The organism is Lentzea sp. NPDC102401, from assembly GCF_044765805.1.
GTDB lineage: Bacteria > Actinomycetota > Actinomycetes > Mycobacteriales > Pseudonocardiaceae > Lentzea > Lentzea sokolovensis.
In genome coordinates, this window is record NZ_JBIWKS010000015.1 from 57,672 (window position 1) to 256,891 (window position 199,220).

The following is a 199,220-nucleotide window of genomic DNA, read 5'->3' on the forward strand; positions in this document are numbered from 1 at the left end:
CGTCCAGTTCCTCGAACGACGAGGTGACACCCGTGGCCACCTCGATCTGGAACGGCGTCAGCTCGCCCTGCACGTCGAGGTCGCCGGGCGCGCTGGAGCTCTCCCTGACCCGGGGTGCCAGTGCCACCGGCCGCCGCGAATCGGGATCTACCAGCAGGAACTCCTGTTCCACGCCGACCGTGTAGTGATTCATCGCGGGGCGGGTACCCGCGTTCCATGGTGATCAACCTCGGAGTGGCCGGATGAGACTGAGGCGCAGCAGGACGGACGGTCCCGGATGGACGCGGCGCAGGCACGGCCAGGGTTTCCGCTACCTGGACGAGGCAGGCGAGCCACTGCCCAAAGAGGACGTCGACCGGGTGAAAGCCCTGGTCATCCCGCCGGCGTGGCGGGACGTGTGGATCTCGCCGCACCCCAACGGCCACATCCAGGCCGTGGGCGTGGACGACGCCGGCCGCCGTCAGTACCTCTACCACGAGAAATGGCGGACCGACCGCGACATGGAGAAGTTCGTCCGGGTGCTGCGGCTCGCCCCGAAGCTCCGCGGGTTTCGCGAGCAGATCGAGAAGGACATGAGGTCGCGCGGTTCCAGGCGGTTGGTCGCCATCGCGTTGCGGATGCTCGACCTGGGCATGTTCCGCGTCGGCCACGAAGAGTACGTGGAGGAGAACGGCACGCACGGCGTCTCGACCCTGCTCTGCGAACACCTCTCGGTGACCGGCGATCGGGTCCGGTTCCACTTTCCGGCCAAGTCCGGCGTCGAGGTCGACGAGGAGGTCACCGACCCGCGACTCGCGCGAGCCGTCCGGTCGCTCGTCAAGGACAAGCCCGCGGACTGCCGCGTCTTCGACATCACCGCCGACGACGTCAACGCGCGGTTCCGCGAACTGGTCGGTGACGAGTTCAGCGTGAAGGACCTGCGCACCTGGCACGCCACGGTGTTCGCCGCCCAGGCGTTCGCGGACCAGCCCAAGCCGACGAAGCGCGCGGTCAGCCAGGTCATGAAGGAGGTCGCCGGGAACCTGGGCAACACGCCGTCGGTGGCGCGGAAGTCCTACGTCGACCCACGCCTGGTCGAGGCGTTCGAACGGGGAGAGGTCATCGGCAGGGGCGACCCGGAACGGGCGGTGTTCAGGCTGCTCCGGCGTGCTTGAGGGCGGCCCGGTCGCACTGCCGGCACCACGCGGCACCCTGCGCCGCGGCCAGCGCCGCGAACCCGGCGAACAGGTGCAGCGCGTTGCTGCCGGGATTGACGTTCAGGAAGTTGACGACCTCGTCGTCGTAGCGGGCCAGGCCCAGTCCGAACAGCACCAGGAACGCCACCGCCACCAGCAGCGCCGTCCCGCTCAGCGCCTTCAACCGCGGGGCGGCGAGCAGCAGCGCGACACCGAAGACCAGGTGGATGACGTTCTGCAGCGGGTTGACGCGCAGCCAGAGGATCCAGGTCTCGGACTCGCCGGCGAAGGAGGAGAAGCCGGTCGCGAAGAACCCGGCCACTCCCCACAGCACGAGCAGCGAGCCGGTGCCGATCGCCAGCTTCTGGGGCCACCGCAACCGGTTCATGAACTCAGTATCGCCAGAAACGGACATTCCCGCTCGCTCATTTCACTCTTCCGCCAGCAGGTCGTGCCGCAGCTGCTCCAGTGACTTGGTGAGCAGCCGCGACACGTGCATCTGGGAGATGCCGACGCGGCGGGCGATCTCGGTCTGGGTGAGCCGGCCGAAGAACCGCAGGACCACGATGGTCCTCTCACGCCGGGGAAGGCCCCGCAGCATCGGCTGCAGGGCCTCGTGGATCTCGACGCCTTCCAGCGCCGGGTCGTCGACGGTCGAGCCTTCCAGCGAGTCGAGCGGCGCGAACGCCACGTTCTTCTCGATCCGCAGGCCCTCGTAGACGTCGGTGAGCGACACCCCCAGGTGCCGGGCGATCTCGGAGGGAGTGGGAGATCGCCCGGTGCAGTGCGACAGTTCGGCGGTGGCTCCGTCGATCGAGTCGCACAGCTCCTTCAACCTGCGGGGGACCCGCACCGCCCAGCACTGGTCGCGGAAGTGGCGCCGCACCTCGCCGGTGATCGTGGGCACGGCATAGGACAGGAAGTCCGTCTGCCGGCCCACGTCGAACCGGTCGATGGCGTTGATCAGGCCGACCGCGGCCACCTGCGCGAGATCTTCGATCGGCTCGCCGCGTTCACTGAAACGGCGAGCGATGTGGCGGGCGAGGGGGAGGTACTCGCGCACCAACCGGTCCCGCAGCGCGTAGTAGCACTGCGAGTCACGGGAGGTGCGGGCGAGTTCCTCGAACGCCGCGTGCTGGTCTGGCGTCAACGCACACCGCGATCAGACCTGGGGCGGCGGCGTCACGTCACCACGCCAGGCGCCTGTCTCGGTACCGCGGTTCTCGATGAACTCCTTGAACCGCTTCAGGTCGCCCTCGACCCGGTGGCCGACCACGCCGAGCGCGGCACCGGCCTTCTCGGTGAGGGTCTCCGGGTCGTACTCCATCTGGAGGTGGACCCTGGTCGTGTCGTTGTCGAGGCGGTGGAACGTCACCACGCCACCCTGTGGCGGACCATCGACCGTCGTCCACGCGACGCGTTCGTCCGCGTGCTGCTCGGTGATCTCCGCGTCGAACTCGCGGACGACGCCACCGATCTTCGTGGTCCAGTGGGTCCTGGTCGGCGTGACCTGGTCGATCTTCTCGACGCCGTCCATGAACGCCGGGAAGGATTCGAACTGGGTCCACTGGTTGTACGCGGTGCTCACTGGCACGTGGACATCCACCGACTTCTCAATGGTGGTCACGAAACCTCCTCCTTCGATTGGTGTCGTCCCGTGAGTACCCGTGTCACGCCGCGTTACACATCGGCGAAAAGTCCACTCTGGACAGTCACGTAAAGTGACGAAACAGTCGCCATCTGCGCATCACGAATTCGCCCACAGTGGTCAAATCGCTCTGTGATCCACGTCTCAAGGACGGCATACTGCGCGGTATGTCAGGGGCCCTAGGAGGCGCTGGTGCTCGAGGCGAACAACCTTGAGGTTGTCTACGACGACGTGATGCTGGTGCTCCGTGGCGTGAGCCTCAAGGTGCCCCAGGGCAAGGTCGTGGCTCTGCTCGGAGCGAACGGAGCTGGGAAAACGACGTTGATGAGGGCCTTCAGCGGCCTGCTCGACGTGCACGACGGCAAGGTCACCAAGGGCTCGATCACGCTCGACGGTGAACCGATCCACCGCCTCTCACCGGCGAAGATCGCCGACCGGGGCATCAAACAGGCTCTGGAGGGCAGGAGGATCCTGGCCGAGCTGACCGTCGAGGAGAACCTCAAGGTCGGTGGTCACGCGAGACCCAAGCGGCTCAAGCAGAACCTGGACCGCTGCTACGAGCTCTTTCCACGACTGCTGGAAAGGCGAAGACAGAGCGCGGGCTACCTGTCCGGCGGCGAGCAGCAGATGCTCTCGATCGGCCGGGCGCTCATGTCGGAACCGTCCTACCTCCTGCTGGACGAGCCCAGTCTCGGCCTCGCGCCGTTGCTGGTGCAGCAGATCCGCGACCTCGTCGTGAAGATCAACGAACAGGGCACCACGGTCCTGCTGGTGGAGCAGAACGCCAGCATGGCGCTCTCCATCGCCGACCACGGCTACGTGCTGGAGACCGGCAAGGTCGTCATGGACAAGCCGGCCGAAGCGCTGCTGGCCGACGACGACATCCGCGAGTTCTACCTCGGTCTCGGCACCTCCTCGTTCCGTGCGGTCAAGCACTACAAGCGCAGGAAGCGGTGGCTGTCGTGAGCGTTCTGGAAGTCACCGACGTCCGGCTCGCGTTCGACGGCGTCGTGGCCGTCGACGGGGTGTCGTTCAGCGTCGAGGAGGGCGAGCTCTTCGCCGTCATCGGCCCGAACGGCGCCGGCAAGACGTCCATCTTCAACGTCCTGAGCGGCGTCTACCGGCCACAGCAGGGCACCGTGCGGTTCCACGGCGACGACCTGATCGGCATGCGGCCGCACCGCATCGCCGCGCGGGGCATGGCCCGCACGTTCCAGAACATCGAGCTGTTCTCCCACCTCACCGTCGTCGACAACCTCATGCTGGGCCGCCACAACCACATGCGGTACGGCGCGTTGTCGGCGTTCTTCTGGCTCGGCAAGGCGCGCGGCGAGGAGCTGAAGAACAGGGCCGCGGTCGAGGACGTGATCGACTTCCTGGAACTGGAGCAGTGGCGCCGGTTCCCGGTCGGCCTGCTGCCCTACGGCGTGCAGAAGCGCGTCGAACTGGGCAGGGCGCTCGCGATGGAGCCCAAGCTCCTGCTGCTCGACGAGCCGGTGGCCGGCATGAACGTCGAGGAGACCGAGGACATGGCCCGGTTCATCCTCGACGTCCGCGAGGAGCTGAACATCCCGATGATCATGGTGGAGCACGACATGGGCCTCGTGATGGACCTCGCCGACCGCGTGATGGTCATGGACTTCGGCCGCCCGATCCGCACCGGCACACCCGCGGAGGTGCAGCAGGATCCCGACGTCATCCGCGCGTACCTCGGCGAGCAGCACAAGAGCGTGACGCCATGACCACAACGGTAGTCACGCGCGTCAAGGACAGGGCCGCGAGCACGCCCGATCAGATCGCCCTGCGGGCCAAGGACTTCGGCATCTGGCAGGAGGTCAGCTGGTCCGGCTACTGGGCGAACGTCGAACTGGTCGGGCACGCGTTGCTCGCACTCGGCCTGCAACCGGGCGAACGGGTGGCGATCCACTCCGAGAACCGGCGCGAATGGCTCTACGCCGACCTCGGCATCGTCGCGGCGAGGGGCATCACGGTCGGGCTCTACCCGACGAACCCCGCGTCCGAGGTCGCGTACCTCCTGTCGCACTCCGGCACGCGGATCCTGATCGCCGAGGACCAGGAACAGGTCGACAAGGCGTTGCTGGTGCTGGAGGACACGCCCGACCTGGAATGGATCGTCTACGTCGAGCCGCGCGGGATCAAGGGCCGCTACGACAACCCGAAACTCCTGGCTTGGGAGGACTTTCTCGCGCTGGGCGCGCAGCACCGCGACTCGTTCTCCGGTGAGCTCGCCGAACGCATGGCGCAGACCGAGCCCGACGACGTCATGACGTTGATTTACACGTCCGGAACCACCGGACCGCCCAAAGGCGCGATGCTCACCGTCGCCAACGTCGAGTTCGCGGTGCACGTGCTGGTGGAGGGCGGCGGTTTCACTTCGCCACCGCCGTCCTCCGCCGACGTCACGCTGTCCTACCTGCCGTTGTGCCACGTGGCCGAACGCATCTTCACGACGTGGTTCAGCGCGGCCAGCGGTGTGCAGGTCCACTTCGCCGAGTCGATCGAGACGGTGCAGGCGAATCTCCGCGAGGTGCAGCCGACGATCCTGTTCGGTGTTCCGCGCATCTGGGAGAAGGTGCTGGCGGGCGTCACGATCGGGGTGTCGTCGGCTTCCCGGCTCAAGCGCACGACGAGCCGGTTCTGGCTCAAGCGCGCGGAGAGCATCGGCGAAACGCTGGTGCACAACGGCGGCAGGCACACCGGCAAGAGCCGGTTGGTCTACGCGCTGGGCTGGCTGTTCTGCTTCCGCGCGCTGAAGGCCCGGATCGGCATGCGGCACGTCCGGTACGCGGCGTCCGGAGCCGCGCCGATCGCGCCGGACGTGCTGAAGTTCTTCATGGGCATCGGGGTGCCGATGCACGAGGTCTACGGCATGACCGAGAACACCGCCGTGGCAACGGGAAACCGGCCGGGACGCGTCAAGATCGGCACGGTCGGCGAGCCGCAGCCCGGCACGGAGCTCCGGATCGACGAGGAGACCGGCGAGATCCTCACCCGGCACGGCGGCACGTTCGCGGGCTACTGGCAGGACCCCGAGTCCACCGGGCGGGTCCTGAACGACGGCTGGCTGCACACCGGTGACGTCGGCGAGTGGGTCGACGGCACGCACGTGAAGATCACCGACCGGATGAAGGACATCATCATCACCGCGGGCGGCAAGAACATCGCGCCGTCCGAGCTCGAGAACGCGCTGAAGACCTCCCCGTACATCAAGGAGGCCGTCGTGATCGGCGACCAGCGGGCGTACCTGGTGGCGTTGATCGGCATCGAGTTCGAGACGGTCGGTCACTGGGCGCAGCAGCGTCGGATCACCTACACCACCTACCGGGACCTGTCGGAGAAACCCGAGGTCCTGGAACTGGTGCAGAAGATCGTGACCGAGGCGAACGGCAGGTTCGCGACGGTCGAGCAGATCAAGAAGTTCCGCATGTTCCCCAAGGAGCTCGACCACGAGGACGGCGAGCTGACCGCGACGCAGAAGGTCAAGAGATCCGCGCTGGGCAAGATGTTCGACGACCTCGTGGAGAGCATGTATGGATGAGTTTCTCCAGTCGCTGATCCGGGGTCTCGGCACCGGATCGATCTACTCGTTGCTCGCGCTCGGCTTCGTGATCATCTACAAGTCGACGCAGGTGATCAGCTTCGCGCAGCCGGCGTTCATGCTGGCGGGCGCGGTGCTGGTCTCGTACCTCTCGCCCGTGGTGTCGTTCGTCGGGGCGGTTGTCGTCGCCGCCGTGGTGATCGCGGTGCTGGCGCTGGGAGTCGAACGCACGGTGCTGCGGCCGATGGTCGGCAAACCGGTGTTCGTGGTCGCGATCATCACCATCGGCGTGGACGTCGTGGTCAGGGTGGTGACGAACGCGTTCATCGGCCTCGACGTCCGGCAGGTCGGCGACCCGTGGGGCCTGAACACGGTGAACTTCCTGGGCGCCGAGGTGCAGCAGCGTTATCTCGTGATGATCGCGACGACCGCGGTCGTGACGGTCGCGCTGTTCGCGTTCTTCCGCTACTCGCGGATCGGGCTCGCGATGCGGGCGGTCGCCTACGACCAGGAAGTGGCGCTGGCACAGGGGATCTCGGTCGGGTCGGTGTTCGCGCTGTCGTGGGCACTGGCGGGCGGTCTCGCCGCGCTGGCCGGCGTGTTCGTCGCGACGGGCGCGGGCGTCGACCAGCAGCTCTGGATCGTGGCGCTGAAAGCCCTGCCCGCGATCATCCTCGGCGGCCTGGAGTCGCTGGGCGGGGCGGTGGTCGGCGGGCTGGCGGTCGGTGTCGTCGAGTCGCTCTTCGGCACCTACCAGGGTGATTTCGCGCCGTGGCTCGGGTCGAACTTCGGGCTGGTCGCGCCGTACGCGTTGATGCTGCTCGTTTTGCTCGTCAGACCGTACGGACTGTTCGGCAAGAGGGAGGTGGAGCGGCTGTGAAGAGGCCAACGAGCATCAAGGGCAGGCCAGAGCTGTACACCTCCTACAAGCAGGACATGGGTTTCCTGAACACGCGTCCCAAACGCGCGTGGTCGGGCGGCCTGATCGTCCTGGCACTGGTCCTGCCGTTCATGATCACCGACGACCTGCTGCAGCTGCTCGCCACCGGGTTCGTGGCGGCGATCGGTGCGATCGGGCTGAACATCGTCACGGGGTACGCGGGCCAGGTCTCGTTGGGGCACGCGTTCTTCCTCGCGATCGGTGCGTACACGGCCGCGGCTCTCAGTGGTCCCGAGACCGGGCGGGTGATCGGCTTCGGCATCACGTCGCTGCCGATCTGGCTGCTGGCCTCGGGACTGATGGCCGCGCTCTTCGGCGTCCTGGTGGCGCCGGTGGCGGTGCGGTTGCGGGGTCTCTACCTCGCGATCGTGACGCTGGGGCTGGTCTTCCTAGGGGAGCACGTGTTCCGGGAGTGGACGTCGCTCACCGGCGGCCCGGGAGTCGGGCGGCCCGCGGCCGTGCCCGAGCTCTTCGGGGTGCGGCTGGATCAGGACAACGGGATGTTCACGGCGGCACAGCAGCTGTACCTGCTGATGTTCGTGCTGCTGGTGATCTTCGGTGTGCTGGCGCGGAACCTGGTGCGCTCGCGGGTCGGGCGGGCGTTCGCGGCGGTGCGGGACCGGGACCTGGCCGCGTCGGTGATCGGCGTCGACCTGACGAAGTACAAGGTCCTGGCGTTCGCGGTGTCCTCGTTCTACGCGGGTGTCGCGGGCGCGTTGTTGTTCGTGGTGAACGGGTTCTTCGATCCGGGCTCGTTCAGCCTGCTGTTGTCAGTGCAGTACATCGCGATGGTGCTCATCGGCGGCGCGGGCACCATCTCCGGAGCGATCATGGGCGCGCTCTTCATCACTCTGCTGCCACGCATCACCAGGGAACTGCCCACGGTGCTGCCGTTCATCAGTGGTGACGCGACCGGTGTGATCACGGTCTTCCAACTGGAGGCCGTGCTCTACGGCGTGCTCATCATCGTGTTCCTCATCGTCGAGCCACGCGGGTTGTTCGGCATCTGGGTCCGCGTCCGCAACTACTGGCGCACCTGGCCGTTCTCGTACTGAGGAGAGAATCTCCATGTCTGGTAAGAGACTCGCAGTAATATTCGTCGGGGCGTTGCTGCTCGCCTCGTGTCGAGGCGGTGGCGATGCGGCGCCGCAGGAGGGCGCGGGCGGCATCAAGGTCGACGTCGGCGTGACGAAGGAGGCGTGCCCCGAGGCCGTCGACAAGTCCAAGGGCTGCATCTACCTCGGCACCATCTCGGACCTCACCGAGGGCCCGTTCAAGACCCTGGCCGTGCCGATCACGGACTCGCAGAAGGCGTTCTGGAAGCGGGTGAACGACAAGGGCGGCATCGGCGGCTACGAGGTCGACGTCACCAAGTACGTCAAGGACAACAAGTACAACCCGCAGATCCACAACCAGGTCTACCAGGAGATCAAGGGCAACGTCCTGGCGCTGACCCAGACGCTGGGTTCTCCCACGACCGTCGCGATCCTGCCGGACCTCGAGAAGACCCCGATGGTCGCCGTGCCGGCGTCCTGGACCTCGTTGTGGGGCTACCACGAGGTCGTGCTGGAGTCCGGCGCGAACTACTGCGTCGAGTCGATGAACGCCGTCGACTACGCCACCGAGAAGATGGGCGTGAAGTCCGTCATGGCCGTGCACAACGCCGGTGACTACGGCGACGACGCGGCGGCGGGAACGAAGATCGCGGCCGAGAAGCGCGGGCTGTCGTTCGAGAACGTGACCACCACGGCCGGCCAGGACAACCAGGGCGGGGCGATCGACGCCGTGGTGTCGAAGAAGCCGGACCTGGTGATCCTGACAACCGGTCCGACCGACGCCGCCGTGATCATCGGACAGGCTGCCGCCCGTGGCTTCAAGGGCAAGTTCATCGGCACCTCGCCGACGTGGAATCCCGGTCTGCTCAAGTCGCCGGCCGCTCCCGCGATCAAGGCGCTGTACATGCAGTCGGCGCCGTGGAAGGCGTGGAACACCGAGTCCGTGGGCCACACCGCGATGCGTGCCGCACTGCCGGGCGTGACGCCGAACGACGGCTACACCGCCGGTTGGGTGTGGGCGTACCCGCTCAAGGCCGCACTGGAAAAGGCCGCCTCCAACAAGGATCTGACGCGTGCCGGTGTGCTCGCCGCTGTGCGCCAGCTCACCTCGGTGGACTACGAGGGCATGCTTCCTTCGGGTGCAGGTAATTTCTCCGCTTCGCCCCAGGACGCACTGTTCCGTCAGTCGACCCTCTACAAGCCCGACGACGCCGCTCCGACCGGAGTGACGCTGGTAGAGGACTTCTTCACCGGTTCCACGGCAAAAGATTTCAAGTTCGAGAAGCCCTGCTACCAATGAACCGAACGGGTGACACCCGACGCTGAAAACGGACATCGCTGACTAGGCTCGCCGTTGAGCTCGTAGGAGGTTGTTGGCGGTGTTGTCGTGCGTCGAGGTTCGCCGATCCGCTGGAGGACTTCGTTTGTTCGTTCGTCCCCTGGCCGCGTCGCGTTGGAGCGCGCGGCTGGGGTACGAACGGGTGGCGGAGCTGCTGGCGGCGATTCGTCAGGCGGAGTCGTGCACCGTGCCGGACGTGGAACTGCGGTACGTGCCCGACCAGCGCACCGGCGAGGCGGTGCTGGCGTGCGAGACGGGGTCCGTGCTGCTGGACGCCGACGAAGTGTGCGCGTTGCACGACACTCTCCGCGCGCACATGCCGGACCGGATGCGTCCGCTGCCCGCCTAACCCAGTTTGCGCGCGAGCCATTCGGTGCGGGTTCGCCTCGCCGTGCTGGAAAGCCGTGCGTCCGGGTAGAGCGCGTCGAAGCCGTGGAACCCGCCTGCCCACGTGTGCAGTTCGGCGTCTCCTCCTGCCGCCCAGATGCGGGTGGCGTAGTCGACGTCCTCGTCCCGGAACACCTCCGCGGTCCCGGTGTCGATGTACGTGGACGGCAACCCGGACAGGTCGTCGGCCAGAGCCGGTGACACGTAACGGGGAACGTCCGCGAGATCGCCGAGCACCGACCGCCAGCCGAACTCGTTCATCTCGCGCGTCCACACCGCGGGGTCGCCGGAGTACTGCGCGCTGGACGTGGTGTTGTTGCGGTGGTCGAGCATCGGGCAGATCAGCACCTGGGCCGCGATCTCCGGTCCGTCCAGGTCACGGGCCATCAACGTGACTCCGGCGGCCAGACCGCCGCCGGCGCTGATGCCCGCCACGACGACCTTGCCGATGCCGAGCGACTCCGCGTTCTCGACCGTCCACAACAGACCTCGGTAGCAGTCCTCGACGAGCGTCGCGCCGGTCACCTCCGGTGCGAGGCGGTGTTCCACGGTGACCACGACGACGCCGAGTTCTGCCAGCCACTCCAGGGGAATGTCGATCTGCGAGAACCGGTCGCCCATCACCATGCCGCCGCCGTGGATCCAGTAGACGCACGGTGCGGGTTCGGTGAGTTCCTTGGGACGGAAGACGGTCAGCGTGATCTCGCCGAGCGTCACGTCGTGCCGTTCGGCGTCGGTTTTGAACGGCGGCGACGGCATCTGCCGGATCTGCTGGACCAACTCGTAGGTGAGCTCGGTCCCCAACGGCATGCCGGCGAGCAGCGTGCGCAGCTCGGGGTCGAGGGCGGGGCGGGCCATCAGAACGCCGCCTTGCCACCGACGGGCAGCTCGGCGGAGTACGTGGACTCGCCGGCCAGCAGGGTCTGGAGGTTCGCGACGAGCGCCTGCGCCTCCTCGGTGGCGAAGAACGCGCTGTGCGCCTCGGCCGTCGTCCAGCCCTCGGTCACGTGGACGACGTCCGGGTCGGTGGTCGAGCGGCCGACCAGGAAGACCACGCAGTCGTCGTTGGTCAGCGACGGCGCGTCGAGCAGGAACTCGATCACCTCGTCGCGCTTGCCGGGCTGTGCGGTCAGGGTGGCGTGGAAGCCGTGCTCGACGCTCATCTGTTCCTACCTTCTGTTCGTTTCGCTGTTCTGGCGATGGACTCATCAGATCAGCTTGAACAGGGTCGACAGGAGATCGATGCTGCCGCGCTCTTGCCCAATCCTGTCGAACTAGCTGATCGGCGCGGGAGAGTTCGCCTCGGGGACCAGAACGGCGGGGGTGCCGGTGCCGTCCGCCGGCACCGCCCACACGTCGTTCAGGCCGTCGTCGCGCTGGATGCCGTACGCGACGGTCCTGTCGTCGACCCAGGCCGGTTGGTCGTCGACGCTGCGGGTCTCGGCGAGCTCGGTGATCCTGCGAGACGTCAGATCGAGCACGGACACCCGCCAGCCCTTCTGCGGGTCGCCGTCGACGGCCTTCTTGTAGGCGATCCGGGTGCCGTCCGGGGACAGCGACGGGCACTCGACGTTGTCCGCGTCGGTCAGCGGGCGGACCTTGCGCGCCGCGAAGTCGCCTTCGAGCAGGTAGCGGTGGCCGCCGGTGGACATGGTGGCGTAGAAGCGGTTGTCGTCGGCGGTGAACGTGACGCCCCAGTAGTTCGTGTCGACCGGCCGTTGGGGCAGGCCCTCGACCGTGAACTCCTCCAGGGACGTGACCAGCGCGCCGGTCTTGGTGTCGAGGATGCCTGTGCTCGTGGAGAACCCGTTGGCGGCGTAGGAATGCCCGTCGACGAACAGCGTCCACGCCACCATCCGGCCGCTGGCCGACACCCGTGTGCGGTTCGGGAAACCGGTCAGTGGAACCGTTTTGAGTTCCTTGAGGTCGTTGTCGAGCACGGCGAGTTCGCTGGCCTTCAGAGCTCCGGCCGGGCGCAGGCAGGAGATCGTGCCCGCGGCCGAGTACACGCGGTCGCAGCGCTGTTCGGTGACCTCGCGCGAACCGGCGGGGTCGGTGCGGGACACCGTGGAGAGCTTGCCGTTGCTCAGGACCATCAACCGCGGCCCGGCGCCGGTCGGAACCGAGTGCGCGGCGCCGTCCGGAGTGGCACCGGACAGCGCGGTGTAGCCGACGGCGACGCCGCCGAGCAGGACGGCGGCGGTCAGGGTGATCAGCAAACGCTTGTTCATGAGCGGCGTCCCAGCAGTGCGGCGGTGGCGATCAGGGCGCAGACCACCGCGCCGGCGGCGATCCTGGTGGCGGCCTCGGGGCTCCAGAACTGCCAGGCGAGGCCGAACAGCACGGACGAGCCGAGGTAGGCGAGCGCCTGTCCACTTTGGATCAGCGCGATGCCGGTGGTGCGCAGGCGTTCCGGCAGGACCGGGCCGGCGAGCGCCATCAGCACGCCGTCCGTGCAGGCGTAGAAGACGCCGTAGAGCAGCACGACCAGCACGAGGAGCGGCCAGCCGCCCAGAGGCCCGTGCAGCAACAGGTAGACGACGGTCAGCGCGCCGTACCCGGCCAGCATGACCTTGAGCCTGCCGACGCGGTCGGCGAGCGCGCCCAGCGGAGCCGCGAGCAGCAGGTAGACCAGGCTCGTGCCCACCGCGAGCAGCGGGAACCAGCCGAACGCCAGTCCTTCGCGCTTCTGCAGCAACAGGTACACGAACCCGTCGCCGATGGTGACCAGGCCGAGCAACGACGCGGCCAGCACGATCTTCCGCACGGCCGGGTCCTTGAGCAGGGACAACTTGAGAGGTTCCCTGCGCCGCACGGGCTCCGGCCGGTCCCGCACGTAGAGCACGAGGACCAGCACGCCGAACGCGGCGACGCAGAAGCTGGTGACGAACACGGCGTCGAACGACTGGGCGGAGGCCGCGAGCACGGCCATCGCGACCAGCGGCCCGGCGAACGCGCCGATGCCGTCCATCGCCCGGTGCACGCCGAACGCGCGCCCGAGGTCACCGCTCGGTGTGGAGAGGGTGATCAACGCGTCGCGCGGTGCGGTCCGCAGACCCTTGCCCGCGCGGTCGGCGGTGATCACGAAACCCAGCGCGGTCAGGGAGTTGCCCGCCGCCAGGAGTCCGAGTTTGGCCACCGCGGAGAGGCCGTAACCGAAGCCCGCGACGGCTTTGCGCTTGTTGGTCCGGTCGGCGAGATAGCCGCCGGCGAGTCTGAGGAGCGTGGTGGCGCCGGTGTAGACGCCGTCGATCAGCCCGTACGCGGCCGGACTGAGCTGAAGGCCGATGACGAGGTACAGCGGCAGGATCGCGGCCACCATCTCCGACGAGACGTCGGTGATGAGGCTGACCGTGCCGAGCGCGAAGACGTTGCCGCTCAGCCCTTTCCAGTTCGCTGACTTCGGTTTGTCGATCGTGGACAGGTACATCATCGGCCTCCAGCGGTCCGTCAGTGACAGTTGGTGGTGCCGCTGTCGGTGTAGGTCTTGCCCGCGACCGGAACGAACTGCCAGTCGAAGCTGTCGCTGTGCAAGGTCAGCTTCAGCACGCCCTGGGTGCCGGTGTTGCGGGCCTCGCTGTTCGGCTGGATCGTGCCGAAGCCGTAAGCGCCCGCGCCGCCCATGCCCGCGACGAACGATCGGATGCCACGCGAGTTGTCCAGTCCGCCGCTGGGGTTCTGCGGGGCGAACCGCTCGTACTGGTGGTTGTGCCCGGTGACGACGACGTCCGCGTTGTAGTCGTACAGCGCCTGGAACAACGGCCTGGTGGCCGTCGAGGGCGCGTGGTTGGCGCCGCTGGTGAACAGCGGGTGGTGCCAGTACGCCGCGGTGCACGGCTTCGTGCTCGCCGCCAGGTCCTGGCGCAGCCACTGCTCCTGCGCGCTGCCCGCCGACATGCTGACGTTGGAGTTCAGCGACACGATGTGCCAGTTGCCGAGGTCGTAGGAGTAGTAACCCCGGTTCGACGGCCCGGCCAGCGCACCGAAGTAGTTGTAGTAACCGGTGGCGCCACTGGTGTTGTAGTCGTGGTTGCCGGGCGACGGCTTGGTGCGCGCCTTGTGCCGGCCCCACGTGGGCTCGTAGTAGTTGGCGAACTCCGAGGCGGTGCCGTTGTTGTAGACGTTGTCGCCCGTGGTCCAGACCGTGCCCTGGATGTTGTCCAGCAGCGCGGCCGTCGCGGTGTCACCGGAACCGGAGTCGGCGATGTCGCCGGCGCCGACCCAGACCGGGTCGCCGGGAGGCGGCGTCGTGCCGTCGGTGACGACGAGCTGAGGTGCGGTCGACCCGCTCTCGCGCGAGTCGTAGTCGGCGCCGTCCGTGCTGCCGGAGGTGATGCCGATGCTGTAGGTGCCGTTGCCCGTGACGTAGCTGGTGACGTCGACCTCGTACCAGGCGTTGCGCGCGACCGAGCCGAGAGAACCGAGCGTGGCGCCGTCGATCGCGGGCTGGTTGGCCCAGGTCACCGCGGTCTCGGTCCAGCTGACGGTGGACATCGCCCGGAACGTGCCGCCGTTCGGGCTTTCCGCGCCCGAGACGTCGTCGGTGTGGATGCGCAGCTTGGCGTTGCTGACGCCGCTGGTGATCCCGGAGACCGTGAACTTGAGGAACGACCGCTTGACCGGCGAGTTGTCGATGCCGAGCTGGCCGGACGTGCCGTAGTTCGTGCCGGTCGACCCGTTGTCGACGTAGGTGTCGGCGACGGGGGTGAACGTGGTCGTGGCAGCGTGAGCTGCGGTGGAGGCGGTGAGTGTGGCCGCCGTGACGATGACGCTGGAGAGCACGGCTAGGGGAGCCCTGCGACGTGACATGCCTGTCCTTGTGGTGGTGGGCGGACATGGGCCGTCGCGAAGAGTAGGGCTCAAATGAGCCGCACGCGGTGATCGTTTGGCGGCTACTTGGTGAACTGCCGGAAAATCCCCCTCAGGGGTGGCTGCGGCACGGAGGTATTTCCGTTCCGGGGAAGTGCTCAGTACAGGTATGGGAGTCGAGGTCCACGACCCTCGCTGGCTCGCCGCCGTGCCGGGAGCCGAGCTCGTGGTCGCGCTGGACGAGGTGGGCGGGCACGCCGCCGTCGGGCACCGGGTGACGGTGTTGATCGATCTAGTGCCGGACAACGTGTTCCTGTTGCGAGGCCTGGCCGCCGAAGCCGTGGGGGAGGGCGCCCGCAAGGTGCGCGTGCGGCCGTACGGCGTCGATCGGGTCGACCTGGTCTATGCGGCCGTGGAGCTGAACCGGGTCGCCGAGGACGCCGCCGTCGAGGTCCAGTTCGACGTCACGTCCGCCGCCCTGCTGCGAGCGGACCCCGCGGCGTTCGTGCGGGTCGATCCGCTCGTGGTCACGGCCGACGGGACGGTCGTGCCGATCTGCGCGGGCCTGGAGCGGTACGCGCTAGGTTCGCTGGGCGAGTCGCTCGACGACCTGGTGGCCGCGTGGGATCCCGAGCCCGTCCGCGACCTGTGCCGGATGGCGCTGACCCGCGCGCTGGCCGACACCGGGCCGCTTGTGTCCTGGTACGAGCACCTCACCCGGACAGCAGCCGGGATGCGGGCCGGGTGTTGATCACGGTGTCCGGGTCGACACCGCACTCCTCCGCCCGCGCGCAGCCGTAGTTCAGCCAGTCCAGCTGGCCGGGTGCGTGCGCGTCGCTGTCGATGGAGAACGTGCATCCGGCGTCGACGGCCAGTGACAGCAGCCTGCGCGGGGGATCGAGCCGTTCCGGCCGTGCGTTGATCTCGACCGCGGTGCCGTGCTCGGCGCAGGCCTCGAAGACCTTCTCCGCGTCGAACTGGGACTCGGGGCGGCCCTTGCCGACGACCAGCCGGCCCGTGCAGTGGCCGAGGATGTCGACATGCGGGTTCCTGACGGCGTTCACCATCCGGCGCGTCATCTCGGCTCGCGGCATCTTCAGTTTCGAGTGGACGCTCGCCACCACGACGTCGAGCCGTGCCAGCAGGTCCTCGTCCTGGTCGAGCGAGCCGTCGTCGAGGATGTCGACCTCGATGCCGGTGAGGATCACGAACGGCGCCAGGCCGGCGTTCAGCTCGGCGACCACCTCGAGCTGCTTCTCCAGTCGTTCCCTGCTCAGTCCATTCGCGACGGTCAGGCGCGGTGAGTGGTCCGTCAGCACCATGAACTCGTGGCCGAGATCGCGGGCCGCCTCGGCCATGTCCCTGATCGGGCTGCCGCCGTCGGACCAGTCGGAGTGGACGTGGCAGTCGCCCTTCAGCTTCGCCCGCAGCTCCTCGCCACCGGTGATGTCGACGTGCCGCAGCTTCGCCAGATAGGCGGGCTCGCGGTTCGCCAGCGCGTCCGCGACGACACCGGCCGTCGACTTGCCGACGCCCTTGAGATCGGTGAGCGTGCCGAGCTTCGCGCGTTTCTCGACGTCGGCGGGGTCCAGCTCGGCGAGGACGGCGGCCGCGTTGCGGAACGCCTGGACGCGGTAGGTCGGCTCGCCGGCTCGTTCCAGGTGGAAGGCCACCTGCTTCAACGCCTTGACCGGATCCATACCTCTTCCTACCTCATCCGGAACCATCACGCGGTTTTTGTTGTTGGAGCCCTGCCGATCAACCATGATGGCCGCCATGTCCCCACGTCCGGCCGGTGCGCCACCGGCGACCGGAGCCGGTTCCCGGCGAAAGCGGAGCAAGGGCGACCTGACCTCGCAGGCCATTCTCGACACCGCCGAGCACCTGCTCGAGACGCGGGCGCTCGACGACATCGCCGTCGACGAACTGACCTCCGGCGCGGGAATCTCCCGTTCCACGTTCTACTTCCACTACGAGTCGCGCGAGGCCGTGCTGTACGCGCTGTCCGAACGGGTCGCGGAAGACCTGTACGACTCGGCGGCGCTGTGGCTGCGGCGGGGCAGCGAACCGCCGGAGGACTCGATCCGGCGCGCGATCGCGGGCACGGTCGCGTTGTGGCGGGCGCACGGTCCAGTGCTGCGCGCGGCGGTGCGTGCGCGGGACACGAGCGAACTGATGCGCGGGTTCTGGTCCGGGGTGGCGCGGCGGTTCGTGGACTCGACGGCGCAGCAGATCGAGATCGAGCGGGAGGCCGGGATCGCGGTGCTGGGACCGCCGACCGCGCGTGCCCTCGCCACCGTGCTGGTCACGATGAACGAGTCCATGTGTTACAGCCTCTCGCTCTCGCGGAGGTCGGCGGCGCGCGACCGCGAGGTCGTCGAGACGCTGACCGCGGTGTGGCTGCGTTCGGTGTACGGGGTTCCCCAGTAGATAAGCCGCGTTCGTTGTTTCTCGACACCGTGTCGAATAATTTCGCCGCCATGGAACTCGTGCCCTTGGGCGTCATGACCGCGCAGCTGCGAAAGCCTTTGAGGTTGCCGAAAACGCCTGTCGGCGATCGTCTCATCTACGAGGTCGAGTCGGGAACGTTCTCCGGCGATCGGATTTCCGGTGTCCTGCACGGCTCGTCGAGCGCGGACTGGCTGACCATCGGCCCGGACGGCACCGCGACCCTCGACGTGCGCTCCGTGCTGCGCACCCACGACGACGCGTTGGTGTATTTGCACTACTCAGGGCGGGTTGACGTCTCGAATGGCTTCGGCGCACCGCTGTACGCCGCCCCGTTGTTCGAGACCGGCGACGACCGCTACCGCTGGTTGAACCGCGTGCAGGCCGTCGCGAAGGGCGTTCTGGACGGTCTCGTGCTGACCTACGAGGTGTGCGAGGTGCGGTGAATTTCACCCGACCTTCGGGGGTGTCGATCGGGTCGTCCACTGCGGAAGCGTTCTGTCGCTGGCCGACGATCGTGAGGGGTACGCGGTGAGGAAGCGTTGGGGTGCGGCGGCTTTGGTCGCTCCGCTGTTCATGTCACTGGTGGGAACGGCTCAGGCGGCGCCGGGTCCGTTGGACGAGTACTACGGCCAGACGGTCGCCTGGGCCGAGTGCCCGGCCGGGTGGGTCACGCCTTCGACGGGGGTCGAGTGCGCCACGGTCGTCGTGCCGATGGACTACAAGAACCCGGGCAACGGCAACCTGGAAATCGCCATCTCGCGCAAGAAGGCCACCGATCCCGCACGCCGCAGAGGCGTGCTGATGACGAATCCCGGTGGCCCCGGCGGTTCCGGTTTGGGCGCCGTGCACTGGTTCAACGCCCAGACCGACATGTTGAAGATCTACGACGTCATCGGCATGGACCCGCGCGGTGTCGGCCGGTCGACGCAGATCCGTTGCATCTCGACGTCGTCCGACGACGAGTTCCCTTCGCGCCCAACGGATTCGCAGCTCGCGAACTGGTCGGACTACGCCCGCGCCGTCGAGGAGAACTGCCAGCGCGGCGGCGGTGAGATGCGCCGGTTCATCTCGACCATGAACACCGCCCGCGACATGGACGTCATCCGCGGAGCCATGGGGGAGAAGAAGATCTCCTACGTCGGCTACTCCTACGGCACGCAGCTCGGCGCCGTCTACGGCTCGATGTTCCCCAAGTTCCTCGACCGCAGCGTGCTCGACTCCGCGCTGGACCCGCTGAAGACGTGGCACGAGCAGGACGTCGACGTCGTGGACGCGATCACCGACAACCTCAAGAAGTGGACGGAGTGGACCGCCGCCCGCAACGGCACCTACGGCCTCGGCACCACGCCCGCCGCGGTGCGCGCCGAGCTCGACAAGATCGCGGAGAAGCTGAAGACGGCCCCGTACGGCGGCTACTCCGACGTGACCTCCTTCGACTACGCCGTCGGCGCCACCCGTTACCGCCGTTCCTGGGCCGCGTTCTCCCGCCACATCGCCTCGATCAAGGCGGGCGTCGCCGACCCCGCCGAGGCGTCCGCGATCGTCGCGGCGCTGAAGAAGGGCGACATCGAACCGACCTCGGCCGGCACCTTCCAGGCCGTGGTGTGCGAGTGGGACTGGTTCAGCGACGTCAACACCTACTACAACGACATGAAGCGCTGGCGCGACACCAACCCGTACGGCGGCACCGTCGACTACATGGCGCCGACCAACTGCACGTTCCGCGCCTTCCAGCGCCCGGAGAAGATCCCGGCCATCACCCGCAAGTACCCGGCCGGACTCGTGGTGAACTCCGACGGCGACACCCAGACCCCGCTGGCCAACGGCCGCGTCATGGCGGAGCACCTCGGCCAGCCGCTGATCAGCGTCTCCAACGACGGCCAGCACGGCCACTACGCGTTGCGCCGCAACGCCTGCGTCGACGCGCTGGTCAACAAGTACCTGGTGTCCGGCATCCTGCCGGCCTCGCGGGTGACGTGTGCCGGCACGGACATCGCGGAGACCGTGCCTCCGGGCGCGGCGGCTTCACTGGGCGCGCAGTCGGCCCGGCCGTTGAGCGACGTCCTGGGCGAGATCGCGGCGGAGACGAAGCCGTTCTGACCGCCTGAACGATCTTGTCGGACCTGCTGAGTACGTTATGACGCAGGGGTTCCCAGCTCGGGGGGACCCCTGCGTCAGCGTTGCTGCATCGCGTCCAGCACGCGGGCGAGCTCCAGCCGTGACGAGACGTGCAGCTTCGCGTAGATCCGCGACAGGTACACCTCGATCGTGCGCGGGCTGTAGTGCAGGGCCCCCGCGATGTCCCGGTTGCGCATTCCCTGCTGCACCAGCCGGGCCACGTTCTCCTCGGCCTCGGTGAGCAGGCCCGGTGCCTTCGACCGCGCGCGAGGCACCTTGGCGCCGAGCGCCCGCAACCGAGTGCCCGCCTGGCGCCGCAACCCGTGCGCGCCCAGGCGTTGGAACGCCGTGTAGGCCTCGACCAGCATCGGCGCCTCGTCGTCGGAGACCTCGCCCAGCGCGAGCTGCGCGCGTGCCTTCTCGAACTCCAGGCCGCCCAGCGCGGCCTCGGACACCGCCTCCCGCAACGATTCCACGTCCCGGTGCACGATCCCGGTGACGCGGCGCAGCGTGGTGCGCGACCACGGTGACACCCGAGTGGCGGACACGTCGGACAGCCGGGCCAGGGCCTTCTCCGCCGCCCCCGGGCGGCCGCGTTCCAGGTCGAGCTCGATCATCCGCGCCACCAGGACGCACGAGTAGGCGGCTTCCAGGCCGATGCCGACGTTGCCGTCCAGCAACGCGTACGCCTCATCGGCCTCGCCCCGCGCGATCAGGTACTCGGCCAGCGCCACCGCGTGCAGGCGCGAGATGTTCACGGACTGCGGCGCGGGCAACGAGGCGAGCCGCGCGGCGACGTCGAGCTCGCCGCGCCAGGTGCGGATGGACAGTTCGATCGCCTGCAGCACCCCGAGTGCCTGGTCGGCCTGCGCGGCCTCGACGTCGGGCAGCCAGCGGCCGATGCCGTCGAGCGCCGCGTCCCAGCGGCCGCCGAGCCAGTCCAGCGCGACCCGCGAGGCGGCTCGTTCGGCGCGGAAGCCGTGGGAGCCGACCTGGTCGAGGAGGTCCTCCGCCCGGCGGACGCGCCAGGACGCGTCGTGCACGAGACCGGCCAGCGCGGAGATCGAGGCGCAGACGGAGAGCGCCTGGAGTTCGAGCATCGGCTGGCCGTCGCTGTACGCCAGCGCGCGGTTCGCGTACTCGACGGTGCGATCGTGCTGGAACAGCAACGAGGTGAGCATCGCGAGGTGCTCGAAGACGATCACGCCCTCGGCCGGCGAGCTGATCGGCAGCGCTTCGATGCGGGCCACTTCGGAGACGGCGTCGTCGTGGCGGTTGTTGTAGACGAGGAGCACGGCGCGTTGGGCTTCCAACGACGCAGGTGCGTCTCCGCGCGTGACTTCGACGTCTGCCAATGCCATGGCTTCTGCCGTGCGACCGACCGAGAAGAGCGACGAGATCACGGCGGTGGCGACGCGCGTGCGTTCGGAGCCTGGTTGGAGGGACTCCAAGGCGGCGAGACCAGGGTCGATCGCCAGAGCCGGGCGGGAGGCGCGCGCCAGGACACGGCATTGCAGCGCCAGCAGTTCGGCACGTTCAGGGGCGTTGCGCGGCAACAACTGCAGAGCCTTGAAGCACAGCGCGGCAGCGGTTTCGGGTGCGGACGCACGGGCATGAGCCGCGGCCTCGGCGAGCACACCGACGGCCACCCGGTCGCCGGGAGCGGCGGACTCGGCGAGGTGCCAGGCGAGTTGGAGGAGGTCCACGGGCAGGCCCTGCGCGCGGTCGTCCAGCAGCCGCGCCGAGATCAACGAGTGCAGGTGACGGCGTTGCGCCGGGCCGACCTCGTGGTAGAGCGCCTCGCCGACGAGAGCGTGCGAGAAGCGGTAGCCGTTGTCGTCGTGCACCACGATGTGCATGCGCAGCAACTCGTCGAACGCCGCGACGACCGTCTCCTCGGGCAGCGATGACACCCGTGCCAGCAACGAGATCTGGTCGAGCCGCACGCGCCGGAACACCGACACCGCCCGTGCGACGAGCCGCGTGTCGTTCTCCAGCGGGGCGACACGACGCAGCAACGCCTCGCGCCGGGTCAGCCGGATCGCGCCCGGCGACACCGCGAGCCGGGCACGGTTGCCGTCGACCGTCACCAGGTCGAGCTCCCGCAGCGAGCGCGCGATCTCCGTGACGAAGAACGGGTTGCCGTCGGACCGTTGCCGGACCTCGCGGGCGAGCCCCTCGTCCACGGAGGTCTGCAGGACGACCTCGACGATGCGCGCGACGTCCGCGCCCGACAGCGGGGCCAGATCGAGGCGCACGACCTCCGCGTACGGCTCGACGCGGTCCAGCAGAACCGCGTCGGCGGACCGGCTCGCGGTGACCAGCACGAGCGGCGCGGAGGACAGGCGCCGCAGCACCAGCGTCAGCAGGGCGAGGGAGTCGTCGTCGACGTGGTCGAGGTCGTCGATCAGCAACGCCGCGGGACGAGTCGCGGTGAGCTCGGTGAGCAGCCGCACCACCCGGTCGCACGCGCGCCCGAACCACGCCCCGGAATCCTCGTCGCCCGAGATCTCCAACGCCGCCAGGGCGTCCGCGCGGGTCGTGTCCGGCGGCAGCGACCGGATCAGCGCCGCCACCGCGCCGTACGGGATGCGCTTGCCCAGCACGTCCGACGCCGACGTCAGGACCCCGCACCGCCGCTCCCGCAGCCGTCGCGCGATCTCCGCGAGCAACGACGTCTTGCCGATCCCCGGCTCGCCGCTGACCTGGACCACGACGAGCCCGGTCGCGGGCGCCTGGTCGACCCGGTCGAGCACGGCGCGCAGTTCCGGCTCGCGGCCCACGAGCGGCGTGGCGCGCGGTGGAGTGTCGGCGATGACGGCCTCCCGGCGGACTTCGGCTGCTCCGAAGTCTTCCACGCCGCTTTCCGCAGCGGATCAGTCACTCCAGGTGCACGTCACCGTCCTGAGCGCGTTAGCCGATGAGGGTTCCCTACTGACCCGTGGTTCCGCCGGGTGATGCCCTTGAGACCACCGCCGCCCGCCCAGGAGGATCAATGCCGATCCAGGGAACATGCGCCCCGCAGTTCGCAGAGGTGCGCACCGAGTTCGAACGCAACTTCGCCGAACGCGGCGAGGTCGGGGCCTCCGTGCACGTGACGCTCGACGGCGAGCCCGTCGTGGACCTCTGGGGCGGTGTCGCCGATCCTGCCACCGGCCGCCTCTGGTCCGAGGAGACCATCGTCCACGTGTGGTCGTGCACCAAGGCCGCCACCGCGCTGTGCGCGCACATCCTGGCCTCGCGCGGTGAGCTGGACCTGAACGCGCCGGTCGTGAAGTACTGGCCTGAGTACGGCGCGAACGGCAAGGACGCGACTCTCGTCCGGCACGTGCTGGCGCACCAGGCCGGCCTGCCCGCCGTCACCACCCCGCTTCCCGCGGGCGCCTTCTACGACTGGGACCTGATCACCTCGACGCTCGCCGCGCAGCAGCCGTTGTGGGAACCGGGCACGCGGCACGGCTACCACGGCCTGACGTTCGGCTTCCTCGTCGGCGAGATCGTCCGCCGCGTCACGGGCCTGTCGCTCGGCCGGGTCTTCGAGAAGGAGGTCTCGGGCCCGCTCGGCCTGGACTTCTGGATGGGCCTGCCGGAGGACCTCGAACCGCACGTCGCCCACACCATCCCGGTCGATCCCACCCAGCCGGGGATCCTGCTGCCGTCGCTGTTCGTCACCGCCCTGACCCTGCCGGAGTCGGTGCCGGGCCTGATGTTGCTCAACAACGGCGGCTACATGGCTCCCGGCGAGTCCGACTCCCGCCAGGCCCACACCGCCGAGATGGGCGCGATCGGCGGCATCTCGAACGCCCGCGGCCTCGCCGGCATGTACCGGCCGCTCGCTCTCCACGGTGCCTACAACGGCGTCCGCCTGGTCGAGGAGTACCAGATCCCGCAGATGTCGAACGTGGCCGTCGCCGGACTGGACGAGGTCGTCCTGGTGCCGACGCGGTTCGCGCTCGGGTTCCAGAAGGCCACCGACAACACCCACCTGCCGCCGAACGACCGCGAGGGCCTGCTGATGTCCGAGGAGGCCTTCGGGCACAACGGGATGGGCGGCTCGCTCGGGTTCGCCGACCCCGGAGCGCGGATCTCGTTCGGCTACGCGATGAACCGGCAGGGCCCTGGCCTGGGCGTCAACGAGCGCGGCCAGTCCCTCGTGGACGCCGTCTACCGCGCGCTCGGTCACCGGCGGACCGGCGGTGGCACCTGGTTCCGCTAACCGGGCGGAACGACGCGGCCGAGCCGTTTGCGCACACCGTCCTGCTGGTAGCGCGCGACGGTCTCGGCCAGCTGCTCGCAGGCGCGCTCGATGGACCTGCGGGCCTCGTTGCGCTCGCTGGTGATGGCGCTCAGGATCAGCCCGGTCAGCGCCACCGACCCGTTGAACGCCTGCAGCACGATCATCGTCGTCAGCAGCCCGGCGTCGGAGAACTGCCCGGAGGCCGCGGACATCACCGCGGCCACCGAGATGATCGCGGCGCACGGTGCGGCGATGGCGTGCTGGAACCGGAGCGCCGCCCAGATCAGCATCGGGAACACCAGGAACAGCAGCCGCAGTTCGGATGTCGTCACGTAGGCCGCGAGGACCGCCGTGACCACGAGCAGCGCGACGGCCTCCGCGAGCCTGCCGCGAGAGACGTTCCCGCGGCCGGGCAGGGTGACCAGCAACGGCGTGAAGATCAGCACGCCCATGGCGTCGCCGGTCCACCACACCGCCAGCACGGCGGGCACCTCGCTCCACGGCACGACGCCGTCGATCTTCAACGCCGCCGCGCCGACCAGCGCGCTGACGAGCATCGCCCCGAGCGCGCCGGCGAACACGAGCAGCATCGCGTCCTTCAGGCGGTTCAGCGCGGGCCGGAACCCGAAGCGCGTCAGCAGGTACCACGCGGTCAGCGGCGCGAGCGTGTTGCCCACGGTGATCATCGCGATCGCGACGGGTCCCGCGCCGAGGGTGAGGTTGGCGGACAGCGCGCCGAGCGCGATGCCGGGCCAGACCTTGCGGCCGGTCATCAGCAGCGCGGCCACGGAGATCCCCGTCGGCAGCCACAACGGGGTGACCTGCCCCTTGACCAGTGCCAGGACGAGGCCGACCTTCGCCGTCGCGTAGTAAGCGACCGCCACCAGGGCGATCGTGACCGCGGTGCGGAAAGTGGCGTTCACCGCCACATGCTGCACCGGCGCACACCCGATCGCCATACCGCGCGGCAGGCCGTACCCACCTGGCCCCACGGCGGATTCTTAGCTGTTGTGGAAGCCGCACTACAGCCCGTCACCACGACGTCGTGAGATGGAGGGCATGCGCACAGCCGAGGCGGCCGACGAGGTCCGCGTGGAGGACGGCGGACGCCGCGTGGTGGTCGTCGCAGGCCGCCTGCGCCTGCCGGTCTCCGCGGGCGTCACCGACGCGCAGGCGCTGACCCTCGCGAGAGCGGGCACGACGGCATGGCACCTCCTCCGCACGTGCGCGCACCTCAGGCCGGACGAGTCGATCGTGGTGCACGACGCCGCGAGCGAGGTCGGCGCGATCGCGGTGCAACTCGCCCGCAGCTTCGCGGCCGGCCAGGTCATCGCGACCGAGACGAGCCAGGCTCGCCGGCGCCGGGCCGTGAAGCTCGGCGCGGACGTCGCCGTCGACTCCGGTCGAGACGGGCTGGCACAGAGGGTGATCGAGGCGAACGAGGGCAAACAGGTCGACGTCGTGCTTGATCCCGGTGGCACCCTGGAGGCCTCGCTGGACGCGCTGGCGCCGTTCGGCAGGATCGTCTGCTATGGCGCTGACCAGGACGAATCCATCAAACTGACGGGGCTGCTCGGCGGCTCACGCGCGGTCATCGGGTTCCGCTTCGAACACACCCTCGACCGGCCCGACATGATCGCGAGGGCTGTCAGTGAGCTGTTCGGGTTGACCTCGGCTGGGCGATTGCGTCCGATGGCAGACAGCTAGTACTCGTTGGTAACAAGCCGCTTAAGGGGACCCATGAGGACCGTGTTCACGACCTGCCCGCTCTGCGAAGCGACGTGCGGGCTGGAGCTGACGGTCGAGGGAGACCGCATCACGAAGGTCCGCGGCGACCGCGAGGACGAGTTCAGCCGCGGCTTCCTCTGCCCCAAGGGCGCCTCGCTCGGCACGCTCGACGCCGACCCGGACCGCCTGAGCACCCCGCTGATCAAGCGCGACGGCGAGTTCCAGGAAGCGACCTGGGAGGAGGCCTTCGCGTACGTCGACGAACGCCTGAAGGACTTCCCCGACCGCAATTCCGTCGCGATGTACCTCGGCAACCCGGTCGTCCACTCGCTCGCCGGCGGCCTCTACGCCGGACCACTGCGCAAGGCCCTGGGCAGCCGCAACGTCTTCACCGCCAGCACCGTCGACCAGATGCCCAAGCACGTCCAGTGCGGCCACATGTACGGCAGCGTCTTCTCGATCCCGGTGCCCGACATCGACCGCACCGACTTCATGCTGGTCCTGGGCGCGGACCCGTTCTCGTCCAACGGCAGCCTGTGGACGGTCCCCGACGTGCCGGGCCGGTTCAGGGACCTGCGGAAACGCGGCGGCGCGTTCGTCGTCGTCGATCCGCGCCGCAGCCGCACCGCGCAGGCCGCCGACCAGCACGTCGTGATCCGGCCGGGCACCGACGTGTTCCTGCTGCTGGCGTTGATCCACGAGCTGTTCGCGCAGGACCTGGTCGATCTCAAGGACCTCGCCGGACACGTCACCGACCACACCGCGATCCGCGCGCACGTCGAGGCGTTCAGCCCGGACGCCGTCGCCGAACGCACCGGCATCGACGCCGACACGATCCGTGCGCTGGCAAGGCTGTTGGCTGAAGCCGAACGCGCCGCGGTCTACGGCCGGATCGGCACGACGACCGTCGAGTTCGGCACGGTCGCGTCCTGGGCGGTCGACACGCTCAACGTCCTCACCGGCAACCTCGACCGGCCCGGTGGCGTGATGTGGCCGCTGCCCGCGCACAGCAGGCGTGGAACGGGCAGCGGCAAGGGTTTCGGCATCGGCCGCTGGCACAGCCGGGTCAAGGGACACCCCGAGGTCATGGGGGAGTACCCGGCCGTGACGATGGTCGACGAGATCGAGACGCCCGGCGAGGGCCAGGTGCGGGCGCTGTTCACGATCGGCGGCAACCCCGCGCTGTCGCTGCCGAACTCGGCCCGGGTGAACGACGCGCTGTCCTCATTGGACTTCATGGTCAGCGTCGACCCGTACCTCAACGAGACGACGAGGCACGCGGACGTCATCCTGCCGACGCCGCCGCCGTCCCGCCGCGACCACTACGACATCGCGTTCCTCAACAACTCGGTGCGCAACGTCGCGAAGTACTCGCGCGCCGCGATCCCGTTGGAGGAGGGCAGGGTCGACGAGACGGACATCTTCTTCCGGCTCGCGACGATCCTGGGCGGACTGGGCCCGGTGGCGGATCTCGACGCCATCGCCGCGTTCCAGCTGGCCGACCTGAAGAAGAAGGCCGGCGCCGACTTCGAACCCGAGGGCGAGACGCGCGAGGAACGCCTGCTGGACCTCAAACTCCGCACCGGCGCGTACGGGGTGTCGCTGCGGCAACTGCTCGACCACCCGCACGGCATCGACCTCGGCCCGCTCACCTCGCGCCTGCCAGAGATCCTGCGCACGCCGTCCGGGAAGGTCGAACTGACCCCGCGGCCGATCATGGACGACCTGCCGCGCGTCCGGGAGGCCCTGGGAGCCCGCGAGACCGAACTGGTGCTCGTCGGCCGCAGGCACCTGCGCACCAACAACTCCTGGATGCACAACGTGCCCGCGCTGGTGAAGGGCAAGCCGTTGTGCACGCTGCTGGTCAATCCCGGCGACGCGGACCGGCTCGGGCTGCAAGACGGCAGGTCCGCCCAGGTGACCTCGCGCGTCGGCAAGATCGAGGTGCTGGTCGAGGTCACCGCCGACATCGCGCCCGGCGTCGTCTCGATGCCGCACGGCTGGGGCCACGATCAGCCCGGCACGCGGCTCACCGTCGCAAGTGAGCACGCCGGCGTGAACGTCAACCTCCTCACCGACGACCTCCGCATCGACCCGCTCTCGGGCACCGCCGTGCTGAACGGCACCCGCGTGCAGGTCGTGCCCGCCTGAAGCCCTTTCCGTTTGAAACACTCAGTGCGTCTAGGAGCCGCCATGACCGCCGGTGTCACCATCCCGAACGCGGTGCAGACCATCCGCCGGATAGCCGACCTGCCGTTCCTCGCGGAGCAGGCGTACGGCGACGCGGTGGCGTGGCGGTTCAAGCAGGACGGACAGTGGCGCGAGCAGACCTACGCCGAGATCTCCGAACTGGTGCTGGACCTCGCGTCCGGGTTCGTCCACGCCGGACTGGAGGCGGGCGACCGGGTCTGCGTGCTCGCGAACACCCGTCCGGAGTGGACGGCGGTCGAACTGGCCGTGCTCGCGGCGGGCGGCATCATCGTGCCGATCTACCCGTCGAGCACGTCCGAGGAGATCGCCTGGGTGGTCGGCGACTCCGGCGCGTCGATCGTGGTGGCGGAGAACGAGGAGCAGTGCGTCAAGGTCGAGGTCGTCGGCACCGAACTGCCCGAACTGCGCTCGGTGTTCTCGATCGACCCCGCCGGCGACCGGCCGAGGATCGCGGATCTGCAGGACACCGGGCGCACCTCGCCGCTGGCCGACGTGCTGGACGCCCGCCGCGCCGCGATCAGGCCGGAGGACCCGAGTCTGATCATCTACACCTCGGGCACCACCGGCCCGCCCAAGGGCTGCGTTCTCACCAACGCGAACTGGGTCGCACTTTGTCGTGTCGCGGAAGAAGCCCGCATCGACGCGATGACCGGAACCGTTTACCTGTTCCTGCCGCTCGCGCACGTCTTCGCCCAGATCATCATGTTCGGAACGATGTACCGCGGCGGTGCGCTGGCCTACTTCGGCGGCGACATGAAGGCGATCGTGCCGGAACTGGCCGAGGTCCGGCCGACGTTCCTGCCTTCGGTGCCGCGCATTTTCGAGAAGATCTACACGTTCGTCACGTCGAACGTGCCCCCGGAGCAGCTCGCGCAGGCCGTGACGCTCGGTCTGGAAGTGCGGCGCAGGCGTTCGGCGGGTGAATCGGTACCGCCGGAAATGGCGGCGGCCTTCGACCAGGTCGACGCGCTGTTCGCCAACGTGCGCGCGGTGTTCGGCGGCCGGCTCGTGCAGGCGCTGTCCGGCGCCGCGCCGATCTCGCGTGAGGTGCTGCAGTTCTTCCACGCGGCCGGCGTGCCGGTGCTGGAGGGCTACGGCATGACCGAGTCCACGGCCGTGGGCACCATCAACACGCTCGGCCGCTTCAAGCTCGGTTCGGTCGGCGCGTCCGGCGTGGCGGGCCTGGAGATGTCGCTGGGGGAGGACGGCGAACTGCTGATGCGCGGCCCGCACGTCTTCGCGGGCTACTGGCGCAACGACGAGGCCACCGCCGAGACGCTGCGGGACGGCTGGCTGCACACCGGTGACCTGGGCGAGATCGACGCGGACGGCTTCGTGACGATCACCGGCCGCAAGAAGGACATCATCATCACCGCGGGCGGCAAGAACATCGCGCCCGCGAACGTGGAGAACGTGCTGCGCCAGTCCCGCTGGATCTCGCACGCCGTCCTGTTCGGCGACCGCAAGCCGTACTGTGTGGCGCTGATCACACTCGATGCGGACGAGATCGTGCCGTGGGCGACGGCGCGTGGACTTCCGTCCGACGTCGAATCATTGGTGGGTCACCCGGACGTGCGAACTCTCGTGCAGGAAGTTGTCGACGAAACCAACTCGCACTTCGCCAGTGTTTCCCAGGTGAAGAAGTTCGTGCTGCTCACCAGGGACCTGTCGCAGGAGGAAGGGGAGCTCACCCCGACGTTGAAGGTCAAACGCAACGTTGTACATCGCCTTCACTCTGGGTTGTACGAAGGGCTCTACGAGTAACCCGTACGTACGAGAAATCCAAAAACAGGTACATCCACCCTGGCGGAATTCTTCCGCTCAGGGCAGAGTGGGACACCAAGCGGCGCTAGGCCCCCTCCCCCCTCGGGCCCAGCCGCTTCGCGGCCCCGGCTCAGGCGTACTCCCCCCAGACGCCCTGCCGGGGCCGCCTTGCTTCCAGTGCCGTGGCTCCCTTTCGGGCCACGGCACTTTTCATTTCCGAGGGGGCGTGGTGGTGCCGCGCACGATCAGTTGCGTCTCCGCCACGATCTGCGGCACCTCGGTGTTGTCCGAGTCCAGCCAGTCGAGCAGGAGGTTCACGGCGGTGCGGCCGGCCTGCGCCACCGGCATTGCCACCGTTGTCAACGCGGGCGAGCACAGCGCGGCGTACGTGAGATCGTCGAACCCGGTCACCGACACGTCACCGGGCACGGAGATGCCGCGATCCCGCAGCCGTGCCAGCACGCCCAGCGCCATGATGTCGTTGTAGGCCACGATCGCCGTCGTGTCGGCCGCCACGGCCAGATCGGCCGCCTGCAGACCGCCCTCGTAGCGCGGCGCGAACGGGCCGAGGTCGACCAGGTCCACCTTGTGCTGTGCGACCGCCTTCATCAGCCCGCGGCGACGCTCCTGGTTGGACCACGAGGTGCGAGGCCCGTTGAGGTAAGCGATCCGGTGGTGTCCCAATGCGACGAGGTGGTCGATGACGGCGTGCATCCCGCCCGCCGAGTCCATCAACGCGGCGGGCACGCCGGGCAGGCGCCGGTTCAGCAGCACCAGCGACGTCGCACCGGCCACCTCGTAGACCTGGGAGTCCTCCAGGCCCGGTGCGCACAGCACGACGCCGTCGACCTGCTTCGCCATCGCGTGCACGAGCTTCGCCTCGGCGACCGGGTCCTCGTCGCTGTCCGCCACGAACACCGCGTAGTCGGCCTGCATCGCCCGCGCCTGCACGGCCTTGAGCACGCCCGTGAAGAACGGGTTGTCGAGGTCGGGCACGACGATGCCGATGTTGCCCGTCTTGCCCGTGATGAGCCCGCGGGCAGCCCGGTTGGGCTGGTAGCCGAGCTCGGTCGCGGCAGCCAGCACACGCGATCTGGTCTCCGGGCGCACGAGCTCGGGAGACGTCAGCGCACGCGAAACGGTGGCCACCGATACGTGCGCCCTGCGAGCCACGTCGCGGATGGTGACTGCCACGGATACCTCACCCTCAACTGCCGGTTGAAACAATCATGACGGGTCAGGTGTCAAGCAGGGTCCTTGAGTCTCGTCACGAGCTGGGTCGGGTTCACAAACCTAAGCGCGACCACCAGCAACACCAACATCGACCCCGTGTAGATCACCGCCATCGAGTCGACCATCTGCTGTGGCCGGATGCCCGCTGACGACATGGCCTCGTACAGCGACACGACCAGGGTCTGGCTGGTCGGGCCCGCCGTGAGGAACGTCAGCTCGAACATGCCGACCGTCCTCACCAGCACCAGGATCGACGCCGCGAGGACGCCCGGCACGAGCAGCGGCGCCAGCACGCGGGTGAAGATCGCGAACGTCGAGGCGCCGCACATCCGCGCCGCCGACTCGATCTTCGTGTCGATCTGCTCGATGAACGGCGTCATCGTCAGCACGACGAACGGCACGGCCGGCACGAGGTTCGCCGCGATCACGCCGGCCATGCTGCCCGCCAGGTGGAACTTGTACAGCACCGTCGCGAGCGGGATGCCGTACGTCATCGGCGGCATCAGGATCGGCAGCAGGAACAGCACGTTGAGCAACTTCTTGCCGGGGAAGTTGCGTCGTGCCAGCGCGTAGGCCGTGGGAACTCCGATGAGGACGGAGACGACCACGACCGAAAGCGCGACCTGGAACGTCACGACCAGCACGTCCAGCAGCCGGTAGTCGCGCCACGCCTCGCCGTACCACTTGCCCGTGTAGCCGTCGGGCAGCCAGGTGCCGAACCACGTCTCCGCGAACGAGTTCGTGACGACCGCGCCGACGATGCCGGCCAGGTTGAGCATGAAGAAGATCAACGCACCCCAGGTCAGCCACACGACGGGCCGAGCGGTGAGCCTCATCCCTTGCCTCCCGTCGCGCCGCGGTACAGGGACGTGCGCCAGATCAGCACCACGCCGATCACGATCAGCATCACCAGCGCCATCAGCATCGCGATCGCCGAGCCCAGCGCGAAGTCGTTGTCCCGCAACGCCGTCTCGTACGCGGCGATCGACATCACGTGCGTCTCGCCGACCGGATCACCGACCATGACCGCGCTCGGGAACACGCTGAACGCCAGCACGAACGACAGGCAGAACGTGACGGCGAGCCCCGGTGCCAGCAACGGCATGGTGATCGTCCGGAACCGCTGCCGCCTTGACGCGCCCAGCGTCGCCGCGGCCTGTTCCAGCGTCGGGTCGATGCCGGAGAGGTACGACAGCGTCAGCAGGAACGCGAACGGGAACCCGGTGATGACCAGGCTGAACAGCACACCCCAGTAGTTGTGGGTGAGCTTCGCCGGTTCGTCCGCGCCCAGCGCCGTCCAGATGCGGTTGAACCACCCGGCGGGCCCGAAGAACGCGAGCAGTCCTTCTGCCGTCAGCACGGTGCCGAGCGTGATCGGGACGACCAGCACCGTCGTGAGCGCCCGCTTGCCCCGGAACCGCCCGCGCATCCGGAACGCGATCGGGATGGACGCCAGCACGTTGAACAACGCCGCGGGCAGCCCCAGCCGCAGCGTGATCCAGACGGTCTCCGCCAGGTAGGGGTCGGAGAAGAAGGTGATGTAGTTCTGGAACGGGCTGCCGCCGCCCTTGGGCTGGAACGACAGCTGCAACCCGTACAGGAACGGGTAGACGAACAGCAGCACCACGAAGACCGCGCCCGGCACCAGCAGCCACAGCACGCGGTCGACGCCCTTCTCGGCGAGCCGGTGCTTCAGCGAGGCCCTCTCCAACAGGGCCGTCACGAGAACACCAGCACGCGTTCGACGGGAACCGTCAGCATGATCGTGTCGCCGGGCGCCAGCCGCGAGTTCGTGCGGACGTGCAACGGCGAACCGTCGCGCAGCCGGGCCTCCACCGCCTGCTCCCGCCCGTGGTACTCGACGATCTCGACCACCGCTTCGAGCCTGTTCTCCCCGGATTCCCCGACGGTGAAGTCCTCTGGCCGCACCGCCGCCACGGCCTCCAGCCCGAGCTCCTCCCGATTGACGCCGACGAGCTTCACTCCGTCTCCGGTGTGGACGGTCGTGCGTTCGCCGTCCTGGGAGGCGACGGTCACCGGGATCATGTTGCGGTAGCCCATGAACCCGGCGACGTACCGGTTCACCGGGTGCGCGTAGACCTCCTCCGGTGAGCCGACCTGCTGCACCTCGCCCAGCCGCAGGACCACGAGCCGGTCGGCGAGGGCCAGCGCCTCCTCCTGGTCGTGCGTGACGTAGACGGTGGTGAGCCCGAGCGACTGGTGCAGCCGCCGGATCTCCGTGCGCATCTCCAGCCGCAGCGCCGCGTCCAGATTGGACAGCGGTTCGTCCATCAGCACCAGTGGCGGTTCCAGCACGATCGCGCGGGCGATCGCCACCCGTTGCTGCTGCCCGCCGGAAAGCTGGGCCGGGAACTTGTGCTGGTGCTCCTCCAGTTGCACGAGTCGCACGGCCTCGTCCACCCGCCGGTTCAGCTCGGCCTTGGGAGTCCTGCGCATGGACAGCCCGAACGCGATGTTGCGCCGCACCGACATGTGCGGGAACAGCGCGTAGTTCTGGAACACCATGCCGAACCCGCGCTTCTCCGGCGGCAGGTCGTCGATCCGCTTGCCGTCCAGCGTGATCCGCCCGCCGGTGAGCGGCAGCAGGCCCGCCAGGCAGTTCAGCGCCGTCGACTTCCCGCACCCGGACGGCCCGAGCAGGGCGACGAACTCGCCGCCCTTGATCGTGAGATCCATGCCCTGCAGGGCGACGGTGTCACCGAACGCCCGCCGCACGTGGTCCAGGTGCAGTTCGGCGAACCTCACTTCTTGCCGATCTCTCGGTCCCACCGCTGGAACGCCTTCACCTGAGCCGTGGCCGGCAGCGACTGCTCCTTCGGGTTCTCCTCGATCAACCTGTCGTACTCGGCGCGGCCGAACTTCGCGATGGCCTCCTGTGACTCCTTCGGCGCCATGTCCAGCGTGACGCCCTTGACCGCGGGACCGGGGTAGAAGTAGCCCTTGTCGTAGGCCTTGGCCTGCTGCCGCGGCTCCAGCATGAACTTGATCAGCGCCAGGTTCGCCGACAGCACGTCCGCCGAGACGCCCTTGGGGATCACGGCGTAGTGCGCGTCGGTGACCCAGTGGAAGTCCTTGAACGTCGCGATCTTCATGCCCTCCGGCACCGAACCGAGCACGCGCGGGTTGATGTCCCAGCCGGTGGTCGAGGCGACCATCCACGAAGTGCCGTTCGCGAGGTTCTTCATGACGTCGGTCGTGCCGCCGGGGTAGTTGTCGACGTACTGGCCGAGGTCCTTCAGGTACGCCCAGGTTTTGTCCCAGCCGTTCTCCGGGTCCTTGGGATCTTTGTCCCCCAACAGGTACGGCAGTCCCATGAGGAACGTCCTGCCGGGACCGGAGTTCGCTGGCCGCGCGTACTGGAACTTGCCGGGGTGCGCCTTCGCCCACTCCAGCAACTCGGCAGGAGACGACGGGGGAGTCGGTACCTTCGCCGGGTCGTACTCGAGCAGCGGGCCCGCCGGGTAGTAGGTGATCGCGACGCCCTGGTTCTGCGCCAGCTTCTGCATCTCGTTGGCGGCAGGAAGGTACACGTCTTCGAGCTTCGGGAGCTTCGCCGAATATTCGGGGAGCACGGTGTGGACGAGTTTCTGCTCGATGACGCTTGCCAGGCCATCGGTTCCGGTAAGCACCAGATGGGTCTGCGAGGTGCCCGAGTTCTGCTCGGCCTTCAGCTTGCCCGGCATGTCCGGCGCCGTCGCCTTGGTGGCGTTCACCTTCGACACGACGTCGGGATGCGCCTTGACGAAATCGTCGATCATGCCCTGCGTGAGCTGCAGGTTGCCGGCGACGTCGAGCACGTTCAGCTCGACCGGTTTCGACGGCTTGTCCGGGACGGAGGAGGGCGCGTCCTGCGCCTGGGGGACTTCCGGCGCACCACACGCCGTGACGAGCAGGAAGGCGGGGATGACGAGCCGCAACTTCATTGTCCAGCGCATCTCATGGCTCCCTAACTGACTCTGGACCTGGCGCGCGAAAACGTTTACGGTTTTTCTGTAACACTCGTACACCCGCCGCCGGGTCGAACGCAATGCCGCCGCCGCACAATCCGTTCCCAACGAAAGTGGGAGGCTTCTGTGGCACCCCGTTCACGGCGGTTGCCGGCGAGAACCGGCATCCTGGTCACCGCACTCGCAGTGGCGATGAGCTCGCTCGTCTCCGCCGCGCCTTCAGCCTCCGCCGCGGATGTCCTGCTGTCCCAAGGAAAACCGGCGACCGAGTCGGCTTCCGGCGGCGCGAACTACGCACCTCGCAACGCCGTCGACGGCAACGCGGCGACGCGCTGGGCCAGCAAGTCGAACACCGATCCGGCCTGGATCCGCGTCGACCTCGGCGCGTCCGCGACCATCAGTCGCGTCCGGCTGCAGTGGGACCTCTCGTGCGCCAAGGCGTACCGGGTCGAGACCTCGGACAACGACTCCACGTGGACACCGATCCACACCACCGCCGACGGCAAGGGCGGCGTCGAGGACCTGACGGTCACCGGCCGCGGCCGTTACGTCCGCGTCTACGGCACCACGCGCTGCCGCACCGGCACGTCGTACGGCTACTCCCTGCAGGAGTTCCAGGTCTTCGGCAACACCGGCCCGGCCGACGCCGAACCGCCGAGCGCGCCCGCGAACCTCGTCGCGTCGGACGTCAAGCCCGACTCGGCGAAGCTGACCTGGGAGCCGTCGACGGACAACGTCGCCGTGACGTCGTACGAGATCTACAACCTGGGCCAGTTCGTGAAGTCCGTGCCCGGCACGTCCACCACGATGACGGACCTGAAGCCGAACACCACGTACGGCTTCTACGTCAACGCGAAGGACGCGGCCGGCAACATCTCGCAGGCCTCCAGCACCGCGGAGTTCAAGACCCCGCCCGCCCAGGACGACCCGATCCCGCCGACCGCGCCGAAGAACCTCCGTTCCCCGGCGCAGACCGCGAACTCGGTGTCACTGGCGTGGGACGCGTCGACCGACAACATCGGCGTGACGCGGTACGAGGTCTACAGCGCCGGTGCGAAGGTCGGCGACTCCACCTCGACATCGGCCACGATCGGCGGCCTCAAGGCGAACACGGACTACAGGTTCACCGTCAAGGCCTTCGACGCCGTCGGCAACGCCTCACCCGCGTCGAACGAGCTGACCGCGCGCACCAGGTCCGGCGGCGACCAGGTCGGTGCCGTCACGCAGATCGCGACCGACAACGACGTCCCCTGGGGCCTCGCGTTCCTGCCCAACGGCGACGGCGTCTACTCGCGCCGCGACGCGCAGGACATCGTGCGCATCACGCCTTCCGGCCAGAAGACCACGCTGGGCAAGGTTCCCGGCGTCTCCGGCACCAACGGCGAGGGCGGCCTGCTGGGCATCGAGCTCTCACCGACGTTCGCCGCGGACGGCCTGATCTACGTCTACCACACGGCTTCCGGCGACAACCGGATCGTGCGCGCGAAGATCGAGGGCAACACCCTGACCGGCTGGACGACGTTGCTGACCGGCATCCCGCGCAACAAGTTCCACAACGGTGGCCGCCTGCGCTTCGGCGCCGACGGCAAGCTCTACGCGGGCACCGGCGACGGCCAGAACGGCGCGAACGCCCAGAACAAGCAGAACCTGGGTGGCAAGGTCCTGCGCCTGAACCCGGACGGCTCCGCGCCGTCCGACAACCCGTTCTTCAGTGAGGGCGGCAACGCCCGCTACGTCTGGACCTACGGTCACCGCAACGTCCAGGGCCTCGCCACGGACTCGCAGGGCCGCATGTGGCAGGCGGAGCTCGGCAACTCGAACATGGACGAGGTCAACCTGCTGCAGAAGGGCGGCAACTACGGCTGGCCGTCCTGCGAGGGAACGTCGGGTTCCTGCGGCGGTTACGTGGCACCGAAGAAGACCTTCTCGGTCGGCTCGGCCTCGCCCTCGGGCCTCGCGATCGTGAACGACGTGCTGTTCCTGGCGGCGTTGCGCGGCGAGCGGCTGTACCGCATGCAGATCAGCGGCTCGTCGGTCGGCACCACGACATCGCACTTCCAGGGCACGTACGGCCGGCTCCGCACTCCCGAGCCCGCTCCGGACGGGTCGCTGTGGGTCACGACGTCCAACGGGGACAAGGACTCCACGGCAGGCAACAGCTCCACCAAGTTGCTGAAGGTGGCACTGAACTAGAACGCCTTGAGGGGCACTCCACGCGGAGTGCCCCTCATCATCAGGCGGACCGGGTCCGCCGCCGGCGCACGAAGATCGTCGTGACCACGTACGCCAGGAACACCAGCTGCGCGCCGACCACGGCCCCCGTCGCCCACACCGGAGTTCCGTCGGGAAGCGCTCCCAACGCCAGCGTCGGCCCGGCCGTGCCACCGATGGTGGCGACGGTCAGCGACATCGAGTCGGTCAGTTCGTGCAACCGGCCCGACGGTCCTCTCACGTCCACGGCTTTGTCGTCGAACTCGATGCGCAGCTGTGCCGTGTCGCCAGGCTCGTCGTTCGGCTCCGGCTCGCCCAGGTCCGGAGTCACAACACCTGTGTTCACAAGTGTCTCCCTCTACCCGGCACAACCGTTGCGCTCGCCCTGAACGCGGCGACCGGGGGACCGTGTCGCGATGTTTCGCTCCCCCCAGCGCCAAACGTCGCGTCGCGGTCCGTCCTCAGGATAACGCCGCACCGCCGGTCTTCCGCAACCGATTCGCCACATTTTCTGTGTCAAAAATGTGCAAGGATGGGCGCATGGGAACCGAGCAGGGCAAGCCGGCCGTCGTCGAGCGCGTCAACGTCGCGTTGATCGCGGACTCGGCTGCCGCGCTGGGCAAGCTCCAGGCGCGCACCGGCATGAAGAAGGTCGACATCGTCAACCGGGCCGTGCAGCTCTACGAGTTCCTGGAGGCGCAGATGCGCGAGGGCAGGGAACTCGTGGTGCGCGACGAGAACGGCATCGACCGCATCGTCAAGATCTTCTGACCGTCAACCCGTTCAGCAGCAACGAGATCAGTCGCCGCGGGTCGTAGCGCGGGTCGTCGTCGCGCCCGATGCACAGGTTCCCGATGCCGCGCATCAGCTCGTACGGCCGCACGTCGTCGCGGATCTCCCCGGCCTCGGCCGCAGCCGAGAGCAGCGACTCGCACACCGGCCCGAGCCGGTCCAGGAAGTACGCGTGCAGCGACTCGAATCCGCTGCTGTCCGACTGCAGCGCGTTCGCCAGCCCGTGCTTGGTCACCAGGAAGTCCACGAACAGGTCGATCCACGCCCGCAGGGCCGCGAACGCCGAGTCCGAAGTGGACAGCAGGGCCGGGCCCGCTTCCGCGCACGCCTCGACCTGGTGCCGGTAGACGGCCACGACGAGGTCCGCGCGAGTGGGGAAGTGGCGGTAGATCGTGCCCATGCCGACGCCGGCCTCGGCGGCGATCTCGCGGATCGGCGCGTCGACGCCGGACCTGACGAACACCTCGGCCGCGGCCGCGAGCAGGGTCTGCTCGTTGCGCACGGCGTCGGCTCGCTTGCGTGGTGGCACGCGCGCTCCCTTCGCGGACGGTTGACAAAGCGGAACAGTGCTCCGTATCGTTCCGGAACGTCGCTCCGCTTGAGTGACTGTACCCGAAGGGAACCCCCATGACCGTCTTCACGGTGAGCCCCGTCGTTCTCGACGTTCCCGGCAGGCCCGTCGACCTGCAGGTGAAGGTCTCCGCGCCGACCGAGGGCGCCGGCCTGCCGATCCTGCTGCTCTCGCACGGGCAGGGCTACTCGAACCACCTGTCCTCGCTGAACGGCTACGCCCCGCTCGCGAACCACTGGGCCGAGCAGGGCTTCGTCGTCCTGCAGCCGACCCACCTCAGCTCCCGAAGCTTGAACCTGCCCGCCACCACGCCCGGCGCGCCGATGTTCTGGCGGGAACGGGCCGAGGACATGTCGCACCTCATCGACCGGCTCGACGAGATCGAGAAGGTCGTGCCGCAGCTGCAGAACCGCTGGGACCGCAGCAAGATCGCCGTCGTCGGCCATTCGATGGGCGGACACACCGCTGGCCTGCTGCTGGGCATGAAGACCGAGGGCGTGAGTCTGCGGGACGACCGGATCAAGGCAGGCGTGCTGCTCGGCTCGATCGGCAGGGGCGACGCCGTCGCCGACCTGGTGAAGGAGAACTACCCCTTCATGCAGACCACGGACTTCAGCGAGATGACCACGCCCGCGCTCGTGGTCGCCGGCGACGCGGACGCCTCCGCGCACCTGACCACCATGGGGCCGGACTGGCACGCCGACCCGTACCACCTGGCGCCCGGCCCGAAGCACCTGCTCACGCTGTTCGGCGCGGAGCACGGGTTCGGCGGCGTCTCCGGGTACGACGTCGCCGAGACCACGGACGAGAGTCCCGAACGGGTCGCGGTCGTGCAGCAGCTCACCACGGCCTACCTGCGCGGTCAGCTGCTCGGGACCACCGACTGGCAGGACGTGGCCACCGAGCAGGGCCGGATCGAGTCCAAATAGGACTCAAAGCGCGTTGGGCTCCGGATTCGTTCCGGGGCGTGACAGGAACTCGAAGTCGCAGCCCTCGTTGGCCTGCGTGATGTGCTCGTAGTACAAAGCGCCGTACCCGCGTTCGAACTTCGGCGGCAGCGGTGTCCACGCGTCCCGGCGACGCGCCATCTCCTCGTCGGAGATCTCCACGCGCAACACCCGCGCCTCGACGTCCAGCGTCACGAGGTCGCCGTCCCGCACCAACGCCAGCGGCCCGCCGATGTGCGCCTCTGGTGCCACGTGCAGAACGCATGCGCCGTAAGAAGTTCCGCTCATCCGCGCGTCAGACACGCGCACCATGTCCCGGACACCCTCGCGCAGCAGCTTGTCCGGGATGGGCAGCATCCCGTATTCCGGCATGCCGGGCCCGCCCTTCGGGCCGCCACCGGCCAGCACGATCACCGAATCCTTCGTGACCGCCAGCGAAGCGTCATTGATCCGTGCCTGTAGATCCTGGTAGCCGTGGAAGACCACGGCGGGCCCGGTGTGCCGCCACAACGCGGGATCAGCCGCCACGTACTTGATCACAGCGCCGTCAGGAGCCAGATTGCCCCGCAGCACAGCCAGTCCGCCCTCAGGGGAGATCGGGTCGTCCAGAGCCCGGATCACGGAGGAGTCGTGCACCTCGGCGCCTTCGAGGTCCTCGCCGAACGTCCGCCCCGTCACGGTGATCCGCTTGAGGTGCAACGACTCCCGCAACCGCGACAGCAGCCCGCGCAGCCCGCCCGCGTAGTAGAAGTCCTCCATCAGGTGCTCACCGGCGGGCTGCACCGAGGCCAGCACCGGCACCTCGCGGGACAACCGGTCGAAGTCGTCCAGCGACAACGGGATCCGCGACCGCCCGGCCATCGCGATCAGGTGGATGTACGAGTTCGTCGACCCGCCCAGCGCCAGTACGGTCCGGATCGCGTCCTCGTAGGCCTCCGCCGACACCACGTCGTCGATCGTCAGCCCCTCGCGCACCATCTCGACCACCCGCATGCCCGACGCGGCCGCCATCCGGTGGTGCGCGGAGTCGACGGCCGGAATCGACGACGCCCCGGGCAGAGTCAGTCCCAACGCCTCCGCGGCAGCCGTCATCGTCGAGGCGGTGCCCATCGTCATGCACGTGCCGGGGGAGCGGGCCAGCCCGGACTGGATCTCCGCCCAGTCCGAGGACGAGATCGTGCCCGCCCGCTTCTCGTCCCAGAACCGCCACATGTCCGTGCCGGACGCGAGCTTCTCGCCCCGCCAGTTCCCGCGCAGCATCGGCCCTGCGGGCACGAACACCGTGGGCAGCCCGGCGGAAGCCGCGCCCATCAGCAACGCCGGAGTCGTCTTGTCGCAGCCGCCCATCAGCACGCAGCCGTCGACGGGGTAGGAGCGGAGGATCTCCTCGGTCTCCATCGACAGCATGTTCCGGTACATCATCGGAGTCGGCTTCTGATACGTCTCCGACAGCGTGGAGACCGGGAACTCCAACGGGTAGCCGCCCGCCTCCCACACCCCGCGCTCGACCTGCTGAGCCCGTTCACGGAAATGCATGTGGCACGGGTTGATGCCGCTCCACGTGTTCAGGATCGCGATGACCGGCTTGCCGAGGTGCTCACCCGGATTCATGCCGAGCTGCCGCATGCGGGCGTTGTGTGAGAACGCCCGCAGCCCCTCGCCCTCGAACCACGCAGCGCTCCGCAGGGTCACAGCAGACTCCACGAGTTCAGCAGCACACCCACGGCGGAACGATCAGCCTCGGACAGAACCGAAGCAGGCGGACGCACGTCCCGGCGGCACAACCCGAGCTGCGCCAACGCTTCCTTCACGACCGACACGTTGTTCGCCGACTCGGAGGCGGCCCGCATCTCCTCGAACTTCCGGATGAACTCCCAGATCTCCATCGCCGCACCGAACTCGCGAGCCTGCAGAGCCCGGAGAATCTGCACCGACAGTTGCGGCGCGACGTTCGCGAGCCCCGACGTGAACCCGGAAGCTCCGACCGCGAAGTACCCCGGCGCCGACAGCTCGGCCAGCCCGGCGACCCACGTCAGCCGCTCCAGCCCGGCGTCCCGCGCGACCGACGCGAACCGGACCGGATCCGGCACCGCGTACTTCACGCCGACGACGTTCGGGCACGCGTCCGCCAGCGCGGCGATCTGCGCGCCGCCGATCCGCGGGTTCCGCACGTAGAGGACCACGCTCAGCTCGGGCACCGAGGAGGCGATCGCCCGGTGGTAGTCGACCCACCCGTCCAGCGAGACGTACGGGTGCACCGGCTGGTGGATCATGATCCCCCGAGCGCCGGCCCGATCCGCGAACCGTGCGGCGGCGACGGCGGATGACAGGTCGTGCCCGACCCCGGCGACGATCGAGGCACGGTCCCCGACCGCGTCCACGGTGATCTGCAGCGCGCGCTCCGTCTCGGCGGAGGACAACGTGTAGAACTCGCTCGTGTTGCCGTTCGGCGTCACGACCGAGACACCGCCGTCGACCATCCGGTCCACGATCGCGGCGTAGTTCTTCTCGTCGATCGCCCCGTCCGCGTCGAACGGGGTCACGGTGATCGCCACGACGGACGCCAGTTGTTCGGTGAGGTCATCGAACGACATCGGGAAGCTCCTCGACTACTCGGGCGGCGAAGGTCTGGATGTGGCGGCGGAGCAGGTCGGCCGCGGCGTCGCCGAACCCTTCCTCGGCCGCGACGAGGATCGCGCGGTGCTCGGCGTCCTCGGCGTCCCAGGTCGGGCTGATGCCCCAGCCCGCGACGGTGATCAACGCGGCCTGGTCGCGCAGCCCGTCGAGGATCTGGACCAGCAACGGGTTGCCGCACCCGGCGTAGAGCGCGCGGTGGAAGCGGCGGTTGGCCAGACTGCGCCGGGCCAGGTCAGAGGTGTCGTCCAACGCCGATCGGGCCTCGGCGAAGCCGGCCCCCAGCGCGACGGAACGGCGCAGCGCCTCGGGTTCCATCAGCATCCGCACGTCGTAGACGGACGAGGCCATCTCGGCGTCGACCGTGCGGACCGTGGCCCCCTTGTACGGGCTCATCACGACGAGCCCTGATCCGGCGAGCGTCTTGAGCGCCTCGCGCACGGGCGTCTTCGAGACGTTGAGCGTCGCGGCGAGATCCGTTTCGACGAGCGCCTGTCCGGGCTTCAGCTTTCCATAAAGAATCGCTTCTTTGATCGATTCCAGAACGAAGTCCGTCCGGGACGCCGGAAGTGCCCCCACCCGGTCATACATCATATATGAGAGCGTAGGAGCTGCTGGAGGCCCAGGTCAACCGTCTCGTGTGGGCTGCACAACGTCCTTGTATCTGCGTTGAACCAACTTCCTCCACGGCTCGTTTTGAAGGTGTTGGTCACCGCTGTACGCGGGACTGGAGAAGGAGAAATTTGAGTGAATCGTTCCGCGTAACCGTGTCCATTGCCGCGTCCGCCAGCGCATGGCACCGAACGTCCTGGGCACCAACGAGTTGAACGAGAACGACATGCTGATGGAAGAACTGCCACCGGAGGCCACGCTCGACGGGCCTCCACCGAACGCGGACCACCTGCTCCAGCGCACGCTGGGCACAGTCCGCGAAGAGAGACATCAGGCCGTGCGCCGCCGAGGCCGCATCACGGCCCTGTCATCGACCCTCGCGGTCGCCGGAGTCCTCGCCGGGGGCGTCTGGATGGGCCAGGGCCTGGGGGTGGGGGGCACCGCCGACGCGCTCATGCAGGGGACCTCGTCGACGGGCGCGCACATGGCCGTGCGGGTCACCGACACCGAGGGTGGCCTGAAACTGGTCGCGACGGTCGACGGGATGCAGGACGGGGAAGCCTGCTGGCTGGTCGTGCACACGAAGGACGGACGAACCTTCACCGCCGGCTCGTGGAGGGCGCACGACGGTGAGGTGACCTTGGCCGGGTCCGCGATGGTGCGGGCAGGGGACGTGGCCGGGGTCAGCGTGGTGAACCACGATCGGCGGCCGCTGGTGACGGCCCAGTAGTGAAGACGCGGAGCAGGAGCAGGACTCAGGTCGCGAAGACCTGCGAGTCGTCGGCGAACGCCTTCACCTCGATGGCGTTCCCCGACGGGTCGCGGAAGAACATGGTCCACTGCTCGCCGGGCTGGTCGGCGAACCGGCGGTAGGGCGCGATCGCGAACGTCGTGCCCGCCGCCTGCAGCTTGTCCGCGAGCAGCAGGAACGCCTCGACGGTGAGCAGCACTCCGAAGTGCGGCACCGGCACGTCGTGGCCGTCGACGGCGTTGTGCGCCGCTTCGGGTCTCGGCCCCCGGACCAGGTGCGTCACGAACTGGTGGCCGAAGAGGTTCCAGTCGATCCAGCTGTCGCTCGACCGGCCTTCCGGACAGCCCAGCACGCCTCCGTAGAACGCGCGGGCCTTCTCCAGATCGGTGACGGGCACCGCGAGGTGGAAACGAGGGACGGTCTGGGTCACGTGACGACTTCCTTCCGCTCGACCCACGAATTTGACCCTCCTGTTTCGACGATGTCAACATTTGGACATGCCCCTCCCCGCTGTCCGGCCGGTCCTGCGCAAAGGTGTCGCGGGGGAGGCCGCGGACCGGATCAGAGACGCGATCCTGAGTGGTGAACTGGCCGCCGGCAGCGCGCTCAAAGAGGTCGAGCTCGCGAGTCAGCTCGGTGTCAGCCGCGGTTCGGTGCGCGAAGGGCTGGTGCTGCTCGAAGGCGAGGGCCTCGTCGTGTCCGAGTGGCATCGCGGCACGTGGGTGCGCCCGCTGGACCCGGAGGACGTCGAGGAGCTGTACACGCTGCGGACGGCGCTGGACGTTCTCGCGATGCGGACGGCGGCGGTCAAAGCCCGGAATTTCGACGCTCTCGACGCGGTTGTCGGGGCAATGGAACTTGCTCGGACGGACGCCGAACGGGTCGCGCTCGACATCGAGTTCCACGACGCCGTGTACGCGGCGACGGGCCATCGGCGACTGACGGAGGCTTGGCAGGCGATCCGCAGTCAGGTCCACCTGTTCCTGCTCGCGCGGATCGTCGGCGACCCCTCCTACCAGGGCAACGTCGTGCCGGAGCACGCCGGTCTGGTCGCTGTCCTGCGTTCCGGTGACGCCGCGAAGGCAGGGTGCGCGGCGGAGGAACACCTGCGCGGTTCCTACGCGAAACTCGTGGAGCAGCGGTGACCGGCCCAGTTGAGACAGGCCACTTCGGTTTGCCCGAACGGGTTGGCAGGCTGTGACCGTGGTCAGGAACAAACCGGTGACCCTCGCGGTCGCGGTGGTCGCGGTCCTCGTCGTCGCGGGCTCCGCGGTCCTGCTCAACGGCACGTCCAGCGGCGCGCCGTCCTCTGACCAGTACGTCAGCGAGCTCGACCAGGTGCTCACCGAACCGAAGACGCCGAACGTCGTCATCCGGTGCGGTGCGAACGAGGAACGTCACCTCAACGCCGACAACCTCGTTGTCTCACCAGGCATCCCGTTCGGCGCGCACCACACGCACGAGTACGTCGGCAACAAGTCGGCCGACGCACAGTCGACCGATGCCTCTCTCTCGGCCGCGTCCACGACGTGCGAGAAGGACGACCTCTCGACCTACTACTGGCCCGTGCTGCGCCTGACCGACGGCACCGGCCACGACGCGCACGCGGACGGCGGCGGCCTGCACGGCAACACCGGAGAGGTGCTCAGGCCGAAGAGCGTCGAGATCCGGTACGACGGCAGCCCGGTGAGCGCCGTCCTGCCGATGCCGCGGTTCCTGCGCCTGATCACCGGCGATCCGTCGGCGTTCACCCACGACTACGGCCCGGACACGCGCGCCCGGTGGGGCTGCTCGGACCAGCCGGGCCGCTACACGACGAAATATCCGTTGTGCGGCAACGCGACCACGTTGCGGAGCTACGAGTTCGGCAGCTGCTGGGACGGCAACAACACCGACAGCGCGTCGCACCGCACCCACGTGGTGTTCCCGCTGGCCGGCGGGATGTGCCCGGCCAAGACGTTCCCCATCCCGCGGCTGCACGTCACCGTGGGCTACGACATCCCGCCAGGTCACCCGTTCGCGATCGACAGCTTCGAGGAGGAGCTGCGGGACCCGGCGACCGACCACGGCATGTACATCAACGTCATGCCGGACGCGCAGATGGCGGAGCTGGTCGGCCACCTCAACCGGTCCCGCTAACATCCGGCAATTCCATTTTCTGGTTCAAATCCGTTGAACCGAAGCTCTCTGTCGCTCGTGTGTCGGCTGAGGTCTTGAACAGGACGCCCGCAAGAGGTGTTCGCGGGCGGGGAGGAGTGGGTGGATGGCGGCTTTGTTCTCCCGCAAACGGGAGACCGCGGCCGACGAGGCACTGATCCGATCGCTCTACGAGGAGCACGGTCGGGCGCTGCTGGCGTACGCGACGCGGTTGACCGGCGATCGGGCGGCTGCCGAGGACGTGGTCCAGGAGACCCTGGTCCGAGCGTGGCGCCATCCCGACGCCCTCGTGAACGGCAAGGGATCGGTGCGCGGCTGGTTGCTGACGGTGGCGCGCAACATCGTCACCGACAGGGTGCGTGCGAAGGCGGCGCGCCCTCAGGAGGTGGCGGAGTCCCCGACGACGCCACCGATCGAACGCGATCACGCTGACCAGGTCGTCGACTCGGTGGTGGTGCTCGAAGCGCTCGACAGGCTGTCCTCCGACCACCGCGACGTGCTGATGGAGATCTACTTCCGCGGCCGGAGTGTGACGGAGGCGGCGCAGGCGCTCGGGGTGCCACCGGGAACGGTGAAATCCAGATCGTATTACGCGTTGCGAGCCTTGAGGGAGACCTTCGGAGGTCAGAAGGTCGCACTGAAGGGGGTGGCCGGATGACCACGCAGCACGACCCGCAACTGCTCGGTGCCTACGTTCTCGGAGCACTGGACGAGCAGGAGGTGCGGGAGATGGACGAGCACCTGGCGTCCTGCCCCGAATGCGCGCGGGAACTCGGAGAGCTCCGCGACATGGAGGCCTTCCTCGGCGAGGTGCCGCCGGAGGCCATGCTGGACGGGCCGCCCGAGGGCGGCGATCTGTTGTTGCAGCGCACCTTGCGCCAGGTGCGTTCGGAACGAGGTGGCGTCGCACGGCGTCGTCAGTTCACGCTTGGTGCCGCGGCGGCCGTAGTGGCCGCGTTGGTGCTGGGCGCCGGAGTCTTCGTCGGTAAGGCCACTTCACCCGAAGTGAACTCGGCCCTTCCCACACCGACGGTGGCACCGGACCCGGCGGGCACCAGGCTCGCCACGTTCACGGACCCGGTGACGAAGGCGTCGATGACGGTGAAGGTCGTCCCCGCCGCCGGATGGGTCCGCACGAACATGGCGATCAACGGCATTCCCGAAGGCGAGAAGTGCCGGATCTTCGTTGTCTCGAAGGACGGCAGCCGCCAGGAGGCAGGCTCCTGGGTGGTGTCCAAGAAGGGCGCCGCCGAGGGCACGAACCTGGACGGTTCCGCGCTGGTCGACCCCAAGGACGTGCAGTCCGTGGTGGTCGAGAACTTCGCGGGCAAGAAGTACGTCGAGGTGCCGGTTCAGGCGTGACCGAGGGGACGAGGGGCCGCTTCCGCAGTCAGGAGGCGGCCCCTTTTCTCACGGCTTGAGCACCACTTTCCCGGCCGTGGCACGAGATTCCAGCGCTTCGTGCGCTTTCGGGGCGTCCTTGAGCGCGAACGGCGGGTTGACCAGCGGCACGAACCGGCCGCTCGCCAGCCCCGCCAGCGACTCGTCCTCCAGCACCCGCAGCCCGCGCCGCATCAGGCCGGGCCCCAGCGCGACGGTCGCGGTGAGGCTGTTCGCGAACAACGCCTCCGTGCTGATCGGGGTCATGCTCCCGGACGCCCAGCCGTAGATGACGTGCCGCCCACCCGGTCCGAGCGTCTTCAACGCCAGCGCGCCCGCCTCGCCGCCGACACCGTCCAGCACCACGGTCATGTCCTTGAGACCGTCCGCCCAGCCGGGCTGGGTGTAGTCGATGGCGGCGTCCGCGCCGTTGTCCATGACGAGGTCGAGCTTCTCGGTGCTCGCGAGGCCGATGACCTGCGCGCCGACGTTGCGCGCCTCCTGCACGAACAACGCGCCCATGCCGCCGGCCGCCGACGTCACCAGCACGACGTCGTCCTTCGTGAGCTTCGCCGAGTCGAGCACCGCGACCACCGTGCGGCCGGTGCCGATCATGGCGACCGCCGCCTCGAACGACACGTCGTCGGGCAGCGCGTGCAGGGCGCTCACGCCGGCCACCGCGAGTTCGGCGTAGCCGCCGTTCGCCTGGCCGAGGTGCGCGACGACCCGGCGGCCGAGCCAGTCGCTGGAGACGTCGTCGCCGAGAGCGGTGACGACGCCGGCGACCTCACGTCCGGGCGTCATCGGGAAGCCGACCGGGCCGAAGCCGCCCTTGCGGATCGTGGTGTCGACGAGGTGGACGCCGGCGGCGGCCACGGTGACGCGGACCTGGCCCGCGGTGGGCTCCGGGTCGGGAACCTCCTCGAACCTGAGGTTCTCAGCCGGGCCGAACTCGTACTGACGAATCGCGAACATGCCTCTGACGCTACGAACTCCACCTAACTGGAGGTCAACAGGACGGGGGACGGCGTACCGGTAACCCTTTCGGGTGTTGATCTTCGGCAGGCGCCTGGGAGCGGGTGATGATCATGTCGTGACGCTGGGACCGGAGTCGGTGACGTGGCGGCTCGGCTGGTACACCCGGTTCGAGCTGGTGGTGCTGGGCCGTGCCGTGCTGATGCAGGTCGCGCATCCGGTGATCGCGGCCGCGGTGCGCGACGGTTACCGCGCCGACCCGTTCGCCCGGCTGACGAGGACCATCACCTCGTCCCAGCTGCGGTTGTTCGGTGGCGAGCAGGCCGCGGGAGAGGCGGACCGGCTGGTGCGGTCGCACGCGTTGATCCCCGGCGCGGACGAGGAGCTGTTCCGCTGGGTGCACGCCACCAGCTTCGACTCGCTGCTCACGGCGTACCGGTTGCTGCGGCCCAGGATGCCCGCGATCCACGAGGAGCGGCTGTACCGGGAGTGGCGGGAGACCGGGGAGACGCTCGGCATCAGGACGATGCCGGGCGATCTCACCGCGTTGCGCGCCTACCTCGACGACGTGGTCGCCACCCAGCTGGCGTGCACCGACGGGGTGCAGGGCCTGTTGGAGGCCTTCGAGCTGCGGTCCGGGAAAGCGCCCGGCACCGAACATCTGCCGAGCGCTCTCTGGCCGTTGGTGCGGCCGGTCGCGGCGCGGGTGCTGCCGGACTTCGCGGTCGGCACGCTGCCGGAGGCGGTGCGGGACAAGCTCGGTCTGGAGTGGACGGACCGGGACGAGCGCAGGTTGCGCCGGTGGATCCGGATGATCCGGCTCGTGTCCGCGTTCGTCCCGGCCAGCATGTTGCACTACCCGATGCCGTACAAGGCAATGCTCAGTGCGCGATCATCACGTGCTTGACGCGCGTGTAGTCCTCCAGGCCGTGCATCGACAGGTCCTTGCCGTAGCCCGAGGCGCCGAAACCGCCGTGGGGCATCTCGGACGCGACGAGGCCGTGCGTGTTGACCCAGACGATGCCGAAGTCGAGCCGTGCCGTCAGTGCCGCCACCCGGCCGGTGTCGCGGGTCCAGATCGAGGACGCGAGTCCCTGCGGAACCCCGTTGGCCAAGGAGATCGCCTCGTCGTCGTCCGCGAACGACTGCACGGTGATCAGCGGGGCGAACGCCTCTTCCTGGACCAGCTCGTCGTCCTGCGTGAGGCCCGAGACCACGGTGGGTTCCAGGAAGAACCCCGCGGAGCCGTGCCGCTTTCCTCCACAGTGGACGGTGGCGGTGGAACGGGACAACAGGCCGAGCACGCGGTCCAGCTGGGCCTGGCTGTTCAACGGACCGAAGTCGGTGCCGGGAACCTGGGCCGAGGCCGCCTTCACCAGCGCCGCGACGAACTCGTCGTGCACGGCCGAGTGCACCAGCACGCGTGACGCGGCCGTGCAGTCCTGGCCCGCGTTGTAGAACGCGGCGCCGACGACGCCCTCCGCGGCAGTCGCCACGTCCACGTCGTCGAACACCAGGACCGGCGCGTTGCCACCGAGTTCGAGGTGCGTGCGCTTCACCGTCGCGGCGGCGCTGCGGGCCACCTCGATTCCGGCGCGAGTGGAGCCGGTCAGCGACACCATGGCGGGCACGGGGTGTTCGACCAGCGACCGGCCGGTGTCGCGGTCGCCCAGCACGACGTTGAACACGCCCGCCGGCAGCACCTGCGCGGCCAGCGACGCGAGCAGCACGGTGGACGACGGCGTGGTGTCGGCGGGCTTGAGCACCACCGTGTTGCCCGCGGCCAGGGCAGGGGCGATCTTCCAGACGGCCATCATCAGCGGGTAGTTCCACGGCGTGATCTGCGCGATCACCCCGACCGCCTCACGCCGCTGGTAGGAGGTGTGGCCGGGGACGTACTCGCCCGCCGCGGCGGTGCCCAGAGCACGGGCGGCACCGGCGAAGAACCGGATCTGGTCCGCGCACTGCGGGATCTCCTCGTCCAGCAGCACCGAACGGACCTTGCCCGTCTCCCGGACCTCCGCATCGGCGACCACCTCGGCGTTGGCCTCGAGGAGGTCGGCGAGCTTCAACAGCGCGTGCTGACGTTCGCCGGGCGTCGTGCGCGACCACACGGGGAACGCGTCGGCGGCGGCCTGGACGGCGGCGTCGACCTCGGCGCCACGGGAGACGACCGCGCGGCCGAACTCCTCACCGGTGGCGGGATCGATGAGCGGTGAGGTGTCTTGTGCGGCTGACCCCGTTGCGGAGATCTGGGTGCCGTTGACGAAGTTCGCGACGATCACAGGTGCTCCAGATGCGTGGGGGCGAACATGCGCAACACCGCGGGCAGCACGACCACGTGCGGGCCGTCCGCGGCGAATGCCTTGGCGAGATCCTCGCGCAGCGATTCGGGCGTGCTGCGGGTGGCGGGCACCCCGAACGCCTCGGCGAGCGCCACGAAGTCCGGGCGGCTCAGTTCGGTGGCGGTGGCCTGACCGAACGCGTCGGTCATGTACTCGCGCAGGATGCCGTAGCCGCCGTCGTCGACGATCAGCCACACGACCCGCGACCCGTGCTGCGCGGCCGTGGCGAGCTCCGAGATCCCGTACATCGCGCCGCCGTCACCGGACACCGCGAGCACCGGCCCGTCGAGGGCCGCGGCGACTCCGAGCGCGGCGGGGAAGCCGTAACCGAGCCCGCCGGCGCCCTGGGCGGAGAACTGCGCGCCACCACGGGGATCCCACGCCGACCAGGCCCAGTAGGCCAGGATCGTCATGTCCCAGCATGTCGGCGTGCCGTCCGGAACGGCCGCCCGCAGTGCCGCGAGAACCTGCCACTCCAGGTCGAGTTCCTGCTGTGTGAACCGTTGCCGCACGCCCGCGAGCAGCGCCATCACCCGTCCCTCGGCGACGTCGTCGGCAGCGCGGGCCGTCACGCCGGAAGTCAACGCGCGCAAGGCATGGCGGGCGTCGGCGTGGATGCCCAGGGCGGGGTAGTTCGACTCCAGCTTGCCGAGGTCGGCCTCGATCTGGATCATCGCGCCGCGCGGCCGGAACGCCCGGTAGTTGCTCGACAGCTCACCCAGCCCCGACCCCACGACGAGCAGCACGTCCGCGTCGGCCAGGAACTCCGTGGTGTGCCAGTCCTCCAGCCACGACCGCGCGGAAAGCGGGTGCTCCCAGGGGAAGTTGCCCTTGCCGCCGAACGTCGTCACGACCGGCGCCCGCAGCTTCTCCGCCAGCTCCAGCAGCTCGTCACGTGCGTGCAGAGCGCCTCCACCGGCGAGGATCACCGGCCGGGCCGCGCCGTCCAGCAACCGCACGGCCTCCTCGACCAGTTCCGCACGCGGGTGCAGTTCGCGCGGCGACCAGGACACCGACGTCACGGGCGGCACGGAAGCGGGCCCGAGCAGCACGTCCTGCGGGATCTCCACCCACACCGGCCCGAACGGCGCGGTCAGCGCGATCTCCCACGCCTCGGCCAGCGCCGACGGGATCTGCGACGCGTGCCGGACGACCCGAGCGTGCTTGACCACGTCCCGGAACGACGCCAGCTGATCGGTCAGCTCGTGCAGGTACCCGCCGCGCACGCCACCGAGTCCGGCGGAGGGGATCTGCGACGAGATGCCCAGCACCGGAGCCGAGCCCGCGGCCGATTCCTGAAGCCCGGCAAGGGTTTGCAGCGCGCCGGGCCCGGTCGACACCAGTAGCGGCGTCACCGAGCCGGTGATCCGCGCGTGCCCGTCGGCGGCGAAGGCGGCGTTGACCTCGGTCCGCGAACCGACGTACCGCAGCTCCGACCGCCGCAGCGCGTCGAAGAGCCCGAGCGCGTGCTGACCGGGAATGCCGAACACGGTGTGCGCGCCAAGCGCCTCCAGCGTCTCGACGACGACATCGCCACCGTTGCGCGTCACGCGCCCTCCTTCAGTGCCAGCAAGCTCACCAGGTCGTAGGCCACGTGCGAGGCTGCCACAGAAGTGATGTCCGCGTGGTCGTAGGCCGGAGCCACCTCCACCACATCGGCGCCCACCAGGTTGAGACCCCGCAGCCCGCGCACGATCTCCAGCAGCTCGCGCGAGGTCATCCCGCCGGCTTCGGGCGTCCCGGTGCCGGGAGCGTGTGCCGGATCCAGCACGTCGATGTCGATCGACACGTACAGCGGCCGGGCACCGATCCGCTGCCGCAACGCGTCCACGGTCTCGTCGACGCCCCGCCGCATCACGTCCGACGACGTCACGATGCCGAACCCGAGCCGCCGGTCGTCCTCCAGGTCCTTCTTGCCGTACAACGGTCCTCGAGTGCCGACGTGCGAGATCGCCTCGGTGTCGAGGATGCCGTCCTCGACCGCGCGCCGGAACGGCGTCCCGTGCGTGTACGGCTCACCGAAGTAGGTGTCCCACGTGTCGAGGTGCGCGTCGAAGTGCAGCAACGCCACCGGCCCGTGAATCCTCGACACCGCCCGCAGCAACGGCAGCGCGATCGTGTGGTCACCGCCGATGGTGACCAAGCGAGTGCCGTCGGCCTGCAGATCGGTGGCGGCGCCCTCGATCGTCTCGATGGCCTCGCCGATGTGGAACGGGTTGACCGCGATGTCGCCGGCGTCCACGACCTGCAGGCGTTCGAACGGCGACACGTCCAGGCCGGGGTTGTACGGGCGCAACAGCCGGGACGCCTCCCGCACGGCCGAGGGCGCGAACCGCGCGCCGGGCCGGTACGAGACGCCGGTGTCGAACGGGACCCCCACCACCGCGACGTCCGCGTGCGCCACCTGGTCGAGGCGCGGCAGCCGGGCGAAGGTCGCCGGGCCCGCGTACCGCGGGATCTTCGAGGAGTCGACGGGGCCGATCACGCGTTCACCAGTTCCTCTTCCGTGGCGTCACCGGCCACCCGGCGGTCCCAGTTCGCGAGCACCTCGGGTGAGGTGGGCGGCGTGGCCAGGCTGACCACGACGTACGTCACGAAGGACGCGCCGAGGCTGTAGTAGATGGCTTCGTTGGCGTACACGTCCACGAACACCATGAACCCGATGGCCGTCAGCGATCCGACCGCCATCGACACCATCGCGCCGAGCCGGGTGCCGCGCTTCCACACCAGACCGCCGATGATCGCGACCAGCAGTCCGCCGACGAGGATGTTGTAGGCGACCGTCAACGCGGCCACGACGTCGTTCAAAGCCACGGCGATGGCGATCGCCACGACACCGATCACGAGCGTGAACATCCGGTTGTTGTGGACGTCCGAGTCGGTCTTCCGCCGCCAGATGTCGTTGGAAGCGACGGTGGCGCAGGCGATGAGGGCACCGGACGACGTGGACATCATCGCGGCCAGCGCCGCGGCGAGCACGAGTCCGCGCACGCCGGTCGGCAGCAGGTTCTCCACGATCGTCGCGAACGCCTCGTCCTTGTTCGCGATGTCCGGGTACAGCGCCTTGCCCGCGAGGCCGATCAGCGCGCCCGCGACCGCGTAGACCAGGCAGTAGAGGCCGGAGGTGATGCCGCCCCAGGTCGCGACCTTCGGGGACTTGGCGGTGAACACGCGCTGCCAGATGTCCTGGCCGATCAGCAGGCCGAACACGTAGATCAGCAGGTAGGTGACGATCGTGCTGACGCCGATGTTGCCGACCTCGAACATCGCCGGGTCGTTCAGCCGAGCCTGGATCCCGTCGAACCCGCCCGCGGTGGCGAGGCTGATCGGCAGCAGCAGGAACAGGATGCCGACCGTCTTCACGACGAACTGCACGATGTCGGTCAGCGTGATCGACCACATGCCGCCGAGAACGCTGTACAGCACCACGACGGCGCCACCGATGATCACGCCGAGGGACTTGGGCAGTCCGAAGAGGACGTTGAAGATGGTGGAGTACGCGATCGTCGACGTGACGGTGAGCATCAGCGTGTAGGCCGCCATCACCAGGCCGGAAATCATGCTGGAGTTGCCGCCGTACCGAAGATCGAGCATCTGCGAGACGGTGTAGACCTTCAGCTTGACGATCCGGCGTGCGAAGAGTGCGCTCAGCAGCAGGATGCCGAGGCCGATGGCGAACACCATCCAGGCGCCGGAGACGCCGAACTTGTAGCCGAGCCCGACACCGCCGATGGTCGACGCGCCGCCGAGCACGACGGCCGACATGGTGCCGGAGTACATCGTGAAGCCGAGCCTGCGTCCGGCGACCAGGTACTCGCTCTTGCTGGTGGCACGGCGCATGCCCCACCAGCCCATGCCGATCATGCCGAGCACGTAGGCGGCGATCACCGCGTAGTCGAGAGCCACTGTCGGACCTCCTTGGGTTGCAGGTCACAGTAGGAACGCGCGCTGGCGCCGGTAAGTGGTCGTTGTGCACAATCGGCGGACCATGGTTGTGCAAACCGTCCCACTGCGGGATCTCGTCGCGCGAGTCGATCTCGGTCTGACCGTCCTGTGTGGAGCCGACGCGCTGGACCGGCCGATCCGCTGGGCGCACGTGTCCGAACTGGAGGACCCGACGCCGTACCTGGTCGGCGAGGAGCTGCTGCTCACGGCCGGCGTGCGGTTCCCGTCCGACGTGCCCTCCTACGTCGCCGGGCTGGTCGCGTCGGGTGTCTCCGCGATCGGGTTCGGGGTCGAGCCGGAGTTCCCGACGGTGCCGTCGTCGCTGGTGGAGGCCTGTGCGGCGCAGGGGATGCCGCTGCTGGAGGTGCCGCCGTCGACGCCGTTCCTCGCGGTCTCGCAGGCACTCGGGGCGTTGCTCGCGGAGATCGCCGTGCGGGAGCAGCGGATGCTCGCGGACAGTCAGCGCGCCCTGACCCGTGCCGCGACCCGCGTCCGTCCGGTCGAGTCGGTGCTGACCACGCTGGCCGTGGTGCTGAACTGCCGGGCCGATCTCGTGGATCCCGCGTTCGCGCCCGACGACGTCGCTTCTCTCGTCGGGCGGGTCGCGTCGGGCCGGGGCCCCCGTTCGGCCTCGACCCAGGTGGGTGAGGACCACGTCACGCTGGACCCGGTCGAGTCCGCGGTGCTCGTGGTGCGCCGGTCGGCCCCGCTGTCGCCGGCCGAACGGGCCGTCGTCGCGGTCGCGCTGGCGTTGCTCGGGCTGCTGCGCCGCGACCTGGAGAGCGAACGCGGCCAGATCGCCCGGCTCGCGGCCTCCGCACTGCTGCGCTCGCGGGTGGCCGGGATGGAGAAGGTGCTGGGACCCGCCCCCTACCGGGTGGTGGCGGGGGAGTCGAAGGCGGACTACGACGTGCTGGCGCAGCGGTACGGACCGCTGGTGTCGAAAGAGGAGGGTGGCGGGTTCCTCGCGTTGCTGGGTGTGGGTACCGAGGTGTCGGGGCCGGTGGGGGTGTCGCCGGTCGCCGATTCCCCCTCCGCGGACGGGTTCGCCTCCGTGCCCCGGTCCGAGGTGGACCGCGCGGCGGCTGAGGCCCTCGCCCTGCTGGCCCGCGCCAAAGCCACCGGCGAACCCGCCTTTCCGGCGTCCGATCTGTCCTCTCTGGTGGACCCGGTCGCGGCACGGGAGTTCGCCCGCCGCGAGCTCGCAGGACTGCTCGGACGGCCCGAACTGATCGACACGCTGAGGGCCTGGCTCGGTCAGCACGGCAGCTGGGACCGGGCCGCGGGGGTGCTCGGCGTGCACCGCAACAGCGTCCGGCACCGGATCTCCCACGTCGAACGGCTGCTCGGCCGTGATCTTGGAACGGCCGACGCGCGGGCCTCGCTGTGGCTCGCGCTGACGTGGCTCGATTAATTGCTTTGCGGCGGGTGCGCGTTCTCGGTCATCATTGTTCCATGATCCGAGCAGATGAATGGGCCGGAGCGCCCTCCAAGCTGTGACCTGCTAGTTCCTTTTCTTCTATTTCTGCGAGCATTTTTGTGTCAATGCTCGTTCCTGGCGTGTTCGTCTAGTGGTCAGGACGTCGGATTCTCAATCCGGAAACACGGGTTCGATCCCCGTACGCGCTACGTGGCCCGGTCTCAGTGGGGTGGACCGGGCCCTCCCGCAGAGGTGTCCATGTCAGACGGACCCAAAGAATCTTCGAAAACTTCGCCCGAATGGTCTAGGCGCCAGTTACGCTCTGCGAATGGCTGCGGTCCCCGCCTTCGCACGCTACGAGGTCGACGTACGTCGGCCGAACGCCGCGCGGATCCACGACTTCTATCTCGGTGGCGCGCACAACTACGCCGCCGACCGCGCGTTCGCCAAGCAGGCAGTCCGGATCGACCCGGAGTTGCCACTCGTGACCCGAGCGCAGCGGTCGTTCCTGCGTCACGCCGTCCGCCACTGCTGGGCGGCGGGCGTGCGTCAGTTCCTTGACCTCGGCTCGGGCATACCGACGTGCGGTGCCACGCACCAGACGCTGCCCGACGCGCGCGTGGTCTACGTGGACTCCGATCCGGTCACGGTCGCGTTCTCCCGTGGACTGTTGCGCGGCGAACCGCGGGCGTGCGCCGTGGAAGCGGACCTGCGCCGTCCCGATCAGGTGCTGCGGCATCCGGGCGTGCTGTCGCATTTCGACCTGCGCGAGCCGTACGCGGTGCTGATGGTCGACGTCCTGCGGTACGTCGACGACGTCACCGGACCTGGCCGCGTCGTGCGCCGCTATCGGCACGCGCTCCCGGCCGGCGGGTTCCTCGTGGTGTCGCATCCGACGCCGGTCGAGCAGCTGATGGAGGGGCTGTCGATCGAGGCGCCGGCCGTGGTGCCGGGCGCGTACGCGGGAATCGGGCGCAAGGGACACCGCTGACGCCGAACGTTTGGTCCCTGTGAGGTCGGGGTAGTCCGCCAGGCAACAAGACACGGAGCCTGGAGGGCGAAATGACCCACCGCATCAAGGTCGCCGGTCTGCAGCCGGTGCAGCTGCTGGCCGGACTGGCCGGCATCGCGTTCATCGTGTTCGGCATCGTGGGTTTCACTCGCACAGGGGTCGGCGACTGGGCTGCCAGCTCGTTCGTGCTCGGGTTCTCGGTGAACCCGTTGCACAACACGGTGATGGTGGCCGTTGGCGTGCTGGGCCTGCTGATGGCTCTCGGTTCGGGTCTCTCGCGGCTGTACGGCTGGCTGCTGTTCGCCGGCTTCGCCGCGCTCTTCGTGTGGGACCTGATGATCACCGGGATCCTCGCCCAGAACCCGGCCGAGCAGTACGGCAACCCGCTGGCGGTCAACACGAACGACAACTGGTTGCACCTCGGCCTCGCCGTCTTCGGCCTGCTGCTCGCGGTGATGCCCGCGCGCCGCAAGCTCGTCGAGGACCACGACGAGGAGCCGGTCGTGCCCGAGCCGCGCTCGGAGGCGTTCCGCGACGAGCGGGACGGCTCGCCGCGCGTCGAGCAGATGGACCCGACCGTCAGCACCGGACCGACCGCGCCCATCACCGAGCCGCTTCCGACCGGTTCGGCCCGCGCCGCCCGCAACGAGCCGATCACCCAGGAGCAGGCGGTGGTCGACCCCAAGACCGAGCGGGTGAGCAAGGACAAGATCAAGCACTGATTCCCGGACGAACCCCCGGTCCGGCGCAGACGCGCCGTGCGAGCCCACATACGGCTCACACGGCGCGTCTGTTTCTATGTCGCGATGCCTTCCGAGTTGCTGACGCACGAAGTGCTGATCACGTGGGGAACCGCGCTCGCCGCGTTCCTGGCCGTTGCCGTGCACGGGATCTGGCGGCTCACCCGCAACGTCATCACCATCGCGCACGAGGGCGGGCACGCGTTGCTGGCCGTGCTGACCGGGCGGCGGCTGAGCGGGATCAAGCTGCACTCCGACACGTCCGGCCTCACCGTGTCGCGGGGGAAGCCGCGTGGGCCGGGGATGGTGCTGACGGCGCTGGCCGGGTACATCGCGCCGTCGCTGCTCGGGTTCGGCGCGGCCGTGTTGATCACCAACGAGCAGATCCAGCTGATGTTGTGGATCAGCATCGGGTTCCTGGCGGCCATGCTGATCATGATCCGGAACGTGTTCGGGGTCTTGTCGATCATCGTCACCGGTGGGGTGTTCTTCTTCGTCTCGTTCTACGCGTCTGTCGAGGTTCGGGACGCCGCTGCTTATGTGTTCGCCTGGTTCCTGCTGCTGGGCGGGGTCCGGCCGGTGTGGGAGTTGCAGGTCAAGCGGTGGCGGAGGCAGGCTCCCCGTTCGGACGCCGACCAGCTGGCCTGGCTGACCGGGGTGCCCGCGCTGGGATGGGTGACGGTGTTCGGGGTGGTCAGCGCGGCCGCCCTCGTGGGTGGCGGGGCCTTGTTGCTCGGGCGGTGGTGACGCGGCCCTCGGCGGGCGCTGTCACAACCGGTTTGGCGCGGGTGAAATACTTGTGTGACCAAGCCGGTTGTCGAGAGGTGGGTTCAGTGCTGCGTGGGGATGTCGGGCTTGAGCTGGGCCAGCGGGTCGCGCGGGCGTTGCGCGTCGCCCTGGACGTGGACATCACCGCCGAGGAAGCGCTGATCCGACCGTCCAACCGGGACGGTGCCGACTACCAGTGCAACGTCGCGATGAGCCTGGCCAAGAAGATCGGGAAGAACCCGCGTGAGGTCGCCGCGCTGATCGTCGAGCACCTGGACGCGCAGGACGCGCTTGAGACGCCGGAGATCGCTGGGCCCGGCTTCATCAACCTGAAGTTGCGGCGCGAGTGGCTCGAGGCTCAGGCCGCGAACCTCGTGGGGGACGCGCGGCTCGGCGTGCCGAAGACCGAGGAGCCCCGGCGGATCGCCATCGACTACAGCAGTCCCAACGTGGCCAAGGAGATGCACGTCGGGCACCTGCGGTCGACGATCATCGGGGACGCGTTCTGCCGGCTGCTGACGTTCGCCGGGCACGAGGTCATCCCGCACAACCACCTCGGTGACTGGGGGACTCCGTTCGGCATGCTCATCGAGCACCTGACGGACGAGGGTCAGGGGGCCGAGCACGAGATCAGCGACCTCAACGCGTTCTACCAGCAGGCCCGGCAGAAGTTCGACAGCGATCCCGGGTTCGCGGACCGGGCCCGGCGTCGCGTGGTGTTGCTGCAGGGGGGCGACGAGGCGACGCTCAAGTTGTGGCACGAGCTGGTGGGCGAGTCGCAGCGGCACTTCAACCAGATCTACGAGCTGCTCGGCATCGGGCTGTCGGCAGGCGACAACTACGGCGAGAGCTTCTACAACCCCTACCTCGCGGACACGATCACCGAGCTGCAGCAGAAGGGTCTCATCGAGACCAGCGACGGCGCGCTCTGCGTGTTCCCGCCGGGGTTCAGCAACCGCGAGGGTGACCGGTTGCCGCTCATCGTGCGCAAGAGCGACGGCGGGTACGGGTACGCCACCACGGACTTCGCGACGGTGCGGTACTGGGTGCGGGACCGGAAGGTCGACGAGCTCATCTACGTCGTCGGGACGCCGCAGGCGCAGCACTTCCAGATGATCTTCGCGACCTCGAAGCAGGCCGGGTGGCTCGACGACGCGCACACCGCCGTGCACACCGGGTTCGGCACGATCCTCGGGGCCGACGGTAAGACCATCCGGACGCGGGCCGGCGGGACGATCAAGCTGATCGACCTGCTCACCGAGGCCGTCGAGAACTCCTACAAGGTGATGCCGGAAACGTCCGAAGTGGAGGGTGCGGAGAAGGACGCGCTCGCCCGCACGATCGGACTGGGCGCGGTCAAGTACGCGGACCTCTCCAACGACCGGGAGAAGGACTACGTCTTCACCTGGGAGAAGATGCTCGCCACCACCGGCGACACCTCGGTCTACATCCAGTACGCGAACGCCAGGATCCTGTCGATCGGGCGCAAGGTCGGGCGGGTTCCCGCCGAGAACGCGCCGCTGGTGCTGCAGGAACAGGCCGAGCGCGACCTGGCGTTGAAACTGCTGCAACTGCCCACGGCGATCCGGGCGGCCATCGACGAGCTGGCCCCGCACAAGCTGACGAACTACCTGTTCGAGACGGCGACGGCGTTCTCCGCCTTCTACAACGACTGTCCCGTCGCGACCGCGGAGACGCAGGAGTTGCAGGACTCGCGGCTGCAGTTGCTCGCGCTGACGTCGCGGGTGCTCACGCTGGGGCTGTCCCTGCTCGGTATTGGAGCACCCGAAAGGCTGTAGCAGGTTTATCCCTGGTCAGGCAGAGGTACGCAGTGATCGCAACTCTTTCCCCCAGCCCACCGGGAGTCGCGATGACCTGCACCACTCGTTTGCCCAAGCCGGTCACCGAAGTGTGGGACTGGCAGATGGACGGTCTGTGCCGTGGGCAGAACAGCGCGGTCTTCTTCCACCCGGACAACGAGCGCGGGTACGCGCGCGCTGCCCGGGAGGAGAAGGCGAAGGCGATCTGCGAGCAGTGCCCGGTACTGGCACAATGCCGCGACCACGCGCTCGAGGCTCAGGAGCCGTACGGCGTGTGGGGCGGCATGGGGGAGGACGAACGGCGCCAGATCGTCGTCGCGGCCCGGCGCCGTGTCCGTGCCTACTCCTCGAGCACGTCCCTGAGCTGACGCAACGTCTTCGCGAGCAGACGCGAGACGTGCATCTGGGAGATGCCGACCTTCTGCGCGATCTGGGTCTGGGTCATGTTGCCGAAGAAGCGCATGACCACGATCTTGCGTTCGCGCTCGGGCAGCTTCTCCAGCAACGGGTGCAGCGCCTCGCGTTGTTCGATCATCGCGATCTCGGGATCTTCCTCGCCGATCGTGCTGCCCAGCGAGATCGACGAGTCCTCCGACATCAGCATGTCGTCCAGGGACGCGCTCTGGTAGGCGTTTCCGGCCGCGAGTCCTTCGTGGATCTCCTCGCGTGACATACCCAGGTGCTCGGCGAGTTCCGACGGCGTGGGCGCGCGGCCCAGCGACTGCGACAGCCTCGACGTACCCGCGTTGATCGCCAGGTGCAGCTCCTTGAGCCGCCTCGGCATCCGCACCGACCAGCTGGAGTCGCGGAAGTACTTCCGGACCTCACCCATGATCGTCGGCACCGCGAACGACAGGAAGTCGCTGCCGCGGTCGGGGTCGAAGCGGTCGACCGCGTTGATCAGGCCCACCGTCGCGACCTGGACCAGGTCCTCGTGCGGTTCGCCGCGGTGACCGAATCTGCGTGCGATGTGCTGGGCGACCGGGAGGTGTTCGGTGACGAGCCTGTCCCGCAACGTCTCGCGCGCCGGGCCTGCGGCGGTGACCGCGAGCTCGGCGAACAACGGTGCCAGGTGGTCGTAGTCACCGGAGCGGGAGGACTTGGCCTCCGGCTTGGTCTCCTCCGTCTTGGTGGCCTCTTCCGCCCCGGTCACGCATCCACCGCCCCTGCCGTGGACTTCACGAGGTCGATGTGAACCACGAACCCTTCGGTCTCCTCGACCGCGGTCTGCACCGAGTCGACGAGCGCGGTCAGCACCCGCCAGCCGAAGCTGGCCTCGTCCGGGCCGGCCGCGGACTTCGCCGACACCTTCGCGGCGACGTGCACGGCACCTCTGTCGTCCACCGCGAAGTGGCAGCTGAGCACCGCGTCCTGAGCCGCCAGCGTGATCAGCGTCGAGCACGTCTCGTCCACGGCGAGCTTCAGGTCCTCGATCGAGTCGAGGTCGAAGTCCTGGCGCATCGCGATGTCCGCCGCGACCGCACGCACGATGGACAGCTGCGTGGGATCCGCGGCCATCCGAAGCTCGACGCCTGACAATTGAGTCACAGCCACCTCGTAGTCCGTTCTGCTGAAGGCGGGCACGTCATCGCCGTACCCGAATCGATCTCATTTCACACGTGTATTCGCGCCGTGGCCTGGGAAATCACCTGGCAGAAGCAATCAACGGGAGGGGCGCTGTGCTTGTGCACGAGGACTTCCTTGCCCTCAGATTCCCGGCGGACGCGCACGAGGTGGCGCCTGTGCGGCACCAACTTCGCCAATGGCTGCAGGGCAGCGGCTTCGGCGAGGACGAGGCGGGCGACCTCGTTCTCGCGGTCAGTGAAGCGGTCAACAACTCCGTGGAACACGCCTACCCCGGCCTGGCGGACGGCACCATCGAGGTGCGTGCCCGCGTCGACGCGGACGGCTCGGCGCGCGTCGACGTGGCCGACCACGGCCAGTGGCGCGTACCGCCTCCCGCGCTGACCACGCGGGGCCGGGGACTTCTGCTCATGCGGGAAAGCGTGGACGAGGTCGAGATAGATCGCAGGGCGAGCGGCACGACCGTGCGCCTGCGTCGAGCCCGTTCGCCCGCACTGCCCGTGGCCCGGGCCGCGACTGAATGCGACGTCCAGGTCCACGAGACCTCCTCCGGCGTAGTAGCGGTGGTGTGCGGAAACGTGCCGGCCGAGGCAGGCCCGTCGCTGCGCCGCACGCTGACCACGGCGGCACGCGGCGGCACCGTGCCGCTGACCGTCGATCTGAGTGGGCTCGGCGTGGAGAAGGGCGGAGTGGAACAGGCCCTTCGCGCGGTCGCCGAGGCGCTCGGAGCGGCGGGCAACAGGCTCACCGTCCGCGGCACCGGCTGAGCGGACCGGGTTACCCCAGGGCCGAGTCGACGGAGTCGTGCAGGCTGAAGACCTCGCCCAGTCCCGTGGCCTCCAACGGGCGCGTCACCGCCCGTGCGGTCGCCACCACCTTGAGAGCGGCGTTCTCCCGCTGGGCCAGCCGGGCGGCCTCCACGAGCACCGCCAGACCGGCGGAGCCGAGGAACGTCACGCCAGTCATGTCCACCACGAAGGTGCCGCCGTCGCCGATGCCGTTGACCAGAGCGTCGCGCAGCGCGGGCGCGGACACCATGTCGACCTCGCCGGACACGGCGAGGACCGTGGCACCGGGCGCCGGCTGCCTCACCGACAGCGCGATGGTCTGCTCCGCACGCGGGTCCTGCACAGTCACTGATGTACTCCCTCTCGCGATACAGAAACAAAGGGGAGCCGCCAACGCAGCGGCTCCTGTGCGGCTGCTGGCTCAACCGCTGCGGACACCACCGTACGGGAGTGACCGCTCGACAGGACAGATCAAGGTATCCGTACCCGGACAATGGTCGGTTCAAACGCGCAGCGCATTCCAGAGTCCTCGTGCCACCTCGAGCGCGGCGGCCGGCGGCTCGGCGGCCTCCTCCGGACTGTCCTCCAAAGTCCCGCCCACGACCAGCACCAACGCGGTGGCCACGTCCCGCAGCTTCACGTTGGCGTGCTGGCTCGCCCGCACCAGCAGTTCGAACGCCTCGCCGGGCGCGCACGGCCGCGCCCCCATCACCAGGCCCTTCGCCTGCTCGATGTAGCGGCGGTGCTGGACCATCCGCACCATCTGGTCGGCGCGCATCACCTCGCCCGCGCAGAACTCGACCACCGCCGCCGCGGTCGCGATGAGCGGTTCGATCTCCTCGATGGCCTTCAGGTCCGCGACCTGGGGCGCGTGCGAGAGGTACACCGTGAGCACCACCGGCCCGCTGTCCCCCCAGCTGCCCGGCACCGCGACGACGTGCATGCCGCCGACCTCGCCGGACACCTGCCGTTCGTCGCGCGAGGCCTCGACGAGCGGTCCCGCGCCGCTGGTCAGCTGCTCGGCGTCCAGTTCCACGGCGACCCCGAGGGCCCTGATCAACTTGCCGTCCGGCCACACGCTCAGGCCCGCGCCCTCGCAGCCGTCCAGCTGCGAGCACAGGTGGTCCATCACTCGCGAAATGAGTTCCGCACCGAATTTCACCTGGTTCACGCGCTGAGATTAGGCCCGGCCGATGAACTGGACGAGCCGTGCGGTCATCGTCGTACGACGAACGGTTGCGCAGGCAAGGACCCCGTCTTCCGTTCCGCTTCGGGCCCGAACAGCTCGGCGCGCGGTTCGATCCAGTTAACGCTTAGGACCCAAACAGGACACGTGTTCTGAACCACAGTCCGACAGAATTCGTTTCCAGGGATAACGCCGGAGCCCCGGTGCGCGACATCCCTGATGTCACGGAGGGACTGAAATGAGAACCGCCATGGAAACCCAGCCGATGCAGGACGCGGAGTGCGATTCCGCGCTGCCGACCACGCCGTGCAGCGTGGTGTGGAGCCGGGGTCACGCCTACGTGCTCGAGGGTTTCCGCGCTCGCTGGGTGGGCCGCGACGACCGGGGTCGCCCGCACGCCATCACCGGTGCCGAGATGCAGCGCCGAGGATGGACGTTCACCCGGACAGCCTGAGATTTACCTGTACGAAACGAACACAGTGAGATCGAACATCGGGCACCACCCGCAACCAGTCGCACCGCGTGCCGTGACGCCATCCGGCAGCCCTTGCGCAGTCACTCGTTTAGAGTGCGGGTGTGCGTGATCCGGCTGATCGCCTGCTGACGATTCCGAACCTGCTCAGCGTGTTGCGGCTGGCCGGTGTTCCGCTCTTCCTCTACCTGTTGCTGGGACCCCGCGAAGACGGCTGGGCGATTCTCGTCCTCGTCTTCGCGGGCTTCTCCGACTGGCTGGACGGCAAGCTCGCGCGCTGGCTCAACCAGATGAGCAACCTCGGCGCGCTGCTCGATCCCGCCGCCGACCGCCTCTACGTGTTCTGCACGCTGCTGGCGTTCGTGATCAGGGACATCGTGCCGCTCTGGGTCGCCCTCGTGCTCGTGGGGCGAGAGGTCGTCGTCGGCATCTGCCTGCTGATCCTGCGGCAACGGGGCTGGGGCCCGTTCGAGGTGACGTACCTGGGCAAGGCCGCCACCTTCAACCTGCTGTACGCCTTCCCCCTGCTGCTGCTCGCGCAGGGCGACTCGGCGTGGGCGCAGGCCGCCCAGCCGCTCGCCTACGCGTTCACGGTGTGGGGCGGGGCGCTCTACCTGTGGTCGGCGCTGCTGTACGTCCACCAGTTCTTCCTGGCCCTGCGGGGTACACCTCGCACGGTCGCGTGAAAAGATCACCCCATACAGGTTCAGCACGAGGAGCGCAGTCAGTTGATTCCCGAGGAGCTTCGTTACACCGAGGAGCACGAGTGGATCGCCACCCACGGCGAGAACACAGTGCGCGTCGGCATCACCGACTACGCCCAGGAACAGCTCGGTGACGTCGTCTTCGTCCAGCTGCCCGAGGTCGGCCACACCGTGGCGGCCGGCGACACGTTCGGCGAGGTCGAGTCCACCAAGAGCGTCTCCGACCTCTACTCGCCGCTCGACGGCGAGGTCGTCGCCATCAACGACGCGTTGGTCCAGACGCCGGACTCCGTCAACACCGATCCGTACGGCGAGGGCTGGATGGTCGAGATCAGGCTGAACGACCCCGAGGCGCTGGAAGGCCTGCTGGACGCGGACGCTTACAAGGCGTTGGTGGAGAAGGAGTGACGTCGATCTTTCGCCGGATCTTCGGCCGGAAGGGGAGCCGCGCTGAAGGCGGTGACCCCAACGCGATAGGTTTTACCGGAAGTGACGGATCCAGCAGCAGGAGGAGAGCTCAGGTGAGCACGAACGACGGCCCAGGCGTTCCGCCGGAGCAGTCCCCGGAGCGGACCTCCGTCTTCCGGGCGGACTTCCTCCAGGAGATGGAAGGCACCCCCGCCCCGGAGCCGGCTGTTGCCGGTGTTGACGCCCTTCCCGCCGGTTCCGCGCTGCTCGTGGTGAAGCGCGGCCCGAACGCCGGTTCCCGGTTCTTGCTGGACCGTGACACGACGAGTGCGGGGCGCCACCCCGACAGCGACATCTTCCTGGACGACGTGACGGTCTCGCGCCGCCACGCCGAGTTCCGCCGGGAAAGCGGTGAGTTCGTCGTCATCGACGTGGGCAGCCTCAACGGCACCTACGTCAACCGCGAGCCGGTCGACCAGGCCGTCCTCGCGAACGGCGACGAGGTTCAGATCGGCAAGTTCCGCCTCGTCTTCCTGACGGGTCCTGGCTCCGCGGGAGCCTGACGCGTGACGGCCGGGCGGCCACAACGCGGGGGCTTGAGCATCGGGGCTGTGCTCGCACAGCTTCGTCCCGAGTTTCCCGACGTCACCATCTCCAAGATCCGCTTCCTGGAAGCGGAGGGGCTGGTCCGCCCGGCACGCACCGCCTCCGGCTACCGCCAGTTCGCCGTGGCGGACGTCGAGAGGTTGCGGTTCGTGCTGTCCGCACAACGGGACAGGTACCTGCCGCTCAAAGTGATCCGCGAGCAGCTCGACTCCGTCCCCGAGGACGCCACGTCGCTGTCGCGGTTCGATCTGCTGTCCCAGACCGGTTTCACCGCCGAGCAGCTGTCCCAGCTCGAACGCGACGGTCTGCTGCGCCCCGGCCCCGGCGGCCGGTTCACCACGGAGGACATCACCGCGCTCCGCACGATCCGGACGATGACCGGGCTCGGCGTCGAGCGCGAGCACCTGCGCGCGGTCCGCGCGGCAGCGGACCACGAGGTGGTCGTGCTGAAGTCTTTCTCAGATCCCGAGACGGTTCGGGAATTGGCTGACCTGTTCACCTCGTTGCACACGTTGTTGGTGAGAGCGGGCCTGCGGCAGTCCTGATCTACCGGACAGGGGTGCAGTGTTGATCACTATCGGCCCGCAACGATTGAGCACACGGCCCGCTTGGCGGGTAGCGTCGGACATGTACGCCGGGGGATGCTCGGGTGTGAACCGGGTCGTCCTCGAACGAACAGAGGGAGGCGAGGCCCGATGAGCGAAATGCGTGTCGTCGGCGTGCGGGTGGAGCTGCCCCAGAACCAGCCGATCCTTCTTCTGCGTGAAACCGAGGGCGAGCGGTACCTGCCGATCTGGATCGGCTCCGTCGAGGCCACGGCGATCGCGTTGGAGCAGCAGGGCGTTCGTCCTGCCCGTCCGCTCACCCACGACCTCCTCAAGGACGTCATCGGGGCACTGGGGCGCAACCTCGAACAGGTCCGGATCACCGACCTGCAGGAGGGCACCTTCTTCGCCGAGCTCGTGTTCGACGGCGACGTGCGGGTGTCCGCGCGGCCGTCCGACTCGGTGGCGCTGGCGTTGCGGGTCGGCGTGCCGATCCACGCCGAGGAGTCCGTGCTGGCCGAGGCGGGCCTCATCATCCCGGACGAGCAGGAGGACGAGGTGGAGAAGTTCCGCGAGTTCCTCGACTCCGTCTCTCCAGAAGACTTCAGAGGCGCGGACACCTGAGTTTTGCGGGTGTCGCACTCCGTCTCGTATGGGCCGTGAGTCAGTTCGTTTGGATGTCCCTCAATCGGACTACTTACGGTCGTTTTATTCGCTAAACGATCACTAAACGTCACCTGAACGTCCCAGTTCGGGTGACGGTATGACTCTCCACTTGAGGTTGAGGGTCGCAACTCCCCGCGCGTCGCGTTGACCAGCCCTCGGACCGGTCTTACCGTCGAACTCGAGTGGATGTCGCTGGTTCGCGTGAGCTGACGTAGCGGCTTGACGGTCATGAGTTTCGTGGCCGTTCCGAGGGGAGGCAGGCGTGGTCGAGGAAGCGCCCTTGCGGGCCGAATCCGGGCTGCAGGGTGAACTGTTCCCGGACTCCTCGCTGCCGGACGAGCTCGTCGGTTACCGAGGACCCGCGGCATGTCAGATCGCGGGGATCACGTACCGGCAGCTCGACTACTGGGCAAGGACCGGGCTGGTCGCGCCGACGATAAGGATGGCGCACGGCTCCGGGAGCCAGAGGCTGTACTCCTTCAAGGACATCCTGGTGCTCAAGGTCGTGAAGCGGCTGCTGGACACCGGTGTCTCCTTGCAGAACATCAGGGTCGCGGTCGACCACCTACGGCGCCGCGGCGTGCAGGACCTGGCGCGCATCACGCTGTTCTCCGACGGCACCACCGTCTACGAGTGCACCTCGCCCGAAGAGGTCGTCGATCTGCTGCAGGGTGGTCAGGGCGTGTTCGGCATCGCGGTCAGCGGTGCGATGCGCGAGATCTCCGGCACGATCCACGAGTTCCCGGCCGAACGTGCGGACGGCGTCGAGATCGCCCCGATGACCGAGGACGAGCTGACCCGCCGGCGTCGCGAGCGCGCCACCGGCTGACCGGCCCAGCTGAACGGCACTGCGAACGTGGCCGACTGGCGCCGTGGGATGGCCGGTCGGCGGCAGCGATCAGACTCCGCCGATCTCTAGCGTTTCAGGCATGACGATCACCCCCTCCTATCAGGTCGTGAAGGTGCTGGAAGCGGCGGCGCAGCGCGCGCTCCGGCTGGAGTTCGGCTTCCTCGGCACCGAGAACCTGCTGATCTCGCTGATCGACACCATCGGACCCGGCCGCAAGCTCGGCGTGAAGTCGCTGCGGGCCCAGGCGATGGCGCGGGGGCCGGAGCACTGGGCCGACGAGGACGGTGGCGTCGTTCCCGAGGCTCATCCGGACGTCACGGCGTTGGTGAACGTCGCCTGCGACCGCCTTGTCGTCGAGACCGTCCCGCCCGTCAGCCGTGCGCTGGAGGAGTGTCTGCTCGCGGCGGTCGCCCAGGCCGGCGACGGCGTGCTGACCACGACCCACCTCTCCCTCGCGTTGCTGGAGCAGGGGTCCGGACGTGCCGCCGACCTGTTCGTGCTGCGCGGAGTGGACGTCGAGGCGACGGCCGCCGCGGTGCGAGCGGATGCGGCGCGGCCCTACGCGGAGATCGAGGAAGCGCCCGCCGTGCGGTTGCTGCGCAAGGCGGGCGCACTGGAAGGGGAGTCCGGCGGCGGGTACGTGCGCTGGCTGATGCGCTGGATCGCGCGCGGCCAGGGACTTGGCGGGCCGGTGCTGACCGTCGTGCGCAACGAGGCCGGACGGCTGGCCGTGGCCGCGAGGCGAGAAGTGTCGTCTCGCGATCTGGTGGAGGCGGTGGTGACGGTCGACCGCCAGTTGAAGGTGGCGGGCAGGAGGCTGAAGCCGGAGTTCGAGTCGGGCGGGGCGGCGGCGTTGCGCGAGGCGGGGATCGACCTGGCCGCGTTGCCCGTCAGCGGTGGCAAGGTGGAGCGTGCGATGGAACGCGCGAAGCTCGTCGCGGCCCGGCGCGGAGACGACGTCGTGGGCACCACGCACCTGCTCGTGGCGCTGCGCGACGACCCTTCTGACCCGCTGTCCGGGGCGTTGTCCGGTCTTGGCACTGAGATGTAGGTCGCGTCCCTGGGGACTGGTGGGGCTGCCTGCGGGTATTCTTCTCGGGTAGTCGCTGAACTCAGGCGGGAGAGACCGGGTTTCGAGCCCGGCGCCGAAGGAGCAAGTCCCTCCCCGGGAACCTCTCAGGCATCCAGGACCGCCGAGCGAGACGCCTCTGGAAAGTGGATCACCAGGTTTTTCTGGGGATCCCGCCGACGGTGAAAGCCCATCCTGACAGGTGGGTGAACCTCTCAGGCGCCCTTCGGGGTACGGACAGAGCGGGGAGGGCACCAGGACACGTGTGCCCGCAGCCCCCCGGAGGCGTTTGATGACGCAGGACCGCATTCCGCTCGCAGCTCTCGAGCACGGCACCCCGTTCGCCGACCGCCACGTCGGTCCGCGCCCCGCCGAACTCGCGCGCATCCTCGACGTCATCGGCGTCGGATCGCTCGAGGAGCTCGCGCAGCACGCGGTGCCTTCGTCCATCCACGAGCGCGACCTCGTGCTGGACCTGCCCGCCCCGGCCACCGAGACCGAGGCGCTCGCGGAACTGCGTGAGCTCGCGTCGCAGAACCGCCCGATGACGCAGATGATCGGCCTCGGCTACTACGACACCGTGACGCCGGGCGTGATCCTGCGCAACGTTCTCGAGTCGCCTGCCTGGTACACCGCGTACACGCCGTACCAGCCGGAGATCTCGCAGGGCCGTCTCGAGGCGCTGCTGAACTTCCAGACCATGGTCGGCGACCTGACCGGCCTGCCGGTCGCGAACGCGTCCATGCTGGACGAGTCGACCGCCGCCGCCGAGGCGATGACGCTGGTGCGTCGCGCCGGTCGCTCCAAGTCGAACAAGTTCGTCATCGACGCCGACACGCTGCCGCAGACGCTGGCCGTCATCGAGACGCGCGCCGAGCCGCTGGGCATCGAGATCGTCGTCGCCGACCTGTCGCAGGGCATCGAGGGCCTCGGCCTGGGCGGCGACTTCTACGGCGTGCTGCTGTCCTACCCCGGTGCTTCCGGCGTCGTGCGCGACCAGGCCGCGTTGATCGAGGAGATCCACGCCGCCGGCGCGCAGGCCGTCGTCGTCGCCGACCTGCTGGCGCTGACGCTGCTGCGCGCGCCGGGCGAGATCGGCGCGGACGTCGTCGTCGGCACCACGCAGCGCTTCGGCGTGCCGATCGGCTTCGGCGGCCCGCACGCCGGGTACATGGCCGTCCGGTCCGGTCTGGAGCGTCAGCTGCCCGGCCGTCTCGTCGGTGTCTCCGTCGACTCCGACGGCTCGCTGGCCTACCGCCTCGCGCTGCAGACGCGTGAGCAGCACATCCGCCGCGAGAAGGCCACGTCGAACATCTGCACCGCGCAGGTGCTGCTGGCCGTGATCGCGTCCATGTACGCCGTCTACCACGGTCCCGAGGGCCTGCGGTCGATCGCGACCCGCGTGCACCGCCTGGCCACCGTGCTCGCCACGGGCCTGTGCGAGGCCGGTCTCGACGTCGTGCACGGCGAGTTCTTCGACACCGTCCAGGTCCGCGTTCCCGGTGAGGCCGCCGCCGTCGTCGAGAAGGCGCGCGAGGCCGGCATCAACCTGCGCAAGGTCGACGACGACGTCGTGGCAATCGCTTGCGACGAGAAGACCACGCGCGCGCACATCGTCGCCGTGTGGGAGGCCTTCGGTGTCACCGGGTCCGATGTGGACGCGATCGACGCCGACACCGCCGACGGCATCCCGGGCGACCTGCGCCGCACCTCGGACTACCTGACGCACCCGGTCTTCCACGCGCACCGCTCCGAAACCGCGCTGCTGCGCTACCTGCGCGCGTTGTCCGACAAGGACGTCGCGCTGGACCGCAGCATGATCCCGCTCGGTTCCTGCACGATGAAGCTGAACGCCACCGCGGAGATGGAGTCCATCACGTGGCCGGAGTTCTCGACGCTGCACCCGTTCGCGCCCGCCGAGGACGCCAGGGGTCTGCTGAAGATCGTCTCCGACCTGGAGGAGTGGCTCGCCGAGGTCACCGGCTACGACGCGGTGTCGTTGCAGCCCAACGCCGGTTCGCAGGGTGAGTTCGCCGGACTGCTGGCGATCCGCGCCTACCACCGCGCGAACGGCAACGCCGACCGCGACGTCTGCCTGATCCCGTCGTCCGCGCACGGCACCAACGCCGCGTCCGCCGTCATGGCCGGCATGCGCGTCGTCGTCGTGAAGTGCGACGACAAGGGCAACATCGACATGGGCCACCTGCGCACCACGGTCGCCGAGCACGCCGACGACCTCGCCGCGATCATGATCACCTACCCGTCGACCCACGGCGTGTACGAGGACACCGTCCGCGAGGTCTGCGGCCTGGTCCACGACGCGGGCGGCCAGGTGTACGTCGACGGCGCGAACCTCAACGCGTTGATCGGCCTGGCCCGCTACGGCAAGTTCGGCTCGGACGTCTCGCACCTGAACCTGCACAAGACGTTCTGCATCCCGCACGGCGGCGGCGGCCCCGGCGTCGGCCCGATCGGCGTGAAGTCCCACCTCGCGCCGTTCCTGCCGAACCACCCGCTGCAGCCGGCCGCGGGCCCCGCCACGGGCGTCGGCCCGATCTCGGGCGCCCCGTGGGGTTCCGCGTCGATCCTGCCGATCTCGTGGGCGTACGTGCGCATGATGGGCGGCGACGGCCTGCGCCGCGCGACCCTGACCGCCGTGGCCGCCGCGAACTACGTGGCCCGCCGCCTCGACGAGCACTACCCGGTCCTCTACACCGGCGAGGGCGGCTTCGTGGCCCACGAGTGCATCCTCGACCTGCGCCCGATCACCAAGGCCACCGGCGTGACGGTGGACGACGTCGCGAAGCGCCTCGCCGACTACGGCCTGCACGCCCCGACGATGTCGTTCCCGGTCGCCGGCACGCTGATGGTCGAGCCGACCGAGTCCGAGGACCTGGCCGAGATCGACAGGTTCATCGACGCCATGATCGCCATCAAGCACGAGATCGACCGCGTCGGCGCCGGCGACTGGCCCGTCGAGGACAACCCGCTGCGCAACGCCCCGCACACCGCGGCCTGCGTGACCGTCGGCGAGTGGAACCACCCGTACACCCGCGAGGAGGCCGTGTACCCGGCCGGTACCGGTGCTCCGAAGATCTGGCCGCCCGTCCGCCGCATCGACGGAGCGAAGGGCGACCGCAACCTGGTCTGCTCCTGCCCGCCGCTCGAGGCGTACAGCAGCTGATCCGAGTCAGTGAGAAAACGGGCGCACTCGGGGATGCGCCCGTTTTCTCATGCTCCGACGGGGCAGGCGTCGTCGCCGCAGTTCTCGTCGACGCTCAGGCCCGGCTTGTTCAGGTCGTGCTCGAACGCGAAGTGGAAGCAGTCGGGATGCATCCGCTCGAACAACTCGAAGTCTTCCCGTTCCAGCTCGACCGTCTCACCACACCGCTGACACGTCTGTTCTTCTGACACGCGCAAATGGTCTCACCCGCGCCGTGCGAACAGGACCGCGCCATCGGTGCCCAGCAGCCACTGCGCCTCCACGGAGAATCCCGCCTCCCGCAGCCAGTCCGCCACGCGCTCGGGCTTGCGCAGATGAACGTGCACGCGCATCGGATGCCCGCCGTAGCCCCGCGTCTTCAGGTTCGTGCGGTCGCCGACGTGAAAACCGAGCTGCAGCAACCCGTCCGGACGCAACGCCCGGTGGAAGTGCTCGAAGACGGCCGGCACCTCGTCGTCCGGCACGTGGATCAGCGACCACCAGGCGATGATCCCGCCGACCGAGTCGGTGAGCGGCTCGGTCATCGATCCCACCTCGAACCGCAGCCCTGGGTGGTCGCGCCGGGCCAGCGAGATCATCGCGGGGGAGAGGTCGATCCCGAACGCGTCCACGCCGAGCTCGTTCAGCAGCGCGGTGATGGTGCCGGGCCCGCACCCGACGTCCGCGACGGGCCCGCGCACCTCCTCCGCGAACAACCGCAGCGCCGCCCGCAGGTGCGGGAGACCGTCCAGGAGGTCGCGCGTGTACTCCGCATAACTGATCGAGACCGTGTCGTAGGAGTCGCGTGTGTCCGTCAGCCAGTCGCTCACGCCGAGGGAAGTTACTCCTCGAACGGCTCCGGGCGGTGCCGTCCGAAGAGCGCCAGCGCGGCGATCCACGTGTCCGGATCGCCGTCCCAGTCCATGGCCTTGATCTGGTCGGCCGACCGCCGCCCGCCGATGGCCCGCATCAGCTCGAACGACGTGGTCCGCAACGTCCCGGCCGGCTCGCCGTGCCCGAGCACGCGGTCCCCGTGCTCCAGCGTGATCCGCAACGCCGGCACGTCGTTCTCCCGCATCCGCTGGTCGAGCTCCTGCAACGGCCGCACCAGCGCCGCCCGCACCTCCACGCCGTCCCGATCGCCGGGAACCCCCAGCGCCGCGCGGAGGTCGTGCTCGTGCGCGACCACCTCGGACACGAGGATCGGCCCCATCGGGGTGTCGAACAACGGCTGGACCAGCGCGAGGTTCGCGTCCCACTCGGCGAAGGCGTCCTCCAGCGAGTTGTCGCGGCGGTCGCGGACCTGCCGTTCGCCCCACTCACCGGACTCGACGCCGTCGAACCGGCGGTCCGCGAAGTCGCGCAGACCGCCGGCGAGGTGCGCCACCACGTCCTTGACCGACCAGCCGGGCGTCGCCGCCACGGGTGTCTGCGGATCACGACCCTCGACGAGTGAGGTGATCCGGGTTTTGGCCGCGTCGTAGACGGGGGCGTTGGTCATGGTCAGACCTCGTACTCCAGGGTGTAGGTGCCGCTGCCATCCTCCGCCCAGTCCACCGTCACCGCACCTCGCGCGTTCAGGTACTTCCCGGTGCCGTCGACGACCTCGATCGTGCCCTCCACAGAGGATCGGTACGCGCCGACGTGCCGCAGCACCAGCGTGCCCTCGTCCATCGTGATCTCCTCGATCGCGGTCGTCCACGCCACGTCGTCGCCGTAGTACATGAGGTACCGGCAGCTGCCGGCGCCGCTGACGTCGCCCGCGTAGCCGAACTGGACGTGCGCCTCGGTCAGCTTGCGTCCCTCGACCTCCTTGTAGGACCGGCCGTCCCAGGTCTTCTCGTCCCAGCTCTTCACTTCGATGGTTCCGGTTGCCTTCATGGGGACCACTCTGCTGGCTATTCCTGACAGATCGTGTCAGGTTTGAGGAATGAAATCCGGCAGGCTCCTCCAGGTCCTCCTGCTCCTGCAGTCCCGGGGCCGGATGACGGCCGACGAGCTGGCGTCCGAGCTGGAGGTCTCGCCGCGCACGATCTACCGCGACGTCGAGGCTCTCTCCGCTTCCGGCATCCCGATCTACGCCGACCGCGGCCCGGCCGGCGGCTACCAGCTGGTCGACGGCTACCGCACCCGGCTGACCGGTCTGACGACCGACGAGGCGCAGTCGCTGTTCCTCGCCGGGCTCCCCGGACCCGCCGAAGCGCTGGGGCTGGGGGAGTTCGCGGCCGCCGCCCAGCTCAAGCTCCTCGCCGCGCTGCCGACCGAGTTGCGCGACCGGGCCGACCAGATCCGCCAGCGGTTCCACCTCGACACCCCGACGTGGTTCCGCGGCGACGAACCGACCGAGCACCTCGCCACGATCGCGGACGCCGTGTGGGAGCAACGGCGCGTGCGGATGACCTACCGGCGTTGGGGCAACCAGACCGTCGAACGCGAGGTCGACCCGTACGGGCTCGTGCTGAAGGCGGGCACCTGGTACTTCGTCGGCAGCGGCCGCACCTACCGCGTCTCGCGCGTGCTGGCCCTTCAGGTCACTCCGGGCTCGTTCGAACGTCCCGAGGACTTCGACCTCGCGCGGTACTGGGCGGAGTGGTCGCTGGAATTCGAGGCCCGCATGTACGGCGAGCGCGTCACGGTCCGCATGACGCGTGCCGGACTCGACAAGTCCCAGTACCTGCTCAGCGGCTACCAGGCCCGCGTCATTCGAGACGCGGCGCCGCAACCGGGGGAGGAGTTCGGCTTCCCCACGGAGTCGCACCGGCACGTCGTCGCTGACCTGCTCAAATTCGGTGCGGACGTGGAAGTCTTGGCGCCAAACGAAGTAAGACGAGAACTCGTCGAAACAATCAAGGCGATGCAGGACGTCTACAACGATGCGAAGCTACCCGCATGGTTCCGCTGATTGCGTTGAACAACGGAGTACGGATCCCTCAACTCGGCTTCGGCGTCTACCAGGTGCCGGAGCAGCAGGTGGCCGGCGCGGTCACGACCGCCATCGAGGCCGGCTACCGCAGCATCGACACCGCTGCCGCCTACGGAAACGAGTCCGGTGTCGGCGACGCCATCGCCGGCGTCCCCGACCTGTTCATCACGACCAAGCTGTGGAACGCCGACCAGGGCCACGACTCCACGCTGCGCGCCTTCGACGAGAGCATGCGGCGCCTGCGCCGCGACGTGCTCGACCTCTACCTCATCCACTGGCCGACGCCCAAGCGCGACCTGTACGCCGACACGTGGCGTGCGTTGGAACGGCTCTACGCCGACGGCCGCGTACGCGCGATCGGCGTGTCCAACTTCCACACCGCGCACCTGCAGCGGTTGTTCGACGAGTTCCCGACCACACCGGCGGTGAACCAGATCGAGCTGCATCCGTTGCTGCAACAGGAAGAGATGCGCAAGGTGCACGTGACGCACCGCATCGTCACCGAGGCGTGGTCGCCGCTCGGGCAGGGCGCGTTGCTGCGCGAGCCCGACATCGTCGGCCTGGCCGAGAAGTACGGCAAGACGCCGGCCCAGATCGTGCTGCGCTGGCACGTCCAGCTCGGCATCGTCGTGATCCCGAAGTCCGTCACCCCGTACCGGATCAAGGAGAACATCGACATCTTCGACTTCGAGCTGGCCCAGGACGACATGCTCGTGATCACCGAGCTCGACAACGGCACCCGCACCGGCCCCGACCCCGACCGCTTCAACGCCGCCTGACCGGCTGACCGCGCTCGGTCAGGCCTTCGTCGACAGCACCTGACCGAGCGCCGCCTCCACGCCGTCCACGTTCTCCACCACCGACACCGACCCGCCGGTCGTCTGCGCGATGTCCGTCAGCGCCGCCTTGTCGACGTCGCCGCCGATCGCGATGAAGCTGACCGGCAGGTCCGTCCCGTGCAGCTGCGACTTCAGCGCCGCCAGGTCGATCCCGCCGTCCGAGGTGCCGTCGGTGATCACCACGACCCGGTTGACCCGCCCGGCCACGAACCCGTCGTGCGCGGTCTCGTAGCAGGCCGCGAGCGCGCTGTAGAGCTGCGAACCCTCCGCGGTCTTGAGCGCGTCGATCGACCTGCGCAACGCGTCGCGCTTGTCCGCGACGGGCCCGGTCGCGACCAGTTGCTTGTGCGGCTTCGAACCGTCGAGGTCGCGCGCGAACTCCCACAGCCCGAACGAGCCCGACACGGATCGGTCGACCTGGCCGCGCAGGGCCGCCTTCACCTTGTCCAGCCGGGGCTTCATCGACGTGGACACGTCCGTCAGCACCGTGACGACCTGTCCGCCGCGGTCCGCCGACGCCCAGGCGGAGGAGATCTGCTGCGTGGTCGTCGCGTCGGCGGCGACGAGGTTCTCCGTGACAGGGGACCAGGACACGCCCGGCGAGGGCGACGGGCGGTCCTGAGTGGACTCGACGCGCAACCCGCCGCGCGCCAGGATGGCCTGCTGACCCGGTTCGGTCATGAAGTCGCGGAACGCCTGCGCCGCACGCACTTCCGCCTCACCGACCTCGGTGCCGCCCAGCGCCACGTACGGGAAGTCCGCCACCGGGGCCGGTCCGGCCGGCAGCACGCCGACCAGGGGCTTCGACGGGGCTTCCTTGCCCGTGTTGTGCTTGAACAGGTCCACTTCGAACACCGGTGTGGCGGAGAAGCCCGCCGCGTTGACCGTCGCGCTGTCACCCAGGCGCCGCAACGCGTCGCGAGTCGTCGGCGGAACCTCGGGCGGCACCGTGGCCGCGAGCTTCGTCAGCGCGGACTTCGAGGCGTCCGACCCGAGCGACTCCGGCGTGACGGGACCCACGCCGCCGGCCAGTGCCGACTGGATCGCGAGCGCGGACGCCGTGTTCGCCGCCGGATCGGGCATCGCGACGCTGAACCGGCCCCAGGACTGGCCGTACTTGCTCCAGTCCGTCACCCCGGGCATGTCCGACCAGCGGAAGTCCTTCAACACCGGCGCGGCGGCCTCGGGAGCCGCGAGCAGCACCGGCGACGTGCCGACGGACTTCGGCGCCGAGCCGACCAGCTTCGCGTTCAGCGCGGTCAGCCGGTTCGCCCAGAGCATCGAGTCGGGCAGCCACGCGTGGGGCCGCTGGCCGAGCTTCTCCACGTCCCAGGTCGTGGTCAGGCCTTCCAGCACCGCGGAGGAGTCCGCGGAAGTCACTTCGATCGCGATGCAGTGGTCGTACACAACGGGCCGTGTCGCGCTGTACGCGCGTGCAACGTCACGGACGGCCTCCGCGATGCTCGGCGTCACGGCGACGCGCAGCACCGAGTCACCCTCGCTGCAGCTCTGGGCCAGGGCCTGTGAACGCTTGTCGAGCACTCCGCCGGCCCACGACAGCGCGAGCCAGCTGAGACCAAGCAGCACCACGAGCACGACGATGAGCACGGGCCACTTGGCGATTCCGCGCTTCACCTTCGCCCGCAGAGTGCGGTGTCGAGACATCGATCCCTCACAACTACTCAGCGGCCCCCGACGACCGCCAATCACGCTAACAGGTGAACTTCGTCAGCGAAGTGAAGTCACTCCATGTATCGACTGGCAAACGAAGATGAGCCGTTCTCGCAACGGTCGTGCCTGCTCAGCGAACTCGGCCTGCCTGCGCGCGTACTCCGCACGGCCCTCCGGCGTCTCGATCCGCACCGGCCCGTACCCGAGCCCCGCCAGGTCGTACGGGGAGGCCTGCATGTCGAGTTCACGCACGTCAGCGGCCAGTTCGAAGCAGTCCGCGACCAGATCTGACGGTGTAGCCGGCTCCAGTTTATAGGCCCACTTGAACAGATCCATGTTCGCGTGCAGGCACCCTGGTTGTTCGTTCAGCAACTGATCGTCGCGAGTGGGCTGCAGAGCGTTGCGCGGCCGAGCGGGTGGCGTGAAGAACCGGAACGCGTCGAAGTGCCCGCACTGGATCCGGCTCGCCTCGACCACCTGGTCCGTGCCGTCACTGCCCAGGCGCAACGGCCACGCGTTGTGCCGGACCTCCTCCGGCTGCTGCCGGTAGACCATCGCCCACTCGTGCAGCCCGAAACAACCGAGCCGGGCAGGGCGGCTGAGCGTCGCCGTGAGCAACGCCCGCACGAACTCCAGCGTCTTGGCCCGTTGCCCGACGAAGCTCTCGACGTCGAGCGTGACGCCGTCAGCAGTGGCTTTGTAGTGCGGAAACTCCAGGTACTCCGCCGCGTCCTCTAGAACGACGCCGGGCCCCGGATGCCACCGTTCGAGCCGCACGGGCCGATGGCTGTAGTAGGTGAAGAGGAAGTCCATCACCGGGTGCTTCTCTTTGCGAAGCTTCCGCTCCTGATGCGGCCCCGTGAACCGGCGTACGCGCGCGACGTGCGAATCGCGCAGTTCGTGCCATTGGGCTCGGGACAGGACCTCCACGAGCGATTACCGTACGCGAATGGTGAAGAGCCAGGCCTCCACGGTCGCCCAGTACCTCGCCGAACTGCCTGATGAGCAGCGTGCCGAGATCGAGGCCGTGCGCGACGTCATCCTCGCCAACCTCCCCGACGGCTACGTCGAGGCCATGGACTGGGGACTGATCACCTACGCGGTGCCGCTGGAGGTGAGCGGCCCGACCTACAACAAGAAGCCGCTCCTCTACGTCGCCCTGGGCGCCCAGAAGCGCTACCACTCCGTCTACCTCACCACGGTGATGGAGGAGTTCGAGGAGTCGTTCCGCGCCAGGTGGGCGAAGACCGGCAAGAAGCTCGACATGGGCAAGGCCTGCGTCCGCTACCGGCGAGCAGCAGACCTGGCCCTAGACATCGTCGGCGACGAGGTCGCCCGCCTGTCGGTCCAGCAGTTCCTCGACTGGCACGCCGAGAACAGGGCTAAAGCGGCGGCACGAGCCCGGTGAACGTCCGCGCGCCGGCGCAGTGGGGGCACTCCCGCCCGTTGTCCACGGTCCGCGGCGCGCCACCGATGATCGCGAGCGTCGGCGCGGCGATGTAGCTCGCACCCCCGCACAGGTGACAGACCGTGCGCGGCTCAGGCGTGACGGCGAAGAGGTCGTCCGGGTCTTCCTCGTCCTCGAAGTCGTCGTCCTCGGCGAACTCGTCCTCGTCGTCCTCACTCATGGCGATCAACCTACTCGGTGCCGTGCCCACCGCCGCGCAACGTCCGCCAGCCTGCGAGGCTTGCCCCGCCGTGCGTTGTGCAGCCACACCCCGTACACCGCCACCACGAACTCGTCCGGCACCTCGTCGTCGTACGGCTCGTGACCCGCGAGCATCAGCCTGAGGTGCAGGAAGGCCAGGTCGACCCAAGCTTGCCCTCTGCGGGCCCACGCCCAGTCCACGACGCGAGGCCGGTCGCTCATCAGAACGTTCAACGGGTGCAGGTCGGTGTGCAGCAACGTGTCGCCCTCGGCGAGTTCCAGTGCCTTCCGTTCCATCTCCCGAAACCGGTCGATGTGCCCCCGAGTCCACGGGTCGACGTCGTCCGGGGCGATGCGTTGCCACGCGGACAGTTGCCGCCAGTGCTCCGCGAAACTCGCCACTTTCGCGGGACACGGAGTGAGCTTCCCGTGCAGTTCGCCGACGACTTCGGCGATCGGAACGATGTCCGGCGAGCCGGGGGAGAAGTGAGGATGCCGTCCGTCGACGTGCTCAAAGCCGAGCACCAGCCAGTTCCCCGTGTCGACGTGCCAGTGCAGCGCGGGCGCGACGTCAGGCAGGTGGGGATGGACCGCGAGTTCGTTGCGGAGCATCCAGGCCGTGCGACTGCCGGCGCGAGTGGCCTTGCAGAAGAAGCGACCGTGCGCGGAGTCGAGCGCTGCGGTGAAGTCCGAGTTCACGCCACCCGTGACCGGTTCGGACGCGGTGACCGTCCCGATGCGGAGACGGATGGCGTCCCGGACCTCGGCGGGCAGGTCTTCCCAGCGCATCAGGCTCCTCGGTAGGGCGGGACCGGCGGCGGATCGTCGTGGCACCCGCTCGCGCACCCGTGGCACTTGTCGGTGTCGCACCGGCCGGGACCTTCCCACAGTTCGCTGTCGACGTCGTAGCCCGACGCGATGATCGCCGCGATCGTGTCGGCCGCTCCCACCTCCGGCTGATCGCTTCGCTGGTCGGTCGGCACGTGGTGGATGAAGCGACCGGCGATCCGGTGGCAGAACTCGGCGTACTCCCGCGTGTGCAGCAGGAACGCGTGCCATCCCACGTCCACGAGCCAACTGGGTTGAAGCCGTGGTCGGACCTGACCCTCACGACGAGCCGGTCGAAGAGGGCGGGCGAAACGAGCGTGCGAGCGCGTTGTCGTTGCTGAACGTGCATGAGATCTCCTCCCGAGAAGCTGATGTGACCAGTGAACGGAGCTGAGTCGTTCGCCGGCAGTCACGCAGTCAGCCCTGGTGGGAGAGCTTGGGTCGCAGGGGTCTCACTTCAGTCCCACTTCGGTGCGGCGCTGTTTTGGAAACGAACGAAGCGTTACCGTCGGTGACGTGGAGAACGTGGCGTTGCGCGCGTTGCTCGCCGAGGCCGGCTTGAGCAACTGTGCGCTGGCTCGCGCGATCGTCACGACCGGCGCCAAAGAAGGCGTGCACCTCGGCACCACGACGACATCGGTCAAACGGATGCTGGAAGGTGCCCAGCCGCGCTGGCCGGTACCGCGAATAGTCGCGAAAGTGCTGACCACACGACTCGGCTACCAGATTCGCACCGGTGACTGCGGGTTCGCTGACCGCAGCCCGGTGGACGACACGTTCGACGGGTTCGCGTGCGCGTCGACCATCGATGGCACGATCACGATCGTGGCTGAGCTATCAGGGCGCGATCTGAACCGGCGGAACTTCCTGATGGGGTCCGCTTTCACAGCGGCGGCGTTCGCTCAGCCCGCCTGGCTGGCGCTCACGATGACACCTGCGAACGCGGCGGGGGCTCGGGTCGGTTCCGCCGATGTCGAAGCCATGTCGATGATGGTCCGGCAGTTCGAACAGATGCATCGGCGGCATGGCGGCGGAATCACGCGTCCGCTGGTGGTGCAGTTCTTGCATCACCAGGCACAAGCGGCGTTGCGGGGCACCTATACGGAAAGCGTCGGTCGCGACCTTTGCTCTGTGGTGGCGGAGGCGACCTGGCTGGCCGGGCTCAACAGTGTGGACAGCGGACGCCATGCGTTGGGGCAGCAGTACTACACCCAGGCGCTGAACCTCGCGCGGCAAGCCGGTGACACTCTCTACGCCGCGAACGTTCTCGGCGAGATGAGTCGGGTGACCATCGAAGTCGCCCAGAACCCCGGCGACGCACAGCACGCGACCGCGCTGGCCCGGTCAGCGCTCCAACTCGCCAACGGCGACGCCACTCCGGCCCTCGGCGCCTACCTGCACGCCATCGAGGCGCGCGGTCTCGCTCTCCTCGGAGACGCCCAAGGCACTCAGGAGGCGCTCGACAACGCCCAGCGCTCGTTCGATCGCGACGGCACCGAACCCGACTGGCTGAGTTTCTACGGCGAGTCCGACCTGATGTCCGACATCGGCCAGTGCTTGCGCGACACCGGCCGCCCGCACCAAGGTGCCGCCCTCCTGGAGCGTGCCCTGGGGACTCTGCCCGATCACCGCGTGACAGCTCGGGCCAAGACGCAGATCCACCTCGCGGCGGCGTATCTCGAACTCCGCGACTACGACAAGGCCGACCAGGTGACCGCGGAGGCGCTCGCCGCGATCGGGCCGTTGTCGTCGTCCAGGATCGTCGAACGCGTGAAGGGCCTGCGGCGCCGCGCGAACGGTCGCCACGACGACCTCGACGAACGCATCGCGTACTTCCTCAGCTAGGCCGCGCCGCCGCGCGCTGCACCCACCGCGAGTCGAGCGGGCCCAGCAGTTCGTCCTGGCGCCGGAACGCTGTGAACCGCTGCTCCTCGCCCGCCACCGGGTTCTGCACTGCCCGCGCTCGTAGGCCGTGAGCCGGTACACCGGCCCTTCGTCCACCTCGATGAACGGGTGGCCGCCGTCGACGTTCTCGCACCCGATCATCCAGGGCGCAGGTCAGGGCGCCGGCTCCGGTGCACGGGTCGGCTCCGCCGCACGAGTGAGCGACTCCAGCGTCGCCTCTTCGCCGCATGCCGCGCACACGACGCGCGGCTCCAGCACGGCGCCGCACGAGTGCTCCCACACGAGGGGGAGGGGGCCCTCGGTCACGTAGGTGTCGCCCCACTCCTTGAGCACGAGCATCACGTTGTGCAGTGCGCGGCCCGTGTCCGTGAGCAGGTATTCGTGCCGTGGCGGGTGCTCGGAGTACTGGTGCTTCTCCAGCACGCCGGACGCGACCAGCTTCTTCAGTCGCACGGTCAGCACGTCGCGGGAGGCGCCGGTGTTCGCGGCGATCTGGTCGAAGCGGGTGCTGCCGAGGAAGACCTCGCGCAACGCCAGCAGCGACCAGCGCTCGCCCACCACCTCCAGCGCGTTCGCGATGGAACAGGTTCGAGGGGCCATGTGACCATCCTATCAGTGAGTTGGCAAATCCAACTTACCTCGCTAATGTGAGTTGGGAAAGCCAACTTAGGAGGTAGGGGTCATGGACTTCAACGGTGCGGCGGTGCTGGTGACCGGAGCCAACCGCGGGCTCGGCAGGGCGTTCGCGCAGGAGCTCGTGAAGCGCGGGGCGAAGGTCTACGGCGGCGCGCGCAACCCGGCGTCCGTTGTGGACGAGGGCGTCATCCCGGTCCAGCTGGACGTGACCGACGACGCTTCGGTGGAGGCCGCGGCGAAGGAGCTCGGGGACGTCTCGATCGTCATCAACAACGCCGGCGTCACCGGTCCCGGCGACGGAGTTGACAGCATCAAGGCAGAATTCGAGGTCAACTTCTACGGGCTCGTCCGTACGACGGACGCGTTCGCGCCCATTCTGAAAGCCAATGGCGGCGGCACTCTCGTCAACGTGCTGAGCATCCTGTCGTGGCTCGGCTACCCGGCGGCTCGTGGCTACGCGGCGTCCAAGGCGGCGGCGTGGTCGTTCACGAAGTCCACGCGGGACGCGTTGCGGGAGCAGGGAACCACCGTGGTCGGCGTGCACGTCGGCTACATCGACACCGACATGGCGGCGCACGTCGAGGGGCCCAAGGTTGCGCCGGAGGATGTCGTTTCCCAAGTACTGCAAGCGATTCAGAATGGTGATGACGAGGTGCTCGCGGATGACGGCACCCGTGCGGTGAAGGCCTCACTGGCCTCTTGAGACAGTCGGCTCTGCACACGTGAGCCCAACTCGGAACTAGGTGTTACCCCCGATCGCCCGGCGTAGGTTTCCGCCGCATCCAACCGCTGCGGGAGCGTTCTCCTGATCGCATCCGCCTGGGGCGCTTAGGGGAACAGTGATGCTCAACAGACGAGGTGTGCTCGCCGCGGGCGGAATCGCGGCGGGAGTGTTCGGGGTGCCGAAGCTGCTCGCGCCGGCCGAGGGGCACGAGAGCACGACGCACACCGCGCACGAGCCGGTGGCGTTCCAGGAGTCGAAGACGTTTTCGGGCACCAGACCGGAAATAGTCCCGTGGACACGCCCGATGCCCGTCCCGCCCGTGCTCAAACCGCTGGTCTCCACCTCGAAGCAGGAGATCTACCAGCTCTCGATCGAACGCACGACCGCCGAGATCCTGCCCGGCCTGCAGTCGCCGGTCATGGGCTTCGGCGGTCAGTTCGTCGGCCCGACGATCAAGGCCAAGACGGGCCGCAAGACCCTGATCATGTTCCAGAACAAGATGGACGAGGCCGCGAACGTCCACCTGCACGGCGGCCACGTGCCACCCGAGCACGACGGCCACCCGAAGGACCTCATCGAGCCCGGCCGCACCCGCCTCTACCTCTACCCGAACTCCCAGCAGGGCACGACCCTCTGGTACCACGACCACAGCCACGGCACCGAGGCCGCGCACGTCTACTTGGGACTGCACGGCGCCTACGTGATCGAGGACGACTCCGAACGAGGCCTGAACCTCCCGTCCGGCGCCTACGACGTCCCGATCATGTTGCGCGACATCCAGTTCGACGACAGCGGCAACATCGTGGTCTTCGACGACCCGAGCAAGCGCACCACGGTCCTCGCCAACGGCGTGCCCCAGCCCTACTTCGAGGTCGCCGCCCGCAAGTACCGCTTCCGCCTGATCAACACGGCCAACCAGCGGGTCTTCCACCTCCGGCTGACCGGCGACACGTTCACCCGCATCGGCTCCGACGGCGGCCTGTACGCCAACTCCGTGGAGACGGAGGAACTGCTCCTCTCCTCAGCGGAACGCGCCGATGTCGTCGTCGACTTCTCGAAGTACCCGGTGGGCTCGAAGGTGACGCTGACCGACTCCGTGGGTGGCGAGATCCTCCGCTTCGACGTGGTCCGCCGCGCCTCGGACCCGAGCCGCGTCCCCGCGGCCCTGCGCCCGCTGCCCGCACTACCGCTGTCCACAGTGGACCGCGAGGTCGACCTGTTCTACGTCTTCAAGCCCAACGACCGCCCGGACGGCGTGATCAACGGCAAGGTCTTCGACATGGACCGCGTCGACTTCACCGTCAAACGCGGCACGACCGAGACCTGGCTCATCAAGAGCTCCGATCCGACCGGCGTCAAGCACAACTTCCACCTGCACCTGGTCCAGTTCCGCGTGCTGGAACGCGGAGGCGGCCCGCCCCACCCGAGCGACGCGGGCCTCAAGGACACCATCCCGATCACGGCGGGGGAGACCGTGAAGGTGCAGGCGACGTTCACCGGCTACACCGGCCGCTACGTCTACCACTGCCACTTCCTCGAACACTCGTGGATCGGCATGATGGCGCAGCTGGAGATCGTTCCCTAGTCCTCGATCGTGCGCTCGAAGTAACGGGCGCTCACCGAGAGGACGAGCACGAACTGATGCCTGCTCGTGAGGTCACGGTGGACCTGTTCGCCGTCCACCGTGACGGCCTCACGGCGTACGTACCCCTCGCTCGTCGGCCTGGTGCGGAAGCCTGGTGGCACCTGGCCGGCCTCCGCCCAGCTCAACGTGGCCGTCCACGACTGCTCGCCGACGTACTTGCCGTACGCGACGGGCGGCACGCGCGACGCGTCCAGGCCGTTCCCGTGCGTCTGCTCGAAGTAGCGGATCGCCTTCGACACCGCGCCATCCGACTCCTGCCACCCCACGGCGACGAGCGCGTCGTTGACCGCCTGCGCGCGCTCCGCGAAGTCGCCGTCGAAGCCGTAGTACCGCGTCGTCTGCCAGTAGCAGCTCACCCTCCACGACCGGTCGGGGAAGAAGCCCTTGCTGTCCTCCGCCCGCATGCCGCAGGTGTCCTCGGTCGCGTCGGGTCCTCGTTCGAGCCACGGAAGGGCGTCGCTCGCGGCGAGCGTCGGCGCGGCCGAGCCGGGCAGTGCGGCCCGCACCGGCCCGAGCTGGGGCGATAGCACGAGTTGCTCCGCCTCCGCCCGCGGCTCATGACTCGTGCACGCTGCCACGAAGATCAGCGGCAACAGCGCCGCCTTCCACATCCGCCCCATACTTCACTTTGTAGCGCAGATGCGTGACCGAAGTGCTCTCAACGACCGAGATCGGTCCGTCCAGCTCGTACCCCTTGCCGGGCGCGAAGAACGGCGTGCCCCCGCCGAGGATCACCGGCACCAGGTCGAGGAAGATCTCGTCGACCAGGCCCGCGTCGATGGCCTGCCGCGCGATCTCGCCGGAGTTCAGGCCGACGCCCCTGTCGCCCGCGTGCTTCTGTGCCACCGCAACGGCTTCCTCGATGCCGCCGGTGACGAACGTGAAGTGCTCGTTGTCCTCCAACGGCCGATGGGTGAGCACGACGGTGTGCACGCCCATCGGGTGCCGGCCACCCCAGCCGTTCGTGAAGTCGTAGAGCTTGCGCCCCACCACCAACGCGCCGGTCGCCTGGATCAGCCCGCCGAAGTGGGCGGCGCTGGCCGGCGTGAGGTGGACGGTCATGGCGCCGGTCGGAACCGTGAACGCCACGTCGCCCGCCTCGTACCAGGCGAAGAGCTTGTCGAAGCCGGAGAAGTCCGGACCCGAGACGTAGCCGTCGATCGAGGTGCTGGCGCCCGTGTAGACCTTGCCCATCTTGTGCCTCCCTGTGTCGTGTTCCTTCACCGGTACGTCGAACGCGTCGGCATCAGGATCGACACGATCGCCGGGGCACATACCGGTTCAGCCGATGGGCTCGGGCAGCCTGGTGACCTCGTAGTCGCAGTCGAGGACATCACCGGTCGCCGGATCGCGCAGCTCGACCCGCCACTTCGCCGCGAACTGGTCCACGCCGTGGTGCATCGGGATCGTGCCGGACAGCAGCACGGTGCCCGGCTCGAGCAGGCCCAGTTCGCGCAACCGCTCCACCCAGTACTGCGGGGTCAGCAACTCGGCGAGGGTGCCGCGCTGGATCTCCACGCCGTCCGCCCACGCGGTCAGCTCGATCGCGTCGATGCGGTCCGCCACATCGGACAGCCGCCACGCCTTGCCGCCCAGCACGTCGGGTCCGGCGTTCTTGCTCCACGCGACGCCGTGCACCTCCAGCGCGCGGTCCGTGTGGTCGCATGCGACCGTCAGCAGCACATCTGAATCAGTGACGATCAACGCCCACTCGGCCTCGCCGGACGTCCTGCCGTGCTGCGCGGGAACCGTCGAGGTCTGCTGCGCTAGGTACGGCGACACGGGGTAGAGGCTCGGCGTCACGGACGGCGCCGGCACGCCCAGTTCGGCGAGTTCGCGCACGTGAGCGGCCACGTCGTCCTGGCTGCGACCTGCGTATCCGCCGTTCAGCAAGGTCGTCACGGCGACCTCGGCGACGGTGCCGTCAGGAAGATCGAACTTCAGCGTACAAGCGGTGGACATCCGGTACTCCTTGCGCATACGAGTTGTATACAGGCAGTATTACGCCATGCCGCCTGATTCAGCAACGACAGCCACCTCAAATACGGGCACGTCAAATGCGGGCACACCACAGGACGTGCCCCGTTCGGCCCTGGTGCGCGCCTTCGTGGCCTCGCTCTCCGGTACCGCCCTGGAGTGGTACGACTTCGCGATCTACAACGTCGCCGCGGCCGTCGTGCTCGGCCCGTTGTTCTTCCCGAGCTCCGAACCGCTGACCGCGACGTTGCTCGCGTTCTCGACGTACGCCGTCGGCTACCTGTCCCGGCCGCTGGGCGGATTCCTGTTCGGCCGGCTCGGCGACAAGATCGGCCGCAAACGCGTGCTCGTCACGACGTTGCTGATCACCGGCATCGCGACGCTGCTCATCGGCCTGTTGCCGACGCACGCCGCGATCGGTCCCGCGGCCGGTGTGCTGCTGGTGCTGCTGCGGTTCGCGCAGGGCGTCGGGCTGGGCGGCGAGTGGGGCGGTGCGGTGCTGCTGTCCAGCGAGTACGGCAACCCGAAGCAGCGCGGCTTCTGGGCGTCGGCCGCCCAGATCGGGCCTCCCGCCGGCAACCTGATGGCGAACGGCGTGCTCGCGCTCCTGGGCGTCGCGCTGTCGGACGCGGCGTTCATGTCGTGGGGCTGGCGGGTGGCGTTCCTGCTGTCCGCGGTGCTCGTGATCTTCGGCCTGTGGATCCGGGTGAAGCTGGAGGAGACCCCGGTCTTCAAGGCGATCGAGGCACGCGGCGACCGCCCGTCCGCGCCGATCAGCGAGGTGTTCCGCACGCAGACCAGGCCGCTGATCGCCGCCGTGCTGTGCCGCGTCGGCCCGGACGTGCTGTACGCGCTGCACACCGTGTTCGTGCTGACCTACCTCACGACCCAGCTGAAGCTGCCGCGCAACGTCGGCCTCGTCGCCGTGCTGATCGCCTCGGGCTTCCAGCTGTTCCTGATGCCGTTCGCCGGCTGGCTGTCCGACCGGGTCAACCGGCGCGGCCTCTACGCGGCGGCCGCGGTGTGCGGCGCGGTCTGGCCGTTCGTGCTGTTCCCGCTGATCGACACGAAGTCGTGGCCGCTGATCGTGCTCGGCGTCGTGGTGGGCCTGGCCTTCCACGCGTTCATGTACGGGCCGCAGGCCGCGTTCATCGCCGAGCAGTTCACCGAACGCCTGCGCTACACCGGAAGCTCGCTCGCCTACACCCTGGCCGGCGTGATCGGCGGCGCGATCGCCCCGCTGCTCTTCACCGCGCTGCTGGCCGGGTTCGGCACGTGGGTGATCATCGGTCTCTACGTCTCGGTGGCGTGCGTGGTGACGCTGGCAGGGCTCTGGCTCGGCCGCGATCCTCAGCCGGAAGACGAGATTCAGCCGTTGAGCAGCACCTTCAGCGTGGTGTCCAAGTGAGCGGTGATCGCCGCGGTGGCCGCGCCGACGTCTCCGGACTCGAGCGCGGCCACGATCTCGTTGTGCTCGTCGATCACGGCCTGCTGCCTGCCGTGCGCCCGGTACAACGCGACCACCCCCGCGCGCACCTGCCTTGCGCGCAACCCCTCGTAGGTCTTCGTCAACAGCTCGTTGCCCGTCGCCGCCACCAGAAGCGCGTGGAACTGCCTGTCGACGTCGATGAACTGCCGGGCGTCCTCGACCAGGAACCGCTGCTGCTCGATGAGCTCCTGCATCTGCCGCAACGGGACGGTGCCCTCGCTCATCGTGCGCTCGGCGGCGTACCGCTCGACGATGCCGCGCAGTTCCATCAACTCGCTGATCTGCCGCGAGGACAACGGCGCGACGTACGCACCCTTCTTCGGCATGAGCTGCACGAGGTCTTCGGCCGCGAGCAGCAGCAGGGCCTCGCGGATCGGCGTGCGGGAGACGCCGATCTGGTTGGCGACGTCCTGCTCGCTGATGAACCGCCCCTGCATCTCAGGGTCGGCGAGGATCGTGTCCTTGAGGAACTCGTAGGCCTTTTCTCTGCCAGACAACGCGTCCGCACCTTGCATACAACATGTATACCAGAGGAGGATCATGCGCTTCGCGCTCTGCCAGATCAGCTCCACCGCTGATCCGCAGGAGAACCTTGCCACCGTCCGCGCCGAGGTAGCCACTGCTGCTGCGAATGGCGCACGCGTGGTGCAGTTCCCGGAAGCCACTCAGTGCCGCTTCGGCGTGCCACTCAAGCCGATCGCCGAACCCCTCGACGGCCCGTGGGCGACGGCGGTCCGCGAGATCGCCGACGAGCACAACGTCGTCGTGGTCGCCGGCATGTTCACGCCGGGCGAGGGTGACAGGGTCACCAACACCACGCTCGTCACGGGCGCCGGCCTGCACGTGGGCTACGACAAGATCCACCTGTTCGACGCGTTCGGCTTCCGCGAGTCCGACAACGTCACCCCGGGCGAGAAGCCGGTGACGTTCGACGTCGACGGCACCACGATCGGCCTCGCCACCTGCTACGACGTCAGGTTCCCCGAACTCTTCCGCACCCTCGCCACCACCGCGCCGGTCATCCTGCTCGGCGCCTCCTGGGGAGCGGGCCCCGGCAAGGCCGACCAGTGGGACCTGCTGGTCCAGGCCCGCGCCCTGGACGCGACCTCCTGGATCCTCGCCTGCGGCCAGGCCGACCCGGACGCCGACCACGGTTCCGCCCCCACGGGAATCGGCCGCAGCGCCGTGGTCGACCCGATCGGTTCGGTGCGCGAGCGGCTCGGCGGCGCCCCCGGCACCATCCTGTCCGATGTGGACACCCACCTCGTCGACGAGGTCCGCGCGAAGCTGCCCGTGCTGGCCAACCGGAGGCTGTGATGCGCGAGGAACACGAGTTCTTCCCGGTCGGGGCGATCGACTGGCGCCCGGCCGATCCGGGCGTCACCGAACGCGTCCTGAGCCGCGACCCGGACACCTCGACCCTCACGAGGATCGCGCGCTGGGAACCGGGCCTCGAAACGAGCGGCGTGATCCGCCACGACTACCACGAGGAGGTCTACCTGCTGGAAGGCGACCTCACCGACCTGACGCTGGGCAGGACGTTCCGGGCCGGCGACTTCGCGAGCCGCCGCCCCGGAATGCCCCACGGTCCCTATCGGACGGACGAGGGCTGCACGATGCTGGAAATCCGCACAGCCCAAAGCACCTAGACCCAGCGCACGTGGGTGCCGTCGCGCACGGTGCCCACGTACTCCTCCACCAGGTCCTCCAACGCCACGACGCCGATCACCGTGCCGTCGGCGGCCACCGCGCGAGCGAGGTGGGACTGCGCCCGGCGCAACGCGGCCAGCGCCTCGTCCAGACGGGCGTCGACGGGCACCTCCGGCAACCCGCGCACACGATCACGCGGCACCGAGGTCTCCGCACCCTCCAGGTCCAGCACGTCCTTGACGTGCAGATACCCGATCAGCCGGTCGTCGGCGAGCACGGGGAAGCGCGAGAACCCGGTCGTGGCGACCACGTTCTCGATCTCGCCCACGGTGGGCGTGGCCGACACCGTCGTCAGCTTCTCCAGCGGCACCAGGACATCGGCGACCGTGCGCGCGGCCGACGACAACGTCTGCGCCAGCCGCCGGTGCTCCGAGTCCTCCAGCAGCCCCTCTGACCGGGACTGGCCGATCAGCAACGCCAGTTCGTCCGGCGTGTAGGCCGACTCCAACTCGTCGACCGGCTCCACGTCGAACCGGCGCAACACCCACCGGCCCACGGCGTTGAACAGCGCCAGCACCGGCGCGATCATCCGCGAGAACCCGTAGTGCACCGGAACCAGCCACACCGCGGCCCGTTCGGGACCGGCGATCGCGAGGTTCTTCGGCACCATCTCGCCGAGGATCGTGTGCAGCGCGACGACGATGACCAACGCCACCGCGAACGCCACACCGTGCACCACGGCCAACGGCAATCCAACGGCCCCGAGGGGCCCCTCCAGCACAGAAGCCAGCGCGGGCTCGGCGATCGCACCCAGCCCCAGCGAGCACAACGTGATGCCCAGCTGCGCGCCCGCGATCAGCAACGGCAGCTGCTGCGACGCCTTGATCGCGGTACGGGCTCGGGAAGAACCCTTGTCCGCCAACGCTTCCAACCGGTCCCGGCGCGCGGTGATCACCGCGAACTCGGCACCGACGAAGAAGGCGTTACCTGCCAGCAGCAAAACGATGACGAGGAAGTTCATGAGGACGCCACCACTCGCAGCTCGGCCACGCGGTGCTTGTCCATCCTCATGACGGTCACCCTCCACCCGTCGACGCGAATCTCGTCGCCGACGTCCGGAATCCGCCCGAGCCGCGCCAGCACCAGGCCGGCCAGCGTCTCGTAGTCACCCTCGGGCATCCTGAACCCGGTCGCCTCTTCCACCTCGTCGTCGCGCAGCAGCCCGGACACGATCCAGCTGTCCTTGCCCAGCGAACGCACCGGCGCCGCCTCGCCGCGGTCGTGTTCGTCGCGCACGTCGCCGACGATCTCCTCGACCACGTCCTCCAGCGTCACCAGCCCGGCCGTGCCGCCGTACTCGTCGACGACCAGCGCGGTCTGCAGCCCGGACGCCCGCAGCCGGTCCAGCAGCGCGTCGCCTTCGAGCGTCTCCGGCACCGAGTACACAGGCCGGGTCAACGCCGACAGGGGAGTGGACACGCGCAACGCGGAAGGCACGGCGAACGCCTGCTTCACGTGCACGATCCCGCTCACCTCGTCCAACGAGCCGTGGTGCACCGGGAACCGCGAGAAGCCGGTCTCCCGCGCCTTCAGCACGAGATCCGCGACCGTCGCGTCGGCGCGCAACGCCTCGACCCGCACGCGCGGGGTCATCAGCTCGCCGGCCGTCCTGTCACCGAAGCGCAGCGACCGGTCCAGCAGCACCGCGGTGCCCTGGTCCAGCGTGCCGTGCTCGGCCGAACTGCGCACCAGTGCGCCGAGCTCCTCGGGCGACCGCGCGGACGCCAGCTCCTCGACCGGCTCGACGCCCAAGCGCCGGACCAGCCAGTTCGCCGAGTTGTTCATCCAGTTGATCAACCAGCGGAAGACCGTGGAGAAGCCGGCCTGGATGCTGACCACGCCCCGCGCGGTCTCCAGCGGCTTCGCGATCGCCAGGTTCTTGGGCACGAGCTCGCCGAACACCATCGACAACGCCGTGGCGATCGCCAGCGCGAGGGCCAGCGACAACCAGTCGGCCACGGGTTCGGGCACGCCCACCGCGGTGAGTCCGGGCTCGATCAGGTTCGCGATCGCGGGCTCCGCGATGTAACCGGTGATCAGCGTGGTCAGCGTGATGGCGAGCTGTGCGCCGGAGAGCTGGAACGAGAGAGTGCGATGCGCACGGTCGATGGTTCTCGCCTTCGCGTCGCCCACCTCGGCGACATGGCGTTCGACGGTGCTTCGTTCCAGCGCGGTCAGCGAGAACTCCGCCGCCACCGCGACGAAGGTGCCCGCGGTCAGTGCCACGACGGCGACCAGACCGAGCACGCTCAGAAGTATTCCGGTCACCTACGCGCTCCTGAACTGCAGGAACAAGGGACCGGGTTGGTATGCCAGCCGGGGCCAGACCCCATGGGGACGGCTCAACTCCTCATGACTAAGTACGTGAACAGCCAGACGAGTCTAATTGTGGGCAGTCGACGCCCTGAGCACCACCTCACCCGCCACCCGGACGGTGCGGGCCTCGTCACCCCCGGCGTCCAGCACGAGACCCGCGGCGATCTCGCCCATCTCCTCCAGCGGCAGTCGCACGGTGGACAGCGCCGGAACCGTGTCGCGCAGCGTCGGGATGTCGTCGAACCCGGCGATCGAGATGTCCTCCGGGATGCGCACGCCACGTTCGCGCAGCGCGGCCATGGCCCCCATCGCCATCACGTCCGTCACGGCGAACACGCAGGTGGAGCGCGACTTCGACGCCAGCAGCTCCATCGCGGCGGCGTACCCGCCGTCCCGGGTGAAGGCCCCGTTGATCACCACCGGCGGCGCGATCCCGGCGTCCGCGAGGCCTGCCTTGAACCCGGCGAGCCGGTCGCGGGCCACCACGAGTTCGGAAGGTCCACCCAATACGGCGAACTTCTTGTGCCCGAGTTCGGCCAGCGCACGGGCCAGTGCCCGGCCACCCGCACGGTTGCCGGGAACGACCGTGTCGGTGCCGAGTTTCGCCTGCGACACGCACGCGACACGCCCGCCCTGCTCGGTGAACGCGTCGATCTCGGCCGCGAGCCGCGATTGCGCCGCACGGTCCGTGGTGCGGGAACCGGCGAGCACCACCGCACGGGCTCGATGCGCACGCAGAGTGGAGAGCAGCTCCGCCTCACGCTCAGGCCGGCGCCCTGTCGTGCCGAGGACGACGGAGAGCCCGGCAGCCTCGGCCACCTTCGTCACCCCCGCCGCGATGCACGAGAAGTACGGGTCGGTGATGTCGTGGACCACCAGCCCGACCAGCGAGCTGGAGTTGCGGGCCAGCGCCTGCGCGGACGCGTTCGGCACGTAGCCGAGCTCCTCCGCGGTGCGCAGGACCCGCTCGCTCAGATCCTCGCTCACCTGCCGCGTGCTGCCGTTGAGCACGCGAGAAGCGGTCGCCAGCGACACACCCGCCTGCTTCGCCACCTCGGCGAGCGTCACCTGTCGGGCGGACACGACCACCTCCGTCAACGTGCATGTGAGCGCTGAGACTAACTCGCGAGGAGGTTGACGGCCGTGAAGGACCGCGATTAGCGTGGCGGGAAAGCGCTTTCCAGCGCTGCTACCAGGGAGGTGCGATGGCGGTCAGGACCATTGGCGTGGCGGTCAACGGCGTCACGGGGCGGATGGGATACCGCCAGCATCTGGTCCGTTCACTGCTGCCGTTGCGCGACGAGGGCGTGCGGTTGCAGGACGGGACCGTGCTGAAGGTGGAACCGGTCCTCGTGGGCCGCAACGCCGACAAGCTCAAGGAGATCGCCGAGCGGCACGACCTCGCGCACTGGACGACGGACCTCGACGGAGCGCTCGCGGACCCGTCCGTGGAGATCTACTTCGACTCGCAGGTCACGTCGAGGCACGTCGAGTCGATCACGAAGGCGCTGCGGGCCGGCAAGCACGTCTACACCGAGAAGCCGGTCTCGGACACCGTCGAGCAGGCGCTGGAGCTCGGGCGCCTGGCCGACTCGCTGGGCCTGAAGCACGGCGTGGTGGCGGACAAGCTGTACCTGCCGGGCATCCGCAAGCTCAAGCGACTGATCGACGGCGGCTTCTTCGGCCGGATCCTCAGCGTGCGCGGCGAGTTCGGCTACTGGGTCTTCGAGGGCGACTGGCAGCCCGCGCAGCGCCCGAGCTGGAACTACCGGGCGGAGGACGGCGGCGGCATCGTCTCGGACATGTTCTGCCACTGGAGCTACCTGCTGCACGACCTGTTCGGCAGGGTCGAGGCCGTCACGGCGAAGGCCGTCACGCACATTCCAACCCGCTGGGACGAGCAGAACAACGCCTACGAGGCGACCGCGGACGACGCCGCGTACGGGATCTTCGAGATCGAGAACGGCGTCATCGCCCAGATCAACTCGTCCTGGTGCGTGCGCGTGCGCCGCGACGAGCTCGTCGAGTTCCAAGTGGACGGCACCGAGGGGAGTGCGGTCGCGGGTCTGCGCGAGTGCTTCGCGCAGACCCGCGCCGTCACGCCGAAACCCGTCTGGAACCCGGATCTGCCGGTCACGCACCCGTTCCGCGAGCAGTGGCAGCAGGTGCCGGACAACGAGGACTTCGACAACGGCTTCAAGGTGCAGTGGGCGGAGTTCCTGCGGCACGTCTACGACGGCACGCCGTTCCCGCACGACTTCCGCGCCGGGGCACGGGGCGTCGCGCTGGCCGCCGCCGGTCTCCAGTCCTCTTCGGAGGGTCGCCGAGTGGAGATCGCGGATGTCTAGCCAGAGGCAAGGTGATCGCATCGTGTTCGCCGCGGCACACGTTGTGGCCGAGGACGAACGCACGGTGGACTGGGACGCGACTCTCGCGTTCCGGCACCACCTGTGGTCGCACGGCTTCGGTGTCGCGGAAGCCATGGACACCGCGCAACGCGGCATGGGCCTGGACTGGCCGACGGCCGCCGAGCTCATCCGCCGCAGCGCCGCCGAGAAGGCGGGACGGATCTGCGCGGGCGTCGCCACCGACCACCTCACCGGTGAGCCCGGCCTCGACGACGTGCTGAACGCCTACCTGGAACAGCTCGACATCGTCCAGGAGGCCGGCGCGCAGCCCGTGCTGATGTGCTCACGTCAGCTCGCGGCGGCGGCCCGTGGTCCCGAGGACTACGAGAAGGTCTACGGCACGTTGCTCGACCGCGTCAGCGAACCGGTGATCCTGCACTGGCTCGGCACCGCGTTCGACCCGATGCTGGAGGGGTACTGGGGTGCGGGCGAGATCCCGCGGGCCACCCGGAACTTCCTGGAGATCATCCGCTCGCGGCCGGACAAGATCGACGGCGTGAAGGTCTCGCTGCTCGACGCGGATCACGAGATCGGGCTGCGGCGCGCGCTGCCGGGGAACGTCCGCTGCTACACCGGCGACGACTTCAACTACCCGGACCTGATCGCGGGCGACGAGGAGGGCTACAGCCACGCGCTGCTCGGCATCTTCGACCCGATCGCCCCGGTGGCGGCTCGTGCGCTGGCCAAGCTGGCGGACGGCGACACCGGCGAGTTCCACCGGATCATGGCGCCGACGGTTCCGTTGTCCCGCCATCTGTTCAGCGCGCCGACTTACTACTACAAAACGGGTGTCGTGTTCCTGGCGTGGCTGGCCGGGCATCAGGAACGATTCCAACTTCTCGGCGGCCTGGAATCCGCGCGTAGCGTCGAGCACCTGGCCGAGGCGAAACGTCTCGCGGAGATCGCCGGCGTGATCGAACCGGAGTTCGCGGAACGGCGGTGGAGCCAATGGCTCGCCTCTCGCTGAACCAGGCCACGATCAAACGCGCGACGGTCGCCGAGGCCGTCGAAGGCTGTGCGCGGCACGGCATCGAGTCGATCGGACTGTGGCGTGAACCCGTCACCGACCACGGCCTGGAACGCACCGCCAAACTCGTCGCGGACGCCGGACTGCGCGTGTCGTCGTTGTGCCGCGGAGGGTTCCTCACCGCCGTGGACAACCGAAGCGCACTGGACGACAACCGCCGCGCGATCGACGAGGCGGCGGCGTTGCGCACCGACACGCTGGTCATGGTCGTCGGGGGAGTGCAGGCCGACAGGGACCTCATCGGCGCACGTCAGCGCGTTGCCGACGCCATCGCGGAACTGTCGGTGTACGCGGCGCAGGCGGGCGTGATCCTGGCGCTGGAACCGATGCATCCGGTGTTCTGCGCGGATCGCGGCGTGCTGTCGACGTTGGGACAGGCACTGGACATCGCCGAACAGCACGAGTCGGTCGGCGTCGTCGTGGACGCGCTGCACGTGTGGTGGGACCCCGATCTGGACGCGCAGATCGTGCGCGCGGGACCGCACATCGCGTCGTACCAGGTGTGTGACTGGCTCACGCCTGTGCCCGCCGATGTGCTGCTCGGACGCGGTTATCCCGGTGACGGCGACATCGACCTGGACCGACTGACGCGGCATGTCGCGGCGACCGGATATTCGCGGGATGTCGAAGTGGAGATCTTCAACGCGGCCATCTGGGCGGCGGACTTCGACGAGGTGATCGAAGAGGTGACGCGCAGGTACCACGACATTGTGGAACCGGCGCTCTGACCGACGCGGGGAAGCCGGTCGTCGACGGCGGCGACGACCGACCCCGGCGTTGGTTTGTGTATATCCGAAAATCAGTGCTCTTTGGTCCAGATTTCAGATAAATCTCAGGAATCAGCCGCCGTTGACGAACCTGTAAACCTTTGCACCGTGTTTCGGCTTCGCGGTCGTGATCTTGATGACGGCGTCGAACATGGACCGTCCGAGCTCCGCGCGGGCCGCTACGGCCGGGTGCGTGGTGCTGAAGTCCTCGTCGTTCACGGCCTTGTCACCGGCGAACGTTCCCGACGCGAACATCGAGTAGATCAGGATCGCCCGGTTGTCCGCGCTGAACATGATCCCGGCCTCGTTGCGGCCGTCCTCGAACCAACCGGCCTTCGTCGCGACGCGCAGACGCTCGTTCGTCGTGAGGTTGAGCCGCACGCCGTCGGTGAAGCTCGCCGTCGCACGCAGGATGTTCAGCAGGTACGCGGTGGACGCCGCGGACAGCAGCTGACCGTCGACCAGCTTCTGCAGCAACGTGTGCGTCTCGCGCGCCGTCGTGGTGCCGAGGAAGAACCGGTTCGGGTTCGCGACCGGAACGACCTGCGTGTGCACGAAGCCCTTGGACCGCAGGATCTCGTTGAGCTCCAGCGCGGGCACGACCAGGCCGCACAGGCGGACCGCGGTGTTGTCCGAGACGGTCAGCAGGTTCGCCAGCGCGTGGCCGACGGTGACCTCGCTCGGGTACGCGCCGTCGAGCGCGAAGATGCCGTCGGTGTCCTGGATGACGATGGCGGCCGACACGGTGACCGTCTGGTCGAGCTTGATCAGCCCGCGGTCCACCTTGTCCAGCACGGCGACCGCGACCGCGATCTTGTTGACGCTGTAGGCCTCGACCACCTTGTCGGCGTCCTCGTCGACGGCGGCCTTCGTCGTCCCGTCGAGGTCGGCGACCGTGATCAGCGACGACCAGCTGCCCTTCGCCTTGCGGGCCTGCCGCCGGTAGATCTGGGCCACGCGCTTGCGCGACCGGTCGGCCGTCGCCGGGGAGCGTTCGATCTCTACCTCCGCGTCTTCCTGGGCTTGTGCTGCACCGTTGGAGCCGAGCACGGCCGTCGCGGCCGCGACGGTTCCCAGCCCGAACACGGACCTGCGGTTCAAAGTCATGAGCGGTATCAAAACAGGCGCCCCTGACGTTTCCCTGACTAGGGTTCCGGATCATGGAACACGTCTTCGTGGTGACCGGTGCTTCCCGCGGAATCGGGGCGGCGACCGCCGTTCTCGCAGCTCAGGCGGGATATCGCGTGGTCAGGGCCTCCCGCAGGGCCGAAGAATCCGTCGGGGATCGCGGCTGGGACGCCCGATGCGACGTCTCTTCCTGGGATTCCGTGCAGGATCTCATGTCCCGAGTGGAGTCCCGCTGGGGCCGGATCGACGTCGTGTTCGCGAACGCTGGAGTTTCCGTCGACACGTCGTTCGTCTCCGACGCCGGCGCGAAGCCGTCGGAGTGGACGGACATGGTCGTCACGAACGTCTGCGGGCCCGCGTTCACCGCCCGTGCCGCGATGCCGGCGCTGATCCGCTCCGGCGGCCACCTGGTGATGACCGGATCCGCCGCCGGCCGAGGGGTGCGGCCGGGCAACCTGTACTCGGCGACGAAGTGGGCGATCACCGGTCTGGCGCAGGCGATTCGTGCCGAAGCGGTGGCCACCGGGGTTAGGGTGACGGTGGTGCAGCCGGGCCTGGTCGACACCGACGCCATCCCGGCGTCGCGGGTGGACGACCCGAAGCTGGCACCGGAAGACGTTGGCAGGGCGGTTCTCTACGCCGTGTCCCAACCGTCCACTGTGGACGTGAACGAGATCCTGCTGCGGCCGACCGGACAGGCCGCGCATCGCTGATGGGGGACAGATCGTGATCGTGCTCTTCGCTGTCGGAGGCGGTGGTGACCCGGAGCGGCACCGCCCGCTCCTGGACCACTTCACCGCTCAGGGCCACCAGGTCATCGCACCGTCCTTCCCGCGCCTGCACCCGCGGCAGGCGACCTGGGACGACTACCTGGCCCGGCCGTTGGGCCTGGTCGAGGCCCTGCGCGACGTCGCCCCGGACGCCGAGGTGGCTGTGATCGGCCACTCGATCGGCGCCTGGGCGGGGTTGTGCCTCGCGGGCGCGACGCCGTGGAGCAAGGAACGCGAGCCCCTTGACGTGCCAAGGGATTCCCGCGTCAGCCGCCTGGTGCTCTACACGCCACCCGCCGGCTGGTTCGCGGCCCCCGGCGCGCTGGACGCGGTGAAGGTGCCGATCCTCGCCTACGTCGGCGAGTTGGACACGTTCGTCCCGGCGTCCGAAGTGGAGGTGCTGAAGACCGCTCCGGCCGAGGTGGACCTGCGGGTCGTGCCGAAGGCGGGCCACTTCAGCTTCGTGCACGTGCCGCCGCCGGGCATGGACGAGGACCCGGAGTTCGACCGCGACCGGTTCCTCGCGCGGATGGTCGACGAGACCTACGAGTTCGTCAGCTCCCGCTGAGCACGTCGGAGCATCGCTGCAGGAGCGCGCGCAACTGCGCGCGTTCCTCGTTGCTGAACGCGTCCGCCAGCTTCTGCTCCACCACCACCGCGGCCCTGTCCGCCTCGCGGAACCTCGCCTGACCCGTCTCGGTCAGCCGGTTCTCCAGGACGTTGCGCTGCCACTGGTGCGATGTGCGCTCCACGAGACCCAGGGCGACCAGGTTCTGCAGGATCGTCGTCATCGTCTGAGGCGTCGTCAGGCACAGCCGCGCGAGCGTCGCCGCGGGCGCGCCGGGGTTCTCGCTCAGTGCCAGCAACGCCGAGTACTGCGGCACGGTCAGCCCTGCGGGCTTCACCGCCGCCGACTTCGCGGCCACCAGGTCCTGCTCGGCGCGCTTGATGTCTCCGCCGATCCGATCGCCGCTGCGCATCTCCCCATCGTAAGAGTGTGATAAGAGTATGGATGGATATCAGAACTCTGATATCCATCAGTGCTCGTACTGGAGGGAAGTCATGCGCGTCCTGCTCACCGTCTTGACGGTGCTGGTGCTGTTCACGGGCACGGCCCAGGCCACGCCGAGGCACATCGAGGCCCGCTCACCGTCGCTGCACCCCGAGGGCGTGGCCTGGGACTCGAGCCGCGGCCAGTTCCTCGTCAGCTCGCTGCGCCACGGCACGGTGTCGCTGGTCGGCACGAACGGCCGGGTCCGCCCGCTCGTCACCGGAACCCACATGGTGTCCACGTTTGGTCTCCAGGTGGACGGCGGCCGCCTGCTCGTCGCCTACGGGGACATCGGCTTCGGCGAACGATCGGTGCCGGGCCAGTCCGGCCTCGGGATCTTCGACCTGCGCACCGGCCGCGCGCTGAAGTTCGTCGACATCCCCAACGGCGCCAACGACGTCGCGGTCGACCCATTCGGCAACGCCTACGTCACCGGCACCTCGGGCGACACGATCTGGAAGGTCGGCCGCGACGGCACCGCGACGCCGTACGCCCGCGACCCGCGGCTGGGCGGGACGTCGTTCGGCAACAACGGAATCGTCTGGGACCCCAGGGGATTCCTCGTCACCGGCCACTACACGAACGGCACGTTGTTCAAGGTCACGCTGAACCGCGTCGAGGAACTGCCCGCACCGAAGCTGCCGGGCGCGGACGGCCTCACGCTCACCCCGCAGGGCCTGGTCGTCGTGACGAACAGCCTGGCCGCACCGGGCAAGAACGCGGTGACGGTCCTCGACACCCGCACGTGGCAGGTGAAGTCCCAGCGTGACTGGCGGACCGCGCCGACCACGGCCGCTCGCACACCGCACGGCACCTACGTGCTCAGCGGCCGCGTCGACCTGCTGGTGAAGGGGGAGACGACGGACGAGTTCAGCCTCGACCGCTAGCCGGCCTCACCCTCGGCGGCGCCGCGGTGAGCTCACGCGCCGCCGAGGAACTCGACCAGCAGCCGGTTCACCTCGTCCGGCCGTTCCAGGTACCCGACGTGCCCGGCGTCCGCGACCTCGGCGTAGCGGGCGCCGGGGATCGCGTCCGCCACCTCGCGCGACAGCCGCGGCGGCAGCACCAGGTCGTCGGCGAACCCGATCACCAGCGACCGCACCGCGATGGCGCGGTAGGCCTCCAGTCGCGTGTCGTACTCGGCCAGGCCGAGCTGGATCCGTTCGCCCGGACCGAACGACGCCCCGGCGAACTCGTACATCTGCAGCCAGTCGCGGGCGACCACCGGGTCGGCCAGTGTCGCCTGCGACAGGTTCCGGACCGCCGTCGCCACCGAGTAGAACGCCAGCGGGATCTCGACGCCCTTGTCGTGCAGGTCGCACAGCGCCTGCGACCACGCCTGCTGCACCGGTTCGGGACGGCCGGCGGTCGCCATCATCACCGCGCTGCGCACCAGCGACGGATGCGCCAGCGCCAGTTCCTGGGTGATGCGCCCGCCCAGCGACGTGCCGATCACGTGCGCGGGACCGCCCAGGTGCTCGATCAGCGCGGCGGTGTCGGCGACCATGTCGTCGAGCGTGAAACCGCCGGCGCACTCCGACGACGGCCTGATGCCGCGGTTGTCGAAGTACGCGACGCGGTAACCGGCCTTGACCAGCGCGGGCACCTGGTAGGTGCGCCAGACCCTGCCGGGACTGCCGGTGCCCATGACGAGCACGACGAGGTCACCGGCACCCTCGGTCTGGACGTTCAGCTCGATGCCGTTGAGCGGGACAAGCGCCATTCCGAAGATCCTAGAACCTGCACAGAGGCCGAATCAGGGCAGCGTGTGAGGGATAACGCGCGCACAGGTCGTCCGCGTGCCCGAACTCCACGATGTCGTCGGTGTACGGCGGCACCACGACCGTGCCGACCAGCGACCAGTCCCCGGCCGGAGTGCTGCCCTGCCACACGCCCGCGGGTACGAGGACCTGCGGGTTCGACGCGCTCAGCACCGGTTCGGTCACCGTGCCGTCCGGGTGCAGCAGCAGCATCCGCAACGGCGACCCCGCGTGGAAGTGGTAGATCTCCAGGTGCTTCAGCACGTGCATGCCGGAGAAGTCCGGGCGGCGCAACAGGTACGCGATCGCGGACGCCTCGTCGGACCGGTGCGTCTGCGCGAAGTACCCGCCCTCGACGGGCAGCTCCTGCATGTCCAACGCGGAAATCAACTGCTCTGGGGTCACGTCATCTCCGGAAGCGGGGAACCGTGCACGACGACCATGCCCTTGCCGAGCCGCTTCGCCGTGTACATCGCGGCGTCCGCGGCCCCGAGCACGTCGTCGGCGGTGATCTTGGGATCGTACGAGAACCGTTGCGCCACACCGATGCTGGCGTGCACCCGGTGCACCCGGCCGAGCACCTCGTGCGGATGTCCCAACGCGTCCAGCAGCCGCGCGCCGATCTCGTCCGCGTCGCCGCCGTCGATCAGGACCCCGAACTCGTCACCGCCGAGCCGCGCCACGGTGTCCTCGGGCCGGACGTTGTTCTCCAGCCGTGCGGCGACATTGCGCAGAACCATGTCGCCCTCGGCGTGCCCGTTGTTGTCGTTGACCGCCTTGAAGCCGTCCACGTCGATGAACAGCAGGATCAACGGCTTCGCGCGGTCACGAACCGCGAGCGCGCGCTCCAGCCGTTCGCGGAAGAGCGAGCGGTTCGCGACGCCGGTCAACGGGTCGTGCGTCGCCTCGTGCCGTAGCTCCTCGCGAGAGACGCGGAGCTGGTCCATCAGCCGTACGTTGTCCATCATCGTGAGCAACTGACGCACGATCACGAGACACACGACCAGAAGCCCGACGTAGATCTCGACCGGGTTGAGGCGGCCGCCCGTCGCGGTGTTCCAGCTGACGAACAGGCCGGTGATCGCGAGCGGCAGGTACGGCACGAGCAGGTGCAGCAGGTCGGCCGTGCGCATGCGGCCCGGCGTGGGTTCGAGGTTGCGGACCGGGGCCAGCGCGCTCAGCAGGAAGAACGCCGGGCACAGCATGAAACCGATGTCCGCGGCCGCCGGGATCGCCGTGTTGCCCTTGGCGATGTAGAACGCGAACACCCAGCCCGACGACGACTGCGCGATACCGGCCAGCGCGACGAAAAGCATCGGCCACTGACGCACGGCCTGATGCGTCCACGACATCACCACGATCGCCACGAGCAGCACGAGGTACGCGGCGGGGTGCGCGATGACGGTGGCGAACCCAGGGCCCTCGGTGGCCCACGCACGGGTCAGCGACTCCAGCGCCGACACCCACGTCAGCACGAACAGCGACCCGATCACGATCAGCCCGTCGAGCACGAGCACCGTGCGGCTGCGGTAGTTCGGCAGCAGGTCGTCGGAACGGCGTTTCTGCGCCTTCGCGATCACGGCGGCCAGGCAGAGCACCGGCACCATCGTGAAGCCGATCGGCGCGATCGTCGACGACGGCAGTTGAACGCCCATGATCTGCTGGCCCCAGATCCACGCGGACAACCCGACGCTCAGGCTGATCATCGCCGCCGTCATCCAGCGGTCGCGTGCCCGCGCGTAGGTGACCAACGCCGCGATGGCGAACACCAGCTGCACGACTTTGTCGATTGCGATACCGATATCGCGCGGTGCGGCGAGGGCGGTGAGGATGGCGATCGCGATGAAGGTGCCGACCCACCCCGCGACGATCCAGAACCTCTTCACCGTGACTCCCGTGATCGAAACCCGACCACCGTAGTAACGGCGGCGTGGACTTGTCGAACCGTGTCAGCCCGTGTCGGTGCAAGTCCCCTATCGGTGCACCGGATATGGTTCGAACTGTTGTTCGTTCAGCGATCCGGGGAGCTGTTGTGCGGGTGTTCGGGGTCGACCCCGGTCTGACCAGGTGCGGCTTCGGCGTCGTCGACGGCGGACCAGGCCGAGTCGTGCGCGCCGTGGCCGTCGATGTCCTCCGCACGCCCGTTGACGCTCCGCTGTCCGTGCGCCTTCATGAGCTGTACGACGGCGTCTGCGTGTGGCTGGACCGTTACGAACCTCAAGTCGTCGCCATCGAACGAGTCTTCGCGCAACACAACGTCCGCACCGCGATGGGGGTCGCGCAGGCGTCGGGCGTCGTCGCTTTGGCTGCCGCGCAACGAAACCTGCCGGTCGAGTTCCACACGCCGTCCGAGGTGAAGGCCGCCGTCACGGGCTCGGGCCGCGCGGACAAGGCGCAGGTGACCGCCATGGTGACCAAGCTGCTCGGCCTGAAGGTCGCCCCGAAGCCGGCCGACGCGGCGGACGCGCTGGCCCTCGCGATCTGCCACCACTGGCGCGCGCCGATGCGCAACAGGCTGGAAGAAGCGCAGGCCCGCGCGGCGGAACTCGCCCGCGTGCACAAGGCCAAGCTGGCAGAGGCGGCCCGCCGGAGCGGGTCATGACGGCTTCAGTGCGCGCCGAAATTGTCAGGGTCGGCTGGAAGAATGAAATCAAGGGGTCCCCTTCGCGAGGGGACGCCTGCGTGAGCGTGAAGTCCGGAGGACACAGGTGATCTCGTCACTGCGCGGCCAGGTGCAGCACGTCGGCCTCGACCACGCCGTCGTCGAGGTGGGCGGCGTCGGTTTCGCCGTCCAGATGACGCCGACCACGCTCGCCACCCTGCGCCGCGGCGAGGAGGCGAGCCTCGCCACCACCCTGATCGTCCGCGAGGACAGCCTCACCCTGTTCGGGTTCGCCGACGCCGAGGCGCGCGAGCTGTTCAGCCTGCTCCAGACGGTCAGCGGCATCGGCCCGCGCATCGCACTGGCCACCCTCGCGGTCCTGGAGCCGGACAAGCTCCGCCACGCGCTTGCCGAGGGCAACATCACCGTGCTCACGCAGGTCCCGGGCATCGGCAAGAAGGGCGCGGAACGCCTCATCATCGAGCTGCGCGACAAGGTCGGTCAGCTCCCCACGCCCACGACGCCCGCGCACAGCCAGACGCGTGACCACGTCGTGGAGGCGCTCCTGGGCCTCGGCTTTCCGGCCAAGGCAGCGGAGCAGGCCGTCGACAGTGTTCTCGCCGCGAACCCTGACCAGTCCACGTCCGCTGTCCTGCGCCGTTCGCTCGCGACCCTGGGGCGCAAGTGACCGAAGAGGAGCTCAGCCCGTACGGCGTGCCCGCCGAGCGCGACGTCGAGACCAGCCTGCGCCCGGCCGACCTGCACGAGTTCGTCGGTCAGCAGCGAGTGCGCGAACAACTCGAACTCGTCCTGCACAGCGCGATGCGACGGGGGACGGCGCCGGACCACGTGCTGCTCAGCGGCCCTCCCGGCCTCGGCAAGACCTCCCTGGCCATGATCATCGCCAAGGAGCTCAACGCCGCCATCCGGATCACCAGCGGCCCGGCCCTGGAACGTGCGGGCGACCTTGCCTCGATGCTGTCCAACCTGGTCGAGGGCGATGTGCTGTTCATCGACGAGATCCACCGCATGGCGCGGCCTGCGGAGGAGATGCTCTACCTCGCGATGGAGGACTTCCGCGTCGACGTGATGGTGGGCAAGGGCCCCGGCGCGACCAGCATCCCGCTCGACATCGCGCCGTTCACGCTGGTCGGAGCCACCACCAGGTCAGGAGCGCTGACGGGCCCGCTGCGCGACCGCTTCGGCTTCACCGGCCACATGGAGTTCTACAGCGCCGAAGAGCTCGACCTCATCGTGAAGCGCAGCGCCAAGATCCTCGGCGTCGACGTCGCCGTGGACGCCGCGATCGAGATCGCCGGCCGCTCCAGGGGCACCCCCCGCATCGCGAACCGCCTGCTGCGCCGCGTCCGCGACTTCGCCGAGGTCAGGGCCGACGGCAGGGTCACGGAGGAGATCGCGAAGCAGGCGCTGCAGGTCTACGACGTCGACGAACTCGGCCTCGACCGGCTCGACCGCGCGGTGTTGAACGCCCTGGTCAAGAGCTTCAACGGCGGCCCGGTCGGCGTCTCCACCCTCGCGGTCGCGGTCGGTGAGGAACCGACCACCGTGGAAGAGGTGTGCGAACCGTATTTGGTGCGGGCTGGCATGCTGGCCCGGACACCGCGCGGCCGAGTGGCGACGCCCGCCGCGTGGTACCACCTGGGGCTGGAGCCGCCCGCCGGTGATCAACTGTGGTGACCTGGCACAATCGGTAAAAGCACCTGGACATATCGGACGTGCGTCGAAGGCATGTCCACCTGATCGGAGAATGATGGGCAACCTTTCGTCTTTGATGTTCCCGTTGCTTCTGGTTCTGCTGGCGGTGCCGCTGTTCCTCAGCGCGCGCAAGCAGAAGCGGGCGATGGCCGAGCAGAAGAACCTGCAGGACTCGCTCGCCCCCGGCGACAAGGTGATGACGACGTCCGGCCTGTACGGCACCGTTGCCGACGCGAGCCACGACACCACCATCGACATCGAGATCTCCGAGGGCGTCGTCACGCGCTGGCTGCGTGCCGCCATTCGCGAGAAGGTCGCCGAGACCGACGAGGCCGTGATCGAGGACAAGACCGACGACGTCGAGGAAGAGGTGCCCGCGACCACCGCACAGGTCGCCGAGCCCCTGGACCACGGCGCCAAGAAGTAACCAACAGGCCCGTGACACCTGGAGTTGGCAACTGTGAACACCGCCAACTCCAGGTAGTGACGCGCAGCTCACGCGGCGCGCGTTACGCTGCGCGCTCGGAAACCATAGCTACTAGGAGACGGACGGATCGTGGCACCTCCGGCCGGGCAAATTCGCCCTGCGAAGTATCTGGCGAGTTTTGTCCTCATCGTGGTCGCGCTCTACGCCCTGGTGTTTCTCACCGGGAACGGTTCGGCCAAACCCAAGCTCGGAATCGACCTCCAGGGCGGCACCCTCGTCACCCTGACAGCTCGGCAGGAAGACGGCGCACAGCCGAGCGAGGAAGCGCTCAACCGGGCACGTGACCTCATCGAGGTCCGCGTGAACGGTCTCGGCGTCTCCGGTGCCGAGGTCGTGCGAGACGGCAACAACCTGGTGATCACGGTCCCGGGCGCGGACAGCGAAGGCGCGAAGGGCCTCGGCCAGACCGCTCGCCTCGCGTTCCGCAAGGTCATCGGCCAGCCGGTGCCCGCCGGCGCCGTGCCGCAGACCCAGACGAGCACGCCGCCGTCCGGCAGCGCGAGCACGCCTCCGTCGACGCCGCCGAGCCAGAGCGCCGGCAGCCCGCCGCCGTCGAGTGGTGCTCCGCAGGGCCGCCCCGCGCCGAACCTGGCCGCGCAGCCGTCCAGCACGCCGCCGTCGAACAGCACCGCGCCGTCCAGCAACGCGAGCACGCCGCCGAGCACGCCGTCCGCTCCCTCCAACGTCGACCCGAAGGTCGCGAAGGAGATCCAGGACGCGAAGGCCCTCCGCCAGGCGACCGACCCGCAGATCCTGCAGCAGGCCGCGCTCATGCTCGACTGCTCGCAGCCCGACCCGCTGCGCGGCAACGACGACCTGGACAAGCCTCTCGTCACCTGTGACGAGAAGGGCGAGTTCAAGTACACGCTGGCCCCGGTCAACCCTCCCAAGGAGGACACCGAGACCAAGGCGGACGACTACACGAACTACTCCCGCCTGACCGGTGAGGACATCAGCAACGCCGCGGCGAACAACAACCCGAACGGCACCGGCTACGTCGTCAACCTGGACTTCAAGTCCGAGGGCGGCACCAAGTGGGGCGCGTTCACCTCGGCCAACGTCCAGCAGGCCGTCGCGGTCGTGCTCGACGGCGAGGTCATGTCCGCGCCGACCATCCAGTCGGCCATCTCGGGCGGCTCGACCGAGATCAGCGGCAAGTTCACGCTGAAGGAAGCCCAGAACCTCGCGAACACGCTGAAGTACGGCGCGCTGCCGCTGTCCTTCGACTCGTCCGAGGCGCAGACGATCTCCCCGACGCTCGGCCTGCAGTCGCTCAAGGCGGGCCTCATCGCCGGCGGCATCGGCCTCGCGCTGGTCTTCGTCTACTGTCTGTTCTACTACCGCCTGCTCGGCATCCTGACGATCCTGTCGCTGGTCCTGTCCGCGGTCGTCATCTACGCCGTGCTGGTCCTGCTCGGCCGCGTCATCGGCTTCACGCTCGACCTGGCCGGTATCGCCGGATTCATCGTCGCCATCGGTATCACGGCGGACTCGTTCATCGTCTTCTTCGAACGATTGAAGGACGAGGTGCGTGAGGGCCGCACGTTCCGATCGGCCGTGCCGCGCGCATGGGTCCGTTCGCGCCGCACGATCCTTTCCGCCGACGCGGTCAGCTTCATCGCCGCCGCCGTGCTGTACATCATCGCGGTCGGACAGGTGAAGGGCTTCGCGTTCACCCTCGGCATGTCGACGGTCCTCGACCTCGTGGTCGTGTTCCTCGTGACGCACCCGCTGGTCGCGATCGCGTCGAAGTCCAAGCTCCTCTCCAACTCGAGCCTGTCGGGCCTGGGAGGTGCCGCCCGCGAGGGCGCCTCGCACCGCGCCACCTCGACCGGCAAGACGACCGCCGTGAAGGAGGCCTGACATGAGCAGCGTGTTCTCACGCCTCTACGTGGGCAACGGCGCCTTCGACATCGTCGGCAAGCGCGTCCGCTGGTACATCACCTCCGGCATCATCCTGCTGATCTGCATCGGCTCGATGGTGTTCAACGGCTTCAACCTCGGCATCGACTTCGAGGGCGGCACCAAGATCTCGATGCCGTCCGTGTCTGCCACCGGCCAGGCCATCACGACGTCCACCGTCGAGGACGTCTACGCGAAGGCCCTGCCCGGCAAGAAGCCGAACGCCGTGCAGGCCGTCGGTTCCGGCGCCAGCGCGACGATCCAGCTCAAGTCGCCCGCGCTGAACATCGCCGAGGTCGCGACCCTCAAGACGGCCCTCGCGCAGGACACCAACCCGCAGGGCGGCCAGACGGCGATCTCCGACAGCGCCGTCTCCGCGTCCTGGGGCGGTGAGATCAGCGGCAAGGCCCTCTGGGCCCTGTTCTGGTTTTTCGTCGCCGTGACGATCTTCCTGGTGCTCTACTTCGAGTGGCAGATGGCCGTCGGCGCGCTCGTCGCCGTGTTCCACGACGTCATCATCACCGCCGGCGTGTACTCGATCATCGGCTTCGAGGTGACGCCGGCGACGGTGATCGGTCTGCTCACCATCCTCGGCTTCTCCCTGTACGACACGGTCGTCGTGTTCGACAAGGTCAAGGAGAACACCCGAGGCCTGCTGGGCCTGACCCGCCGCACGTACGCCGAGGCGGCGAACCTGGCGCTGAACCAGACCCTGATGCGCTCGATCAACACCTCGCTGATCGCGCTGCTCCCGGTCATCGGCCTGCTGGTCGTCGGCGTCGGCATCCTGGGCGTCGGAACCCTGCAGGACCTGGCGCTCGTGCAGCTCGTCGGCATGTTCATCGGCGCCCTGTCCTCGATCTTCCTCGCCACCCCGGTGCTGGTGGACCTGAAGATGCGCGACCCGAAGTTCATCGCGCACGCCAAGCGCGTGGCCACCCGCCGCGCCAAGGCCACGGGCCCGCAGGTCGCCGAGGGCATCGAGTCGGTCGACGACGAGGCCCTCAACGCCGACCTGCGCAAGGAAGAGGCGTACGCCGCCGCTGCCTCGGTGCCTCACCGCACCGCCAAGGCAGGCGACGCCCGCCGCCGTCCGACCGGAAAGCGTCAGCGTTGAAATTGGATCGTGCTCTGGGACTGATGCGTGAAGTCCCGGACTTCCCCAAGCCAGGGGTCGTCTTCCGGGACTTCACGCCGGTTCTCACCGACCCGGACGCCCTGCGCGCCGTGGTCGACGCCCTTCAGGACAAGATCGACGACAGCACCCAGGTGATCGCCGCCATCGAGTCGCGCGGCTTCCTCCTGGGAGCTGCTCTGGGGTACGGCTGGCGCTACGGCGTCGTGCCGCTGCGCAAGCCGGGCAAGCTCCCGGTCGTCGCCGACTCGGAGTCCTACGAGCTGGAGTACGGCACGGCTTCTCTGGAGTTGCCTGCGGACGCCATCCAGCCCGGGCAGCGTGTTGTGGTGGTGGACGACGTGCTGGCCACCGGCGGCACCGCCGAGGCCGCGTGCACGCTGGTCGAACGGGCCGGCGGCATCGTGACCGGTGTCTCCGTGGTTCTGGAGATCACCGCTCTGGGGGGACGCTCCCGGCTCGCTGGCCGCGAGGTCAGCGCTTTGATGGCCGTGTAGGACGCTTTCGCGCTTGGGGGACCGGTGACGCTTGTCGCCGGTCCCTTTTGCGTGTCAGCCCGTGACCGGCCCCGCGATGAACCGGTAGGCGACCACGACGGTGATCGCCCACAGGAAGTAGAAGATCGGCAGCCCCAGCAGGATCAGGCGCCAGGCCTTCATGTCGCCGTGCCCGACCCGCATCAGAGCGGCTGAGGCGCCCAGCCAGGGGACGATTCCCAGCGTTGCCGTGCGGAGTGCCTCGCTGCCGCCGTTGGTGACCAGGTTGAGCAGGACGATCGCGGCGTACCAGATGCCCGCGAACGCCAGGCAGTGCCAGATCGGGCGGTGCGAGTGCATGGGGCCAGTTTCCCAGTCGGACGGTTTCAGGCGATCGGCGGCGGGGCCACGAAGGCGGCGCCGATGCTGACGAAGACCAGTGTGACCAGAGATGCCGGTGCCGTGACGACCGCGATCTCCCACAGTTTCGGCGTCTTCGCGCGGCGCAGGACCAGCCAGCTCAGTGTGGTCGCGACCAGCCAGCCGACCGTTGAACCGATGATCGACCGCTGATCGATGTAGCTCGGGTCGTCGAGGGCGAGGTACGCCATCGTGCCCAGCCACACGAAGGTCATCGCGGCGCACCAGATCAGAGTCCTCACCGTGCCGAGTGTTCCAGGAGGGCACGGCTGCGCCGAACCGGCACATGCCCTCCTTCGTCGGTCGTGTGCCGGACTGCATTTCTGTGGTCGGTTTTCGTTGGTGGTTGCGGGGCGTGGTTGGTGTGCGTTATTCGCGTTTTGTTGCGTGTGTGCTTGCCAGTGGTTGCGTTGCATCTAGAGAGAAGCGCACTAACGGAACCTATGGCCGTTGGCTAGCCTGTTCACCCGAACGTGTAGCCACTGACGTGCTTTTATGTTGTGATCTTGCGGTAGTGTCGAACGCGTGATCGAACGAGACTTCCGCCTCCTGTCCACCGACGAACTGCTTGCCGCAGTCGTCGGAGACGTGGTGGAAATTCGCGTTCTTGAGAATGTGATGATGCAGAAGATCGCCGAACTGGAGCGGCGTGGCGCGGCGACTGAGCTCGGGTACAGGAATGTGGCGCACGTGTTGCGTCATGCCGTGCGGTGGGACTTGAAGACCGCGCGTCAGTGGGTTGCCCGCGCCGAAGCACTGGCTCCTCAGCTCACGCTGTCCGGCGCGCTGGTGGAGCCGGAGCTGCCGGTCACCGCTGCCGTGGTGGCGGAGGGCGCTCTCTCCGGGGAGCACATCTCGGCGGTGGCCGAGGTGATGAAGGACCTGCCGCCCAAGGCCGAGGAGCCTGTGGTCGAGTTCGCCCAGTCCCACGAACCCAGTGCGGTGCGCGCGTTCGGCAAGGAGCTGGCGTACCGGCTCTACCAGCAGGACGCGGAGCCGAGTGAGGCCGATCCGGCGCCGCCCGTCAACCGGCTGCGGATGGAGTGGAAGGGCGACCAGCTGGAGGTGTCGGCGAAGCTCGACAAGATCGCTGGCGCCAAGTTCGAAGCGATGATCGACCCGCTGGCCAAGCCCCGCCCGACCACCCCGGAAGAAGGCCAGGACCCCCGCTCCCGCGCGGAACGCGAGGGCGACGCCTTCGCCGACCTGATCGACCTGATGCTGCGTGCCGACCGCCTCCCCGAACACGGCGGGGAGCCGGTCACCCTGACCCTCACGATGGCCTACCGCGACCTGGCCGGGCAGACCGGCTTCGCCACGCTGGACACCCGCGAGCGCATGCAGGCCAAGCTGGTCCGCCGCCTGGCCTGCAACGCCGGCGTCATCCCGGTGGTACTGGGCGGCCGGTCCGAGCACGTCGACATCGGCCGCAAGACCCGCACCTTCCCGGCCTCGATCCGCCGCCTCCTGGTCGCCAGAGACCAGGGTTGTTCCTTCCCCGGCTGCGACCGCCCGCCCAAGCACTGCGACGCCCACCACATCAGATTCTGGTCCGAGGGCGGCGGCACCTCGGTCGAGAACGCGGCCCTGCTGTGCCGCCACCACCACACCCTGATCCACCAAAGCGAATGGGAGGTAAGGCTCCTCAATGGCACCCCGACTTTCACCCCACCCGCCTGGCTCGACCCCACCCGCACTCCCAGAACAAACACCCACCCCGACCGTCGCCAAGTCGCCTGACGACGCCCGCGCGCGAGCAACCGTTTTCACCCGAATGAGCAGGTTCGTGGAGGAGGGTCAATGCCTACCGTCGGACGAATGACTGCGATCACCTCCACCGCCTACAGCCGCGACCTGGGCGACGAACTGCGCCGCCTGCGCGAGAAACACACCAGGCTGACGGGCTTCGGCTTCGCCGAACAACTCGGCTGGGACCCGAGCAAGGTCTCCAACATCGAAAACGGCAAAGCCCGCGCGAGCGAGATCGACCTCGTCCAGTACCTGATGACGTGCGGCCGCGACAGCAACTACTTCGAGGCCTTCCGAGACCGCTACCGCTACGCCTTCGACCCGTATGTGCTGGTCGTGCCCGACAACCTGCGCACGCTCGCCATGGCGGAGGCCCAGGCTACGAAGATCACCAGCTTCGACGGCCTGACCATGCCGGGGCTCGCCCAGACCCCTGAATACGCACGAGCCTTGCTCACCGAAGGTGGCAACGAGGCACCGGAGAACATCGAGAAGTACGTCCAGTTGCGCATCGACAGGCAGGCGATCATGAGGCGCCCGAGTCGGCCGGAGTGCACGTTCTACGTGCATGAACTCGCGTTGCGAATGCGCGTGGGCAACGCCCAGATCATGGAAGAGCAGTATCTGCGCCTGCTTTTCCAGTCCCACAGCCTTCGTATCGTGCCCATGTCGGCGGGTATCGCCATCGCGATGAGGTCGGCACGAAGGTTGTTCAGCTTCGAGAAGATGGTGCCGGTCGCCTACAGCGAGACCGATGTGGCACAGCTGTTCGCGCACGACGGCAAAGCCATTGCGAGCAGCCGGGAGTTCTTCAAGTGGCTGGATGCCCTTGCGTTGGATGAGGGACAATCGCGGAGCATGCTGACGGACTACGTCAGCGGACTGCGAGAGGACCTCCATGACGCTCGACCGCAGCTGGCGTAAGAGCACCTACAGCGGCAGCACGGACAGTGGTACCTGTGTCGAGGTGTCGCTGGAGCAGGCTGCTCTCGTGCGGGACTCGAAGGCCTCGGGCGGCGCCGTCCTGGCCTTCTCGCTCCCCGCCTGGCGTGCGTTCGTGGCGCAGGTCTAGGGCGCTCCACCTGCGTGTCGCCTGATCGGCCCAGCAATAGTCTGGGTCGCGTTCACCGTGTGAGCTGTGCCGCTCAGCGAGCCATCGGAAGTTTCCGCATCGTAAACGCGTTATCCTCGGTACTCGCGAGACCCGAGGAGCGTGGGGTTGAGTCAAGACACCGAACCCGCTGCGACGGTTGTTCAACCGTCGGCGACCCGGCGTGTGCGTGCCCGCCTTGCGCGGCGCATCACCGCCCAACGTGCGGCCCCGGTGAAGCAGGTCCTCGAACCTCTCGCCGCCGTGCACCGTGACCTCCATCCCAAGGCCGATCTGGCGCTTCTGCAGCACGCGTACGACGTTGCCGAGGAGAAGCACCGCCCGCAGCGCCGCAAGTCCGGCGACCCGTACATCACCCACCCGCTCGCCGTGGCGACGATCCTCGCCGAGCTGGGCATGGACACCACGACGCTGGTGGCCGCGCTGCTGCACGACACCGTGGAAGACACCGACTACTCGCTCAACCAGCTCAAGGAAGACTTCGGCGAGGAAGTCGCCCGGCTGGTCGACGGCGTCACGAAGCTCGACAAGGTCAAGCTGGGGGCAGCGGCCGAGGCCGAGACCATCCGCAAGATGGTCATCGCGATGGCGAAGGACCCGCGGGTCCTGGTCATCAAGCTCGCCGACCGGCTGCACAACATGCGCACCATGCGGTTCCTGCCGCCGGAGAAGCAGGCCCGCAAGGCCCGTGAAACGCTCGAAGTGCTCGCGCCGCTCGCTCACCGCCTGGGCATGGCGACGGTCAAGTGGGAGCTGGAGGACCTCGCGTTCGCGATCCTGCAGCCCAAGAAGTACGACGAGATCGTCCGCCTGGTCGCGAAGCGCGCGCCGAGTCGCGACACGTACCTGCGCACCGTCGTCCAGGAGCTGAACTCGCAGCTCGAGACCGCTCGGATCGTCGCCAAGGTCGAGGGAAGGCCGAAGCACTACTACTCGATCAATCAGAAGATGATCGTCCGCGGCCGGGACTTCGACGACATCCACGACCTCGTGGGCGTCCGGATCCTCGTGGACGAGGTGCGGGACTGCTACGCCGCCATGGGTGTCGTCCACGCCGCCTGGCAGCCCATGCCGGGCCGGTTCAAGGACTACATCGCGCAGCCGCGGTTCGGCGTGTACCAGTCGCTGCACACGACCGTCATCGGTCCCGACGGCAAGCCGCTCGAGGTGCAGATCCGCACCTCCGAGATGCACCAGCGGGCCGAGTACGGCATCGCGGCGCACTGGCGCTACAAGGAGACCAAGGGCACGCACAACGGCAAGTCCGTCGAGATCGACGAGATGGCGTGGATGCGCCAGCTCCTCGACTGGCAGCGGGAAGCCGCGGACCCCGGTGAGTTCCTGGAGGGCCTGCGCTGGGACCTCGCCGCGCGCGAGATCTTCGTGTTCACCCCCAAGGGTGACGTGGAGACGCTGCCGACGGGGTCCACGCCCGTCGACTTCGCCTACTCCGTGCACACCGAGGTGGGTCACCGCTGCATCGGCGCCCGCGTGAACGGTCGTCTGGTCGCTCTGGAGCGCAAGCTCGAGAACGGCGAGGTCGTCGAGATCTTCACCTCCAAGGCGGAGGGTGCGGGCCCGTCCCGCGACTGGCTGAGCTTCGTCGCGTCCCCGCGCGCCAAGGCGAAGATCAAGCAGTGGTTCGCCAAGGAGCGCAAGGAAGAGGCGATCGAGCAGGGCAAGGACGCGATCACCAAGGAGGTCCGGCGCGTCGGGCTTCCGATCCAGCGTCTGGTCAGCGTCGACTCGATGCAGGCTCTTGCCAAGGAATTGCACCACTCGGACATGAGCGCGCTGTACGCGGCGGTCGGCGAGGGTCACACCTCGGCGCGCCACGTCGTGCAACGGCTCGTCGCGCAGCTCGGCGGTGTCGATCACGCCGAGGAGGAACTGGCCGACCGCGCCACCCCGTCCACGGTCACCCGGCGCCGCCCCACCGGCGACGCGGGCGTGATCGTCAAGGACGCGGGCGACGTGTGGGTGAAGCTCGCCCGCTGCTGCACCCCGGTGCCGGGCGACGACATCCTCGGCTTCGTGACGCGGGGCGGCGGCGTGTCCGTGCACCGCACCGACTGCACGAACGCGGAGGAGCTGCTGAAGTCGCCGGAACGGCTCCTCGACGTCGAGTGGGCGCCGTCGTCCTCCAGCGTCTTCCTGGTCGCCATCCAGGTGGAGGCGCTCGACCGGCACCGGCTGCTCTCGGACGTCACGAAGGTGCTGGCCGACGAGCGCGTGAACATCCTGTCGGCGTCGGTGACGACGTCGCGCGACAGGGTGGCCGTCAGCCGGTTCTCGTTCGAGATGGGCGACCCGAAGCACCTCGGCCACGTCCTGAAGGCCGTGCGCGGCATTGAGGGCGTCTACGACGTGTACCGCGTGACGTCGGCCTCGTAGAGCGCAGTCACTAGGGGCAAGCCATGTGAAAGGGCCCCCGGAGCGAAGTGCTCCGGGGGCCCTTTCAGGTCTGGCTGACTAGCTCGCGACCAGTGCCGACTTGATGTCGACCGGGGTCTTCGGCTTGCCGTCGCCCTGGCCGGGCTGCTGCGAGATCGTGCCGGTCTTCGCGACCTCGTCGATCTTCTTCAGCGACTCCTCGTCGACCGTGCCGAAGATCGAGTACTTCGGCTGCAGGTTCGCGCCGTCGCCGTAGACGATGAAGAACTGCGAGCCGTTGGTGTCCGGGCCCGAATTCGCCATGGCGAGCACGCCGCGGCCGTAGGTGAGCTCCGGGTAGACCTCGTCCTTGAACGAGTAGCCCGGGCCGCCCATGCCGTTGCCGCCGGGGTCGCCGCACTGCAGGACCTGGATGCCGGTGACGACGAGGCGGTGGCACGTCGTGCCGTCGAAGTACTTCTGCTTGGCGAGGTTCACGAAGTTGTTCACCGTGCACGGCGCGAGCGCGCGGTCCAGGTTGAACTTCAGGTCACCGATCGAGGTGCCGAGCGTGACGCCGACCGTGCCGGTGGCGGGCTGCTCGCCGTTCGCGGGCGGCGTGTTCTCCTTGGCCGCCGGCTCCTGGCCCTTCGTGTATTCACAGTTCACTTTTTCCGGGAGCGCGGCCGGGCGCTTCGGGATCTGGTGCAGCGCGGTGGGAATGTTCTCCGCCTTGTCCACCGACTCCTGGGTGGGAGTCTCCGACGCGGCGGCGTCACCATTACCGAAGACGTCGTTAGTCGCGAGGAACCACACGCCACCTCCGACGAGAGCAACAACGACGACCGTCGACACGACGGCGATGATGCGACGCTTCTTGGCCCGCTCCTGGCGGTAGACCATCTGACGCTCAAGCTTGCGCTTGGCTGCCGCGCGTCGCTGCTCGTTGGTGGGCACGTGCTCCCTCCCCAGGGACTCATGCGAATAGGGCGGTCGGCTCGGCAGTCTAGGGCCTGGGCATATGAGCTTTGTGTGGTGGTTAGGCTGTCGTTGAACAGGGAGGTCATTTTCGTGCTCGTGATCGGGTTCCCGACTGGTGCGCTCCAGGCGAACTGCTTCGTCCTGGCGGCCGGTGAGGGCGAGCCCTGCGTGATCATCGACCCCGGTCAGGACGCGGTCGAACCGATCGAACAGGCCCTGCGCCAGCACCGTCTCGCGCCTGTCGCCGTGCTGCTCACCCACGGGCACTTCGACCACACCTTCTCCGTCACCCCTGTCTGCGACGGCAACGACATCCCCGCGTACATCCACCCGGATGACGTAGCGATGCTCGCCGACCCGTTGAAGGGCATCAGCGCCGAGTCGGCCGCCTTCTTCGGCGGGAACCTCGAGATGCGCGAGCCCTCGGAGGTGCGCGAGCTCACCGACGGCGCCGCGCTCGACCTCGCCGGCCTGCAGATCACCGTCGACCACACGCCGGGCCATACCGGCGGGTCGGTGATGTTCCGCTCCGGCGTGCAGGAAGGGGGTCGCCTGGTGATCTCGGGTGACACGCTCTTCGCCGGTTCCATCGGACGCACCGACCTACCTGGCGGTGACCACTCACGCATGGTGTCGTCTCTGCAGAACAAGGTCATGACCTTGCCCGATGACACAGTGGTGCTGCCCGGCCACGGCCCGACGACGACCATAGGCCGCGAGCGTGCGACGAACCCCTACCTGCTTCAGCTGCAGGACGATGCTCCGGCCGCCCCGCACCGAGGACTCTGAGAAACGTGTTTTCCGCACCCAAAGGCGTTCCCGACTACATCCCGCCGACGTCCGCCGCGTTCGCGCACGTCCGGTCGACGCTGACCCGTGCCGCCGAGCTCGCGGGCTACGGCTACATCGAACTGCCGGTCTTCGAGGACACGGCGTTGTTCTCGCGCGGTGTCGGCGAGTCGACCGACGTCGTGACGAAGGAGATGTACACCTTCCTCGACCGCGGTGACCGCTCCATCACGCTGCGCCCCGAGGGCACCGCGGGCGTGATGCGGGCCGTGATCGAGCACAGCCTCGACCGCGGCTCGTTGCCGGCGAAGCTCTACTACGCGGGCCAGTTCTTCCGCGCCGAGGCCCCGCAGGCCGGCCGGTACCGGCAGTTCCACCAGGTTGGCATCGAGGCCATCGGTATCGACGACCCGGCGCTGGACGCCGAGGTCATCGCCGTCGGTGACGCCGGGTTCCGCGCGATCGGCCTCACCGGCTACCGCCTGGAGCTCACGTCCCTGGGCGACGCGAACTGCCGCCCGGCCTACCGCGAGCTGCTGCAGGCGTTCCTCGCGAAGCTGCCGCTGGACGAGGCGACTCGGCAGCGCGCCGAGCTGAACCCGTTGCGCGTGCTGGACGACAAGCGCCCCGAGGTGCGCGCGCTGGTCGCCGAGGCGCCGCTGATGGTGGATCACCTGTGCGACGCGTGCCGTGAGCACTACGAGCTCGTCAAGGGGTACTTGACCGAGCTGGGCGTGAAGTTCGTCGAGAATCCGCGCATGGTCCGCGGCCTCGACTACTACACGAAGACGACGTTCGAGTTCGTTCACGACGGTCTCGGCGCCCAGTCGGGCATCGGCGGCGGCGGTCGCTACGACGGCCTGATGGAACAGCTCGGCGGACAGTCGCTGTCCGGCGTCGGCTTCGGCCTCGGCGTCGACCGCGCGCTGCTCGCGGCCCAGGCCGAGGGCGTGCTGCCGGAGTTCAGCCGCGTCGACGTGATCGGCGTGCCGCTGGGCGAGGCGGCGCGGGCCCGCCTGGTCGCGATCGCCGGCGAACTGCGTGCCGCTGGCGTGCGCACGGACCTGGTCTACGGCGGTCGGTCGATGAAGGCAGGCTTCAAGGCCGCCGACAAGTCGGGCGCGAAGCTGGCGCTCGTGCTGGGCGACCGCGGCCTGGAGGCGGGCAACATCGGCGTGAAGACCCTCGCGACAGGCGAGCAGGTCGACGTGGCGCTGACCGACGTGATCGAGGCCGTGCAGGCGGCGCTCAAGCCGTCCGCACTCGTGGCCGCTGTGCCGGGCGGCGTCGAGGGCCTGGCGTCCGACGCGGGAGCCGTGGCGGCTGAGGCGGTGCGAGAGACTCCGTGAGCGACGACAAGCTCGTTCTCGACCTGCTCGACAAGGCGACGGTCCGCAAGCGTGCGCGCATGGTGGCGATCGGCGGCATCATGGTCGCTCTCGCCTTCGGCGCGATCGTGGGCCTGATCGGTGGCCGCTGGCCCGGCGTCATCGCCGGGCTGATCGTGTCGGTGCCGGTGATCCTGCTGGCGATGTCCGAGGCGCGCCGCACGGTGTGGCTGGAGGGCACGACGGTCTACGTGCGGGCGTTCGGGACGCGCAAGGTCGACCTGGCCGTCGCGGACGGTCTCGACCTGCTGGTCACCGACCTGCGTGGCGCGCGGACCGTCGGCCTGTTCGTGCGCGGCAACAAGAAGGCGATCAACATCGCCCTGTCGATGTACGCGGGCACCGGCGGCCGCGAGCTGGGCGTCTACCAGCTCCGCCGCCTGGCCGACGCGCTGGCCGCGCGTGGTGACACGCCTGGTCTGGTGTTCTCGGAGCTGCTTGTCGCCCAGTTGCGGGCCGAGGCGCGCGGGATGGCGGCGGCGGAACGGCCGCTGTACCGGCTCGGGTCGCTGGCTCCGGCCGGGCGGATGGCGCAGAAGCTCCATCCGGACGCCGTCTCGAAGTTCGTCACGTCACTGGACTGAAGTCCCAGAGCCCGGATGGCGTCACCTCGTGGCGGCCTCCGGTTCTCAGGTGCCCCAGAGGCCCGAGGGCGGTGCGGGGGACAGGATCGCGGTCGCGTCGGTGGTGACGGGCGCGCCGCCGATGAACTTCGTCAGCCCCGTGCCGTGCTCCACCCGGCCGGGGAACGGGTCTCCCGCCGTCGCGCGGGTGAGTTGCTGCATCGGCAGGCCGTTGTGCGAGGCCATGATCACGAAGTTGCCGAAGCGCCGGCCCCGGAAGACGCCCGGTTCGGCGAGCACGCAGACGTGCTCGAACACCGAGCGCACGGTCGCGCACTGGGCCCGTGCGAACTGCAGGCCGTTGCCGTCGCCGATGTTCGCCGTGTAGATCCCGTCGTCGGCCAGTGCCGTGGACGCCTGCTTCACGAACTCGACCGACGTCAGGTGCGCGGGCGTGCGGGCTCCCGCGAAGCAGTCGCTCACGATCAGGTCGAACGAGCCGGGACGTGCCTTGACCAGCACGGCGCGGGCGTCACCTGTGGTGATCTTCACTCGCGGCGGCGGCGGGAGTTCGCGGCGGACGAACGCGATCAGTCCGGCGTCGATCTCGGCCACCTGCTGAGACGCCCGAGGCAGTAGATCGGCCACGTAGCGCGCTAGCGTGAGAGCGCCACCACCCAGGTGGAGCACCCGCGAAGGCGCGGTGAGATCGACGATGTGACCCAGCCGGCGGACGTACTCGAACTCCAGATAGGTCGGGTCGTCCAGGTCCACATGCGACTGTGGGGTTCCGTTGACCCGCAACGTCCAGGATCGTCGTCCGCCGAGATCGGGGACCAGTTCGGCGACGCCGGAGTCGATCGACTCGGTGATCGCCTCGGTGTCGGGCCGCTGTCTTCCCACTGCTCTATTGTCTCACCGGGTGTGTCAGTCCAGAGGAGGACCCAAGTGCAGGTTGTCGCGAACGTTCTGATCGCCCTCGTGGCGGTGATCCATCTCTACATCGTGGTGCTGGAGATGTTCCTCTGGACGACGCCGCGCGGCCAGAAGGCGTTCGGCCTCACGCCGGAGTTCGCGCAGGAGTCCAAGGCCCTCGCGGCGAACCAGGGCCTTTACAACGGCTTCCTCGCGGCCGGCCTCATCTACGCGCTGATCCGCCAGGACTTCGGCGCGTCCGTGCTGTTCACGGTGTTCGTGATCGTCGCGGGGATCTACGGCACGTTCACGGCGAGCCGGAAGATCTTCTTCGTGCAGGTGGTGCCTGGCGTGCTGACGCTGCTCTTCGTGCTCCTGGCTCACTAGGACGTTCCCACGGCCCCTTGTCGGGGTCGTAGCCGGTGAAGAGGTCGCCCTCGATCCGCGCGGGCCGTGGTGTCACGGGCTGTGTTTTCACGGGCTTCGCGGGTCGCTTCACGGTCTTCGGTTCGGGCTTGGACTTCGGTTCGGGCTCAGGCTCGGGGTCGGAGACCGCGATGGGGGCGACCTCCTGGCGTACCGCGACCAGGGCGGCCAGCGCCGTCGTCACCGGGATCGCCGCCACCAGGCCGATGCTGCCGACCAGGGTCCGCACGATCTCCTGGGCGATCTGCTGCGAGGTCAGGATCTCGCCCATCGACCGCCCGGCCAGCGAGATCGCCAGCAGCAACGGCAGCGCCGCGCCCGCGTAGGCCATCACCAGCGTGTTCACGACGGACGACATGTGGTCGCGCCCGATCCGCGAGCCCGCCGCGAACAGCTCGCGCCACGTCAGCTTGTCGTTGGCCCGCCGAAGCTCCCACACCGCGCTGGTCTGGGTGACCGTCACGTCGTCGAGCACGCCCAGCGCGCCGATCAGGGTTCCGGCGAGCAGCAGCCCGCGGGTGTCGATGCTGGTGCCGAGCAGCGTGACGAGGTTCGTCGTGTCCTCGTCCAGGCCGGTCAGCTTCGACAGGGCAGAGAACAGCGCGCCCAGCACCCCGATCAGCGCGAGGCTGACCAGCGTTCCGAGCACCGCGGTCGACGTGCGCGCCGATATGCCGTGCGTCAGGTACAGCACCACGAACATGATCAGTCCGGCGCCGACCACCGCGACCATCAGCGGGTTCTGGCCCGCGAGGATCGACGGCATGACGAACAGCACCAGCACCACGAAGCTCAGCAGCAACGCGCCCAGGGCCGCGAGTCCCTGCCATCGCCCGAGCAGCAGCACGGCCGCCGCGAACAGCAGCGCCAGCACGGCGAGCGACCAGCCGCGCTGGAAGTCGACGATCTGGTACGACTCGGCGGCCTGCGGCTGACTGCCCGCGTAGGACAGCACCACCTCGTCGCCGAGTTGGAAGCTCGGCGCTCCGGGGCCCTTCACGCTCGGGATCGTGATGCTCTGCCCGCTCGCGGCGCCGTCGGTCATCTTCACGGTCACCGCGACGCACTTCTCACCGCAGTTCTCGGCCACGCCGGTGACGACGGCCTCGACCGGAGTCTGGTGCAGTCCGATCTCCGCGCCGGTCTTCTGCTCGACCCCGAACGGGTAGAGCAGCGCCGCGCCGACGATCGTGGCCAGTGCCAACGGCACCAACAGCCACATCAGCAACGTGCGCACGCGCTCCGAGGCGGGTTCTACTGGTTGCGCATGGCTATGCCCGTGACCGTGACCCACGCGCGACATCCTGCCTCATGAGATGTTCGACGGCCGTGACGGCTGACGCGAACCTGTCCTCGGTGAGCTTGAGCCACGGCACGCCGCGCCGCGTGAGCTCGCGTTCGAACAGGCCCGTCATCCACTCGCGGAGGTGTTCGCCGTCACGCCAGCCGTCCTGTTCGAACGGAACGCCGACGTGGTCGGTCAGCAGGTACAGGTCCGGTTCGGTGCCGAGGAAGAGTTCCGGCCGGAAACCCAGGTAGCGCTCGCCCCAGACGGTCGCGGCGAACGCGTCGTTGTCCGCGACGACCAGCGGTGCGGTCTCGGCCTGGATGCGGCGTTCCTGCTCGTGCGCAACGTCTTCGAAGTCGCCCAGCGTCCACACCAGACTGTCCACGGTGGCGTGCGGATCGAACGATCGTGCGGCGGTGAGTTTGTGCTCGGTGTGTTCGCGGCCGTACTCGGGGATCCACGGCGCTTTGAAGTGCTCAGCGAGCTGTGTGGACAGTGTCGTCGTGCCCGTGCTCTCGGCGCCGACGACCACGACCTTCCAGCCGAGGCCGCGCTGGGTCGACGGAGCAAGGTGGTGCCAGTTCGCGACGGGATCGGTCCGCATCGCCGTGCCGGAGACCGGGTGCGTGAGGCGGTCGAGGTCGACGAGCACGTGCCGCGCGCCGAGCCGTTCGGCCAGTTCGTCGCCGTACTTCTCGCTGGAGAACACGACGTCGACCGGGGCTTTCGACGGGTCCCCGTCCGCGATCGCCCGCCTGGCCAGGACCGCGCGCGTCAGTGCGACGTGCAGGTCCCAGATCTCGTCGGAGTCGAAGTCCATCGGGTGGTCGTCGAGGTCGCCGATGATCCGCACGCCCGGAGTCGCGGCGTGCGTCTCGGTCAGCCAGCGCACGCGGTGTTCGAGAGGGAGGGTCTCGTGCGAGGCCGCCAGCACCGTGACGGTCGTGCGAACGCTCCGAGAGGCCGCCGTCTCGATGAGGTGGTGATGCCCGTTGTGCGGCGGGTAGAACTTGCCGAGCACGAGGGCGTGTTCGAACTCCTTCACACGCGCACCTCGTCCTTCATCCAGTTACGCAGCCCGATCACGCACAACACCATGAACCCCACGTACAACACTGCCGTCAGATAGAGCTCCTTGTACGCGTAGAGCGGCACGTAGATCACGTCGGCGGCGATCCACAGCCACCAGCACTCGATCTTCTTGCGGGCCTGCCCCCAGGTCGCGAGCAGCGACAACACCGTCGTGACGGCGTCCCAGAAGGGCACGGTCGACTCGGTGAACGTGGTCAGGACCCAGTGCAGCAGTCCGGTTCCGAGCACGCCGGCGACCGCGAGCCAGATCCACTGCGGCGTCGTCGTGCGGCTGACGTGCAGCGTGCTGTGCTGGTCGCCGCCGCGCAGCCACGCCCACCAGCCGTAGACGGCGAGAACGACGTAGACGACCTGGAGCCCGGAGTCGGCGTACAGGCCGCTGCCCCAGAACAGCACGAAGAACGCGATGTTGTTGGCGATGCCGATGGGCCAGTTCCAGGCGTTTTGCCTGGCCACGAGCCACACGCAGAGTGCTCCGGTGATGAAGCCCGCGATCTCGACAACCTTTTCGGGTGACACGTGCGCTCCTTGACCGCTGTTCGAACATGTGTTCGAATCGAGGTGTGCGATGGGACGGACAGAAACTCGAGGCAGAGCCGCAGCAGGCGCTACCGGGGCTACCGGGACTGGTGCGCAGCGTACGAACTCCTGAGTTCGCGGACGTGGTGTTCCACGAGGTCCGCGCCAAATCCGTGCTCAACGGAGTGCCGGGTTCGTCGCTGCCCTTCTCGTGGACGGTCAACCCGTATCGCGGCTGCTCACACGCCTGCACCTACTGCCTGGCCGGTGACACGCCGATCCTCATGGGCAACGGCCGCACCAAGCCGTTGTCCGAGATCCGGGAGGGCGATGAGATCTACGGCACCGAACTGGTCGGCAACTACCGGCGCTACAAACTCACGACCGTGCTGGCGCACTGGGAGACGCGCAAGATCGCGTACCGGTTGACGCTGGAGGACGGCACCTCCGTGGTCGCCTCGGGTGACCACCGCTTCCTGACCGACCGCGGCTGGAAGCACGTGACAGGTGAAACGGCGGGCACTGGCCGTCGTCCGCACCTCACGACCGGCAACAAGCTGATGGGCACGGGGGCTTTCGTCGAGCAGCCCGCCGTGACCGACGACTACCGCCGCGGCTACCTGCGCGGCATGGTGGACGACGAGCACGAGATCCGCATCCCCGCGGCCGACATCGAGGCCATGGACCGCACCCGGGAGTATCTCGACTACTTCGGTGTGCGAGAAGGGAGGGGATTTCTGCCCCAAGTGCGCGAGCTCGCGCACTGGCAGATAGCCCCGAACCCCGACTGGCTCAAGGGATTCCTGGCCGGCGCGTTCGACTACCTCGGGACCTGCTCGCGCAGCATCCTGCGGATGTCGACGCGCAACGCCACCGTTCTGGAAGCGATCTGCTTGGCGCTCAAGCACTTCGACTTCGACTTCGCGATCGAGGAACTGCGTCGCCGTCGTGGCGTGCGGGTCGTGCGGTTACGCGGAGGACTGCGGGAGAACCTGCGCTTCTTCCACACCGTCGACCCGGCGATCACCCGCAAGCGCGACATCGACGGCGTGGCGATCAAGTCGCAGCAGCCGCTCGGCGTCGTGTCCGTGGAGCCGCTGGGGGAGATGACGCTCTACGACATCTCGACCGGCACCGCGGACTTCATCGCCAACGGAGTGGTGTCCCACAACTGCTTCGCGCGCAAGACCCACTCCTATCTGGACCTCGACACCGGCAAGGACTTCGACAACCAGCTCATCGTCAAGGTCAACGCGGGGGAGGTGCTGTCGCGCCAGTTGCGTTCCTCGAGGTGGAAGCAAGAGCACGTGGCGCTGGGCACGAACACCGATCCGTACCAGCGGGCGGAGGGGCGGTACGCCTTGATGCCAGGGATCATCGAGGCGCTGACCGCCTCCCGCACGCCCTTCTCGATCCTGACGAAGGGCACGCTGCTGGCACGGGACCTGCCGCTGTTGTCGGCCGCCGCGCAGGTCGTGCCGGTCGGGATCGCGGTGTCGCTGGCGTTGATGGACCGGGATCTGCACAAGTCGCTGGAGCCCGGCACGCCGACGCCCGCCGCTCGGCTCGATCTGGTGCGGAAGGTGCGGGAGGCGGGCTTACCGTGCGGGGTGTTCGTGGCCCCGGTGCTGCCCGAGCTGACGGATTCCGTCGAGCAGCTCGACTTCCTGCTGGAGCAGATCGCGGCCGCCGGAGCCACTGGCGTGACCGTGCTGCCGTTGCACCTGCGCCCTGGGGCCAAGGAGTGGTTCGCTGCCTGGCTTCGCCGCGAACACCCGGATCTCGTCGAGACGTACCGGTATCTCTACGGACGCGGGTCCTATGTGGACAAGCGGTATCGCGCCCGGCTCGCGGCGCGGGTCGTGCCGTTGATCGAGAAGCACGGCCTGGTGCCGCGCGGGCGTCCCACCGAGGCCGTCACCGGTGTGCCCGGTGACGACGACGGCGTGTGGCCCGACGGCAGCCTGCCGGTGGGTGTGCCGGCGCCGCGCGTGGATCAGGAACAACTCACCCTGCTGTGAACTTCAGCGTGAGGAGCACCCTCTTCCCCAGGGTGTCCTTCGCGCGGTCTACTCGGCCCAGCCGCCCTGGGCCATCGTCTGGAACTTCCACTCGCCGTCGACCCTCGTGAGCAGGTCGCCGTAGCGGACCGTCATCCCGTTGATCGTGCCGTCCGTGATGACGAAGACCAGGTTGTCGTTGATGAAGTGCGGCGTCCTGGTGGACTCCATCTGCACGTCACCGCCCAGCTGTGCCCCCATCTCCTTCAGGAACGTCTCGCGGTCCCACGACGTGGCCGAGCCGTCGGTGACCGTGTTGATCGGGAACAGGGCCATGTCGGCCATCGCCTCGACGTCGCCCTTGACCGCGAGCTCGTCCCACTTCGCAAACCACTGCATGACCTCGTCGTACGCCATACCGTACATTGTACGGAACTTAGGCGCTGCCGACCACCGCGGTGGTGTCCTCGCTGGTCACGAGCTTGGCGTCGAGTCCTGCGGCGGTGAAGGCCTGGAGTGCGGCCGGTGCCTGGCGTTCGCTGGTCTCGCTCATCAGGTGCCCGCCGGGGCGCAGCCAGGTCGCTGCCTGCACTGCCACGCGCCGCATCACCTCAAGACCGTCCACGCCGCCGTCGAGCGCCACCCGTGCCTCGTGGTCACGGGCTTCGGTGGGCATGAACCGGATGTCGTCGGTCGGCACGTACGGCACGTTGGCGACCACGACGTCGATGTGGCCCTTGAGGTGCGTGGGCAGGGCGTCGAACAGGTCGCCCTCGAACACGTTCGTGAGGTTCTGGCGCGCGCACGCCACGGCCACGGGGTCGATGTCGGCGGCGTAGACGGTGGCGGCCGGCAGTCGGTGGTGCAGCACCGCGCCGACCGCGCCTGATCCGCAGCACAGGTCGACGACCAGGCCGGGCTTCAGGTCGGTGGCCAGGTCCACCAGCAGTTCGGTGCGGTGGCGCGGGACGAAGACGCCCTTCGTGACCACGATCCGTTGCCCGCAGAACATCGCCCAGCCGACGGCGTGCTCCAGCGGCAGCCCGTCGACCCGCTGCCTGATCAGCTCTTCGAGGTGCTGCTCGTCGCGGGCGGCTTCTTCCAGTAGTGCGGCCTCTTCCTCGGCGAAAACGCAGCCGGCGGCCCGCAGTCGTTCCACGATGCTCATCGCGCCGGACGCTAGCAGCGGCATTTACAAGCAGGCTTGACTGTTTGTTTGTTCGGCGGAACACTCGGGAGCGTGGAGACGAGGCAGCGCCAGGCCGACCGCAGCCGCGAGACCAAGCGGAAGCTGATGGAGGCGACCGTCGAGTGTCTGGTGGAACGCGGCTGGTCAGGCACGACGACGACCGAGGTGGCCGAACGCGCCGGGGTGTCGCGCGGCGCTCAGCTGCACCACTTCCGCACGCGCGGTGAGCTGGTGGCGGCGGCCGTGGAGCACGTGGGCGCGGAGAGCGTCGAGGTGCTCAAACGGCGCGCGGAGATCGCCGAGAAGACCACGCACGCCGTGGTGGAGCTGATCGCGGACTTCCACGCCAGCGACCTGTTCACCGCGGCCCTGGAGCTGTGGGTGGCCGCGCGCACCGATCCGGAGCTGCGCGAGCAGGTGCTGGAGCTGCAGGCACGGCTGGGCCGCGAGGTGTACGGGCTGGCGCTGGAACTGCTCGACGTCGACGACACCAGGCCGGGTGTGAAGGACGCGGTGCAGGCAACCCTTGATCTCGTGCGCGGGCTGGCGCTCGCCAACCAGCTCGCCGACGACGCCAAGCGCCGGGCGCACGTGGTGCGTTACTGGGCGCGGATGCTGGAGGAACAGCTGTGATCACCGAACTGCTGGCCGATCTCGACGCCGAGTCGCGCTCGCTCGACGAGATCGTGTCGGCGGCGGACGACTGGTCGGTGCCGACTCCCGCCGAGGGCTGGACGGTCGGGCACCAGATCGGCCATCTCATGTGGACGGACAGGGCGTCGGTCCTCGCCATCACCGACCCCGAGGCGTTCCAGGCGCAGCCGCTGACCGCCGACATCGTCGACCGGACGGCGGCGGAGGCCGCGGTGCTGCCGGACCTGCTGGAGTTGTGGCGGGACAGCCGGAAGTCGTTGCTGGAGCACCTCGCCCAGGCCTCCGGGAAGATCCTGTGGTTCGGGCCGCCGATGAGCCCCGCCTCGATGGCGACCGCGCGGATCATGGAGACCTGGGCGCACGGGCAGGACGTCGCGGACGCGCTCGGCGTGGTGCGGGAACCGACCGCGCGGATCCGGCACGTGTGCCACATCGGGGTGCGGACCATGGGGTTCGCGTTCCTGCTCAACGGGTTGGCGGCGCCCACAGCCGAGGTGCGGGTGGAGCTGACCGGGCCGGGCGGGGAGTCGTGGACCTGGGGGCCTGAGGACGCCGAGAACCGGGTTTCCGGGCCGGCGCTGGACTTCGCGTGGCTGGTGACGCAGCGGCGCAACCGCAAGGAGCTCGCGATCGAGGCCTCCGGCCCGGTCGCGGAGGAGTGGGTGCCGATCGCGCAGGCGTTCGCGGGGCCGCCCGGTGGTGGCCGGTGATCAGGATCGGCAACGCGTCCGGGTTCTACGGCGATCGGCTCTCCGCGATGCGGGAGCAGCTCGAAGGTGGCCACCTCGACGTCCTGACCGGTGACTACCTCGCCGAGCTGACCATGCTCATCCTCGGCCGCGACCGGATGAAGGACTCGTCGCTGGGGTACGCGAAGACGTTCCTGCGGCAGATGGAGGACTGCCTGGCGCTGGCGCTCGACCAAGGCGTCAAGATCGTCGTCAACGCCGGCGGGCTCAACCCCGAGGGCCTCGCGCGCAAGCTCAGTGACCTCGGAGTCAAGGTCGGGTACGTCACCGGGGACGATCTCAAGGCGCGGTTCCCGGAAGCCCTGACCGCCAACGCCTATCTGGGCGCGTGGGAGATCGCCGAGTGCCTGAACCAGGGGGCGCAGGTCGTGGTCACCGGGCGCGTCACGGACGCGAGTCTGGTGGTCGGGCCTGCCGCGGCGCACTTCGGGTGGGCGCGCGACGACTGGGATCGGCTCGCGGGAGCCACGGTCGCCGGGCACGTGCTGGAGTGCGGGACGCAGGCCACGGGCGGCAACTACTCGTTCTTCACCGAGATCGACGTGACCCGGCCGGGGTTTCCGATCGCGGAGATCGACGAGGACGGGTCGTGCCTGATCACCAAGCACGACGGCACGGGCGGCGCGGTCACCACGGACACCGTTACGGCGCAACTGTTGTACGAGATCGGGGCGCCGGAGTACCTGGGGCCGGACGTCACCACGCACTTCGACACGATCCGGCTCAGCGAGCACGAGCGCGGCGTCAGGATCAGTGGTGTCAAGGGGAGTCCGCCACCGGACACCTTGAAGGTCTGCCTGAACACGTTGGGCGGGTTCAGGAACTCCACGACGTTCGTCCTCACCGGACTGGACGTCGACGCCAAGGCCGAGCTCGTCCGGCGGCAGCTCCACGACGCCATCGGTGAGGAAGGGCTGACGTGGACCCTGGCCAGGACTGATCAGCCGGACGCGGCCACCGAGGAGCAGGCGAGCGCGTTGCTGCACGTCACGATCAAGACGCCGGATCCCCAGCGGGCCAAGGGGTTCAGCCGGGCCGCGATCGAGCTGGCGCTCGCGAGCTATCCCGGGTTCCACGTGACGGCGCCGCCCGGTGACGGGACGCCGTTCGGGGTCTACCGGGCCGCGTACGTGAACCGTGACGAGGTCAGTGCCAAGGCGGTGTTGCTGTGAAGCGGCCACTGGGAACGATCGCCGGCGCGCGCAGCGGCGACAAGGGCGGGGACGCGAACCTCGGCGTGTGGGTTCGCACCGAAGAAGCTTTCGAGTGGCTCAACGGGTTTCTCACCACCGAGAAGCTGAAGGAGCTGCTGCCGGAGGCCCAGAACGTCAGCAGGTACGAGCTGCCGAACCTCAAGGCGCTCAACTTCGTGCTGCACGGCCTGCTCGGCGACGGGGTGGCGAGCAGCACGCGGTTCGACCCGCAGGCGAAGGCGCTGGGCGAGTGGTTGCGCGGAAGGGTTGTCGAGATCCCCGAGGAGCTCCTGTGATCACGAAGGACCTGTACGAGCGGAAAGAACTCAGGGCACTCGTCCGCGACTTCACCCGCAAGGAGATCGCGCCGCATATCGGCCAGTGGGAACGCGACGGCGAGGTTCCGCGCGAGCTGCACAAGAAGGCGGCGGAACTCGACCTGCTCGGCATCGGGTTCGAGCACGGTGACCTGCTCGACTCGGTGGCGCTGACCGAGGAGATCATCCAGAACGGCGGGTCGTCCGGTGTGATGGCCGCGCTGTTCACGCTCGGCATCGCGATCCCGCACATCTGGCAGTCGAAGAACGACGATCTGATCGAACGGTTCGCGAAGCCCGCGATCCGGGGCGAGAAGATCGGCAGCCTCGCGGTCACCGAGCCCGGCGCCGGGTCCGATGTCGCGGCGATCAGGACCAGGGCGGTCAGGGACGGCGATCACTACGTCGTCAACGGCGAGAAGACGTTCATCACCTCGGGCTGCCGCGCGGACTTCGTGACGACCGCGGTGCGGACCGGCGGCGAGGGCTACCAGGGCATCTCGCTGCTGGTGATCGAGGACGGGTTCACCCGGCGCAGGCTCGACAAGATGGGCTGGCACTGCAGCGACACCGCCGAACTGCACTTCGACGACGTGCGCGTGCCGGTGGCGAACCTGGTCGGCGAGGAGAACCAGGGGTTCGCGCTGATCATGCAGCAGTTCCAGGTCGAGCGCGTGACCATGGCGGTCGAGGCGTACGCGACGGCGCAACGGGCGTTGGACCTGACCGTCGAGTGGACGCGCAACCGCGAGACGTTCGGCAAACCGCTGATCAAGAACCAGGTGGTGCGCCACAAGCTCGCGCACATGGCGCAGAAGATCGACCTGGCGCGGACGTACACGCGCGAGGTCGCGGCGCGGATCGACCGCGGCGAGGACTGCGTGACCGAGGTCTGCTTCGCGAAGAACGCCGCCGTGGACGCCTGTTCCGAGGTGGTCGACGAAGCGGTGCAGTTGCACGGAGGCATGGGCTACATGCGGGAGTCCGAAGTGGAGCGTCACTACCGGGACGCCCGCATCCTCGGCATCGGGGGCGGGGCGAGTGAAGTGATGACCGAGCTCGCGGCACGACGATTGGGGTTCGCCTGATGGGCAACAGGGAGGCGCTGCTCGCGAAGATCGCGGGGCTGGACGCCGAGCACGCCAAAGCGCTCGCGGGCGGTGGGCCGAAGTACGTCGAGCGGCACCACAAGCGCGGCAAGCTCCTCGCCCGTGAACGGGTCGAGCTGCTCATCGACGAGGACAGCCCGTTCCTGGAGCTGTCGCCGCTCGCCGCGTGGGGCACCGACTTCCCGGTCGGCGCGTCGGTCGTCACGGGCATCGGGCGGATCGAAGGCGTCGAGTGCGTGATCGTCGCGAACGACCCGACGGTGCGCGGCGGCTCGTCGAATCCGTACACGCTGCGCAAGTCGTTGCGGGCCAACGACATCGCGTTGCAGAACCGGCTGCCGCTGGTCAGCCTGGTCGAGTCGGGCGGCGCGGACCTGCCGACGCAGAGCGAGATCTTCATCCCCGGCGGCCGGGCGTTCCGCGACCTGACCCGGTTGTCGGCGGCGGGCATCCCGACGATCACGGCGGTGTTCGGCAACGCGACGGCCGGCGGCGCGTACGTGCCCGGCATGTCCGACTACGTGATCATGATCAAGGACCGCTCCAAGGTGTTCCTGGGTGGTCCGCCGCTGGTCAAGATGGCGACCGGGGAGGACTCCGACGACGAGTCGCTGGGCGGCGCGACCATGCACGGCGCCACGTCCGGGCTCGCGGACTTCGTGGCCGAGGACGAGACCGACGCGATCCGGCTGGCCCGCCGGGTCGTCGCGCGGCTGAACTGGCGCAAGCTCGGACCGGAACCGGCCGCGATCGAGGAGCCGAAGTTCGACGCCGACAGCATCCTGGACGTCGTGTCCGAGGACCAGCGCGTGCCGTTCGACCCGCGGGACGTCATCGCGCGGCTCGTCGACGGGTCGCACTTCGACGAGTTCAAGCCGTTGTACGGCAACAGCCTCGTCACCGGGTGGGCCCGCGTCCACGGCTACCCGGTCGGCATCCTCGCCAACGCGCGCGGCGTGCTGTTCAGCGAGGAGTCGCAGAAGGCGACGCAGTTCATCCAGCTGGCCAACCAGAGCGACACGCCCTTGGTCTTCCTGCAGAACACCACCGGCTACATGGTCGGTGCCCAGTACGAGCAGGGCGGCATCGTCAAGCACGGCTCGATGATGATCAACGCTGTCTCCAACAGCCGGGTGCCGCACCTGACGATCACGATGGGCGCCTCGTACGGCGCCGGCAACTACGGCATGTGCGGCCGGGCCTACGACCCTCGCTTCCTGTTCACCTGGCCCAACGCCAAGTCGGCGGTGATGGGGCCCGCGCAGCTCGCGGGTGTGCTGTCGATCGTCGGACGGCAGGCCGCGATGGCCAAGGGGCAGGAGTACAACGAGGAGCACGACGCCGCCATGCGCAAGATGGTGGAGGCGCAGATCGAGGAGCAGTCGCTCGCGCCGTTCCTGTCCGGGAAGCTCTACGACGACGGCGTGATCGATCCGCGCGACACCAGGACCGTGCTCGCCCTCTGCCTCTCCGCTGTCCACAGCGGACCGATCAAGGGCGCCGACGGCTTCGGCGTCTTCCGGATGTGAGCCCAGAAAAATGAGCACCGTGATCAAGACCCTCCTGATCGCCAACCGCGGCGAGATCGCCCGCCGGATCATCCGCACGTGCCAGGACAACGGAATTCGCACGGTCGCGGTGTTCTCCGACCCGGACGCCGATTCGCCGCACGTCCGCGAGGCCGACTTCGCGGTGCGGTTGCCCGGTGCGTCGCCCACCGAGACCTACCTGCGTGCCGGCCTGCTCGTCGAGGCGGCGACGAAGGCCGGTGCGGACGCCGTCCACCCCGGTTACGGGTTCCTGAGCGAGAACGCGGACTTCGCGCGCAAGGTCCAGGCGGCAGGCCTCACCTGGGTCGGGCCGGAACCGGACTCCATCGAGGCGATGGGCTCCAAGGTCGCCGCGAAGAAGCGGATGGCCGCCGCGGGCGTGCCGACGTTGCCCGAACTGGACCCGGAGACCGTCACGGAGTTCCCGGTGCTGATCAAGGCGTCGGCCGGTGGTGGTGGCCGGGGCATGCGGATCGTGCGCGAGAAGGCCGGGTTCGCGGACGCACTGGCGAGTGCGCGGCGCGAGGCCGAGTCGGCGTTCGGTGATCCCACGGTGTTCTGCGAGCCGTTGCTGGAGCACGCGCGGCACGTCGAGGTGCAGATCCTCGCCGACACGCACGGCACGGTCTGGGCGCTCGGCGAACGCGAGTGCTCGATCCAGCGGCGGCACCAGAAGATCGTCGAGGAGTCGCCCAGCCCGGCGGTCACCGACGACGTGCGCAAGCGTTTGTTCGCCGCGGCGACGGCGGCCGCCGAGTCGATCGGGTACGTCGGCGCGGGCACCGTCGAGTTCATGCTGAAGGGCGAGGACTTCCACTTCCTGGAGGTCAACACCCGGCTGCAGGTCGAGCACCCCGTCACCGAGCTCGTGCACGGCGTGGACCTGGTCGAGTGGCAGCTCCGGATCGCCGAGGGCGCTCGACTGCCGGCGGACGTGCCGCAGCCGCGCGGGCACGCGATCGAGGTCCGGCTCTACGCCGAGGATCCGGCGAACGACTGGCGCCCGGCGAGCGGCACGCTGCACCGGTTCCACGTGCCCGGCGACGTCCGGCTCGACAGCGGCGTCGAGGACGGGTCCGTGGTCTCCGTGCACTACGACCCCATGCTGGCCAAGGTGATCGCGTACGCCCCGACGCGCCGGGCGGCCGCCCGCAAGCTCGCCACGGCGTTGGAGAGCGCCCAGATCCACGGCCTGGTCACGAACCGCGCACTGCTCGTGGACGTCCTCGGGAACGAGGCGTTCCTCAACGGTGACACGCACACCGGGTTCCTGACCGAGCACGACTTCAGCCGAAACGTTGACCCGCAACCGTTTGCGCGTGCGGCAGCTCTGGCTCAGGCGGCGAGCAGGAGGATCGGGCACCTGCCGCTCGGCTGGCGCAACGTGCGGTCGCAGCGGCCGAAGGCGAAGTTCCTGGTCGGTGAGGAGCTCGTCGAGGTCGAGTACGACCCCGCGCAGGCGACTACCGGCGTGATCGCGCTGGATCTGGACGGGGTGCGGACCCCGTTCCACGTCGCCCGCTACGGCGATCTGGTCGAGGTGGACTCGCCGCGCGGGTCCCTGTCGTTGAAGGTCGTGCCGCGCTTTCCCGAACCGGAGACGAAGCTCGCGCCGGGCGCCACCATCGCGCCGATGCCCGGCACCGTGGTCAGGGTGAGCGTTCAGCAGGGCGATGTGGTCGAGGCCGGTGCCGAACTCCTGGTGCTGGAGGCCATGAAGATGGAACACCGCGTGCTCGCGAACAACGCGGGCACCGTCACCGAACTCCTTGTCGAGCAAGCCCAGCAGGTCAACGCCGGAGATGTCCTGGCAGTGGTAGCCGAAGAGAGTGGAGACTGATCGTGAGCTTCGTCGAGTCCGATGAGCGGATCGCGCTGCGCAAGGCAGTCTCCGAGTTCGGCGCCAAGTACGGCCACGACTACTTCATCGCCAAGTCCCGCGCGGGGGAGAAGACCACCGAGCTGTGGGAGGAGGCCGGCAAGCTCGGCTACCTCGGCGTGGCCGTGCCCGAGGAGTACGGCGGCGGTGGCGGTGGCATCGGTGACCTCGCGGCGGTGTGCGAGGAGCTGGCGGCGGCGGGATGTCCGTTGCTGCTCATGGTGGTGTCGCCGGCGATCTGTGCCACGGTGATCGCCCGGTTCGGCACGGACGAGCAGAAGTCGAAGTGGCTGCCCGGTTTCGCGGACGGCACGCTGAAGATGGCGTTCGCGATCACCGAGCCGGACGCGGGGTCCAACTCGCACAAGCTGAAGACGCACGTCCGGCGCGACGGTGACGACTGGATCCTCAAGGGCACCAAGACGTACATCTCCGGCATCGACGAGGTCGACGCCGTGCTGGTGGTCGCGATCCAGGCGACCGGGCCGGTGCTCGTGGTCGTGCCGACGAACTCCGAGGGCTTCACCCACCACCAGATCGAGATGGACCTCGTGGCGCCGGAGAAGCAGTTCACCCTGTTCTTCGACGACGTCCGGCTGCCGTCCGACGCCGTCGTGGGCTCGCCGGACCAGGGGCTGCTGCAGGTCTTCGCCGGTCTCAACCCCGAGCGGATCATGGGCGCGAGCATGGCCACCGGGTCGGCGCGGCTGGCGATCGGCAAGGCGGTGTCGTACGCCGGGCAGCGTCAGGTCTGGGACCGTCCGATCGGCGCGCACCAGGGCCTCTCGCACCCCCTGGCGAAGATCCACATCGAGATCGAGCTGGCCAGGCTGATGACGCAGAAGGCGGCCGCGCTCTACGACTCCGGCCGCGACAAGGAGTCTGGCGAGGCCGCGAACATGGCCAAGTACGCGGCGGGCGAGGCGATCGCGGCGGCCGTCGACCAGGCCATCCAGACGCACGGCGGCAACGGGCTGAGCTCCGAGTTCGGGCTGGCGTCGATGCTTGGCATGTCCCGGCTGTCCCGCATCGCGCCCGTGTCGCGGGAGATGGTCCTCAACTTCGTCGCGCAAAACTCGCTGAAGTTGCCCCGGTCCTACTGACACACTGCCCCGCATGGGGACTTTCAGCACTTCAGACGGCGTCGGCCTCGTCTACCACGGCGAGGCCGGCGATCCGTTGATCTGCCTGCCCGGCGGGCCGATGCAGGCGTCGTCGTACCTGGGCGGACTGCCGCTGGACGACGTGATCAGGCTCGACCTGCGCGGCACCGGCGACTCGGAGAAGGCCGCGGCCTACCGCGTCGATCTTCAGGTCGGCGACGTGGAGGCGTTGCGCCGGCACCTCGGGCTCGATCAGATCAGGCTGCTCGGCCACTCCGCGGGCGCCGCCCTCGCGATCCTGTACGCGACGCGGTTTCCGCAGCACGTCAAGGAACTCCTCCTCGTCGCACCGAGCCCGCGGGTCGTCGGCATCGACGTCACCGACGACGACCGCAGGGAGATCGCGCTGCGGCGCGGCGGTGAGCCCTGGTACGCCGAGGCGATCAAGGGGTTCGAGGAGATCTGGGCTGGCAACGTGACGCCAGAGGCGTTCGCGAAGATCAGCCCGTTCTTTCACGGCCGCTGGGACGACGCGGCGCGGGCGCTGGACGACCACCCGCGCAACCCCGAGGCCGCCCAGGAGTACTACGCGGAAGGCGCGTTCGATCCGCATCAGGTCCGCGAGGAGCTCGGGAATCTCGACGTGCCAACACTTCTGGTCGCGGGCGAGTACGACGTGGCGTTGCCGCCGAACCGTGCGCAGGAGTACGCGAAGCTGTTCCCGCGCGCGACGCTGGTCGTGCAGTCCGGCGCCGGTCACTTCCCCTGGGTGGACGACCCCGAGGCGTTCGTGGCGGCGGTCCAGCGCATTCCGTAAAGACCAGGGCCGAAGTCGAGCGCGGCGGCGTGCGCGTAGCCCCCTTCGTCCACGGGGGCCGGGCGGGTGCCGCCGGGCATTTCCGTTCCCGCCGGGCCGGAAGCGAATTGCTCGCAGGACGCGGGCGGGGACTCGGCCGGGAATTTGATCTCCAGGACGTAGTCGTGGACGCGCTCTCCGAAACGCCGGAAATGCATGTGCTCGACGGTCGGACGTGGATAGATCAATTCGTACTCGATCGCGATCGACTCGCCGGCGGAGATCGGTTCGTCGAACAACAGCTCCGCGACGAGCACGCCGTTCGTGCGTTCCCGCGCGATCCGGCCGACCCGGCAGGAACGGACGGCGGTGAGCGCGGGCTGCGCGGAACCTGTTTCCTGGCACAGGATCCAGCGGTCCACATTGGCGGAACTGGCCTGCAGGACCTGCCGTGAGCGGACACCGCGCACACCACCGCAGGGCGCGACGTCGACCCGGTCGTGCTGGGCGGTCAGCAGCAGGCCGGAACCGTCCCACGGCGCCCGCGACGACGGCTCCCGCCTGCGCGAACGGCCACGCGGCCGCGGCGGGCCCAGCAGGCGGCTCAGGGCGGTGTCCTGCAGCCCGAGGACGTTCTCCAGCTGCGCGAGCGCCATCAGCGACTCGGGCCGCTCGGGTCTGCGCCGACCCGACTGCCAGTAGCTCAGCGCCGTCACGCTGATCGGCGCGCCCCGCACTTTCAGGCGGTGCTGCAGCCGTTCCAGACTGAGTCCCCGCACCTGGATCGCGACCCGCAACGCGTCCGCGAACGGACCCGTCACGAGAAGGTCGGCGAGCTCCTCGCGCGGTGGGTAAATCGTGAGCATCGCTCCTCCGGTTTCACGGAGTCAAGGTCGGAAGGCTATCGGCAGCAAAGGGAGCGCGGTACAGCCGATCGGCGGTTTTGTCCGGGTTCGAAACTCGGCAGGTTCAGATCTCGGGACTATTACGCCGCCAATACGCCCCGATTGGGTTCCTGAGCATCCCTGCGACGAACAGGACTACACAATGCGCAAGACCGCAACTCTGCTCGGCTCGGCGGTCATGATCGCGGCGTTCGCGGCACCCGCGATGGCCGCGGTGGGCGAGATCCGGGTGTCACCAGGTGAGAACATCGCGGGCAGCTTCATCGTCAAGTTGAAGGACGGCGGGGTCACCGCGAGCGCGCAGACTCTCGGTTCCCGGTTCGGCGGCCAGGTCGGGTACGTCTACGACACCGTCTTCCAGGGCTTCTCGGTCAAGATGAGCGACGGGCAGGCGCGCAGACTCGCCGCTGACCCCTCCGTCGAGTACGTGGAACGCGACCAGGTCGTCAGCACCCAGGCCACGCAGGTCAACCCGCCGTCGTGGGGCCTCGACCGGATCGACCAGCGCAACCTGCCCCTCGACCAGCGCTACACCTACAACAGCACCGGCTCCGGCGTGAACGCTTACATCGTCGACACCGGTGTCCGCATCACGCACCGCGACTTCGGCGGCCGGGCTCGCAACGGCTACGACTTCGTGGACAACGACGCCGTCGCGCAGGACGGCAACGGTCACGGCACGCACGTCGCCGGCACCGTCGCGGGCACGCTGCACGGTGTGGCGAAGCAGGCGAACATCATCGCCGTCCGCGTGCTGAACAACTCGGGCTCCGGCACCATCGCCGGTGTCGTCGCGGGCGTCAACTGGGTGGCGTCCAACCACGTCAAGCCCGCTGTCGCCAACATGTCGCTCGGCGGCGGCGCCAACACCTCGCTCGACAACGCCGTCTCGGGCGCGATCACGCGCGGCGTGACGTTCGCGGTCGCGGCGGGCAACTCCAACACCAACGCGGCGAACACCTCGCCCGCGCGTGTGGCGGCGGCGTTGACCGTGGGCTCCACCGAGCGCACGGACGCCCGCTCCTCGTTCTCCAACTACGGCCCCGTGGTGGACGTCTTCGCGCCCGGCGGTGGCATCACGTCCGCGTGGAACACCAGCGACACGGCCACGAACACCATCTCCGGCACCTCGATGGCGTCGCCGCACGTCGCCGGCGTGGTGGCCCGCTACCTGCAGGGCAACTTCAACGTGACGCCCGCGCAGGTGGCGACCGCGATCACCTCCAACGCCACCAACGGCAAGGTGACCAACCCCGGAGCGAACACGACCACGAGGCTCCTGTACTGGCCGCCGACCAGCTGATCGCGGCCACTTCGGATGTGCGGCCCCGGCTCCCTGTGAGCCGGGGCCGTTTTCCCTGCGAACGAAAGGAAGTCTGCCCGTGAGAGCCCTGCTGGCAGTCGCCGCCCTCGCGGCAACGGTCGTGGTCGCCCCGGCGTCCGCGGCCACGTCGTCGTACATCGTCGTGCTGAAGGACGGCGCTGTGTCGTCCTTCAGCGGTGCCGTGGAGCACCGGTACACCAGTGTTCTGAACGGTTTCAGCGCCCGGCTGACATCGGCGCAGCTCCGCGCGCTGAAGGCCGACCCGAACGTGTCCTCTGTGGAGCGTGACGGGATCGTGCACGCCAACAGCGTCCAGCTCGACCCGCCCTGGGGGCTGGACCGGATCGACCAGCGCGCGTTGCCGCTCGACCAGCGCTACGAGTACACGACCACCGGCCGTGGCGTGAACATCTACGTGATCGACACCGGTCTTCGCGTGACGCACGCGGACTTCGGCGGCCGCGCTCGCAACGGCTGGGACACCGTCGACAACGACGCGATCGCGCAGGACGACAACGGCCACGGCACGCACGTGGCCGGCATCGCGGCAGGCACCAGGTACGGCGTCGCGAAGCACGCGACTGTGTGGGGTGTGCGGGTGTTGAACGGGTCCGGCTCCGGCACGATCTCCGGCGTCATCGCGGGCGTCGACTGGGTGACGAGCAACGCCGTGAAGCCCGCGGTGGCCAACATGTCGTTGGGCGGCAGCGCTTCCGCGGCACTGGACACGGCGGTGAAGAAGTCCATCGACTCCGGCGTCTCGTACACGGTCGCGGCCGGAGGCAGCAACACCGATCCGGGGAACTCGTCGCCGCAACGGGTTTCGCAGGCGATCTGCGTGGGCGCGTTGACGCCGACCGACACCAAGGCCTCGTCGTCCAACTTCGGGCCCCTAGTGGACATCTGGGCGCCGGGCGTGAGCATTCCCTCCGCCTGGAACACTTCCGACACGGCGACCAACACGCTGAGCGGTTCGTCCATGGCCGCACCGCACGCGGCCGGCGTCGCTGCCAGGTTCCTGGAACGCAACCGCGCCGCCACGCCCGCGCAGGTCGAGCGCGCGCTGGTTACCACGGGCACTCCGGGGACGCCACCCGTCACTCGTATCCTTTACTGGCCGCCATCCCTGTGAAAGGTGAATTGTCCGGCGATGCAAGCCCGTCTTAAACCCTAAGACACCCTTGGCAGGAACCGGATCTCTCCATAACGTCGAAAGCGCTTCGTTCCCCTGCAAAGAACGGAAAGCGACATCATGACGCGAAAGATCCGGTTCCTGGCCGGTGCCGGCGCGGCGACTCTCGCCATGTCGGTTCTGATGGTTCCCAACGCCTCCGCCGCGGAAGGCGAGGTGTTGTCGCTCAACGCACCCGAGAAGATCGCCGGCAGCTTCATCGTGAAGCTGAAGGAGGGCAAGGCGAACGGGCACGCCCTCGCTTCCCGCTTCGGCGGCACGGTCGAGCGCGAGTACAAGACCTTCGGCGGCTTCAACGTGAAGCTCACCGAGAAGCAGGCCAAGCGCCTCGCGGCCGACCCGTCGGTCGAGTTCGTGGAGGCCGACCAGGTCGTCCACACGCAGGCCACGCAGGCCAACCCGCCGTCCTGGGGTCTCGACCGCATCGACCAGCGCAACCTGCCGCTCAACCAGTCCTACAGCTACACCTCGACCGGTGCGGGCGTGACGGCGTACGTCATCGACACCGGTGTCCGCATCAGCCACTCGACGTTCGGGGGCCGCGCCTCGAACGGCCGTGACTTCGTGGACAACGACAACGTCGCGCAGGACGGCAACGGCCACGGCACGCACGTCGCCGGCACCATCGCGGGCTCGCAGTACGGCGTCGCGAAGGCCGCGAAGATCGTCGCCGTCCGCGTGCTCGACAACGCAGGCTCCGGCACCCTCGCGGGCGTCGCGGCCGGCATCGACTGGGTGGGCGCCAACGCCGTCAAGCCGGCCGTCGCCAACCTGTCGCTGGGCGGTGGCGCCAACGCCACGCTCGACACGGCCGTGCGCAACGCCATCGCCAAGGGCGTCACGTTCGCCGTGGCGGCGGGCAACTCCAACGCCAACGCGTCCACGTTCTCCCCGGCCCGCGTGACCGAGGCGATCACCGTCGGCGCCACCGAGCGCACCGACGCCCGCGCGTCCTACTCGAACTTCGGTTCGGTGCTGGACATCTTCGCGCCGGGCTCGGCCATCACCTCGGCGTGGAACACGTCCGACACGGCCACCAACAGCATCTCGGGCACGTCGATGGCCACCCCGCACGTCGCGGGTGCCGCCGCTCGCTACCTCTCGACGAACAAGACGGCCACGCCGGCCCAGGTCGCCTCGTACCTGGTCGCGCAGTCGACGCCGTCGAAGGTGACGAACCCGGGTTCCGGTTCGCCGAACCGCCTGCTGTACCTCGCGCCGACCGCGTGAGCTGAGCACCGAGTGAAGGGCCGCGACCTCGGTCGCGGCCCTTTTCCTATTGTTGGGTCCATGGTGGACGGCCTGAAGAAGATCGACTGGTACCGGTTGCGGAGCCACGACGGGTTCGCCGACGACCTTCCCAGGCTGTTGAGGCAGGCCCGGACGTCCGTCGAGCCGCACGAGGAGCTGGTGCGCCACCTGACCGGGGACGAGTCCGAGGTCAGCGAGGCGACCGCGGCGGCGTGGCCGTTCCTGCTGGAACTCGTCGCCCACGACAACACCCCGAGCCGTGACTGGCTGCTGGAGAACCTGTGCGGCGCGATCGCGGTCGCCGGAGGCAGCGGTTCCGACGGCGTCGACCCGAGCTGGTCACCCGCCTGGGAGGCGTCGAAACCGGCGTTGCTCGCCCTGCTCGACCACAGCTCGGCGGCGGTGCGGCGGGGCGTGTTGTTCATGCTGGGGAAAGGGCTCGGGGACAGTGCCCTCGTGCTACCCGCCCTGTCCCGGCGGTGGGAGGAGGAGGTCGATCCGGCCACGCGGTTGTGCGTCGTGATCGTCGCCACGGAGTTCGCCGGGCGGGGTGACGAGACGGCGGCCTCGTGGTTGCGGGAGCTGACGGTCGCGGACGACGAACCGCTCGCGCGGATGCTCGTGTCCGCGGCGACCCGGCCCGACGCCGACGTGATCCTGCGCGCGCTGACCGGGGACCTGGAGCTGTTCCTGGCCACCGGGTCGTTCGAGATGGGCTACGAAGAGGTGCTGGAGCACGTGCTCTGGCTGGTGGGGCCCAAGGACTTCGACGGCATGGACCTCGTGCTGGCGCTGGTGGACGTGCTGCCGTGGCGGACCGAAGCGCTCGACCACCTGCGCAGGCTCTTCGAACGCGACACGACCGACGTGGGGCTGGTCGTGCCGTTCGTGCCGGTGTGGATCGCCGATCCGGACGTGCGGCTCCGGGCGTTCGCGGTGTGGCTGACCGGCGTCGCGAGGGCTCGGGAGTACCGGGACCTCGTCGCCGAGAGGGTGCACGACCACGGCGTGACGTCGCTGGGGCAGAAGGTCTCGACGCTCGCCACGTCGGTGCTGCTGGATCTGGGGTGAGGCCGGTGCTGGACGGGCTGGACGACGTCGCGTGGCACTCCGTCGACCACGCCTGCGGCCCCGCGCTGGACACACCCGGTCACGTGCGGGCGCTGCTGTCCGACGATCCCGAGGTGGTCTCACGGGCCATCACCGACCTGGACTCGACGGTGCACGAGGAGGGCGGGTTCGTGTGCGGGGCCGCCACGGCGGTGCTGCCGTTCCTCGTGGAGGTGCTGCCGTCGCTCGCGCCGGCACCGCGGGCGCGGCTGCTCGACCTGCTCCACCGGATCGCGGAGTGGGGCGACGCCGAGCAGGTCGACGCCGGGTGGCACGCGGCCTGGGCGAAGGCGAAACCGGTGCTGGAGAGATCATCTCCGCAGCGAGAAAGCCCTGCGTGAAAATCTGTCGGTGGCTCCGGCTAGCCTTGACGGCAAAGCTGACTTCGTCTACAAGGAGCCACCACCGTGTTGCGCACGCACGAGGCCGGATCACTCCGGGCCGAGCACGCCGGGCAGTCCGTCACCCTCACCGGGTGGGTCGCTCGCCGGCGGGATCACGGCGGTGTCATCTTCATCGACCTTCGCGACGCCTCCGGTGTGGCCCAGGTCGTGTTCCGCGAGGGCGAGATGGCCGAGCGCGCGCACCGGCTGCGCAGCGAGTACGTCGTCAAGGTCACCGGCGACGTGAGCAAGCGTCCCGAGGGCAGCGAGAACCCCGACCTCTCCACCGGCGCCATCGAGGTCTACGTGACCGACCTCGAGGTCCTCAACGAGGCCGCGCCGCTGCCGTTCCAGGTCGAGAGCGACGTGGAGCCCGGCGAGGAGGCCCGCCTCAAGCACCGCTACCTCGACCTGCGCCGCTCCGGCCCGGCCAAGGCCATCCGGCTGCGCAGCGAGGTCAGCCGCATCGCCCGCGAGGTGCTGCACGGCGAGAAGTTCTCCGAGATCGAGACGCCGACCCTGACCCGCTCCACCCCCGAGGGCGCGCGTGACTTCCTGGTGCCGGCGCGACTGCGTCCCGGCTCCTGGTACGCGCTGCCGCAGTCGCCGCAGCTGTTCAAGCAGCTGCTCATGGTCGGTGGCCTGGAGCGCTACTACCAGATCGCGCGCTGCTACCGGGACGAGGACTTCCGCGCCGACCGCCAGCCGGAGTTCACCCAGCTCGACATCGAGATGAGCTTCGTCGAGCAGGACGACGTCATCGCGCTGACCGAGAAGCTGCTCGCCGCGATCTGGAAGGAGACCAAGGACGTCGAGCTGCCGCTGCCGTTCCGCCGGATCTCCTACGCCGACGCGATGGCGAAGTACGGCTCGGACAAGCCGGACCTGCGCTTCGAGCTCGAGCTCACCGACCTGACCGAGTACTTCAAGGACACGACGTTCCGCGTGTTCCAGGCGCCGTACGTCGGCGCCGTCGTCATGCCGGGTGGTGCCTCGCAGCCGCGTCGCACGCTCGACGCGTGGCAGGAGTTCGCCAAGCAGCGCGGCCACAAGGGTCTCGCCTACGTGCTGGTCCAGGAGGACGGCACGCTGGGCGGCCCGGTCGCGAAGAACCTGACCGACACCGAGCGCGAGGGTCTCGCGAAGGCCGTCGGCGCCAACGCGGGCGACTGCATCTTCTTCGGCGCGGGCGACCCGCGTGACGCGCGCGCCCTGCTGGGCGCGGCCCGTGTCGAGATCGCGCACCGCGTCGGCCTGATCGACGAGAACGCCTGGGCGTTCGCGTGGGTCGTCGACTTCCCGATGTTCGAGTCGGTCGACAAGCTCGACGCGGGCGACGTCGCGGTCGGTGGCGGCAACTGGACGGCGCTGCACCACGCGTTCACCTCGCCGACCCCGGAGTGGATCGACAACTTCGAGTCCGACCCGGGCAACGCGCTGGCCTACGCCTACGACGTGATCCTCAACGGCAACGAGCTCGGCGGTGGCTCGATTCGTATCCACCGCGCGGACGTGCAGCAGCGCGCGTTCAACGTCATGGGCATCGGTGCCGAGGAGGCGCAGGAGAAGTTCGGCTTCCTGCTCGACGCGTTCAAGTTCGGCGCCCCGCCCCACGGCGGCATCGCCCTGGGCTGGGACCGCCTCTGCATGCTGCTCGCGGGCGCCGACTCGATCCGCGAGGTCATCGCGTTCCCGAAGTCGGGCGGCGGCTACGACCCGCTGACGGCCGCTCCCGCGCCCATCACGGCGCTGCAGCGCAAGGAGGCCGGCGTGGACGCCAAGCCGCAGGAGAAGGCCGAGCAGAAGGCGGCCGACAAGGCCGAGCAGAAGGCCTGACGATCTTTTCGCGCGCGGAGGCAACCCACTGGATGCCTCCGCGCGTCCCAGAACATGAGAACCGTTCGCCCGATCGAGCAGCTACTTGATCGGTATTGACCCAAGGGCGGCGATCGATCGGGTTGATCGGCACGTAGTGGGCAACGGAAGGTGTTTCCACACGTCCACACGTCGGAGGGGGATCCGGAAACACCACGAGCCGTTATCAACGAGTAGTGGTGGTCGCAGCCTGGCCCGATTAGCGTCGGTCCGGCTCACGGACTTGGGGAGTAGGGTCGGAGGGGATGAGCGTGGAGATCACCGCGGGCCCTCCCGACACGACTTCACCTGAGATCGCAGACGCTGTCGGGGCGGCTGAACGCGTACTGACCAAAAGACTGGGCGCACAGGTGCGCCTCGCGGACCCCGAGACTCTCGGGGGTACCGGTCGTTCCGTCGTCATTCGTGTGAGAGTCGCGTCCTCGCCGTTCTCCATGCCGCGCACGCTGGTCGTGAAGCGCTATCCCGCAGGGACCGGCGACCGCGACCCGTGGGCACACGAGGCGGTCAGCCACCAGCTGCTCACGGCGCTTCCGGCCGAAGAGCGCGCCACCCCGGAACTCTTCGCCCACGACGCGGCGGCGCGTCTGGTCGTGCTGGAGGACCTGGGCCGTGCGCCGCGGCTGTCCGAGAAGCTGCACGCGCCGGACGCGCGCGCCGCGGAACGTGGCCTGCTCTCGTGGGCACACGCCATGGGCCGCCTGCACGCCACGACGGCGGGCCGTGACGCGGACTTCGACGCGTTGATGCGGCGGGCCGGCGCGCAGTGCTGCCAGGACCCGATCGCGGTCGACGTGCACGCGGCGATCGTCGGCTTACCGGCGTTGCTGGAGTCCACCCTGGGCGTCGGCACGTCCACGCAGGCCATCGAGTTCGCCGCCGAGTCCGCGCGGGCGTTCAGCACCTCACGGCGGCGCGCGTTCAGCCCGTCGACTTCCTGCCCTGACAACCACCTGGTCACCTCGCGCGGCGTCCGGTTCGTCGACTTCGAGGGCGGCTGCGTCCGCGACATCGTGTTCGACGCCGCCGCGCTGCGCGTGCCGTTCCCGTCCTGCTGGTGCGGCTGGGGTCTGCCGCCGGGGATGTCCGAGGCCATGGTCGCCGCCTGGCGGGCAGAGGTCGGGTCGGTGTGGCCCGAGATGGACGACGACGCGGTGTTCTTACCGCGGCTGCTGGAAGCCCAGTTGCTGTGGGTGTGGCTCGCGACGTGGCGAGCGCTTTCCAAGCCCATGCCCAACGTTGTCAACGCTCCGCCGCGCAGCGTCGTGCTGACCGGCCGGTGGATGCGGCTGAGGTCCGACGCGTTGCTGCTGGGCGAGAAGACGGTCGCGTCGCACGCCGACGCGGTGATCGGGGCACTGGCCGACCGCTACGGCCCTGAGGTGCTCGAACTCCCGCTTTACCCAGCATTTCGCTGAACCGTTCCCGCACGGCCATTCCCGGCTCACCGGGCCAGCTGATCCTGAACCGCGTGCTGGTGTTACTAGGTGACTCGACAGCGGTCGGGATCGGCGACCTCGTGCCCGGCGGATGGCGTGGCTTCGGCCCGATCCTCTCGTCCGCCTACTCGGACAACGGCTATCGCAACCACGCCGTCTCCGGTGCCCGGCTGGCCGACGTCCGGCGCGTCCAGCTGCCGCGGGCGTTGCGGAACAGGCCCAGCGCCGCCGTCGTCATCGCCGGCGTGAACGACACGCTGCGGTCCGACTTCTCCGTGCGGCGGATGTACGAGGACCTCGACCACGTGTGCCGTGAGCTGACCGCGGCCGGGGTCGCCGTCGTCACCGTGCGGTTCCACGACCAGGGCCGCGTGTTCAAGCTGCCGGGCCGGTTGCGGCGGGTGCTCAAGGACCGCATCGACGAGTACAACCGCGTGGTCGACGTCGTCGTCGCGCGGCACGGTGTGCGGTGCGTCGACCTGCACACGATGCCCGGCGCCTACGAGCTGGACACGTGGGCCGTCGACCGGCTGCACCCGTCCGAACGGGGTCATCGCATGCTGGCGCGGGCGTTCGCGGCTGAACTGCGCGCAGTTGGACTCCAGTTCGGCGAGGTCAGCCTGGAGTGCTCCGGCGGCCGCGAGCTCACGGTGTGGCACCACGTGGCGTGGCTGATGCTCAAAGGTGTTCCGTGGCTGTGGAAGCGCGGAGCCGATCTGCTTCCACTGCTGTGGGCCGCCGAGCCGGGCGAAGCGATCGGGCCGGTGCCGGGGGAAGTTCTCCCCGCCGACACCGGCCGTCTCTGAGGTTCAGCCCGTGGTCAGGTCGTAGAGGGTCTGGCCGCCCGCGGTCGTGGACTGGAAGGTCGCCGCGACCCACTCGGCGATCTCGCTGCCGCCACCCCGTCCGCCGCCGCCACCTTCGACGTAGTACCGCACCTTGCCCTGCGCGACGAGCGCCTTGAACTCGTCCAGGGTCGGCGCGGGATCGCTGCCGTTCCAGCCACCGATCGCGATCACCGACCGCCCGGACGCCAGCTGCAGCGACGCCGCGCTCTGGGCGCCGGTCGTCGCGGCCGCCCACTCGGTGTCCGTGGCCTTCAGCAGTTGCACGACCTCCGTCGGCGAGCCGCCTTCCCGCATGCCCGTGCCGCCGCCCTGCTGGGAACGCGGGCCGGACAACGGGATCGACCCGCTGTGCGTCGTCGCGGCGGTGGCGAACGCGTAGCCAGACGTGCCGAGCAACGCGGCGACCACCAGCGCGGCCGCGATCCAGCGGCGTCCGTTCAGTCCGAACACCAGCGCGAACACGGCGAGCGCGGTGACGGCCAGCAGGACCCAGCGCAGCCACGGCGTCCAGTCCGGCGTGCGGTCGAGCAGGATGAAGCCCCACACGCCGGTCGCCGCGACCATCGCGGTCAACGCCATCCGCACCGGGAAGTGGCCACGGCCGCGCCACAGTTCACGTCCGGCGATGCCGACCACCGCGGCGATCGCGGGCGCCAGAGCGACCGTGTAGTACGGGTGCGTGATGCCGCTCATGAAGCTGAACACCGCGCCGCTCACGAGCACCCAGCCGCCCCACACCACCAGCGCCGCACGCGTGCGGTCAGTGCGGGGCGCGCGGCGCAGGAACCACAGTCCGGCACCCAGTCCGATCACCGCGGCGGGCAGCAGCCAGGAGATCTCCGGGCCCATGCTGGCGCCGAACAACCGCCCGATGCCCGTTTCACCGCCGAAGCCGATGTTGCCGTTGCCGCCCATTCCGCCACCGCCGGGACCGCCGCCGGAACCGCCGAAGATGCGGCCGAGCCCGTTGTAGCCGATGGCCAGTTCCCACAGCGAGTTGTTGGTCGACCCGCCGATGTACGGGCGGCTGTCCGCCGGCCACAGCTCGACCAGCGCGATGAACCACCCGGCCGAGACGACGATCGCGACACCGGCGCCGAGCAGGTGCAGGAACCGCTTGAGCGGTGAGGTGGGAGCCGCGATCAGGTAGGCCAGCGCGAGTGCGGGCAGCACCAGGAACGCCTGCAGCATCTTGGTGAGGAACGCGAAGCCGATCGCCGAGCCCGCGAGCGCCAGCCACAGCGGGCTCGCCTTCTCCAGCGCCCGCACCGTGCAGTACGCGGCCGCGACCATCAGCAGCACCAGCAGCGCGTCCGGCAGGTTGAACCGGAACATCAGCGTGGCCACCGGCGTGAGCGCGAAGGCCGCACCGGCGAACAACGCCGCGGCCGGGCCGGACGTGCGCTTGACCGTCGCGTACAGGAGTCCCACCGCCGCAACGCCTTCCAGCGCCTGCGGGGCGAGCACGGCCCAGCTGGAGAAGCCGAACGCCTTCGCGAACAGGCCGCTGACCCACAGGAACGCGGGCGGCTTGTCGACCGTGATCGTGTTGCCGGGGTCGAGCGAGCCGAACAGCAACGCCTTCCAGCTCTGCGACGCCGCCTGGGTGGCCGCCGCGTAGAACTCGTTGCCGTAGCCGGACGCGGTGAGGTTCCACAGGTACAGCACGGCGGTACCGGCGAGCAGGCCGAGGAAGGCGATGCGGTGCACCGTCTTCGTGTCCCGGCGCTGTTGCGGCTTCGGTGGCGCGACGGGCGCAGGGGCGAGGGTGGCGGTCATGACGCGTCCAGTGGGTAGAGGGTGGCACCGGCGACGGTGGTCGCGGTGTAGTTCTCGGCGACCCACGCGGCGATGTCGTGGGCGGCGTCGCTGCCGCTCTCGCCCTGCATCATCCGGCCTGCCGCGACGTAGTAGTGGATCTGTCCACTTCGGACCAGTTCCTGGAACTGCTCCAGGGTCGGCGCGGGATCGGTGCCGTTGAAGCCGCCGAGCGCCATGACCGGCTGCCCGCTCGCGAGCTGGAGTCCGGCCGCGTTGTTGGAGCCGATCGTCGCGGCGGCCCACCTGTAGGTGCTCGCGTTGTCCTGCAACAGGGTCACGACCTCGGCGTCCGGTGTCGTGGCGTCGAGCAGTCCGCCGCCCATGCCGCCCATCCGGCCGTTCGGCGGGCCCGCCACGGGCAGCGCGCCGGTGTGCGGGGTGGTGACGGTGGCGAAGGAGTACGTGGTGGGGCCGAGCAACGCGGCGATGAGCGCGACCGGGATGGCCCAGCGCATCGACAGCACCAGGCCGACCGCGGCGCTCAGGCCCGTCATCAGCACCAGCACCGCGACGGGCGTGGAGAACTCGTTGATCAGCACGTAGCACTGCAGCGCGCTCAGCGCGACGGAACCCGAAAGCACCGCTGCCGCAACGGGTTCGCTCCGGCGGTCCCAGAGTTCGGTGGCCGCGATGCCGACGACGGCGGCGATCGCGGGAGCCAGCGCCACGGTGTAGTAGGAGTGGATGATCCCGTTCATGAAGCTGAACACCCCGGCGGTGACGACGAGCCAGCCGCCCCACAGCGCGAGCGCGGTGCGGGCGCGGCCCTTCGTCAGCCACAGCCCGGCGACCAGCAGCACCACCGCGGCCGGCAGCAGCCACGCGATCTGACTGCCCATCTCCGCGCCCAGCAGGCGGCTCCACCCCGCCGATCCCCAGCCGCGCCCACCGCCGACGCTACCGACCTCGTCACCGGTCAGGCGGCCGAAACCGTTGTAGCCCAAGGTCAGTTCGAGCACGCTGTTCGTCTGCGACCCGCCGATGTAGGGCCGGTCCGGCGTCAGTTCGACGGCGACGATCCACCAGCCGCCCGCGACGACCATGGCGCCGAACGCGCCGGCCAGGTGCAGGAGCTTCTTACCCGTGGAGATCGGGGCGGCGAGCAGGTACACCAGTGCGAACGCCGGCAGCACCAGGAACGCCTGCAACATCTTGGTGAGGAAGCCGAACCCGACCGCCACGCCCGCGAGCGCGAGCCAGAACGGACTGGCCTTCTCGACCGCGCGGGTCACGCAGTAGGCGCCCGCGACCATCAGCAGGACCAGCAACGCGTCCGGGTTGTTGAAGCGGAACATCAGCACCGCGACCGGCGTCAGCGCGAGCACGGCCCCCGAGATCAGCGCGGCCGCGGGGGAGAACCAGCGGCGCACCGTCGCGTGCAGCAGCCAGACGCTGCCGACGCCCATCAACGCCTGCGGCACCAGGATGCTCCACGCGTTGACGCCGAACAGCCGCGCGGACAGGCCCATCACCCACAGCGAGGCGGGCGTCTTGTCGACGGTGATCGCGTTCGAGGCGTCCGACGAGCCGAAGAACCACGCCTTCCAGCTCGTCGCACCGGCCTGCGCGGCGGCGGAGTAGTAGGCGTTGGCCCAGCCCGAGTCCCCCAGCCGCCACAGGTACAGCGCGCCGGTCGCGATCAGCAGGACCGCCAGCGCCAGGCGTTCTCGTCTCATGGGGACGAGAGTCGCGGCCTAGCCTGGGTCGGTCGTGTGCTTCCGCTGTGAACGACCTGTGCGCAACGAGACCGTGAACGTCGTGCGTCCTGGCTTGCTCGTGACGGACACGTCGCCGTCGTGCGCGCCGACCACGGCCGACACGATCGACAGCCCCAGCCCGGTGCTTCCCGCCGCCCGTGAACGCGAGGAGTCGCCGCGCGCGAACCGTTCGAAGACCTCCAGGCCCTCGGGGATGCCAGGGCCGTCGTCGGTGACGGTCAGGTCCACCTGTCCGTTGTGGACGGACAGGCCGGTCGTGACGGTGGTGCCCGGTGGGGTGTGCGCGCGGGCGTTGGACAGCAGGTTGCCGATGACCTGGTGCAGTCGCTGCACGTCACCGGGAACCGTCACGGGCTGGTCGGGCAGCGCGAGCTTCCAGCTGTGCTCGGGGCCCGCGATCCTGGCGTCGCCGACGACGTCCAGCACCAGCCTGGAGAGGTCGACGTCCTTGCTCTCCAACGGTCTTCCGGCGTCCAGGCGCGCGAGCAGCAGCAGGTCCTCGACCAGCGACGTCATCCGCACGGCCTCGGACTCGACCCGGCCCATCGCGTGGGTGACCTCGGGCGGCAGGTCGGCGTCGGTGCGGCGGGTCAGTTCGGCGTAACCGCGGATGGCGGCGAGGGGCGTTCTGAGTTCGTGCGAGGCGTCGGCGACGAACTGCCGGACCCTCGTCTCGCTGTCGTGCCTGGCTTTCAGCGCCTCGCCGACGTGGCCGAGCAGCTTGTTCAGCGCGAGGCCGACCTTGCCGACCTCGGTGGCCGGATCGGTGTCCTCCTCCGGCACGCGTTCGGCGAGGGCGACCTCGCCCTCGTGCAACGGGAGTTCGGAGACGCGTGCGGCGGTCTCGGCGACACGGTCCAGCGGCACCAGTGCGCGTCGCACGATCACCCGGCCCGCCAACGCCACCGCGGCCACGCCCGCGACCAGGAGCCCGGCGAGGATCCACACCATCTGCCACACGATGTCCGTGACGGTCGTCAGCGACAGTCCCTTGATCCCGAACCTGTCGGAGACCACCCGGAACTCCCCGGCGTCGCCCAGATCGACGGTGTGCGGACCGGACGGCGTCGCCTCCAGCACCGCGATCTCGTCGTCGGTGAGCAGGCGTGCCTGCTGGGTGCCGGGCAGTTCGATCGTGCCGCTGATGGTGCCGTCGCGCCCGACCCGCGCGTTGATGCCGGGGGTGGTGTACGGGGAACCGGGCGGTGGCGGCCGGAGATTCGTGATCTGGCGGTCGAGGTTGTTCATGAGGAACGCGTGCAGCGCGAGCACGGAGACCCCGCCGATCACCAGGCACAGCGCGGTGAGCAGGACGATCTGGCCGGAGACCAGCTTCGCCCGCAGCGTTCTAGGTCGCAGGCTTGAGGACATAACCGGCGCCTCGCATCGTGTGGATCATCGGGGTGCGCCCGGCGTCGATCTTCTTGCGCAGGTACGAGATGTAGAGCTCGACGATGTTCGCCTGGCCGCCGAAGTCGTAGCTCCACACGCGGTCCAGGATCTGGGCCTTGCTCAGCACGCGCTTCGGGTTGCGCATCAGGTAGCGCAGCAGTTCGAACTCCGTCGCCGTCAGATCGATCGAGGCGCCGGCGCGTTCGACCTCGCGCGTCTCCTCGTTCAGCGACAGGTCGCCGACGATCAGCCTGGTGCCCGCGTCCGCGTCGGTCACGCCGGTGCGCCGCAGCAGTGCGCGCAGCCGCAGCACGACCTCCTCCAGCGAGAACGGCTTGGTGACGTAGTCGTCGCCGCCTGCGGTGAGCCCGGCGATGCGGTCCTCCACGGCGTCCTTCGCCGTCAGGAACAACACCGGCAGGATCGGTGCCTCGGCACGCATCCGGCGCAGCACCTCGAAGCCGTCGAAGTCCGGCAGCATCACGTCCAGCACCACCACGTCCGGGCGGAACTCGCGGGCGGTCCGCACCGCCGTCGTCCCGTCGAGAGCCGTGCGCACGTCCCACTTCTCCATGCGCAGCGCCATCGACATCAGCTCGGCCAGAGTGGACTCGTCGTCGACGACGAGCACCCGGACCGGCTGCCCGTCCGGCCTGCGGAGTTCGGTCTTCATCGCGCGCATGGCTCCCATCGTGAACGCGGATCCTGTGTACCAGCTGTGAGCGATGCGCACAGGTCGTGCCTACGTCAGGCACAGGTTCGGCACAGCCGGCGCCGCCACTGTGACTGTCATGACCGAACAACAGCCCCCGGAGTGGGGCGCACCCCAGCCCGCAGCAGAGCCCGCGGCGCGCCCCGCGTGGACCGCGAAGAAGACGGTGGCGGCCGTGGCCATCGCCGTCGCGATCGCCGGTGCCGGTGGCGTCGCGATCTACGCCGCGAGCGGTACGAACCAGCAGACCGGAGCCGGCGGCATGGGACCCGGCGGCATGGGCGGAATGCCGCCGGACGGTGGCGGCGGCATGCGCGGCGGCCTCGGGTTCGGCACGGCGACGCACGGCGAGTTCCAGTCCGGTGAGGTCACCGCGCTCAGTGACTCGTCCATCGAGGTGAAGTCCACCGACGGCTTCACGAAGACGTACGTGATCGACGCCGACACCGTGGCCGAAGGTGTCGAGAAGGGGGACACGGTGACCGTGATCGCCACCACAGAGGACGGCAAGTCCGTCGCGTCCAGCGTGGTCGAACCTGGTCAGCGCGGTCAGCGGAACGGGCAGACCCCTCCCACGAGGTGATTTGGGGTCAAGTGTGAGCGGTTATGGTCGGGTGATCAGCCCGACCACAACCGGAGGTGAGCGGCGTGCGCACGTTCACACTGACTGTGATGGGGTCGACAGACCTGCACGGCAATCTCTTCAACTGGGACTACTACCTCAACCGCGAGTTCGACGACTTCGCGCACAACGACGTCGGGCTCGCGAAGATCTCGACGCTCGTGAACGACGTGCGTGCCGCCGTGGGTCGCCAGCGGACGTTGCTGCTCGACGCCGGTGACACCATCCAGGGCACACCGCTGGCGTACTACTACGCGAAGGTCGAGCCGATCACGCGCGGTGCGCACGTCCATCCGATGGCCGCCGCGATGAACGCCATCGGCTACACGGCCGCCGCGCTGGGCAACCACGAGTTCAACTACGGGCTGCCGGTGCTGCGGACCTTCGAACGGCAGCTGGAGTTCCCGCTGCTGGCGGCCAACGCGCTGGACGTGGCCACGGGCCAGCCCGCGTTCCAGCCGTACGTGGTGAAGACCGTGTGGCTGACGGGCGGGGCGCCGTTGCGGGTCGGGATCCTCGGGCTGACGAACCCCGGGATCGCGGTGTGGGACCGCGTCCACGTCGACGGCGTGCTGACGTTCCCCGGGCTGGTGGAGCAGGCGCTGCACTGGGTGCCGGAGATCCGGCACAAGTCCGACCTGGTGATCGTGGTGGCGCACTCCGGGGCCGACCTGTCGTCGTCGCTGGGCGACCAGGTGCCGTTCCCGGAGAACTGCTCCGAGCTGCTGGCGGAGACGGTGCCGGGGATCGACGCGGTGCTGGTCGGGCACGCGCACGTGGAGATCCCGTCGCGGTTCGTGACGAACAAGGTGACCGGGCGGCCGGTGCTGCTGACCGAGCCGCTGTACTCGGGCAAGCGGTTGTCGGTGATGGAGTTCGACCTGCGCTACGACGGGCGCTGGGAGCTGGCCGAGTCGCGGTCGTCCGTGCTGTCGTCGGCCACCGTGGCGGAGGACCCGCGGATCGTGCGGCTGCTGCGGCACGACCACGAGCGGGTCGTGTCGTACGTCAACGGACGGGTCGGCACGTGTGCGTCGGCGATGTCGGCTTCGCGGTCGCGGTTCGAGGACACGCCCGCGTTGCGGTTCATCAACCACGTGCAGGCGCTGGAGGTCGCGAAGTCCACGTCGCTGCCGGTGCTGTCGTTGTGCGCGCCCTTCAACCGGGCCGCCGCGATTCCGGCGGGGGAGGTGTCCCTGCGGGACGTCGCCGGGCTCTACATCTTCGACAACACGCTGGTGGGCGTGCGGATGACCGGCGGGCACCTGCGCGACTTCCTGGAGGAGTCGGCGCGGTACTTCCCGCAGGTGTCCGGTCCCGGCCCGTTCTCGGCGGCCGAACTGTCCGCCGACGTGCCGGACTACAACTTCGACATCGCCTACGGGCTGTCCGCGCCGCTGACCTACGACGTCGACATCTCGCAGCCGGTCGGGTCCCGGATCGTGGATCTTCGCTTCGGCGGTGAGCCGGTGGCGGACTCGTTCGAGTTCGCGGTGGCCGTGAACAACTACCGGCAGGCGGGCGGCGGCGACTTCCCGCACATCGCCTCGGCGCCCGTGCTGCACAACCAGCAGCAGGAGATCCGGCAGCTGCTGATCGACTGGGTGAAGGCCGCGGGCGTGCTCGATCCCGCCGACTTCGCGGGCTCGGACTGGCGTCTGGTGGCGTCCGGCGAACCTGTCGTGGTCTCCACGAACGAGTGAATTCGGGTGCGGTGTCCTGGGGGTTCCGGTGCAGGTGGTGGCACCCGGTCGGCCGAATGAGATAGGCCAGCCCCGTGCAGTTGCCGCTCCGCGTCTTCGTCTGCGCCCTCGTCGTGCCGGCGTTGCTCGCCGCGGTGGGTCTCGTCGCGCACCCCGCCCCTGGCGTGCCCGCCGGCCACCTGCTGCTCGCGGTGCGGTCGTCGGAGATCGTGCTGGCGGGCACCGCCGCGTCCGCGCGGGAACGCCAGGAGGTCGTGGACGCCGTGCGCGCGCTGACCGCCTACCGGATCACCGACGTGATCACCCCCGACGCCGGTGAACGCCTGCCCGTCTCCCCGGCGGTGGCCGCCGCGCTGCTCGGGGCCGTGCTGGACCGGGACGTCACCGACTTCACCGGTGTCGTGCGCGTCGGACACCTGACCGCGTCGGCACGCGTCGCGGACCCGGAGCACGCGGGCTCGCTGAGCGACGCACTGCGCTCGGCCGCTCCCGGACTGCGCGTCGACGAGGACTTCACGACTACGGGCTAGGAGCTGTTCGGTGTTCGGGTTCTTCTTCCAGATGTTCCTGCTGTGCGCGGGCGCCTTCCTCGCCGGCGTCGTGCTGACCTGGCTCACCATGCGCTCCCGCGCGTCCACCACCGCCGCCCAGGACGCCGCACCTCTGTCGATCATGGAGGAGCCCGCCGCCGTCACCCCCGCGATCAAGGCGAACTCGCGCACGATGATGTTCCACACCCCCGAATCGCCCTACTACAAGCGCATGAAGGGCGACGCGTTCTTCCACTCGCCGGAGGACGCCCGCCGCGCCGGCTACACGATGTGGACGCCCCGCCCGCGCGTCCCGGCCGGCGCCTAGCGTTCGCGCAGCCAGGCGTCGAGTTCGAGGTAGTCCGCGTCGGTCAGGCCGTGCCGCGGGTCGACCTTGTGCAGCAGTGCTGTGCCGTGGTGCTGGGCGACCCAGGCGCGGTCCTTCTCGCCGATCTCGTCGTCCACCCAGACGAACGGCCTCGTGCCCGCCTGCGCGACCAGGCCGCGGGTCTTCCAGTGCAGGCCCTGGCGCGCGTCGGCGGCTTCGGCGGCCGGGTCGTCCGGCCAGATCGCGACCGGCAGCGTCGGCAGGCCGAGCAGGGGCGCGATGTGCGTGTTGGCGTCGTCCATCCAGGTCGTGGCCCACATCAGTTCGCACGGCAGTGCTGTGAGCCACGGGCCGTGCGCGGGGTCGAGTCGTGCGAGGCCTGGAGTGCCCGGGACGCCGTCGCCGAAGGGGAGCAGCGGGCCGTCGACGTCGAGGAACAGGATCGGGAGCGCGGCCACGACGGGCACGCTACGGCGCACCTCGTAGGCTTGGCCACGTGATTGCCGACGTGATCAAGCCCGGGCTCGACGTGCTCTTCTGCGGCATCAACCCCGGCCTCGTGTCGGAGGCGACCGGGCACCACTTCGCGCGGCCGGGAAACCGGTTCTGGCCCGCCCTTCATTTGTCCGGCTTCACGCCGTCCCAGTTCGCGCCCGCCGAGCAGGAGAAGCTGCTCGACCTCGGTCTGGGCATCACGAACGTCGTCGCGCGGCCCAGTGCCAAAGCCGACGAATTAACAATTGACGAAATGCTTCAGGGTGGGATCGAGCTCGCTGAAAAGGTCGAGAGGTATTCACCGAAGGTTCTCGCGGTACTCGGCGTGACGGTCTATCGTGCTGCCTTCGGCCGCAAGAAGGCGCAGGTCGGGGCGCAGCAGGACACCGTGGGCGGTGCTCGGGTGTGGGTCCTGCCGAATCCGAGCGGGCTGAACGCGCACTGGCAGTTGCCGGCGTTGGCGCAGGAGTTCGGGCGACTCAAAGCCAGCCTCTAGAACAGAACAAAAGTTCACATTCATGCCCACTGAAAGTGGGCTGGACGGAGTGGGCTCTGGTCTGGTTGCATCCAGATCTGCGTCCGTTCGAGTGCATTCACTCCGAAGTGGAACCCCCGCGCATCGGAATGCGTCAAAGTTTGGCAATGCCGTGCAGAACTTGGTGAATGTTCAACACTGGTGGGGGCGCAGTGGAGATCAGGATTCTCGGGCCGGTCGAGCCGTCCGTGCCGCCGAAGCCCGCGCAGATCCTAGCCGTCCTGGCGGTCGAGTGCGGCAGGATCGTGCCCGTCGAACGGCTCATCGATCTCATCTGGGGCGAGGAGCCGCCGCCGCAGGCGCGCAAGTCGCTGCAGGTCCACATCTCCAGCCTGCGCCGCTCCGGGCTGCCGGTCGAGCACCGGGCCGCGGGCTACGTGCTCAACGCCGACCCCGGGAGCGTCGACCTGCACGCGTTCCGCGGGCTCGTGGCCAGGGCGGGTGACGAGGCCGACCTCAAGGTCAAGGCCGAGGTCCTCGACCAGGCGCTGCGGCTCTGGCGCGGCACGCCGGTGGTGTTCGCGCAGACGCTCGACGTGCAACGGCTCGCGGCCGCCGAGGCGTGGGTCGACGCCGAACTGGCGCTGGGCCGGCACGCCGAGCTGATCGACCGGCTCGGGGCGTTCGTCGCCGAGTACCCGCTGGCCGAACGGCTGCGCGGGCAGCTCATGACCGCCCTCACGCGGGCCGGGCGCCGCGCGGACGCCATGCGGGTGTTCCGCGAGACGCGCAAGGTGCTCGTCGACGAGCTCGGGGTCGAGCCGGGCGAGCAGCTCCAGCAGCTCTACCGCGACGTGCTGGAGGGCTCGCGGGACAGCCGCCGCAACTACCTGCCGCGCGACGCGGGCGACTTCACCGGGCGCAACAGGGAGCTGAGCAGGCTCCTCGACAGCGACGGCGGCGTCTGGTGGATCGAGGGACCCACCGGCGTCGGCAAGTCGGCGCTCGCGGTGCACGCGGCGCATCGGCTCGCCGACCGGTATCCGGACGGGCAGCTGTTCGTCGACCTGCACTCGCCGTCCGGGGCTCTCGACGCGTTGCTGCGCGCGATGGACGTGCCGAGCGAACGGATTCCGGAGTCCGCCGAGGAACGCGCGGCGCTGTGGCGGGCCACGGTCGGCGGTCGGCGCGTGGTGATCGTGCTGGACGGCGTCACGAGCGTCTCGCAGGTCCGGCCGCTGCTGCCAGGCAGTCCCGGCTGCCTGACGCTGATCACGAGCCGCAGCCGGTTGTGCGGGCTCGAGGGCGTGCGGCGCATCCCGCTGGACGTGCTGAGCAGCGACGAGGCCGTCACCCTGCTCCAGCGCATCCTCGGCGACGACCGGGTCTCCGCCGAACCCGACCAGGCGCAGGAGGTCGCGCGGCTGTGCGGGTACCTGCCGCTCGCGGTGCGGATCACCGGCGCGCGGCTGGCCGGTCGCGCGCACTGGCCGGTGTCGAAGCTGGTCAGAAGGCTCTCCGACGAACGCAGCCGGCTCGACGAGCTGGTCGCGGACGACCTCGCGGTGCGGGCCGGCCTGGAGCTGACCTACCGGGCGCTCGACGAGAACGTCCGCCGCGCGTACCGGATCTTCGGGTTCCTCGGGCTGCCCGAGGTGCCGAGCTTCCTGTGGGTGCACCTGCTGGACGAGGACGTGCTCGACCAGCTCGTGGACGCGCGGCTGCTCGACGTCATCGGCAGCGCGCGGTACCGGATGCACGAGCTGGTGCGGCTGCACGCCCGTGAGCTCGCCGAGGCGGAGGACCGGCAGCAGGAACGGGAAGACGTCGTCAGAAGGGCAGTGGTCGCCGCTCTGTCCACTGTGGATGGACTGACCGAGCAGCTCTTCCTCGCCGTGCCGCGCATGCAGGACTCGCTGGGCATCGTCGCGACGGCGGCGCGCCCGACCGACAAGGACGCCTGGTTCGCGCGCGAGGAGTCGTTGCTGACCAGGCTCGTGGAACGCGCGGCGGAGCTCGGTCTCGCGGAGATCGCCTCACAGCTGGCCGAGGTGCTGGTGTTCGCCTGGTTCGGGCTCAGGAACCGCTACGAGGCCTGGGAACGAACACACACGGCGGCGCTGGAGGCCGTGTGGAGGACCGGAGATCTGCGCCTGGAGGCGGTGCTGCGGTGCAGCCTCGGGCAGATGCACTACAAGCGCGACAACCTGGTCGAGGCGCGGTCGTGGTTCGACACCGCGCAGACGTTGTTCGTGAACATGGGCGACCAGCGCGGCGAGGCCGTGGCGATGAACGGCATCGGCATGGTGTGCCGCGATCTCGGCCAGTACCCGTGCGCGCTGGAGGCGCTCGACCGGGCGCGTGAGCTGATGAAGTCGCAGGACCTCGAAGGCGAAGCACACGCGCTGTACGGAATCGGCTCCATCAAACGGGAACTCGGCGACGACGAGGGTTCGTTCGAGACTCTCCGCCTCGCCGAGTCGATCTACCGCCAGGCGCGCAGCCGCAGGGGCGAGGCACTGGCCGCCCGCGGGATCGGGCTCGTGCACCGCGCTCGCGGTGAGCTGGACCTCGCCGAGGACCACATCCGGCGCGCCCACGAGATGGTCGCGGGCACCGGCGACGAGCTGCTCGGCTGCTACACCGCCCAGGCGTGGGCGAAGGTGTTGCTGCGCAGGGGTTTGTTCGACCCGGCGGAAGTGCTGCTGCGGCAGGCGCTGGACGGCTGCCGCGACGTCGGCGACCGGTTCGGCGAGGCGCTCGTCCGCCGCACGACGGGGGAGTGGCGGCTCGCGGCGGGCGACCACGCCGGCGCGCGGGTGGTGCTGACGGACCTGCTGCCGGTGTGGAACGACCTGAGCCTGCCGCTGTGGCGGGCTCGGACACTTCGGGACCTGGGAGCGGTCCACGCCTGTCTGGGGGACGTCGAAGGCGCGGACCGCTCCTGGCGCGAGGCCGCGGAGCTCTTCACACGACTGGGCACCAGAGAGATGGGGGAGGTGCACCAGTGGCCTGCTCAGTGGGCCTCGCGTGCACTCAGCCGGTGATCTTCTTGTACTTCCACGGGGCGTAGCCACCGCTCTTGAGCGAAGAGATCGTCACGGTCTCGTGGTCCATGTCGGTGGCGGTGCTGCCCTCTTCGTAGATCCACGCGGACGTCTTCGCCGTGTTCGCCCACTTCTCGAACAGCTTCACGTGGCCGTTGCGCAGGATCATGTCGCCCGGCTTGAGGTTCGCCCAGGAGATCTTGGTGGCGACCTCGTCCAAAGTGGACGTGTTGCGGCTCGTCGTCAGCTTCCACGTCATGGACACGAAGCCGGAGCAGTCCGTGCGGTACTTCTTGCCCTTGCCGATGTCCCAGGCGTAAGCCGACTGGCTGTACGGAACCTTGCGGTCCCACCAGTCCTTGGCGCGCTTGATGACCTCGGTGCGGGAGATCGAGCCGCCGTATCCGGCCGCCGCCTCGACCTGCGAGATGGCGGTCTCCTGCTCGGCAGGACCCTCCGGTGCGGCCTGGGCGATGCCGCTCAGGCCACCCAGCAGCCCCAGCGAGATCGCGGTCGCCGCGACGGCGTGGCGAATGCGCATGTGTGTAGCTCCGATCGACTTGCTGTTGGTGATGACCGGAACTGTCCACCGTGGCGCCAAAGAACGGCCTAAAGCCGATTTAGGCGTTCCTTTACCGCTCCTTCCTAGCTTTCGCGGCACCTTGGGCATAAGGAGAGAGCACATGTTCGTTCGCACGATCGCAGCCGTGATCGCGATGTTCGCCGCTCTGATCATGGGCGCGTCCGTCGCGTCGGCGGCCCCGGCCAAGTACACCCACTCGCAGGCGACCGCGCAGCTGAGCGCGGCCGGCATCAGCTGGACGTCCAGTGGTGGTTGCAGCAACCGCAACCAGTCGAACTGCACCTCGTTCGAGCAGATCAACCAGACGACCATCGCGGGTGCCAAGACGTTCAAGAGCGCGTCGGGCTGTGCGCTGACCATCACCGGCGGCACGGAGACCGGCCACGCGTCGGGCACGTACTCGCACTGGAACGGGTACAAGGTGGACTACCGACTGACCAGCTGCGTCACGAACTACATCAAGGGCAGCTTCTCGTCCATCGGCGGCAACAAGTGGAAGTCGAACGCGGGCAACATCTACTACCTCGAGTCGAACCACTGGGACGTCACGTACCACAGCTGCGGCTGCTGAGTTTGTTGCTCAGTTGACGGGGGGCCGGTAGTAGTTGTCGGGTGACCACACTCGGCGCCGTCTACCGGCCCCAGCTTCCGCCCGAGAACCTGCGTTCCGTCGTCCTGGCCGCGGAGGAGTCCGGTGTGGACTCGTTGTGGCTGTGGGAGGACTGCTTCCTGGAGAGCGGCATCGCCTGCGCTTCCGCCGCCCTGGCCTGGACCTCCCGGCTGAAGGTCGGCGTCGGACTGCTGCCGGTGCCGTTGCGCAACGTCGCGATCACCGCGATGGAGGCCGCGACGCTGGACCGGTTGTTCCCCGGCCGCGTCATGATCGGTGTCGGGCACGGCGTGCAGGACTGGATGGGCCAGGTCGGCGCACGGGTGGCGTCGCCGCTGACGTTGCTGAGCGAGTACACCGAGGCGTTGAAGGCGCTGCTGGCCGGCGAACGGGTCACCGTGGAGGGCCGGTACGTCAAGCTGCGGGGCGTCGCGCTGGACTGGCCGCCGGCCGCGCCGATGCCGATCTACGTGGGCGGGCTGGGCCTGAAGACGCTGGCGCTGGCGGGCGAGGTCGGCGACGGCACGATCCTCGACGCGTCGGCCGATCTCGACCGGGTCCGGTCCGTCAGGGCGAACCGCGAGCACCCGGTGATCGTCTACGTCGAGACGGACTCCCGTGACCGCGCGTTCGTCACGGATCTGGTCTCCCAGGTGGCCGAAGCGGGCGCTACCAGCGTGATCTTGCAGCAGTCCGCCACGAGCGAGGACCCCGAAGGGTTCGTTCGTTTCGTGGGATCACTCGATGGTGTGAGTGCATAGCGTCGTAGATAACGGCGGATACCTCCGTGCGATGGAACGGTCATGGGCCTTTCGTCGCTGTTCGGGGAGGTAAGCATGCTCGGGCGCAAGAACCGCCGGATCGCAGAGCTGCAGCGGGCCGTGGAGGGCCTGCAGGAACTCCTCGCCCGAATCGGTGATGCCCAGTCAGCGCAGACCGACGTGCTGGAAGAGGTCGACCGAGCCGGTGCCGAACTCGTAGCGCTGCGGCACCGGATCAAGAACGCGCGCGCCGAACTCCAGCCCCTGAAGGAAGAACTGACCTTCCAGCGGGCAGGTGTGTTCCGCGCCGACGCCGCCGCGGACCACCAGGCGCAGCTCGACCTCATCCACGACGAGATGAAGACCCTGATCAAGACCGGCGCGGCGATCGAAGGTGGCGGGCAGGTCACCTACAACGGATCGGACGCGACCGGCCGCAGGCTCGTCGAGGACTGGTCCGCGCTGATGCTCCGCTCGTACAACTGCGAGGCGGAGAACTGCCTGCGCATGCTGCGAGCCGGTGGCCTGGACGCGGCGAGAAGGCGGCTCGATCGCTCGGCGTCGGCGATCGAACGCCTCAGCGGGACGTTCGCGCTCCGCGTCTCGCCGCGTTACCAGGCCTTGCGCACGTACGAACTCGAACTCACCGCAGACCACCTGCAGCGCAAGGCGGAAAGCCGCCGCACCCGCCGAATCGCCTCCTGACCAGCTGAGACCGCACTTCAGCACCCTTTCACTAGGTAACTAGTGAAAGGGTGCTACGGTGGTGTGCATGGGACAGAGGGAGCATCCGCCGGTCCTGGCGGAGGACCTGGGGAAGAAGTACTCGCGGGGCTGGGCGTTGCGTGACTGCGCGCTCGAGATCCCGGCGGGCCGGATCGTCGCGCTCGTCGGGCCGAACGGGGCCGGCAAGAGCACGCTGATGGGCATGATCACCGGGTTGCTGCGGCCGACGACGGGCCGGATCTCGGTGTTCGGGGACGCGCCGAACGGGCGTGGGATGCATCCGGCGGTGGCGTTCCTGACGCAGGCCAAGCCGTTGTACCCGCAGTTCACGGTCACGGAGACGCTGCGGTACGGGCGCAACGCCAATCCGGGGTGGGATCAGGCGTACGCCGAGGAACTGGTCGAGAAGGCGCAGGTGCCGTTCGCGGCCAAGGTCGGCACGTTGTCCGGTGGGCAGCGCACGAGGGTCGCGCTCGCGCTGGCGCTCGGGAAGCGACCGAAACTCCTGATGCTGGACGAGCCGCTCGCCGATCTCGATCCGCTGGCGCGCGAGAGCGTCCTGCAGACGCTGGTGCAGGAAAGCCGGACGCAGGGGATCACGGTGCTGTTGTCGTCGCACGTGCTGGCGGAGCTGGAAGACGTGTGCGATCACCTCGTGCTGCTGGCCGACGGCCGGGTGCGGCTCGCGGGTGACGTCAGCGCACTGCTGCAAGCGCACGCGGAGCACCGGACGCTCAGCCAGCTCGCGCTGGCCTACATGCGGATGGAGGTCGCGGCATGACCTGGATCGTGTGGCGTCAGCAGCGGCCCGTGTTCATCACGCTCGTCGCCGGGCTGGCCGTGGCGGTGGTGGCGATCCTGTTGCTGCGGGCCGTGATGGTCGCCGACCTCACCGCGGGCAACCTCCTCGACTGCGTGGGCAAAGGGCTCGACGCTTGTGGCGGCCCTGCCGCGAACGAGTTCCAGACCGCCTGGTTCGACAAGATGCACCTCGCTGAGGCGACGGTGCTCGCCGCGCCCGTGCTGATCGGCGTTTTCGTCGGTGCGCCGCTGTTCGCGCGGGAGTTCGAGCAGGGCACGCACGCGCTGGCGTTCACGCAGTCGGTCAGCAGGACGCGCTGGATGGCGACCAAGTTCGTCGTCGCCGCGCTGCCCGCCCTGGTCGTGGTGGTCGTCTACCAGCTGGTCGTGCACAGCTGGCTGGACGCGGCCGGTCAGCTCGGACCGCTGAGCACGGGGCCGTTCTACTTCACGACGTTCGACGCTCACGGGGTCTCGCCGGTCGCGTACACGCTCTTCGCCTACACGCTCGGCATGTTCGCGGGCGCGGTGTTCAAGCGGACGCTCGTGGCGATGACGCTGACGCTCGGCCTGTTCATCGTGGTGCGGGTCGTGATCGGCGGGGTGAGGGAGTTCCTGATCGCGCCGACCAGGGTGCTCTCCGACGACCTGGACGGCCGCACGGTCGAGCGCGGTCCGCTGGTGGTGGAGTCGGGCTTCCTGGACGCCAAGGGCGCGGTGGTGGCGGATCCGACGCCGATGATGAACTGCGTCGGTAAGGCCGACGCGCAGGGAGCGGTGGACTTCGCGGCCTGCTACCGGGAGAACGGGCTCGCGCAGCGGTACGCGGACGTCATCCCGGTCGACCAGGCGACAACGTTGCACCTGCTGGAGGCGTCGATCTTCGCGGGGCTCGCGGTGCTGTTCGTGCTCGGCTCGGTGTGGGCCGTGCGCAGGCAGGTGTGACGGACGGCGATCGCGGGGACGGGTGGACACCTATGCTGAGCGGCGTGATCGAGTTCCGCATCGATCGGCACTCCGGGGTGTCCACCTATCTCCAGATCGCCGCGCAGGTCAAGCAGGCCATGAGGATGGGTCTGCTCGGACCCGGCGACAAGCTGCCGACGGCACGCGAGGTGGTGGAGGCCACCAGGGTCAACCCCAACACCGTGCTGAAGGCGTACCGCGAGCTCGAACACGAGGGTCTCGTGGAGGGCCGCCGGGGCATGGGCACGTTCGTCACGGCCTCGCTCGCCACCGACGCCGCGAAGGCGGACGCGCCGCTGCGGCAGGACCTGGAGCAGTGGATGGACCGCGCCGTGGACGACGGGCTGTCGGCCGACGAGGTCGACGCCATCTACACCGACGTGCGGGGCACGCACTACTGATGTCCACTGTGGACTTGGGAGCACGATGAACGCCAGTCCTGTGCAGGCGCAGAACGTCGCGAAGCACTTCGGGCGGACCAGAGCGCTCGACGACTGCTCGTTCTCGTTGCCGGAGGGCAGCGTGACCGGGCTGGTGGGACCGAACGGCGCGGGCAAGAGCACGTTGCTGTCGTTGATCGCCGGGCTCGCGAAGCCCACCGGTGGGGAGATCACCGTGCACGGCACCGCGGTGAACGGCCGGATGCACCCCGACGTGTCGCTGCTGACCCAGAAAAGGCCGCTCTACGACCAGTTCACCGTCCGCGAGATGATGCGGGCGGGCTCGGCGATGAACGACCGGTGGTCGTCCGCCAGGGCGAACGAGGTGCTGGATCTCCTTGCGGGCGTGGACAAGGACGCGAAGGTGCGCACGTTGTCCGCCGGCGCCCGCACGCAGGTCGCGATCGCGCTGGCGCTCGGCCGGCTGCCGAAGGTGCTGCTGCTGGACGAACCGCTGTCCGACCTCGACCCGCTGGCGCGCGACGAGACGTTGCGGATCGTCATGACCGATGTCGCCGAACGGGGCACGACGGTGCTGTTGTCGTCGCACCTGCTCACCGACCTCGGCGACGTCTGCGACCACCTGCTGTTGCTGGACGAGGGCCGCGTGCAGGTGGCGGGGGACATCGAGGGGATCCTGGAGGAGCACCAGGTCGCCGTCGGGCCCGCCGGGCTGGACCTGGAGACGGACGGCGTCGTGGTCGACACCTCGCACACGTCCCGCCAGACGACGGCGCTGGTGCGCGGCGGCCGTGTGCCCGAGGGCTTCGAGACCACGCACCCCGACCTGGAAGCGCTGGTCATGGGCTACCTGCGGGCATCACGCACCCGCAAGTTCGCCCGCACTCAGTAGAGGGCCTTGTTCACGCCCTGGATCAGCGTCTTGTAGAGACCACCGGCCGCGCCCCAACGAGCCAATGCCGCCCGTGCCGCGTTCGCCCCCGCCGCGCCGTGCACGCCTCCGCCCGGCCACGCCGACGAACCCGCCAGGTAGAGCCGGTCGAACGGGGTGTCCGCGCGGCCGAGGCCCGGCACCGGCCGGAAGACCAGCTGCTGGTGGATGGCGCCGGTGCCACCGTTGACCGAGCCGATCTCGGCGGGTCCGAGCACGGAACGCCCGAGGATGCGGGACCGGAAGCCGGGCGCGCGTTCCTCGATCATCAGCTCGATGCGGTCGGCCCGGCGCTTGAGCCGGTCCGGCGTCCAGTTCCCGTTCAGCGGCACGTGCGTGTACGCCCAGGCGGCCTCGGTGCCCGCGGGGGAGCGGGTCGGGTCGGTCGTCGTCATCTGGCCGATGAGCATGAACGGGTTGCGGGGGACCTTGCCGCACGCCAGTTCGTGGGCCACGGTGGCCATGCCGTTGACGTCGCCGCCGAGGTGGATCGTGCCCGCCCGCGCCGCCTCGGGGTTGGTCCACGGGATCGGCCCGGACAGTGCCCAGTCGACCTTGATCGTGTCGGTGTCCCACTGGAACCGCTTCAGATCCTCGGCGAGCCGCCCCGGCAACGCGTCGGCGCCGATCAGGTCCAGGTAGAGCGACGGTGCGGGCACGTCGGCCAGGACCGCACGGCGTGCGCGCACGACCGAGCCATCGGCCAAACGCACACCAACGGCGACACCGCGCGCGTGCAGCACACCGGTCACCTGGGCGTTCGTCTCGATGCGGCCGCCGAACCGCCGCACCAGCGACGCGGTCAGCTCGCCCGCCCCGCCACGGGGGACCGGGTTGCCGACCTCCTGCGCGAGCATCGCCAGCAACCAGCCGAACCCCGCGCCGCCGGACTGGTCCGGGCCGAGGTCCGTGTGCATCGTGTTGCCCGCCAGCAACACACGGGCGCCCTCGCCGTCGAAGAGTTCCTCGCCGAGCCGGCGCACCGGCAACGTCAGCAGGCGCGCCAGCCGCAGGGCGTCGCCGACTCCCGCGGAAAGCAGCAGGGAAAGACCACCGCGCACGGGTGGAAACGGTTGCAACAGAGAGTGAAGTACCGCGTCGCGCACCTGGAGCCACTTCGAGTACTCCGTTTGCCAGCGCTCGGCGTCCGAGTGGGCAAAAGTACCGACGGATTTGGCCGTTTCCGCGACATCTCGCGAGAGCAAGGCCACTCGGTCATCCGGCAGCACGTGCGCTAGTACGGCCGGAGCGTGCTGCCACTGGACGTCGAGGCCCAGCGCGCCGAGCACCGGTGAGCCCAGGCCGAGCGGGTAGAAGGCGCTGAAGACGTCGTTGGTGAAGCCCGGCGCGGTGAGCTCGGCCGATGTCACGGCCCCGCCGGGCCTGTCGCGCTGCTCCAGCACGAGGACGTCCCAGCCCGCGTCCGCGAGCAACGTCGCGGCCACCAGGCCGTTCGGCCCGGACCCGATGACGACCGCGTCGACCTCGTTCACGCACGCCTCCTGTTGACCGTGTCCGAGCCACGATTCCAGATCTTCACGCGTTCGGATGCGTCCGTACGGAGGTGTGAAATTCGGCCGGGAACGTCGTATCTCATTTCGTTCGGCACCGAAGAGCTAGCACACTCCGTAGTCGAGCGGTAGTCACATGAACCTTACTTATCTGTGTTCCGTACCACATAGAGAGGCATTATGTGACGACGAAACCAATACTGAGCTACCGCTTAGTATGCCGAGATCATTTGGACAAGGACTCCTGCATGCCCCTCCGCCGTGTACTGCCCACCGCCGCCTTGGCGCTCGCCGTCCTCGCGGCCGGTTGTGGCGCCAAGACAGACGAGAAGGTCCAGGTGAAGACCGGGCCGGGCGTTACCGACGACACGATCTCGCTCGGCATCCTCACGGACATGACAGGCCCGTTCAAAGCCTCCGCGCTGACCCGCATGAAGGGCTACGACCTGTACGTGAAGCAGGTCAACGACCGTGGAGGCATCTGCGGCCGCAAGATCGAGCTCAAGCAGAAGGACCACGCGTACGACGTGCAGAAGGCGCTCGACGCGTACTTCGACCTGGAGCCGCAGGTGCTCGGTCTGCTGGAGCTCGCGGGCACCCCGATGACCGCCGCGATCGAGCCCGACATCATGCAGACGCGCACGCTGACCGCCCCCGCGTCGTGGGCCGCGTCATTGCTCGGCAACCCCCACATGATGATCGTCGGCACCACGTACGACCTCGACGTCATCAACGGACTTGATCACTACAAGCGTCGCGGTGTCATCAACAACGGCGACACCATCGGCCACGTCTACGTCCGGGGCAGCTACGGCGACAACGCCGTCGAGGGCAGCCGGTTCGTCGGGACGCAGTGGAACATGAAGGTCGCCGAGCAGCCGATCGGCGAGACCACGGCCGACCTCTCGCAGCAGATCGGCGCGCTCAAGGCCGCCGGCGCGAAGGCAGTCGTGCTGAGCACCACCCCCGCCCAGACCGCCGCCGCCGTCGGGGTGGCCGCGGCGCTGAAGTGGGAGGTGCCGTTCATGGTCAACGTGGTCGGCTTCGACACCGCCATCCTCGACTCGCCGGTCGGCCCCGCCGTGGAGAAGCAGGTGTCCGTGGTGACGTCGGTGGCGCCGTTCACCGGCACCCAGGCGGGCCCGCGCGAGGTGGCGGCGGAGTTCAACAAGTACTACCCGAACGACAAGCCCGCGATCTACGTCGACCACGGCTACACCGTCGCCAAGGTGTTCCTCTCGGTCATCGAGAAGGCGTGCCAGAACGGCGACCTCTCGCGCGACGGCGTGCTGGACGCGTTCCACAACATCAACGGCCTGGACACCCAGGGCCTGACCAGCGCCCTGCACTACTCGCTCGTCGGGCGGCCGTCGGCCACGCAGTCCTACATCACCAAGGTCGACTCGAAGGCGCCCGGCGGTCTCACGACCGTCGAGGAGCTGTTCGAGTCCGAGCTCGTGAAGGCGAAGGGCACCCGAGCCAAGTAGCCGCCAAATGAGAAATGGCCTCTCCCAGCGCGGGAGAGGCCATTTGCTCGTCGTCCTACTTGCCGAACCCGGCCTTGCGGAGCGCGTCCGCCATCGAGCCGCTCACGGGAGCCTGCGAGGTGCGCTGCTGGCCGCCCCGCTGAGGCTGTCCGCCACGCTGCTGCGGACGACGGTCACGGCCACCGCCGCCACCGCCCTGCTGCTTCGGCGCGGGCTTGCCCGGCTCGTCGGTCAGGCGCAGCGTCAGGCCGATGCGCTTGCGGGCCTCGTCGACCTCCAGCACCTTCACCCGCACCACGTCACCGGACTTCACGACGTCGCGCGGGTCCTTCACGTAGGTGTTGGACAGGGCCGAGATGTGCACCAGACCGTCCTGGTGCACGCCGATGTCCACGAACGCGCCGAACGCGGCCACGTTCGTCACGACGCCCTCCAGCACCATGCCGGGCTTGAGGTCGGCGATCTTCTCGACGCCGTCCGCGAAGGTCGCCGTCTTGAACGCCGGACGCGGGTCGCGGCCGGGCTTCTCGAGTTCCTTCAGGATGTCCGTGACGGTCGGCAGACCGAACTGCTCGTCCACGAACTGCTCGGGCCGCACCTTCGTCAGCACCGCCGTGTTGCCGATCAGCTCGGCGCCGGCGGCCTCCTGGATCCGCCGCACGACCGGGTACGCCTCGGGGTGCACCGAGGAGGCGTCCAGCGGCTCGTCGCCACCGCGGATCTTGAGGAAGCCCGCGCACTGCTCGAACGCCTTCGGGCCGAGCCGCGCCACGTCCTTCAACGCCTTGCGGGACTTGAACGGACCGTTGGCGTCGCGGTGCAGCACGATGTTCTCCGCGAGACCGGCGGTGATGCCGGAGACGCGGCTCAGCAGCGGCACCGAGGCGGTGTTGAGGTCCACGCCGACCGCGTTCACGCAGTCCTCGACCACCGCGTCCAGCGAGCGCGACAGCTTCGACTCCGCGAGGTCGTGCTGGTACTGGCCGACGCCGATCGACTTCGGGTCGATCTTCACCAGCTCGGCCAGCGGGTCCTGCAGGCGCCGCGCGATCGACACCGCGCCGCGGATCGACACGTCGAGCCCTGGCAGCTCGGACGAGGCGTAGGCCGACGCCGAGTACACCGACGCGCCCGCCTCGGACACCACGATCTTGGTGAGGCCCAGGTCGGGGTGGCGCTTGATCAGGTCGGCGGCGAGCTTGTCGGTCTCCCGCGACGCCGTGCCGTTGCCGATCGCGATCAGGTCGACGTTGTACTGCTTGGACCACGCCGCGAGCTTCGCGATCGACTCGTCCCAGCGGTTCGCGGGCACGTGCGGCTGGATGACGCCGTGCGCGACGACCTTGCCGGTGGCGTCGACGATCGCGACCTTCACGCCGGTGCGGTAGCCGGGGTCGAGGCCCATCGTGGCGCGCGTGCCGGCCGGGGCGGCGAGCAGCAGGTCGCGCAGGTTCGAGGCGAAGATCTTCACGGCCTCGTCCTCGGCGAACGCGCGCAGGCGTCCACGCAGGTCGATGCCGAGGTGCACGAGGATCCGCGTCCGCCACGCCCAGCGGACGGTGTCGGTGAGCCACTTGTCGCCGGGACGGCCGCGGTCGTCGATGCCGAAGCGCGAGGCGATGCGCGCCTCGAACGTCGACGGACCCTCCTCACGCGGCTCCTCCGGCTCCAGGACGAGGTCGAGGACCTCCTCCTTCTCGCCGCGGAACAGCGCCAGGATGCGGTGCGACGGCAGCTTGGAGAACGGCTCGTCGAACTCGAAGTAGTCGGAGAACTTGGCGCCGTCGGTCTCCTTGCCCTCGCGGACCTTGGAGACGACCCGGCCGCGCGTCCACATCTGCTCGCGCAGTTCGCCGATCAGGTCGCCGTCCTCGCCGAACCGCTCGACCAGGATGGCCCGCGCGCCCTGCAGGGCGGCCGCGGTGTCCGCGACCTCCTTCGCCGGGTCGACGAACTTGGCGGCTTCCTCCTGCGGGTTCAGGCCAGGATCACCCAGAAGTGCGTCGGCCAGCGGTTCGAGACCGGCCTCCTTCGCGATCTGGGCCTTGGTGCGGCGCTTCTGCTTGTACGGCAGGTAGAGGTCCTCCAGCCGCGCCTTGGACTCGGCGGCGAGGATCTGCGCTTCCAGGGCCTCGTTCAGCTTGCCCTGTTCGCGGATGGAGTTGAGGACGGCCGCGCGGCGCTCCTCCAGTTCGCGCAGGTAGCCGAGCCGTTCCTCGAGCGTGCGCAACTGGGTGTCGTCGAGACCGCCGGTCGCCTCCTTGCGGTAGCGGGCGACGAACGGGACGGTCGCGCCACCGTCGAGCAGTTCGACAGCAGAGCCGACCTGGCCTGCGGCCACTCCGAGCTCGTCAGCGATCTTCTGGTGGATGAGCGTTGTCACAGCGCGCCATTCTGCCCGCTGCCGGATTCGACGTGGCACGGTGTCCTTCATGACCATCGCCGAGGTCGTCCCCTCACTGCTGTCGGGCCTGGACGTACCGGGTGCCGACAACACGCTCGGCCTTCCCGCGGCCCGGCGTGTCGTCCTGCTGCTCGTCGACGGTCTGGGCCACGAGCTGCTGCGCGCTCATGCCTCGCACGCACCGTTCCTGGCTTCGCTGCCCGACCGCTCGATCGACGCCGGTTTCCCGTCCTCGACGGCCACCAGCCTCGCCTCGATCGGCACCGGGCTGCGGTCAGGGGAGCACGGCGTCGTCGGCTACACGTTCGAGGTCGGCGACGAGGTCCTCAACTCGCTGAGCTGGACCCGGGCCGGCGAACGCCACCACGACCTGCGCAGGACGCTCGTGCCCGAGGTCGTGCAGCCGCACCCGACGCTGTTCGAACGGGCGGCGGCGGCCGGGGTCGCCGCCAGCACGGTCGCGCCGCTCGTCCATCGCTCCTCCGGCCTCACGCGGGCGGTGCTGCGCGGCTCGTGGTTCCGCGGCACGGCGGGATTCGGCGACCTCGCGCTGGGCGCGGTGGCGGCGGTCCGGCAGGACCGTTCGTTCTGCTACGCCTACCACGCGGATCTCGACACGATCGGGCACATCTACGGGCCGGGCTCCGACGAGTGGCTGATGCAACTGGAGTTCGTGGACGCGCTGGCCTCGCGGATCGCCGCGCGGATGCTCCCGGACTCGTTGCTCGTCGTGACGGCGGACCACGGCATGGTCACCGCGGGCGACCGGATCGACTTCGACACCGAACCGCTGCTGTGGCAGGGAGTCCGCGTGATCGCTGGTGAGCCTCGGGTGCGCTACCTGTACACCGAGACCGACGAGGTACTGGCCGTGTGGCGGGAGTTCCTCGGCGACCGCGCGGACGTGCTGACGCGCGAGGAGGCCGTGGAAGCCGGGTGGTTCGGCCCGGTCAGCCCGCTGGCGGTCGACCGGATCGGCGACGTGGTGGTGGCGATGAAGGATTCCGCGGTGGTCCTGCGCGGCCAGGCCGAGCCCACGTGGAACGGCATGACGGGGTTCCACGGCTCACGCACCTCCGCCGAGATGGCGATTCCGCTGCTGATTCACTCAGTGGCTTCAGCGTAGATCGAAATCAGCCCTTCCCGTTGGCTCGCCTTAGGATCACCGGACGTGACGATCGAACTGCCAGGACCAGTCGGGTTCGTGCTCGGAGGAGGCGGAAGCCTCGGTGCCGCGCAGGTCGGCATGCTGCGCGCGTTGCGCGAGCACGGCGTCCGGCCTGACCTCGTCGTCGGCACCTCGGTGGGGTCGGTCAACGGCTCGCTGCTCGCCCTCGACCCGGACAAGGCCGCCGAACGGCTGGCCGTGCTGTGGGAGGGCATGACGCGCCAGCGGGTGTTCCCGGGCGGCCCGATCGCGCAGCTGAGGTCGTTGCGCACCAACAAGACCTATCTCTTCCCGAACACCGGCCTGGCGCACGTGCTGACCGAGGGGTTCGGCGGGTGCACGTCGTTCTCCGAGCTGACGCTGCCGTTCGGCGCGGTGTCCGTGAACGGCGTGACCGGCGAGGCCGTGAACATCGTGGAGGGCGAGCTGATCCCCGCGATCCTCGCCAGCGCGGCGATTCCGGGCGTGTACCCGCCGGTGCGCATCGGCGAGCAGGTGCTCTACGACGGTGGCGTGCTGGCGAACGTGCCGATCCGGCAGGCGCTCGCGATGGGCGCGAAGTCGTTGGTGGTGCTGGACTGCGCGTTCCCCGGCCACCTGCCGACCGTGCCGGAGACGCTCGCCGAGACGCTGCTGTTCTGGGCGACGCTGGGCATGCGCAACCAGGCCGTGCTGGAGGTCGAGCTCGCCTCCCAGACCGCGCCGGTGCTGTACCTGCCGGGTCCGCCCGTGCAGGCCGTGACGCCGTTGGACTTCTCGCACACCGCTGAACTGGTCGAGGCCTCCTACCTGGCCTCGACCACGTTCCTCACGACGCTGGAGATCGCCGGCGCGGGGTTGTACGGGCACCCGTCGCACGGGTAGCGCCAGAGAACTGGTTGGCGGGGCGCGGCAGGCCGTAGTGCTCGCGCAACGTCCGGCCGGTGTACTCGCCGAACAACTCGATCGCTCGTGGATCACCTTGCCGACCGGCCTCGATCAGCAGGTCCAGCGACGGTTCCGCGATGATCCCTGCCCGCACGGCCCATTCCGCGAGTGCCCGATTCGAGGTCGCAGCTTGAGGGCATCCGCACCGCCCGGCCCGCTGTGCACGGCGCCGCCGGTGACGATGGCCGCGTCGACCACGTTGCCCACGAACAGATGTACCAAGCTGGTGCGGGCTCTGGGGTCGGCCCCGAAGAGTTGCTCGGCCCGCGCGAGTGCCATCGAGTGCGACTCGACCTGAACCGCCATGTCGAGCGCCGTGGTCAGAAACTCCCTGGCGCGCACGCCCCTCCAGCCGAGCTGGCTGTGCTCGACGATCGTGCCGCCGTCCACGCGCCCGCCGGTGGCCACCCCGACCCCGATCGGCACGTGGTCGTGCCAGCGCAGGAACGCGGGCACCCGCTCGGCGATCCGCCGCAACGCCTTGTCCGGCGCCGGCCGGTCGTGCGGCTCCTGTTCCTCGGCGAGCACTCGCCCACGCAGGTCGACGAGCGCCAAAGTCGTGTGCCCGTAAGCGATGTGCACCCCGCACACCACGTGCCGGTCCACGTCGATGTCCACCGGCACGTGCGACCGCCCGATCGTCACGCGCGGAACACGGGTGTCGACCTCGCGCACCAGCCCGCGTTCGGCCAGCTCGGCGTACTGCTTCGTGACGGTCGCGGCACTCAGTCCGGTGAGGCGCGCGATGGTGCTGCGCGCGACGGGTCCGTGGTCCAGCACGGACCTGAGCACGGTGGCGGCGGTGCGGCTCATGCGGTCCCTCCCCTTCTCGCAGGGGTTCGTCTGATCTCCGGTCAGGCGAAGGCGGGCGCCGCACAGATCGCGCTCGCCTGCCGACCGAGGTCGATGTGGCGGCGCGTGTTGAGCACTGATGCCTGGGACATGCCACCGATGCCGACATCTGCCCGTTGCCGCGGCCAAGGGCGTTCACGTGGTGAGACATGCCGCTGAACAGGTGAACGTTCGCCGCCCGGCTAACAAGCGCCCGCCCAGGTCTGACTTACCCTGCACACCAGATCGCGCTTGGCGGACGCGGTCGCGGCAGAGGAGTGCGCGCGACATGACGCCAGCGGAGACAGAACTGCTCAACGCGATCGAGAGGCTCGGCAGGGTCGAGTTCTTCGGGACCAACCGCGAAATAGGTGCCGACTTCCTGGGCCTGCAACTGCTGTGCGGCGAGGGCTCCCGCCCACGCAAACTCACTCTGCATGACGTTGTCGTCGTCGGCGAACTCGACGTGGAGGCAGGTGAGGTCGGCTTCCCCGTCGAGTTCGAGCGATGCACGTTCGAGCATGCGCCGAACTTCGAACAAGCGACCGTGGCGGGCCTCTACTTCGCGGACTGCAGGCTGCCCGGACTGCGTGCCTCCCAGGTCCGGCTTCAGGACGGGCTGGCGTTGCGCGGCTGCACGATCAACGGGTGCGTGCAGCTCACCGGCGCTCACGTGGCCGGGCAGTTGGACATGGACGACTGCGTGATCGACGGCCCGAGGGATGGTGCGTTGAAGGCGGACGGCCTGCGGGTGGAGCAGGACGTCTACTGCTCGGGCCGGTTCGCGGTTACCGGGTTGACGCACATGGTCGGTGCCCACATCGGTGGGCAGCTCATCTGCGAGGGCTCGACCTTTCGCAACCCAGGTGAGGACAGGGCACTGGAGCTGAGCGGTCTCACCGTGGACGAGCACGTCTTCTGGCGCAACGGGTTCACGGCGGAGGGCGAGGTGAACCTCATCGGTGCCCGCATCGGCGGCCGGTTCATCTGCGAAGGGGCGCTTTTCCACAGTCCCGGCAGGACCGCGCTGTGCGTGGGCGGGATGACCGTGGGGCAACAGACGGAGTTCTCCGTGGGCTGCGTCGTCAACGGCGCGCTGAACATGGTCGGCGGTCACTTCGGCGCCTGGCTGAAACTCACCGGTGGGGAGTTCTCCAACCCGGGCGGAGTGGCGGTCGACCTCACCCGCTCAGTGACCTCGCTGAATCTCGTGATGCGCAAGGGCACGACCGTGCGAGGCGAGCTTCGCATGATCGGAGCGCGAGTCGACGGGCTGCTGGGTGCACAAGGCGCACACCTCGCGAACGAGAGCGGCATCGCGCTCAACGCTTCCGGATTACAGGTGAACAGCGACCTCGTCCTGGGTGTTCAGGGTGACGTGCGGTTCCACGCCCAGGGCATGGTGGTGCTCGCCGACGCGCAGGTCGGGGGCACCTTCGACTGCAACGGTGGGCTGTTTGAGAACGAGGATGGCGACGCGCTGGTCGCTCGGGGCATCAGGGTGGGCATGAACGCGGTTCTGGGCGAGCAGTTCACCGCGCGAGGACGGGTGGACTTCGCGCGTGCCAGGATCGATGGCAAGCTCGACTTCACCGGTGCCAGGCTGAAGAACGAGGGTGTCGCGGTGCGGTGCGACAGCGTGAGAGTCGGCCACGCTGTGGTGTTCGACGATGCGCTCGCCACGGGATGCGTGCGGATGTGCGACGCCAGGATCGGTTCCGAGATCAGCTTTGTCAGCGCGGTGCTCAAAGGGGTGCCGGCGGTGAAGCTCAAGGGAACCCAGGTCCGCGGTGTGTTGCGGCTGAGGTTCGCCGAGAAGCCCGCGGGCTGGCTGGACCTTCGCCGGGTGCGGGCGGGGTCGCTCGCCGACAGCGAGGGCGACTGGTCGAACGGGAGCCGCCTCGACGAGTTCGTCTACGGCGCTCTGCTCGACGACTCGATGCCGCTGACCCGGCGCCTGCGTTGGCTGCGCGACGAGGACGCCTATGTTCCACAGGTCTACCTCCAGCTCTCGTCCGTCTACGCCAAGGCAGGCTTGCACGACGCGGCCACCGACGTGCTGATGGCCAAGGAGGACGCCAAGCGCCGGAAGTTGAAGGGGTTCACTGGCAGGCTGCACCGGACGGTGTGGTGGGTGCTCAACCCCACGGTCGGATACGGGTACCGCCCGCTGCGCATCCTGTGGTGCCTCGGAGTGCTCACGGTGGCGGGCGGCCTGATCTTTCACTGGCTCAGGCAGGACAAGCAGAACTTCGCCATCGCGAGACCCCAGTTGAACGTCGACTGGTTCGATCCGTGGCTGTACACGATCGACCTGCTCCTGCCGATCATGAGCCTCGACCACAGCCAGCTCTGGGTGCCGTTGCACGGTGCGAGGTGGGCATCGCTGGCGTTCACGGTGCTGGGCTGGGTGCTCGCGGTCTGCCTGGTCACCGGGATCGGCCGGCTCTTCAAGCGAGACGAACGCTAGACATCGGCTCATTGGGGCAATTTCTGCCTCCTTCGTCCATGTAACAACGTCATACCTCCGATGAAACCTTGAAAATGGGGCTTCGGGAGGCGTACACCTGTGCGTGGAACACCGAGCACGTCTTCCTACCGCCGCGGGGAGCGTCCACCTGGAGGCTGGCTCGTGGGCAAAATGTCGCGTCGTCTCGGCGTGTTGATGACCGCCGTTCTACTCGTCGCAGGTGTGAGCACTCCGGCTCACGCCGAGGTGCTGCATCCCCGGCAGGACTGGTTGCGGGCGTCCACGTCCGGCCTGTTCCTGCACTGGGGGATGCGGACGAGTCCGGGCTACACCAGTTGCAGCGCTTGGGAAGCCGCTGTCACGGGCGGTGGGTGGAATGCGAAGTACTGGGTCGACGAGGCGAAGAAGCTGCACGCGCAGTACCTGGTGCTGGCGTCGTTCCACTCGCGGCTGGGGTACGCGCGGGCGTGGCCGTCGGCGATTCCCGGCAGTTGCTCGACCAAGCGCGACTTCCTCGGCGAGCTGATCGACGCGGCGGCCGAAGAGGGCGTGAAGGTCATCAACTACATGACCGACGACCCGCAGTGGCACGACGAGGGCGGGCACGAGTGGCTCGACTCGGCCGCGTACTCGAAGTACAAGGGCAAGACGGTGAACCTCCAGGAGCGGCCGGGGTTCGGGCAGTTCAGCTACGACAACTTCGTCGAGGTCATGGCGCGCTACCCGAAGCTCGCCGGGTTCTGGATCGACAACGACAACGCCTACTGGGAGCAGAACGGCCTGTACGAACGGATCCGGCGCGATCGGCCGGACATGGTCCTCAGCAACAACAACGAGGACACCGCGATCATGGACACGATCAGCAACGAGCAGAAGACCGGTATGACGCCGAACTACGACTACCCGCAGGCGGTCTACACGGCGGCGCCACGGCTGATCGAGGCGTGTTTCAAGCTGCCGAGCGGCGGAGCGTGGTGGTACTCCGGCTCGAACTCGACGGTCGACTACAGACTCACGCTCGGCAGACTGATCACCAACGCGGGTAGTGACGTGAAGGCGTTGATGGCGGAGACCGCGATGGTCAACGGCAAGTTCCCCTCGAACCAGGCCGCCTTCAACAACTTCACGAACACCTACCTCGGCGACGTCTGGGAGTCGATCGGCGGCACCTACGGTGGCGGGTATCTGAACGGCGGGCTCAAACCGGGCTTCTGGAACGACGGCGCGCACGGCGTTACGACCGTCTCCAAGACCAACCCGCACAACCACTACGTCCACGTGCTCACCAAACCCTCGGGCAGCACGTTGAAGGTGCGTGACAACGGGTACGAGGTCAGCCGCGTCACGAATCTGCGCACGGGCGCGGCGGTGAACTGGTCGCAGGCCGGCGGCACGATCACGCTCAGCGGCATCTCGAACTGGGACCAGTACGACACGGTGTTCAAGGTCGAGACCGGCGAGCGCGAGGGGATCATCCCGGCCTCGTCGTACACGATGAGCGCGTCGGCCGCGGGGTCCGGTCACCCGGCCTCGCACGCGGCCGACGGCAACTACCAGACCTACTGGGACGCAACGGGTGCGGGCACGGTGTCGCTGCGCTTCGACCTGGGCTCGGCGAAGAAGATCGCGTACGTCGCGCTCAACCAGCGCGAGGACTCGACCACCTACCCGTCGTCGAACTCCGCACGCGTCAAGAACTACAACGTCTACACGTCCAGTGACGGTTCCAAGTGGACGAATGTGAAGTCCGGATCGCTGGCCAACCACCGAGGGGTGCAGTTCATCGACCTGCCCGCGAACACGACCGCGCGGCACGTCCGCGTGGAGAAGACGTCCACGCAGGGCAAGGCACAACTGCGGGTCGACGAGGCCTGGCTCGGCTCGGCCTACCCGGGAGCCGGCGGCGAGCCCACGCCGGAGTCGCGGTACGAGGCCGAGAACGCCACCCTCGCACAGGGGGTCGTGGAGTCCAACCACGCGGGCTTCTCCGGTACCGGGTTCGTCAACTACGACAACGTTTCCGGCTCGGCGGTCGAGTTCAAGGTGAGCAGCACGGTGTCAGGCCCGCGCCAGGTGACGCTGCGGTTCGCCAACGGCACAGAGGTGAACCGGCCGCTGGACATCTCGGTCAACGGACAGCTCGCGGTCGACGAGCAGGCGTTCGCGGGCACCGGCGCGTGGACGACCTGGCAGTCGGCGACCGTGACGCTGAACCTGGAGACCGGCGAGAACACCGTCCGGGCGGCCGCGACCACCGCGAACGGTGGCCCCAACCTCGACTACCTGGAGATCTAAGCGCCTGGTCAGAAGCCTGTCCGAAACCCCAGTGGCTCGTCGGCGTCTGCAAGTACCACCAACTCTTGATCGAACCGTCGTCAACTACACCCAACCTGGTCGTCGCCCGCCCGCGCCCTGGGACCCGAGAGACCTGTTGGTAGTAGAAAAGTGCCTGTTGATCTCGAGTCGGCGGTACTTGCAGACGCCATCAGGGCGAGTAGGCAACACAACTCCTGGCCAAGCGCTTAGCAGACCAACACGCGTTCCACGTTGTGCTCGGCGATCTCCCGCATCGCGTCCCGGTGCGGGAAGTCGCCGTCCAGCAGGCGAAGCGGGCCCTCCACGAGGGACAGGTGCTGCGCCAGCCGGTAGAACGACATCCGTGCCGGGTCGAGTCCGGCGACCGGCCGGTAGTGCGGGCCGAAGCGCAGCTCCAGGAACACGTGCTCCCACTCGACGTCGAAGAACATCACGCCCTCGATGTCGATCAGCACCGGCCGCCCGTCCGCCACGAGCACGTGGTCGGGGCCCAGCTCGCCGTGGATCAGCCCGTACGCCGTGCGCGGCTCGATCACCGAATGCCGTTGCCGCAGCTGGGTTTCCAGACGGTCGCGCTCGGCCGCGATCCGCGGCACCCGCTCGCAGCAGGCCTCCAGGTGCCCGAGGGCCCGCTCCAGCACCACGTCCGCCACCGGTGGCGCGTCCAAGGGTTGCAGCGCGCTCGGACGGCCGTAACGCGGGCTCGTGCGCTGGTGCATGGCCGCGAGGTCGTCCCACAGTCGTTCGAGTGCCTCGGTGTCGTGGTCGAGCAGCTTCTCCAGGAGCTCGGCGCCGAGATCCTCGACCACGATCACGTCGTGGTCGACCAGCACGAGCCTCGGCACGCATGCCCCGGCCTCGGACAGCGCGGTGTGGGCGGTGAGGAACAGGTCGCGGCCGCTCGCGTTGCCGAACAACGGATCGTGCTCGTGCGTGGGCCAGTAGTCCTCGGTCGCGCGCCACACGTAGGCGACGCCCGTCGTGCCGTCGTCGAGTGTCAGGCGGTAGACGCCCTTCTTGCTGCCGCCGTGCAGCCGGGTCACGTCGCTCAGTTCACGGCCGTACGCCGCCTGCGCGATGTCCGCGAGGTCGGCCACCCCCAGATGTGCCACGCTGCGGAACGTTAGTGGGGGGGGCACGTGAAACTGGTGCCAACACTTCTGTCGCGAGCGGACACGAACAGACATGACGACCGAAGACGACCGAGCGTTGTGGTCGCAGGCCGCTGGGGGCAGTGCACACGCCTTCGGAGTGCTGTTCGACCGGCACGCGAAGGCGGTCTACAACCACTGCTTCCGGCTGACCGCCTCCTGGGCGGAGGCGGAGGACCACCTGCAGGCCACGTTCCTGCTGGCCTGGCGCAAGCGCGACGACGTGCGGCTGGAGCGCGAGTCGGCACTGCCGTGGCTGCTCACGGTCGCGACGAACGTGGTGCGCAACGAGCAACGCTCCCTCAGCCGTCGCCTCAGGAACTTGCGGCGCGTCGGCGAGGAGCGGCCGGTGCCCGACCACGCGGACCGGGTCGCGGAGCGCCTCGACGACCAGCGGCAGATGAAGGACCTGCTCGACGCCGTGGCGGGGTTGCCGCGCAACGAACGTGAGGCGCTCGCGCTGTGCGTGTGGTCGGGGGTGTCGTACGCGGACGCGGCAGCGGTGCTCGGCATCACCGAGGGCAGTGTGCGGGCGCGGGTCAGCAAGGCGAAGTCGAAGCTCCAGCAGCACCGGGAGCTCGTGCACACCGGGGAGGACCGATGACCAGCATGCTTCCGCCCACCCGCGACCTGCCACCCGGCCGCCAGGCACGCATCCGCGCCGAGATCGAACGCGCGGCCACCCGGCGCGGGTCCCGGCGGCTCGCCGTCCCGATCCTCGCCGCCGCGGCTGCCGTCGCCGTCGTCACCGCCGGCGTCGTGGTGCTCAGGCCGTCCCCGACGCTGCCGCAACCGGCCGTCCACATCACCACGTCACCGGCGCCGAAAACCCCGGACTTCGGGGTGTCGCCGGAGACCGTCAAGGCGATCGAGAAGGGCTGTGCCGGGATCGCCGGGACCGGCGAGGCGAAGCTCTACCAGTTGCTCGACGGCGAGGTCCGGTGGGCGTTGCTCTACAGCGACAACTCCGCGCTGGACTGCACCATGGGCGTCGGCGGCATGGAGTACAACTCGGGCTTCTCCGGCACCGAGGTGAACTGGCTGCCCGGGCACTTCTCGATCGACCTCAGCGGGGCGAGCTCCGGCGGCGACCTCAACCTGAAGCCCGTCTACGCCGGCGTGCCCGGCAACCGCACGGTCATCGGCAGGATCGACGACCGGGTGGCACGGATGACGTACACGATCGAGGGCAGGACCGTCGAGGCCACGATCGCGAACGGCACGTTCGCCGTCCGGATCTACTACCCGCCGAACTGGGAGATCCCGAACCGGCAGGAGCAGGGGGTCGTGCGCGCCTACGACGCGGCCGGCACCCTGATCGCCACCGACAGCGACATGTGGAACAAGTGCTTCGTCAATCCCGAGGGCAAGATCGTCCACGGTGACCGGCGGATGGACCCGCTGAAGTGCGAGCCGGCGCTCCCCTGGAAGCCGCGGTGAAGCTCACTACCGATCAGTACGGTCAAGCGACATACTGGTTGGTATGACGACTGTGGCGAACTTCGGCGGCACCAGCCACCACGCGGACCTCGGCGGGCCCGTGCACTGGGTCGACTTCGGCGGACCGGCGGACGGGCCGCGCATCGTCCTCGTGCACGGCCTCGGCGGCTCGCACCTCAACTGGGTGCTGCTGGCGCCGTTGCTCGCGAAGAAGGCCCGCGTCACGGCCGTCGACCTCGCCGGGCACGGCCTGACCAACCCGGAGGGCCGGCAGACGACGGTCCAGGCCAACACGAGGCTGCTGGGCCGGTTCCTGCGCGAGGTCGTGGAGGAGCCGGTGATCCTGGTCGGCAACTCGATGGGCGGGCTGATCTCGCTCTTCCAGACCGCCTACGACCCCGAGCTGGTCAGGGGCCTGGTGCTGGTCGACCCCGCGCTGCCGATGGTGCTCGGGACGCGGCCGGACCCGACGATGCTCGGCACGTTCTTCCTGTACTCCGTGCCGGGCCTCGGCGAGCGGTTCCTGGCCAGGTCGAGGACCGTCCCGGCCCGCCGCCAGGTCGAACGGCTGCTGGAGATGGTCTGCGCGGACCCGTCGGGCATCCCCGAGGAGCTCAAGCAGGCCAGCGAGCACCTGATCGGCGAGCGCGCCAAGGTCGAGGGACTGGACAAGGCGTTCATCGAGGCCGCGCGCAGTGTCGTGTTCACGATCTCCAAGCGCGGCGCCTACCACGCGGCGATGTCCCAGGTCCGCGTGCCGGTGTTCCTCATGAGCGGCGACCGGGACCGGCTCGTCAACGTCGCCTCCGCCCGGTTCGTGGCCCGCAGGTACCCGCACTGGCGCTACGACGAGTACGCGAACGTCGGTCACGTGCCCCAGATGGAGATTCCCGAGGTCGTGTCCGAGCGGGTCCTCGACTGGATGGACGCCAACCGCCTGAGCACGTCCGCGAGCTGACCCAGGGTGAGCCGCTCCCGCAGCACGGGGGCGGCTCCGGTCAGCACGAAGTGGTCGTCGAGCTGCTCGATGCCTGTCAGCTGAATGCCGCGCGGCAGTTCCGGCACCGCGAAGACGCGTGCGGGCAGCCACTTGTGCAGCCGCACGTGCAGCTCCGTGCCGACCAACTGGACGGTCAACGGAAACCAACTGACCGGTTGTAACTCCGGAATGTCCGCGAAGTCCACTTCGACCCGGAACTCCACGGGCGACGACACCAGGACCGCGGGCGGATTCACGTGCACGTCCCGGCACACGACGGTCGCGCGGCGAGCACGCCAGCGCGACCACCGCACGTCCTCCAGCTCGATGCGGACGTCGTCGACCTGACCGAGCGCCAGTCCGAGGGCGCCCAGCCGTGCGTCGAGTCCTACTACGGTCAGGTTCAGGTCGTGCGCGCCCGCCTGGACCGTCAGATCGTGTCTCAGGCCGTCGTCTCCGGCTTCGCACCGTTGGCAGAGGAGTTGGTCGCCGCCTTGGTGGTCGCCCGCGGGGCACGAGGCTTGGGAGCGGGCTTCTTCGCCGCCGGCTTCGCGGCAGCGGGCTTGGCAGCGGCGGGCTTGGCGGCGGGCGTGGCAGCAGGCGCGGCGTCGACGATCTTCTGGGCGGTCTCCGCCCTCTCCGCCGCCTCGGCGGCCAGCGCGACCATCTCGTCGAAACCGGCGCGGATGCCGTCCGCGAGCAGCTGGACGTCCGGCACACCGTCGAAGTCGGCGTTGATGCCGAACGTGAACCTGTCGAGGTAGGAGAAGATGCCGACGGTGATCCGGATCGTGGACGCGATCGGCACGTACGGGAACATCTCCACCAGCGGACGGCCGAGCATGTAGAGCGGGATGCGCGGGCCGGGGACGTTCGTGGTGACGGTCTGCAGGATCTGCTGCGGGAACCGCATCGCGGTCCGCGACCCCAGCGCCATCAGCGTCGGTGCGGCGAAGTTCGACAGGTTCGTGATGACGTCGGCGCCCGCGGCCTGGCGGGAGCTCTTCAGGTCGTCCATCTGCGCACGGATCGACGCGAGGCGCTTCACCGGGTCCGCCTCGCCCACGGGCAGGTTCACCAGCACGGCGCTGACGCGGTTGTTCAGCTCGTTGTGCTGATCGGACTTCCGCATCGACACGGGAACCATGGTCCGCACGACCATGCCCTCGGTCAGTTCGCCGCGCTTCTCCAGCAGATCCCGGAAACCACGCGTGATCGCCGTGAGGATGACGTCGTTGACGGTGCCACCCGCAGCGGTGCGGATCTGTTTGATCTCAGCCAGGTTCGCGCGTGCCCACACCCAGCGGCGGTGCGGTCCGATCGGACCGTTCAATGAGGTCGCCGCGCGCGTCACCAAACGCTTCGCCGTACCGGGAAGAGAACCGAGAACGGTCTTGCCGAAGTCCATGATCTCGCTGAGCGAGCGCACGTTCCGCGCCACGGCGGGCAACGCGGACAGGTGCTGCACCGGCGTCACCACGGCGTCGCGGACACCGTCGACGACCAGATCGAGCGTGGACGGCTGCGGCTGCGGCTTCCACTCCTTCGGCTCCGGAAGGACGCTCTCCTTCTTGAAGTCGAGGATGAGCTGCAGCATGTCCGAACCGGACACTCCGTCGATCATGCAGTGGTGGACCTTGGAGATGATCGCCCAGCGGCCGCCTTCGAGGCCCTCGACCAGCCAGGCCTCCCACAGCGGCTTCTTGTCGTCGAGCTTCTGCGCGAAGAGCCGGCCCGCGAGGTTGCGCAGCTGGTCCTCCCCGCCCGGCGACGGCACCGCGGTGTGCCGCACGTGGTAGAGGATGTTGAAGTGGTCGTCGTCGACCCAGACCGGACGACCGACGTGGAACGGCAGCGCCTTCACCTTCTGCCGGTAGCGGGGCACCTGGTCCATGCGCGCCAGGAAGAGGCGGATCACGTCGCCGTAGGACGGGGCCGGCCCGTCGAAAACCAGGACGGAACCGACGTGCATGGGCACGTTCTCGTCCTCGATGAAGTAGAAGCTGGCGTCCAGAGAGCTCATCCGATCCACTTGAAAAAGAGTAGAGGACCGGAGCGTCTCAATCGACGTCCATGCAGGTGAGAGGCAGTGCACAGCTGTGAGGTTGCCAACGTGTTACCTGCACGTGGCGAATCGAGACTCGAAAGTACTGGCAAAAAGATCGTTCACGAAACATCATGGACTCACTGGGCAACGACGTCCAGGGCGCCGGCTCGGGGTTGTCGACGTGTGGGGAGGCTCCTATGTCTGCCGTACCTTCGGACGAAGTCTTCGAAGTGCCTGCTGTTCCGCCCCTCCACCTCGTCAGAGGCAGTGCGCCCGGCCTGTTCTGGTACCTCACCGAGCCCACCCGCTGCGCGCTCGACGTCAGCGAGTTCGTTGCCACCCGCTCGATGCTGCGCGGCGCGCCGTCCGGTGACGGCCACCCGGTCCTGGTCTTTCCCGGCCTCGGTGCCGCCGACTCGTCCACGGTGATGCTGCGCCGTTTCCTGTCCGGGTTGGGCTATCAGGTGAATCCCTGGGGCCTGGGCCGCAACATCGGGCCGACGCGCAAGGCCGTCGATGGCATGCACGCCTTGGTGAAGAAGGTTTCGGACGCCCACGGTGGTCCCATCTCCATCGTCGGCTGGTCGCTGGGCGGGATCTTCGCGCGCGAGATGGCGCGCGACCACCCGCACCGCGTCCGCCAGGTGATCACCATGGGTTCGCCGTACAACATGAGCGATCCCGTGCAGTCACGGGCAATGCCCGCTTTCGCGTTGTTCTCCCGGCTGCACATCCCGAAGGACGAGTTCCCGCCGCTGGAGTCGACGCGGCCGCCGATCCCGGTGCCCGCCACGTCGATCTACTCCAAGACGGACGGCATCGTCTCGTGGGAGTCGTGCGTCGAGGAACCGGGACAGCGCAAGGAGAACGTCCAGGTGTCGTCCTCGCACCTGGGATATGGCTTCAACTCCAGCGTTCTGTGGGTCGTCGCTGACCGGCTGGCACAGGCGGAGGGCACGTGGGCGCCCTTCGCCGCGCCGCCCGGGATGGCCCGCCTGTACCCGCGCGCCGCCTAGCAGGGCCGTTCGTCCGAGTAGATCACCAAGGTCTGGTCGGGCTGCTCGGCGAGGTGGAAGGCCGTGTAGGCGTAGTCGAGCGGCCCGAGTCGTGGGTGCCGCAAGCGTTTCCGGCCGCCGTGCCGGGGTTGCACGTCGTAGTGGGGCCACCAGGAGCGCACCTCCTGGCTGGCCTCGTGCAGGTCGTCGATCAGCCGGGTGAACCGCTCGTCGGAGGGGTGCTGGCCGGCGAGCGCGCGCAGCCGGGCGAGCAGGCCGCGGGCCTCCTGTTCCCAGTCGATCAGGACGTGCCGCGACTCCGGATCGGTGAACACCCAGCGCGCGAAGCTCGGCTTCTCCTTGCGCAGAACGGGAAAGAGCTCGGCCGCCGCCTCGTTGTGGCTGAGCACGTCGTAGGTGGCGCCGATGACGAACGCCGGATGCGGGTCCAGAAACCCTGGCACGGCAGCCACTTCGGCGGCCAGCGGATCTGCTTCCAGGGCCTGTGGCCTGGTGTGGCCCGCGAGCCGGAGCAGATGGTCCTTTTCGGACGGAGTGAGCCCGAGTGCGGAGGCGAGCGCGCCGAGCACCTGGTCTGACGCCTGCACGTCGCGGCCCTGTTCCAGGTACGTGTACCAGGTGGCGCTGATGCCTGCGAGCACCGCGAGTTCCTCCCGGCGCAGGCCCGGGGTCCGGCGCCGGCCCGTGCGCGGCAGGCCCGCCTCGGCCGGGGTGAGCCGCTCCCGCCGGCTGCGCAGGAACGCGCCCAGTTCGTGCCGCTGATCGGCCGTTCTCCGCATGCTGGCACCTCCAGTACCAGAATAAAGGGGCTCTGGATACCAGGTTGAGGCTAACGCAGTCTGGGTTCATGGCAATCAAGGACAAGGTCGTGGCGATCACCGGCGCCAGCAGCGGGATCGGAGAGGCGACCGCTCTGCTGCTCGCGGAACGGGGCGCGCGCCTGGTGCTCGGGGCACGCCGGTCGGAGCGTCTCGCGGACCTCGTGGCCAGGATCGAGAAGGCCGGCGGCACGGCCGTGCACGCGCGCACCGACGTGACCCGCCGCGAAGACCTGCATTCGTTGGTGGCGTTGGCTCGTGAGCGGTTCGGACGGCTCGACGTGCTCGTCGGCAACGCGGGGGTCGGCCCGATCTCGCCACTGGACGACCTGCGCGTCGACGAGTGGGACGAGATGGTCGACGTCAACATCAAGGGTGTGCTGCACGGCATCGCGGCGGCGCTGCCGGTGTTCCGGGAACAACAGTCCGGCCACTTCGTCACCACCGCCTCCACGGCCGCGTTCACCGTCGTGCCGGCCATGGCGGTCTACGCGGGCACCAAGGTCGCGGTCCGGTCGATCTGCGAGGGCCTGCGTCAGGAAGCGGGTCCTTCGGTGCGGGTGACCACGGTGTATCCGGGTTTCGTGCACACCGATTTCGCGGAGGCGTCGAGCAACACCGCTGTGCGGGAACGGATCGCGGGCATGCGGGACGAGATCGCGATCCCGCCGGACGCGATCGCCCGCGCCATCGCGTTCGCGATCGAGCAGCCGGCCGACGTCGACGTGAACGAGATCGCCGTGCGGCCGACTGCCCAGGCTTAGTTATTTGGTCATCGGCTTTCCGTTGCCGGTGACGTTGGTGAACTTCAGGCCGTCGACGTTCTTGACGGTGTTGGTGGTGCTGTCGAGGCCGTTGAACTTCGAGTCGCGCAGGTCGAGGCCCTTGACGTGCTCCTGCGAGAGGCCGGACACGTCGAGGACCTTGGAAGCCTTGGTGCAGCTGGAGTTCGAGACGGAGAACGGCCCGAACTTCGGCACGTTGCTGCCCGTCTGCGAGTTGTAGGTCGTGGTGACGTAGACGAACGCGCGCCCGAAGACGCCGGACACGCTGTCCAGGTTGATGTTCTGCGAGAAGCCGCCGCGTTGGGTGTTCGACTTGACGTACAGGGCGAACTTGGTGGCGTTGACGCAGTTCAGCCGGTAGCCGTAGACGTTGCGGATGCCGCCGGTCTGCTCGGAGCCGCACGTGATGGCGCCCCAGTTGCCGTTCATGCGGCAGTTGACGACGACGATGTTCTGGCACGGCACGTTGATCCTGCGGCCGTCCTCGTCGCGACCTGACTTGATCGCCACGTTGTCGTCGTGCGCGCCGAGGTCGCTGTTGGAGATCACGACGTGATCGCACGATTCCGGGTCGCACGCGTCGGTGTTGTTGGCGGACGTGGTCGGGTCGGTGTGCACGTCGTCGACCGTGACGTTCTTGCAGAGCGTGGGATGGATCTGCCAGAACTTGGGGTTCTTCAGCGTGAGGCCCTGGATCAGCACCGTGTCGCAGTCGTAGGGCTCGATGAACGTCGAACGCATGTTCTTGCCGGAGCCGGGAACCACGCGCTTGTCGGGCGGGGTTCCCTTGGCCACCAGCGACTCCAGGTACGAGCGGTCGCTGCCCTTGTTCCAGCCGCCGGTGGCGCCCGCGTCGAGCGTGCCTTTGCCGGTGATGGCGATGTTGGTCTGCCTGTGCGCGTAGATCATGGGGGAGCGGTTCATGCACTCGATGCCCTCGTAGCGCGTGAGCACCGTCGGGAACTTCGAGGCGTCGCCGGAGAACTTGAGCAGCACGCCGTCTTCCAGGTGGAAGTCGACGTTGCTCAGCAGGTGGATCGCGCCCGTGACGTAGGTGCCCTTCGGAACGATCACGTGCCCGCCGCCCGCGGCGTTGCAGGCGGCGATGGCCTTCTTGAACGCGTCGGTGTTGTCGGTCTTGTTGTCGCCCTTGGCGCCGTAGGCCGTCGCGTCGAAATTTCGGTCCGGGAACGACGGGAGTTTCGTGTTCCGCACGATCTCGTCGGCGGCCGGCCAGGGCAGTGCGGGGACAGCGACCGCGAGCGCGGTCGCTGTCAGGACCGGTGTGGCGACCGCGGCCATGATGGTGGACTTCATCAGCAGCCTGCGGTTGATCCTGCCGTCCATGCGTCCTCTTCCGGTGGGAGGCGTGACGGCGGCGGTGTGTTACAGAAAGACTGTAAACGTTTGCGGTGGGTCAGCGGAAGGCGTTGCGGGTGTAGGTGAGGCTGAAGGCGCCCTTGTTGCTGAAGTACTTGTCGATCACCAGGGCCGGATCGGTGGCCAGGTAGCCGCGGTAGATCGCGCCGTCGTTCTGGTCGTCCCAGCCCCACGGCGCGTTGGCGGCGTTGTCCTTGCCGTTGTCACCGCGGAAGGTGCCGAACGACGAGTAGGTCTCCGCGTTGTCGCGGCGCGCCCACATCCCGTTGGCGTCGAGGGAGTTCACCAGGCGGTAGCCGACGCTGCGGTCGTTGCCGCCCGACGGCACCTCGCCGGTGGCGGCGGGCTGGTAGATCACGCCGTCGCCGCCGGGGAAGTCGGTGCCGTTCCAGCGGTACAGGCCGTGGCCCTTGGCTTCCTGGAAGGTGGCGGGGCGGCCGCCGACCAGCAACAGCGTGCCGTCGATGGTCTCCGACCCGTTCTGGTACGGCGACCCGGCGGGCACGTAGGAGTAGAAGTCGCTGTGCGCCACCGTGACCGCGGCTTCGAGCTGGCCCAACCCGGCGTCCTTGCGGACGACGAACAGGGTGCCCTCCAGGTCGTTCTCGTGGGTCCTGGTGCCGAACGGGTCGGGCTGGTCGTCCCAGTCGCGCGGGTGGAAGAAGCTGTAGACGAGGAACCAGTGCGTGGACGTCTCGACCACCGAGTAGTACGCGGCGCCGGTGAGCTTGGCGAGCTGAGTCTGGTTCTCCCAGTTGTTCAGCGTGTTCCAGTCGCCGTCGAAGTCCACAGTGGACAGGTAGTCGGCGTCGTGGTCGGACGAGTCGGTGTCCTGGTGGTGGACCGGCGCCCAGTGCAGCGCCAGGTCGTAGTCGGAGACCGCGGCCTGGGCGGGCGCGGTGAGGGCCGTGGTGAAGAGAGCGACGGCCAGCAGGGAGGCACGGATCGTTTTCACGACCGCGCAATCTAGCTGTAGATGGTGACCGTCAGGCGGGGGTTCGAGCGAAAGTCAGTCGACTCGTAGGCGACGCGCGCGAGTGGCATCGACCCGGCCGCCGCGGTCAGCGTCGTCTCGATCTCGTGGCGCTCGTCCTCGGTCAGATATGCCCAGAACGAGCTGTGCCAGATCACCGTGTACGTGCCGCGCTCTTCGGGCGGCACGAGGTTCTCGCGCAACCACCGTCCGGCGGGGGAGCGCGCGACCTTCACGCCGACCTTGGCGGCCAGTTCGATGGCGTCGTCGAGGTCCCACCGCAGCGCGTCGTGCTCGGGCGGGATGAACGAGTGCAGGATCATCGCGTGCTTGGGATCGGCAGGGTCGCGTGGCTGCAGGTCGCAGCCGGCCCTATCGACGATCTCCAGGTTCGGCGGCTGCGGCCCGACCGCGGCCAGCCGCACCGGCGAGTCCTTGTCGCCCCACTCCCAGCCGAGCCCGAACCAGCGGTAGTGGTCGAGGATGAGGTTCAGCCCGGCGCACGCGCCGAGTTCGAGCAGCCGGACCTTCGGAGCCCCGATCATCGTGAGCCCGCGGAGCAGGAACCCGGCCGTCTTCGGCTGGTGCTGCTGAACGGTCCGGTCGAGCGCGGCCAGGATCTCGCCCGCGTTCTCGACGATCGCGCGCCGTGCCGCCAGCCACGCCAGCAGAGCCGTGGAATCGGACTCCCCGGCCATCGCCGCCGCGTGTGCGCTGGCGAACCGCTGACTGAGTTCCGGCGCCTTGCCTGACAACATCAGCAACCGCACGCCCGCGAGCGCCTGGATGCCGAACAGCGGGCTGTGCACGGCGCTGTGCGAGCACAGCAGGTCCGCCACGGGCCCGCCCCGGTCGAGTTCGCTGGCGAGTTCGGAGAGGATGCGCGCGGACACCGGCGCACTGGTGCGCAACCGCACCGCGAGCGTGCGCAGTGTGGAAGCGCCGATGGCGGCCGCGGTCACGATTCCTCCCCTCCCCAGCAGAGGGACCTTACAAGGAGGTGAACGCATCACCACCCAGCTGAGACCGCGCGAGCCGTCAGAAGTCGGTGGGTATCGTGCGGCGGGTGAGCGAGTTCCTGGAGCTGTCCGCGGCCGGTCCGGTCGCCACGTTGACGATCAACCGCCCGGCCAAGCGCAACGCGATGTCGTACGAGATGTGGTCGGCCATACCAGGGCTCCTGGCTCAAGTTTCCGCAGATGAGAGCATCCGCGCACTGGTGATTCGGGGCGGTGACCACTTCTCCGCGGGCGCCGACATCGCCGAGTTCTCCACGTTGCGCCGGGGCGCTGAGGGTGCCGCCCACTACGGCGAGGCGGTGCACAACGGCGAACGCGCCATTGCCCAGCTGGACAAACCCACGATTGCCGCGATTTCCGGTTTCTGCGTCGGCGGAGGCTGCGAGATCGCCCTCGCCTGCGACATTCGGGTGGCGTCTTCCGATGCCCGATTCGGCATCACGCCCGCGAAACTCGGCATCGTTTACAATTTCACGTCCACCAAGGCGTTGGTCGACGCGGTAGGCCCGGCCTGGGCGAAGCAGATCCTGTTCTCGGCCGATCTGATCGACTCGGCCACGGCGTTGCGGATCGGGCTCGTCAACGAGGTCGTCGAGTCCTTGGACGCCCGCGTGAAGGAACTCTCCGAACAGATCGCGGGCCGCGCGCAGGTGTCCGTGCGGGGTGCCAAGAAGATCATCAACTCGATCACGGACGGCGGGCACGAGGACGACTTCGTGCGCGCGCTGTACGCGGAGGCCGCCTCCAGCGCCGACTACGCCGAGGGCGTGACGGCGTTCCTGGAGAAGCGGCCTCCGCGGTTCTAGCGCTTAGAACACCTCGGCGGCGATCGTGGTGTCCGCGCCGTGCCCGGTGTGCACCACGGTCTCGCCGGGCAGCGTCAGCAGCTTCTCCCGGATCGACGCCTCGATCGTCGGCCGGTCCGAGAACGACCGCCCGGTCGCGCCAGGTCCACCCTGGAAGAGCGTGTCGCCCGTGAACACCGCGCCCAGCGACGGCACGTAGAAGCACACGGCGCCAGGCGAGTGCCCCGGCGTGTGCAACACGTGGATCTCCTCGCCGGCCACCGTGAGCACCTGGCCGTCTTCCAGCGCCTGGTGCGGGATCACGCCGGTGTGCGTGAGCGACCAGACGATGTGGTCGTCCTGGTGCAACGCCATCGGCGCGCCGGTCGCGTGCGCCAGGTCCGGCGCGACGCGAACGTGGTCGTCGTGCGCGTGGGTCAGCAGGATCGCGACGACCTTGCGGCCATCGACCGCTTTGAGGATCGCGTCCACGTCGTGCGGTGCGTCGATGACAACGCACTCATTGCTGTCCCCGATGACCCAGACGTTGTTGTCGACGTCGAAAGTCTCGCCGTCCAGCGAGAAGGTGCCGGACGTGACGGTGTGATCAACGCGAAGGGTCATCAGAACACCACGACCGATCGCAGCACCTCGCCGCGGTGCATCTTCTCGAACGCGCCCTCGACGCCGTCCAGCGGGATCTCCTCGCTGACGAACGCGTCCAGGTCGAAGCGGCCCTGCTGGTACAGGTCCACCAGCATCGGGAAGTCGCGCGTGGGCAGGCAGTCGCCGTACCACGACGACTTCAGGGCACCGCCGCGCGAGAAGAAGTCGATCAGCGGCATCTCCAGCCGCATGTCCGGCGTCGGAACGCCCACCAGGACAACGGTTCCGGCGAGGTCGCGGGCGTAGAACGCCTGCTTCCACGTCTCGGGACGGCCGACCGCGTCGATCACGACGTCCGCGCCGAACGAGTCCGTCAGGTCCTGGATGGCGACGACGACGTCGTCGACCTCGCGTGCGTTGACGGTGTGCGTGGCGCCGAAACCCTTGGCCCACTCCAGCTTCTGCGGGTCGGTGTCCACCGCGATGATCTTCGCTGCGCCGGCGAGGCGGGCACCCGCGATGGCGCCGTCACCGACACCGCCGCAGCCGATCACGGCCACCGAGTCACCGCGGCCCACACCACCCGTGTTCATGGCGGCACCGACGCCGGCCATCACGCCGCAGCCCAGCAGGCCGACAGCGGCGGCGCGGGCGGACGGGTCGACCTTCGTGCACTGTCCGGAGTGGACCAGAGTCTTCTCCACGAACGCGCCGATGCCCAGCGCGGGAGACAACGGGGTGCCGTCCACCAGGGTCATCGGCTGCGACGCGTTGAACGTCGAGAAGCAGTACCAGGGCTTGCCACGACGACAGGCGCGGCACGTGCCGCAGACCGCGCGCCAGTTCAGCACGACGAAATCACCGGGTGCCAGGTCGGAAACACCTTCGCCGACCGACTCCACGACGCCCGCGGCCTCGTGGCCCAGCAGGAACGGGAAGTCGTCGTTGATGCCGCCCTCGCGGTAGTGCAGGTCGGTGTGGCAGACGCCGCACGCCTGGATCTTCACCACTGCCTCGCCGGGACCGGGATCGGGCACCAGCACCGAGGTCAGTTCCACCGGTTGTCCCTTGCCCCGGGCGACGATGCCCTTGACCTCTTGCGCCACTGCGACTCCGTCCTCAGTTGATCAGTGTCGTGCCTTCGAACTCGCCGAGTTCTTCCCGGTAGAACTCAATCCCTACACCGTTGGGGTCGCGGATGTACAGGCTGTCCTCGACGCCGCGGTCGGGGCCCAGGTACTCGATCCCCGCCTCGTCCAGCTTGGACTTGATCTCGTCGAACCGCTCGGGGGAGGTCGACAGGGCGAGGTGCTGGACGGCGCCGATCGTCTCGGAGAACGGCGGGTGGTCGTGGCCCGGGAAGTCGAAGAACCCCAGCAGGTTCTTGGACCCCAGGTCGAAGAAGAAGTGGCTGGAGCCGTTGTAGTCGCGGTTCTCCACCAGCTCGACCAGCGGGAAGCCGAGGAACTCCTGGTAGAACCGGATGGTCTCCTCGACGTCCTTGCAGATCAACGCGATGTGGTGAACGCCCTGCGTGGGCGACCCGCCCCGTTCGGCGAGTGGCTTCACGTACTTCTTGCGCAGCTCGTCGCGCTTGGCCCGGATCGCGGCGAGATCATCACCCTCTGGCTGTGGCATGAGGGCCAGAGTAGTTGAGGATTCAAACGTCCGCAGGCCTACCCGGCGATGCCCTCGAACTCCACCGCGTCGGCCCGGGAGAGCAGGGTGGCCTGCAGGAACGCCACCGAGGTCGCGGGATTCAACCGGGTCTCGACCTGGGAAAGATCACCCGGTTGCCGGGCGTAGATCTTCAACGACGACACGTCGTGCAGCCCGAACCCGTCGGCGACACCCCACTGGGCGAGGTTCGCCGCGCTCATCAGCTCCTCGGCGTCGTCGAGCGAAGGGGCCGAGAAGTACAGCCGTCCGTGCACGTAGACGCCTCGCGCGCCGCTGGGGGAGATGATCGTGACCGGCTCGCCCGTCCGGCAGGCCAGGAAGTGGAACGCGATGCCGCCGCCGAGCGAGCCGACGACCGTGGCCGCGGTCAGGCCGCTCCACGTCACCGGCCGCCGCGCGAACGCCTCCGCCTGGCCCAGCAGGAACTCGCGGTAGGTCCGGGGGTTCAGGTCCTGCAGGTAGTTCCACATCCGGAAGACGTGGTGGTAGCCGAGCTTGCCGGCCAGTTCCAGGGCCGCGCGGAACGCCAGCCGACCGGCGTAGGTGTGCTCGTCGCACGGCGGGATCCGTCCGGCGCAGAACAGGTACTCGCCGTCGTGCGCATACGCGATCGCCTTGTGCTCACCGGATTCCACGCCGTGCGCGCTCGTCCAGACCTCCGCGAAGCCGCGGCCCTCGTCGGCCAGGTGCACCGTCAGTTCCGGATACCCGGCCTTCACCACGGGGTTGAAGGACGTGCCGGCGAACTTGACGACGCCCAGCCGCGAGCGGGCCGGGTCGTCCGGAACGGCGGTGAGCGGCTCGAACGTCGAAGACAGCGCACGAGCCCGCACCTGACGAGTCATCACTGGCCTTTCCCAGGGGACCGGGCCAGATTAGGACGTCACCAGATCGTCCGCACCTACGCGTCTTGTTTGGACGGACAGGTGCTCAATCTTCTTCGTCACCGGGCCATTCACCGGTGAGCTTCTGGAAACCCTTGGCGCCACCGCGGTCGATTGCGGCCTTGACCAGGCCGAAGATGGCGCCCTGCAACGCCGCCGCCATCAGCACCTCGGTCCAGGCGCGGTTGCGCATGGTGGCACTGGGCGCTTCTTTGTCGCCCGCCACGAGTTTCCAGATCTGACCGAAGATCGCGGTCGCGAGGAAGCCTCCCAGCGCACCGATCAACATTCCCAGCGGGCGGTACAGGAGTTTCATCGGTTCCTCCTCGAGATCGCCCAGATCGCGACGATGAGCGCGATCAGAGCCGCTGCCATGGCGCCGGGGTGGCGACGAGCCTTCTCGACCTGGACGGCGACGGGCTCGGGCAGCGAGTCGACCGCCTGGTTGGTGGCGGCGGTCATCTTCGCGACCGTCTCGTGCGCCTGCTCCTTCACCCGGACGGCCGTCTCCTGGGCCTGTCCCTTCACCCGCTCGGCCGTCTCGTGCGCCTGCTCCTTGACCCGGCCGGGCACGTCCACCTTGTGCGCCAACGCTTCCACCGTCTCGCCCAGCTCCCGCCGGGTGCGTTCGACGTCGCGCTGCAGCTCTTCCTTGGGGTCGCTCATCGGTGCGCACTCTCCTTGATCGTCGCGATGTCCTGCTGGACGTTGTCCATCGCCTGCCTCGGCACCGGGGGCGCGGCCTGCTTCACCTGGCCCTTGCCCACGAGCGCGAAGATGCCCGCGAACAGAAGAAGGGCGGCCGCGACGATCAACGCGGCCGCCCACGGCGGTACTACGAGTGCCAGCAGCAGGATCAGGCCCGCGACGACACTGAGCCCGCCCCACCACGCGAACACGCCGGCCGCGCCGAACATCCCGGCGCCGACACCGGCGTGCTTGCCCTTGTCCTTCAGCTCGGCGACGGCGAGACGGATCTCATCGCGCGCGAGCCTGCTCACCTGCTCGGACAGCTGGTGGACCAGCTGTGCGGTCGACGTGTCGGTGTTCATGCACGTCAGGTACCCACAGGTGCGGTAGACCAATCAGCCCTGCTGGGCCTGTGCCTCCGCGACCTTCGCGTGGACCTCTTCCATGTTCACTTCGCGCGCCTGCTGGATCAGGTCGTTCAGCGCGGGTGCGGGCAGCGCGCCCGGCTGCGAGAACAGCACCACGCCTTCGCGCACGATCATCAACGTCGGGATCGACCGGATGCCGAACGTGGCCGCGAGCTCCTGCTGCGCCTCCGTGTCGACCTTGCCGAACACGATGTCCTCGTTCTTGTCCGACGCGGCCTCGTAAGTGGGCCCGAACGCGCGGCACGGGCCGCACCACTCGGCCCAGAAGTCGACCAGGACGATGCCGGAGCCGTCGGAGTCACCGACCACCTCGTCGAAGTTCTCCTTGGTCAGCTCGACCGTCGCCATGTTGGTCCTCCTCGTTCGCTGGGGGCACCCGATCCAACGGAGCAGAGGCCGATGGAATTCCCCGCGTGCTCCCGGTCACGCCTGGTTTCAACTTTTTGTGGACGTCTTCAACTGAACGTTGTACGGTCCCCGCCATGAAGCCGCGCCTGCTCGTGACCTCGCTGCTCGTACTGGGGCTCGCCGCCTGCGGGTCCACGTCCGACCCCGCCCAGACGTCCACGCCTCCGTCGTCCGACCTGGGCTCGGTCAAGAAGGACGACGCGCTCGCCGCGCTGCTGCCGCCCGAGATCGCCTCGGCCGGCACGTTGAAGGTGGGCTCGAACATCCAGAACCCGCCGAACAACTTCTACGACCAGGACGGCAAGACGCCGCTGGGGTCGGAGGTCGACCTGATCAAGGCGATCTCCGCGAAGCTCGGGCTCAAGGCCGAGCACAGCGACATGGCGTTCAGCTCGCTGATCACCAGCCTGGAGACCGGCCGCGTCGACGTGACGATGGCCGCGATGAACGACACCGCCGAGCGCCAGCAGAAGATCGACTTCGTCGACTACTTCACCTCCGGCATCACGATCATGGTGCAGAAGGGCAACCCGCAGGGCGTCAAGGGACCCGACGACCTGTGCGGCAAGGGCATCGCGGTGAACCTGGGCAGCTCGCAGGAGCAGTTCGGCAAGGAGCAGAGCGCCAAGTGCGTGGCCGCCGGCAAGCCCGAGGTGACGTTGAGCGTCACCGACAGCGACACCGGCAACCAGAACCAGCTGCGCACCGGCCGCGTCGCCGCGATCCTCAACGACCTGCCGACCGCCGTCTACGTCGCGAAGACCGCGGGTGACGGCCAGTACTTCGAGGTCGTGCCGCTCGCGCCGATCAACGGCGGCCCGTACGGCATCGGCGTCGCGAAGAAGAACGCCAAGCTGTCCGAGGCGATCAAGGGCGCGCTCCAGTCCCTGATCGACGACGGCACCTACGAGAAGATCGTCACCACCTGGGACATCAAGCAGGGTGCGATCACGAAGGCCGCGATCAATGGCAAGTGATCTCCAGACCAGTGAGCTCCAGCAGGGGGAGCTCACCGTCGTGCCGCTGCGCCACCCCTGGCGGTGGTTCAGCGGCGCGGTGATCCTCCTGGTCATCGCGGGGCTCGGCTGGGCGATGGCCGAGGCGCAGATCCAGTGGGAGGACGTGCCGGGGTTCTTCACGCACCCCGTGATGCTCGAAGGCCTGCTCAACACCATCGTGCTGGCTCTGGCCGCGCAGGGTGGCGCGATCGTCCTCGGCGTCGTCGTCGCGTTGATGAGGCTGTCGGCGAACCCCGTCGCACGGTGGTTCGCGGTCGGCTACATCTGGCTGTTCCGCGGCCTGCCGGTGCTGCTGCAGATCCTGATCTGGTTCAACCTCGCGCTGGTGTTCCAGAACATCAGCATCCCGGGGCTGTTCTCCGTGCCCACCAACGTCGTCATGACCGCGTTCGTCGCGGCGCTGCTCGGCCTGGGGCTCAACGAGAGCGCCTACATGGCCGAGATCGTCCGCGCGGGCCTGAGCAGCGTCGACGAGGGCCAGACGGAAGCGGCCAAGTCGATCGGCATGACACCGATGACGACGTTGCGCCGAGTCGTTCTGCCGCAGGCGATGCGCGTGATCATCCCGCCGACCGGCAACAACTTCATCAACATGATCAAGGGCACCTCGATGGCGTCGGTGATCGCCTTCCTGGAGCTCATCCACGCCGCGAACAACATCTCCTCGCGCAACCTGGAGATCATGGAGACCCTGTTCGCCGCCGCGGCCTGGTACCTCGTCATGGTGTCCGTCGCGTCGATCGGGCAGCACTACCTGGAGCGTGCTTATGGCCCTCGTTGAGGCGATTGGGGTCCGCAAGTCGTTCGGCCACACCGAGGTGCTCAAGGGCATCGACCTGGAGGTCGAGCGCGGCGAGGTCGTCTGCCTGCTCGGGCCGTCGGGCGCGGGCAAGTCGACGTTCCTGCGTTGCGTGAACCACCTGGAGACCATCGACGCCGGCCGGATCTGGGTCGACGGCGTGCCCGTCGGGTTCCGTGCCGCGGGCGGGAAGCTCTACGAACTGCGCGAACGCGACGCGGCCCATCAGCGGCGCGACGTCGGCATGGTGTTCCAGCGGTTCAACCTCTTCCCGCACCGCACGGCGCTGGAGAACATCATGGAGGGCCCGGTCCAGGTCCTCGGACGCGGCCGGGCAGAGGTGCGCGCGGAGGCGTTGGCGCTGCTGGAAAGGGTGGGACTGGCCGAGAAGGCCTCCGCCTACCCCGGGCAGCTCTCCGGTGGTCAGCAGCAACGTGTTGCGATCGCCCGCGCTCTGGCGATGAAGCCCAAGCTGATGCTGTTCGACGAGCCCACGTCCGCGTTGGACCCGGAGCTGGTCGGCGAGGTGCTCGACGTCATGACCTCGCTCGCCCGCGACGGCATGACGATGATCGTGGTCACTCACGAGATCGGCTTCGCCCGCTCGGTCGCCGACCGCGTGGTGTTCCTCGTCGACGGCGCCGTGGTGGAGAGCGGCACACCCGCTGACGTGCTGGACGATCCGCAGCAGCCGCGCACGCAACAGTTCCTCGCAAAGGTGCTCTGAGTTGATCGACGCCCCGTACCTCGCCCAGTTCCGCGAACCGGAGGGGTATCTCGACTTCGCCCGCTTCGGCCCACCGTCCCTGGCGGTGGTGACGGCCACCTCGCGCCTGATGGAACAGGCGTCCCTCGCCGGGCCATCCACTGTGGACACCCTGATGCGCGAGGAACAACGGGTGAAGGCCGCCGTCGCGCGGTTGTGCCGCACCGACACCGACCACGTGGCCCTGGTGCCGAACACGTCGATCGGCCTGTTCCAGGCGGCCTTCGGCCTCTCGGGCACGGTCATGTACTCGGCGGCGGAGTTCCCGTCCAACACCTATCCGTGGGTGCGGGCGGGGCTCCCGTCCGTTCTCCTGGACGGCCCGGTGCACCCGGCGGCCGTCGCAACCCGCCTGACTGGCGACGTTTCCGCTCTGTCGGTGTCCGCTGTGGACTTCCGCACCGGCTACCGCGCGGACCTGGCGACGTTGCGCGAGGTCGTCGCCGACCGCCTGCTGATCGTGGACGGCATCCAGGGCTTCGGCGTGGTCGACGAGCCGTGGGAACTGGCCGACGTGCTGGTCGTCGGCGGTCAGAAGTGGCTGCGGGCGGGCTGGAGCACCGGTTTCGTGGTGCTGTCGGACCGCGCGCTGGAACGTCTTTCGCCCGTGCTGTCGGGCTGGACCGGCGCGGTGGACGCGGGCCTGTTCGACGACTCGGTGCACACCGCCGCCCCGGACGCCGCCTCCTGGAACATCACGAACCTCTCGCCGGTCGTGTCCGGCGCCTTCGCGGAAGCGCTCGAACTGGTCGAACTGGCAGGGGTCTCCTCGCTGGACTCGGCGGTGAGCGAGATCGTCGCGGAGGTCGAGGAGATCGTGCTGTCGGCGGGAGGCAAGATCGTGTCCGCCCGCGAACGCCGCGCCGGCATCCTCGCCTTCACCATGCCCGAGGCCGCCTCGGTGGTCGGGGAAGCGTTGAACGCCTTCGGTATCACCGCCACGGTCCGCCCCGAGCACGTCCGCCTGTCCCCGCACGCCACCACGTCGCGGGCAACGTTGGAACGCCTGCGCGCCGCCCTGAAGTCGTTGTCCGCCTCGGCTTCCTCGCCGATCCCGGCCGCGCTGTCCGCGCTGGTGCCGACCATCGACAGCCTCGCCTCGGCCCTGGGCCCGGACACCGAGGTGGTCGTGCACGACCTGTCCAGGCTGCCGAACTCGATCATCGCGATCGCCGGTTCGCTGACCGGCCGCCAGGTGGGCGGCCCGATGACGGACCTGTTGCTGGGCCTGGTCCGGCGCGGCACGACCACCGACATGCCCGGCTACGAGACCTACGCCCCGGACGGCCGCGCGATCTGGTCGTCGACGACCTTCGTGCGCGACGCGGCGGGCGTGGCCGTGGGCTGCCTGTGCGTCAACAAACTCGCGGCGCACGAGGCTTCCGGGCCCGTGGAGTCGTTTCCACAGGACGTGGACACGCTTCAGCGCGTGCTGGTCGAGAAGGCGATCGCCGACGTGGGCGTGCCCGTCGAGCTGATGAAGAAGGTGCACAAGTCGCAGGTCGTCCGAGTGCTGGACGAGGCGGGCTTCTTCCTCATCCGCGACTCGGTCGACCACCTGGCGGGCGTCCTGGAGGTCACCCGCTACACGATCTACAACTACCTCAACGAGAACCGAGGGACCTGAGCAGGTCCTGCCAGGCGGGGACCGAGAACGCGAGGACGTCGCCACCCGCGTTCTTCGAGTCCCGGACGAGGGCGTTGTGGGTCAGCGAGACCTCGACGCAGTTGCCGTCCTCCCCTCCGCCGCTATAGGTGCTAGTACGCCAAGTGCGGTCCTGAGTCATCGAAGTCCTCTCGCGGTGAGCTGACGTACTCCGCCAGCTTGCTCCGCGATTGTTCCGCACTCAAGGCGAGCTCATCCAGGCGGCCGAAGAGAAGCCGGGTGCGTGCGATGGCGCCAGGATCTTCCACGGGTCTGCTGCACGAGTAGGTGACAGTGGTAGTCACGCAGCCTGACTGGCTGGCGTGGCCATGATTACCTCGTATTCGATAGGGGTCAACCTGCC

At 68.8% G+C, this 199,220-nt stretch carries 203 protein-coding genes, 1 tRNA gene, 2 pseudogenes and 2 riboswitches (1 of these 208 only partly in view); of the genes and pseudogenes, 117 read left to right on the top strand and 89 right to left on the bottom strand.

All coding sequences use genetic code 11. The features are described 5' to 3' along the window. A protein-coding gene (locus ACIRG5_RS39185) for a glutamate--cysteine ligase (protein WP_402914709.1) crosses the window boundary here: on the bottom strand, positions 1-193 show its start. The gene continues 875 nt to the left of window position 1, outside the view; 193 of the gene's 1,068 nt are visible here — the first part of the coding sequence; it begins with the start codon at positions 191-193; its stop codon lies beyond the left edge, outside the window. Positions 194-242: 49 nt separating this feature from the next. Between ACIRG5_RS39185 and ACIRG5_RS39190 the strand changes: the two genes are divergently transcribed. After that, the gene (locus ACIRG5_RS39190; protein ID WP_402914712.1) at positions 243-1,154 is read left to right on the top strand and encodes a DNA topoisomerase IB; all 912 of its coding nucleotides are present in this window, start codon (positions 243-245) and stop codon (positions 1,152-1,154) included. Here ACIRG5_RS39190 and ACIRG5_RS39195 read toward each other — a convergent pair. From ACIRG5_RS39195 to ACIRG5_RS39205, 3 genes are read right to left on the bottom strand one after another with little or no spacing between them, the layout of a single operon-like run. Further along, complete coding sequence (locus tag ACIRG5_RS39195; RefSeq protein WP_402914715.1) at positions 1,132-1,563, bottom strand: DUF4383 domain-containing protein; 432 nt, start codon at positions 1,561-1,563, stop codon at positions 1,132-1,134. The genes ACIRG5_RS39190 and ACIRG5_RS39195 overlap by 23 nt on opposite strands. Positions 1,564-1,605: 42 nt before the next feature. Continuing rightward, on the bottom strand, positions 1,606-2,325 hold the full coding sequence (locus ACIRG5_RS39200; RefSeq protein ID WP_402914718.1) for a SigB/SigF/SigG family RNA polymerase sigma factor: 720 nt from the start codon (positions 2,323-2,325) through the stop codon (positions 1,606-1,608). Between the two features lie 12 nt (positions 2,326-2,337). Beyond that, on the bottom strand, positions 2,338-2,802 hold the full coding sequence (locus ACIRG5_RS39205) for an SRPBCC family protein (protein WP_402914720.1): 465 nt from the start codon (positions 2,800-2,802) through the stop codon (positions 2,338-2,340). A 213-nt stretch (positions 2,803-3,015) separates the two neighbouring features. Here ACIRG5_RS39205 and ACIRG5_RS39210 point away from each other — a divergent pair, with 213 nt between their 5' ends. From ACIRG5_RS39210 to ACIRG5_RS39240, 7 genes are all read left to right on the top strand, one after another. After that, a complete protein-coding gene (locus ACIRG5_RS39210; protein ID WP_402914722.1) occupies positions 3,016-3,789 on the top strand; it encodes an ABC transporter ATP-binding protein in 774 nt (257 codons plus the stop codon). Then, positions 3,786-4,565: an ABC transporter ATP-binding protein gene (locus ACIRG5_RS39215; RefSeq protein WP_402914725.1), complete on the top strand. Its 780-nt coding sequence runs from the start codon at positions 3,786-3,788 to the stop codon at positions 4,563-4,565. The genes ACIRG5_RS39210 and ACIRG5_RS39215 overlap by 4 nt, the downstream gene beginning before the upstream one ends. Beyond that, on the top strand, positions 4,562-6,382 hold the full coding sequence (locus ACIRG5_RS39220; RefSeq protein ID WP_402914728.1) for an AMP-dependent synthetase/ligase: 1,821 nt from the start codon (positions 4,562-4,564) through the stop codon (positions 6,380-6,382). The genes ACIRG5_RS39215 and ACIRG5_RS39220 overlap by 4 nt, the downstream gene beginning before the upstream one ends. After that, entirely contained in the window at positions 6,375-7,262 is an 888-nt protein-coding gene (locus tag ACIRG5_RS39225; protein WP_402914731.1) for a branched-chain amino acid ABC transporter permease, read from the top strand. Before ACIRG5_RS39220 ends, ACIRG5_RS39225 begins: the two co-directional genes overlap by 8 nt. Continuing rightward, a complete protein-coding gene (locus ACIRG5_RS39230) occupies positions 7,259-8,377 on the top strand; it encodes a branched-chain amino acid ABC transporter permease (protein WP_402914733.1) in 1,119 nt (372 codons plus the stop codon). Before ACIRG5_RS39225 ends, ACIRG5_RS39230 begins: the two co-directional genes overlap by 4 nt. A 52-nt stretch (positions 8,378-8,429) precedes the next feature. After that, a complete protein-coding gene (locus tag ACIRG5_RS39235) occupies positions 8,430-9,677 on the top strand; it encodes an ABC transporter substrate-binding protein (protein ID WP_402914736.1) in 1,248 nt (415 codons plus the stop codon). Between the two features lie 124 nt (positions 9,678-9,801). Continuing rightward, entirely contained in the window at positions 9,802-10,065 is a 264-nt protein-coding gene (locus tag ACIRG5_RS39240) for a hypothetical protein (protein ID WP_319978761.1), read from the top strand. Here the strand turns inward: ACIRG5_RS39240 and ACIRG5_RS39245 are convergent. From ACIRG5_RS39245 to ACIRG5_RS39265, 5 genes are all read right to left on the bottom strand, one after another. Further along, on the bottom strand, positions 10,062-10,961 hold the full coding sequence (locus ACIRG5_RS39245; RefSeq protein WP_402914738.1) for an alpha/beta hydrolase: 900 nt from the start codon (positions 10,959-10,961) through the stop codon (positions 10,062-10,064). The genes ACIRG5_RS39240 and ACIRG5_RS39245 overlap by 4 nt on opposite strands. Then, positions 10,961-11,266 (bottom strand): putative quinol monooxygenase, encoded by a 306-nt coding sequence (locus tag ACIRG5_RS39250; RefSeq protein WP_402914741.1) that lies wholly within the window; start codon positions 11,264-11,266, stop codon positions 10,961-10,963. The genes ACIRG5_RS39245 and ACIRG5_RS39250 overlap by 1 nt, the downstream gene beginning before the upstream one ends. 111 nt (positions 11,267-11,377) lie before the next feature. Next, a complete protein-coding gene (locus tag ACIRG5_RS39255; protein ID WP_402914743.1) occupies positions 11,378-12,334 on the bottom strand; it encodes a TolB family protein in 957 nt (318 codons plus the stop codon). Beyond that, the gene (locus tag ACIRG5_RS39260) at positions 12,331-13,533 is read right to left on the bottom strand and encodes an MFS transporter (RefSeq protein ID WP_402915149.1); all 1,203 of its coding nucleotides are present in this window, start codon (positions 13,531-13,533) and stop codon (positions 12,331-12,333) included. The genes ACIRG5_RS39255 and ACIRG5_RS39260 overlap by 4 nt, the downstream gene beginning before the upstream one ends. Positions 13,534-13,553: 20 nt before the next feature. After that, on the bottom strand, positions 13,554-14,912 hold the full coding sequence (locus ACIRG5_RS39265) for a DNRLRE domain-containing protein (RefSeq protein WP_402914745.1): 1,359 nt from the start codon (positions 14,910-14,912) through the stop codon (positions 13,554-13,556). A gap of 169 nt (positions 14,913-15,081) precedes the next feature. On the opposite strand from ACIRG5_RS39265, the gene ACIRG5_RS39270 reads away from it, so the two are divergent. Further along, the gene (locus ACIRG5_RS39270) at positions 15,082-15,663 is read left to right on the top strand and encodes a hypothetical protein (RefSeq protein WP_402914748.1); all 582 of its coding nucleotides are present in this window, start codon (positions 15,082-15,084) and stop codon (positions 15,661-15,663) included. Here ACIRG5_RS39270 and ACIRG5_RS39275 read toward each other — a convergent pair. After that, positions 15,626-16,612 (bottom strand): PHP domain-containing protein, encoded by a 987-nt coding sequence (locus ACIRG5_RS39275; RefSeq protein WP_402914751.1) that lies wholly within the window; start codon positions 16,610-16,612, stop codon positions 15,626-15,628. The genes ACIRG5_RS39270 and ACIRG5_RS39275 overlap by 38 nt on opposite strands. A 76-nt stretch (positions 16,613-16,688) precedes the next feature. Between ACIRG5_RS39275 and ACIRG5_RS39280 the strand changes: the two genes are divergently transcribed. From ACIRG5_RS39280 to ACIRG5_RS39290, 3 genes are all read left to right on the top strand, one after another. Next, positions 16,689-17,342 (top strand): TetR/AcrR family transcriptional regulator, encoded by a 654-nt coding sequence (locus tag ACIRG5_RS39280; protein ID WP_402914754.1) that lies wholly within the window; start codon positions 16,689-16,691, stop codon positions 17,340-17,342. Positions 17,343-17,392: 50 nt separating this feature from the next. Beyond that, positions 17,393-17,806: a DUF3237 domain-containing protein gene (locus ACIRG5_RS39285; RefSeq protein WP_402914757.1), complete on the top strand. Its 414-nt coding sequence runs from the start codon at positions 17,393-17,395 to the stop codon at positions 17,804-17,806. An 85-nt stretch (positions 17,807-17,891) separates the two neighbouring features. Beyond that, positions 17,892-19,463 (top strand): alpha/beta fold hydrolase, encoded by a 1,572-nt coding sequence (locus ACIRG5_RS39290; protein WP_402914759.1) that lies wholly within the window; start codon positions 17,892-17,894, stop codon positions 19,461-19,463. A 74-nt stretch (positions 19,464-19,537) separates the two neighbouring features. Here ACIRG5_RS39290 and ACIRG5_RS39295 read toward each other — a convergent pair whose 3' ends face one another. Beyond that, positions 19,538-22,339, bottom strand: coding sequence for an ATP-binding protein (locus ACIRG5_RS39295; protein ID WP_402914761.1), 2,802 nt, complete (start codon positions 22,337-22,339; stop codon positions 19,538-19,540). Between the two features lie 137 nt (positions 22,340-22,476). Here ACIRG5_RS39295 and ACIRG5_RS39300 point away from each other — a divergent pair, with 137 nt between their 5' ends. Then, a complete protein-coding gene (locus ACIRG5_RS39300; protein WP_402914763.1) occupies positions 22,477-23,697 on the top strand; it encodes a serine hydrolase domain-containing protein in 1,221 nt (406 codons plus the stop codon). Here ACIRG5_RS39300 and ACIRG5_RS39305 read toward each other — a convergent pair. After that, positions 23,694-24,641 carry an MASE1 domain-containing protein gene (locus tag ACIRG5_RS39305; protein WP_402914766.1) on the bottom strand — a complete coding sequence of 316 codons (948 nt, stop codon included), beginning with the start codon at positions 24,639-24,641 and terminating at the stop codon, positions 23,694-23,696. The two genes, ACIRG5_RS39300 and ACIRG5_RS39305, sit on opposite strands and share 4 nt — an antisense overlap. Positions 24,642-24,777: 136 nt before the next feature. Between ACIRG5_RS39305 and ACIRG5_RS39310 the strand changes: the two genes are divergently transcribed. The 3 genes from ACIRG5_RS39310 to ACIRG5_RS39320 are packed head-to-tail and all read left to right on the top strand — an operon-like array spanning position 24,778 to position 29,421. After that, entirely contained in the window at positions 24,778-25,425 is a 648-nt protein-coding gene (locus ACIRG5_RS39310; protein ID WP_402914768.1) for a zinc-binding dehydrogenase, read from the top strand. Positions 25,426-25,458: 33 nt separating this feature from the next. Further along, entirely contained in the window at positions 25,459-27,597 is a 2,139-nt protein-coding gene (locus ACIRG5_RS39315; protein ID WP_402914771.1) for a molybdopterin oxidoreductase family protein, read from the top strand. Positions 27,598-27,639: 42 nt separating this feature from the next. After that, the gene (locus tag ACIRG5_RS39320; RefSeq protein ID WP_402914774.1) at positions 27,640-29,421 is read left to right on the top strand and encodes an AMP-dependent synthetase/ligase; all 1,782 of its coding nucleotides are present in this window, start codon (positions 27,640-27,642) and stop codon (positions 29,419-29,421) included. Positions 29,422-29,631: 210 nt separating this feature from the next. Here ACIRG5_RS39320 and ACIRG5_RS39325 read toward each other — a convergent pair whose 3' ends face one another. The 5 genes from ACIRG5_RS39325 to ACIRG5_RS39345 are packed head-to-tail and all read right to left on the bottom strand — an operon-like array spanning position 29,632 to position 34,610. After that, positions 29,632-30,615: a LacI family DNA-binding transcriptional regulator gene (locus ACIRG5_RS39325; RefSeq protein WP_319978778.1), complete on the bottom strand. Its 984-nt coding sequence runs from the start codon at positions 30,613-30,615 to the stop codon at positions 29,632-29,634. Positions 30,616-30,665: 50 nt separating this feature from the next. Continuing rightward, positions 30,666-31,490, bottom strand: coding sequence for an ABC transporter permease (locus ACIRG5_RS39330; protein WP_402914777.1), 825 nt, complete (start codon positions 31,488-31,490; stop codon positions 30,666-30,668). Then, the gene (locus tag ACIRG5_RS39335; protein ID WP_402914780.1) at positions 31,487-32,377 is read right to left on the bottom strand and encodes an ABC transporter permease; all 891 of its coding nucleotides are present in this window, start codon (positions 32,375-32,377) and stop codon (positions 31,487-31,489) included. The genes ACIRG5_RS39330 and ACIRG5_RS39335 overlap by 4 nt, the downstream gene beginning before the upstream one ends. After that, entirely contained in the window at positions 32,374-33,420 is a 1,047-nt protein-coding gene (locus ACIRG5_RS39340) for an ABC transporter ATP-binding protein (RefSeq protein ID WP_402914782.1), read from the bottom strand. The genes ACIRG5_RS39335 and ACIRG5_RS39340 overlap by 4 nt, the downstream gene beginning before the upstream one ends. Beyond that, positions 33,417-34,610, bottom strand: coding sequence for an extracellular solute-binding protein (locus ACIRG5_RS39345; protein ID WP_402914785.1), 1,194 nt, complete (start codon positions 34,608-34,610; stop codon positions 33,417-33,419). Before ACIRG5_RS39345 ends, ACIRG5_RS39340 begins: the two co-directional genes overlap by 4 nt. A 138-nt stretch (positions 34,611-34,748) precedes the next feature. Here ACIRG5_RS39345 and ACIRG5_RS39350 point away from each other — a divergent pair, with 138 nt between their 5' ends. Beyond that, positions 34,749-36,815: a PQQ-dependent sugar dehydrogenase gene (locus tag ACIRG5_RS39350; RefSeq protein WP_402914788.1), complete on the top strand. Its 2,067-nt coding sequence runs from the start codon at positions 34,749-34,751 to the stop codon at positions 36,813-36,815. A 40-nt stretch (positions 36,816-36,855) separates the two neighbouring features. On the opposite strand, the gene ACIRG5_RS39355 is transcribed toward ACIRG5_RS39350, so the two are convergent. Then, positions 36,856-37,179, bottom strand: coding sequence for a hypothetical protein (locus tag ACIRG5_RS39355; protein WP_402914791.1), 324 nt, complete (start codon positions 37,177-37,179; stop codon positions 36,856-36,858). Between the two features lie 194 nt (positions 37,180-37,373). On the opposite strand from ACIRG5_RS39355, the gene ACIRG5_RS39360 reads away from it, so the two are divergent. Then, complete coding sequence (locus ACIRG5_RS39360) at positions 37,374-37,604, top strand: hypothetical protein (protein WP_402914794.1); 231 nt, start codon at positions 37,374-37,376, stop codon at positions 37,602-37,604. Here ACIRG5_RS39360 and ACIRG5_RS39365 read toward each other — a convergent pair. Further along, positions 37,591-38,154, bottom strand: a complete 564-nt coding sequence (locus ACIRG5_RS39365) for a TetR/AcrR family transcriptional regulator (protein ID WP_402914797.1) — start codon at positions 38,152-38,154, stop codon at positions 37,591-37,593. The two genes, ACIRG5_RS39360 and ACIRG5_RS39365, sit on opposite strands and share 14 nt — an antisense overlap. 98 nt (positions 38,155-38,252) lie before the next feature. On the opposite strand from ACIRG5_RS39365, the gene ACIRG5_RS39370 reads away from it, so the two are divergent. Beyond that, positions 38,253-39,125 carry an alpha/beta hydrolase family protein gene (locus ACIRG5_RS39370; protein WP_402914799.1) on the top strand — a complete coding sequence of 291 codons (873 nt, stop codon included), beginning with the start codon at positions 38,253-38,255 and terminating at the stop codon, positions 39,123-39,125. Positions 39,126-39,128: 3 nt separating this feature from the next. Here ACIRG5_RS39370 and araD read toward each other — a convergent pair whose 3' ends face one another. Genes araD through ACIRG5_RS39385 form a run of 3 tightly spaced genes read right to left on the bottom strand, consistent with a single transcriptional unit; the run spans position 39,129 to position 42,371 of the window. Beyond that, positions 39,129-40,835 carry an L-arabinonate dehydratase gene (gene araD, locus ACIRG5_RS39375; protein WP_402914802.1) on the bottom strand — a complete coding sequence of 569 codons (1,707 nt, stop codon included), beginning with the start codon at positions 40,833-40,835 and terminating at the stop codon, positions 39,129-39,131. Then, a complete protein-coding gene (locus ACIRG5_RS39380; protein ID WP_402914805.1) occupies positions 40,832-41,737 on the bottom strand; it encodes a dihydrodipicolinate synthase family protein in 906 nt (301 codons plus the stop codon). Before ACIRG5_RS39380 ends, araD begins: the two co-directional genes overlap by 4 nt. Then, positions 41,724-42,371: a GntR family transcriptional regulator gene (locus ACIRG5_RS39385; RefSeq protein WP_402914807.1), complete on the bottom strand. Its 648-nt coding sequence runs from the start codon at positions 42,369-42,371 to the stop codon at positions 41,724-41,726. Before ACIRG5_RS39385 ends, ACIRG5_RS39380 begins: the two co-directional genes overlap by 14 nt. Before the next feature lie 199 nt (positions 42,372-42,570). Between ACIRG5_RS39385 and ACIRG5_RS39390 the strand changes: the two genes are divergently transcribed. Beyond that, a complete protein-coding gene (locus ACIRG5_RS39390; protein ID WP_402914810.1) occupies positions 42,571-43,119 on the top strand; it encodes a hypothetical protein in 549 nt (182 codons plus the stop codon). Between the two features lie 25 nt (positions 43,120-43,144). On the opposite strand, the gene ACIRG5_RS39395 is transcribed toward ACIRG5_RS39390, so the two are convergent. After that, positions 43,145-43,570, bottom strand: a complete 426-nt coding sequence (locus ACIRG5_RS39395) for a VOC family protein (RefSeq protein ID WP_402914813.1) — start codon at positions 43,568-43,570, stop codon at positions 43,145-43,147. Positions 43,571-43,637: 67 nt separating this feature from the next. Between ACIRG5_RS39395 and ACIRG5_RS39400 the strand changes: the two genes are divergently transcribed. From ACIRG5_RS39400 to ACIRG5_RS39415, 4 genes are all read left to right on the top strand, one after another. Then, positions 43,638-44,285 (top strand): GntR family transcriptional regulator, encoded by a 648-nt coding sequence (locus ACIRG5_RS39400; RefSeq protein ID WP_402914816.1) that lies wholly within the window; start codon positions 43,638-43,640, stop codon positions 44,283-44,285. Positions 44,286-44,343: 58 nt separating this feature from the next. Further along, entirely contained in the window at positions 44,344-45,279 is a 936-nt protein-coding gene (locus ACIRG5_RS39405; protein ID WP_402914819.1) for a DUF1996 domain-containing protein, read from the top strand. Positions 45,280-45,403: 124 nt separating this feature from the next. After that, positions 45,404-45,955: a sigma-70 family RNA polymerase sigma factor gene (locus ACIRG5_RS39410; protein ID WP_319978795.1), complete on the top strand. Its 552-nt coding sequence runs from the start codon at positions 45,404-45,406 to the stop codon at positions 45,953-45,955. Then, positions 45,952-46,659, top strand: a complete 708-nt coding sequence (locus tag ACIRG5_RS39415; RefSeq protein WP_319978796.1) for a zf-HC2 domain-containing protein — start codon at positions 45,952-45,954, stop codon at positions 46,657-46,659. The genes ACIRG5_RS39410 and ACIRG5_RS39415 overlap by 4 nt, the downstream gene beginning before the upstream one ends. A gap of 48 nt (positions 46,660-46,707) precedes the next feature. Here ACIRG5_RS39415 and ACIRG5_RS39420 read toward each other — a convergent pair whose 3' ends face one another. After that, on the bottom strand, positions 46,708-47,652 hold the full coding sequence (locus ACIRG5_RS39420) for a zinc-binding dehydrogenase (protein WP_402914822.1): 945 nt from the start codon (positions 47,650-47,652) through the stop codon (positions 46,708-46,710). A 118-nt stretch (positions 47,653-47,770) separates the two neighbouring features. Here ACIRG5_RS39420 and ACIRG5_RS39425 point away from each other — a divergent pair, with 118 nt between their 5' ends. Beyond that, the gene (locus ACIRG5_RS39425) at positions 47,771-48,559 is read left to right on the top strand and encodes an oxygenase MpaB family protein (protein ID WP_402914823.1); all 789 of its coding nucleotides are present in this window, start codon (positions 47,771-47,773) and stop codon (positions 48,557-48,559) included. Here ACIRG5_RS39425 and ACIRG5_RS39430 read toward each other — a convergent pair. Genes ACIRG5_RS39430 through ACIRG5_RS39445 form a run of 4 tightly spaced genes read right to left on the bottom strand, consistent with a single transcriptional unit; the run spans position 48,534 to position 53,903 of the window. Then, complete coding sequence (locus tag ACIRG5_RS39430; protein ID WP_402915151.1) at positions 48,534-49,934, bottom strand: aminobutyraldehyde dehydrogenase; 1,401 nt, start codon at positions 49,932-49,934, stop codon at positions 48,534-48,536. The two genes, ACIRG5_RS39425 and ACIRG5_RS39430, sit on opposite strands and share 26 nt — an antisense overlap. Beyond that, positions 49,934-51,547: a thiamine pyrophosphate-binding protein gene (locus ACIRG5_RS39435; RefSeq protein ID WP_402914826.1), complete on the bottom strand. Its 1,614-nt coding sequence runs from the start codon at positions 51,545-51,547 to the stop codon at positions 49,934-49,936. Before ACIRG5_RS39435 ends, ACIRG5_RS39430 begins: the two co-directional genes overlap by 1 nt. Then, the gene (gene speB / locus ACIRG5_RS39440; protein ID WP_402914829.1) at positions 51,544-52,482 is read right to left on the bottom strand and encodes an agmatinase; all 939 of its coding nucleotides are present in this window, start codon (positions 52,480-52,482) and stop codon (positions 51,544-51,546) included. Before speB ends, ACIRG5_RS39435 begins: the two co-directional genes overlap by 4 nt. After that, entirely contained in the window at positions 52,479-53,903 is a 1,425-nt protein-coding gene (locus tag ACIRG5_RS39445) for a sodium:solute symporter (protein ID WP_402914831.1), read from the bottom strand. Before ACIRG5_RS39445 ends, speB begins: the two co-directional genes overlap by 4 nt. Before the next feature lie 82 nt (positions 53,904-53,985). On the opposite strand from ACIRG5_RS39445, the gene ACIRG5_RS39450 reads away from it, so the two are divergent. From ACIRG5_RS39450 to ACIRG5_RS39480, 7 genes are all read left to right on the top strand, one after another. Then, a complete protein-coding gene (locus ACIRG5_RS39450) occupies positions 53,986-55,356 on the top strand; it encodes a PucR family transcriptional regulator (protein WP_402914834.1) in 1,371 nt (456 codons plus the stop codon). 143 nt (positions 55,357-55,499) lie between these two features. After that, positions 55,500-55,571: transfer RNA gene (locus ACIRG5_RS39455), tRNA-Glu, on the top strand. A gap of 119 nt (positions 55,572-55,690) precedes the next feature. After that, positions 55,691-56,353, top strand: a complete 663-nt coding sequence (locus ACIRG5_RS39460) for an SAM-dependent methyltransferase (protein ID WP_330273702.1) — start codon at positions 55,691-55,693, stop codon at positions 56,351-56,353. A gap of 71 nt (positions 56,354-56,424) precedes the next feature. Further along, positions 56,425-57,096 (top strand): DUF4383 domain-containing protein, encoded by a 672-nt coding sequence (locus ACIRG5_RS39465; protein WP_402914837.1) that lies wholly within the window; start codon positions 56,425-56,427, stop codon positions 57,094-57,096. Between the two features lie 84 nt (positions 57,097-57,180). Continuing rightward, entirely contained in the window at positions 57,181-57,861 is a 681-nt protein-coding gene (locus ACIRG5_RS39470) for a M50 family metallopeptidase (RefSeq protein ID WP_330273704.1), read from the top strand. Between the two features lie 86 nt (positions 57,862-57,947). Continuing rightward, complete coding sequence (argS, locus tag ACIRG5_RS39475) at positions 57,948-59,681, top strand: arginine--tRNA ligase (protein ID WP_402914840.1); 1,734 nt, start codon at positions 57,948-57,950, stop codon at positions 59,679-59,681. A 71-nt stretch (positions 59,682-59,752) separates the two neighbouring features. Beyond that, positions 59,753-60,070 carry a WhiB family transcriptional regulator gene (locus tag ACIRG5_RS39480; protein ID WP_402914843.1) on the top strand — a complete coding sequence of 106 codons (318 nt, stop codon included), beginning with the start codon at positions 59,753-59,755 and terminating at the stop codon, positions 60,068-60,070. Here the strand turns inward: ACIRG5_RS39480 and ACIRG5_RS39485 are convergent. Together ACIRG5_RS39485 and ACIRG5_RS39490 are read right to left on the bottom strand one after the other, a co-directional pair. Further along, the gene (locus ACIRG5_RS39485; protein WP_402914845.1) at positions 60,043-60,855 is read right to left on the bottom strand and encodes a SigB/SigF/SigG family RNA polymerase sigma factor; all 813 of its coding nucleotides are present in this window, start codon (positions 60,853-60,855) and stop codon (positions 60,043-60,045) included. The two genes, ACIRG5_RS39480 and ACIRG5_RS39485, sit on opposite strands and share 28 nt — an antisense overlap. Then, complete coding sequence (locus ACIRG5_RS39490) at positions 60,852-61,250, bottom strand: ATP-binding protein (protein WP_330273707.1); 399 nt, start codon at positions 61,248-61,250, stop codon at positions 60,852-60,854. The genes ACIRG5_RS39485 and ACIRG5_RS39490 overlap by 4 nt, the downstream gene beginning before the upstream one ends. Before the next feature lie 137 nt (positions 61,251-61,387). Between ACIRG5_RS39490 and ACIRG5_RS39495 the strand changes: the two genes are divergently transcribed. Then, the gene (locus tag ACIRG5_RS39495) at positions 61,388-62,053 is read left to right on the top strand and encodes an ATP-binding protein (protein ID WP_402915153.1); all 666 of its coding nucleotides are present in this window, start codon (positions 61,388-61,390) and stop codon (positions 62,051-62,053) included. A 10-nt stretch (positions 62,054-62,063) separates the two neighbouring features. On the opposite strand, the gene ACIRG5_RS39500 is transcribed toward ACIRG5_RS39495, so the two are convergent. Further along, positions 62,064-62,423 carry an STAS domain-containing protein gene (locus ACIRG5_RS39500; RefSeq protein ID WP_402914848.1) on the bottom strand — a complete coding sequence of 120 codons (360 nt, stop codon included), beginning with the start codon at positions 62,421-62,423 and terminating at the stop codon, positions 62,064-62,066. A 153-nt stretch (positions 62,424-62,576) separates the two neighbouring features. Further along, positions 62,577-63,245, bottom strand: a complete 669-nt coding sequence (locus ACIRG5_RS39505) for an ANTAR domain-containing protein (protein ID WP_402914850.1) — start codon at positions 63,243-63,245, stop codon at positions 62,577-62,579. Between the two features lie 253 nt (positions 63,246-63,498). Here ACIRG5_RS39505 and ACIRG5_RS39510 point away from each other — a divergent pair, with 253 nt between their 5' ends. From ACIRG5_RS39510 to gcvP, 9 genes are all read left to right on the top strand, one after another. Beyond that, positions 63,499-63,714 carry a hypothetical protein gene (locus ACIRG5_RS39510; RefSeq protein ID WP_402914851.1) on the top strand — a complete coding sequence of 72 codons (216 nt, stop codon included), beginning with the start codon at positions 63,499-63,501 and terminating at the stop codon, positions 63,712-63,714. Between the two features lie 122 nt (positions 63,715-63,836). Further along, positions 63,837-64,418, top strand: a complete 582-nt coding sequence (locus ACIRG5_RS39515; RefSeq protein WP_319978813.1) for a CDP-alcohol phosphatidyltransferase family protein — start codon at positions 63,837-63,839, stop codon at positions 64,416-64,418. Positions 64,419-64,460: 42 nt separating this feature from the next. After that, on the top strand, positions 64,461-64,844 hold the full coding sequence (gene gcvH, locus ACIRG5_RS39520; RefSeq protein ID WP_319978814.1) for a glycine cleavage system protein GcvH: 384 nt from the start codon (positions 64,461-64,463) through the stop codon (positions 64,842-64,844). Positions 64,845-64,957: 113 nt separating this feature from the next. Then, a complete protein-coding gene (gene garA, locus ACIRG5_RS39525) occupies positions 64,958-65,407 on the top strand; it encodes a glycogen accumulation regulator GarA (protein ID WP_093604716.1) in 450 nt (149 codons plus the stop codon). Between the two features lie 33 nt (positions 65,408-65,440). Beyond that, a complete protein-coding gene (locus tag ACIRG5_RS39530; RefSeq protein ID WP_330273712.1) occupies positions 65,441-65,995 on the top strand; it encodes a MerR family transcriptional regulator in 555 nt (184 codons plus the stop codon). Positions 65,996-66,145: 150 nt separating this feature from the next. Further along, positions 66,146-66,619, top strand: a complete 474-nt coding sequence (locus ACIRG5_RS39535) for a bifunctional nuclease family protein (RefSeq protein WP_030468959.1) — start codon at positions 66,146-66,148, stop codon at positions 66,617-66,619. A 304-nt stretch (positions 66,620-66,923) separates the two neighbouring features. Further along, a complete protein-coding gene (locus tag ACIRG5_RS39540) occupies positions 66,924-67,490 on the top strand; it encodes a MerR family transcriptional regulator (RefSeq protein ID WP_030476305.1) in 567 nt (188 codons plus the stop codon). A 100-nt stretch (positions 67,491-67,590) separates the two neighbouring features. Next, positions 67,591-68,562, top strand: a complete 972-nt coding sequence (locus tag ACIRG5_RS39545; RefSeq protein WP_402914855.1) for a Clp protease N-terminal domain-containing protein — start codon at positions 67,591-67,593, stop codon at positions 68,560-68,562. A 56-nt stretch (positions 68,563-68,618) separates the two neighbouring features. Beyond that, positions 68,619-68,714: riboswitch (glycine riboswitch) on the top strand. A gap of 3 nt (positions 68,715-68,717) precedes the next feature. Further along, a riboswitch (glycine riboswitch) is annotated at positions 68,718-68,823 on the top strand. A 49-nt stretch (positions 68,824-68,872) separates the two neighbouring features. Then, positions 68,873-71,764 (top strand): aminomethyl-transferring glycine dehydrogenase, encoded by a 2,892-nt coding sequence (gene gcvP / locus ACIRG5_RS39550; RefSeq protein WP_402914857.1) that lies wholly within the window; start codon positions 68,873-68,875, stop codon positions 71,762-71,764. A gap of 47 nt (positions 71,765-71,811) precedes the next feature. On the opposite strand, the gene ACIRG5_RS39555 is transcribed toward gcvP, so the two are convergent. From ACIRG5_RS39555 to ACIRG5_RS39570, 4 genes are read right to left on the bottom strand one after another with little or no spacing between them, the layout of a single operon-like run. Next, entirely contained in the window at positions 71,812-71,994 is a 183-nt protein-coding gene (locus ACIRG5_RS39555) for a hypothetical protein (protein WP_330273715.1), read from the bottom strand. 12 nt (positions 71,995-72,006) lie between these two features. Beyond that, positions 72,007-72,612: a class I SAM-dependent methyltransferase gene (locus tag ACIRG5_RS39560; protein WP_402914860.1), complete on the bottom strand. Its 606-nt coding sequence runs from the start codon at positions 72,610-72,612 to the stop codon at positions 72,007-72,009. Between the two features lie 11 nt (positions 72,613-72,623). Then, positions 72,624-73,283 carry a maleylpyruvate isomerase family mycothiol-dependent enzyme gene (locus tag ACIRG5_RS39565; RefSeq protein WP_402914863.1) on the bottom strand — a complete coding sequence of 220 codons (660 nt, stop codon included), beginning with the start codon at positions 73,281-73,283 and terminating at the stop codon, positions 72,624-72,626. A 2-nt stretch (positions 73,284-73,285) separates the two neighbouring features. Next, positions 73,286-73,663, bottom strand: coding sequence for a DUF3224 domain-containing protein (locus ACIRG5_RS39570; RefSeq protein ID WP_402914864.1), 378 nt, complete (start codon positions 73,661-73,663; stop codon positions 73,286-73,288). Between the two features lie 49 nt (positions 73,664-73,712). Between ACIRG5_RS39570 and ACIRG5_RS39575 the strand changes: the two genes are divergently transcribed. Together ACIRG5_RS39575 and ACIRG5_RS39580 are read left to right on the top strand one after the other, a co-directional pair. Beyond that, complete coding sequence (locus ACIRG5_RS39575) at positions 73,713-74,684, top strand: helix-turn-helix transcriptional regulator (RefSeq protein ID WP_402914867.1); 972 nt, start codon at positions 73,713-73,715, stop codon at positions 74,682-74,684. Beyond that, positions 74,672-75,484, top strand: a complete 813-nt coding sequence (locus tag ACIRG5_RS39580) for an aldo/keto reductase (RefSeq protein ID WP_402914870.1) — start codon at positions 74,672-74,674, stop codon at positions 75,482-75,484. The genes ACIRG5_RS39575 and ACIRG5_RS39580 overlap by 13 nt, the downstream gene beginning before the upstream one ends. 18 nt (positions 75,485-75,502) lie before the next feature. Here the strand turns inward: ACIRG5_RS39580 and ACIRG5_RS39585 are convergent, their stop codons facing one another. Both ACIRG5_RS39585 and ACIRG5_RS39590 read right to left on the bottom strand, forming a co-directional pair. Beyond that, positions 75,503-77,209: a substrate-binding domain-containing protein gene (locus ACIRG5_RS39585; RefSeq protein ID WP_402914873.1), complete on the bottom strand. Its 1,707-nt coding sequence runs from the start codon at positions 77,207-77,209 to the stop codon at positions 75,503-75,505. A gap of 63 nt (positions 77,210-77,272) precedes the next feature. Then, positions 77,273-78,145 carry a 3-methyladenine DNA glycosylase gene (locus ACIRG5_RS39590; protein WP_402914876.1) on the bottom strand — a complete coding sequence of 291 codons (873 nt, stop codon included), beginning with the start codon at positions 78,143-78,145 and terminating at the stop codon, positions 77,273-77,275. Between the two features lie 19 nt (positions 78,146-78,164). On the opposite strand from ACIRG5_RS39590, the gene ACIRG5_RS39595 reads away from it, so the two are divergent. Then, on the top strand, positions 78,165-78,623 hold the full coding sequence (locus ACIRG5_RS39595; protein ID WP_402914878.1) for a DUF1801 domain-containing protein: 459 nt from the start codon (positions 78,165-78,167) through the stop codon (positions 78,621-78,623). On the opposite strand, the gene ACIRG5_RS39600 is transcribed toward ACIRG5_RS39595, so the two are convergent. From ACIRG5_RS39600 to ACIRG5_RS39610, 3 genes are read right to left on the bottom strand one after another with little or no spacing between them, the layout of a single operon-like run. After that, positions 78,598-78,843 (bottom strand): hypothetical protein, encoded by a 246-nt coding sequence (locus ACIRG5_RS39600; protein ID WP_093604692.1) that lies wholly within the window; start codon positions 78,841-78,843, stop codon positions 78,598-78,600. The genes ACIRG5_RS39595 and ACIRG5_RS39600 overlap by 26 nt on opposite strands. Positions 78,844-78,848: 5 nt before the next feature. Continuing rightward, positions 78,849-79,652: a phosphotransferase family protein gene (locus tag ACIRG5_RS39605; protein ID WP_402914880.1), complete on the bottom strand. Its 804-nt coding sequence runs from the start codon at positions 79,650-79,652 to the stop codon at positions 78,849-78,851. Next, complete coding sequence (locus ACIRG5_RS39610; protein WP_402914882.1) at positions 79,652-79,933, bottom strand: hypothetical protein; 282 nt, start codon at positions 79,931-79,933, stop codon at positions 79,652-79,654. Before ACIRG5_RS39610 ends, ACIRG5_RS39605 begins: the two co-directional genes overlap by 1 nt. A 274-nt stretch (positions 79,934-80,207) precedes the next feature. On the opposite strand from ACIRG5_RS39610, the gene ACIRG5_RS39615 reads away from it, so the two are divergent. Continuing rightward, a complete protein-coding gene (locus ACIRG5_RS39615) occupies positions 80,208-81,536 on the top strand; it encodes a hypothetical protein (protein ID WP_402914884.1) in 1,329 nt (442 codons plus the stop codon). 213 nt (positions 81,537-81,749) lie between these two features. On the opposite strand, the gene ACIRG5_RS39620 is transcribed toward ACIRG5_RS39615, so the two are convergent. Beyond that, entirely contained in the window at positions 81,750-82,196 is a 447-nt protein-coding gene (locus tag ACIRG5_RS39620; RefSeq protein ID WP_402914887.1) for a winged helix-turn-helix transcriptional regulator, read from the bottom strand. Positions 82,197-82,278: 82 nt separating this feature from the next. On the opposite strand from ACIRG5_RS39620, the gene ACIRG5_RS39625 reads away from it, so the two are divergent. Beyond that, positions 82,279-82,935 (top strand): SDR family oxidoreductase, encoded by a 657-nt coding sequence (locus ACIRG5_RS39625; protein WP_402914890.1) that lies wholly within the window; start codon positions 82,279-82,281, stop codon positions 82,933-82,935. A gap of 139 nt (positions 82,936-83,074) precedes the next feature. Beyond that, positions 83,075-84,541: a multicopper oxidase family protein gene (locus ACIRG5_RS39630; RefSeq protein WP_402914892.1), complete on the top strand. Its 1,467-nt coding sequence runs from the start codon at positions 83,075-83,077 to the stop codon at positions 84,539-84,541. Here the strand turns inward: ACIRG5_RS39630 and ACIRG5_RS39635 are convergent. From ACIRG5_RS39635 to ACIRG5_RS39645, 3 genes are all read right to left on the bottom strand, one after another. After that, a complete protein-coding gene (locus tag ACIRG5_RS39635; protein ID WP_402914895.1) occupies positions 84,538-85,131 on the bottom strand; it encodes a hypothetical protein in 594 nt (197 codons plus the stop codon). The two genes, ACIRG5_RS39630 and ACIRG5_RS39635, sit on opposite strands and share 4 nt — an antisense overlap. 25 nt (positions 85,132-85,156) lie before the next feature. Next, positions 85,157-85,795, bottom strand: coding sequence for a dihydrofolate reductase family protein (locus ACIRG5_RS39640; protein WP_402914897.1), 639 nt, complete (start codon positions 85,793-85,795; stop codon positions 85,157-85,159). 87 nt (positions 85,796-85,882) lie between these two features. Then, positions 85,883-86,563: a DUF2848 domain-containing protein gene (locus ACIRG5_RS39645; protein ID WP_402914899.1), complete on the bottom strand. Its 681-nt coding sequence runs from the start codon at positions 86,561-86,563 to the stop codon at positions 85,883-85,885. Between the two features lie 115 nt (positions 86,564-86,678). Between ACIRG5_RS39645 and ACIRG5_RS39650 the strand changes: the two genes are divergently transcribed. After that, positions 86,679-87,986 (top strand): MFS transporter, encoded by a 1,308-nt coding sequence (locus ACIRG5_RS39650; protein WP_402914902.1) that lies wholly within the window; start codon positions 86,679-86,681, stop codon positions 87,984-87,986. On the opposite strand, the gene ACIRG5_RS39655 is transcribed toward ACIRG5_RS39650, so the two are convergent. After that, positions 87,947-88,564 (bottom strand): GntR family transcriptional regulator, encoded by a 618-nt coding sequence (locus ACIRG5_RS39655; RefSeq protein WP_402914905.1) that lies wholly within the window; start codon positions 88,562-88,564, stop codon positions 87,947-87,949. The two genes, ACIRG5_RS39650 and ACIRG5_RS39655, sit on opposite strands and share 40 nt — an antisense overlap. A gap of 43 nt (positions 88,565-88,607) precedes the next feature. Between ACIRG5_RS39655 and ACIRG5_RS39660 the strand changes: the two genes are divergently transcribed. Both ACIRG5_RS39660 and ACIRG5_RS39665 read left to right on the top strand, forming a co-directional pair. Further along, positions 88,608-89,384, top strand: coding sequence for a carbon-nitrogen hydrolase family protein (locus ACIRG5_RS39660; protein ID WP_402914908.1), 777 nt, complete (start codon positions 88,608-88,610; stop codon positions 89,382-89,384). Then, the gene (locus tag ACIRG5_RS39665) at positions 89,384-89,716 is read left to right on the top strand and encodes a cupin domain-containing protein (RefSeq protein WP_402914911.1); all 333 of its coding nucleotides are present in this window, start codon (positions 89,384-89,386) and stop codon (positions 89,714-89,716) included. Before ACIRG5_RS39660 ends, ACIRG5_RS39665 begins: the two co-directional genes overlap by 1 nt. Here the strand turns inward: ACIRG5_RS39665 and ACIRG5_RS39670 are convergent. From ACIRG5_RS39670 to ACIRG5_RS39680, 3 genes are all read right to left on the bottom strand, one after another. Further along, positions 89,713-90,738, bottom strand: a complete 1,026-nt coding sequence (locus tag ACIRG5_RS39670; protein WP_402914914.1) for a hemolysin family protein — start codon at positions 90,736-90,738, stop codon at positions 89,713-89,715. The genes ACIRG5_RS39665 and ACIRG5_RS39670 overlap by 4 nt on opposite strands. After that, on the bottom strand, positions 90,735-92,045 hold the full coding sequence (locus tag ACIRG5_RS39675) for a hemolysin family protein (RefSeq protein ID WP_402914917.1): 1,311 nt from the start codon (positions 92,043-92,045) through the stop codon (positions 90,735-90,737). Before ACIRG5_RS39675 ends, ACIRG5_RS39670 begins: the two co-directional genes overlap by 4 nt. Before the next feature lie 114 nt (positions 92,046-92,159). Next, positions 92,160-93,176 (bottom strand): LacI family DNA-binding transcriptional regulator, encoded by a 1,017-nt coding sequence (locus ACIRG5_RS39680; RefSeq protein ID WP_402914920.1) that lies wholly within the window; start codon positions 93,174-93,176, stop codon positions 92,160-92,162. Between the two features lie 122 nt (positions 93,177-93,298). Here ACIRG5_RS39680 and ACIRG5_RS39685 point away from each other — a divergent pair, with 122 nt between their 5' ends. The 3 genes from ACIRG5_RS39685 to ACIRG5_RS39695 are packed head-to-tail and all read left to right on the top strand — an operon-like array spanning position 93,299 to position 96,256. Next, entirely contained in the window at positions 93,299-94,441 is a 1,143-nt protein-coding gene (locus ACIRG5_RS39685; RefSeq protein WP_402914923.1) for a Gfo/Idh/MocA family protein, read from the top strand. Positions 94,442-94,463: 22 nt separating this feature from the next. Continuing rightward, complete coding sequence (locus ACIRG5_RS39690; protein WP_402914926.1) at positions 94,464-95,468, top strand: dihydrodipicolinate synthase family protein; 1,005 nt, start codon at positions 94,464-94,466, stop codon at positions 95,466-95,468. After that, entirely contained in the window at positions 95,450-96,256 is an 807-nt protein-coding gene (locus tag ACIRG5_RS39695; protein ID WP_402914929.1) for a sugar phosphate isomerase/epimerase family protein, read from the top strand. The genes ACIRG5_RS39690 and ACIRG5_RS39695 overlap by 19 nt, the downstream gene beginning before the upstream one ends. Before the next feature lie 111 nt (positions 96,257-96,367). On the opposite strand, the gene ACIRG5_RS39700 is transcribed toward ACIRG5_RS39695, so the two are convergent. Continuing rightward, positions 96,368-97,402: a serine hydrolase gene (locus tag ACIRG5_RS39700; protein ID WP_402914931.1), complete on the bottom strand. Its 1,035-nt coding sequence runs from the start codon at positions 97,400-97,402 to the stop codon at positions 96,368-96,370. A 50-nt stretch (positions 97,403-97,452) separates the two neighbouring features. Between ACIRG5_RS39700 and ACIRG5_RS39705 the strand changes: the two genes are divergently transcribed. Both ACIRG5_RS39705 and ACIRG5_RS39710 read left to right on the top strand, forming a co-directional pair. Then, positions 97,453-98,136 (top strand): SDR family oxidoreductase, encoded by a 684-nt coding sequence (locus ACIRG5_RS39705; protein ID WP_402915156.1) that lies wholly within the window; start codon positions 97,453-97,455, stop codon positions 98,134-98,136. Between the two features lie 13 nt (positions 98,137-98,149). Continuing rightward, positions 98,150-98,761: an alpha/beta hydrolase family protein gene (locus tag ACIRG5_RS39710; protein WP_402914934.1), complete on the top strand. Its 612-nt coding sequence runs from the start codon at positions 98,150-98,152 to the stop codon at positions 98,759-98,761. Here ACIRG5_RS39710 and ACIRG5_RS39715 read toward each other — a convergent pair. Continuing rightward, positions 98,748-99,173 carry a MarR family winged helix-turn-helix transcriptional regulator gene (locus ACIRG5_RS39715; RefSeq protein ID WP_402914936.1) on the bottom strand — a complete coding sequence of 142 codons (426 nt, stop codon included), beginning with the start codon at positions 99,171-99,173 and terminating at the stop codon, positions 98,748-98,750. The two genes, ACIRG5_RS39710 and ACIRG5_RS39715, sit on opposite strands and share 14 nt — an antisense overlap. A gap of 82 nt (positions 99,174-99,255) precedes the next feature. Here ACIRG5_RS39715 and ACIRG5_RS39720 point away from each other — a divergent pair, with 82 nt between their 5' ends. Continuing rightward, positions 99,256-100,131: an SBBP repeat-containing protein gene (locus ACIRG5_RS39720; RefSeq protein ID WP_402914938.1), complete on the top strand. Its 876-nt coding sequence runs from the start codon at positions 99,256-99,258 to the stop codon at positions 100,129-100,131. A 32-nt stretch (positions 100,132-100,163) separates the two neighbouring features. Here the strand turns inward: ACIRG5_RS39720 and ACIRG5_RS39725 are convergent, their stop codons facing one another. Genes ACIRG5_RS39725 through ACIRG5_RS39735 form a run of 3 tightly spaced genes read right to left on the bottom strand, consistent with a single transcriptional unit; the run spans position 100,164 to position 102,890 of the window. Continuing rightward, the gene (locus tag ACIRG5_RS39725) at positions 100,164-100,967 is read right to left on the bottom strand and encodes an alpha/beta fold hydrolase (protein WP_402914941.1); all 804 of its coding nucleotides are present in this window, start codon (positions 100,965-100,967) and stop codon (positions 100,164-100,166) included. Positions 100,968-100,977: 10 nt separating this feature from the next. Continuing rightward, positions 100,978-101,409, bottom strand: a complete 432-nt coding sequence (locus ACIRG5_RS39730) for a cupin domain-containing protein (protein ID WP_402914944.1) — start codon at positions 101,407-101,409, stop codon at positions 100,978-100,980. After that, on the bottom strand, positions 101,406-102,890 hold the full coding sequence (locus ACIRG5_RS39735; RefSeq protein ID WP_402914946.1) for a diguanylate cyclase domain-containing protein: 1,485 nt from the start codon (positions 102,888-102,890) through the stop codon (positions 101,406-101,408). Before ACIRG5_RS39735 ends, ACIRG5_RS39730 begins: the two co-directional genes overlap by 4 nt. A 146-nt stretch (positions 102,891-103,036) precedes the next feature. On the opposite strand from ACIRG5_RS39735, the gene ruvC reads away from it, so the two are divergent. The 7 genes from ruvC to ACIRG5_RS39770 all read left to right on the top strand — a co-directional run bounded on the left by ruvC (position 103,037) and on the right by ACIRG5_RS39770 (position 109,343). Then, entirely contained in the window at positions 103,037-103,606 is a 570-nt protein-coding gene (gene ruvC, locus ACIRG5_RS39740; protein WP_266040685.1) for a crossover junction endodeoxyribonuclease RuvC, read from the top strand. Between the two features lie 106 nt (positions 103,607-103,712). Then, positions 103,713-104,294: a Holliday junction branch migration protein RuvA gene (ruvA, locus tag ACIRG5_RS39745; RefSeq protein ID WP_402914951.1), complete on the top strand. Its 582-nt coding sequence runs from the start codon at positions 103,713-103,715 to the stop codon at positions 104,292-104,294. Continuing rightward, the gene (gene ruvB / locus ACIRG5_RS39750) at positions 104,291-105,304 is read left to right on the top strand and encodes a Holliday junction branch migration DNA helicase RuvB (RefSeq protein ID WP_402914953.1); all 1,014 of its coding nucleotides are present in this window, start codon (positions 104,291-104,293) and stop codon (positions 105,302-105,304) included. The genes ruvA and ruvB overlap by 4 nt, the downstream gene beginning before the upstream one ends. Positions 105,305-105,398: 94 nt before the next feature. Beyond that, positions 105,399-105,749: a preprotein translocase subunit YajC gene (gene yajC / locus ACIRG5_RS39755; RefSeq protein ID WP_319978851.1), complete on the top strand. Its 351-nt coding sequence runs from the start codon at positions 105,399-105,401 to the stop codon at positions 105,747-105,749. Between the two features lie 129 nt (positions 105,750-105,878). Beyond that, a complete protein-coding gene (secD, locus tag ACIRG5_RS39760; protein ID WP_402914956.1) occupies positions 105,879-107,672 on the top strand; it encodes a protein translocase subunit SecD in 1,794 nt (597 codons plus the stop codon). Position 107,673: 1 nt separating this feature from the next. Continuing rightward, positions 107,674-108,828 carry a protein translocase subunit SecF gene (gene secF / locus ACIRG5_RS39765; protein ID WP_402914959.1) on the top strand — a complete coding sequence of 385 codons (1,155 nt, stop codon included), beginning with the start codon at positions 107,674-107,676 and terminating at the stop codon, positions 108,826-108,828. 23 nt (positions 108,829-108,851) lie between these two features. Beyond that, complete coding sequence (locus ACIRG5_RS39770; protein WP_402914962.1) at positions 108,852-109,343, top strand: adenine phosphoribosyltransferase; 492 nt, start codon at positions 108,852-108,854, stop codon at positions 109,341-109,343. A 54-nt stretch (positions 109,344-109,397) separates the two neighbouring features. On the opposite strand, the gene ACIRG5_RS39775 is transcribed toward ACIRG5_RS39770, so the two are convergent. Next, positions 109,398-109,682: a hypothetical protein gene (locus ACIRG5_RS39775; protein ID WP_402914964.1), complete on the bottom strand. Its 285-nt coding sequence runs from the start codon at positions 109,680-109,682 to the stop codon at positions 109,398-109,400. A 26-nt stretch (positions 109,683-109,708) separates the two neighbouring features. Further along, complete coding sequence (locus tag ACIRG5_RS39780) at positions 109,709-109,984, bottom strand: hypothetical protein (protein ID WP_402914966.1); 276 nt, start codon at positions 109,982-109,984, stop codon at positions 109,709-109,711. 283 nt (positions 109,985-110,267) lie between these two features. Here ACIRG5_RS39780 and ACIRG5_RS39785 point away from each other — a divergent pair, with 283 nt between their 5' ends. The 4 genes from ACIRG5_RS39785 (at position 110,268) to ACIRG5_RS39800 (ending at position 114,996) form a co-directional block, all read left to right on the top strand. Continuing rightward, positions 110,268-111,482 (top strand): DUF222 domain-containing protein, encoded by a 1,215-nt coding sequence (locus ACIRG5_RS39785; protein WP_402914969.1) that lies wholly within the window; start codon positions 110,268-110,270, stop codon positions 111,480-111,482. A gap of 78 nt (positions 111,483-111,560) precedes the next feature. Then, positions 111,561-112,415: a helix-turn-helix domain-containing protein gene (locus tag ACIRG5_RS39790; RefSeq protein ID WP_402914971.1), complete on the top strand. Its 855-nt coding sequence runs from the start codon at positions 111,561-111,563 to the stop codon at positions 112,413-112,415. Beyond that, positions 112,390-112,563 carry a DUF397 domain-containing protein gene (locus tag ACIRG5_RS39795; protein ID WP_402914974.1) on the top strand — a complete coding sequence of 58 codons (174 nt, stop codon included), beginning with the start codon at positions 112,390-112,392 and terminating at the stop codon, positions 112,561-112,563. Before ACIRG5_RS39790 ends, ACIRG5_RS39795 begins: the two co-directional genes overlap by 26 nt. A 147-nt stretch (positions 112,564-112,710) precedes the next feature. Then, positions 112,711-114,996 carry a RelA/SpoT family protein gene (locus ACIRG5_RS39800; protein ID WP_402914976.1) on the top strand — a complete coding sequence of 762 codons (2,286 nt, stop codon included), beginning with the start codon at positions 112,711-112,713 and terminating at the stop codon, positions 114,994-114,996. A 78-nt stretch (positions 114,997-115,074) separates the two neighbouring features. On the opposite strand, the gene ACIRG5_RS39805 is transcribed toward ACIRG5_RS39800, so the two are convergent. Further along, a complete protein-coding gene (locus tag ACIRG5_RS39805; RefSeq protein WP_402914979.1) occupies positions 115,075-115,932 on the bottom strand; it encodes a peptidylprolyl isomerase in 858 nt (285 codons plus the stop codon). Between the two features lie 114 nt (positions 115,933-116,046). On the opposite strand from ACIRG5_RS39805, the gene ACIRG5_RS39810 reads away from it, so the two are divergent. The 3 genes and pseudogenes from ACIRG5_RS39810 (at position 116,047) to ACIRG5_RS39820 (ending at position 118,717) form a co-directional block, all read left to right on the top strand. Continuing rightward, positions 116,047-116,745, top strand: coding sequence for an MBL fold metallo-hydrolase (locus ACIRG5_RS39810; RefSeq protein WP_402914981.1), 699 nt, complete (start codon positions 116,047-116,049; stop codon positions 116,743-116,745). Beyond that, positions 116,742-118,001, top strand: a pseudogene (hisS, locus tag ACIRG5_RS39815) (histidine--tRNA ligase); the annotation flags it as partial. The gene ACIRG5_RS39810 and the pseudogene hisS, both read left to right, overlap by 4 nt. Positions 118,002-118,090: 89 nt before the next feature. After that, positions 118,091-118,717, top strand: a complete 627-nt coding sequence (locus ACIRG5_RS39820) for a hypothetical protein (protein ID WP_402914984.1) — start codon at positions 118,091-118,093, stop codon at positions 118,715-118,717. A 45-nt stretch (positions 118,718-118,762) separates the two neighbouring features. Here ACIRG5_RS39820 and ACIRG5_RS39825 read toward each other — a convergent pair whose 3' ends face one another. After that, on the bottom strand, positions 118,763-119,599 hold the full coding sequence (locus ACIRG5_RS39825; RefSeq protein WP_319978864.1) for a fused MFS/spermidine synthase: 837 nt from the start codon (positions 119,597-119,599) through the stop codon (positions 118,763-118,765). Between the two features lie 45 nt (positions 119,600-119,644). On the opposite strand from ACIRG5_RS39825, the gene ACIRG5_RS39830 reads away from it, so the two are divergent. Further along, on the top strand, positions 119,645-119,998 hold the full coding sequence (locus ACIRG5_RS39830; protein WP_319978865.1) for a DUF1304 domain-containing protein: 354 nt from the start codon (positions 119,645-119,647) through the stop codon (positions 119,996-119,998). Here the strand turns inward: ACIRG5_RS39830 and ACIRG5_RS39835 are convergent. From ACIRG5_RS39835 to pnuC, 3 genes are read right to left on the bottom strand one after another with little or no spacing between them, the layout of a single operon-like run. Further along, positions 119,919-121,274, bottom strand: coding sequence for a YibE/F family protein (locus tag ACIRG5_RS39835; protein ID WP_402914987.1), 1,356 nt, complete (start codon positions 121,272-121,274; stop codon positions 119,919-119,921). The genes ACIRG5_RS39830 and ACIRG5_RS39835 overlap by 80 nt on opposite strands. Before the next feature lie 34 nt (positions 121,275-121,308). After that, positions 121,309-122,370: an AAA family ATPase gene (locus ACIRG5_RS39840; protein ID WP_402914989.1), complete on the bottom strand. Its 1,062-nt coding sequence runs from the start codon at positions 122,368-122,370 to the stop codon at positions 121,309-121,311. Further along, a complete protein-coding gene (gene pnuC / locus ACIRG5_RS39845; RefSeq protein WP_402914991.1) occupies positions 122,367-122,936 on the bottom strand; it encodes a nicotinamide riboside transporter PnuC in 570 nt (189 codons plus the stop codon). The genes ACIRG5_RS39840 and pnuC overlap by 4 nt, the downstream gene beginning before the upstream one ends. Positions 122,937-122,962: 26 nt before the next feature. On the opposite strand from pnuC, the gene ACIRG5_RS39850 reads away from it, so the two are divergent. Continuing rightward, entirely contained in the window at positions 122,963-124,957 is a 1,995-nt protein-coding gene (locus ACIRG5_RS39850; protein WP_402914994.1) for an intein-containing Rv2578c family radical SAM protein, read from the top strand. A gap of 48 nt (positions 124,958-125,005) precedes the next feature. On the opposite strand, the gene ACIRG5_RS39855 is transcribed toward ACIRG5_RS39850, so the two are convergent. Then, on the bottom strand, positions 125,006-125,353 hold the full coding sequence (locus ACIRG5_RS39855; protein ID WP_402914997.1) for a nuclear transport factor 2 family protein: 348 nt from the start codon (positions 125,351-125,353) through the stop codon (positions 125,006-125,008). Positions 125,354-125,372: 19 nt separating this feature from the next. Continuing rightward, the gene (locus ACIRG5_RS39860) at positions 125,373-126,104 is read right to left on the bottom strand and encodes a putative protein N(5)-glutamine methyltransferase (RefSeq protein WP_402914999.1); all 732 of its coding nucleotides are present in this window, start codon (positions 126,102-126,104) and stop codon (positions 125,373-125,375) included. Between the two features lie 126 nt (positions 126,105-126,230). Here ACIRG5_RS39860 and ACIRG5_RS39865 point away from each other — a divergent pair, with 126 nt between their 5' ends. The 8 genes and pseudogenes from ACIRG5_RS39865 to ACIRG5_RS39900 all read left to right on the top strand — a co-directional run bounded on the left by ACIRG5_RS39865 (position 126,231) and on the right by ACIRG5_RS39900 (position 135,496). After that, a complete protein-coding gene (locus ACIRG5_RS39865) occupies positions 126,231-126,758 on the top strand; it encodes a TetR/AcrR family transcriptional regulator (RefSeq protein ID WP_402915159.1) in 528 nt (175 codons plus the stop codon). Next, complete coding sequence (locus ACIRG5_RS39870) at positions 126,755-127,489, top strand: TIGR03084 family metal-binding protein (protein ID WP_402915002.1); 735 nt, start codon at positions 126,755-126,757, stop codon at positions 127,487-127,489. Before ACIRG5_RS39865 ends, ACIRG5_RS39870 begins: the two co-directional genes overlap by 4 nt. Positions 127,490-127,536: 47 nt before the next feature. Further along, positions 127,537-129,017: pseudogene (locus ACIRG5_RS39875) on the top strand (acyclic terpene utilization AtuA family protein). Further along, positions 129,014-130,126, top strand: coding sequence for an acyl-CoA dehydrogenase family protein (locus ACIRG5_RS39880; protein WP_402915004.1), 1,113 nt, complete (start codon positions 129,014-129,016; stop codon positions 130,124-130,126). The pseudogene ACIRG5_RS39875 and the gene ACIRG5_RS39880 overlap by 4 nt, the downstream one beginning before the upstream one ends. Then, positions 130,126-131,676: an acyl-CoA carboxylase subunit beta gene (locus tag ACIRG5_RS39885; protein WP_402915007.1), complete on the top strand. Its 1,551-nt coding sequence runs from the start codon at positions 130,126-130,128 to the stop codon at positions 131,674-131,676. Before ACIRG5_RS39880 ends, ACIRG5_RS39885 begins: the two co-directional genes overlap by 1 nt. A 19-nt stretch (positions 131,677-131,695) precedes the next feature. Beyond that, the gene (locus tag ACIRG5_RS39890) at positions 131,696-133,537 is read left to right on the top strand and encodes an acetyl/propionyl/methylcrotonyl-CoA carboxylase subunit alpha (RefSeq protein WP_402915009.1); all 1,842 of its coding nucleotides are present in this window, start codon (positions 131,696-131,698) and stop codon (positions 133,535-133,537) included. A 2-nt stretch (positions 133,538-133,539) separates the two neighbouring features. Then, positions 133,540-134,679 (top strand): acyl-CoA dehydrogenase family protein, encoded by a 1,140-nt coding sequence (locus ACIRG5_RS39895; RefSeq protein ID WP_402915012.1) that lies wholly within the window; start codon positions 133,540-133,542, stop codon positions 134,677-134,679. Positions 134,680-134,692: 13 nt separating this feature from the next. Continuing rightward, positions 134,693-135,496: an alpha/beta fold hydrolase gene (locus ACIRG5_RS39900; protein ID WP_402915014.1), complete on the top strand. Its 804-nt coding sequence runs from the start codon at positions 134,693-134,695 to the stop codon at positions 135,494-135,496. Here ACIRG5_RS39900 and ACIRG5_RS39905 read toward each other — a convergent pair. Next, positions 135,436-136,341, bottom strand: a complete 906-nt coding sequence (locus ACIRG5_RS39905) for a hypothetical protein (RefSeq protein ID WP_402915016.1) — start codon at positions 136,339-136,341, stop codon at positions 135,436-135,438. The genes ACIRG5_RS39900 and ACIRG5_RS39905 overlap by 61 nt on opposite strands. Positions 136,342-136,522: 181 nt before the next feature. On the opposite strand from ACIRG5_RS39905, the gene ACIRG5_RS39910 reads away from it, so the two are divergent. The 8 genes from ACIRG5_RS39910 to ACIRG5_RS39945 all read left to right on the top strand — a co-directional run bounded on the left by ACIRG5_RS39910 (position 136,523) and on the right by ACIRG5_RS39945 (position 145,760). After that, positions 136,523-137,683 (top strand): S8 family peptidase, encoded by a 1,161-nt coding sequence (locus ACIRG5_RS39910; RefSeq protein WP_402915018.1) that lies wholly within the window; start codon positions 136,523-136,525, stop codon positions 137,681-137,683. 79 nt (positions 137,684-137,762) lie between these two features. After that, entirely contained in the window at positions 137,763-138,836 is a 1,074-nt protein-coding gene (locus tag ACIRG5_RS39915; protein ID WP_402915021.1) for a S8 family peptidase, read from the top strand. Between the two features lie 120 nt (positions 138,837-138,956). Further along, entirely contained in the window at positions 138,957-140,126 is a 1,170-nt protein-coding gene (locus tag ACIRG5_RS39920) for a S8 family peptidase (RefSeq protein ID WP_402915023.1), read from the top strand. A 60-nt stretch (positions 140,127-140,186) separates the two neighbouring features. Next, positions 140,187-141,218 (top strand): HEAT repeat domain-containing protein, encoded by a 1,032-nt coding sequence (locus ACIRG5_RS39925; RefSeq protein ID WP_402915025.1) that lies wholly within the window; start codon positions 140,187-140,189, stop codon positions 141,216-141,218. Between the two features lie 5 nt (positions 141,219-141,223). After that, positions 141,224-141,598 carry a hypothetical protein gene (locus ACIRG5_RS39930; protein WP_402915027.1) on the top strand — a complete coding sequence of 125 codons (375 nt, stop codon included), beginning with the start codon at positions 141,224-141,226 and terminating at the stop codon, positions 141,596-141,598. Positions 141,599-141,664: 66 nt separating this feature from the next. After that, positions 141,665-143,476 (top strand): aspartate--tRNA ligase, encoded by a 1,812-nt coding sequence (aspS, locus tag ACIRG5_RS39935; protein WP_402915029.1) that lies wholly within the window; start codon positions 141,665-141,667, stop codon positions 143,474-143,476. A 446-nt stretch (positions 143,477-143,922) separates the two neighbouring features. After that, positions 143,923-144,933: a hypothetical protein gene (locus ACIRG5_RS39940; protein WP_402915031.1), complete on the top strand. Its 1,011-nt coding sequence runs from the start codon at positions 143,923-143,925 to the stop codon at positions 144,931-144,933. 53 nt (positions 144,934-144,986) lie between these two features. Then, positions 144,987-145,760 carry an SGNH/GDSL hydrolase family protein gene (locus ACIRG5_RS39945; RefSeq protein WP_402915033.1) on the top strand — a complete coding sequence of 258 codons (774 nt, stop codon included), beginning with the start codon at positions 144,987-144,989 and terminating at the stop codon, positions 145,758-145,760. Positions 145,761-145,763: 3 nt separating this feature from the next. On the opposite strand, the gene ACIRG5_RS39950 is transcribed toward ACIRG5_RS39945, so the two are convergent. The 4 genes from ACIRG5_RS39950 to ACIRG5_RS39965 are packed head-to-tail and all read right to left on the bottom strand — an operon-like array spanning position 145,764 to position 151,415. Further along, a complete protein-coding gene (locus tag ACIRG5_RS39950; RefSeq protein WP_402915036.1) occupies positions 145,764-147,581 on the bottom strand; it encodes an ArnT family glycosyltransferase in 1,818 nt (605 codons plus the stop codon). After that, the gene (locus tag ACIRG5_RS39955) at positions 147,578-149,299 is read right to left on the bottom strand and encodes an ArnT family glycosyltransferase (protein ID WP_402915039.1); all 1,722 of its coding nucleotides are present in this window, start codon (positions 149,297-149,299) and stop codon (positions 147,578-147,580) included. Before ACIRG5_RS39955 ends, ACIRG5_RS39950 begins: the two co-directional genes overlap by 4 nt. An 18-nt stretch (positions 149,300-149,317) precedes the next feature. After that, a complete protein-coding gene (locus ACIRG5_RS39960) occupies positions 149,318-150,712 on the bottom strand; it encodes a sensor histidine kinase (protein ID WP_402915042.1) in 1,395 nt (464 codons plus the stop codon). Next, a complete protein-coding gene (locus ACIRG5_RS39965; RefSeq protein WP_319978891.1) occupies positions 150,690-151,415 on the bottom strand; it encodes a response regulator transcription factor in 726 nt (241 codons plus the stop codon). Before ACIRG5_RS39965 ends, ACIRG5_RS39960 begins: the two co-directional genes overlap by 23 nt. Positions 151,416-151,524: 109 nt before the next feature. Here ACIRG5_RS39965 and ACIRG5_RS39970 point away from each other — a divergent pair, with 109 nt between their 5' ends. The 4 genes from ACIRG5_RS39970 to ACIRG5_RS39985 all read left to right on the top strand — a co-directional run bounded on the left by ACIRG5_RS39970 (position 151,525) and on the right by ACIRG5_RS39985 (position 154,628). Further along, a complete protein-coding gene (locus ACIRG5_RS39970) occupies positions 151,525-152,028 on the top strand; it encodes a hypothetical protein (protein ID WP_402915046.1) in 504 nt (167 codons plus the stop codon). An 89-nt stretch (positions 152,029-152,117) separates the two neighbouring features. Then, positions 152,118-153,770: a bifunctional metallophosphatase/5'-nucleotidase gene (locus tag ACIRG5_RS39975; RefSeq protein ID WP_402915049.1), complete on the top strand. Its 1,653-nt coding sequence runs from the start codon at positions 152,118-152,120 to the stop codon at positions 153,768-153,770. A gap of 74 nt (positions 153,771-153,844) precedes the next feature. Next, the gene (locus tag ACIRG5_RS39980) at positions 153,845-154,300 is read left to right on the top strand and encodes a hypothetical protein (RefSeq protein ID WP_402915052.1); all 456 of its coding nucleotides are present in this window, start codon (positions 153,845-153,847) and stop codon (positions 154,298-154,300) included. Between the two features lie 10 nt (positions 154,301-154,310). Then, positions 154,311-154,628, top strand: coding sequence for a hypothetical protein (locus ACIRG5_RS39985; RefSeq protein WP_402915054.1), 318 nt, complete (start codon positions 154,311-154,313; stop codon positions 154,626-154,628). On the opposite strand, the gene ACIRG5_RS39990 is transcribed toward ACIRG5_RS39985, so the two are convergent. Then, positions 154,625-155,086, bottom strand: a complete 462-nt coding sequence (locus ACIRG5_RS39990) for an HAD domain-containing protein (protein WP_402915057.1) — start codon at positions 155,084-155,086, stop codon at positions 154,625-154,627. The two genes, ACIRG5_RS39985 and ACIRG5_RS39990, sit on opposite strands and share 4 nt — an antisense overlap. A gap of 38 nt (positions 155,087-155,124) precedes the next feature. On the opposite strand from ACIRG5_RS39990, the gene mug reads away from it, so the two are divergent. Then, positions 155,125-155,619 carry a G/U mismatch-specific DNA glycosylase gene (mug, locus tag ACIRG5_RS39995; protein ID WP_402915059.1) on the top strand — a complete coding sequence of 165 codons (495 nt, stop codon included), beginning with the start codon at positions 155,125-155,127 and terminating at the stop codon, positions 155,617-155,619. A 191-nt stretch (positions 155,620-155,810) separates the two neighbouring features. Further along, positions 155,811-158,645, top strand: a complete 2,835-nt coding sequence (locus ACIRG5_RS40000) for a BTAD domain-containing putative transcriptional regulator (protein WP_402915061.1) — start codon at positions 155,811-155,813, stop codon at positions 158,643-158,645. Here ACIRG5_RS40000 and ACIRG5_RS40005 read toward each other — a convergent pair. Then, on the bottom strand, positions 158,635-159,186 hold the full coding sequence (locus ACIRG5_RS40005) for an NlpC/P60 family protein (protein WP_319978899.1): 552 nt from the start codon (positions 159,184-159,186) through the stop codon (positions 158,635-158,637). The genes ACIRG5_RS40000 and ACIRG5_RS40005 overlap by 11 nt on opposite strands. 142 nt (positions 159,187-159,328) lie before the next feature. Here ACIRG5_RS40005 and ACIRG5_RS40010 point away from each other — a divergent pair, with 142 nt between their 5' ends. The 7 genes from ACIRG5_RS40010 (at position 159,329) to ACIRG5_RS40040 (ending at position 164,385) form a co-directional block, all read left to right on the top strand. Next, entirely contained in the window at positions 159,329-159,799 is a 471-nt protein-coding gene (locus ACIRG5_RS40010; protein ID WP_319978900.1) for a hypothetical protein, read from the top strand. Positions 159,800-159,840: 41 nt separating this feature from the next. Beyond that, positions 159,841-160,599 (top strand): LLM class flavin-dependent oxidoreductase, encoded by a 759-nt coding sequence (locus ACIRG5_RS40015; RefSeq protein ID WP_402915064.1) that lies wholly within the window; start codon positions 159,841-159,843, stop codon positions 160,597-160,599. A gap of 75 nt (positions 160,600-160,674) precedes the next feature. Further along, positions 160,675-161,304, top strand: coding sequence for a DUF4041 domain-containing protein (locus ACIRG5_RS40020; RefSeq protein ID WP_402915066.1), 630 nt, complete (start codon positions 160,675-160,677; stop codon positions 161,302-161,304). Positions 161,305-161,371: 67 nt separating this feature from the next. Further along, positions 161,372-162,106, top strand: a complete 735-nt coding sequence (locus ACIRG5_RS40025) for an ABC transporter ATP-binding protein (RefSeq protein WP_402915068.1) — start codon at positions 161,372-161,374, stop codon at positions 162,104-162,106. After that, the gene (locus ACIRG5_RS40030) at positions 162,103-163,071 is read left to right on the top strand and encodes a hypothetical protein (RefSeq protein ID WP_402915070.1); all 969 of its coding nucleotides are present in this window, start codon (positions 162,103-162,105) and stop codon (positions 163,069-163,071) included. Before ACIRG5_RS40025 ends, ACIRG5_RS40030 begins: the two co-directional genes overlap by 4 nt. A 44-nt stretch (positions 163,072-163,115) precedes the next feature. Then, complete coding sequence (locus ACIRG5_RS40035; RefSeq protein ID WP_330273803.1) at positions 163,116-163,493, top strand: GntR family transcriptional regulator; 378 nt, start codon at positions 163,116-163,118, stop codon at positions 163,491-163,493. A 25-nt stretch (positions 163,494-163,518) separates the two neighbouring features. Further along, a complete protein-coding gene (locus ACIRG5_RS40040) occupies positions 163,519-164,385 on the top strand; it encodes an ABC transporter ATP-binding protein (protein WP_402915073.1) in 867 nt (288 codons plus the stop codon). Here the strand turns inward: ACIRG5_RS40040 and ACIRG5_RS40045 are convergent. After that, positions 164,379-165,917 carry a phytoene desaturase family protein gene (locus ACIRG5_RS40045; protein ID WP_402915075.1) on the bottom strand — a complete coding sequence of 513 codons (1,539 nt, stop codon included), beginning with the start codon at positions 165,915-165,917 and terminating at the stop codon, positions 164,379-164,381. The genes ACIRG5_RS40040 and ACIRG5_RS40045 overlap by 7 nt on opposite strands. A 266-nt stretch (positions 165,918-166,183) precedes the next feature. Between ACIRG5_RS40045 and ACIRG5_RS40050 the strand changes: the two genes are divergently transcribed. Further along, positions 166,184-167,422 (top strand): ABC transporter substrate-binding protein, encoded by a 1,239-nt coding sequence (locus tag ACIRG5_RS40050; protein WP_402915078.1) that lies wholly within the window; start codon positions 166,184-166,186, stop codon positions 167,420-167,422. Positions 167,423-167,477: 55 nt separating this feature from the next. On the opposite strand, the gene ACIRG5_RS40055 is transcribed toward ACIRG5_RS40050, so the two are convergent. Further along, entirely contained in the window at positions 167,478-169,805 is a 2,328-nt protein-coding gene (locus tag ACIRG5_RS40055; protein ID WP_402915080.1) for a Tex family protein, read from the bottom strand. 49 nt (positions 169,806-169,854) lie between these two features. On the opposite strand from ACIRG5_RS40055, the gene ACIRG5_RS40060 reads away from it, so the two are divergent. Both ACIRG5_RS40060 and ACIRG5_RS40065 read left to right on the top strand, forming a co-directional pair. Beyond that, the gene (locus tag ACIRG5_RS40060; RefSeq protein WP_402915082.1) at positions 169,855-170,952 is read left to right on the top strand and encodes an alkaline phosphatase family protein; all 1,098 of its coding nucleotides are present in this window, start codon (positions 169,855-169,857) and stop codon (positions 170,950-170,952) included. Between the two features lie 45 nt (positions 170,953-170,997). Beyond that, positions 170,998-171,858 (top strand): patatin-like phospholipase family protein, encoded by an 861-nt coding sequence (locus ACIRG5_RS40065; RefSeq protein ID WP_402915085.1) that lies wholly within the window; start codon positions 170,998-171,000, stop codon positions 171,856-171,858. A 114-nt stretch (positions 171,859-171,972) separates the two neighbouring features. Here the strand turns inward: ACIRG5_RS40065 and ACIRG5_RS40070 are convergent, their stop codons facing one another. Beyond that, on the bottom strand, positions 171,973-172,734 hold the full coding sequence (locus ACIRG5_RS40070; RefSeq protein WP_402915088.1) for an ROK family transcriptional regulator: 762 nt from the start codon (positions 172,732-172,734) through the stop codon (positions 171,973-171,975). A 307-nt stretch (positions 172,735-173,041) separates the two neighbouring features. On the opposite strand from ACIRG5_RS40070, the gene ACIRG5_RS40075 reads away from it, so the two are divergent. Both ACIRG5_RS40075 and ACIRG5_RS40080 read left to right on the top strand, forming a co-directional pair. Next, positions 173,042-175,222, top strand: coding sequence for a hypothetical protein (locus ACIRG5_RS40075; protein WP_402915090.1), 2,181 nt, complete (start codon positions 173,042-173,044; stop codon positions 175,220-175,222). Between the two features lie 222 nt (positions 175,223-175,444). After that, on the top strand, positions 175,445-177,517 hold the full coding sequence (locus tag ACIRG5_RS40080) for a discoidin domain-containing protein (protein WP_402915092.1): 2,073 nt from the start codon (positions 175,445-175,447) through the stop codon (positions 177,515-177,517). 227 nt (positions 177,518-177,744) lie between these two features. On the opposite strand, the gene ACIRG5_RS40085 is transcribed toward ACIRG5_RS40080, so the two are convergent. Next, complete coding sequence (locus ACIRG5_RS40085; RefSeq protein ID WP_402915095.1) at positions 177,745-178,650, bottom strand: phosphotransferase; 906 nt, start codon at positions 178,648-178,650, stop codon at positions 177,745-177,747. Between the two features lie 73 nt (positions 178,651-178,723). Here ACIRG5_RS40085 and ACIRG5_RS40090 point away from each other — a divergent pair, with 73 nt between their 5' ends. The 3 genes from ACIRG5_RS40090 to ACIRG5_RS40100 are packed head-to-tail and all read left to right on the top strand — an operon-like array spanning position 178,724 to position 181,087. Then, complete coding sequence (locus tag ACIRG5_RS40090) at positions 178,724-179,293, top strand: RNA polymerase sigma factor (protein WP_402915098.1); 570 nt, start codon at positions 178,724-178,726, stop codon at positions 179,291-179,293. Beyond that, the gene (locus tag ACIRG5_RS40095) at positions 179,290-180,129 is read left to right on the top strand and encodes a hypothetical protein (RefSeq protein ID WP_402915101.1); all 840 of its coding nucleotides are present in this window, start codon (positions 179,290-179,292) and stop codon (positions 180,127-180,129) included. The genes ACIRG5_RS40090 and ACIRG5_RS40095 overlap by 4 nt, the downstream gene beginning before the upstream one ends. A 43-nt stretch (positions 180,130-180,172) precedes the next feature. Further along, positions 180,173-181,087: an alpha/beta fold hydrolase gene (locus ACIRG5_RS40100; RefSeq protein ID WP_402915104.1), complete on the top strand. Its 915-nt coding sequence runs from the start codon at positions 180,173-180,175 to the stop codon at positions 181,085-181,087. On the opposite strand, the gene ACIRG5_RS40105 is transcribed toward ACIRG5_RS40100, so the two are convergent. Both ACIRG5_RS40105 and ACIRG5_RS40110 read right to left on the bottom strand, forming a co-directional pair. Continuing rightward, entirely contained in the window at positions 180,997-181,422 is a 426-nt protein-coding gene (locus tag ACIRG5_RS40105) for a hypothetical protein (protein ID WP_402915106.1), read from the bottom strand. The genes ACIRG5_RS40100 and ACIRG5_RS40105 overlap by 91 nt on opposite strands. Positions 181,423-181,550: 128 nt before the next feature. Then, positions 181,551-183,131 carry a wax ester/triacylglycerol synthase family O-acyltransferase gene (locus tag ACIRG5_RS40110; protein ID WP_402915109.1) on the bottom strand — a complete coding sequence of 527 codons (1,581 nt, stop codon included), beginning with the start codon at positions 183,129-183,131 and terminating at the stop codon, positions 181,551-181,553. Positions 183,132-183,352: 221 nt separating this feature from the next. On the opposite strand from ACIRG5_RS40110, the gene ACIRG5_RS40115 reads away from it, so the two are divergent. Further along, positions 183,353-184,171 carry an esterase/lipase family protein gene (locus ACIRG5_RS40115; RefSeq protein ID WP_402915111.1) on the top strand — a complete coding sequence of 273 codons (819 nt, stop codon included), beginning with the start codon at positions 183,353-183,355 and terminating at the stop codon, positions 184,169-184,171. On the opposite strand, the gene ACIRG5_RS40120 is transcribed toward ACIRG5_RS40115, so the two are convergent. After that, on the bottom strand, positions 184,168-184,950 hold the full coding sequence (locus ACIRG5_RS40120; protein WP_402915114.1) for a helix-turn-helix transcriptional regulator: 783 nt from the start codon (positions 184,948-184,950) through the stop codon (positions 184,168-184,170). The two genes, ACIRG5_RS40115 and ACIRG5_RS40120, sit on opposite strands and share 4 nt — an antisense overlap. 68 nt (positions 184,951-185,018) lie before the next feature. Between ACIRG5_RS40120 and ACIRG5_RS40125 the strand changes: the two genes are divergently transcribed. Then, positions 185,019-185,753 (top strand): SDR family oxidoreductase, encoded by a 735-nt coding sequence (locus tag ACIRG5_RS40125; protein ID WP_402915117.1) that lies wholly within the window; start codon positions 185,019-185,021, stop codon positions 185,751-185,753. On the opposite strand, the gene ACIRG5_RS40130 is transcribed toward ACIRG5_RS40125, so the two are convergent. The 3 genes from ACIRG5_RS40130 to ACIRG5_RS40140 all read right to left on the bottom strand — a co-directional run bounded on the left by ACIRG5_RS40130 (position 185,754) and on the right by ACIRG5_RS40140 (position 189,089). Then, positions 185,754-187,121, bottom strand: coding sequence for a glycoside hydrolase family 28 protein (locus ACIRG5_RS40130; RefSeq protein ID WP_402915120.1), 1,368 nt, complete (start codon positions 187,119-187,121; stop codon positions 185,754-185,756). Positions 187,122-187,191: 70 nt separating this feature from the next. After that, positions 187,192-188,109 carry a hypothetical protein gene (locus ACIRG5_RS40135; protein WP_402915122.1) on the bottom strand — a complete coding sequence of 306 codons (918 nt, stop codon included), beginning with the start codon at positions 188,107-188,109 and terminating at the stop codon, positions 187,192-187,194. Between the two features lie 11 nt (positions 188,110-188,120). Beyond that, positions 188,121-189,089: a DUF2332 family protein gene (locus tag ACIRG5_RS40140; RefSeq protein WP_319978930.1), complete on the bottom strand. Its 969-nt coding sequence runs from the start codon at positions 189,087-189,089 to the stop codon at positions 188,121-188,123. A gap of 104 nt (positions 189,090-189,193) precedes the next feature. Between ACIRG5_RS40140 and ACIRG5_RS40145 the strand changes: the two genes are divergently transcribed. After that, entirely contained in the window at positions 189,194-189,952 is a 759-nt protein-coding gene (locus ACIRG5_RS40145; RefSeq protein ID WP_402915125.1) for an enoyl-CoA hydratase/isomerase family protein, read from the top strand. Between the two features lie 3 nt (positions 189,953-189,955). Here the strand turns inward: ACIRG5_RS40145 and ACIRG5_RS40150 are convergent, their stop codons facing one another. The 8 genes from ACIRG5_RS40150 to trxA all read right to left on the bottom strand — a co-directional run bounded on the left by ACIRG5_RS40150 (position 189,956) and on the right by trxA (position 194,567). Further along, positions 189,956-190,555, bottom strand: a complete 600-nt coding sequence (locus tag ACIRG5_RS40150; protein WP_402915128.1) for an MBL fold metallo-hydrolase — start codon at positions 190,553-190,555, stop codon at positions 189,956-189,958. After that, the gene (locus ACIRG5_RS40155; protein ID WP_402915131.1) at positions 190,555-191,643 is read right to left on the bottom strand and encodes an S-(hydroxymethyl)mycothiol dehydrogenase; all 1,089 of its coding nucleotides are present in this window, start codon (positions 191,641-191,643) and stop codon (positions 190,555-190,557) included. Before ACIRG5_RS40155 ends, ACIRG5_RS40150 begins: the two co-directional genes overlap by 1 nt. A gap of 13 nt (positions 191,644-191,656) precedes the next feature. Further along, complete coding sequence (locus tag ACIRG5_RS40160; RefSeq protein WP_402915133.1) at positions 191,657-192,175, bottom strand: VOC family protein; 519 nt, start codon at positions 192,173-192,175, stop codon at positions 191,657-191,659. A 38-nt stretch (positions 192,176-192,213) separates the two neighbouring features. Then, positions 192,214-193,062 carry a hypothetical protein gene (locus ACIRG5_RS40165; protein WP_402915161.1) on the bottom strand — a complete coding sequence of 283 codons (849 nt, stop codon included), beginning with the start codon at positions 193,060-193,062 and terminating at the stop codon, positions 192,214-192,216. 85 nt (positions 193,063-193,147) lie between these two features. Further along, positions 193,148-193,417 carry a DUF4235 domain-containing protein gene (locus ACIRG5_RS40170; protein ID WP_402915135.1) on the bottom strand — a complete coding sequence of 90 codons (270 nt, stop codon included), beginning with the start codon at positions 193,415-193,417 and terminating at the stop codon, positions 193,148-193,150. Next, entirely contained in the window at positions 193,414-193,767 is a 354-nt protein-coding gene (locus ACIRG5_RS40175; RefSeq protein WP_319978938.1) for a DUF3618 domain-containing protein, read from the bottom strand. Before ACIRG5_RS40175 ends, ACIRG5_RS40170 begins: the two co-directional genes overlap by 4 nt. Continuing rightward, positions 193,764-194,153 (bottom strand): phage holin family protein, encoded by a 390-nt coding sequence (locus tag ACIRG5_RS40180; protein WP_086665100.1) that lies wholly within the window; start codon positions 194,151-194,153, stop codon positions 193,764-193,766. The genes ACIRG5_RS40175 and ACIRG5_RS40180 overlap by 4 nt, the downstream gene beginning before the upstream one ends. A 33-nt stretch (positions 194,154-194,186) precedes the next feature. Beyond that, complete coding sequence (gene trxA / locus ACIRG5_RS40185; RefSeq protein ID WP_319978940.1) at positions 194,187-194,567, bottom strand: thioredoxin; 381 nt, start codon at positions 194,565-194,567, stop codon at positions 194,187-194,189. 134 nt (positions 194,568-194,701) lie between these two features. Here trxA and ACIRG5_RS40190 point away from each other — a divergent pair, with 134 nt between their 5' ends. Genes ACIRG5_RS40190 through ACIRG5_RS40205 form a run of 4 tightly spaced genes read left to right on the top strand, consistent with a single transcriptional unit; the run spans position 194,702 to position 198,838 of the window. Next, positions 194,702-195,604, top strand: coding sequence for an ABC transporter substrate-binding protein (locus ACIRG5_RS40190; protein ID WP_319978941.1), 903 nt, complete (start codon positions 194,702-194,704; stop codon positions 195,602-195,604). Next, the gene (locus ACIRG5_RS40195; protein ID WP_402915140.1) at positions 195,594-196,427 is read left to right on the top strand and encodes an amino acid ABC transporter permease; all 834 of its coding nucleotides are present in this window, start codon (positions 195,594-195,596) and stop codon (positions 196,425-196,427) included. Before ACIRG5_RS40190 ends, ACIRG5_RS40195 begins: the two co-directional genes overlap by 11 nt. Next, complete coding sequence (locus tag ACIRG5_RS40200; protein WP_402915142.1) at positions 196,414-197,172, top strand: amino acid ABC transporter ATP-binding protein; 759 nt, start codon at positions 196,414-196,416, stop codon at positions 197,170-197,172. Before ACIRG5_RS40195 ends, ACIRG5_RS40200 begins: the two co-directional genes overlap by 14 nt. A 1-nt stretch (position 197,173) precedes the next feature. Continuing rightward, positions 197,174-198,838, top strand: a complete 1,665-nt coding sequence (locus ACIRG5_RS40205; protein WP_402915144.1) for an aminotransferase class V-fold PLP-dependent enzyme — start codon at positions 197,174-197,176, stop codon at positions 198,836-198,838. Here ACIRG5_RS40205 and ACIRG5_RS40210 read toward each other — a convergent pair. Beyond that, complete coding sequence (locus ACIRG5_RS40210; protein ID WP_402915147.1) at positions 198,816-198,998, bottom strand: DUF397 domain-containing protein; 183 nt, start codon at positions 198,996-198,998, stop codon at positions 198,816-198,818. The genes ACIRG5_RS40205 and ACIRG5_RS40210 overlap by 23 nt on opposite strands. Between the last annotated feature and the right edge of the window lie 222 nt (positions 198,999-199,220).

Excerpts from the sequence above, each read along its gene's own strand:
- trxA (WP_319978940.1), bottom strand. The coding sequence starts at position 194,567 with ATGGCGACGGTCGAGCTGACCAAGGAGAACTTCGACGAGGTGGTCGGT.
- ACIRG5_RS39720 (WP_402914938.1), top strand. The coding sequence starts at position 99,256 with ATGCGCGTCCTGCTCACCGTCTTGACGGTGCTGGTGCTGTTCACGGGC.
- ACIRG5_RS39225 (WP_402914731.1), top strand. The coding sequence starts at position 6,375 with ATGGATGAGTTTCTCCAGTCGCTGATCCGGGGTCTCGGCACCGGATCG.
- ACIRG5_RS39950 (WP_402915036.1), bottom strand. The coding sequence starts at position 147,581 with ATGACCGCCACCCTCGCCCCTGCGCCCGTCGCGCCACCGAAGCCGCAA.
- ACIRG5_RS39975 (WP_402915049.1), top strand. The coding sequence starts at position 152,118 with ATGGGGTCGACAGACCTGCACGGCAATCTCTTCAACTGGGACTACTAC.
- ACIRG5_RS39280 (WP_402914754.1), top strand. The coding sequence starts at position 16,689 with ATGTCCCCACGTCCGGCCGGTGCGCCACCGGCGACCGGAGCCGGTTCC.
- ACIRG5_RS39600 (WP_093604692.1), bottom strand. The coding sequence starts at position 78,843 with ATGAGTGAGGACGACGAGGACGAGTTCGCCGAGGACGACGACTTCGAG.
- ACIRG5_RS39595 (WP_402914878.1), top strand. The coding sequence starts at position 78,165 with ATGGTGAAGAGCCAGGCCTCCACGGTCGCCCAGTACCTCGCCGAACTG.
- ACIRG5_RS39510 (WP_402914851.1), top strand. The coding sequence starts at position 63,499 with ATGAGAACCGCCATGGAAACCCAGCCGATGCAGGACGCGGAGTGCGAT.
- ACIRG5_RS39300 (WP_402914763.1), top strand. The coding sequence starts at position 22,477 with ATGCCGATCCAGGGAACATGCGCCCCGCAGTTCGCAGAGGTGCGCACC.
- ACIRG5_RS39275 (WP_402914751.1), bottom strand. The coding sequence starts at position 16,612 with ATGGATCCGGTCAAGGCGTTGAAGCAGGTGGCCTTCCACCTGGAACGA.
- ACIRG5_RS39925 (WP_402915025.1), top strand. The coding sequence starts at position 140,187 with ATGGTGGACGGCCTGAAGAAGATCGACTGGTACCGGTTGCGGAGCCAC.
- ACIRG5_RS40150 (WP_402915128.1), bottom strand. The coding sequence starts at position 190,555 with ATGACCCTTCGCGTTGATCACACCGTCACGTCCGGCACCTTCTCGCTG.
- ACIRG5_RS39585 (WP_402914873.1), bottom strand. The coding sequence starts at position 77,209 with ATGTCTCGACACCGCACTCTGCGGGCGAAGGTGAAGCGCGGAATCGCC.
- ACIRG5_RS39420 (WP_402914822.1), bottom strand. The coding sequence starts at position 47,652 with ATGTTCGCGATTCGTCAGTACGAGTTCGGCCCGGCTGAGAACCTCAGG.
- ACIRG5_RS40040 (WP_402915073.1), top strand. The coding sequence starts at position 163,519 with ATGAACGCCAGTCCTGTGCAGGCGCAGAACGTCGCGAAGCACTTCGGG.
- ACIRG5_RS40115 (WP_402915111.1), top strand. The coding sequence starts at position 183,353 with ATGTCTGCCGTACCTTCGGACGAAGTCTTCGAAGTGCCTGCTGTTCCG.
- ACIRG5_RS39965 (WP_319978891.1), bottom strand. The coding sequence starts at position 151,415 with ATGCGCGCGATGAAGACCGAACTCCGCAGGCCGGACGGGCAGCCGGTC.
- ACIRG5_RS39465 (WP_402914837.1), top strand. The coding sequence starts at position 56,425 with ATGACCCACCGCATCAAGGTCGCCGGTCTGCAGCCGGTGCAGCTGCTG.
- ACIRG5_RS40050 (WP_402915078.1), top strand. The coding sequence starts at position 166,184 with ATGCCCCTCCGCCGTGTACTGCCCACCGCCGCCTTGGCGCTCGCCGTC.
- ACIRG5_RS39960 (WP_402915042.1), bottom strand. The coding sequence starts at position 150,712 with ATGTCCTCAAGCCTGCGACCTAGAACGCTGCGGGCGAAGCTGGTCTCC.
- ACIRG5_RS40060 (WP_402915082.1), top strand. The coding sequence starts at position 169,855 with ATGACCATCGCCGAGGTCGTCCCCTCACTGCTGTCGGGCCTGGACGTA.
- ACIRG5_RS39580 (WP_402914870.1), top strand. The coding sequence starts at position 74,672 with ATGGTTCCGCTGATTGCGTTGAACAACGGAGTACGGATCCCTCAACTC.
- ACIRG5_RS40165 (WP_402915161.1), bottom strand. The coding sequence starts at position 193,062 with ATGACTCGTCAGGTGCGGGCTCGTGCGCTGTCTTCGACGTTCGAGCCG.
- ACIRG5_RS40095 (WP_402915101.1), top strand. The coding sequence starts at position 179,290 with ATGACCAGCATGCTTCCGCCCACCCGCGACCTGCCACCCGGCCGCCAG.
- ACIRG5_RS39725 (WP_402914941.1), bottom strand. The coding sequence starts at position 100,967 with ATGGCGCTTGTCCCGCTCAACGGCATCGAGCTGAACGTCCAGACCGAG.
- ACIRG5_RS39265 (WP_402914745.1), bottom strand. The coding sequence starts at position 14,912 with ATGTCACGTCGCAGGGCTCCCCTAGCCGTGCTCTCCAGCGTCATCGTC.
- ACIRG5_RS39905 (WP_402915016.1), bottom strand. The coding sequence starts at position 136,341 with ATGCTCACGATTTACCCACCGCGCGAGGAGCTCGCCGACCTTCTCGTG.
- ACIRG5_RS39775 (WP_402914964.1), bottom strand. The coding sequence starts at position 109,682 with ATGCACTCGCACCGCCCGATCTGGCACTGCCTGGCGTTCGCGGGCATC.
- ACIRG5_RS39415 (WP_319978796.1), top strand. The coding sequence starts at position 45,952 with ATGACCACGCAGCACGACCCGCAACTGCTCGGTGCCTACGTTCTCGGA.
- ACIRG5_RS39565 (WP_402914863.1), bottom strand. The coding sequence starts at position 73,283 with ATGACCAACGCCCCCGTCTACGACGCGGCCAAAACCCGGATCACCTCA.
- ACIRG5_RS39970 (WP_402915046.1), top strand. The coding sequence starts at position 151,525 with ATGACCGAACAACAGCCCCCGGAGTGGGGCGCACCCCAGCCCGCAGCA.
- ACIRG5_RS39570 (WP_402914864.1), bottom strand. The coding sequence starts at position 73,663 with ATGAAGGCAACCGGAACCATCGAAGTGAAGAGCTGGGACGAGAAGACC.
- ACIRG5_RS39250 (WP_402914741.1), bottom strand. The coding sequence starts at position 11,266 with ATGAGCGTCGAGCACGGCTTCCACGCCACCCTGACCGCACAGCCCGGC.
- gcvP (WP_402914857.1), top strand. The coding sequence starts at position 68,873 with ATGACGCAGGACCGCATTCCGCTCGCAGCTCTCGAGCACGGCACCCCG.
- yajC (WP_319978851.1), top strand. The coding sequence starts at position 105,399 with ATGTTCCCGTTGCTTCTGGTTCTGCTGGCGGTGCCGCTGTTCCTCAGC.
- ACIRG5_RS39450 (WP_402914834.1), top strand. The coding sequence starts at position 53,986 with ATGGTTGTGCAAACCGTCCCACTGCGGGATCTCGTCGCGCGAGTCGAT.
- secF (WP_402914959.1), top strand. The coding sequence starts at position 107,674 with ATGAGCAGCGTGTTCTCACGCCTCTACGTGGGCAACGGCGCCTTCGAC.
- ACIRG5_RS39665 (WP_402914911.1), top strand. The coding sequence starts at position 89,384 with ATGCGCGAGGAACACGAGTTCTTCCCGGTCGGGGCGATCGACTGGCGC.
- ACIRG5_RS40090 (WP_402915098.1), top strand. The coding sequence starts at position 178,724 with ATGACGACCGAAGACGACCGAGCGTTGTGGTCGCAGGCCGCTGGGGGC.
- ACIRG5_RS39605 (WP_402914880.1), bottom strand. The coding sequence starts at position 79,652 with ATGCGCTGGGAAGACCTGCCCGCCGAGGTCCGGGACGCCATCCGTCTC.
- ACIRG5_RS39480 (WP_402914843.1), top strand. The coding sequence starts at position 59,753 with ATGACCTGCACCACTCGTTTGCCCAAGCCGGTCACCGAAGTGTGGGAC.
- ACIRG5_RS40180 (WP_086665100.1), bottom strand. The coding sequence starts at position 194,153 with ATGAACACCGACACGTCGACCGCACAGCTGGTCCACCAGCTGTCCGAG.
- ACIRG5_RS39255 (WP_402914743.1), bottom strand. The coding sequence starts at position 12,334 with ATGAACAAGCGTTTGCTGATCACCCTGACCGCCGCCGTCCTGCTCGGC.
- ACIRG5_RS39310 (WP_402914768.1), top strand. The coding sequence starts at position 24,778 with ATGCGCACAGCCGAGGCGGCCGACGAGGTCCGCGTGGAGGACGGCGGA.
- ACIRG5_RS40130 (WP_402915120.1), bottom strand. The coding sequence starts at position 187,121 with ATGGACGGCAGGATCAACCGCAGGCTGCTGATGAAGTCCACCATCATG.
- ACIRG5_RS40010 (WP_319978900.1), top strand. The coding sequence starts at position 159,329 with ATGTTCGTTCGCACGATCGCAGCCGTGATCGCGATGTTCGCCGCTCTG.
- ACIRG5_RS39850 (WP_402914994.1), top strand. The coding sequence starts at position 122,963 with ATGTGTTCGAATCGAGGTGTGCGATGGGACGGACAGAAACTCGAGGCA.
- ACIRG5_RS40070 (WP_402915088.1), bottom strand. The coding sequence starts at position 172,734 with ATGAGCCGCACCGCCGCCACCGTGCTCAGGTCCGTGCTGGACCACGGA.
- ACIRG5_RS39470 (WP_330273704.1), top strand. The coding sequence starts at position 57,181 with ATGCCTTCCGAGTTGCTGACGCACGAAGTGCTGATCACGTGGGGAACC.
- ACIRG5_RS39865 (WP_402915159.1), top strand. The coding sequence starts at position 126,231 with ATGGAGGCGACCGTCGAGTGTCTGGTGGAACGCGGCTGGTCAGGCACG.
- ACIRG5_RS39770 (WP_402914962.1), top strand. The coding sequence starts at position 108,852 with ATGCGTGAAGTCCCGGACTTCCCCAAGCCAGGGGTCGTCTTCCGGGAC.
- ACIRG5_RS39715 (WP_402914936.1), bottom strand. The coding sequence starts at position 99,173 with ATGCGCAGCGGCGATCGGATCGGCGGAGACATCAAGCGCGCCGAGCAG.
- ACIRG5_RS39410 (WP_319978795.1), top strand. The coding sequence starts at position 45,404 with ATGGCGGCTTTGTTCTCCCGCAAACGGGAGACCGCGGCCGACGAGGCA.
- ACIRG5_RS40190 (WP_319978941.1), top strand. The coding sequence starts at position 194,702 with ATGAAGCCGCGCCTGCTCGTGACCTCGCTGCTCGTACTGGGGCTCGCC.
- ACIRG5_RS39320 (WP_402914774.1), top strand. The coding sequence starts at position 27,640 with ATGACCGCCGGTGTCACCATCCCGAACGCGGTGCAGACCATCCGCCGG.
- ACIRG5_RS39860 (WP_402914999.1), bottom strand. The coding sequence starts at position 126,104 with ATGAGCATCGTGGAACGACTGCGGGCCGCCGGCTGCGTTTTCGCCGAG.
- ACIRG5_RS40020 (WP_402915066.1), top strand. The coding sequence starts at position 160,675 with ATGCTCGGGCGCAAGAACCGCCGGATCGCAGAGCTGCAGCGGGCCGTG.
- ACIRG5_RS39660 (WP_402914908.1), top strand. The coding sequence starts at position 88,608 with ATGCGCTTCGCGCTCTGCCAGATCAGCTCCACCGCTGATCCGCAGGAG.
- ACIRG5_RS40125 (WP_402915117.1), top strand. The coding sequence starts at position 185,019 with ATGGCAATCAAGGACAAGGTCGTGGCGATCACCGGCGCCAGCAGCGGG.
- ACIRG5_RS39270 (WP_402914748.1), top strand. The coding sequence starts at position 15,082 with ATGGGAGTCGAGGTCCACGACCCTCGCTGGCTCGCCGCCGTGCCGGGA.
- ACIRG5_RS39390 (WP_402914810.1), top strand. The coding sequence starts at position 42,571 with ATGGCACCGAACGTCCTGGGCACCAACGAGTTGAACGAGAACGACATG.
- ACIRG5_RS39620 (WP_402914887.1), bottom strand. The coding sequence starts at position 82,196 with ATGGCCCCTCGAACCTGTTCCATCGCGAACGCGCTGGAGGTGGTGGGC.
- ACIRG5_RS39380 (WP_402914805.1), bottom strand. The coding sequence starts at position 41,737 with ATGTCGTTCGATGACCTCACCGAACAACTGGCGTCCGTCGTGGCGATC.
- ACIRG5_RS39535 (WP_030468959.1), top strand. The coding sequence starts at position 66,146 with ATGAGCGAAATGCGTGTCGTCGGCGTGCGGGTGGAGCTGCCCCAGAAC.
- ACIRG5_RS40195 (WP_402915140.1), top strand. The coding sequence starts at position 195,594 with ATGGCAAGTGATCTCCAGACCAGTGAGCTCCAGCAGGGGGAGCTCACC.
- ACIRG5_RS40100 (WP_402915104.1), top strand. The coding sequence starts at position 180,173 with ATGACGACTGTGGCGAACTTCGGCGGCACCAGCCACCACGCGGACCTC.
- ACIRG5_RS39545 (WP_402914855.1), top strand. The coding sequence starts at position 67,591 with ATGACGATCACCCCCTCCTATCAGGTCGTGAAGGTGCTGGAAGCGGCG.
- ACIRG5_RS40110 (WP_402915109.1), bottom strand. The coding sequence starts at position 183,131 with ATGAGCTCTCTGGACGCCAGCTTCTACTTCATCGAGGACGAGAACGTG.
- ACIRG5_RS39955 (WP_402915039.1), bottom strand. The coding sequence starts at position 149,299 with ATGAGACGAGAACGCCTGGCGCTGGCGGTCCTGCTGATCGCGACCGGC.
- ACIRG5_RS40175 (WP_319978938.1), bottom strand. The coding sequence starts at position 193,767 with ATGAGCGACCCCAAGGAAGAGCTGCAGCGCGACGTCGAACGCACCCGG.
- ACIRG5_RS39285 (WP_402914757.1), top strand. The coding sequence starts at position 17,393 with ATGGAACTCGTGCCCTTGGGCGTCATGACCGCGCAGCTGCGAAAGCCT.
- ACIRG5_RS40030 (WP_402915070.1), top strand. The coding sequence starts at position 162,103 with ATGACCTGGATCGTGTGGCGTCAGCAGCGGCCCGTGTTCATCACGCTC.
- ACIRG5_RS39460 (WP_330273702.1), top strand. The coding sequence starts at position 55,691 with ATGGCTGCGGTCCCCGCCTTCGCACGCTACGAGGTCGACGTACGTCGG.
- ACIRG5_RS39315 (WP_402914771.1), top strand. The coding sequence starts at position 25,459 with ATGAGGACCGTGTTCACGACCTGCCCGCTCTGCGAAGCGACGTGCGGG.
- ACIRG5_RS39330 (WP_402914777.1), bottom strand. The coding sequence starts at position 31,490 with ATGAGGCTCACCGCTCGGCCCGTCGTGTGGCTGACCTGGGGTGCGTTG.
- ACIRG5_RS39670 (WP_402914914.1), bottom strand. The coding sequence starts at position 90,738 with ATGAACTTCCTCGTCATCGTTTTGCTGCTGGCAGGTAACGCCTTCTTC.
- ACIRG5_RS39645 (WP_402914899.1), bottom strand. The coding sequence starts at position 86,563 with ATGTCCACCGCTTGTACGCTGAAGTTCGATCTTCCTGACGGCACCGTC.
- ACIRG5_RS39855 (WP_402914997.1), bottom strand. The coding sequence starts at position 125,353 with ATGGCGTACGACGAGGTCATGCAGTGGTTTGCGAAGTGGGACGAGCTC.
- ACIRG5_RS39370 (WP_402914799.1), top strand. The coding sequence starts at position 38,253 with ATGACCGTCTTCACGGTGAGCCCCGTCGTTCTCGACGTTCCCGGCAGG.
- ACIRG5_RS39630 (WP_402914892.1), top strand. The coding sequence starts at position 83,075 with ATGCTCAACAGACGAGGTGTGCTCGCCGCGGGCGGAATCGCGGCGGGA.
- ACIRG5_RS39700 (WP_402914931.1), bottom strand. The coding sequence starts at position 97,402 with ATGACTTTGAACCGCAGGTCCGTGTTCGGGCTGGGAACCGTCGCGGCC.
- ACIRG5_RS39385 (WP_402914807.1), bottom strand. The coding sequence starts at position 42,371 with ATGATGTATGACCGGGTGGGGGCACTTCCGGCGTCCCGGACGGACTTC.
- ACIRG5_RS39575 (WP_402914867.1), top strand. The coding sequence starts at position 73,713 with ATGAAATCCGGCAGGCTCCTCCAGGTCCTCCTGCTCCTGCAGTCCCGG.
- ACIRG5_RS39360 (WP_402914794.1), top strand. The coding sequence starts at position 37,374 with ATGGGAACCGAGCAGGGCAAGCCGGCCGTCGTCGAGCGCGTCAACGTC.
- ACIRG5_RS40120 (WP_402915114.1), bottom strand. The coding sequence starts at position 184,950 with ATGCGGAGAACGGCCGATCAGCGGCACGAACTGGGCGCGTTCCTGCGC.
- ACIRG5_RS39910 (WP_402915018.1), top strand. The coding sequence starts at position 136,523 with ATGCGCAAGACCGCAACTCTGCTCGGCTCGGCGGTCATGATCGCGGCG.
- ACIRG5_RS39625 (WP_402914890.1), top strand. The coding sequence starts at position 82,279 with ATGGACTTCAACGGTGCGGCGGTGCTGGTGACCGGAGCCAACCGCGGG.
- ACIRG5_RS39900 (WP_402915014.1), top strand. The coding sequence starts at position 134,693 with ATGGGGACTTTCAGCACTTCAGACGGCGTCGGCCTCGTCTACCACGGC.
- ACIRG5_RS39245 (WP_402914738.1), bottom strand. The coding sequence starts at position 10,961 with ATGGCCCGCCCCGCCCTCGACCCCGAGCTGCGCACGCTGCTCGCCGGC.
- ACIRG5_RS39220 (WP_402914728.1), top strand. The coding sequence starts at position 4,562 with ATGACCACAACGGTAGTCACGCGCGTCAAGGACAGGGCCGCGAGCACG.
- ACIRG5_RS39195 (WP_402914715.1), bottom strand. The coding sequence starts at position 1,563 with ATGAACCGGTTGCGGTGGCCCCAGAAGCTGGCGATCGGCACCGGCTCG.
- ACIRG5_RS39685 (WP_402914923.1), top strand. The coding sequence starts at position 93,299 with ATGGCGGTCAGGACCATTGGCGTGGCGGTCAACGGCGTCACGGGGCGG.
- ACIRG5_RS40005 (WP_319978899.1), bottom strand. The coding sequence starts at position 159,186 with ATGCGCATTCGCCACGCCGTCGCGGCGACCGCGATCTCGCTGGGGCTG.
- ACIRG5_RS39920 (WP_402915023.1), top strand. The coding sequence starts at position 138,957 with ATGACGCGAAAGATCCGGTTCCTGGCCGGTGCCGGCGCGGCGACTCTC.
- ACIRG5_RS39790 (WP_402914971.1), top strand. The coding sequence starts at position 111,561 with ATGACTGCGATCACCTCCACCGCCTACAGCCGCGACCTGGGCGACGAA.
- ACIRG5_RS40160 (WP_402915133.1), bottom strand. The coding sequence starts at position 192,175 with ATGCCACAGCCAGAGGGTGATGATCTCGCCGCGATCCGGGCCAAGCGC.
- ACIRG5_RS39345 (WP_402914785.1), bottom strand. The coding sequence starts at position 34,610 with ATGCGCTGGACAATGAAGTTGCGGCTCGTCATCCCCGCCTTCCTGCTC.
- ACIRG5_RS40170 (WP_402915135.1), bottom strand. The coding sequence starts at position 193,417 with ATGAAACTCCTGTACCGCCCGCTGGGAATGTTGATCGGTGCGCTGGGA.
- ACIRG5_RS39400 (WP_402914816.1), top strand. The coding sequence starts at position 43,638 with ATGCCCCTCCCCGCTGTCCGGCCGGTCCTGCGCAAAGGTGTCGCGGGG.
- ACIRG5_RS39885 (WP_402915007.1), top strand. The coding sequence starts at position 130,126 with ATGGGCAACAGGGAGGCGCTGCTCGCGAAGATCGCGGGGCTGGACGCC.
- ACIRG5_RS40025 (WP_402915068.1), top strand. The coding sequence starts at position 161,372 with ATGGGACAGAGGGAGCATCCGCCGGTCCTGGCGGAGGACCTGGGGAAG.
- ACIRG5_RS39795 (WP_402914974.1), top strand. The coding sequence starts at position 112,390 with ATGACGCTCGACCGCAGCTGGCGTAAGAGCACCTACAGCGGCAGCACG.
- ACIRG5_RS39640 (WP_402914897.1), bottom strand. The coding sequence starts at position 85,795 with ATGGGCAAGGTCTACACGGGCGCCAGCACCTCGATCGACGGCTACGTC.
- ACIRG5_RS40210 (WP_402915147.1), bottom strand. The coding sequence starts at position 198,998 with ATGACTCAGGACCGCACTTGGCGTACTAGCACCTATAGCGGCGGAGGG.
- ACIRG5_RS40200 (WP_402915142.1), top strand. The coding sequence starts at position 196,414 with ATGGCCCTCGTTGAGGCGATTGGGGTCCGCAAGTCGTTCGGCCACACC.
- ACIRG5_RS39260 (WP_402915149.1), bottom strand. The coding sequence starts at position 13,533 with ATGTACCTGTCCACGATCGACAAACCGAAGTCAGCGAACTGGAAAGGG.
- ACIRG5_RS40075 (WP_402915090.1), top strand. The coding sequence starts at position 173,042 with ATGACGCCAGCGGAGACAGAACTGCTCAACGCGATCGAGAGGCTCGGC.
- ACIRG5_RS39190 (WP_402914712.1), top strand. The coding sequence starts at position 243 with ATGAGACTGAGGCGCAGCAGGACGGACGGTCCCGGATGGACGCGGCGC.
- ACIRG5_RS39695 (WP_402914929.1), top strand. The coding sequence starts at position 95,450 with ATGGCTCGCCTCTCGCTGAACCAGGCCACGATCAAACGCGCGACGGTC.